Below are 224622 nucleotides of genomic sequence, written 5' to 3' on the forward strand. Positions count from 1 at the left end.
CCAGCGCCTTGTCCGGCAGCGAAAGCGGATCGCCGCCGGTCAGGATCACTTCGCGGATTTCGGTATGGCCTTCGATATAGGCAAAAGCCTCTTCGAGCGCTTCTCGCGTATAGCCGCGGCCGATCGAGGTCAGGGATTCCTTGCGGAAGCAGAAACGGCAATAGACCGCGCATTGGTAGGTCGCAAACAACAGCACCCGGTCGGCGTGGCGGTGCGTCAGTCGCGGCACCGGACTGAAGGCATGGTCGGCGATCGGATCGTCGAGCTCGCCTTCCGTTTCCGTCAGCTCATCCGGCGATGGAATGACCTGGGCGCGGATCGGATCGGCGGGATCGTTCCAGTCGATCAGGTCGAGATAGGTTTTGGGGGCACGCACCTTGTGGCGTACGGCCGCCTCCTGCGCCGCCGCGCGCTCGGCGGGTGACAGCGGCAGGGAGGCGAGATCGCGGACGTGGCGCACGCCCGCGCGGATGTCGTTTTGCCAGGCGGTGTCGGCATCGCGTCCTTCGTCGGCTGTGGCCGCGTCATCGAAAGTTGAGTCTGGGGTCATTGGGGCCTCGGGGCAATTCTGGCGGTGCTATCGGCCGGATGGATGGTTCGGTCAACAGCAGTGGCTCGGCGCGGATTGTCGCTGCGCTGCGGTCCTTCGCATCCCCCGACTATCGCCGTAATCGACCAGCGCAGCAATTTCAGGCAATCTGACCGATAAGGCGCTCCAAGGGGAGATGGGCGCCGCTTAGGGAGGACCGCGATGAGCAAAATGCCGCGCTATGAGGATGCCGCTCAGCGCTTTCGCATCGAAGATGAGATCGCGCGGTTGTATGGCAACCCTGGAACCGGCATCAATGCCTATGTCGAATGCTGCGGCCGCTACACCGGAGAAGACCGGCTGGCGCTGCGCGCGATCTCGGCCGGCGGCGAGCTTCGCGAATTCAGCTTCGACGATCTCGCCGACATGTCCGGGCGCGCCGCCAATGTGCTCAAGGCCGCCGGCGTCGGTGCCGGCGATGTCGTCGCCGGCATGCTGCCGCGCGTCCCCGAACTGGTGGCGCTGATCCTCGGGACGTGGCGCATCGGCGCGGTCTACCAGCCGCTGTTCACCGCCTTCGGTCCGAAAGCCATCGAGCACCGCCTCGGCTATAGCGGCGCCAAGATCGTGGTGACCAACCCGGCCAATCGCGGCAAGCTCGACGAGGTCGAGACATCAGCGCAAATCGCCACCATTCTTGGCAATGGCGGTGTGCTACCTGCAGGCGACATCGATTTCCGCGCCGCGCTTGCCGCCGCCTCGCCCGAGTGCCAGCCGGTGATGCGCAAGGGCGACGACTTGTTCATGATGATGTCGACGTCGGGAACGACCGGCCTGCCCAAGGGCGTGCCGGTGCCGCTTCGCGCCCTGCTCGCCTTCGGCGCCTATATGCGCGACGCGATCGGCTTGCTGCCCGACGACATCTTCTGGAATATCGCCGATCCCGGCTGGGCCTACGGCCTCTATTACGCCATCACTGGCCCGTTGCAGCTCGGCATCGCCACGACCTTCTATGAAGGCGCCTTCAACGCCAAGAGCACTTACGACATCATCGAGCGGCTCGGCGTCACCAGCCTTGCCGGCTCGCCGACCGCCTATCGCCTGCTGATGGCGGAAGGCGCGGAAGCTGCGGCCCGTGTCAAAGGCAGACTGCGGGTGGTGAGCAGCGCCGGCGAGCCGCTCAACCCGGAAGTCATCCGCTGGTTCGACGCAAATCTCGCCGCGCCCATTCACGACCATTACGGCCAGACCGAGAACGGCATGATGGTCAACAACCATCATGGGCTCTCGCATGTCGTGCGCGCGGGCTCGGCCGGCTTCGCCATGCCCGGATATCGCATGGTGGTACTGGACGAGGCCGGCAACGAGCTCGGCCCCAACCAGCCCGGCATCCTCGCCGTCGACATCGCGAAGTCGCCGCTGCGCTGGTTCGACGGCTATCACCAAGCCGAGACGCCGGCGATCACGAGCGGCTACTACCGCACCGGCGATACGGTGGAGTACGAGCCGGACGGTTCGGTCTCCTTCATCGGCCGCGCCGACGATGTCATCACTTCGGCCGGCTATCGCATCGGCCCGTTCGACGTCGAAAGCGCGCTGATCGAGCATCCGGCGGTCAACGAGGCGGCTGTCGTCGGCGTGCCCGATCCGCAGCGCACCGAGATCGTCAAGGCCTTCGTCGTGCTGGCGCCGGCCTACAAGGGCAATTCGGAGCTCGCCGAAGAGCTTGCCCAGCACGTCAAGAAACGGCTGTCGGCGCACGCCTACCCGCGCGAGGTCGAGTTCATCACCGAACTGCCGAAGACCCCGAGCGGCAAGATCCAGCGCTTCCTGCTGAGGAAGGCGGAGGTGGAGAAGCGCAAGGCGTGACTAGGCGCCAATCTCCCCCCTCGAGGGGGAGATGTCGCCGAAGGCGACAGAGGGGGTCGTTGCGCGTGAAGCGCTAACGTCGTCTCGCGCTGCAAAAGGAGTCAGCTTCACGCGGGGCGACCCCCCTCTGGCCTGCCGGCCATCTCCCCCTCAAGGGGGCAGCTCCAAGGCCGTCTTTTTTCAGCCCAATGTTGTCATGTATCCTTGGAATCGAACGTAGAGCAGGGTTTATATCATGCGGTGGGTCTGGACGTTTCTGTTTGCGCTGGTGAGCAGCGTGGCTTTCGCGGCCTCGCCGGAGGACGACTATGTGGCCGCGCGTGACAAGGCGATTGCTGATATCGCAGCGCTGAACAGTGCGAACGCGGCAATCGAGACCATCGACGCTGAGAACGAGAAGGCGCTGGCCGACCTCCAGCAGCGTCTTGCCGGCATTATCGGGCCGCTGGCGGTCAAGGACTTTCCGCCAACCGGCACAATCAATATCGAAAGCCTCAGCGACTCCGATATCGGCTATGGCATGCTCGATGGGCTGCGATACACCAAGGGCGACGACGGCCCCAGCCTGGTGGCAACGACGCGAGGGCTGCTGGAGCGCTGGCTCCAGTCCAGAACCGCCGAGACCGACGAGAGTTTCAAACTGCCCGCCGGCATCGATGAGGCGCTTAAGCTCGATGCCTTCTACACCCAGGCGATCAACAGCGACGCCGCCTTCGAGGGAACAGTCGACTTTCCATTGAAGAAACCCGAAGGCGCCGACATCGCCTTCGCACGGCTCGGCGGCTGGACGCAGGACGTCGGGCCGATCTATGAGCAGGAAGTCATCGTTACGCTCGTCAAAGGCAACAGCGTGAGAATTATCGCAGCGCCGGCAGCCCCTGCCGTTCCGAAGATCGCCGCCTGCGACGCCGTGTGGGCTGCTGCGGACGCCGCCGCGCAGAAATTCCAGGAGGCCTACCAGGCATCGGACCTGAAGGACGAAAAAGCGTTCGAGTCCTCCAACGCCGCCTGGGACAAGGGCGACAGCGACTACCGGGCCTGCATGGCGCAGCGCCTGCCGGCTGACCCGGCTTTCCCGGCGCTGCTCGCCCAGGCGCAGGCGCTGGCCGATCAAATGGCTGGGAAGTAAGCCTCCCGCAAGGGCCCGCGCGGCAAGATCAGGCGGCTTGTTGCAATCTGAGGCGAATATGACTTCGCCGCCGGGTTGCAGAACGCTGCAACCTGGCGTCCTACTTTCGGACACTCATTCAGATTTCGGCTGGACCCTGGCAGCCAAAAGCTTACCGTTTGTTCTCGGATTCGTCTCGAAGCTCAAACTTAAGCTTTAGCTACTATGGTCGACCGAAGGACTACTGTCCTGGAAAGGTCTTCGGATCGAGTTGGCAGGTGCAATGCTCAATTCCGGCCGGTTGAAACGGGCCGTTTTTTCTTCCGCCAACTTGCCGGCGGCGATTGCCTTTGTCGTGCTTCTCGTCTGCGCCCTGGTTGCCGACCAGAGGAACAGAGAGGTCTCCGATCAGCTGGCGCGCGCCGACGTCCTGGCCAAGGTCAACATCATACGCGCCAAGCTCGAAGGCAACATAGGCGGCAATCTCCAGCTGGTTCAGGGTCTCGTTTCGACAATCGTTACCGAGCCTTATATGGGCCAGCAAAGATTTGCGGCACTCGCCCGTAATCTGTTCGAGCAAAAATCGCAGTTGCGCGATATTGCCGGCGCCCCCGACCTCGTCATCGCGCTGATGTATCCGCTGGAAGGCAATGAAAAAGCCATCGGGCTGGACTACCGCAAGAGCGATACGCAACGCATGGCCGCGCTTCGCGCCCGTGACCAGCGCGCGCTGGTGCTCGCCGGGCCGGTCAAACTGGCGCAAGGCGGACGTGGCTTCATCGGCCGTATCCCGGTCTTCGTGCCGACGGCGGGTGGCGGCGACCGTTTCTGGGGTATCGTCTCGGCCGTGATCGATGTCGATCGGCTCTACGCTGCCAGCGGACTGACCGACCCTGATCTGGATATCGATGTGGCGCTTATCGGCAAGGATGCGCTCGGCGGCGGCGGGGAACTGTTCTTCGGCGGCGATAATGTCGTGTCCGGCAATCCGGTGATGGCAGAGGTGCAATTGCCTTCAGGCTCCTGGCAAATTTCAGCCATACCGAAGGGCGGCTGGCCGACCGCTCCGAAAAATGAGTGGCTGTTGCGTCTGCTCATGGCGCTTGCCGGCGCGCTGGTGGTGCTGCCGATCCTCGTGGCAGGACGTCTTTTCGGTGAGCGGCAGAAAAGTGACGCCGAGTTGAGGCGCCTGTCCCGGCGGCTGGAGCTGGCGTTGGAAGCCTCTGCTATAGGCGTGTGGGAGCACGATACCGTCAGCAACGAACTCGTATGGGACGACCGCATCAACGAAATCTATGGCAAACCCGGCGGCGGCAAGACCCGTAGCTATGACGACTGGGCGCTGGCGATCCATCCCCAAGACTTCGAACGGGCTAAAGCAGATTTCGATTCGGCTGTTGCAACACAAGGCCCCTACTCTTCGCAGTATCGGCTCCTGCGGCCGGACGGCACCATTCGCCATGTGCGCACCCGCGCCAGTTTCTTCCGGGACATCGACGGCACGCCAAAAATGATCGGCGCCGAATGGGATGTGACAGGCGACGTGCTGCTCAACGAGAATCTCGTGCGTGAACGTCGCCTTTCAGAATCGAAAAATGCCGAACTGAACCTGGCCAAAGCCCGCATCGAGCATGTCGCGATGCATGATTCGCTGACCGGTCTGCCCAACCGTCGGTATCTGGACGAGATGCTTGCCGAAAACCGCGAAGCCGACGGCCGTGCGGCGTTGCTGCATCTCGACCTTGACCGGTTCAAGCAGATCAACGACACGCTCGGCCATGCAGCGGGCGATGCATTGCTGGTGCATGCTTCGAAAGTCATCAAGGCCAGCGTCGGCAGTGCCGATTTCGTTGCGCGCATCGGCGGCGACGAGTTTGTCGTGCTGAGCCATGGACGCGACGACAAGGAACTCGCCGCGCTGGCCGACCACATTATCGATGCGATGCGCCAGCCGGTCGACTATCTGGGTCACCAGTGCCGGTTCGGCGTCAGCATCGGCATTGCGGCCAATAGCGGCGTCGATGCAAGGCAGTTGCTTGTCAATGCCGATCTGGCGCTGTACCGGGCGAAAGGCCGCGGCCGCAACCGCTACGAGTTTTTCAACGAAGAGCTGCAGAGCGAGATCGTGCGGACCAAGCAGACCGCCGACGAGATTCTGGGCGGGCTCGAGCGGAACGAATTCATCGTCTACTATCAGCCGCAGTTCGACGCCAAGACGCTGGAGATCGTCGGCGTCGAGGCGCTGTCGCGTTGGGATCACCCGCAACGCGGCATGCTGACCCCCGACGCCTACATCAAGGTGGCTGAAGAACTCAATGTCGTGGCGCTTATCGACCGCACCGTCCTGGAGCAGGCGCTCGATAATTTCGAGCGTTGGTCGCGCAGCCACCTCAACATCCCGCGCGTCTCGGTCAACGTTTCCGCACGGCGCCTGGAAGACAGGGACCTGATCAAGGGTTTGCGCAAGCTTCCCATCAAGGAAGGGACCGTGTCGTTCGAACTGGTGGAGTCGATTTTCCTCGACGAAAACGACGAGCTGGTCAGCTGGAACATCGAACACATCAAGGGGCTCGGCATCGACGTCGAGATCGACGATTTCGGCACCGGGCATGCCTCGATCGTCTCGCTGTTGAAGTTGCGGCCCCGTCGCCTCAAGATCGACCGCCAGCTGGTTACCCCCATCACCAGCTCAACCGCACAGCGGCAGCTTGTGTCGTCCATCATCGACATCGGCAAGTCGCTCGGGATCGAAGTGATCGCCGAGGGCGTCGAGACGATGGAGCACGCGCGCATCCTGAAAGAGCTTGGCTGCGACATCCTGCAAGGCTTCCTGTTCGGCTACCCGATGGATGCCAAAGTCTTCAAGGCCTTCGCGCAGTCGCGCAAATGGCTGGCGGCGAGCTGACAAATCCTGGCTTTGCTGGACGCAAATGCGGACGCAGGACCTGCGTCAGATCCGCAGCCCCGGCGCCTCGTGCCCGGTCCTCTCCACATATTCGGTATAGCCGCCGCCATAGGTGTGGATGCCTTCTGGCGTCAGTTCCAGCACGCGGTTGGAGAGTGCGGCCAGGAAATGGCGGTCGTGCGAGACGAACAGCATGGTGCCTTCGTATTGCGACAGCGCCGTGATCAGCATCTCCTTTGTGGCGATGTCCAAATGGTTGGTCGGCTCGTCCAGCACCAGCAGGTTGGGCGGGTCGAACAGCATCAGCGCCATTACCAGGCGCGCCTTTTCGCCGCCCGACAGCACCCGGCATTTCTTCTCGATCTCGTCGCCGGAAAAGCCGAAGCAGCCGGCGAGTGCCCTGAGCGGCGCCTGGCCGGCTTGTGGAAACGCGTCCTCCAGCGTCTGGAACACGGTGCGTTCGCCCTCCAGCACCTCCATGGCGTGCTGGGCGAAATAGCCCATTTTCACACTCGGCCCCCGAGCAACTGTGCCGGCATCCGGGTCAGACGCGCCGGCCACCAGCTTCAGCAGCGTCGACTTGCCGGCGCCGTTGACGCCCATGATGCACCAGCGCTCGCGGCGGCGGACCTGGAAGTCCAGCCCCTCATAGATCGAGCGGCTGCCATAGCCCTTGTGGACGTTCTTCAGCGTCACGACATCTTCGCCGCAGCGCGGCGCCGGCTGAAAATCGAAATTCACGATCTGACGGCGCTTGGGCGGCTCGACACGATCGATCTTGTCGAGCTTCTTCACCCGGCTCTGCACCTGGGCGGCGTGTGACGCCCGCGCCTTGAAGCGCTCGATAAAAGCGATCTCCTTGGCCAGCATGGCCTGCTGGCGCTCGAACTGCGCCTGCTGCTGCTTGTCGGCGATCGCCCGCTGCTGCTGGTAGAATTCGTAATTGCCGGAATAGGCGGTGAGCGAACCGGCGTCGATCTCGACCACCTTGTTGACGATGCGGTTCATGAACTCGCGGTCGTGCGAGGTCATCAGCAGCGCGCCCTCATAACCTTTCAGGAACTGCTCCAGCCAGATCAGGCTTTCGAGATCGAGATGGTTGGACGGTTCGTCGAGCAGCATGACATCGGGCCGCATCAACAGGATGCGGGCCAGCGCCACGCGCATCTTCCAGCCGCCGGACAGTTTGCCGACATCGCCGTCCATCATTTCCTGGCTGAAGCCCAGGCCGTCCAGCACTTCGCGGGCGCGGCCATCGAGCGCATAGCCGTCGAGTTCCTCGAAACGGTGCTGCGCCTCGCCATATTTCTCGATGATCTCATCCATCCGGTCGGCCTGCTCGGGATCGGCCATGGCCGCCTCGAGTTCGGCCATTTCGGCCGCCACGTCGCTGACCGGCCCGGCGCCGTTCATCACTTCGGCCACAGCACTGTGGCCGGCCATGTCGCCGACATCCTGGCTGAAATAGCCGATGGTGACGCCGCGATCGACCTGCACCTGGCCCTCGTCGGGCTGCTCCTGGCCGGTAATCATGCGAAACAAAGTCGTCTTGCCGGCGCCGTTCGGACCGACAAGGCCGATCTTCTCGCCCTTCTGTAGCGAGGCCGAGGCCTCGATGAAGACAAGCTGGCGGCCGTTCTGTTTGCTGATGCTTTCAAGACGGATCATGCGACTGGAAGAACCTTGGAGGATTTTCCCCGGCCCTTACGCGATCGGCCGCGCCAGAGGAAGCGCCCATTTGACGCCGCGCGCAAAAGCCGCTGCGGTCCGCACCTCCAGAATGCAAAACAGCCCGCCGCGCGATTTTGCGCAACGGGCTGTTTTTGAACCAGCTTCTGTACTCAGTTCGGTGCGGGCACTTCCGCTTCTATTGACGGCACCTGCTGGGCGGCGAGCGAGGCGAGCTTGCCCCGTCTGACGAGTGTCGGCTTCTCATAGGATCGTTTCATAAATGCCCCTCTCTTACACAAGCGGAGACTGTTCCGCCGAACTCGCCATGTCAATAAGCAGCGGTAGTGAGGTGCTTTGGCTGTGTCCGACGAATTGTCACTTCGCGTCGTGGAAAATGATCCCCACTGTATGCCGCCTGCCGGAGCGCAGGCGGCTGACGCCGTGCCTGAGGTTGACGCGGTAATGGCCTTTCGTGCCTTGCACCGGGCGGTTGTGGACAGCAAAGATCACCGCATCGCCCCGGGTCAGCGGCACCACTTCGGCACGGCTTTGCATGCGCGGGCGCTGTTCGGTCAGGACGAATTCGCCGCCGGTGAAATCCTCGCCGGGCTGCGACAACAGGATCGCCACCTGCAGGGGAAAAGCGAGATCGCCATAGAGGTCCTGATGGAGGCAGTTGAAGTCGCCGGGGCCATATTGCAGGAGAAGCGGCGTCGGCCGCGTTTGGCCGCTTTCGTGGCAAAGCTGGAGGAAGGCGGCGTGGTCATCGGGATAGCGCCGTGCAACGCCCATGCGTTCGTTCCAGTCGTTGGCGACGCCGGCGAGCCTGGGATAGAGCGCGGTGCGCAGGCCACCGACCAGATCCGGCAGCGGATAGCGGAAATAGCGGTACTCGCCCTTGCCGAAGCCATGGCGGGCCATCACCACATGGCTGCGGAAATGGTCCTCATGCGGATAGAGACCGGCGATCTCGGTGCACTCCTCGGGTGAAAGCAGCGCCGGCATGACGGTGCTGCCGTGGCTGTTCAGTTCGCCGATCAGAGCACTCCAGTCCTGCGCTGCGATGCGCGCTTCGGCCGAATGGGCTGCGCGTTTGGTGCTTGTCGAATGGATGGTCATGGATGCCTCCTTTGATGTGATCAAAGTGGGGCGAACGGCGGGCGTGAACCACCCGATTCCTGCGGAGGTGAAGCGCGATCTTCCCCTTCGCCCCCTGTGGGAGAAGGGAAAACGCGCTTCACCGCTTGCGATACACCTCCAGCTCCGGGTCGAGATCAACGCGCACCGCATTCGTGAACACGCAGGTCGCCACCATGATGCCGGCGAAGGCGACGAGGTTGACCAGCAGTGTGTCGTCGTAGCGAGCCTTGAGTGCCGCCCAGACATCGTCGGGAACGGCGTTGGTATCGGCAGCGACTGCCTTGCCGAATTCGATCAGCAAAGCTTCTTCAGCGCTGGGCTCGATCGCCTCGGGATCAAGACCGCTGTCGATCAGCGCGCGGCGGAAGAAGGTAAGCGGTATCTCGGCGCGGCATCTCTCGGAGATCGCCAGCGACAACAGCCAGACAGCGCGGTCGTCGAGTGCGGGCTTGAGCAGATCGCGCAGGGTGAACCATTCGGCATAGATGCGGTGGGCCGCCGGTGAATGCAGCAGGATGCGCTTCATGTTGGTCATGCGTCCGCGCAGGCCAAGCTCCCTGTCGTGCTCGGCGCGGATGTCATGCGATGCCGAGGCGTAGTCGATCGGCGGGATCATGGCCATGGGACGGTCCTTGGTTGGTGGCAGCGAGGCATTCTGCGAAGCCCTCACCCAAGCGTCGTATGCAATTGCGGCGCGGCGCGCAGCGTGTTGGACACCGTGCAGATCGCTTCGGCGTCCTCGACGATCCGCTGCTTGGTCGCAGCGTCGAGATCGCCTGAGATGTCGAGCCTGATGTTGAGCCTTTCGACGCGCGACGGCTCGTCCTTGGCCTTCTCGCCGCCGACCTCGGCGCGCACCTCGCCAAGCGCGGCGGCAACCCCGAGGCGGGAGGCGGCGATGCGCGCGCTCAGCACCATGCAGGCGGCGAGCGAGGCGTAGAGCAGGTCGAGCGGATTGAAGCCCGGCGCGCTGACGCCGGTGACGACATCGACTGCACCGCCGGTCGGAGTGGTGATGGAAGGCAAGCCGCCGGGCTGCAGCGTCGCCGTCGCGCCGGTGACGCGGGTTCTGACCTTCAACTCAGCCATCGCAAAAACCTTTCAGCCGGCAGCCCGGCAAAGATCAGGGGCACTGTGGCGCGCACACGAGTGCGATTTGCACACGCGTTGCGGTGCCGAACAACATGCATGTGATTAGACACTACCGGCAAACAGGTGCCTACTGCATTGTCCACGGGGATGCGGATAACCGAGGAGAGGCCCATGATTGCGCTCAATGTAAACGGCGAGGATCGCAGTGTCGACGTGCCGGACGATATGCCATTGCTGTGGGTGCTGCGCGATGTCATCGGCCTGACCGGCACGAAGTTCGGTTGCGGCATCGCCCAGTGCGGCGCCTGCACGGTGCAGCTTGACGGGCAACCGGTGCGATCCTGCGTGTTGCCGGTCGCGTCGGTTGGGTCGCGCCATGTCACCACCGTCGAGGCGATCGATGCGACGCCATCGGGCAAGAAAGTGCAACAGGCATGGCTCGACCTTGAAGTCATCCAGTGCGGCTATTGCCAGTCCGGCCAGATCATGTCGGCCTCGGCGCTGCTGGAGCGCAACCCCGACCCGAGCGACAGCGATATCGACGCCGCCATGTCCGGCAATATCTGCAGGTGCGGCACCTACACGCGAATAAGAGCGGCCATAAAACAGGCCGCGAAGGCCTGAGGGAGATAGCCAGCCATGAGCAAGCCGTCCTCCTCCCCCACCCAAAAATTCACCTCGCGCCGTGCCTTCCTGCAGGGCAGCGGCCTTCTGCTCGGCTTCACCATGCTGGGCGCCGGCACCAGGCCCGGTTTTGCCGCCGCCGAACCCGTCGAGGGCGACGTCACCGCCGCCTTTTCACCCGATGCTTTTATCCGCGTCGACAGCGACGGCAAGATCACTTTCATCCTGCCCAACATCGAAATGGGCCAAGGCACGCACACCGGCGAAGCGACGTTGATTGCCGAGGAACTGGAAGTCGGCCTGGACCAGGTGAAGGTCGTCGACGCGCCGCCCAACGACAAGCTGTACGCCACCGCTGCGCTTGGCGGCCAGGCAACGGGCGGCTCGACCTCGATGCGGGCAACCTGGGAATCGCTGCGCAAGGCAGGCGCCGTTGCCCGCACGATGCTGGTTGCGGCAGCAGCCGCGCAATGGGCGGTTCCGATTTCGGAATGCAGCGCCAAGCTTGGCGTGGTCACGCATCTGCCGACAGGCCGGCAGCTGGCCTATGGCGCGCTCGCCGACGCGGCCGGCAAGCAACCGGTGCCGAGCGACGTCAAGCTCAAGGACCCCAAGGATTTCCAGCTAATCGGCAAGTCGCTGCGCCGGGTCGACACGGCGGGCAAGGTCAATGGCGCAGTGGTCTACGGCATCGATGTGCGCGTGCCCGGCATGAAGGTGGCGACGGTCGCCGCCTGTCCGGCGATCGGCGGCAAGCTCGGCGATGTGGACGAGACGGCGGCACGCGCCGTCCCAGGCGTGCGCGATATCGTCAGGCTGGACAATGCGGTCGCCGTGATCGGCGATCATTTCTGGGCGGCCAAGAAAGGCCTCGAGGCCCTCACCATCACCTGGGACGAAGGCGCCAACGCCAGGCTTTCAAGCGCCGATATGATGAACACGCTGAAGGCTGCGTCCAAAAACAAGACACCGATCATGGCGCGCCAGGAAGGCGACGTCGCCGGCGCGCTGAAAGCCGCCGTCAAGACGGTCGAGGCGAGCTATGAGCTGCCGTTCCTGGCCCATGCGCCGATGGAGCCGGTCAACTGCGTCGTGCATGTGCGCGCCGATGAATGCGAGATCTGGCTCGGCACCCAGGTGCCCACCCAGGCGCAAGGCTGGGCGGCACAGGTCACGGGCTTTCCGCTCGACAAGATCATCGTGCACAATCACCTGATCGGCGGCGGCTTCGGCCGCCGGCTTGTCGCTGAATATGTCGGCCAGGCGGTGGCGATCGCCAAACAGGTGAGCTACCCGGTCAAAGTTATCTGGACGCGTGAAGAAGACATCCAGCACGATCTCTACCGGCCGACCTACTACGACCGGATATCAGCCGGTCTCGGCGCCGACGGCTTGCCAACCGTGTGGATCGACCATGTCGCCGGCGGTTCGGTGTTGGGTAATTACATCCCCGGCGGCTGGCCTCAGGACAAGCTTGACGACGATGCCGTCGAGGGCGCCGCCAAACCGCCCTATGATCTGCCGGTCATCCAGGTCGACTGGGTGCGCGAGGATCCGCCGGTGCCGATCACCTGGTGGCGCGGTGTCGGGCCGACGCACAATGTCTTCGTGGTCGAAAGTTTTATGGACGAACTCGCCTATGCGGTGGGCAGGGATCCGGTGGAGTATCGCCGGGCGCTGACCAAGAACCAGCCGCGGGCCGCAGGCGTGCTCGAGCTTGCGGCCGAAAAGTCGGGATGGGGCTCGCCGCTTCCGGCCGGCAGCGGCCGCGGCATTTCCCTGCACGATGCCTTCGGCAGCTTCATGGCCGCGGTGCTGGAGATCTCGGTTTCAGCGGCCGGCGAGATTACGCTGCAGCGCGCGGTGGTGGCCGTCGATTGCGGCATCGCCATCAACCCAAACACGGTCGAAGCCCAGATCGAAGGCGGGTTGATCTTCGGCCTGTCGGCGGCGCTCTACAGCGGCATCACTTTCAGCAATGGCCGCGTCGACCAGAGTAATTTTCACGACTACCGCATCCTGCGCAACAATGAGGCGCCGAAGATCGAGGTCTATCACGTCAAGAGCCTGGAATCGCCCGGCGGCATCGGCGAGACAGCAACGGTTTCGGCCGGGCCTGCCCTTGCCAACGCGATCTTTGCCGCGACGGGAAAACGCCTGCGCAGCCTGCCCATCGACCGCAACCAGCTGAAGAGCGACGGCGCCGACAAGACCAGCGTGTCGATGGTGCCGCCGCCCGCAGCACCCTTGCTGGCGGTGCTGGCGAACAGCAGGGAGCGCCCGGAGACCGGCATCGAAACCGAAGCCGAAGCGCTGTGAGGGCCAGGCCATGAGAAGCTTGGTCCGCATCCTCCTCGCTGTCGTGGTCGTCATCGCCGCCGGCGTTGCGATCTTCCTGTTCAAACCGGCGTCGCTGCCGGACGTCTCCATGGCGGCGGCGAAACTGCCGACCGGTCAGGCGCTGATCGATCGCGGCGAATATCTGACGCGCGCCGCCGATTGCGTCGCCTGCCACACAACCGGAGGCGGCCAGCCCTATGCCGGCGGCCTTGCCTTCAAGCTGCCGTTCGGCACCGTCTATTCCCCAAACATCACCGCCGACAAGGAAACCGGCATCGGCGACTGGAGCGACGCGGAGTTCGTGCGTGCCTTGCATCAGGGCATCGACAAGCAAGGCCGCAATCTCTATCCGGCCTTTTCCTATGCCTCCTATGCCAGGATGGCCACGGAAGATGCGCTGGCGATCAAGGCCTATCTGTTCAGCCTGCCGCCGGTGCACGCCGAGGCGCCGAAGAACGATCTGAGTTTTCCGTTCAACCAGCGTTATGTCCTGCGGTTCTGGAACCTGTTGTTCGTTCCCGACGGTCCGTTGCCACAAGACGAAAAGCAGAGCGCGGAATGGAACCGCGGCGCCTATCTCACCGAAGCGATGGCGCATTGCGGCGAATGCCACACGCCCCGCAACCTGTTCTATGGGCTCGACAACAGCAAGAAATTCGCCGGCGCCGAACTGCAGGGCTGGAAGGCCTACAACATCAGTTCGGACAAGACGACCGGCATCGGAAGCTGGAGCGAGGAGCAGCTGTCCAACTATCTCTTCAAGGGTCATGCGGAAGGGCGTGGTGCGGCCACCGGCAACATGGGCGAAGCCGTCGACTACAGCCTGCGCCATTTGACGCCGGAAGACATCAAGGCGATCGTCACTTACGTAAAAACCGTTCCGCCGCAAGTCAGCAGCGACAAGGCGATCGTCGAAGTCGAGCCGCCGGCAACACTGACGACGTCCATCGCCTACGCTCCGTCTGCCGATTCAGTGGCGCAAGGCGGGCTCGGCCTGAAGCTGTTCCAGGGCGCCTGCGCCAGCTGTCACGGATGGAATGGTGAAGGGTTGCAGACGCCCTACGCGGCACTGCGCGGCAGCCGCACGGTCAACGACCCCGACGGCACCAATCTGATCCAGGTCATCCTGAAAGGCGCGCATATGACGACGCCGCTGGGCAAGCAGGCCATGCCGGCTTTCGCCAACGCCTATTCGGATACCGAGATCGCAGCCCTCGGCAACTATGTGCTGGCGCATTTCGGCGGCAAGCAATCCGCCATCACGCCAGCCGACGTGGCCAAAGCGCGGGCGCAGTGAAGGACGGCGGTGGGGTCACCGGCAGCCGCGCAAAATGTGTTTCTGAATCTTGCCGGAGGCGGTGCGGGGCAACGCGTCGGTGAGCAGGAATTCCTTCGGCACCTTGTAGCGGGCGATGCGAGCCGCACAGTGCGCCGCGAGCGCCGCCGGATCGAGGACGCAGCCAGCCTTCAGCACGACGAAGGCGCGGCCGACCTCGCCCCAGCGCTCGTCGGCGATGCCGATGACAGCCGCTTCGGCAATGTCGGGATGAGCGAGCAACGCCATTTCGACCTCGGCCGGATAGACGTTCTCGCCGCCGGAAATGAACATGTCCTTGCGGCGATCGACCAGGGTGACGAAGCCGTCTTCGTCCCGGCGCGCTATGTCGCCAGTGCGGAACCAGCCATCCGATGTGAAGGCCTGTGCCGTCGCGTCAGGACGGTTCCAGTAGCCCGGCGTGACGTTGGGGCCGCTGAGCCAGATCTCGCCCGCCTCCCCGGCCGCGGCGTCGTGGCCATCTTCGTCGACGATGCGCAAGCACAATGATGGCGCCGGCAGGCCGGCAGAACCCGCCTTGCGGGCGATCTGGCCGGCCTCGACCGGCATGCCGAGCACGGTACCGGCCTCGGTCATGCCGAAGCCATCGACCATGCGCACGCCCTGCTCCAGCCACCAGAGGATGTCGGCGGCGGGATTGGGCGCGCCGCCGGTGAAGATGGCAGTCAGTGTGGTCCAGTTTGCCGGCGAGAACGCGGCATCTTCGCGCAGCATTTTGGCCATTTGCGGGACGCAGAAATAGTGGGTGACGCCGAGGTCGGGATCGGCCAGGCGGCGGTTGGTGAGGCCGGCCTCGAAGCCGGGCGAGATCAGCACGGTGCCGCCCTGCAGCAAGGGCGGACGCAGGCTGGTGATGAGGCCGATGACATGGAACATCGGCGCGTCGCAGAGGAAGACGCTTGAATTGCCGACGCGGCCCAGCACGCCGAAATTGACCGCGGTGGCGAAGGCGTTGGCCTCGGTGATGATCACCCCCTTCGGCCGGCCGGACGTGCCCGAGGTGTAGAGGATGATCGATGGATGATCGGCCGGCGGCAAAGGCCGGCGCGGCGCCGGCGCTTGCGCGTCCACCGCCGCGGCGAAGGCAGCGATCTCGACCGGCACGCAGCCCTCGGGCGGCGCCAATTCAAACGCGGTGTCGTGCAGCAGCAGCGCGGGATCGCAATCGGCTAGGATTGCCTGTTGCTCAGGTGCAGCGAGGCGCCAGTTCGCCGGCACGAAGACGGCGCCGAGCCGCATGGCGGCCTGCTGCAGGATCAGGAGATCGACACTGTTGCGGGCGGCGGTGGCGATGCGCTGCCCCGGCTCGATGCCGTAGCCGCTCTCAAGGACGGCGACAGCGCGCTGGATGGCTTCGTCGAACCTGCCGTAGGTCCAGCGCCGCCCGGAAGCGAGGTCGACGCATGCAAGACGCTCTGGCTGCGTCTCGGCATGCAAGGCCACGGGATCGGGCGTCGTCCAGGCCGGCATCTGCATCTCCTCCCAGATCGGATATTGGCTGATCACCTCGCCTTGTCATAGGCGCCGAGGCCGGGCTTGTAGCTCTTTTCGTCGATGAACTGGCGGATGCCTTCCTTGCGGCCGTCATTGTCGTAGGAATTGGCCGCCTCCTGCGCGCGCACCAGATAGTCCTCGGCATTGTCGTAGGTCATCTCGGCGACGCGGCGGATGGCGTCCTTGGTCGCCTTCAGCGCCACCGGGTTTTTCTTCAGCAGGATGTTCGCCACCTCGGTAACTCGTGGCTTCAACTCCGCCAGCGGCAGGCTTTCGTTGACCAGCTTCCAGGCCGCCGCCTTCCTGCCGTCGATGAGTTCGCCGGTCAGCGCGTGGTACATGGCGTCGCGCATCGACAGCAGGTCGACCACCACCTTGGTGGCGCCGCCGCCGGGCAGGATGCCCCAGTTGATCTCCGACAGCGCGAATTGCGCCTCGTCGGCGGCGAAAGCGAGGTCGCAGGCAAACAGCGGGCCATAGCCGCCGCCAAAGCACCAGCCATTGACCATGGCGATGGTCGGCTTGCGGTACCAGCGCAGCCGCCGCCACCAGCCATAGGCCTCGCCTTGAGCCTTGCGGACGGCGCCCAGCCCCTTGGCCTCGGTCTCGCGAAAATACTCCTTGAGATCCATGCCCGCCGACCAGGCATTGCCTTCGCCCGACAGCACCAGCACGCCGACATCGTCGCGGTATTCGAGCTGGTCCAGCACTTCCATCATGCGCCGATTGAGCGCCGGGTTCATGCAATTGCGTTTTTCAGGGCGATTGAAGCGCACCCAGGCGATGCCGTCCTCGATGTCGAAGGCAACGGTGTCTTGGGTCATGGCAATTCTCCTCCTGCTTGCGTTCCTGTGTGACGAGGCAAGAGTTGCGCTCCTCCCCGACATGTCATCAATAGCTATGTGACATAGCCTTCATAATTGCTATGTCGCATAGTATTTTCTCCTTGACAAGAGCCTTGATCGCGGTGATCGCTTGCAGCATGAACGAGACGGCAGATCGCACCGCATCCGGCAAGGCGAGCAGGGTCGCGCCCGAAGACAGGCTCGACGCGCAGATCGGCTACAATCTGCGGCGCGCTTCGGCGCTGGCGCTCAATGATTTCGCGGTCGAGCTGGCCGATGCGGCGCTGCGCCCGGTCACCTATGGCATGCTGGCGCTGATCGACGAAAGGCCTGGCATTCGGGCCGCCGAGCTTTGCCGCCTGCTCGGCATGAAGAGCGCGAACATGGCGCCGCTGTTGGCCGAACTCGAAGAGCGCGGCCTGGTCGAGCGCGACGACCATGCGCAGGACAGACGCGTGCAGGTGCTGGCTTTGACCAAGGCGGCCAAAGCCGCCATGCCGGCATGGCGCCGGCAGGTGCGCCGGCACGAGGACCGGCTCCTGGAGCGGCTGACGAAAAAAGAGCGGGCAACGCTGCTGCGCCTGCTGCGGCTGATCTGGACCGAGGAAGAGTAAGTTCTCCGGCAAGCGTGTCACTGGCCATTGACGTCCCGCCACTGAACTCGCGGAAGATCGGTTTCGAACAATATGATAGGGGCGCCTCCTGCCGAACTGATTCAGGCCGGGTCGCATCCACCTGTCAGGAGCCTTCGGCGGACCGGTACCGATTTTGGCAGCCCTGAGCTAGGCTCGCACCATCCGCAACAGGATCGCGAGAACCATGATCGTCCAGACCTGCATCAACGGCGCGCGTCCCGCCGATTTTCATCCCACGCTGCCGCTCGACGCCGAGGCCATGGCGCGCGATGGTGCGGCCTCTGTTGCCGCGGGTGCGGCCGAGCTGCACATCCATGCCCGCGGCGCGGACCGCCGCGAGAGCCTTGCGCCTGCGGCGATGGACCCGACGATCGCGGCGCTGCGCCGCGCCTGCCCCGGCACGCTGATCGGCGTCTCCACCGGTGCCTGGATCGAGAACGACGATACCAGCACGCTGGTCGCCATCGCCGGCTGGCGCGAATTGCCGGACTATGCCTCGGTCAATCTCAGCGAGGCGGCAGCCCCCATCGTCATGGAGAGCCTGCGACAACGCGGTATCGGGGTCGAAGCCGGATTGACTTCAGTCGCCGACGCCGAGCGTCTCGTCAGCCTCGACCATGGCGGACGCGTTCTGCGCGTGCTGATCGAGATTTCCGAGCAGACGCTGGACGAGGCCTTTGCCGTTTCGGACGGCATCGAGAAAGTGCTGGATCGCGCCGGCATCCGCCGTGTCATCCTGCTGCATGGGTCCGACGCCACGGTCTGGCCGTTCGTGCGCCGTGCGGCGGAGCACAACTGGTCGACGCGCGTCGGGCTGGAGGACGGCAAAGACCTGCCGGATGGAACGGTGGCGGCCGGCAATGCGGCACTGGTGGCGGCTGCGGTGGCGATCTTCCGGGCCGGGCGATAGCGCATACAAGCAGCGCGCCAAGGCATCGCCGAGACGATGGCGATCGCAAGGCCCGGGCCGCGAAAGTCGGTGGAAGCTATTCAAATTTTATGTATTAATTAAACCGGCAGTTAATAGTCGCATCAACGGTCTCATCTATGTTAATATTCTCCCGCATCGGGGACTTTTTTAATGAACGTCATTCCGGATAATGATCACGCTGCGCCGCGTCGGATTCAACAATATACATCGATACAGACCCTGCGGGGGCTAGCAGCCCTTATGGTTGTTATCTATCATCTTCCGGCCGCACTAGGCGTGCTCGATTTGCCTATTCCCATTCTAAACAGCGGCGTCGACCTGTTTTTCGTCATCAGCGGTTTCGTCATGGTTCTCTCGACGGAGAACAGACATCGCGACCACCGTGCTTTTTTGATGCAGCGGTTCACGCGCGTCGTTCCGTTCTATTGGGTCATGACCTTCCTCATGGTCGCCGCACTTTGGCTGTTTGCCGGTCGTGGAGTGTCCTTTGAGCAGATTGCCAACAGCCTGCTTTTCGTGCCCTATCTCGATACGGCCACAGGCTATGTCCAGCCAGTGCTTGGCGTGGGTTGGACGCTCAATCTGGAAATCCTGTTTTACATTCTGTTCGCGGCGACTATGGGTTTTGGTGCGCTGACGCAAATGGCCACCATTGGCGTTGTCTTTGCAATCGCCGTAGCCGCACGCATTATCTTCAAACCCGCCGCCGACACTGTGCTGTTTTTCTATACCACGCCAATCCTGTTTGAGTTCCTTGCCGGCATGGCTGTCGGCCATCTGGTCGGCAGACTGGTGCGTTTGCCCGCTTTCCTGGGTGCCTCGGCTGTCGGGTTCGCTATTGTGTCCACACTGGTGATGGTACTTGGCTTCAACTTGCCGCGAACCCTTGCTCAAGGTATCCCGGCGCTGATCCTTGTCGCGGGTTGCATCAGCCTGGAGAGCTACTTCCGACTTTTTGCTCCTCGCGTGCTGGCAAGGCTGGGAGATGCTTCCTACTCTCTCTATTTGACCCATCCTATCGTGCTGCTCGCGATCGCTCCTGTCGTTGCAACCGCCAATGTGTCACCATGGCTTGCAGGCATAGCTATTGTCACCGCCTGCATCGCCGTGTCCCTGGCGAGTTATAGTTTTATTGAAAGGCCGCTTTTGGCCATGTCGCGAATGAGCCTCTCCGCTTATCAGGTGAAGGCGTGAGTTGCGGCTACGCCGCAACTCGGTCGGCCTGCTATGCGGGTGCGTTGCTCACTACGACCTCGCGTCGCGTTCAAGCGACCACGGCGGCGGCAAGATCGTCTCCGAACTCCGTCGCCTAGTGCTGTCGCGCACATCCTCGACTGCCTGTCGCCCCAAAATGCACAGCGGTTTTGGGACGACGACATGCATGAACAGAGACTTAAGCGCGTCGCAGGGGTCCCGTTCAAACGCGACGTGCTCAAGTGCAAAAAAAGCTGCCCCGTTTGGACCCGAAGCAGCTTAGTGTTTTATGCGCCAGGGCAATTTGGCAGTAGCTATTTTGCGATCAAATAGGCATCGTCCGTATAGATCTTGCCAACTCCACCATAGTGACCCACGCCAAACACAAATGACTGAGGTGTACCTGATCCGTCTGAATCCCGCCCGACCGGCCACGTTGCGTTTGACGATGATTGCCAAAACACCCCGTCCAGATACCAATCGATGCCCACCCCTTCATAGAGATCCGCGCGCAGCTGAAACCAACGGCCCTTCGGTGCGGGAACATCATTAGCCGGATTGTAGGTTCCGGGTGCCGCATTTTCCACATGCAGCAGCAGCAAATCCTCAGTCTGACTGTCGCGCAAGTTGACCCACCACGTTGGTTCCTGCGAGAAAGGCGATTGCTCGGTCACCTTGAACTGGAAGATATTCGTCCAGCCATTGGCCGCCTGGTAATTGGACGGAATGAAAAACCACGAGACATAGGTCCCATCGATCCCTGATGGCGACACGGCCTGGAGCGGACGTCCGAAAGCGTCGTTCTTGGCCAGGCCGCCTGGAAAGAGCCACTCTTTGTAGACTTTGGAATGGGGCTTTCCAGCATTGATGGCAGCCACCGTCGTTTCGAACTTTCCGAAGCTGTTGCCGCCGTGCGAGGATACATTCCCCGCGCCGGTCGAGACCAAGCCGCTGACAATTGCGTTCAGGTTGGGATCAGCTTCCGCGGGATCCTCCGCCTGAACGAAAGACCAGTCGGTATAGCACGAGGCTCCGGTGCAAGGCCCCTCCTCCCAGTCCGCACGCCAGTAGGGCGCGTTCTGGGCATATGCGGCGCCAATTGGCACCATGGTAGCAGCAATGGTGCAGATTGCAGTTAGCACCAACAGATGAAAAATCTTCTTCATATCGATTCACCGTTCCTTTCCATGAAATTCGAAGCACACCCCTTGCGCCGTTTGCTTTTTCGCCTTCGAACACAGCGCCCCGAACGGCGCTGTCCCGCCAGCCTCAAAGGCGGCGATGAACCTTCAAAGGTATGCTGAAAACAAAAAACCCGCCTCGGAAGGCGGGCTGGCGGCGCGAATCAGCACCTACCCCAAATTAGTAGCATAGCTGCTGGAACAAAACAAGAACAAATGTGGCAACCTCGACGAAACTAGCGATTTCCCTCTTGTGAGGAGATGTCCAGCAGGACAGAGGCCCCTGATCCTGTCTTGCCCGAACGCACACGGAAGGGACACAGAGGGATGACATAGCTCTTGCTGCTGTAAAAAATTCCCCATAAGGTATTTTTCATATCCGAAAGAAAATCCGATCGTTTCTTTCCCTTTATGAAAGGCTTGCCTTTGCGTGAGCATCTCGATCAAACCGATCGACGGCTGGTAAAGCTGTTGTCGCAGGATGCCCAGCCCGGCATCAACCGGCTCGCCGAGACGATGGCGATCTCGGTGCCGACGGTGCGCTCAAGGTTGCGCAATCTGCTCGACCGCAACCTCTTGAAGATCGTCGGGCTGCTCAATCTGACCGAACGCCCCGAGTTGATCTCGGCCATTGTCGGCATCAACGCTCAGGGACGTGGCCGCGCCCGGGAACTGGCGCAGCGCATTGCCGAACTGCCTTTCGTCAACTCGGCCTCGGTGGTTACCGGGCGCTTCGACATCATCGTCGACGTGACCGTCGCCGGCGATGTCGCCGACCTCTACCGCATCACCAGCGAACTGATTCCGGGCGCCGGCATTCCGGGCGAAGTGGTGCGCAGCGAGACCTTCGTCGTCATGGCCTCCTGCAACAAATGGGTCAGCCTGCCCGAAGGCTGCTGGTCGGAAGAAACACCGGCGCGCAAGGAGCCGGCATGAGAATAGCTGTTCTCGGCGGCCTCGGCCTGCAGGGCCGCGCGGCCATCGCCGATCTCGTCGCCAGCGCCGGCGTCGAGGAGGTGGTTTGCGTCGATACCGCGCCTGACGGACCTGCCCGGCTCGGCGGCCTGACCGACCTTTCTCGCGTGCGTTTCATGGTGCCCGAGGGCGCCATCGGTCCGGCACTCGCCACCGTGCTGGCCGATGTCGACGCGGTCATCGACCTCTTGCCGCAGCCGCTGATGCGCGAGGCGGTGCAGGCTGCGATCACGACGCGCACGCCGCTGGTCACCACCAATTACGGCAAGGCCATCGCCGATCTGGCGCCGGAGGCTGAACAGGCCGGCGTTTCGATCATGACCGAATGCGGGCTCGACCCCGGCATCGACCTCGTGCTCTACGCGCGCGCCGCCAAGCAGTTCTCTAGGATCTCCTCGATCGATTCCTATTGCGGCGGCATCCCCGAGCCGAAGGCAATGGCCAAGCCGCTCCGCTACAAGGTGAGCTGGAATTTCGACATGGTTCTGGTCAGCCAGAACCGCGACAGCGTGATGATCGAGGACGGCAAGCGCGTCGAAGTCTCGGCCGGCCGACAGCACGACAACCGCTTCATCCACGAGATCGACGTGGCCGGCCTCGGCCGGCTGGAAGCCTTTCCCAATGGCGACGCGCTGCATTATGTCGAGATGCTGGAGGCCGCCAAAGGGCTGCAACGCTCGGGCCGCTATACGCTGCGCTGGCCCGGCTGGTCGGCGTTCTGGGCGCCGCTGAAGGAACTCGGCTTCCTCTCCGAAGACAAGGTGCCCGGCACAAGCGCCAGCCCACGCGAATTTCTCGGCAGGCTGCTCGGCCCGCAACTCCAGTACGGCGCCGACGAGAAGGACCTTTGCGTGATGCGCAATGTCTTTTCCGGTCTCGAAGGCGGTCGCCGCAAGACGGTGACGTCGGACCTGGTCATTGAGCGCGACCTCGGCTCCGGCCTGTTCGGCATGAGCCTCGGCGTCGGCTATCCCGCCAGCATCGTGGCGCAGATGCTGGCGCGGCGCGAGATCACCACACCAGGGCTTTTGAACCCGCTGCAGCATGTTCCCGACACCAGCTTCTTCGAGGAGCTGGCGAGACGTGGCATCAAGGTTGCCGAGACGGTGGCCTGGGACTGAGGATTTTCGAACAGTGGCGCCGCCGGCAAACGGCGCTGCCGTTCAAAAAGCACCCGAAGGGTGAAAATAACAAACGACGCAGTGGAACAATACAACAAGGAGGAATGCCAAATGAAGATTGCCAAGCTTTTCATCGCCGGACTTGCGCTTGCGGGTCTCACCGCTGCTGCCAGTGCCGGAACGCTCGACGAGATCACCAAGCGCGGCGAATTGCGCGTCGCGGTGCAGACGCAAGGACCGCCCTTCTCGCTGGTCGGCGCCAATGGCGAACGCACCGGCAGTTCGGTCGAACTCGCCGAGCTGATGGCCAAGGAAATGGGCGTGAAGGTCACCTTCCTCGACTATGACTGGGATGGGCTGATCCCGGCCCTGCTTTCCGGCAAGGCCGACCTGCTGGTCGCAGACATGACACCGACGCTGGCGCGCGGCATGAAGGTCGCCTTCACCACACCTTACATGTATACGGGCAGCACCGTCTTCACCAAGGCCGACAGCAAGTTCAAGACAACCGAGGACTGCAAGGCCAAGGGCACCAAGATCGCCGTGCTGTTGGGCGCCACCGGCGAAAAGGAAGCCAAGAACGCCTTCCCGGATGCCGACATCAAGAGCTACAAGGGCGGCGGCCCGCTGCTGCTCGACGCGGTCAACAACGGCCAAGCCGATTGCGGCGTCAACGACGTCTCGGCGGTCAAGGGTCAGTCGACAGCCTATCCCGCCGGCACATTCACCATCATGCCGGACCTGTTGTCGAAGGAGCCGCTTGCCTTCGCCACCCGCTACGACGAGCCGGATCTGTTGATCTGGATGAACCTGTTCCTCAACCAGGTCAGCATCGACGGCCGCCTGCAGAAGAACCTCGACTACTGGGTCAATTCCGACGCCTGGAAGAAGGATCACTAAACAGAGGTAAGCAGGGAGTAGTGAGTAGGAAGTAGTGAATGGTGAATGGTGAATGGCCATTCCGGACGCCCTTCACTGCTCACCACTCACTACTCACTACTGCCCATTCACCATTCACAATTCACCGCCATGCTCGAAAATTTCAGCTTCCGCACCATCGTCGAATATCTGCCGCTGTTCGGGCAGGGTCTGATCACGACCGTGTGGCTGTCGGCGCTGTCCTTTGCGGGCGCGCTGGCCGTCGGCATCGTGCTCGCCGCCATGAACCTGCAGCGCGGCCAGCTGTTTCGCGTGCTGGCCAAGGGCTATATCGATGCCGTGCGCGCCACGCCGTTGCTGGCGCAGCTCTACTTCCTCTATTTCGGCCTGCCGCGTCTCGGCTTCGTCCTGCCCGAGCTCGTCGTCGGCATCATCGCTTTGTCGCTGAACAGCGGCGCCTATGTCGCGGAAATCATCCGCGCCGGCATCCTGTCGATCCCGCGCGGCCAGGTCGAGGCCGGCGTCGCCTCGGGAATGACCTATGTCCAGCGCATGCGCCTGGTCATCCTGCCGCAAGCCTTCAAGGTGACGATCCCGCCGCTGCTCGGCCAGGCGATCGTGCTGGTCAAGGATTCCGCGCTTTTGTCGCTGATCTCGGTTTCCGAACTGACGCGCGCCGGCCAGTTGCTGGCGTCCGACCGCTTCATGCCGGCGGAAGGCTTTCTCACCATCGCCGCTTTCTATCTGCTGCTCTATTACTGCCTCAAAGGACTGGCGGGGCTGTCCAGTCGGTGGCTCGGTCTGCAGCCGGCAAGGAGCAGCACATGATCTGGCAACAGCTGCAAAGCCTGGCCGGCAGCTACCCCCTCGCCTTGCGCGGCCTTGGCATGACCGTGATGCTGTCGGCGATCAGCCTGGTGCTGGGCACGGCTCTCGGCTTCGGCCTCGGCATATTGCGCACCGGCGGCAACCGGCTGATCTCGAGCGTGATCGGGGCCTGGGTCGACCTGATCCGCGGCACGCCGTTCCTGGTGCAGATCTTTCTGATCTTCTTCATCCTGCCGGAATTCGGCATCGAGCTCGATGCCTTCACCGCCGGCATCATCGCGCTCACCAACCTCGCCGCGTGCTTCATCTGCGAGATCGTCGCCGCCGGCATCCGCTCGGTGCCGACCGGCCAGGTCGAGGCAGCTCTGGCGTCTGGCCTGTCGCGCTGGCAACGCATGCGCCAGGTGGTGCTGCCGCAGGCGATGCGCATCGTGCTGCCGCCGCTGGTCGGGCAATATGTACTCTTGATCAAGGATTCCTCCGTCGTCTCGGCGATCGGGCTGACCGACCTCACCCGCGTCGGCTGGCTTGTGGTGCAGCGTGTGCCCAACGGCCTGCTGGTCTTCTTCCTGGTCGGCGTCGGCTATTTCGTCGTCTGCTATCCGCTGATCATGCTCGCCCGCCGGCTGGAGCGCCGCATGGGCGCGGCGCATGGCGAGGTGCAGCTGTGACATCGAACCCAAAGGGCTGACCGCCATGACCAATCCAAGCCCGACCAAGACAAACCTGACCAAAACGGGCATGATCGACTTTCGCGGCGTCAACAAATGGTTCGGCTCGCTCAACGTGCTGAAGGACATCACGCTCAGCGTCGAGCCGCGCGAAGTGGTCGTCGTCTGCGGCCCAAGTGGTTCGGGCAAGTCGACGCTGATCCGCTGCATCAACGGCCTGGAAGCGATCAAGGATGGCGACCTCGTCGTCGACGGCCAGCGCCTCGGCGACCCCGCCACCAACATGACGCAGCTGCGCACCGAGATCGGCTTCGTCTTCCAGTCGTTCAACCTCTACCCGCACAAGACGGCGCTGGAAAACGTCACGCTGGCGCCGATCCATGTGCGCAAGATCCCCCGCGCCGAGGCCGAGCAGGCCGGGCGCGACTTGCTGGCCAAGGTCGGCCTCGCTGACAAGGTCAATGCATACCCGTCACAGTTGTCCGGCGGCCAGCAGCAGCGTGTGGCCATCGCGCGCTGCCTCGGCATGCGGCCCAAGATCATGCTGTTCGACGAGCCGACCTCCGCGCTCGATCCCGAGATGATCTCCGAAGTGCTCGACGTCATGGTCGCGGTGGCCGAGGAAGGCATGACCATGATGGTGGTGACGCACGAAATGGGCTTTGCCCGCAAGGTGGCGCAGCGCGTGGTGTTCATGGACGCCGGCGCCATCGTCGAAAGCGGCACGCCGGAGGCGTTTTTCTCCGACCCGAAGACCGACCGCAGCCGGGCTTTTCTAAGCAAGATTCTAAGGCATTAGAGTTTAGCCAAAGCCGGTCGTCCGAAAGGCCCCGGGGCAGGAACTGTCGACGCACAGCGCCAAACAACGAGCCGCGGTAGAGTGGATCGGCTACGTTTAGGTCTCCGGCTACGCCTCTGGGAACTTCCACGTGCCGTCCATAACCTCAGCGCGTGGTCGATAGAGCCGTACCATCCAGTTCCAGCCGGGCCACCATCGGCTGTACGGTCAAGCCACCGGCGCCGCGCCGCGCCGCTCGAGCGCGGTCCTGCGGATGATTTCCGCGATTTCCGGGCTACTGCTGCACAGCATCTGGAAATCCGCCGCGTGCAGCGACAGGAGTGAGACAGAAGTCGCGGCAGTGACGGTCGCCATACGCGGTTCGCCGCTGATCAGCGCCATCTCGCCGAAGAAGGCGCCAGGGCCAAGCTCCACTGGGTTGGGCGTCGCGACGCTGACGCGGCCCTCCACGACGAAGAACATCCGATCACCGGTCTCGCCACTGCGGCAGATCACGGCGCCCGCCGGCACCGCGCGAGGCCTTAACGCGCGCACGATCTCGACCAGCGTGGCCGGGCCAAGCTTCTGAAACAACGGAACGCCGGCAATCAATTGCCAATTGCGGACGAAATCCTCGCGACGGACTTCTTGATAAAAGCCGGAGGCAAGAATGCCGGCCCAGAGCCCGAAGATGCCGATGCCACACATCATGACAGCCCCGGCAAGGACGCGGCCGGCGAAGCTTTGCGGAATGTCGTCGCCATAGCCGGTAGTGGACAGCGTGACCACCGCCCACCACATTGTCTCGGGGATGCTGCCGAACTTTTCCGGTTGGACGTCGCGCTCGATGACATAGGCCGCGAGTGCGACACCGAACAGAACCAGGCCGAAGACCGTGGTGACGCCGACCAGGTTGCGCGCTTCGTTGGCCAGAACCCTGCCAAGCAGCGGGAAGAAGGTCGAGTCGCGCAGCGGCTTCAGCAGCCAGACAGCACAGTAGAGGCTCCGGTCGGGCGTGCCGTCGAGCAGAAATGCGGCGACTGGAACCAAAACCGCGAGCACATCGATCGCGATTGCCGGCGTCCTGTCCCTGAGGTCTCCCGCCCAGCGCTTGAGCAGGGTCTCGGCCATCTGCAGAAGATAGGCGGCCCAAATGACAGCAAGCACGGCAGCCAGAGCCAGTCTGCTTCGTCCGGACATGTTCGGCATCGTGAGCGCAGCCACCGCCAGAAGCCCAGGCGCAGCCAGCACCGCGTTTAGCGGCGCGTAGATTCTCAGGAAAGGCAGTACCGACATTCTATCCCACCAGCGGCCACTGTGCTCCAGAATAGAGGCCTTCCGGGCAAGCGCAAAGGGTGCTTTCCGATCGCAAGATCAGGTCACGCCAACGCCTGTCGGGCGCCGCTATCGGCGCTCCAGGGTCGCACCGCAGGCGACGGATCAGCTCGGGAGCCGCCACATTCGCACACGACCCGCACCACGCAATTCCGTTTCCTCGAGTGGGTCGCAAGCAAATTTCGGTCCAAGCAGTTGGCAAGTTGCATCGGAAATACGAATTTCATCGGGCTCCGCGGACGTTTGAATACGTGAGGCGAGATTAACGGTCTCACCCCACAGGTCATAGGCGAACCGCCTCTTGCCTATGACGCCGGCGACGATCGGTCCTGAGTGAATTCCAATTCTCAGCCTTATCGGTTCTCCTGCGAAGCGTTCCCGCTTGACCGCTTTGCGCAGCTCAATCGCATAGCGCGTGAGGGCCCTTGCATGATCGGATCGCGCCGTGGGCAGGCCGGCGACCACCATCACACAATCGCCAATTGTTTTGATCTTTTCGCAGCCGTATCGCTCCGAGAGCCGATCCGCCGCCTTGAAGAAGTAGTTTAAAATAGCGAGCGTCGTCACCGCTCCGACGCTGCGCGCTCGTTCCGTAAAACCGACGATGTCGGCAAAAAGCACACTCACCTCTGCGTGGTTGTCGGCAATTTTCTTTTGCGCTTTCAATCGCTCCGCGATCGAGGCCGGGAGAATGTTGAGGAGCAGGTTTTCGGCGCGCTGATATTCACGCGCCAATCCCTCCTGGCTCTTCCTCAACGCCTCGTTCGTCGATTGCAATTTTTCGTTGAGTTGACGCTCCCTCTCTTGCAGGAGCGTCATTTCATAGGCCTTCTGTTGAAGTCGCTGCCTGTTGTCTCGTTCGGCAGTGGCGTCCAGAAAAAGCAGCCACACGAACGCATTGTCAGCAAAAAAATGGAGGTCGGCGACACGCCCGCCGGGCAGTTCAACCATGTCCATGCGAAACGGAAGCTCCGGGCAAGGCAGCAAACCCTCCATGAATTCAAGCTGCTCGGCAACAGGCTTGCCGATGCGAAGTGATGACAGCCCGTAATGTTCAACATTACCGCCCTTGGCAGCTATGCAAAGCTCAGGGTCGATTTTCAGATAAGCGACAGCGTGCCCGTCGAAGAAGAAATTGAAAAACCAATTTCTGACTTCTTTTGGCAATTCGTGCATGGTCTATTTGGTGACCATCAAGGCAAGTTGACGAAAGGCGTCATCGACCTGCTCGCCCGAAAGCGCACTTGTTAGATAGATTTGCCATCCACGTTGCCTCAACTCGTTGATCTCACCATCCGATATCGCCCACCGATCGGCCAGATCGGACTTGTTGAACAGCAATACGAACGGCATGGCGCCGAATTCGGCCTCGACCCGTTCGCGCAGCGTGAGTGCCACGGCAAGAGTAGCGGCGCGGGTTCCATCGACGACAAGCACGAGCCCGGTTGCACCGCGAACATAGCTGACGCGGAATGAGCCGATATCGTCTTCGCCGGCCAAATCCCACAAAATCAGATCCACGGTTTTGTCCGGGAGCGCGACGCTCTTCTTGTCGATTTTCACTCCAACGGTGGTCAAGTAGGTTTCTGAGAAGATGCTCTGCACAAACCTGCGGACCAGACTCGTCTTTCCGACAGCGAAACCGCCCAGCATGCAGATCTTTTTTTGCAACATGTTGGGCTCCGCTAGTCCAGGTTTACGGTAATCGAAACCCGGCGATTGGTGGAGCTACCGGTTAGACTGTTTTCAGGTACAGCCGGCTCAAAAGTGCCCGCGCCCCGAACCAGCAGCAATTCGGGAGCAACGCCGCGCTTGTTGAGAAGCGCACGAACTGTCTCGGCGCGGGCGGCGCTGATCGACGCGTTGGCCGTCTCACGGCCCGTGCTGTCCGAATGCCCGGTCAACATGAACCGCGCCGTTACGCCGGAATTGCGGGCACTCTGGGCGAATTCCTTTATTTGATCCGCCAACCTGTCGAGAACCGGCGTCTGCTCCGGTCCCGGCACAACCTTGCCGGAAGAGAAGAAAATATCGGTCGTCTGGATGGCCTGCCTCAAATGATTAAGTTCTGCGAGGTTCAGCTCACGCAGCTGCGAGACATCCAGAACCACTCCGTCCGCCGAAAGTTGTTCAGCGGCGGCCCGCGCGCGGTTGATCCAGCCGGCAGGAGCCTCACCCACGGCCACGATGCGACCCTGGATGATCGAGAGCTGAACGGTTTTCGGCGGGGACAACGCCGCCGTCAGCCGCTTCACCACAAACTTCGGATCAAGGCTCTGATAGAATTGCCACTGTGCATGAACGCGGGCAGGATCAACGTCCGTTCCGGAGAGCAGGGCTTGCGGGTCGGCGGCAAGCGGGTCTCTCAAGCCGGAAATGTAGAAATGTCCGCCCCTCGCGCTTTGTTGGGCGACGATGATTCCCGATTGGGCCTCAAGTCGCGACACATAATACTGCCAGTGCTCCGCCGCGCGTGCTTCGGGGCTCACGTCACGAACCTTGGAGATGTCGAATTCGGGTCCGCCTGCCGAAAGCTGCCGGGCCGCCGCGCGCGCGCGATCGATCCAGGTGTCGGGAGCCTCACCCTCGGCAACGATGCGATCATCGACGATCGAAAGCCGTACTGTATCCGGCGGATACAGTGACGCCGTCAGCCGCTTCAGCACGAACTCCGGCTCAAGGCTCTGATAGAACTGCCACTGCGCATGAACCCGGGCGGGATCGACCTCTGTTCCCGACAACAGCGACTGCGGATCGGCGCCAAGCGGGTCTCGCAGGCCGGCAATATAGAATTGGCCGTCGCTTATCTTTTGGTCTGCAACGATGATGCCCGGCTGGGTCTCCAGTCGCGACACATAGGCGTGCCAGCGCTCCGCCTCGCGCACTTGGGGACTTACGTCACGAACCCCCGAGATATCGAAGACCGGCCCGCCTGCCGAAAGCTGCTGGGCCGCCGCGCGCGCCCGGCTGATCCAGGTGTCGGGAGCCTCACCCTCGGCGACGATGCGGCCATCGACAATCGAAAGTCGCACTGAATCCGGCGGAGCCAGCGACGCCGTCAGCCGCTTCAGCACGAACTCCGGCTCAAGGCTCTGATAAAATTGCCATTGCGAATGAACCCCGGCCGGATCGACTCCCGTGCCTGACAACAGCGACTGCGGGTCGACGGCAAGCGGGTCCCTCAGGCCGGCAATATAGAACTGGCCATCGCGTACCTGCTGTTCGGCAACGATGATGCCCGGCTGGGCCTCCACTCGCGACACGTAAGCCTGCCAGCGCGACACGTAAGCCTGCCAGCGCTGCGCTGATTGCCAGGAAAGAAAGTACCAACCGCCTGCCAGACTCAAAAGCAGCAGGGCAACGGCCGCCACCAGCCACGGAAATCCGTCGTTTGATTCCTCCTGCTTCAGCTCGACGCAGGTCTGCAACTGCGCCTCTACGCTGGCCAGCTGCGAACCGTCGCCGTCAAACTGCTCTAAGGCCTGTGAGCTTTCCTCATGGATGCGAAGCAACACATCGCGAACGATTTCATGCAATTCCTCCGGCGGATTTCCCCGGATCACCGAAACCAGGGTCGCAAACGGTCCAACTTCCGACCAGAGACGAAGCTCGCCGAAACGGATTGTGTCCAGGCCGCTCTGCTCTTTCTCGTTAAATGAGTCTTTTACAAAATCCTGAATCGCACTGAGCATCGAAGAAATGAGCTGAGGATCTTCGCTCGTTGCATTGTCGGCCGTTACATGCGTTATCAAAAGGCCGGAATTCCGATGAATGAGAAACGCATGTTCCACACGGTAGACAAGGGAATGCTTCAGAACAACTGCCGAGAAGCTTGCCCCTGTTCTCCAGGCTTCAAGTCTCCACTTGAGCCCGTGCCAGGTGAATATGTGCCTTAGAGTTTCATTCAGCGACTGAAAGGTCTGGTCGATCTTTTCGCCGATCGACTTGCGAATTGCCGGCAGAAACACCGGGTACAATATGTCCGTCAGCGTGCGCGGGCTCTTCTGGATCGACCGTTGCACAGCCCGTTCGACAGCTGGCGCAAGCGCCTCGCCGAGTTGCGCGTAAGGCGCTCGTCCGGCAGCACTGGGAAGAACGTCGCCCACGGCCGCCGCAAGCTGCTCGGGTTCGTCGAGCAGATGCGTGACGCGTGAAAGCTCGGAGATTTCGCGGCTGACCAGCAACTGCCGCAGCGTTTCCATGCGCGGATCGGCGGTTGGAACCGCCTCGAACTGCGCACGGTAGTCCGGATCAACGTTCCGGGCAATTTCGATCAAAAGACGAGCCAGAGCCTCGCGATCAATCTCTGTATCGTTCGAGGCTGTTCTTTGCGGAAGGTTGAATGGGTCGACGGTGGACGTCAAGGTCCCATCAACTCACTTTCCAGCTACGGTCCGAGTTGCTCTTGCTCCCGACGGGATCCTGATTGAGACACTTTGCAACCTCGACAAACAGGCCAGCCAAAAGATTTCGGTCGGTCTTGACGTTGCTGAGGTCGGCAAACATCTTCTCGATCAGCATCTGAACGCCTTCATTCTTCTGCTTGATTTCCTCACGCAGCAAATGATCGTTTCGATTTATCCGGTCCGAAACATCGCGCTCGAGCGCGCTTAACTGATCCGACAACGTGCGCACCTGCTTTTCAAGAGCCTGGTTTTGCTCGCGAAGATTCCGGTCGATCTCCTTGTCGGCATCGGCTCGTGAATCTTTTTCGCTCCGCAATTGCCCTGCAAGCGAATCGATCTGCTTCTTTGCATTCGACTCGTACATTTCGAGATTGCGCTTGGCCTCGGATTCAACATCCTTGAAGCGCTGCAACACCCGTTCTTCAAGCTTGGAAAAGCGGCGGTCATAGTCCTGCATCTGGTTGCCGAACAGCAGGTCACGGATCTTGTCGACACCGACGGCGTCGCCGGCGGTTCCGTTTTCGCGGGCCTGAACTCCCATGAAGTTCAGCCCGTTTCCTTCTGTGTTACCTATCAGATTTACGTCCGCCTTCTTTTCTGAAGAAGCGGAATTCGAAGATTCCTTAGCCATCCATATACCCCCATTGAACACATGCCGTCAGGTAAGCATGTCAGCAATCGGGCCGCAAGCCGGATTCGTCTTGACTTATGCCTATTCATGGGGCAGCCGAGCGCGATGGCTAACGGCCCGGCAATGGCAATCAGGGGCGATGCCCTCTTGAAGGCGCGGAGCGTGCGGACGGTTCCGGGTATCCAAAAAGCGGCCTTCAGTCGAACGTCGCCAGCGGCTCGGCATTGATCTCGACCCACTCACAGCGCCGGCTTTCGTGGTAAAAAGACTGAAATGGCGGCGGGAACGACGGGTCGGCGAAGGCGCCGACGGGAATGGCGATCACACCGGGCTGCGTGTCGATGCGATAGTGGACGGCGGCGCCGCACTCCGGGCAGAAATTGTAGATGACGCGGCCGCCCTCGTCGCCGGTGCGCGTGAACTGCTTCGCCCGTCCCTCGATCGATACATCAGCTTGCGCAAACCGGACATTGTAGCTGAAGGCGCTGCCGGTGCGGCGCTTGCAGTCGAGGCAATGACAGACCGAGATGCGCACCGGCTCGCCCGAACAGACGGCTGAAAGCTGGCCGCAGAGACATTGCGCGCGGCGCGTGACCATTGTTTCTTCCTCCCTTCACATCACTGCGTATCGGCGCTGGCCCTCAGTTCCGTCCGCTTCTGTTCCGAAACCATGGCCAGATCCAGCACCTTCTGCAGTTCGGCGGCATGGTGGAATGAAGGCTCGGCCTGCACGCCGCTGCGAACCGCATCGACGAAGCGCTGGTAATTGGTCGGCACCGTGCCGGCGTCGAGCACCTGCCATTTGGCGTTCTCGATATCCTCGCCGACACACGCCTTCAGTTCCGAACCCTCGAGATTGTGCACGACTTCGATGCCGCCCTTGTCGCCATAGATGCGCAGGCGCAATTCGTTGATGTGGCCGGTCGCCCAGCGGCTGGCGTGAACGACGCCAAAGGCGCCGTTGGAGAAATCCAGCGTCATGGCGAAGCTGTCATTGGCGTCGAGGTCGTATTCGCCGATGCGGTTGCCTGGCGCCTTGTCGAAGGTGCGCAGCCGGCAAAACACGTGGTCGACGTCGAGTGCGGCGCCATAGCTGGCGAAATCGAGGATGTGGATGCCGACATCGCCGAGCACGCCGTTGGAGCCGTGGTCGCGCGACAGCCGCCACAGCCATTTCGGGTCGGTGCGCCAGTCGCCCCAGAATTTCGAGACCAGCCAGCTCTGCAGATAGGAGGACTCGACGTGGCGGACGGTGCCGATCTCGCCGACCAGCACCATCTGCCGCGCCTTCTGCAAGGCAGCGACATTGCGATAGGTGAGATTGACCATGTTGACGATGCCGGCCGCCTCAGCCGCTTTGGCCATCTCGCTTGCCTTGCCGAAGTCTTCGGCCAGCGGCTTTTCGCACAGCACCGGCTTGCCGGCCGCGATCAACGCCATGGTGGTCGGGTGGTGAATGCGGTCCGGCGTGACGTTGGCGACCGCATCGAACTCGCCCCACGCCAGCGCGTCTTCCAGGGATGTGAACCGCTTCGGTATCTTGAACCCGTCGGCAAATTCGCCAACGCGCTTTTCATCGACGTCGACAGCACCGACGATCTCGACGCCGTCGATACCGCCGAAGCGGCGGGCATGCTCCTGCGCCATCCAGCCGGTTCCCAGTATCAAAAGCCGCATTTTCTGCACTCCGAGCGAATTGGTTCGATTCAATCATATGGCGCAGATACGGTCTAGGAAACCCATGCGGAAAACCGCCACGCCTTTTTTCCTGGATTTTGCTTTAGCGGAAGCCGGCCTCGCCCGAAGCGTGCAGCTTGCCGCCGCGCTCGACGATCGGCTCCAGCGCCTTCTCGACCGGCACGTTCGGCGCCTCAAGGATCGCCGACTTGGTGCCCTGCGGATTGTGCGCCCACTTCACCGCATTGCGCAGCACCTTGTGCACATTGGCGTCGTGATAGGTCGGATAGGTCTCGTGGCCCGGGCGGAAGTAGAAGACATTGCCGGCGCCGCGGCGATAGGTCAGCCCAGAACGGAACACCTCGCCGCCCTGGAACCAGGAGATGAAGACGGTCTCCAGCGGTTCGGGCACGGCGAACTGCTCGCCATACATTTCTTCATTCTCGAGCTCGAAATATTCGCCGACGCCTTCGGCGATCGGATGGCTGGGACTGGTCACCCAGAGTCGCTCGCGCTCGCCCGCCTCGCGCCATTTCAGCGTGCAGGGCGTGCCCATCAGCCGCTTGAAGATTTTCGAGAAATGGCCGGAATGGAGAACGATCAGCCCCATGCCTTCAAAGACCCGGCGGGCGACGCGCTCGACGATCTCGTCGGCAACGGCGCCATGGTCCTTGTGGCCCCACCAGACCAGCACGTCGGTCTCGGCCAGACGGCCGGCCGGCAGGCCGTGCTCCGGCTGCTCGAGCGTGGCGGTCGAGGCGGAGATCGCCTCGTCGGCGTTCAGCGCCTTGGCGATGGTCGTGTGCATACCTTCGGGATAGAGGGCGGCGACCACCTCATTGGTCCGCTCATGGATGTTCTCGCCCCAAACGACAGCGCGTATTGTCATGATGTCCTCGTGGTGAAGCCGACCCGCAGCGGTCACTCATAGTCTGCCTGGGGGTCAAAAGGGAATAGGCAGTGGGGAATAGGCTATAGGGGCAGAAAAACAAGGAACAGGCGATGGACGCTCCTGGGCCCTACTGCCTACTGCCTTACGCTCCCCGGCCTTCCTGAGCGACCCGCGTCAGCGGCTTGGTCAGGCGCGGCACGACGACGAGGCGCTTGATCTTGCCCTTCTTGTAGGCGGCAAGGAAGCGGGCGTAGTCCTTGAAGACGACGCAGCCATTGGACTCCGCACGGCCGCCGCGCAGCATGTAGGTGTGGGCGAGCAGGCCGTCGCGGCCGTACTTGTTGCCGCCGCTGACGGGAGTGAGACGGAGCGCCTCGACGCCATGGAAGCGGGATTCGCGCAGCCGCAGATCATAGGTGTTGGGCGGCGTCGGGCCGACATTCTTCTTGTGCACGAAGCGCGGCTGGTCGACCATCGAGCCCAGCCCCGAATGGGCCTCCAGCCGCGAGCCGTCCGGCATGTAGACGGTCTTGGCCGAGATATCGTAGACGGCGACGCCGCCGCCCATTCCGGGCGTGGCGAACAGATCCTTGAAGGCGCGACCGACACCGCCCGCCGGGACGTCCGGCTTGGCATAGGCCAGCATCTCACCGGCCTGTGTCTTCGACCTTTTGCCAGGCTTGATCCGGCTTGATTGGATGCTCTGGCTGTCTGGCACGCCAGGCAGTGCGGCGACCTCCGAAGTACTGCGTGGCGAGCGCGGCGACGAATTGCCCGGCGACTGGGGTGCGGGGCTCTCGGCCGTCCCGTCGGTCTGTGGCTTGGCTGCCCTGGGCTTGCTGGCTTGCCGAGGCTCTGCAGGCTGAGCGGTTTCGGCGCGTGGACGCCAACCCGGCAACGCAATGTTGTCGGGCAGATCGTCCTGCGGCGGCAGCGAAGCGACCTGAACTTCGGCCTGCTCAGGATCCTGCCCTCCGGCGATTGCTTCAACGGCCGGCGGCGGGGCCAGCATGTCAGCGTCTTCCGGCAAGCTGTTGGCCAGCGCCAGCGCCAGGCGCGACGAGCGTTCGATCTCAGCCACTTCCGGCCCAAAGCGTTCCGAGGCTGGGCCATGCTGATCGGGCAGCCGGACTTCGGCGAAACGGGCAGCGACCGGAAGGCTGGCAAGCATGAAGGGCGCATTCGAGGCCTTGGCGAAGGCGGCAGCCAGCTTTTGCGGCGACAGCTCTGCCTTGGCCACCACGCCGTCGAAGCGCATGCCGCGCGAAGTGGCGAGAGCGACGCTGGTGTTTGGCGCAATGTTTGAGGCGACACTGCTCGGGGCCACAGCGTGCGCGGCCGGCTTCAGCCGCGCCATCTTGCCGTCATGCGCGAAGTTCGCGGCGGCATGCGCGCAGCCGGCGTCGCATTGGCTGAGCAGCGAGGCCTGTGATTTTTGCGCCGAAAGCCGCGGCGCCCACGAATTGGCGAGGCTGCGGCGCGAATCGGCAAGTGCTGCGTTCGGCAGAAGCAGACTGTGCGGAAGGCTGTTGGAGGCTGCGGTGAGCGAGGTACCGAGCGAATAGAGGCCGGCCATGGTTGCCACCGACCACAGCGCCAAGGCCGCGCCGACAACCGGCACCACCACCCAGCGCTGGCCGGATCTCTTCGAAGTCAAACCCCGTTCAGGAGTGTCGCCCCGGTCTTTCAAACGCAAAAACGCCATACAACCACTCTCAATCGGCATGCAGGCTTGCGACCCTCGCATCCGTGACATCCACAGTTCGCTGGTGCCCCCTGCACCTTTCGCGTCTGTTGCCGATTGAATCAAAAGATGGACAAAGTTGGTTAACCAATCCCTCCATCAGCCACCGATTATGCGGCGCCTGATACGAAAAAAAGAGCACTCCATGGTCTGCGCCACGGTAGAATGCTCTCCCTCACCCCCGCCTTGCTGCCCGTTTTTGCGATCCAAGTCAAGGAAACGCTGCGTCAGCTTGCTGCAAGCCTGTGCTGATTGCCCGCTGATCGGCCTTCTCAATCAGTTGACCTTCCGGTGGCTGGAAGGTCTATCCGCTCAGAGACGGAGACTTCCGGCGACGGAAATTTACCGATGAGAACCGGCATCACGACCGAAGAATCCGACTGCAGGTCGAACCCCTGCTGCGGCTGGCTGATCACAGATGGATGGGGCAAGGACATGGCGCCGTGAGATGGACTGTGAAAGCGGCGCTGCTGTGGCTGGTCTGTGCCCTTACGATGGCCGCCTCCGTCGGCGGCGGACCGATGGTCGCGGCCCGGCAGGCGTCGATGAAGGAGATGGCGGCGGCTGCGAAAACCATTGCCGGCATGTTCGACCGCAGGCAAGCCTATGACGCGGCAGCCTTCAAGGCGGCAGCGGACACGCTGCGCGCGCGCACCGGCCCTGCCCTGATTGCCGAATTTCCGAGCGGCTCGCTTGGACCGCCTTCGCAGGCCAGGCTGGAGATCGATCAGTCACGGGCGGAATTCGAGGCCCTGGCAAATCATATCGGAACGCTCGCCGACGCTCTGGCCGCCAAGGCCGAAAGCGCGCCGGCCGTCATCACCGATGACATGCGCATGGGCACCGGCCTGGCGATGGGCGGCGGCAGCCTGCTCGGCAAGCGCTCGATTCCAGAGGAAGCCGATCCGACCAAACTGCCGGCGGAGCATATCCTGCATCTCATCCTGCAGGATTGCTCGACCTGTCATTCGAAATTCCGGCAAAAGGTACAGTGAAGCGACATTATCCGGCGGAGCATTTCTTGCTGGCCTGCGCCACAGTCACTTTGCATACAAGTAAATTCGTTTGTGCTAATATATCGCGGTCGTGCATATCCATGCATGACGAGCATCGGGAGGATGCAATGAAAACCATGAATCGCAGGTCTGCAATTGCCCTCGGTCTGACGACCGCCGCGGTAGCGCCTTTGTTCACCTTGGCGGCATCGGCAAAAATCAAGAAATACGGCCCGAAAGAGGGCAAGGAGATTGCGCCCGGTGTCAGGGTGGTGGAGGTCGGCACCGGCAATGCTGACATTCCCGCCTACAAGAGCATCGCAATTATCGACGTTGTGTTTCAGCCCGGAGCACATGCTCCTCAAACCGTGATGGACAACGACATGGTGTGCACCATTACCTCAGGTGCATTCACGATCAAGAAAGCTGACAAGGAATTCAAGCTCAAGACGGGTGATATGTACACCTGCTCCAAGGGCAAGACCGACGAAGCGACGAATACAAGCAAGGAGGTCGGCGTGCATCGCATCGCTGTATTGATACCCGCATAGCAGATGGAGTTCCGGCCGGACCACGCCGTCGCGAGTCCGGCCGGCCAGACGAGGCGATCTCGTTCCGTCGTCAGTGCGGCCATCTCACGCCAGCCACTCCCTGATCGCCGAGCGGGCGGGAACGGCGCGCATGTGGTCTTCGCGCTATGGCTTTGTTTGGGCATGATCTTTTGGGAAAGCTGGCTTGGTTTTCAAATCATCGGCTAGGTCGAATGGCTGATCAACCAGCGCATCCACGTGGCCAATACGGAGATCGAAAACCGCAGGAGTTTTGCCGGCCACCAGGCGGTGTTCGAGGCGATCGAGCGCCACGACCCGGAAGCGGCCGGCCAGGCGATGCGCGCGCATCTGGAAAACGCCCGGCGCAAGTTCAATTCAGGGTCGGGAAGACTGGGCTAGCCAGTTGACGCGGCGGCGCTCTGGCGCAAAGCAAAAAGCCCGCCGTTCAAAGCCGGCGGGCTCCCTTCAATCATACAGCGCGATCCGCTCGCCGGTAACCAGGACGACCGAATTTCGGCCTTCAGCGGCTGGTTGCGCTCAGGGGGCGGGCTTCGACGGGTTTGAAGCGACCAGCGATCCGAGTTTGCCGGCTTTGGCCAGACTCGGCTTTTCGTAAGTTTTCTTCACAGAATCCCTCCTCTAATGGCATCAATTTCCTCTGCCAGGCCTGTTTTGTCAAATCTGACAGCAGTCCGTCACAGGTCCCGGCGGCAATTCGTGCCCTTACGCCGGCTCGCGCTTGAGCGCCTGCGCCATGCAGTGAATGCCGCCGCCGGTCTTGGAAATCTCGCTCATGTCGACGGCAGCAACCTCGAAGCCGCGCGCTTTGAGTTGGCCGATCAGCGACTGGCTCGACGTCGGCGCGATCACCCTGTCCTTGCCAAGCGACATGAAGTTGCAGCCGAGCGCCATCGTGTCCTGGAAGGGCACGTCGATGATCTCGTGGCCCTTGCCCTTCAGCCAGTCGACGATGCCGGGCTCGGTGCAGGCCAGACACACCGCGGTGAGTTTTTCGGCGATCGGCACCACCATCAGGTCGATATGGACGTAATATTCGTCGATGAAGGCGAGGCGCGTTTCCCAGCCTTCCTTTTCGAACCAGTCCTGCACCTGGCGGGCGCCCTCTTCCTGCGTGCGGGCGCCGCCGCAGCCGATCAGCACCACGCCCTCCTCGATGACGTTGAAGTCGCCGCCTTCGAAGGTGCCAGCCGTGACCATGTCGTAGATCGGGATGCCGAGCTTTTCATAGGTGCGGATGGCGGCATAGTTCTCGCCGCGCCGCCACCAATTGGCCATGGCGGTGATGAAGGCGCCGTAGGGCGTCATGACGCTGGAGTCTCTGGAATAGACCTGCATCGGCAGTTCCGGCGTCGGCTCGTGCCAGTGGATGTTGACGCCGAAATGCTCATAGGCGGCGACGAGGTCCTTGTGCTGCGCCTGGGCGATCTGAACGTTGCAGGGCGCTTCGCGCAAATGCTTGCGCGAGAGCGAGCTGGTCGAGAGGTGGCGCAGGAAGTTTGGCGAGCCGAGCAACACGTCTGTCAGCACGTCGGTCTCGTTGGCAAAGCCCCATGATGTCAGCGGCTTGGTGCCGCCGGCGGGATTGCGGCGCTGCAGCGAGAACGGTTCGGCGATGATGCGATCATGGACGGTCATAAGGTTCTCCTCGATTTGACTATGCAGCTTGATTGGATTGGCTGCTCGGAATCCACCAATCGCGTCCGCGCGCGGTGGTGACATATTCCGGCCAGCGGAAATTGATCGGCGGGTCATAGTCGCAAAGCGGCGCGATCCAGTTGGAGCCACCAATGCCGCCGCCGGTGCGGGTGACGAATTCGTCCATGGCCGCATCGCGCGCGGCCTTGTCCTCGAGCAGGCGGAGGGCTGCAAGCGCAACCGTCTTGGCGGCGCAAATGACCATCGGGTCGATGGTGGCCGAGATACCGCCCAGCGCGTTCATCGCCCAGGATGGATAGGCATGGCCATTCGCCGAGCGCAGCGCCGGGCGAGCGACATAGAAGCGTGCGGTCGGCGTGTGCCACGACATGTCGGTGTAGTCGTCGGAGGTCGAGTTGATCTGCGACGGAGGCAAATCGCGGCGCAGGATTGCCTCGGCCTCTTGCGGCGCAACCAGCCGCTCCATCTCGTCGATGAAAGGGTTGTCGGTCGCGGTGCCGCCGGCATTGACCTGGACCTCGCGACCGATCGCTTTCGCCGCCTCGTCCCAGCTCGGAGCGCCAACGGTGGACAGCGCCTCATAGGCAATCCCCGCCATGGCGTGATTGGCGAGGCCCGGCCTCGACTTCGACACCCAATGGCGCTCATAGCGACAACCGCTGATCGCCGCGGCCGCGGCCGCATTACGGTCGAGCACCGCGGTGACCTGCTCTGCCATGGCAATGGTCGGCACGCGGATCATGTACTGGATCTCGGCCAGCCCCGCCGGCAGATTGTCGGCGGTCGCCTGCCCGGCGGTGAGGATCGCCTCGCTGATGGACCAGCCGCCCTGGTGAGGCAGCATGGAATCGCGCAGCGCCTTGGAGGTCATGTACATCGTCATCAGTGCGTCGTTGGCGCCGGGCGCCCGCACCGCCGAATGCGCCTGCGGGATCGGCGCGCCATCGCTTGCGCGAACCCAGTTTTCGGGTTCGTCGCAGACAAAACGGTAGATCATCGCATAGGCGGCGCCGCAATGCGTGTCCCAGCGCGCCGTGTTGCAGAGCGGCAGCATATAGAAGGGGTGGAAGGAGATCATGCCGGCAAGGCCGTCATAGTAGCCCTTGGCCGCATGGATCGGCTTCGAGCCCCTGACCTTCTCGGCCGGCTCGCCGGTGAAGCGCAACGTCCCCTCGATGCCGTGGCGTTGCATTGCAGCCTTGGTGGCGAGAAGTCCGCCGAGGCCGGCAATGCCAAGCCCGGAATGCGGATCGGTGTGGCCGCCGGCCTCGCTGCCGAGGCCCGGCCGCGATCGCTTCACCGTTGCCGCGTCCTGGCAGTTGCCAGGCACGGCGTCGTATTCGCCGTACATGCCGATGGTCGGCCCCGGGCCATTCGTCCAGTGGGCGCAAAAGGCGGTCGGCATGCCGGCCGACCCTTCCTCGACCGAAAAGCCCTCATGCTTCAGCCGCGCGACATACCAGGCCGCCGACTGGTATTCGCGCCAGGCTGTTTCGCCGAAATCGAAAATGGTGCGCGTCCACGCCGACAGCAACGGCTGGATGCTATCGAGACAGGCAAGCGCGGTGGCTTGCGCCGAGGTCGTCACCGGTTTCTCCATGCGGCCCAAGAAAGCAGTGAAGCGGCATTGCAAAAAGTGATATGTTTTTCCGGTTCATGCAAATTCGGTTCACCTGAGGCCTCTTGCGAATACCTTCCACACAGGCGCTGCGCGCCCTCGACAGTTTTGCCCGTCACGGCAGTGTCTGGCGCGCAGCCGATGAACTGCATTTGACCCGCAGCGCCGTCAGCCATCAGTTGCGGCTGCTCGAACGCGACCTCGGCTTCGACCTGCTGGAGCGCATCGGCAAGGGCGTGGCGCTGACACCGCGCGGCCAGCGCTATGCCGCCGATGTGAGGAAGGCGCTGACCGTGCTTGGCGATGCGGTAACGCGCCAGGCCGGCACCGGCGTCGGCGGTTCGTTCGCCGTTTCCTGCACGCCGGGCTTCGCCTCTCTGTTTTTATGCACGCATATCGGCGAGTTCCGGCAGATGTATCCGGACGTGGCGCTGTCGATCCTGACGCCCAGACGGCTGGACGATGTCAGCAATCCGGACGCCGATGCCTTCATTGCCTTCGGCGTCGGCAACTGGCCGAACCGCTCGGTGGAGTTGCTGTGCGAAATCTCGTTCACGCCACTTTGCAGCCCGACACTGCTCAACAAGGTCGGCGGCTTTTCAAAACCGGCCGACGTGCTGCGCGCCAATCTCCTGCATCTCGGCGACACCGAGGACTGGGCGCGCTGGCTGGCGCTGTCCAAGGTGGAAAACCCCGACACCGAAGGCGGCATCTTCTTCTCGGACATGAACCTCGTTTTTTCCGCGGCGATCGCCGGCCAGGGCATCGCCATGGGCGACGAGTTGACCAGCCGCCGGGCGCTGAGCGAAGGCCGTCTGGTGCGCCCCTTCGATATCGCGATCCCCTCGCCGCGCTCGTATTTCCTGGTGTCGGAACATGCCAAGGCCAGCCACCCGGTGCTGGAAGCATTCAATGGGTGGTTGAGGTCGAAGCTGTCGGAGAACCGGATCAGCCCGTACTAGCCTCCCATCCGTGAATCAAATTTGCCGATCTGGCGAAAACTATTCGGTTGCGGTGAGCCGGCGCACTGCCCTACGCTCAAGCCACGATCAAGGAAGAGGCAGGATGCAGCAACCCGGCCGGGCCGCAGAGATCAAGGCAATCGGGATCGGCAAGAGCTTCGGCTCGTTCCGGGCGCTGGACGACCTGACGCTCAATATCGGCCGTGGCGAGTTTTTGACGCTGCTCGGCCCCTCCGGCTCGGGCAAGACCACCTTCCTGATGATCCTGGCAGGCTTCGTGCAACCGACCGCCGGCAAGCTTTTCAGCGACGGTTTCGACATCACCGATCGGCCGGCAGAGCAGCGCGCCGCCGGCATGGTGTTCCAAGGCTATGCGCTGTTTCCGCATATGTCGGTCGAGGCCAACATCGCCTTCCCGCTCAAGGTGCGCAAGAAATCGGCCTCCGAGATCAAACGCCGCGTCGCCGAGATGATCGAGCGCGTCGGGCTGAAGGGCCATGAGACGAAACTGCCGGCGCAGCTTTCCGGCGGCCAGCAGCAGCGCGTGGCACTGGCGCGCGCGCTGGTGTTCGAACCCGGCGTGCTGCTCCTCGACGAACCCTTCTCGGCACTGGACAAGGGCCTGCGCGGCCAGATGCAGGCCGAAATGAAGCGGCTGCATCAGGAGACCGGCACCACCTTCGTCTTCGTCACCCACGACCAGAGCGAGGCGCTGGCGCTGTCGTCGCGCGTCGCCATCTTCAACCATGGCAAATTGCTGCAGGTCGGAGCGCCGGACGAGGTGTATGACCGGCCGGCCAACCGCTTCGTCGCCGAGTTCCTGGGCGAGATCAACATGCTGCCGTTGAAGGGGGTCAAGCCCGCCGACAATGGCTCGACGGGCCTCTGCGAGGACCGCGCGGTCAACATGCTCTGCAAGGCCGAGAAAGTCCATGGCGATGCGATCCTGGCGATCCGGCCCGAGCATATGTCGATCGCGCGCGAAGCCGCCGCCGGCGAGAATGGCATCGCCGCCACCGCCATCGGCTCGACCTATCTGGGTGCGGCGACCAAACTCGATCTGACGACGCGCCAGGGCGCCAAGGTGACCGTCTCGGTGCCGAACGAGGTCGCGGCGGCGGCGCTGAGCAAAGGCAATTCCGTCTGGCTGACCTGGCCGGCGGAAAAGGGTTTCCTCCTTCCGGACGGAGGATGACGACGAGAACGGCGAAGTCTTCCAGCAAAGAATCTGGAGCGCGCCATAACCACCGGAACCAACAACGAAAAAGGGGAACTAAAATGACAGACCAAAGCAAAAAACAAGCCATGGACGCGCTATCCGCCCGGGCTGTGCGCGGCGAGATTTCGCGCCGGCAATTCACCCAGCTTGCAGCCTTCGTGCTGGCCGGCACACCGATGCTGCTGCGCTCGACCGGTGCCTTTGCGCAGGCCAAGGAGCTGGTGCTGGTCAACTGGGGTGGCGATGCCCTTACCGCTTATGACGCCGCCTACGGCCAGGCCTTCACCAAGGAGACCGGCATCGCCGTCAAGATGGACGGTTCGGGCCCGACCGAAGGCGCGATTGCCGCACAGTTCAAGAGCGGCGCGCCGACCTGGGACCTTGTCGACGTCGACCCGTTCTCGGCCATCACGCTCGGCGCGCAGGGTGCGCTCGAGCCGATCGACTACGCCATCGTCGACAAGAAGAAGATGCGCGAGGGGTTCGGCTGGGAATACGCGGCGTCGACCTATTTCTTCTCCTATGTCATCGCCTATGATTCCGAGAAATACGGCAAGGACGCGCCGACCGGCATGGCCGACTTCTTCGACGTGAAGAAGTTTCCGGGCAAGCGCTCGCTCTACAAATGGGGCGTGTCGAGCTGGGAAGCCGCACTTCTCGCAGACGGCATCGCGCCGGCCTCGCTCTACCCGCTCGACCTGAAGCGCGCGCATGACAAGATCGCCGCCTTCAAGGAAAACGTCGTGGCCTATTGGGGCGGCGGCGCCGAAAGCCAGAGCGTGCTGCTCAACGGCGAAGCCTCGATGGCGATCGTGTGGTCGACCCGCGCCTCGCTGATCGAGCAGGATTCCGGCGGCAAGATCAAGTTCATCTGGGATCAGGGCCTGATTTCGCCCGGCGCGCTGGCCGTGCTCAAGGGCAACCCCGGCGGCAAGGACGCAGCGATGAAGTTCATCGCCAGCGCCCAGGATCCGCAAAAGCAACTGGTGATGTTCGACAAGCTCGGACAGGGTCCGGCCAATCCGGCCGCCGATGCGCTGATCCCCGCCGACAAGAAGCGCATCAACCCGGTCGATCCCGAAAACATGAAGAAGCAGATCGCGCTCGACATGGACTGGTACGCCAAGAATTACGGGGCAGCACTCGACGAATACACCAAGATCATCTCGGCCTGACCAGGCCGGGCACGAGCTTCGATGAGAGGCACCCTCTCCGACAGGATGGGCGCGGCGGTGCTGATGGCGCCGCTGCTGCTGTTCCTTGTGCTGGCCTACGCCTGGCCGTTCCTCGGCGTCGTCAAGTGGAGCGTCACCTTGCCGACACCGGGGCTCGGCCAGTATGGCGCGCTCGCCACCGATGCCCTGGTGCAGTCTGTGTTCATCCGCACGCTGCGCATCGCGCTGATCGTCACCGTGGTTTCCGTGGCGGCGGCATACGCCATCACCATGGTGTGGGTGCGCGGCAGCCCGGCACAGCGCATAATCGCTGAATTCTGCATTCTCGTCCCCTTCTGGATCTCGGTGCTTACCCGCGCCTTCGGCTGGGTGGCGCTTTTGTCCAACCGCGGCCTGATCAACACCTGGCTGCAATCGATCGGCTTCATCTCCGAGCCGCTGGCGCTGGTGCGCAACGAGTTCGGCGTCATCGTCGGCATGACGCATTTCCTCATTCCCTTCGCGGTGTTCCCGCTGGCCTCCGCCATGCGCAGCCTCGACGAGCGCGTGCTGCTCGCGGCGCGCGGGCTCGGCTCCAGCCGCATGCGCACCTTCTGGACCGTGTTCGTGCCGATGACGCGCTCCGGCATCATCGGTTCGGCGATGATCGTGTTCGTCTTCTCGCTCGGCTTCTTCGTCACGCCGGCGATCCTCGGCGGCGGCCGCAGCGTGATGATCGCCGAGCTGATCTATCTCCGCATCTTCCAGAGTCCCGACTGGGGACTGGGTGCGGCGATCAGCGTCGTGCTGGTGCTGTTCGTCGGCGCGCTCATGGCGCTGCTGTTCCGCTATGTCAGACCGAAGCAACTGATCTGATGCCGACCTATCGCCCCGGTCCCGTCTCGCTGATCCTCGCCGTGCTGGTGGCACTGTTCCTGCTGCTGCCGCTGCTGGCGGTCATCCCAGTGTCGCTGACGCCAAGCCGCATGCTGGCTATGCCGACGGGCGAACTGTCGCTGCGCCACTACCGCGCGCTGATCGAGGATCCGCGCTGGCTCGACGCCATCCTGCTGTCGATCCGCATCGGCATCGTCAGCAGCGTCATCTCCACCGTGCTGGCGCTGTGCTTCAGCCTTGGCGTCTGGATGTTCCAGCCGCGCTTCACGGCCACCCTTGTCGGCTTCGTGCTGTTGCCGATGGTGGTGCCGCCGGTGGTCTCGGCGATCACGCTCTACTTCCTGCTGACGTCGATCTCGGGCATGAGCTCGTTCTTCGGCTACGACACCTGGCTTGGCGTCGCCATGGCGCATTCGGTGATGACGGTGCCTTTCGCCACGGTGCTGATCCTGGTCTCGCTCAGCCAGCTCGACCGCCGCATCGATCTTGCCGCGCGCGGCCTTGGCGCCGGCGTGTGGGAACGCGCCACGCGCATCATCATGCCCAACATCAAGTTCGGCATCGTCACCGCCGCGCTGCTGTCCTTCGTGCTGTCCTGGGAAGAGATAGGCGTCACCCTGTTCATCACCTCGGTCAACGCCATCACGCTGCCGCGGCTGATGTGGATGGGCCTGCGCGACAACATCGACCCGGCGATCGCCGCGCTCTCGGTGATCCTGATCATCATCACCGTGCTGGTGCTGGCGGTGCGGACTGTGGTGGTGAAGATGCGCGGCGGGCACTGAGCCAAGGTGGCCAACAACAATCGGCGATAGCCAAGCCGCTGTGTGAAGGGCGTTACGGACGGTGAGCGCCGGGTACATTACGCGGCGTCATGGAAAACCTGCCGCTGGTGACATTTGCCTTTGTGTCGGTTCTCGGAATGGCCGTTCCGGGACCGGACGTCGTGCTCGCCATCACCAACGGCTCCCGCTACGGTTTTCGACGCGCGTTTCTCGGCATGGCCGGCGTCGTACTGTCTGATTTCGTTCTTATCAGCATCGTCGCGCTGGGCTTCGGCGCTCTTCTGCTGGCTTCGGAATTCTATCTCTCGGCTCTCAGGATGTTCGGCGCCGGCTATCTGCTTTTCGTCGCCATCGGTACCCTGCGCACCGCATCCCGACCTTCGTTCAACCCTAACCTTCCCGAAACACGCCATTCAGCCAAGGCACTCATTGGGCGCTGCTTCTTGGTGGCGGTCACAAATCCGGCGGCCTGGCTGCTTTTCCCCGCGATCCTGCCGCATTTTGTCCGCGTGGATGAGCCGATCGCGATCCAGTATGGCATCCTGGCCATTATCGCCGCGCTTGCCGATGTGTTTGTGCTGACGTTTTACGCAGCCTTTGGCGCGCGGGCTGCAAGGCTTCTGGCTGGGCCAAACGCCGTGTGGATCGACCGGTTTTACGGTATCGCCCTGCTTGGTCTTTCGAGCACTTTGATCCTGCAGTCCCTCGGGCATCTGAGATAGTCGACACAGGACTACACACAGGGCCGGATTTAGCAATCCGTCCGCCGTCAGCTTGCGAAGAATCTCGACAGCCTTGCAGCCGTGTCTTCGGGGTGCTCTTCCGGGAAGAAATGCCCACCGTTGACCGAGCCGCCTTCGACGCTATCAGCCCATTGCCGCCAGATCGCCAGCGGGCCACCTTCCTCCGCATACCAGTTTTCCAACCCGCCCTCGCCGCTCCAGAGCGCAAGCAGCGGGCATCTGATGCGACGGCCGTCAGCCTGGTCCTGCGCGTCGTGCTCGCGGTCGATGCCTGCGGCGGCGCGATATTCCTCGCAGATGGCGTGGGCATGGGCGGGATCACGCAGCGCCTCGATATAGGCGGCCCTGACCTCAGCGGGAAAAGCATCTGGAGCCGAGCCCCAGCCGGCGATCGCATTGTCGACAACTGCGTCGGGTGCTGCGGACAACAGGCGCTCAGGCAGCGGTTCCGGCTGGGCGAGCAGGCTCCACGGCCAGAAGGCCAGCGCCAACCTGGCATCGACCCGATCCCAGGCGGAGGCCGTGGGGACGATGTCGAGAACGGCGACCTTCGATACGATTTCACGGTGGTCGAGCGCCATGCGGTAGGCGACGCGGCCGCCACGGTCGTGGCCGGCAACCATGAAGCGGTCGAAACCGAGTGCGTCCATAACCTGCACCATGTCGCGCGCCATCGCCCGTTTGGAATAGGAGGCATGATCGGCAGTGGAGACTGGACAGCCGCTTTGGCCGTAGCCCCTGAGATCGGCGGCAACCACGCTGAAGTGCGATGCCAGGGCCAGCGCTATGTCGCGCCACATCACATGCGTTTCGGGAAAGCCATGCAGGAGCAGCAGCGGCGGCCCTGAGCCACCGGCCCTGACGAAGATCGATGTCTCCTCCATTTGAACGGTCCTGGCGTCAAAGCCCGCAAACATCAGCTGCCGCCAACCATTCCGTGGCTGGAAAGGATGCGCAACACCTGGACACCCTTCGGCAATTCGATCAGGAACTCCTTGTCGCGGTCGAGATGGTGGATGCTTTGCGGATCGCCGCCGGTAAAGGCGGCCATTGCTTCGACGCTCTCCCAATAGGAGATGGTGATGAATTCCGAATGTGTCGGCGTGTCCTCGCGAAAAGTCTGCACGCCAAGCGCTTTCTCGATCAGCGGCTTGATACCAGCCTCGTAATTGTAGCGCTCATAGGCATCGGCCTTGTCGGGCGAGGTCCTGCCGCGCCAGATGCGCGCAATGGTCGGGGTTTTCGGTGCCATCAGCGACAAACGCCTGAACGCGAGCCGCGTTCCGATCCCGACAGCATTCGCACCTTTAACCATCGGCCTGGAGGGCCGGGCGGCTGAAATCGATTTCAAGGTCTCATATGCAAACTGCCTATGTCCACAAAGTGAAATTGATTTCACTGGCGCGTCTAACTAGAGGCCGATTAAAATCAATGGATGCTTTGGATACTGCAGTCCAGCAACGAAAGTGGGGGCTGGCTGAATGAAGGGGAAGTGAGCATGAGCGAGACGTTTGGCCAGGATCAGTTCTTCCGAGCCGTTGCATCCCGCCGCATACCGCGCATTCGAGTGGCGGGGATTGTCGTGGATGACGACAAGCTGCTTGTCCAAAGGCCTGCCAATGATCCGAGTTCGTTCTATGCCTTCATCGGCGGCGAGTACGAAATCGGGGACACGTTGAGACGCGGCTTCGTAAAGAGTTTGAGGAGGAAACGAACGCCCTAGTCATGACCGCTCGCTACCTGTTTTGCGTGGAAAACCATTTCCAATACAAAGGCCAGACCATTCAACAGGCCGAACATTTCTTCCTGGTCTCCATTGACCGTCGCGACGTGACCAGCCGCGAAGGCCATCTCGTTCAGCACTGGCTGCCTCTCGTGGAATTGGCGAGCGCAAACCTTCGCCCGTTCGTCGTTCGTGATGCCGTGGCGTCTGGAACCTATCTCAGTGACCGTCACCTGATTCAGATGCCAGACCAGGCTTAGCCGTTCCGCAGCGTGCCGATTGCCGAAATGAGTTCCTGTGTCCATCCGCTTAGAAGGCCGGTGCTCTAATCTGCTACGGGAACGTTGCTGTCAGCGAACGCACCCTGCCTTCATGCAGCATGCAGCGGGATGGCGCTGACGTCGACTTCGCGCTCCGCATGCCAGGCACGCGGCCTGCATCCTGAGCCAGATCGCGGCACCATCGCCGAACATCTTGCCAAGGCGGGCGGCCACGGCAGGCGATACCGGCTTCTTCTCACGGATGATATCGTAGAGCTGCTGGGCGCGAGATTCCGAGCAGATTGGCGATTTCCACCTTGGTCTTGCCGGTGGCGGGAACGATGTCGTCGAGCAACGCGCCAGGATGGGAAGGGCAGCGCTCGGTCGTTCTGTTTCGTTCGTACACCTTCAGAGTGCTACCCATATGCCAGGTACAAACCGTAACCTATGTGTCCGGAAAACCCGGCAAAATTGGCGATCCCGACAGGATTCGAACCTGTGACCATCGGCTTAGAAGGCCGGTGCTCTATCCAGCTGAGCTACGGGACCGCTGGCCGGCATTTGATATCTTGGCCGGCTGGTGTCTATGTGCCAGGCGCTGACCGCCGGTCAATGCGTCCAGGGTATCCTGCGGTCATAGCGGAAATTTTCCGCATAGGAAATCTGCCGGCGCTTGGTCTCTTTCGGCTCCTCGACACGGAAGGCCAGGCCCTGCTTTTCGGCATAGGCCACCGCCTCTTCCCTGGTGTCGAAGGTCAGCCTGATCTGGCTCAGCATGTCGCCCGATGTGGTGTAGCCCATCAGCGGGTCGATCTTCTTGCGTTGGGCGGGATCGAATTCCAGCACCCAATGGCCGGTCTTGGCCTTGCCGGACTGCATCGCGGTTTTGGCTGGGCTGAAAATTCGCGCGGACATGGGCACCTCGTAGCTGCGTTGGCGGTAGCGCCGCCTTATTTCAGTCAATACTGTGCAACACTGCCGACGGCAAGGCCGAAGCGGCCTGCAACCAGGCCGCTTCGGCAGCGGCATCGGCCCGATACACTGGCGTAGCATCAAAAGTCATGGTCATGATGGCGACACAAAGAGGCATGGACGCAGGGATTTTGCACGCCGAGGCCGACAGCCAAGCGATTTTCGACGGCGCGATCGTGATCGGCGCCGGGGCAGCCGGCTTGACCGCAGCCCATGCGCTGCTCAAGACCGGCGTGCCTGTGATGGTGTTGGAAAAGGAAGCCCGGCTGGCCGAGCCATGGCACGGGCGGCACGAGCGACTGCATCTCAACACGCATCGCGACCTTTCGGCGCTGCCGGGCGTTTCCTTTCCTGCCGGCACCCCTGCCTTTCCGCACCGAAACACCATCATCGGCCATTTGAACGAATTCCACGCCATGCACCGGCTGCCGGTCGAGTTCGGCATTGCGGTCGAGGAGATAGGCTTCGAGGGCGACCACTGGCTTGTGCGGACCAGTGCCGGGCCGCGGCTGGCGCGCCATGTCGTCATCGCCACCGGGCGCGACCGGCAGCCCTTCATCCCGGCCTGGAAAGGCATGAAGGCCTTTGCCGGACGCATCATCCATTCGGCCGCATTCGGCGACGCCAAGGCCTATGCGGGCAAGAAAGTGCTGGTCGTCGGCGCCGGCAATTCCGGCTTCGACGTGCTCAATCACCTGGCGGCAGCCGGCACGGGACAGATCTGGCTGTCGGCGCGCAACGGTCCGGCACTGCTGCCCAAGCGCCTCGGCCAGATCGCCGTCCACCGGTTTTCGCCGATCCTGGCGCGGCTGCCGTTCAAGCTCGCCGATGCGGTGATGGCGGCGACGCAGCGATGGGCCTTCGGCGACCTCACGGCCTACGGCCTGCCGCCGACGCCTTCGGGCGGCGCAAGCCGGCTGGCGTCGGATTATACCGCCATCGCCACCGATGACGGCGCCGTCGATGCCATCAAGGACCGCAGGATCATCGTGCTGCCAACCGTGCGGGAATTTACCGGCGACACGGTCGTTTTCGACGATGGCGCGACGATCCAGCCCGATATCGTCATCGCCGCGACCGGCTACCGCACCGGGCTCGAGGCCATGCTGGGCAAGCTCGGCGTGCTCGACCAAAAGGGCGTGCCGCTGTTCAACGGCGCCGACAGCGACCCGAAACTGCCGGGCCTGTGGTTCACCGGCATGCGGCCAAGCATCCGCGGCTGCTTCGCCAATGCTCGCATCCAGGCCAAGGCGATCGCAGCCAGGATTGCGCGGGAGCGCAGACCGCCAAGCCCCGTTTGATGTTTTAGGGGTTGCGCGACAGGGTCCGGAACCGTATACGCCGCAGGGCCTCGGAGTGTAGCGCAGCCTGGTAGCGCATCTGGTTTGGGACCAGAGGGTCGGGAGTTCGAATCTCTCCACTCCGACCATTTTTTCCCACAAAGCCAGTCCTTGCCCAAGGTCACTCCCAAGGTCGCCATTGGCTGCCTCGCCGGTAGCGCATGGCGGCACGCATTGCCCAAGCAGCAGCCGCTCGCCGATCGGACCCTACATTGGAACACCAGTTCGCTCCGAGAGTTGTGTATGTTCAACCCAAGGAGCAAACAATGAAAACCCTTCTCATCGTCTCCATGATCGCGTTCGCCGGAACGGCGGCTTTGATCGCACCGGCGCAAGCCGCCAGTCTGACTATCCAGTCCGATGACGACGATCAATATTCGTCCGACGATGGCGATATACAGGTTCTTCGCCATCACCAGCGCCACAAAGACTATAGCGACGACTATGGCGACGACTACAGCGACAACCAGGATGGCCAATGGCGGCGCCACCACCGCCATCACCGCTGCCATATCGAACTGGTCAGGCACTGGCGCCATCACCACAGGGTCGTCGAAGAGGTCAGGGTCTGCGGCTGATCCGATCGCTTTGGACCTGCTACGGCCGAGTTGGCGACCGGAGCACCAATCTGACCTAAAGCGCGTCTCATTTGAACGGACTCACGCGACGCGCTTGAGGTCTTGTTTGATGCATGCGGTTCTCTCAAAACCGGGGCCACTTGAGCGACATGCATCAGGCGCCCGTGTCATCGAACAGCATCCCTTCGGCGGGTTTGGCTGAAAATGGACGCAGGGATAATCCCCTCGCTTCCAAAGGGGAGATTCTGGATGCTTGGTCTCGAGGCATGGCTTTCGCTGATTGGCCCTGCGTACTTCGCTTACATCGGCATCACGGTTCCGTTCGTCGTCGTCTGGGCCATTATCTGTGCGGCCCTGTGGATCTGGAACAACCGGCCGAGCAAGAGGCAAGGCCCTCCCCGCTCGTGGCCCGCCAGCGTGCTGTTCTTTGTCGTCGTTGCCGCGTGCTACGTGGCAGCGCATACGGTGGTCTATCTGCTGGTCCGGTATCTGGCGGCGTTGTGGGCATAAACGTAGCTCTATAGAGCGCTCTCGATATCGGTCTTCGAAAAATCGTCGCCAACATAGAGCAAGCGGCAGGCTCGATCCTTTGCCACTTCATAGGCAAAGCAATCGCCGAAATTGAGCCCGGCCGGATGAATACCCTTGCCCCATTTCCCATACGCCTCGGCTATGCGCCGGCCAGAGGCTGGTGTCACCGCCGTGACCTCGAAGCCGAGCCCGCCGATCAGGCCGGCCATTTCCTCACCGACATTGCGCCTGTCCGCCACGATCAGCGCCTCGGCCACTGTGCCAGCCGAGATCAAAATATCGTCTTCGGCTTCCAGCGCCGCTATGCAGGCACTGGATTGAGGTTCGGCAAGAACGATCGCCATCAGGGCCGAGGTATCGACCACGATCATTCGGGCAGGCCATCGTCGCCATAGAGGAAGTCCTGGCTCCGCGCGGCATCCGACCCGGTCTTTGCCTTGGCAGCGCCGGATGCTCGCATTGCCTCCAGTAATGCCCGGCGGCTTTTCCTGTCAGGGACAGCCTTCATGGGAACAAGGCGCACGGCTGCATGACCATGACGGGTCAGGATAACTTCATCACCCGCCTCGGCACGACGGACCAGTTCGGTGAGCTGCCCCTTGGCGTCTGTAACGGATACCTGCATTGACCACTCCTTTATGGACCATGCTCTGGTCCATATTCAAGAAGTAGACCATCTAATGGTCCATTTCAATGCAGGACGATAAGATCTTGCGGTTTGGTGAAGTCTGAATGACAGCTGGCGCGCAATCGTAGGCCTTGCGGCGATTCTATCTGAAGGTAAGCTCGCCGGGCGAGAACCCCAATCATCACTCCCGGCGAGCCTACAACCCGATCAGGAACGCGATCAGGACCGGGGTCAGCCGGCAAACGCAGTGTTGCAAGATGGGTGCCAGAGGTTTCTTCTCGAAATGGGACAGGAGCGGAGTCTTCTCCTTCCACTGCCTACACCTCGAACTCGCCCTGCCCTTCGTCCATTGCGCTGACGGTTTCGGCGGCGAGCGCCCTGGTGATCGGCGTCTTGCGCTCGAGCGCGGTGCGGTCGAGGCGCTCGACCACGCGCATGGCGGTGGCCAGCGAGCGCTCGATGCGGCGCACCAGATATTGCACGACATGCGGCTCGACCTCGACCTGGCGGTCGGCGAAGAGTTTGGTGATGACACCGGCCAGAAGCAAATCGTCCGGCTCATGGATCTCGACGGTTGCCGCCGCCTTCAGCCGCGAGGCAAGATCGGGCAACGTCACCCTCCAGGCGGCGGGGAAGCGCCGCGCCGTCAACAGCAAGGTGGCCCCGGCGCCGCGCACTTCATTGATGAGATGGAACAGGCCCGCCTCGTCGATGGCTGTCGTGTCGACATCGTCGATCAGCGCGGGCCTGCCGCCAAGCCCGGTGATGGCATTGCCGATGCGCTGGGCATCGACCGCCACAGCGTTGGCCCGCGCCTGCCAGATCGAGCCCAGATGTGTCTTGCCGGAACCGGCCGGGCCAGCGAGCACGATCACCGGCGACGGCCAGTCCGGCCAGCGATCGACAAGGGCTGCCGCCTCGCGGTTGGTGGCCGACACCACCAGTTCGTCGCGCGAGTAGCCGGTGCCGTGGCCAAGGTCGAGCGGCAGTTGGCGCGGCGGTTCGGTCTTATGATCCGTCACGTTCAGCCGCGCGGCGAGCGGTGGCCGCCGCCGCGATCGGCAGGCAGCGGCGGGACTGGCTCGGTGGAGTGTCCCTTGTAGAGCGGCGATTCGAGATAGCGGGCAATGGCAAAGCGCACCAGCACGGCAACCGCCGCCGAAGCAGGAACGGCGATCAAAAGGCCGACGAAGCCGAACAGGGCGCCGAAAGCGAACAGCGCAAACATCAGCCAGACCGGGTGCAGGCCGACGCTTTTTCCGACCAATCTGGGCTGCAGGATGTTGCCTTCGATGAACTGGCCGATGAAGAACACCACGGCGACAGCAACGATCATGGTCCAGTCCGGCCAGAACTGGACGAAGGCGACGCCGACGGCCAGGACCAGTCCGGTCAGCGAGCCGACATAAGGGATGAACGAGATCAGCCCGGCGAAGAGGCCGATGAGGATGGCGAAATTCAGCCCGGTCAGCGTCAGGCCGGTGGCATACATGCCGCCGAGCACCAGGCACAGCGTGCCCTGGCCGCGCACGAAGCCGGCGGTCGCGGTGTTGATGTCCCTGGAGATCGCCCTGACCGTCCCGACATAATCGCGCGGCACCCAGCTGTCGACGACCGCCACCATGCGATCCCAGTCGAGCAGCATGTAGAAAGCGACAACCGGAGTGACCACGAACAGGCTGACCACCGACACCAGAGCAACGCCAGAACTCCAGATCGAGGTGAAGACGGTGCTCAGCAGGCCGAAACCGGAAGTGAGCAGCGAATTCAGCCCGTCGCGCAGGCCATTGGCATTGACGCCGAATTTCTGCTCCAGCCATTTCGGATCGAAGCTGGTGATCAGCGACTGCAGCCGGGTCAGATATTCCGGCAGCTTGCTGGCGAAATCGGCCATCTGCGTGGCCAGTACCGGAACCAGGATGACGAAGGCCAGCACCAAAAGGACGATGAAGGCAATCAGGATGACCACCGTCGCCATCAGCCGGGAGAGGCCGAGGCGTTGCAGCCGGTCGGCGACCGGGTCGAGAAAATAGGCCAGCACCATGCCGGCAACGAACGGCAACAGGATGCTGGAAAAAATGTAGAGGAACAGCGCCAGGAAGATTGCCGTGCCCAGCCAGAAGAAAATCTGGCGGCGAAACGCCAGGGACGCAGCCGCGTCTGCTAACGCGGCAGTCTTGTCAACTACCCGGGGTGGAGCCTTCGCCATAGCCGCTCATATGCCTCAGCCAAGCCACGAGATAGGCCGCGGCCGAAGCCACGGTCAAGACCCCGGACAGCAATATGAGCGCAGGCCTGAGCGGGTCGAGGTGGAGGCCAAGGGCAAGTTCGCCCAGCACCACGGCGCCAGCACGATCTGGGCGGCGGTGTTGGCCTACGACACATAGAGCGGCTTCATCTCGACCGGATGCGCCATGACCGTGGACAAAAGCACGGCGCAGATGATCAGCGCATCGCGTGACACCATGGTCACCACCAGCCACAGCGGCAATTGCCCGATGAAGCCCATGACCACGAACACCGAGACCAGAAGCACCTTGTCGGCCATCGGATCGAGATAGGCGCCGAGTTCGAATGCTGGTTGAAGCGGCGGGCGATGAAGCCGTCGACGCCATCAGCAATTCCGGCAACGAGAAATCCGGCAAAGGCCCAGTCCCAGCGCATGTTCAGCATCGCCAGCACCAGCACGAAGCGCAGGATGGTGATGAGGTTGGGAATGGTCAAGGGCATGTCCCGCCATGCTTGTTCTGCAGATCGATGATGGAGATGGATTGTGGCTGCAAGGACCAGCGGTGAAGGGGCGACTGTCCACGTATTTATCTTGGGCAAAAGCCCGGTATCCTGTCGTCATCCTTGCCCCCCGAAACCATTCATGCGAAGAGCCGCCGAGGGAAACAGGGATGCGCCGACGATGAGCAAGGGCGACCGGGCCAAGCGCAAGAACGGGCTCACCTATGCCGAGGCGGGCGTCGACATCGATGCCGGCAACCTCATGGTCGAGAAGATCAAGCCGCTGGTGCGCGCGACGCGCCGGCCGGGCGCCGATGGCGAGATCGGCGGTTTTGGCGGCCTGTTCGACCTCAAGGCGGCGGGTTTCACGGATCCGGTGCTGGTTGCCGCCAATGACGGCGTCGGCACCAAGCTGAAGATCGCCATCGATGCCGGCAAGCACGACACGATCGGCATCGACCTCGTCGCCATGTGCGTCAACGACATCGTCGTGCAGGGCGCCGAGCCACTGTTCTTCCTCGACTATTTCGCCACCGGCAAGCTCGACCCCGACCAGGGGGCGGCAATCGTCGGCGGCATAGCAATCGGCTGCCGACAGGCCGGCTGCGCGCTGATCGGCGGCGAGACCGCCGAAATGCCCGGCATGTATAACGACAAGGATTACGACCTTGCCGGTTTCGCCGTCGGTGCTGCCGAACGCGGCCAGTTGCTGCCGACCGACGATATCGTCGAAGGCGACGTGCTGCTTGGCCTGGCTTCCTCGGGCCTGCATTCCAATGGCTTTTCGCTGGTGCGGCGCATCGTTGGCGTCAGCGGGCTTGCCTGGAGCGATCCGGCGCCGTTCAACGATGAGGCGACGCTGGCCGAAGCGCTGCTCGAGCCGACCCGCATCTATGTGAAGTCGATCTTGAAGGCGATCCGCAACACGCATGGCATCAAGGCGCTGGCCCATATCACCGGCGGCGGCTTTCCCGAAAACATTCCGCGCGTCCTGCCGAAGGACTTTTCCGCAGAACTCGATCTCAATGCCATCGATGTGCCGCCGGTGTTTTCCTGGCTGGCGAAGACTGGCGGCGTGGCGCCGGAGGAGATGATGCGCACCTTCAACTGCGGCATCGGCATGATCCTCGTCGTCGCCTCCGGCCAGGCGGCACAGGTCGCAGCCGTGCTGCAGGAGGCCGGCGAGACTGTGACGCCGATCGGCCGCATCGTTCCGCGCCGCGACGCCGGCGTCATCTATCGGGGCTCGATCGGCCTATGAGCAGGAAACGCACGGTTGTTCTGATCTCGGGACGCGGCTCCAACATGACGGCGCTGATCGCGGCGGCCAGCGACCCGGCCTATCCGGCCGAGATCGTTGGCGTCATTTCCGACCGGGCCAACGCCGCCGGCCTCGGCATCGCGGCCGCGCGCGGTATCCCGACCAAGGTCATCGTGCGCGCCGACCATGCCAGCAAGGAAGCCCATGATGCGGCGATCGACGCCGCGCTGATTGCATTCAACGCCGAGATCGTGGCGCTGGCCGGCTATCTGCGCATCCTGTCCCGCGGCCTGGTCGAGAAGTGGCAGGGGCGCATGATCAACATCCACCCTGCCCTGCTGCCGGCCTTCAAAGGGCTCGATACGCATGCGCGCGCCCTGCGCGCCGGCATTCGCATTCATGGCTGCACGGTGCATTTCGTCACATCAGAGATGGATGACGGCCCGATCATCGCGCAGGCAGCGGTGCCGGTGATGGTCGGCGACAACGAAGACACGTTGGCCGCCAGAGTGCTGAAGGCCGAGCACCGGCTTTATGCGCTGGCGCTCGGGCTGGTCGCCGACGGCAAGGCGCACATGGAAGGCGGTCGCACCGTGCTGGCACATTTCGCCGACGATGCCGAAAACGGAACTTCCGTGGTGATGGCGCCCGACCCGCTGCGCGAAGAGCGCGATCTCGAACATCTGGCGCGGATCACGCCGTAGGCCGACATGGCGACACCGAGACAATTGCTCCTGCTGCGCCACGCCAAGTCGAGCTGGGACGACCCGGCGCTTGCTGATTTCGACCGGCCGCTCGGGCCGCGCGGGCTGAAGACGGCGCCGCTGATGGGGCGCGAACTGGCCCGGCGCAGTTGGCTGCCTGACCTGGCGCTGGTGTCGCCGGCGCTGCGTACGCGCGAGACATGGCGGCTGGTCTCGGCGGAACTGTCGGCGAGCGTAACGGTGGAGTTCGCCGAGGCGCTTTTCGAAGCCACGGCTGGCGACATTCTGGCCGAGCTGCAGCAGGCAGTCGCATCGGCTAGCTGTCTCCTGGTGCTCGGCCATAATCCCGGCCTGGAGGACTTTGCCCGCCGGCTCGCCGGTCCGCGATCGGGTGTGGCTGCTCTCAGGAAACTTGAAGAGAAATTCCCGACCGGCGCCCTTGCCCGCTTTGTCATCGACGGCGACTGGGCGGATCTCGGCTTCGGCGCGGCCCGGTTGACGCATTGCATCAAGCCGAAGGATCTAAGCTAGACCAAGCTGCTAACGGGCTAGCCGCAGGTGACAGCCGCAAACCGTGTTTTGAAAAGACCACGGCCAAACAAGGAGATAGGACCCGCTGCTGGCGGATTGATTCAAGATCTTTGCGGCCCGAGTCAATTGCATAAACCAAGAGCGGTGGGCCAGGCCCACCGCTCTTTGTGGTCGTAGATTTCTCAGAAAATCAACGACCCCAGATGCCCTGGCCGGATTCCGGCTGGTTCGAGTCGCCTTTGATCGGGAAATCGCCGAGGCTGGCCGGCTTGCGGATCGAGGCGGTATAACTGTGATCGATGTTGCCGGCGGGCGCTGCCACAGCAGGCTGGTTGACGCCGTCGGAGCCGTAGTGGTCGCTGCCTGCGAAAGCGGTGCCGGTGGCAAGGAGGATGGCAGCAGCAGCGGTAAGTGCGATCTTGGTCATTTCAGGTAATCCAGATTTTTCAGTTCTGTCCGTCAAGTGGCGTGCCTTGGGAGGAATTCGCGTCGCTCGGACCACCCCGAAATGGGTGTGCGTTGCTGCCATTGCCAATCACAAAAATGTGCGAACCGAACCGTTCGGTTCGGTCTTGGAAGGCGCCGAATGGCGTAGTTGTTGCTATATTCTATTCTCCAGGCGGCTCCGACCTCGCAACGCCCCTCGTTGCGTTATCCCTTACATCTCAAAAGGTCGTGAAGCCCAGTACGTCGCGCATGTCGTATTCGCGGGGCGGCCGGACGGCGACCCAGCGTGCGGCCGCAATGGCGCCGCGCGCGAACATCGAGCGGTCGCCAGCTGAATGCGAGAGCGTAAGCGTTTCGCCCTCACCGAGGAAGCTCACGCAGTGCTCGCCGACGATGCTGCCGCCGCGCAGCACGGCAAAGCCGATCTCGCCGGCAGGGCGTGGACCTGTAAGGCCGTCGCGGATGCTTTTCGCCACATCGTCCAGCCTGACGCCATGTCCGCGAGCGGCCGCCTCGCCCAGCATCAGCGCCGTGCCCGACGGTGCGTCGACCTTCATGCGGTGATGCGCTTCCAGGATCTCGATGTCGGCGGCGGGACCAAGTGCTCGCGCCGCCTGTTCGACCAGCCCAGCCAGCATGTTGAGCCCCAGCGAGTAGCTGCCTGAGCGAACGATGGCGACGGACTTCGAAGCAGCAGCGATGGCGGCGAGATCGGCCGGCTCGAAGCCGGTCGAGCCGATGACCAGCGCCGGGCCGCCGCGGGCCGCGCAAGCTTGTGCAAGATCGACGGAGGCCGAAGGCGTGGTGAAATCGATGACGACATCCGCAAGCGCCAGTGCTTCGTCGCGCTCGACCAGCCCCTCACCGATGCTGCCCGGCCTGTGAAAGCGGGCGACGAGCGCCAGCCTGGGATCGGTCTCGACGGCCAGCGCCATCTCCCTGCCCATGCGGCCGAGCGCACCGGCTATGGCTAACTTCAACAGATGCGGCATGGCGGCTTTCACTGGAAATGCGAGTCACAACAATGATCTATCATGCCGCCCTGCCAGATTGGTTCAGCCGGCGCCATGGGTCTTGAGCATCATGCCGGCGATCTCCTTGACCAGCTTGGCGGCAACCAGCGCAGTGAGATTGGAGACATCCTGGCTTGCATTGTATTCGACGACATCGGCGCCGACGATGGGCTGGTCGATCCGCTGGATCAGGTTGATCACTTGCCGGGTTGTAAGACCACCGGGTTCGCGGTGCGACACGCCGGGCGCACAAGCCGGGTCGAGGCCGTCGAGATCGACCGAGAGATAGACCGGCGTCTTGAGATCGAGCTGCAGATCCTCGCTGAAATGCCGCGCCTCGATCATTTCGACGCCGAAGCGCTTGAGCTGGTCACGAAGCTCATCATTGAGGGTGCGCAGGCCGATCTGGATCAGCCGGTCAGCCAGCCCCTCCTCCAGGATGCGCGCGAAGGACGAGGTGTGGGACCGCCTGTTGCCCTGATAGGCATCGTAGATGTCGGGATGGGCGTCGATCTGGACGATCGTTAGCCTGGCATGGCGGCGGCGCACGGCACGCAGCACCGGCCAGGCGATGGCATGATCGCCGCCGAGGCTGATCAACGGGTGGCCGGCATCCAGCGCGCGGCCGACCTCGGCCTCGATTCGCTCCCACGGATCGCCGGCGCCTGAAAAGTCGATGTCGCCGTGGTCGACGAAACTGTCCGCCACATCGAAGCCGGTTTCGCTCCACGAGCTGTGCGCGTCGCTTTTGAGTTCGCGCCGGATCAGGGCCGGCGCTGCAGCCGCGCCCTTGAGATAGGACGAGTTCTCGTCATGTGGTATTCCCAGAAGCGAAACCCTGGTCATCGGCGTGCGATCTCCGGCAACAGGCAATCTCCCTAAACCCGGCATCTGGCTGGCGATAGCAGTGCCGCTTGGGCCAGTTGCGAAGGCGATCAGGCGTCACTTCCCGATCGCGCCGCCCAGTCTTTGCCTGACGATCGCGATATGGAAATCCGTGCCGTGCAACAGCCCGTCATCGTTGAAGTCGTAGCTGGAATTGTGCAGCGGCGGCGAGGTCTCGCCATTGCCGAGAAAGACGAAGCAGCCCGGTACGTGATCGAGGAAGCGGGCGAAATCCTCCGAGGCGGTCATCGGCTCCGCCGCGATGCTGGCGGCGCCATAGGCCAGCACGCGCCTTGCGGCGACAAAGGCCGCGTCCACCAGGTCGGCATCGTTCTGCAGCGGCACGAATTCCCTGCTATAGGTCACGTCGGCGGTGACATTGTAGGCAGCGGCGGTGCCCGCCGCGATGACCCGCATCTGGCGCTCGATCTCGGCGCTGACCTCGGGACGAAAACTGCGGGCGTCACCGAGGATGCGGGCGAGGCCGGGCAATGCGTTGCGGGTGCCGTCGGTGATCAGCTCGGTCACCGAAACCACCGAAATGTCGGCGGGACTCAGCCGGCGCGAGACGATGGTTTGCAGATTGGTTACCAGCGCGCAGGCGGCGACCAGCGTCTCGTTCCCGGAATGTGGACGCGCCGCATGGCCGCCGATCCCCTTGAGCACGATCTCGAAATTGTCCTCCGCCGACATGAACGGGCCGGCACGGGTCTCGAAATGTCCAATGGGCAGGCCCGGCATGTTGTGCAGGCCAAAGATCTCGTCGAAGGGGAAGCGCTGCAGCAGCCCGTCATCGAGCATTGCCAGCGCGCCCTTGCCCCACTCCTCGGCCGGCTGGAAAACGAAACGCACGGTGCCGTCGAAACCGCCCTCGGCGGCGAGCAGCTTTGCCGCGCCGAGCAGCATGGTGGTGTGGCCGTCATGGCCGCAGGCATGCATGATGCCGGGGTTCTGCGAGCCATAGGCTGTCGCGGACTGCTCGGTGATCCGCAGCGCATCCATGTCGGCCCTGAGCGCAATCGCCCGGTTGCCGCTGCCGCGCTTCAATGTGCCGACGATGCCGGTGCCGCCGACCCCCTCTGCAACGTCGTCCAGCCCGAATTCGCGCAGCTTCGCGGCGACGAAGGCGGCGGTGCGCTTTTCTTCGAAGCCGAACTCGGGATGCGCGTGCAAGTCGCGCCGCCAGCCGGTCATTTCCTGCTTCAGCACATCACGATCGAGCTCAGCCATTTTCTCCCCGACCTATTTTGCAAGCTCACTGGCGACATCAAGCAGGATGTTGGCGCCGGCGACAAGCTCGGCATCTTCAGTGTGTTCGCGCGGATTGTGGCTGATGCCACCGGCGCTCGGCACGAAGATCATTGCCGCCGGCGCGAGGCGGGCCATCATCTGTGCATCATGGCCGGCGCCCGATGTCATGCGCCTGACGCCAAGACCGCGGTTCTTTGCGGCCGCCTCGATCCGTTCGACGATGCCGATGTCGAATAGAACCGGTTCGAAACGGGCCAGTTGCTCTGCCGAAATCGACAGGCTTTCGGCTGCAGCGAGCTCCTCGAGATAGGCAGCAAGGGCCGCCTCATGCGCCTGCAGGCGCTGTTCGTCGGGATCGCGCAGATCGACGGTGAAGATAGCGCGCGAGGGAATGACGTTGATGGCATTGGGTTCGAAGCGCATCGTGCCTACAGTGACCACGGTTGGCCCATTTGAAGCTTTCGCCCGGTCGTGCAGGAAGGTGATGATGCGGGCGGCGGCGTGGCCGGCGTCGCTGCGCATCGACATCGGCGTGGTGCCGGCATGGTTGGCGGCGCCGTCGATGGTGATGCGCTGCCAGGAAATGCCTTGCAGATTCTCGACCGCGCCGATCGGCACGCCTTCACGCTCCAGCACCGGCCCCTGCTCGATATGAAGTTCGAGATAGGCATGCGGCTTGAGGAAGCCGGGTTCGCGGTCGCCGGCATAGCCGATGCGGGCGAGCTCCTGGCCGAGCACGCTGCCATCCGTGCCGATGGCGGCCAGCACGGCCTCGGCGCTGACGCCACCGGCATGGCATAGCGAGCCCATCATATCAGGCGTGTAGCGCACACCTTCCTCATTGGTGAAAGCGGCGACCGCGACCGGGCGTGACGGCGAAAAGCCCGAAGCCTGCAGCGTCTCGATCACCTCCAGCCCGGCCAGCACGCCGTAGCAGCCATCATAGATGCCGGCATCGATGACGGTGTCGATATGCGAACCGATGAGCAGTGGCGCCTGCCCGGCATTGTCGGGGCATTGCCAGATGCCGAAAATATTGCCGACCCGGTCGATGGCGACTTCCAGCCTGGCCTGCCCGAGCCAGCCGACAAAGAGGTCACGGCCCTGTCTGTCTGTGTCGGAGACGGCGAGCCGGATCAGCCTATCCTCACTGTCGCGGCCAACGGCGCCGAGTTCCCGGATGCGGCCAAGCAGACGCTGTGCATCGATCCCGATCATGGCTATGCCTCGGCCTTCAGCTTGCCGGCCAGCACATCGGCGGGGCTCTGCCCGACCAGCTCGGTATAGCGATGCGGGTCTGTGGCGCCTTCGGTGTTGATCAGCAGCACGCGGGATTTGTCGTCGAGCCCGAGCGCGGCCTTGTGGTCGGCCACCGCCCGGATCAGCCCGGCCAGACCGACGCCGCCGCTTTCGCCGGCGACGATCACTGGATCATTGCCAGCCGGCCGTGCCAGCCGCCGCATCACCGCGACCGCCTCCTCCTCATCCACCGTCATGAAGGCATCGGCAACCCGCGCCAGAACGCGCCAGGCAACTTGCGAGGCCTCGTAGCATTCGAGCATCGCCATCACCGTCGGCTGATCGTGTGCGACCTTGACCACGTGGCCCACCCGGGCGGCTGCGACAACGCAGGCGGCGCGGGCCGGCTCGACGACGATGAAGGTCGGCCTGGCGTGACCGAGCACGATGGCGAGATGGCCGGCCAGGGCGGCGGCAATGCCGCCGACACCGGCCTGCACGAAGACATGGGTCGGCGGCTGCGGCAACTGGCCCAATGCTTCACGCACGATCGTCGAATAGCCCTGCATGACCAGACCGGGGATGCGCTCGTAGCCCGGCCAGGAGGTGTCGGACACCACGGTCCAGCCTTGCTCAGCTGAAACCTCGGCGGCCTGCCTGACCGAGTCGTCATAATTGCCGTCGACGCGGATCATCTCGGCGCCATAGCGGGCTATTGCTGCAATGCGCGCCTCGCTGACGCCGGCGTGAACGAAGATTGCCGCTTTCGCGCCAACCAACTGTGCACCTTGCGCGACCGAGCGGCCGTGATTGCCGTCGGTGGCGCAGGCAACCGTCATCCCGGCAGCGACCGCCCGGACGTCGAACCGGTTGAGATCGGCCACGTCAACGGGCCGACCAAGCGATCGGCTCGCCTCCTCCAGCACCAGTCGAAAAACGGCATAGGCGCCGCCGAGCGCCTTGAAGCTGCCGAGACCGAGGCGAAAGCCTTCATCCTTGATGTGGACGGCGCCGAGGCCGAGTTCGCCGGCCAGCGTCGGCAATGCATGCAAGGGCGTTGGCAGGTGATTGTCGCGATGGGCCAGAAAGCGCTCGACCGTATCGGCGCCGGCATTCCCCAGCGTTTCGGCATCGACCGGATCGAGCGGCCGGCGGTGCAAGGCATTGCTGTTGAGCAGGAACACGGGCGGCCTCCTTTAGGTGTGACGAAATCATATTGCAGCCGAGGCGCAAATAGCGCTGTTATTGGCGCTTCGAAATGCAAGTTTGTTTCGCCAGGATAGCGCTTTGCCTCGATCGCCTTCGCTCGACAGTTTCGACCTCGCCATCCTTGCCATCCTGCAGCGGGACAACACGACGCCGCAGCGGCTGATCGGCGAAGCCGTCAACCTGTCGGCGCCGGCGGTGCAGCGGCGCATCAAGCGCATGGAACAGTCCGGCGTCATTGCCGGCAACGTCGCTGTCATCAACCCCGTTGTGGTCGGCCAGCCCATCACCATTTTCGTCGAGGTCGAACTGGAGAGCGAACGCTCGGACCTGATCGACGCGGCCAAGCGGCAATTCTCGGCAGAGCCCGAAGTGCAGCAATGCTACTACGTCACCGGCGAGGCCGACTTCATCCTAGTCATCACCGCGGCCGACATGGGGGCCTATGAGGCCCTGACGCGCAGACTGTTCTTCGACAGCAAGAATGTCCGAAAATTCCGCACCTTCGTTGCCATGGACCGTGTCAAGGTGGGGCTGACGGTGCCTCTGCCGGGATAGCCAGTCACTTTTACGCAATTCCGGACGGAAAACCGCTCACACTTTTCCTGGAATTGCTTTAGCCCGCCGGCCGCAGCCAGACCTTGTTGTCGTGAAAGGCAGCGCCGCCATAGGGCGCTGGTGCGTCGGCGCCGGTGAGCACATTGATGCCTTCGCCACGCTCATGGGCGCTGTTTGGCCAGATGCCCTCGGCGATCACCACGCCGCGCTTGATGCCATCGAACAGCTTTGCGTGCAGCACCACCTCGCCGCGCCGGTTGCCGACCTCGATACGGTCGCCGTCGTCCAAGCCAAGCGCGGCAGCGTCGTCCGGATGCAACAACAATTCCGGCCGGCCTTCCTTGGCCTTCGACACCGGTGTCTCGGCGAATGTCGAATTGAGGAAGTTGCGCGCCGGTGATGTCGTCAGCCGGAACGGATGCTCCGCATCCGCGACCTCGATCAGGTCGACATGGTCGGGGAATTCCGGGAGCTCCGCCACCGGCCCGAACAGGCCCATGCTTTTCGGCGGCCGGTTGGGCGCCGCCTGCCCGCTCCAGTTGGCGCGGAAGTGAAATTTCTTGTCGGCATGGCCGAAACCATCGATGAAATGCGCCGCCTCGAAACCCGGCTGCAGGTCGACCCATTTGTCTTCCTTGAGGCTGGCGAAGGAGCCCAGCCCGCGCTTGCCGAGGATGATGTCGATATGCTGCTGCTCGGTCAGGCCAAAGCCCGGCCGGTCGGCGACGCCGAGACGCTGCGCCAATTGCTCGATGACGAAATGGTTGGTGCGCGGCCCTTCCGGCGGTTCGATCAGCTTGGGACCGAGCGTGATGTGCTGGTTGCCACCGCCCTTGTAGACGTCGTCATGCTCGAGGAACATCGTTGCCGGCAGCACGACATCGGCAAGCTTTGCCGTGTCGGTCATGAACTGTTCGTGCACGCAGGTGAACAAGTCGTCACGCAGAAAACCTTGTTTCACCAGCCGCTGCTCGGATGCGACATTCACCGGGTTGGTGTTCTGGATCAGCATCGCCGTCACCGGCGGGCCACCGTAAAGCGCGTCCGCTGCGCCGGTCAGCACCGGACCGATGCGCGACTGGTCGAGATGGCGAATATCGGGATCGCGCATCGCGGTGCCTTCCAGCACATCCTGGTTGAGCTTGAAGATGCCGGAATTGGAATGGAAGGCGCCGCCACCCTCATATTGCCAGGCGCCGGTGACGGCGGCGATGCAGGATGCCGCGTGCATGTTGACCGAGCCATTGCGCTGGCGGGCAAAGCCATAGCCGAGGCGGAAATAGGTTTTCCTCGTCGTGCCGACGAGGCGTGCGAAAGCCTCGATCTCGGTGACGGCAAGACCGGTGATGGCAGACGCCCATTCCGGCGTGCGCGTCTCCAGATGCGCTTCCAGCCCCTTCGGATCGTCGGTGTATCTTTCGAGATAGGCGCGGTCGGCCATGCCTTCCCTGAACAGCACATGCATGACCGCGCAGGCCAGCGCGCCATCGGTGCCGGGCTTCAGCACAAGGCCCATATCGGCCTGCTTCATCGTCGCGTTCTCGTAGACGTCGATGACGACGATCCTGGCGCCACGCTCCTTCCGCGACTTGATGGCGTGGGTCATGACATTGACCTGCGTGACCACGGCATTGGTGCCCCAGATCACCACGCAGTCGGACTTCGCCATCTCGCGCGGATCGGGACCACGCAAGGCGCCCGCTCCCATCATCCAGCCGGTCCAGGCCAGATTGGTGCAGATCGAGCCGAAGAAGCCGGAGTATTTTTTCGCATGGCGCAGCCGGTCGATGCCGTCGCGCTGCACCAGCCCCATCGTGCCGGCATAGAAATAAGGCCAGACGGTCTCGGAGCCGTATTTTTCCTCGGCCGCGATGAAGTTCTCGGCGACGACGTCGAGTGCCGCTTCCCAGCTGGATTCCTTCCAGACGCCGTCGCCCTTGGCGCCGGCGCGCATCAGCGGCTTCAGCAGTCGGTCCGGATGATGGACACGATCGGCATAGCGCGCGACCTTGGCGCAGACGACGCCAGCCGTATACGTATTGGACTTGGCGCCATGGACACGGCCGATGCGGTTGCCATCGAGCAGCTCGACCTCGAGCGCGCAGGTCGAAGGGCAATCATGCGGACAGGCGGAGTGGCCGATTCTGGGCTTGGCGTGCTGGTTCATGCGGCGTTTTTAGCGGGTTTCGCAGGCGGCGTGTAGGGCCAGATCTTACCCTCCCCTTGATGGGGAGGGTCGGCGCGCAGCGCCGGGGTGGGGTGCGGCGCAGACCCCCGCCCCGCTCGGCTTTGCGGATCGACCCTCCCCACAAGGGGGAGGGTAAATCACTCCGCCGTGCCTTCCTCGTACTCGGCCGACATGGTCAGCCACTTTTCCTCGTGACCGGCAAGCTGCTGTGCCAGTTGCGAGCGCTCCTTGGCCAGCCGGGTCGCCGTCGATGGATCCTTCTCGTATACCGCCGGATTGGCGAGTTCATCCTCGATCAGGTCGATGCGCTTGCGGATGCGGTCCATCAGCGCTTCGGTGGCGCGGATTTCCTTTGCCAGCGGCTCGAAGGCGGCGCGGCGCGCCGCGGCATCGCGGCGGCGATCGGCCTTGGATGCCTTCTCGGCCTCGCGCTTGCCGCGTCGGTCGCCGGACACGCCGGTGACCAGCGTCTTGTAGTCCTCAAGGTCGCCGTCATACGGGTTGACCGCCCCGTCCTTGACCAGCCACAGCCGGTCGGCGGTCGCTTCCAGCAGATGGCGGTCATGCGAGATGAGGATGACGGCGCCGGGAAACTCGTTCAGCGCATGGATCAGGGACTCGCGGCTGTCGATGTCCAAATGGTTGGTCGGTTCGTCGAGGATGAACAAGTTTGGCCCCTCAAAGGCCGACAGGCCCATCAGCAGGCGCGCCTTCTCGCCGCCGGACAGGTCCTTGGCGGCGGTGTTCATCTTCTCGGTGGTGAGACCGAACTGGGCGACGCGGCCACGTACCTTGGATTCCGGCGCCTCCGGCATCAGCCGGCGGACATGCTCGTAGGCGTTTTCATCAGGCCTGAGATCGTCGAGCTGATGCTGCGCGAAGATCGCCACCTTCAGGCCCGGCGCCACCGTCATGGTGCCGGTTTCCTGCTTCAGCCGGCCCGAGAGAAGCTTGGCGAAGGTCGACTTGCCGTTGCCGTTGGCGCCGAGCAGCGCGATGCGATCGTCGGCATCGATGCGCAACGTCATCTTCTTCAGGATCGGCTGGCCCTCGGTGTAGCCGACATTGACGTTGTTCAAGGCAATGATCGGCGACGCCACCGTTTTCACCGGTTCGGGGAAAGAGAACGGCCTCACCGTGTCGTTCACGATCGCGGCAATCGGCTTCATCTTCTCCAGCGCCTTGATGCGCGACTGCGCCTGTCTCGCCTTCGAAGCCTTGGCGCGGAAGCGTTCGACGAAGGACTCCATGTGTTTGCGCGCGGCTTCCTGCTTGACGCGGCCCTTCTCCTGCAACTCCTTCTGCTCGGTGTACTGGCGCTCGAACTGGTCGTAGCCGCCGCGCCAGAAGGTCAGCTTCTTCTGGTCGAGATGAACGATGGAATTGACGGCGCGGTTGAGCAGGTCGCGATCGTGCGAGATCAGAAGCACCGTGTGCGGATATTTCGACACGTAGTTTTCCAACCAAAGCGTGCCTTCGAGATCGAGATAGTTGGTCGGCTCGTCGAGCAGCAGAAGGTCGGGCTCGGCAAACAGCACCGCGGCGAGCGCCACACGCATGCGCCAGCCGCCGGAGAAGGACGAGGCCGGGCGGCGCTGCGCGGCGTCGTCGAAGCCAAGGCCAGCGAGGATGGTGGCCGCGCGAGATTCCGCCGAATGCGCATCGATATCCGCCAGCCGCATATGGATGTCGGCAATGCGGTGCGCGTCGGTGGCGGTCTTTTCCTCCTCGAGCAATGCGGTGCGCTCGAGGTCGGCCTTGAGCACGATCTCGATCAGCGGCTCCTCGGTGCCGGGCGCTTCCTGCGCCACCTGGCCGATGCGGGTGTTCTTGGGCAGGCTTATCGAGCCGGTCTCGGAGGGAAAGTCGCCGGTGATGGCCTTGAACAGCGTCGTCTTGCCGGTGCCGTTGCGGCCGACGAGGCCGGCCTTTGTGCCGGCCGGCAAGGTCAGCGAGGCATGATCGAGAAGCAAGCGTCCGGCCATGCGGAGCGAAAGATCGTTGATGATAAGCATGCCGGGGCTTTTGCACGGGAGGGCGGCGCTTCGCAAGGGCCTGGGCGCCGGCGGGGGCATAAGGCATGAAAACGGCGCGCCTTAAGCGCGCCGTCCATTGCAAACAGCAGACCGACTTTTCAGAGGCTGCCTGGTTCAGGCTTTGGGTTTGCGCTTCGTCACCTTGGCCGCGGCGGCCGGAACGGCCGGCTTGCGGCCGAGGCCCGAGGACTTGGCCAGTGCCGAACGGGTCGCGGAGTAGTTCGGCGCCACCATCGGATAGTCCGACGGCAAGCCCCATTTGCCACGATATTCCTCCGGGCTGAGACCATGGTCGGTCATCAAGTGGCGCTTCAGCGACTTGAATTTCTTGCCATCTTCCAGACAGACGATGTGGTCGGGAAACACCGACCGCTTCGGATTGACAGCCGGGTTCAGCGCGGGGCTTTCCACGGCGGCAATGCTGCCCAGCTTGCGCACCGATGCGCTGACGCTGGCGATCAGATCCGGCAGGCCAGACGCAGGGAGAGGATTGTTGCCGACATAGGCCGAGACGATGTCAGCAGTCAGTTCAATAGCGGTCTTGCTGTCGATGGTGTGCAATTCTGTTTCTCCCGCCGGTCATGAAGTTGCCGGCTTTTTTTAAGACTTCTCTTGATGTATCGACCTAGCTGCACCCCCCAACGGGTCGCTAAGTCTCAATAAACGATCAAGAATCGGAACAGGAGGATGTTTCCACAACAGGTTGCAACGTTGCAAATTAGAAAATCTAATACTTGGAAACGGCCGACTTCGCGCCAGCAGATTTCAACTGCACGGCCCCCGCAGGTTTGGAGTCGGCCAGTATCTCCAGAATGCGCTTCCAGCGGGCGCACCGGCCGAAATCTTTTTGCTCTATCGCCTTTTCGGCCTTCATGGCGGCATAGAGCGGCGCCTCGGCGCCGAACTCCTTGATCAGCCAGAATGCTTCCTGTCTGGCGAGACGTTCATCGTCGTCAAGCATGGTTTTCAGCCTCCGAGCGTTCTATGCCCACCGCAATACAGCTGCCGATGACGAGGACCGCACCGGCTATCGCGGTCAGCGTCAGCCTTTCGCCCGAAAGTGTCAGCAGCAGCGTCGATGCGATCGGCGTCAGATAGGCGATGACCGCAACCTTGCCGCCGCCTTCAAGCTTCAAGGCGCGCGACCAGAAATAATATCCCAGCCCCATCGGACCGGCACCGAGATAGAGGCCAAGCAGGAGGTGCTCGCTGGATGGCCAGGCTGCGCCGTCGTGAATACACCACAGCAAGGTCAGGCCGACGCCGACCAACGCCGAAGGCAAAAGCAAACGCTCCGACGGTGTGGCCAGGCGGGCGACCGCAATCGAATAGAAGGCCATGCACAGCGCCGAGCCGAAGGCAGCGAGATAGCCGACGATGCTGCCTTGGAGAAAAGGCTGGCCGCGACCACCCGAGATCACCAGCGCCACGCCGACAAAGCCGAGCACGGCAGTCAACCCCAGCAGCACGGGGCGTTGCCGCTTGCCCAGCACGATGACCGCCGCCGCGACCATCAGCGGCCAGGTGTAGGCGACGAGATTGGCCTCGATCACCGGCATGGAGGCAAAGGCGATGTATTGCAGCACCATGGTGCCGACCAGGCCAATAAAGCCGACCGCGACTGGCGCCAGGGTGCCGTCAGCACCCTTGGCAAAGGCTGCGTCTTGCGTGTCCCCCTTCCGGCTCGCCAGATGGAGGACGGCGAACACCAGAGCCGCTCCACAAAATTGCAGCAACTGCACGAGCGATACTGGATGGCTGGCCAGCAGGGATTTGCCGACCAGCGCGTTGGTCGACCACAGGGCGACCGCGCCGGCGGCGAAGACCAGGGCCGATGGCGAGCCCGATCCATCCCGGAATCGCCGAGACGGTGCCTTGTCCTTATCGCCGACCATGATGTTACCGACGGCCAAACCGGCGTCCACTTCTATGCCCTGGCTACCAGGATTCCCTTGACCCGCCCGGGACCGGCGCATCCGTCGCCGCCGCAACCGGACGCTCTTCCTCGAAGCGGCGATAGGCCGGCAGCTGGTTCGTCCAGACGTCTTCGGCCAGTTCGTTGACCCATTCGCGATCATGATCATTGTCGGCTGCGAGATAGAACATGCGGTTGTCGTCGACATAGGGCTTGGCCACAGAGCGCTGGTTGAGGACCAGCGTGACGCGCGAGCCGAGCTGGATCGGCGCGGTGCGGTGCAGGACGCCGAGAAACTGGCCGAGCGTGGCGTAGTTCATCTTGTGGTCGATGCGCATGACCTGGTTGCGCGGAATCTCGCGGCCGGATTCAAGGATGGCGCGGCCGGTCTCGGAATCGTCGCAGTAGATTTCGAGATGGCCGCCGACCAGCGGATTGCTGATCGACAGCGGAATGAGTTCGGTGACCGGGACACCGTCGCAATGCCAATCGACGGCGCCGTCCTTGGGATTCATGAAAGTGACGGTCGAGCCGACGATCGACAGCGGATAGGGCTCGAGCTTGGTGCCCATCATGTCGGACAGACGTTCCAGGCGCAGCTTGTCATGCAGCAGTTCCTTGATCTCCGGGATGAAGCGGTCGGCGCCGGTGATGAAGGTCAGGTCGAGGTGCTTGTGCACGGCGTGGCTGGCCTTAAGCTTCAACGCCGCCTCTTCGATCGCCGCCAGCAGCGCCGGGTCGTAGCCATGCAGATACTGCGCAACGCCGAAACCCGACACTTTCCAGGCCGTCTCATGACCGATAATGGCTTCTCGGCTCATCGCGTAGCGCAGTTCAGGTATGGTATGGGCGTTCATTCTACTTCTCCAGGATGGGGGCATCACTTGGTAAACTGTCGATTAATTTCCCCACCCCTGTAAAATTAGGAATGCTGGTGCTAGTGTAAGCCCAGCTTAAGGTCGAAACGCGTGCGTCTGCTCAGTCAGGTCAACCTCAATTCGCTGAAGATTGTCGAAAGTGCCGCCCGGCACCGTAACTTCACGCGCGCCGGCGAAGAGCAGTTTATTACTGCTTCCGCCGTCAGCCAGCGCGTTAAAAGCCTCGAGGACCAGCTGCGCTTCAAGATCTTCCAGCGCGGTGGCAATGCGGTGTCGCTGACACCCGAAGGCGAGACCTATGTGTCGCGCGTTCGCGAGGCGCTGGAGCGCATCGTGGCGGCCAGCATGGAGGCGACCGGACAGTCGCAGGCGCATGTGCTGAAGATTTCGGTGCTGCCGACGTTCGCGGCGCGCTGGCTGTTTGCCCGCCTGCCGCTGTTCCAGCGGCAATATCCCGAAATCGAGATGCGCGTCTCGACCTCCTACGCCACCAATGAGTTCGCCACCTCCGAGTTCGACCTTGAGATCCGCTATGGCGACGGCAGCTTTCCCGACCTCAAGGCGGACCTGCTGTTCAAGGAGGATTTGACGCCGGTGTGCAGCAGGAAGCTGTTCCACGAGGTTCTCGGCGACACGCAGCCGTCACAGGTGACGCCCGACGACCTCAGGCATTTCACGCTGCTGCATTCCGACACCTGCACGCAGAACTGGCAGTCGTGGCTGGGTTTTGCCGGCGCGAGTTCCGTGCTCGGCGAGACCAAGAGCATCTATTTCGATTCCTGCATGATGTCCTATGAGGCGGCCAATGCCGGCATGGGCTTTGCAGTCGCCAACCGCGCCTATATGGCGAGCGAGATCCGCGCAGAGAGACTGGTGGCGCCGTTTGCCGTGCATCACCCCAACACCGCCGGCTGGTATTTCGTCTGCCCGGTCACCGCGCCCTACACGCGCAAGGTGGAACTGTTCAAGCAGTGGATAATGGCCGAGGCGGCGCTGACGCAGTGCCAGCTGGACGCCGGGATTGCCGGCGGCCCGGTGCTGCGCAAGGCCATTGCCTGAGGTCCTCCCGTCGAGTTTCGTTCCGCACGCCATCTGACATCGAAGTTGTTTTGTGCAGAAGCGCCGTCATGAAGCAGGTCGATGCGGCCCACCTCATGACGCAGGCGAGAGACTCAGCTATGTTCGGTTGTTGCGGCGGACCTGATATCCGCCTGGCCGGCGCTATCGGCTCACCTCCCAAGCGGCGCCGGCCTTCTTCTCCCGAAGGCCATCTTCAGCCTTGTCGTCCCGCTAAAACGATCATTGTGCCAGCTGATCGCCGCTGGCCGCCGGCTTTGGCGCCGAATCCGTCTGCGGGGTTTGATCGAGCACCGGGGCTTTGGTTGGCTGGATGTCGCCGTCGCAGGCAGCGAGCGCCAAGCTGGCGGCCAACAGAATCAAAAGCCTCTTCATGGCGACCTCCTAGGTCTGCCCTCTCCTTCGTAGGGCAACGAGGTGGTTCTTCGTAAGGCAACGAGGTGGTTCGGCTTTGGTTGCACGCTCGCAAACGACGCCGCGTCGGCTGGAACCAAACGGCGGCTCTGAGGTTGGTTGCCCAAAGGAGATCGCGCCATGATCCGTCTGCTCATTACCGGCCTTTTCGCTTACGCGACCTATCGCATCGCCAAGGAGATCATCAAGGACGTGCCTGACAATTTCGATCCGTTGCCGGTGCCTGGCGACGAACGCGCCGCCTTGCGGCGCCAGTCGGCGGCAACGGGTGTCGCGCCACGGCGGTAAGGGCGACTTCCGCCCGTTGCGAACAAAGCGGAAACGATGCTTGATAGGCGATGACCATCGCCATCAATGATTCGTCCTTGCGGCCCGCCTATCTGGCGAAGCTCAACGCCGAGCAGCGGCTCGCTGTCGAACATGGCGACGGCCAGATCGCCGGGCCGCTGCTGGTGATCGCCGGCGCCGGCTCCGGCAAGACCAACACGCTCGCCCACCGGGTTGCGCATCTGATCGTCAAGGGCGCTGATCCCAGACGCATTCTGCTTATGACATTCTCGCGCCGCGCCGCCACCGAAATGGCCAGGCGGGTCGAACGCATCGCCGGCGAGGTGCTGGGCCGAGACGCGTCCGTCATCGCCGATGCGCTGGCCTGGGCCGGCACGTTTCACGGCATCGGCGCCAGGCTGCTGCGCGACTATGCGCTGACGATCGGCCTCGACCCGGCCTTTACCATTCACGACCGCGAGGATTCCGCCGACCTGATGAATCTTGCCCGGCATGAACTTGGATTCTCGAAGACCGAAAGCCGTTTTCCGACCAAGGGCACCTGCCTGGCGATCTATTCGCGCGCTGTCAACGCGCAGGCGCCGCTTGGCGAGGTGCTGGGTTCGGCCTTTCCGTGGTGTGCCGGCTGGGCCGAACAACTGAAGGCTCTGTTCGCCCGATATGTCGAGGCCAAGCAGGCGCAGAACGTGCTCGATTACGACGACCTCCTGCTCTACTGGGCGCAAATGGCCGCCGAGCCGGAGATCGCGGCGCATCTGGGCTCGCGTTTCGACCATGTGCTGGTCGACGAATACCAGGACACCAACCGGCTGCAGGCCTCGATCCTTTCGGCGCTGAAGCCGGATGGCGCCGGACTGACGGTGGTGGGCGACGACGCGCAGTCGATCTATTCGTTTCGCGCCGCGGAAGTGCGCAACATCCTCGATTTCCCGCAACAATTCGCGCGAGCCGCCGATGTCATCATGCTGGAGCGCAACTACCGCTCGACCGAGACCATTTTGGCGGCAGCCAATGCGGTCATCTCGGAGGCATCGGAGCGTTTCACCAAGAACCTCTGGTCGGAGCGCAAATCCTCGCAAAAACCGAAACTGGTCAGCGTGCGCGACGAGGCGGAGCAGGCGAACTATGTCTGCCAGGCCATCCTTGCCGAGCGCGAGGCCGGCACGGTGCTGAAATCGCAGGCGGTGCTGTTTCGCGCCTCGCACCACAGCGGCCCGCTGGAGATCGAATTGACGCGCCGCAACATCCCCTTCGTCAAGTTCGGCGGGCTGAAATTCCTCGACGCCGCCCATGTCAAGGATGTGCTTTCGGTGCTGCGTTTTGCCGAGAACCCGCGCGACCGCGTCGCCGGCTTCCGCGTGCTGCAGCTCCTGCCCGGCATCGGCCCTTCGGCGGCGAGCACCATCGTCGAGACCATGGCGACATCGCTCGACGAGGAAATGGGGCTGGCCCGCTACCGGCCGCCGCAACGCGCGGCTGAGGACTGGCCAGCCTTCGTTGCGCTTTATTCCGGCCTGCGCGCCCGGTCGGGGAAATGGCCGGCCGATCTCGAACAGGTCAGGCTGTGGTACGAGCCGCATCTCGAGCGCATGCACGAGGATGCGACGACGCGGCGGGCCGACCTCATGCAGCTCGAGCAGATCGGTTCAGGCTATGCTTCGCGCGAGCGCTTCCTGACCGAGCTGACGCTGGATCCACCGGATGCGACCAGCGACCAGGCCGGGCCGCCGCACCGCGACGAGGACTATCTGATCCTGTCGACCATTCATTCGGCCAAGGGCCAGGAATGGAAGAACGTCTTCGTGCTCAACACCGTCGATGGCTGCATCCCGGCCGATCTCGGCGTCGGCACCAAGGAAGACATCGAGGAGGAGCGCCGGCTGCTTTACGTCGCGATGACGCGGGCCAAGGACGGCCTGCATCTGGTGACGCCGCAGCGCTTCTTCACCCACGGCCAGGCAGCGCGCGGCGACCGTCACGTCTATGCCTCGCGAACCCGTTTCATCCCGGCCTCGATCCTCGGCGCCTTCGAGCAGACCTCTTGGGCGAGCGTCCACGCCAAGGACGATCCGCGCCACAGACCTGAAGTCCGCGTCGACCTCGGCGCCCGCATGCGCGGCATGTGGAAATAGCCGCAACCGCGAATGCCGGCAGGGAGCGACCTCAAGAGCAAATCGTCCTGTCATGGCATCTCTCAGGGAACCTCGGGCCGCCAGCCGCGTTTTCTGGCGTCCAACCCGCGATCGGAGGGCGGCGGCCGCCGCCCTTCCGCCCATCCAGAGAGGCCAGAATGCACGACGCGATGTTCTTCACCCCGGTTGCCGTTAGCGTTGGCGCCGGCCACAAACGCATGCTCGCCTCGCTGTTCGAGATGCATGATTTCCTGACCGAATTTCCGCCGTCACGCCGGCGCCTGAGCTATGGCGCGGCCGTGAGGGCTTGCGAGGCGGCGCGCGCCGGCGAAATCTCGACCGAGGCCGCACGCGATGCCCTGATCACCTTTGCAGTCACGGCAGGCATCCTCTGGCCCGCGGTCCAGCCGGCCGTCTCGGTCAAGCCGGTCGCACATGGTTATGGCGGCTACGCCGTCTGAGACGGCCGGGACCGGGCCTGCCCAGCAAAAAGATCACTCGGACTTGCCGGCAGACGTCGGCGAGGCCTGTGCCAGCCTTGCCGACGGGGCGGTCTGTTCGGTGTTGCCGACAAAGAGTTGATCGCCGACAAAGGGATAGGCAAGCTGCCGATGATAGAGCGAGGGAACCGGGTCATCGGTGCCGTATTCTGCGGCATCCTGTCGGGCATGAACAATGTGCCTCCCAGCATGTCGAGCAAAGGGCAGCTGCCCGGCGAAATTCTTGTCCCAGGCTTCGCGCTCATTGGCACGATGCCAGTGATGAAATCGCGGTGACGCCAGCAGCCATTTCAAAGGCCGTTGCGGCCGAAGATCGGCTCGCCAGAGATTAATGCCAAGGGATGAACGAATCGCGGCTGGCCACGGATTGCTGCCATTTGCCGGCAGGGGCCGCATGCCTGGCCAAACCAAGTCTCAGGTTTGGCGAATCGCCAACCGTTCCGACAGCGCAGGCAGCGGCACTGCGGCGACTGGAGAGCTTGCCGCCATCTGCCCGGATCGCGGCGGCCTTTTGAACAGCCCGCCTGCCCACCGCGTGGACGGGCGCTCGATCCATCGATAGCTTGCCCAGCTTACCATCAGGACACAAACGCCTGTGGTAACGATGTAGGAGAGGACACCCGCTGAATGGCTCAACCAGGCACCGAACAACAGCGACACTGCGATCATGGTCGGCCAATGCCACATATAGGTCGAGTATGAAATATCGCCCAGAAATGTGACCCACTTGGCTGGGCGCGAGCCGGCGCCCTCCAATGACAGCGCGCCCCATACGATCAGCGACGCAGCCGTTCCATAGATGGCGAGGCGAAGCAGGCCGGTCGTGGTCCCGAGCATCGGCCCAGCGTAATAACCGGCTACAGCCACAATGACACAGCCCAGAACTATGCAGACTCTCGGAAATGGCAGCGATCGGCGGCTCGCGACATAACCGATCAGCAATCCCGGCAGGAACTCCACTGTGATAGGGGCGGCAAAATACAATCCATGACCCCAGCCGCGCTCTGCTGCAGTCACAGCCACAATATGGGCTACGCCCCAGACAGCGATCACCGCTCCCGACCTTCGACCGAACAGCATGGCCAAACCCGCGACAAGGTAAAATTGAATTTCGAAGCAAAGCGTCCAACTGACCGGATGCAGAAAATTCGTCGTCACCAAGCCGAGGGTTTTCGGCGTCAATTGTGAAAAATCGACGGGATAGAGACCCCCGCTGCTGAGCAGCACGACGATTGTCGCGCCGAGGGAAAGCCAATAGATCGGATAGATCCTGACAAAGCGCCGCATAAGGAATTGCAGGGAATAAAAAGGGTGACCCGCGTTCTGCTGCTGCAGGAGACCTGCGATGATTACGCCACTGACGACGAAAAAAATGTCGACCCCGAACGCTCCGAAATGCAAGAAAAAGTTGTAGGCCGTAGCTCCCCATTGGTTCTTGCCAAATGATGAGACCGTACAAATATGCAAAAAAACAACTAAAGTTGCAGCGATCCCTCTTAACGCTTGTATTGAAAGTGATTTCGAGCGAAGATTCATATCTCACCCAGAAAAAACGATATTTTCTTTGGCATATTGCGGGCATTTCTTGATTAACCTATCATCTCTCTTAAGATTGTCGATTCACTCCTTTCATCGCTCCACAGGCTGATGTCAAAAAGCCCGGAAGCTAACTGTTTCCGCGAGTTTAGACAGTGCGAGAGCCACGAACTGTTCCTGGCATTCGGGCCGGCCGACCGGCAAAGCAAGGTGCCGTGGCACTTAGCTGCTCCGCACGGCTACTTCCGCAAAAAACGATATTTTTAGGTTAGCAGGCGAAATTTCGTGATGAATTGGAATCAATGAGCAGATTCGACATCTCGCCCTGCAATCGTAAAATATGATTTTTCTATAAGCATGACACGATATCTGTAAGATTCTTATATTTCTAAGATGATATCGCGGTTCTACTAAAAGTAGGAAACAAAACATGCCGATAATCTTTGAATGCATATTGTGGAATGAAGCTCTGACGGCTAACCTACTTGGCAGAGTGGGAAGTGATGCGCTATTTTTTGCAAAAAGCATGTCACGGGGCTAAGTTAAGAAATAATATCAGCATACAGATGGGTGAAATCTTGGTGAATACACGAGATGTATTGTCGAACAGGCCGAGTCACCGGTGGAATAAACCCAACATTGGCGCTCTGTTCGCGACGGTTGGACAATTCGGTATCCAGCAGTTTTTTGACTTCCGCAAAAATCCCGCCGTCGAGAAGGTCAATGCACCATCTTCCAAAGCGCTGATTGACGAAACGCTCACAAAAGAGAAAGCAAGCCAGCTTCCCAAGCTTATGTGCGCACTCGACGTTCCTTCGAGCCGCTCATTTCACGTCGGCAAGGGGCTTGCGCTGTACCTGCAGGGCTGGGCTTTCTGTCCCGGCAACGCGATCAGACGGCTCTATGTCCTGGACGGAACCAGGCAGCATGAAATCAAGAACCATTCCTGGGCTCGGCCCGATGTCGTGCACTGCTTCTATCCCGCGCAGGATTCAACTGGCGGCAGCCTGTTCTCCGAATTCACCACCATATTGCCGATCGAGGAGATTGCGGAACCGGAGACCCGCGAACTGCGACTTCTTGCCGAGCTTAAATCCGGAGACATGATCGAGCAGTCTCTTGCCGCCTTCAGGCTCCAACCTGGGACCAACCGGCGACCGGTGAAGGTGAAATGGCCGGCCACTGGTCCCAAGATTGCCATCTGCATGGCGGCATACAATCCGCCACAGGAACTTCTGGAGCAACAGATCGCGTCAATCATCGGTCAAGACCACAAGAACTGGATCTGCATCATCACTGATGACAGCTCAAATTCCTCTTCCCGTCGCGATATTCTTGATTTGGTAGAGAATGATAAACGATTTATTTACGTTAGAAACAGGGAACGGAAGGGTTTCTACAAGAATTTCGAAGAGTGCCTTTCGCTGGTACCGGTCGGTGCAGAGTTCGTCGCGCTGGCAGATCAGGATGATCGCTGGCGTGCGGACAAACTAACCAAGCTCGTCCAGGCTTTGCCGGAGAACAAGAAACTCGCATTCAGCGACTGTCGTATCGTGGCCGCCGATGAGGTCGTCTCCGACACGTATTGGAGCCATCGCAAAAACGAATATACGGATTTTCTTTCGCTATTCCTCGGCAATAGCGTGAGTGGCGCCGCCAGCCTATTTCGCAGCGACATTCTCGACCGGATACTGCCGTTTCCGCAAAGGCTGGTGGATGCCTACCACGATCAGTGGATTGCACTTACTGCCCAGGTTGCGGGCGGGATTTCCTACACCCACGAGCCTCTGTACGATTATCATCAGCATGGAGCCAACGTGGTGGGGCAAGTCGTCGTGCCCTACGCCGGCGTTTCCCATTCAATAGGGTTTCTCCTGAAAGGCGTCGGAAACAAGCGTGCCTTGGTTGAGGCAGGTCGAGCTTTGCTGCACCAGGCACGCAGAGATTTTGTGGGGACGCTGGAAAAGGCCATATTCGCCGAGACGCTTCGGTTGCGAAACCCCGGGATGCCGGGAAGGCTGGGCAAGATAGTCAACCGCATGTCGCGCCTGACCACCAGCTTGGCCGAAGTGATCCTTCTGAGGTTTTCAGCCGCGCTACGGCGCCGTTCGACATTGAACGTCGAAGGACAGATGATGAACGCGGCCTTAGGTGTCAGGGCAAGAAATCTTGCCTATCGGTTGAAGAAAGCCAAATATTTGCAGTATGTCCGCAAGATCGCCACGGGATCCGACGCTCTGCCAAAAGCTGCGGCCTCCGGAGGGATACCGAGCGTCGCGGATACAAATGCCAGCTGGATTATTCACAATATCCAGCCGTTGACGCTGCGGGTGTCGAAGCGCGAGCCAAAGCGCGTCAACATCCTCCTGGCAACGATCGATTTCAAATATATTTTCGGAGGCTATATCGGCATGTTCAGCCTGGCGCTGCGCCTGCGTCGGGAAGGTTTTCTCGTCCGGATCGTGACGTTGGAACATACGGAACTGGACATGGCGCTCGCTCGCGAGCGCATCAAAGGTTATCCCGGCGTCGAACAATTGTTTGACGAGATCGAAATCGAACATCGGTATGATCGCGATGACGAATTGTTCGTTAATCCCAATGATCGCTTCATTGCCACCAATGGCTGGGCGGCCCATGTCGCGCACCACGCCAGCCGGAAACTGGGACAGGACCGTTTCATGTTCATGGTCCAGGAATATGAACCCTATTTCCTACCCATGAACACGATTGCCGCACTGTTCCAGCAATCCTACCGCTTCCCGCAGTTCCAGCTTTTCTCGACACCCTTGCTGCGCGACTTTTTCAAGCTGAACAAGATCGGCGTGTTCTCGCAACCGGGTGCGAAGGAAAACCACGCTGTGTTCCGCAACGCCATCCAAAAATTCAAACCGTCGATAGACGACATGCGCGATCGCGAGCGGCGGATTCTTTTCTACGCCCGCCCGGAAGCACATGCCGCGCGCAATATGTTCGAACTCGGCATAATGGCGCTTGCCGAGCTGGCCCGTTCCCCGGGTTTCGACGCAGACAAGTGGAAGTGCTACGGGATGGGCTCGATCGGCGGCGCCAGCAAGATCAGGCTGGCGAAAAATGTGGTCATGGAGATGCTGCCGAAGACCGATTTGCAGACCTATACCGAACGGCTACCGCACCATGATGTCGGCCTCTCGCTGATGCTGACGCCGCATCCCAGCCTGGTGCCGCTGGAAATGGCTTCGGCCGGTATGTGGACCGTGACCAACACGTTCGAGAACAAGACGGCTAAGAGCCTGCGGGATATCTCGACCAACCTGATCGCTGTGGAGCCGACGCTGGAGGGCGTTGTCGCCGGGCTCAAGGACGCCATCTCGCGCGTCGATCAATACGATAAGCGGCTGCAAGGCTCGCGCTTCGATTGGCCGACCGACTGGAACGACGCCTTCTCCCAGGCGACGATGAAAAAGATCGTCGACTTTCTGTCTGATGCGCCGATCCTTCCCGTCGCGATCCATTCGCCTCGAAAAGGGACGCACAGCATTCGGGCGCCGGCGTTTAAAGCGCGTCGCCTAGCCGCGGGCTCGGCCCGCGGGTAGTAAGGGTTTGAAGAACAAAATCTTGTTAGGGCGCGACCGGCCCGTCAAGGTTTTTTCATGATCATGACCGATTGCCCAAGAGAAGCTCCACCCCATGGCGCTTTCGGGCCATCGACGAACTCCTTGATCGACAGGTTGGCGTGTCCGGCCCACACTTCCCACTGGTTACGCTCGATGAATGTGTTGAGGTAGTACACCCCCAGCGATCCTTCAAAGACCGGCCATTGAGTGGGCTCAGCCAGTTCAAGAAACGATATGACCGCCGTGCCACCCGGCTTCAGCGCGCGGGATACTTCCAAAAGATACGTATAGCATTCTGTCTGCAATAGATGCGTGAAAACGCTGAAGGCGTACACCACGTCAAATTCACCATCGCCGCACGGAAAGCTCAATTGCCGGTGCAGTCTATATTCGAAGTGCTTGGGTGTTTTGGTTTTCGCGTAGTCGAGCATGGATTGGACGATATCGGTTCCCAGATAGCGGCTGATATTAACCCTCTTGGCCAGGGCGTGAGCCACTCTTCCGCTGCCACAGCCAAAGTCGAACACGGCATCTCCATCTCGAATGCCGGCATAGGCCAGAACATCCGCGGCAATCTTGCCGATGCCTTCGTAGTTGCCTCCAACAGCGAGGCTCATCGCCTCGTCAAGCGGGTATTTCGCCAGAAGATCGGCAACGTGGCGCTCATAGTTCTCAACAAAATGATATTCAGCCATGGCTCTTCGTCTTTGTTTTTGGATTGAGCGACAAAAGCAACTTCCAGTCGTCGTTGCCTCTAGGCGGATTTTTGCACGATGTATTGGTCCTGGTATTTCCACCATGCGCCGGCTTCGTAGGATATCAACCGCGATCCCGGCAGCCGGCCGATCTGAAAGCCGACATATTGCGGATGAACGGTCGAACTGCCGTAATCCTGCTTGTCAAGGTCAATTTGTTCCGATTCAGCCTCGAATGCGATGCCATCAGGGCCAGGTGTCGGGATATGCGGATTGATGGCGCGGGCGGATTCGCCGATGGTCGTGAAGATCAGATAACCGCCTGGCGCCAGCAGCGAGTAGAGCGCCGAAAGCCATCTGCCAAAAGTGCGATCCGGAAGATGGGAAAAAAGCGAAATTACGGCGATGACATCGAACTGTCCGGGGATATCGAGGTGCTCAGGATCTTTCGACGACAGGAAGGCCGGGCATCCGAAATGTTTTCTCACGAACTCCACCGCTTCAGGATGGATATCACTGACCGTCAGGTCGCATAATTTCCGTAGATGGCGGGTGACCCGCCCATAGCCGGCGGCGAATTCGAGAACCCTCGGATTGCTCGAATCGGCGCCGAGGCTCCCGATTGTCCGCATCAGTTGTTCCGCGTCAGCCAGGCCGCCCTTGAAGTAGAATTGCAGACCGGTTTCGGCGTTCAATTTCAGGAAATGCGCCAACATCAGATCTTCGGAGTGAAGCGCTGGGCTTACCCCATAGGCCTCCGCAAATCGCTTCGCCGTCGCTTCGAATTCTCCAACAGCTAAGGTTGCCATGTCACCCTTTCCGCTATTCTGTTTCACGAGTGTTTGCTGGCTTCATTTGGCCGCCTCATCATGAGCGGCGCGCCAGCCAAACTCTACATCCCTGAGGGTCGTTTGCTGGCCGGAATCGCCTGGGTCGATACGAATGGAACGCCCAGCCAGATAGTCGGGAAGAACCAGCGCAATCGTGTGGTCGCCAACGTCGAGCGGCACTTGAATCGAGCGACCAGCCACAAAAGCTCCGTCCTGGCCGGAGTGGGGTGAAAAAAAGATTTCGAATGTATCGGGGACTTTCAATGTCAACCGCAGTCGTATGCAGGGGATCTTTCCAACGCCGCCAGAGACGGGCACGGTGGCGACCATTTGGGGATCGGGGGCGGTGGTGAGATAACCGTTTGCGTCCGCAGCCATAGCTTGGAGCCTCGGCGAACCGGATGCGGGTGCAAAATCCCTGCATTCCCTGGCCGCCAGTTCATCACGTGCGACGAGGGCCTTGCCCAGCGTGTTCGGCCAAGAAAGAGGAAAGTTCAACACAGAATTGACGACCGCTCGCTCGACGCGGCTTACCACCAAGCGGTCGCTGGCCTGCACCGCTTTGGTGATCTCTTGGGGATCGGCATCGAAATTCAATTCGGCGCCGTGCCGGAACGGGTCCGTCAACCCGATTACTTTATTGTAGAACGAATCGTGCAAAACGAGGGTGGACTTCGCCTGGTCGAATTCTGCGACTGAAGCCAGTGCCTTTTTTTCCGCAGGAATGTCGATCTCGCTTTCCGGGTAGCCATTGCCAACCAGCAGCATTGTCGTTTCCATATCGGCTGGAGGCTGGGCCAATTTTCCGGTTAGTGCAGGTGGCGACATCGCCCTGGTGTCCCGAAACATCGCCGCGAGCAATTGGCGGAAGGCTATGGCCGCACCAAAGTTGGTCCAGTGGGTGTCCGCCTTGCCATACAGAATGTTGCCGGCGGGATTGCCCTTTTCGCTCCGCAGCGCGGTAAGGTGATCGACGATCTGGGGCGCCTCGACCCTAATCGCCGATCGCAAAAGTTCGGCACTTTGCTGTTTGCAGCCCCAGATCTTTTTGAAATGAGGGTCCAGAAATTCCGGATAAAGTGTGGATTTATCGGGCGCTATTGCAAAATACATATCAATTCCCGAGGCCTTGGCGACATCAAGCATGGCGCCAATGCGGGACACGGCCATTTCCACATCATATTGCTTTTGACATTCCCCCCCGAACCAGTCGTCCTTCCAGAACAGCCAGCCGTCCTTTCCGCTGGCTACATTGTTATGGTCATACTGGCGCACAATTCTCAGCAAGGCGGTGTTTCGAACGGTAATGGCCGTTTTCTTCAGTTGCGAGCGTTCAAGAAGAGCTGAAGCCAGTTGATCGAACGCACCGCTCGAACTGGTGGACAGAGCTTCTACCGGCGGAAATGCGGTGAACGGTATTCGGCCATAAGGTTCAACGGCGCCGCGAACAGCCAGCACCAACAGCGGCGACGCGATGATGACCACGAAGGCTGCGGTGACTATTGCGCTGCATATTTTTCTGGCTGTTTTCATCAGAATTGGAAATACAGGAACGGAGTGTAGCCACCGCTCAGCGCCAACACCTGACATACCATCAGGGCAACAACCGTGTAGCAGGCGCCGGCGACATACAGCTTATCGCCTCTGGTCTCGCTTGTCAGCAACTGGCCGAACGAAAGCCGGCCGGGCAAAACGTAAATTGCCGCACCGGCCACAAGGGCGATCAGGCTGGTCGTGGCTATCGGCGCAGCCGCATCGAGGCTGAATGCACCAGCGGCGACGGGCGAAGCCATCGCCTTCCACAAAGACATTGCCTGTTCAAGCGAAGTCGCGCGGAACAGCGGCCAGCTCAGCGTCACGACCGGCAGGAAATAGGCATATCGCAGCCACCCCTTCTCCAGCACTTTCGGCCAGGTGCCGGTGGCCACGCGCTCGACCAGGATGAAAAGCCCGTGGAACATACCCCAGCAGAAAAACGTCCAGGAGGCGCCATGCCAGAGGCCGGTTACCGCGAAGACGATCAACAGGTTTCGATAGGTCGCGATCCTGCCATGCCGGCTTCCCCCCAGCGGGATGTAGAGATAGTCGCGAAACCAGCTTGAAAGCGAGATGTGCCAGCGTCGCCAGAATTCGGTGATCGAACGGCTGGCGTAGGGTCTCTCAAAATTTTCCGCAAAGCGGATGCCGAACATGCGGGCAAGCCCGATGGCCATGTCGGAATAGCCGGAGAAGTCGAAATACAACTGGATGCCGTAGGTCGCGGCCGCCAGCCATGCCGTGGCAAAACCTATGGTGTCGTGGGGTGCGGCGAAAATGGCATCGGGGATCGGCGCAATACCATCGGCTATGATCACCTTTTTCATAAGGCCGTGAGCGAAGCGGGTGGCCCCAGTGGAGAAGTTCTCGAGAGATATTCTCGGCGCTCGAAAATCATCCACGACGTCCCGGAACCGCACAATCGGGCCGGCAATCAGGTGCGGAAAAAATGTGAAGTACGTACTGAAGAGCACGACATTGCGCTCTGCAGGAATTTCACGACGGTAGACGTCGATCAGGTAAGACAATGCCTGAAAGGTAAAAAAGGATATGCCGATCGGGAGGATTATGCCGGCGAATGTCGCCGACAGATTGCTGCCTGAGGCGAGGTCAACGTTCACCGCTATGAAATCGAGATATTTGAAGAACACGAGAATGCCGACCAGCAGCACGATTGCCGCCCCGACAACTGCATTTCTCAATCTCGCGCTTTTGCAAAGGTCGACAGCCAGCGCGCCGAAATAGGCGATGACTACATCCGCGATGAGTATGATTACATAGGACCCTGACGACCAGTAGTAGAATGCCAGGCTCAGAACGAGCAGGCTTGGCCGAAAGGCAGAGGGCTTGGCAAAAAGAGCTATGGCAAGTGCGATAGGCAGGAAGAAGAAAAGAAAATTACTTGCCGAAAATACCATCCTGCCTCCAACCACGCCCACGCTCGGTGACCACCTCAGCTCTAAGAGCCAAATTTGCCACCTAAGACCTCACCATCTATATCGAATATAACGCGCATGGATGGCCAGAACACAAAAACAAGTCCCAACAGCGAAAATATCGACAAAAAGGTATAAGCGTTCGGTAATTCTCTCTGAATCATCCCCTGCTTCAGATAGTAGACGCCTCGCCTGATCTGTAAATGCTTATCTCTATGCACAGGTTGTTGATAACGCGCCCAAGCCGCTAGAGCGTTTCATCGTTTAGGGAAACGGCGAAACACTCTATCTCTTGTTCTGACGCAATTCCGAAAGAAAGCGCTAAGCGCTTTCCTGGGAACACACACTTTTCTTGGAATTGCTCTAATGCGCTACGCCGAGCTGTCGGCGCACCGGTCCCAGCCCTCAATGCAACGTCGGATCACCGGCGAGCAGGCCGCGCGGCCCGGTCGTTTCGAAACTGACCTGGTCGCGGCCGTTGGACTTGGCCTTGTAGAGGTGCCGGTCGGCCGTCAGGAACATGTCGGCATAGGTGGTGGGTCCGCTGAAGGCGACGCCGCCTATGCTTACCGAGAGCGGACAGGGCCGCCCATCCGGGGCAAACTCGACCTCGCGGATGCGCCGCCGGATCCCCTCGGCAACCAGCCAAGACTGCGACGGGTCGGCGCCGGGCAGGAAGATGGCGAACTCCTCGCCGCCGATGCGTCCGACGATGTCGGCGCCGCGCAGCTGGGCCTTGATCGTCTGCGCGATCAGCTTGAGGGCCTGATCGCCGCAATCGTGGCCCAATCGATCGTTGATGGTCTTGAAATGATCGGCGTCGACGATCAGCAGGGCGCCGGCATCGACGACGGCCTGGCTGCGCGCCTGTTCGAGATAGGCCTCGACCAGCATTGAAAACGCGCCGCGGTTGAACACCGCGGTCAGGCTGTCAGTTGCCGCGACAATGCTCAGATTCTTCTGGGCGATCGCCAGCTGGCGCATCTTGTACATCAGGAAAGAGAAGAACGATCCACCCAGCACAAGCGGCAGTAGCAGGTCGGTGAGCTGCGCCCAGCGCAATGCTTCGGGCGACAGCGACGGAAAATTGTAGGAATCGACAAGGAAGGCCGCCGCGATACAGATCGCCGTGCCGACAACCGTGACTGCTATGACCCTGCCCCAGCTGGTGGGCGACAGATCGACCCGCATGCCATTTCTCCCACTGTGTTCGCCATTTTGCAGCGGGAACACAAATGAAACCCTAAAATCTTACCTGCAATTCGAATGTGGTTAACCAGAACAATTCCAGGAAAGTGTGAGCAGCTTTCCCGGGAGAAGCGCGTGGGCGCTTTCCCTGAGAATTACCAAGACAAAGGGATAGCGCGTTTCACCGTTTCCGTTAAACGATAAAAAACTCCGGCAATCGAAAGGCGCGATCGGTTGCCTTGTGAGTGGCGACAAAAAGCCCGCCACTTGCGCGGCGGGCTTTCCGACTGGCCGGAGGCTTCTCGTCAGCGCATGTCCCTCGGGAAGTCTGGGCCATGCGGTAGGAGAGTGCCGTAAAGCCTCACGGCTGGCTCGACACTCCCGGCGAAACCTGTCTCAGCGACGCGAGATCATAAGGCATAGCTGCCGCAGATCGCTGTCGTAGGTGCCCTCGCTGGCGAGCACATCGACGCAGCGCTTCTTCATACGTGTCAGCTGGCTGTTCGACATGCTAGCGACGATACCGGGTGTCCCAGGGGTGCCTGGTGTTCCAGGAGTTCCTGGAGTGCCGGGGGTACCGGGCGTGCCCGGCGTTCCGCCAATGCCGACGCCGACACCGACGTTGATGCCGCTGCCGACGTTGACGCCGACACCGGCATTGATACCTCCGCTGCCGCCGACCGTGGCCCCAACACCGGCATTGATGCCACCGGCTCCGCCGACCGTCGCGCCAGCGCCAGCCTTAATGCCGCTGCTACCGCCGACTGAGGCGCCGAGGCCTGCTGTAACGCCGCTATTGCCGCCGACCGTTGCGCCAGCACCCGCCTTGATACCGCCGCTGCCGCCAACCGAGGCGCCGGCACCGGCCTTGACCCCGCCGCTGCCGCCGATCGAAGCGCCAACACCGGCATTGATGCCGCCAGCACCGCCGATAGATGCGCCGACACCGACGCCAATTCCGCCGCCTGCATTCGCGGGAGCGGCAAAAATGACGATAATTGCACCCGCCGCCAGTGTTCTAGCGATTTTTTGAGTGATATTAACCATGACACTCTCCTTGTTGCCGTTCTGCTTTGTGCATTGCAACATGCCAGCAAACCAAAGCAGACATATGCTTATGCACTCACAGCTACGCACGAGTCTTCCTTATAGTTTCTTTATTTTTTCCAAGAATAAGGATTGTAGTTCTCAAGGCGTGCACTGGTCTGCTAAAAAAAAATATGTTTTTGCTTCAATATTTAAACTTTGTTTAATTCTCTCGACAGAAATTCCACCGGAGTTGGAGCGGGTTGTGGCTGCGGCGGCCTGGAGCCGAAGGCCCACAAAAGGCGGGCCACTGACAGCCCAGCCATCTGGCCCAGTCACCGGGCAGCGTTGTGCCGACAGGGTCCTCAAACCCGGCTTGGATCCAGAGCTGGTGCCGGGCATCGACGGCCGCGCAAATGCACCGGTTAACGCTCCCGTGCGTTTAAACGGGAAGCGCGGTCAGGAGATCAGGCGTAGGCGCGGCCTTCGTCGGTGCGTTGGAAAAACGCCAGGTCGAGCTGCACCGAAGGCCGGCCGAGAATGGTCAGGATGGTATGCGCCTGGCCGCGGTGATGGGTCTGGTGGTTGAAGACGTGTCCCAGCGCCGGCGCCAGCCGCTGCGAGACGGTGCGCATGTCGGAAACGGTCATGTAGGAGAAGCGGCCGGACAAAGCCTTTTCGGTCAAACCGCCGACCCAGTCGACGATCCGCCTGTCCTCGGCCTCACGCGCCAGCTTTAGACCAGGCAATGCGCGGTGCAGGATGGCGTCGAGCTTTGCCGGCGCGTCGCCCTCGCCGGTGAAGCGTTTCATCCAGATGCGGTCGGTGGCCAGCAGATGGTTGAGCGTGCCCATCATCGAGCCGAAAAATGCGCCGACATCGCGGTTGAACTCTTCTTCGTCAAGTGCGGCGACGGCATCGTAGATGCGGCCATTGGCCCATTGATTGTAGGCCGCGAACATCATGAAATGCTGTTTCATCTTTTTCCCGCCGACGAGTTCCGCTTCAGCCGCAGGCGCCTAATTAGACCGCGAGGACGCAGCCGCCAATGACCATTCTGTTCTATGAACTCGTCGGACACGACGCGACCCGTCCGCTCAACCGGCATTGCTGGAAGGAGGCGGCGGCAGCAGCTTAGGGAATAGGCAGTAGGCAATAGGGTCTGAGCGCTGTACTGCCTACTGCCTACTGCCTGCTGCCTACTGCCTACTGCCTATTCCCCACACAAGTCTCCTGATCGCCATGCCACCACCCCCCGATTTCACCGATGATTTTCGCGCCGGGCTGGTCACGCTGCTGCGCTGGCGCCGGGATGTGCGGCGCTTCGAGCGGACGGCTTTGCCCGAGGATACGCTGGAGCGGCTGCTGGAGCTTGCCAGCGTCGCGCCGTCCGTCGGTCTCAGCCAGCCGTGGCGCTTCGTGGTGGTCGAGAGCGCCGAGCGGCGGGGCGCGGTGAGAGACTGTTTCGAGTGCTGCAATGCCGAGGCGCTGGCATGCTTTTCGGGCGAGCGCGCCGCTCTCTATGCCCGGCTGAAGCTCGCCGGTCTCAATGAAGCGCCCTGCCAGTTCGCGGTTTTCGCCGACCGCACGACGCAACAGGGCCACGGGCTCGGCCGCATGACCATGCCGGCGACCATCGACTATTCGGCCGTCATGGCGGTGCACACACTGTGGCTGGCGGCGCGGGCGGAAGGCATCGGCATGGGCTGGGTGTCGATCCTCGACGCCGCCGAGATGGCCGCAATCCTGGACACCCCGCCTGAGTGGACGCTGATCGGCTATTTCTGCCTCGGCTATCCCAGCGAGGAGCATGAGATGCCGACGCTGGAGCGCGAGGGCTGGGAGCGCCGGCGGCCGCCCGTTGTTATCAGGCGGTAGTGATACTGACAGTCACTTCGCGCCCTCTTTGCCGACCAGCTTGACGCAGATCGGGTCGCCCTTCGGCATCAGCGTGCATTGCCATTCGGGGCCGAAGCCGAAGTTCGTATCTGTGCGGAGTCCCGGAAAGAGCAGCATAACAAGGCCCACGGCAGCAAAAATGCCGATAATCAATAGGCTCCCTTTTATGTCGCCCGGCCTGAGGTGGTGGTAGGGCCAGCGCGTCCCGTCAAACATGGTCCGATGTCTTTCCATTCCGCTGGTTTCCCTTCGAAACCGTGCGTGCCTGCGCAATCGCCATTTTCCCGCAAAGCCTTGCCTTTGACCACAGCGTTGCGAACGGCCATGCGGGCGGTCGCGGTCGAATAACGCTGCCGGGGCGCCTCCCCTTGGCAATGGGCCGGGCGGCTTGTATAGAGCCCGCCACTCCACATTCCGATCTCAAGACTTTCCATCTCAAGACAAGGACGACCCCATGGCGCTCGAACGCACCTTTTCCATGATCAAGCCGGACGCGACCCGGCGCAATCTTACCGGCGCCATCACCAAGATGCTGGAAGAGGCCGGCCTGCGCGTCGTCGCCTCACGTCGCGTGTGGATGAGCCGCCGCGAGGCCGAAGGCTTTTACGCCGTCCACAAGGATCGTCCGTTCTTCGGCGAACTGGTGGAATTCATGTCGTCGGCGCCGACCATCGTGCAAGTTCTGGAAGGCGAAAACGCCATTGCCAGGAACCGCGAAGTTATGGGCGCGACCAACCCCGCCAACGCCGCCGAAGGCACCATCCGCAAGGTCCACGCGCTGTCGATCGGCGAGAATTCCGTGCACGGCTCCGACGCGCCGGAAACCGCCGCGCAGGAGATCAAGTACTGGTTCTCCGACACCGAGATCGTCGGCTGAGCCGACGCGAACCAATGTATGCAAGAGGCCGGCACTTCGCCGGCCTTTTTCTTTGGTCAGGTCCCGGCTTCGGCTTCATGCCGCTTTCAACGGATGAGCGGCGTGTCCCAGAGGTCGCCGAGCAGCGTTTTCAGCTCCGTGAAACGCTTCTCGCCCAGTTCCTCGGCCCATTCCCGTTCGACGTCGAGCAGGATGTCGGCCATCTTCTGGTATGCGGCGCGCCCGCGGTCGGTGAAGTGGACGACGGTCCCGCCGCTCTCATCGGGTGCCGCCGAGCGAGTGATATAACCCATCGCTTCCAGCGTCTTCAGCAGTTGATTCATGGCCTGCTTGCTCATCGCGGCGCGCTCGGCGAGCGCGCTCGGCCGAAGGCCATCCGGGCCGGGATATTGGATCACCGCCATATGCGGCGGGCTGAGGTCCTCGAAACCCGACGCCCTGAGATCCCTGATCAGCTTGCGGTGAATGGCCATGGCCGGAACGCGCAGCAGCGCACCGATCAGCGGTGGCTTCTTTGGCGGTGCTTCCGCGGATAATGGCATTGACACTCTGGTAAATTGAGTTTACTCATTTCGGTAAATTCAATTTACCACGTGGGAGGATGAAATGCTAGACAGAGCTAGCCAGATCAGCGTCAATCCGGCCGACGAGACAATCAGCCATGGCGGCCTTGCCGTGCGCTTCCTGCTTACCGGCGACCAGTCGAACGGCAGCATCGCCGCCTTCGAACTGACGGTCGCCGGCTCGCAGCGCCTGCCCGCCCCGGCGCACAGCCACGATCACTATGAAGAGACGATGTACGGGATCGAAGGCGTGCTGACGCTGACCGTCGACGGACACCGGCACGATATCGGGCCTAGGCAGGCGCTGTGCATTCCGCGCGGCGCGGTCCATCGCTTCGACAACGACACCGCCGCGACCGCCAAGGTGCTGTGCGTGGTGACACCGGCGGCGATCGGCCCGGAATATTTTCGCGAGGCCTTCGCCATCTTCAGCACTGGCGGCCCGCCAGACCGCACCAGGCTGATGGACCTGATGCGCCGGTTCGGCCTGACGCCGGCGCCCCCGCCGCCGCAGTCTTGATTCTTAGCTCGCTGCGTTGAAGCGCAAGATATCGTGGCCGTCCTTGTCGGCGATGATCAGCTTGCCGCCATCGACACGGTATGACGCCGCCTTGGCGAGCGCCTCGAACAGCGCCTTTTCCTCGGCCATGATCTCCGGCGCGCAGGCCTTGTAGGTCGAGCCGATGTCGCTGATGACGATGGTCTCGCCATCGACCTTGGCGGTGGCGAAATAGGCGTTGCACGGGCCGCTGCCGCCCGCCTTGCCGGCTTCGCTGACCCGGAACGTCGCCTGCGGCTCCGAAATCACGCCGATACCGTCGATATATTCGACTAGCCAGCTCTGGCCGAACAGCGAGGCCGAGGTCGGCTTGTCGCTCGGCGCCACCATTTTCAGCACAATGGCCTGCGGCGCCTCGCTGAGCGGATCGACCTGATAGCGCGAGTCCGTGACGAACAGCAGCTTGTCGTCGGCGGTGATGCGCGCCTGCAGCGCATAGGTCATGTTGGGCCGGATCACCGTTGGATCGAAGGTGATCTCGAACTTGATCGGCACCTGGCCGGCCGGCGCTACCTTGCGCTCGCCGACAATGGCGGCCGGCGCATCGGCCAGCGATACATCGGCAAGTTGAACCGACAGCACGGCGTTGGGCGGCAGCGCGATGCGCTCGCGATACATCACCTCGCCCTTCAGGGTTTTCTCGGCGGCGACGGAAGGCTCGGGAACGGCCAGAACGCCGATAACCAGCGGCACAAAACCGAAGACGAAGAATTCGGCGATCCTGTCCAGCATGCCCTTGCTCCCTTTTTGCCGATGCGATTTGGCCAAGGGAATGCGGTCAATACATGGCTGCACCGAGATTTATTCGGGCCGCGCCTTCCAGCGCGCCGCAGCCTGGTCGTCGGCGTCCTTGGCCTCGACCCAGCCGCCATCGGTGCCGTCCACGCGGTGCTCCTTCTTCCAGAAGGGTGCACGCGATTTCAGGAAATCCATCAGGAAATTGGCCGCTTCGAACGCCGCCTGCCGGTGCGAGGACGCCGCCACCACCAGCACGATGTTTTCGCCCGGTGCGATCTTGCCGTGGCGATGGATGACGGTCAGGCCTTGCAACGGCCAGCGCTGAAGCGCCTCGCCGGCGATCCGGCTGATTTCGGCCTCGGCCATGCCTGGATAGTGCTCGAGTTCCAGCGCCGACAGCTGGCCCTGCTCGTCGCGGCAAAGTCCTGAGAAGGACACCACGGCGCCGATGTCGGCGCGACCCCCGGTCAGTTTCGCGATCTCGGCGGCAACGTCGAAATCGTCGCGCTGGATGCGCACCGTCGGCGCGCCGGACATGGTGTCAGCCCCCGGTCATCGGCGGAAACAGCGCGATCTCGCGCGCGCCGGCTATCTTCTCGCGATGCTCGACATGTTCCTGGTTGATGGCGACGCGGATCACATCAGGATATTGCAGCGCGTGCTCATATTCCTCGCCACGCGATTTCAGCCAGCGCAGGAGGTCGGCCACCGTCTCGATACCGGCGGGCAGTTCGACATCCTCTTCCGGCTTGCCGATCCGTTCGCGCACCCAGGCGAAATAAATGAGCCGGGTGATCATCTCACTCGTCCATGATGTGCTTGAGGCCGGCGCGGAAATAGTCGTAGCCGGTGTAGAGCGTGACGAGGGCTGCGATCCACAGCAGCACCAGTCCGGTCTGCGTGGTCAGCGGGAAGATCTTGTCGCCGGCAGGCCCGGCCAGCAGGAAGGCGATGGCGACCATCTGGATGGCGGTCTTCCATTTGGCGAGCTGCGTCACCGGCACCGAGACTTTCAATGCCGCCAAATATTCGCGCAGCCCCGAAACCAGGATTTCGCGGCACAGGATGATGATTGCCGCCCACAACGACCAGCCTGCGATGCCGGCATGGCGGTCGGTGTCGGCGGCGAGCAGCAGCAGGCAGGTGGCGACTAGCAGTTTATCGGCGATCGGATCCAGCATCTTGCCGATGTTGGACGTCTGCTGCCAGGCGCGCGCCAGATAGCCGTCGAGATAGTCGGTGATCGAAGCCAGCAGGAAGATGATCAACGCCGACCAGCGGGCGAAGTCGCTCGATTTCAGATGCCCCTCGAGAAAAAAGCACAGCACCACCAGCGGCACCGCGACGATGCGGGCATAGGTAAGCATGTTAGGCAGGTTGAACGCGCGCTTGGCCATATCTCAGGGACTCTTTCTGCCTGCGTACTCAAATCAGAACCGGATGTAGGGGGTCAACAGGCGAGATTCGATTGGCCAGACGAAAATAGCGCGCGATTGCCGGGATTCGAGTGGCCTGCGAGAAAAGAACGGCTGCTGCCATTTGATCGGGACAGCGGCGTCACCGGCGCTCAGCTCTCATGGAAATGATTGTAGACGAGCTTGGCGACCTGCTCTGAAATACCGTCGACCTTGACCAGATCCTCGACTGCCGCGCGGCTGACCGCCTTCGCAGTGCCGAAGGCCAGCAGCAGCGCGCGCTTGCGGCCGGGACCGATGCCGGCGATCTCGTCGAGCGGGCTCTTGACCAATTCCTTCTTGCGCCGCGCGCGGTGCGAACCGATGGCGAAGCGATGCACCTCGTCGCGCAGCCGCTGGACGAAATAGAGCACGGGATCGCGGACGGGCAGCGAAAACGAGTCCCTGCCTCTGACGAAGAAACGCTCGCGGCCGGCATCGCGGTCCTGGCCCTTGGCGATGCCGATGGCCGCCACGCGATCCTCGATGCCGAGGTCGGCGAGGATCTTGCGCACCGCGCTCATCTGGCCCTGGCCGCCATCGATCAGGATGACGTCCGGCCAGGCCGGGAAGCTGCCGGAGATGTCTTCCTCGATGTCGTCGCCTGCTCCACCGGCTGCCGCGTCGTCGGGAACGACATCGCCATGTTCCTTCAGCAGCCGCGAAAAGCGCCGTTCCATCACCTCGCGCATCATGCCGAAATCGTCACCGGGCGTGATCTCGGTCGAGCGGATGTTGAATTTGCGGTACTGGTTCTTCACAAACCCTTCCGGCCCGGCGACGACCATGGCGCCAACGGCGTTGGTGCCCATAATGTGCGAATTGTCGTAGACCTCGATGCGCACCGGCGGCTTCGGCAGGCCGAAGGTCTCGGCAAAGCCGGCGAGCAGCCGGCCTTGCGTGGAGGTTTCGGCCAGGCGGCGGCCGAGCGCCTCGCGGGCATTCTGCAGCGCGTTGTCGGTCAAATCCTTCTTCTCGCCGCGCTGCGGCACCGAGATCGACACTTTACGGCCGGCGCGGGTGGACAGCGCTTCGGCCAACAGTTCCTGATCCTGGACACCTCGCGACAGCAGAATGTTCCGTGGCGTCGGCTTGTCGTCATAGAACTGCGCCAGGAACGAGCCCAGCACTTCCGCCCCCTCCAGTGCCGGGTCGGCCTTGGGGAAATAGGCGCGGTTGCCCCAGTTCTGGCCGGTGCGGAAGAAAAACACCTGGATACAGACCTGGCCGCCCTCCTGATGGATGGCAAAGACATCGGCCTCGTCGACCGTGGCCGGGTTGATGCCCTGATGGCTCTGCACATGGGACAGTGCAGCCAACCGGTCGCGATAAATGGCGGCGCGCTCGAAATCGAGCTCCTGCGAGGCCTGCTGCATGGCGGCAGAGATTTCGGTCTTCACCTTCTGGCTGCGGCCCGACAGAAAATCCTTCGCCTCGCTGACCAGCTCGGCATAGTCGCTATGCGAGATCTCCCCGGTACATGGACCGGCACAGCGCTTGATCTGGTAGAGCAGGCACGGCCGGGTGCGGTTTTCGTAAAAGGAGTTGGTGCAGCTCCTGAGCAGGAAGGCGCGCTGCAGCGAATTGATGGTGCGCCCGACCGCGCCGGCCGACGCAAAAGGTCCGAAATAGTCCCCCTTGCGCGAGCGCGCACCGCGATGCTTGTAGATGCCGGGCGAGACGTGATCGCCGGTCAACAGGATGTAAGGGAACGACTTGTCGTCCCGCATCAGCACATTGAAACGCGGCCGCAAGCGCTTGATGAGATTGGCCTCGAGCAGCAGCGCTTCGATTTCGGTGCGGGTGACGACGAACTCCATCGTCGATGTCTCGCGCACCATGCGGCCGATGCGGGCGGTGTGGAACCGGCCTTGCGCGTAGTTGGTCACCCGCTTCTTCAGGCTGCGCGCCTTGCCGACATAAAGCACGTCGCCGGCAGCGTTCATCATGCGGTAGACGCCGGGCGCATTGGGCAGCCGCTTGACCAATGTCTGGATGACCTCCGCGCCGACCATGCCGTCGGCGTCGCCGGCATGCGGCGCCCAGTCTATCGCTGTGAAGGCGACATCGGGCCCGGTGGCCTCGGGCTCGACGATCTCCTCGACCGCTTCATCCTCAAGCTCGATGTCGGGCGGCATATCGTCGGCGGCGCCGGCGCGCGTCTTGTGTTTCTGGTCTGCGGGACTCATTCCACCATGCCTGTCACATCCGGCGTCTGCCATGCAAGATGCTGGCCGCCGTCGAGCGCGATCATCTGGCCGGTCACCGAGCGCGCCTCCCAGAGATAGCGGATGGTGGCGCCGAATTCGGCCAATTGCGGGCCGCGCTTCAGAATCAGGCCATCGACCTGCTTTTGGAAATCATCATCGTCCTGGCGGGCATTCTTCAGCGCCGGACCGGGACCGATGGCGTTGACGCGGATGCGCGGACCGAGCGCCTGTGCCAGCATTTCGGTCTGCGTCCACAGGGCCGACTTCGACAGCGCATAGGAGAAATAGCGCGGCGTCGGCCGCCAGACGCGCTGGTCGATGATGTTGACGATCAGCCCCTCCTGCCCTTGCGGCAAGGCGCGGGCGAAGTTTTGCGCCAACAGCGCCGGCGTCTTCACATGGATGGCGAAGTGAAGGTCCCATGCCGCCCAGTCGAAGTCCTCGACGCTATCGTCGACGAACAGCGACGCATTGTTGACAAGAAGCGTGACCGGGCCGAGCGCTGCCGCGGCGCGGCCGACGAGATCGCCAACCGCATCCATGTCGGTCAGATCGGCGGCTACCACGCCGGCGCGGCCGCCTCCGTCCCTGATGTTCGCAGCCAGCGCGTCGGCCTCGGCGGTCGAGCGGTTGGCGTGGATGGCGACGGCAAAACCGTGCGCGGCCAGATCCTCGACGATCGCCTTGCCGATCCGCTTCCCCCCGCCCGTCACCAGCGCCGTTCCGGCGGCTTCGATCATCTGTCAATCCTCAATCTGCGCCTCAATTCGGCTGGCGGCACATTGTGACGCGTCCAGGGGTTAAATGCCGTTTCCACCTGGGGCAGGAATGTGGCGAAACGGCTTTTTCGCCGCCGGCACCGCCCCGGATTCGGGTCGGCAGGACCGCAATATAGGACGCTGAACCCGTTGCACCAAGCCGAGTGCAGTGCAGCATCGCCTGCGTACTGACATTTCGCTGTTGCGAAGATGCAACGTCAAGCTTCGGCCTCATTCGTGCCGGGGAATGACCCATTTTCAGGTTCGCTGCCGCCGCATTTTGACACGACATTCGGAACCGTTGAGTGCCAGATCCGTTTCACCCCCCGGACGGGTTGATGGCGCTCAGGACAAACAGGCCTACGTGTCTTGTGGCTTAAGGAGTAAACAACAATGCAAACCAATCTCAAATTCGCGCCGCTCGCGGTTGCGCTCGGGCTCTTCGCCCTCAGCGGTACCGCTTTTGCTGCCGATGTCGTCTCGGAAGAGCCCCCGGCGCCGGCCCCGATCGCCGAGCTCCCCGTCGCTTCCTGGGCCGGCCCGTATGCCGGTCTCAGCGCCGGCTACGGCTTCAGCGGTCATGCCAAAGTCCAGGACGGCGGCCCCGACATCAAGACCAAGGGCTTTGTCGGCGGCGTTTTCGGCGGCTACCAGTGGCAGCAGGAAAACTTCGTGTACGGTGCTGAAGCCGATCTCGGCTACAATGGCGTCAAGGGTGACAGCGGCGGCGTCAATTCCAAGGGCGGCTTCGAAGGCTCGCTGCGCGCCCGTCTGGGTTACGCCGTGACCCCGGAAATCCTGCTCTACGGCACCGGCGGCGGCGCCCTGAAGAACCAGAAGGTCTCGGTCCCCGGCGACAGCGACAGCAACACCATGCTCGGCTGGACGGCCGGCGTCGGCACCGACATCAAGATCACCGACAATGTGTTCGGCCGTGTCGAGTACCGCTACACCGACTTCGGTTCCAAGAGCTTCGACAGTGTCGGCACCAAGGTCAAAGAGAGCGACAACCGCGTCACCTTCGGCGTCGGTATGAAGTTCTAACTGTCGTTCAAGCCACGACACAAGAAAGCCGGGCCTCGCGCCCGGCTTTTTTTGTTTCGCCCGTCAGGCCGGCACAGCCACCTTCAGCCCCGGAAACTTCTCATCGAAACGCGCTGCCCAGCGGGTCAGGCGGCCGCGGCCCTTTTCCCATTTGCCGGCGAAGCGCAGAGAGAGGTAGCCGAGGCAGGCACGCAACGCCAGCTGGCCAAGCGTGATCTTCTTCGGCAGCTTCGGCGGATTGGCGTTGAGGAAATCGAGTGCGGCGGTGATCTTGGTCCACTGGCGATCGAGCCAGGGTTGATAGACCATCTCCTCCGGACGCGTGCGCCGCTCATAGACCATCGACAGCGCGCAGTCGCATATGCCGTCGGCCAGCGCCTCCAGCACTTCGGCCTCGAGGCGCTTGTCGGCATTGCGCGGCAACAACAGGCTCTTCGAAGCGCGGTTGAGATGCTGGGTGATGGCGCGGCTGTCGTGGATCGAGCGGCCGTCGTCGAGCACCAGCACCGGAATCTTGCCGAGAGGATTGGCTGACATCAGTTCAGCAGGCTTGTCCTCGGTCTTGACCGGCACCAGTTCGACGGCAATGCCGGCATGGAGTGCTGCCATGCGCACCTTGGAACTGTAGGGGGATGAGGACGCGTAGAGCAGCTTCGGCATGATCGGTTCCCTGTTTGCGGACGGCCAGTGCATGTCGCTCAACAATGCGGCTCCGGTCTTGAGAACGACGCGCGTAAAACAAAGGTCTAGAGCGCGTCGCCTGAACCCCATCGGATGCGACCGCCTTAGTGTTGGCCGATCTTCCCTGAGGGAGCAACTGCCAGAAGGGCAAAACCAGGCGGCCAATCCGCCGACAATGAAATCGCCAATGCATGTCTCACAGAAGTGGCGTCAATTTCGAGAGAACGACATGCATCAAAACAAGACCTAAATCACAACAAAAAAGCTCCCGGGAATCTGCCAGTCGGCAAAGTTCCCGGGAGCTTTGAGATGGTCCGCTGTTACTTCTTCTTGGCGGCTGGCTTTTTGGCCGGTGCAGCCTTCTTCACAGCTGCCGTCGACTTGGCGGCGGCGGCCTTCATCGGAGCCTTGGCGGCGGGTTTTGCCGCTGTCTTGGCTGCCGGCTTCTTGGCGGCGGGCTTGGCTGCTGCCTTCGCAGCAGGCTTCGCCACAGCCTTGGCGGCCGGCTTCTTGGCGGCGGGTTTCGCTGCTGCCTTGGCGGCGGGTTTTGCAACTGCCTTAGCTGCCGGCTTTGCCGCTGCCTTGGCGGCCGGCTTTGCCGCTGCCTTCGGTGCTGCCTTCTTTACTGCTGCAGGTTTCGCGGCAGCTTTCGGTGCCGCTTTCTTTGCCGGCGCTTTCGCCGCCGGCGCCTTCGTCGTGGTCTTTGCCATGCGATGCCCCTTGCGTTTGTGCCAATGGCCGTGAGTGACCCGGCGAGCTAATGCATATCTGACTCGTGCGTATCTAGCCAGCGAAGCATTACATAGAATTTCGCAAATTAAGTTTCGGTTACGCTGAGAGCATTATCGCAATGATCGGCACAGAAATCGGCAAAGACTCTTCCCGCTTCGCAGCGAACTGTTGCGAGAGAAATCTCTGATATCGAGACTCACACGATCTTTTCGTCAAGCTCACATTCTCTTGCAACGCCGTCGATCTCACGCGGTCATCGGCGACCTATCGGATGGCAACAATCATCGCACCGCAGAGGCTGATCTTGCTTCATCCCCACGGTTGCAGGAACAGCACTAAACTAAACACGAGCTTTTTGCTCGTATATCGAAAGTGGTTGGATGAAAGCCAGGAAAGACAGCACTTGAAGGACAGCCTGTTGTGTGTCGGACGTCTCCCAGACGAGAAGGGAGATCGCCAGCTTCGGCGCAAGAGATGCCCAACGGAAATGGGAAACGAAAGATAGGGGAATCCTCCTCCCGGGAAGCCGCGATCCCTTGGAAGCCAAGAGGTGCAGGCCCTAAACGCCAACCCGCTCGCGCACCTGCAGCCGGCGCGAAGGCTCGGCTTGGTGGAGGTGGACGGCAAACGTATCCCGGCGGCGCAATGCCGATCTGCATCAGGATCCGCCCGATCTCGCCGCGGTGATAGCCGCCATGCGTGACGACATGGGTCAGCATTTCCTGGCGTGACATCATCGCCCTGTCGCCGTCGGTGAAGGTGAAAGCACAGGCTCTGACATGAGCTTGGCGAGACGGCTCCGATATAGTCGAGATACCAACGATCCATCGCAGCGACATCAGCGCTCAATTCATCGAGTGCCGGTGTGTCCACGGTGTTGTCGGACGCATAGCCATGACGCGTGCCGGAAAGATGCGCGGCGAATATCTTCGATACGACGAGGTTGTGGTTGATGAGACGGGTCGCTGTGTGACGCTGATCGACATGCTCCTGCTGGTCGAGGCCCGCAAGCTTCTCCAGCAATTCACCATTCGCCCAGATTTGATAAACGTAGAGGCTGCGGAGCAAATCCAGCGCGTCCATGGTCTGTATCCTTTCCAAAAAATGTGAGTATGTTATCTATATTCTTGGCTGCTGGAGCAGACATGTCTACTCGCATTGCAAAGCCGCGCTCACGCATGCGCAAGCAGCCGCGCCAGGCGCGTTCGAGAGCGACGGTCGAGGCGCTCATCGAAGCCGGTGCTCATGTTCTGAGCGCGCTCGGCTGGGCCGGCTTCACCACCAACAAGGTGGCCGATGCGGCCGGCGTCAGCATCGGCTCGCTCTATCAATATTTTCCCGACAAGCTGTCGCTGGTCGAAGCAATTCGCCGGCGACATTTCGATCAGGTGCTGTCGGTGATCGCCGAATCAGCAGAAGGCGACAAGCCGCTCAAGCGATTCGCGCAGGAGCTGGTGCGCGGCATGATCGATGCGCACAGCATCCATCCGACGCTGCATCAGGTGCTGCTCGACGAGGCGCCGGGCGATCGCGGCTCACGCGCCGCCCATGCCTCGTTCCAGTCGCGCTATCTTGATCACTACACGGCGGCGGTGGCGCAATATCGCAGGCGCAGAAAGGACAATGAGACCGTGGCCCGGGTGCTGTCCTCAGCGGTCGAGGGCGTCATCCACAATGCCGCGCGGCGAGACATGCTCGACTTGCCGGAACTGCAGAAGCAGTTGGTCGAGCTGATCTGCGCTTACGTATCTGGTGGGAAGGCGATGTGAGGCAGCGGCAGCAGTTCGGAGATTGGCGAAACCGGAGCGACATCAGATCTCCCCCTTGCGGGGAGATAGCAGGTTCAACGGCGGTTCTTATCCGACCTTAGCGCAGGACGCGGCAGCGGCCGTTGTAGACCATCCAGCGGTCGAAGCCCGAGACGCAGAATTCGACATTGTCGCCGATCGAGGCAAAACCCTGGCCTTCCTCGATCAAGTACCAGATGGTGCGGGCGCGGCCATCGGAAAGGCTGACGGTGGCGCCGCAATAGCGGCGGCCGATCGGCCATTCTTCGCTGGCCGGGAGATAGCGATGCTGGTGGATGCGTTGGAAATCGGTGATCGAAACATCCGGCAGATGCGGCACGTGATGCACCTGGTAGGAGAAGCGGCTGGAGATCTTGCTTAGCACCCATGCCTCGCCGCAAACGCCGCTGTCCTCGTCGGAATAGACGGAAAGGTCGGCGGCCTGTGCTGGCTGGCCAAGGGATGCGGCCAGCGGCGTGCAAAGCGAAATCAGGGCAGCAAGAGCGGATTTGGCAAAGCGAGTCATGGCAGCCTCTCAAAGGTCGACTGCGCCCACTTTGCGGATTCGGCGGCGCGCGGTCAAGCGGTCGCCCTGACGATGGTTTCCCGCTCCGCAACCGGTTTTGCCGGTGCGAAGCTGCGAAACCACGTCCTGACCTTCGAAAAAGCTCGCCTTGCCCATTAGGAAAAGCGGCCTGCCCATGGCCGGCGGGCCGCCGAAACCCGGTTCAGCCTTGCTTGGCGTCGCCCTGCGGTATGGCGGCCGGGTCCATCCACATCGCTTCCCAGACGTGGCCGTCAGGATCGGCCAGGCTGCGATTGTACATGAAGCCATAATCCTGTTGGGCGTTGATGTCGGCGGCGCCGCCATTTTTCGCCGCCGCCTCGTTCATCGCATCGACCGCCGCGCGGCTGTCGCAGGACACGGCAAGCATGACCTCGCTCGAGGTGGCCGGTGGGATGGGGCGATCGGTGAACTGACGCCATTTGGCATGGGTGAGCAGCATGACGTTGATCATTTCGCTCAGCACCATGCAGGCTGCGGTGTCGTCGGTGAAGTGCGGGTTGTTGTCGAAACCGAGAGCTTTGTAGAAGGCCATCGACGCAGCGAGGTCGGCGACGGGCAAGTTGACGAAGATCATACGGGGCATAGGGTCTCCTTGACAGTACACAGTTGAAACCGGACCGGCGTTGCGCCGGACCATCCTCCGATGCCTTCTCTCAACGCACCGGTTTTGCTTTGCCGCGCAGCCTCTCGGTCTACGCCTTCTGCATCGCTTCGACCTCTTCGATGAAGCCGAGCAAAAACTGCATCTCGGCCGCCGAATATTCTCCAGCAATGCGGCGCCCGCCTCTGGATCGGATGGTAGCAGCGCCGGACGAGTTCCTCGGTCTTCTTGCCCGCCGCGACCATGAACTTGCGCCTGTCATCGGGATCCGGCTGACGGCTGACGAAGCCGCGCTTTTCCAGCCGGTCGATCAACGTCGTGACCGCCGCCGGCGTGAGATTTGTCTCCCTCGCTACGAGGTTTGCCGGCCCCGCCGGCCGTGATTGATCGCACCGAGACAGCGGCGCTCGGCAGCGCTCAGCACAAAGATTTCGGCGACGGCCCATCGAACGTTTCGACGGCATCCTGCCAGCGCGACATCGCGAAGCCTATCGCGTTGACCAGTTCCTCTTCTGTCGATCTTGGCATTCGATTCGAAATCTAATAATTAGATATCTATCTATCTGATTCTGGGATTAGCGTCAACGCCGAGCCGATTAGATGTGCATCTCCATGGTTTCGGTTCGTTGAACACAGCTGAGCATTCGCGGATGGCGCCACCGTCAAAACCTCTAGCGACTTTGTGTCTTTGCCGCGGGCGTCGCCCGCTGCGAAGCGTCGCTACTCCCCGGCCAGCCATTCCAGCGACCAGTGCGCCGGCTTTTCGACCGCCAGCAATCTGTGCAGGACCGGCAGCACGATGCGCAGTTCGCGCTCCAGCGTGAAGGGCGGGTTGACCACCACCATGCCGCTGCCGTCGAGGCTTGGTTCACGCGATGCCGGCCGGATCTCGAAGTCGATGTCGAGCAACTTTGGGACGCCGGATTGCTTGAGCGCCTTGCGGAAGGCGATGATCGCTTTGCGATCCTTGATCGGATACCACAGCGCGTAGATGCCACCCGGCCAGCGCTTGTGCGCTTTCTGCATGCCATCGACCAGGCGGTCGAATTCGCCGGCTTCCTCGAACGGCGGATCGATCAACACCAAGCCGCGCTTCTCCTTTGGCGGCAGATGCGCGCCAAGCGCCAGCCAGCCGTCGAGTTCGATCACCCTTGTCTGGAAATCGCCTGCAAACAGCGTCTTCAGCCTGGCAGCATCTGCGCCGTGCAGTTCGATCGCCGACAACCGGTCCTGCTTTCGCATGAGGTGCCTGGCGATCAGTGGCGAGCCCGGATATTTCTTCACCCCGCCATCGGGATTGAGCGAACGCACCGCTTCAAGATAGGGGGCAAGCAGCGCAGCCGCCGATTTTTCGATCGGGGCGTCGATCAAGCGGCCGATGCCGCCTTGCCATTCGCCGGTCTTTTGCGCTTCCGCCGATGACAGATCGTAGCGGCCAATGCCGGCATGAGTGTCGACGACACGGAAGGCCTTGTCCTTCTGCTTCAGATAGTCGAGCAGAAGGCTGAGCACGACATGCTTGACGACGTCGGCGAAATTGCCGGCGTGATAGGCGTGACGGTAGTTCATGCCGCGCTCATGTCGAGGAGCCTCTGCCCCAACGCGGCGGTGGCGGCTTCGAGTTCGGGTTCTCCGGCCGGCGACCGCCGAAAGCCAGAGTAAGCAGGAAGCCGATCAGGCCGACTGCCATCAGCCCATAGCCGACCGGCCGTGCGCGTTGATCGATCTCACCGGCGCCGGAGCGCAGTATCAGATCCACCGCGCGTAACGGGATATCGTCGGCGTCGCCCGGGCCGGCGGTGAAGAGATAGGCGCCGGGACTGACGGTTTCGATCACGCCGGCCTCGTCGCGAAAGATCTTGTCGGGCAGTTGTGGGCTGACCTGGCGCGGATTGTCGGCGTGGTTGAATTGCAGCGTCGAGGCAAGCACCGTGCGGCCGGCTGTGGCGGCAGTCAGCGTCAGCACAGTGCGCTGCTGCGAGACAATGCGCTCGGCCTTTGCCGTCAGGTCGACCAGCACTCTGACCGGCGCGTCGCCAGCTTTCAGCGTCACCGTCACAGGCCTAAACCGTCCCTGGTCGTAGACGCGCCAGGTGCCGATCTCGTGGCCGGAGAAATTGCTCATGGCCCAGGGATAGACGAAGCCAATGGCGGCGCCGGCAAGCAGTATCAGGACAAACAGAAAGCGCATTGAGGAGATCCGGGTGTTCGACAGATTGCCAATAACGCCCCGAAGGCCAAAAAGCGATGGCTGACGCAGCGGAGCCACCTTTGTGGAGTGCGTTGGCGGCACGCAAGCCATGTGGCACTTATGGCGAATGAAGCCTTCCGCAGAAGCATCGACTCGTCTTTTCCAACCGATGCCGGTGGCTCATGCCCAATAGCACCGTGCTGATCACCGGCGCCCGCGCGCCGGTGGCGCTGCACCTGGCGCGGCTGCTGCATGGCGCCGGTCGCCGGGTGATCCTGGCCGACAGCCCGGCCCGGCCGATCGCCGCAGCGAGCACGGCCTGCGCCGCCTACCATCGCCTGCCGCCGCCGCGCTTTGCCGCCGACGCCTATGCCAAGGCGGTGGAAGCGCTTGTCCGCGCGGAAGGCATCGAACTCGTTATCCCGACCTGCGAGGAAGTCTTTTATCTCGGTCGTCTCTGGCAGCACCGCGCCATGCCGGCCCGCCTCTTCGCACCCGAGATGGCGATGCTCGCCCGCGTTCACGACAAGCATGCCTTCATCCGGCTGGCGCAGAGCCTTGGGCTCGACGTGCCGGAAACGATACTGCTGCAAAGCGAGGCCGATCTCGACGGCGTTCGTGGCCAATCGCGCGAATTGGTGTTCAAACCTGTGTGGTCACGTTTTGCCCGTGACGTACTGCTGCGGCCATCGCCGGACGAACTCGACGCCGTCCGCCCCTCGCCCGCCGCTCCTTGGGTGGCGCAGCGCTACATCGCCGGTGAAGAGATCAGCGCCTATGCGGTGGCGATCGAGGGTGAACTCAAAGCGCTGGCGCTCTACCGTTCGCTCTATCGCGCCGGCAAGGGCGCCGGCATCTGTTTCGAGCCGGTCGAGGATATCGCGGCGCGGCGCTTCGTCGAAACCTTCGTCGCCGGCGCCGGCTGGACCGGCCAGATATCCTTCGACCTGATGCGCGAGAACAACGGCAGGGTGCTGCCACTGGAGTGCAATCCGCGCGCCGTGAGCGGCCTGCACTTCTTTCGCGATCCGCGGCGCTTCGCCGACGCGGTCCTGGAGGATGGCGCCGAGGTGAAGCCCGACGTGACGGCGCCGCAGACGGTGAGGCTGGCGATGTGGATCTACGGGATGCCGGCGGCACTGCGCTCCGGTGGTCTCGGCAGCTTTCGCCAGGCGATGCACGATGCCGATGAGCTGCTCGACTGGCCGGGCGACCCCGCGCCGAAGCGGGCGCAGTGGCGCACGCTGGCCGAGATCGCCGGCACAGCACTGCGCCAGCGCATCAGCCTTCAGGCCGCGTCGACGCGCGATATCGAGTGGAATGGGCCGGAGCAGGACTAGTCGAGTTGAAGCGGAACTTCCCGTTTTCAGCTGAGTGCGTAAGTCCTGCTAAGGTTGCCTAAACGGGATTAACTGGCTTTGCGGACAATTGCAGGCCAAGCGCCTTGGTTACGCCCAGCAATGTACTGAGGCGCGGATCGCCCTTTTCGCTCAGCGCCTTGTAGAGTGCCTCTCGGGTCACGCCGGCGTCCTTCGCTATGCTTGTCATGCCGCGGGCGCGCGCGACAATGCCGAGGGCGTGCGCAATATAAGTCGCGTCCCCGGTCTCGAACGCATCAGCGAGCAGTTCGGCTTGAGACTCAGCATCATCAAGATATTCGGCGGCGTCGAATGGTGTGGTTCTGAGGGTCATATCAAACTTCCTTTGCCATTTTCCTGGCTTTTCCGATGTCCCTGTCCTGCGAGCCTTTGTCACCGCCGCAGAGCAGGATAATGACCGTGTTGCCGCGCCGGACGAAGTACACGCGGTATCCCGGACCGTAATCTACGCGCAATTCTCCTATGCCATCGAAGAACTTGGCATCTCCCAACAGCCCAGCCTGAACGCGGACAATCCGTTGGGTGATCTTCTTTACGGCGCGAATGTCCGTGAGCCCTCTGAGCCATTTTCGGAATTCGTCAGTGGATCGAACTTCGATCATCCGTGAACTATAATTTACAGCAGAACTGGAATCAAGTGCCGTGAACTTTAGATTACAACTCGATTTGGTGCACCCGCGGCTCTGCCGCCGCCGGTGGCATCTTGCCGTCGATGATCGCCGCTATGTCGCGGCGCAGGAAATCCAGCGGGCCGATCGCCGGCTGAACCTGCGGCGATATACGGGCGTTGTCGCTGGCCGATTTCAGCACATGGCGATCCTGCTGCAGGGCAAAGGCAAAGAGCGGCCGGAAAGCAAGCGCCTTGAGTTCGCCGAACAGGCCCTGTCGCGGGCCGATCAGCCAGCCGACGCCTTCGACGGTCCGTTCGTCCGCCTGACGCAAATGGAAAGTGGTCGCCAGCGCCAAGCCGCCCTTGCCCCAATATTCGAGTTCGACGATGCCGGGATGGCGGTAGCGGCCGATGGTCTTGGCGCGCTCGCCTTCCAGCAGCCGGCTGACCAGCCCCTGTTGGCGGTCCTCGCCGGTGTAGCAGCTTTCGACCCAGCCCTTGCCGCCGGTCACCTCGACGCGCACGAGGTGGCGCTTTGCGGTCAGGCCGCGCAGCACCCCCTTGTGGGTGAAGTGGGTATGGGTGGCGTCGAGAATGTTCTCGGCGGCGTCGAGCACCGTCGATTGCGCCGAGCTGCGCACCCGCTTGATGACGACATCCTTGCCTTGCATGCAATGGAGATAGGGCTCGCCCTGGGGCGTGCCTGCCGAGACGAAGACGACGCCGTCGCGCTCGATCGCGCTGTAGCGGCGGACACGGTAATGCGGGACGTCGCCGACATGGCCGGGAATGGCGGTGCAGCGCCCTTCCCCATTGTAGCGCCAGCCATGATAGGGACATTCGATCTCGCCACCGACGACCTTGCCGGTCGAGAGTTCGACCAGGCGGTGAGCGCAGCGGTCGAAGAGGGCTGCAATCCCCTGCGCCGAGCGGAACAGCACCAGCGGCGTGCCATCGAACAGGATGCGTTTTGGCTTGGCTTTGATATCGGCAGACCGCACTACCGCCTGCCAATAGTCTTTGTCTTTTTGCTGCCGGGCTTCGCTCAAAGTTCAAATCTCCTGAGCAGAGGAATGCCGATCTTCGCGAGCACAAATTCCATGATACGCACTGCCGCGCGCTGGCGGCGCGGCAGATGGGCAGCATAGACGGCGTTGTATTCCACCGTCGCCACGGCGCCGCGCAAGCGTTTGAAGGCGGCGGCACCGGCGCTCATGTTGAAGAACAGGCCGTGCGTCGTCGCATGATCCTGAGCCAGCGCCATCATCATGCGGTAAAGGCCTTCGCTCACCGGGAGGCCGGTGTCGTAGCCGACGATGGGCTGCGTCAGTGTCCTGCCGTTCTGAGACAAAGCGGCGACGGCGACCAGTTCACCGCCGGGACGACGCAGGCCTGCCAGTTGCAGGATGCCGCGACGGTGCGTCTCGCCGATATAGCGGGCGGTGTAGTGCGGGTTGAGCGGCGTGTATTTGTCGAGATAGAGCATCCGGTAGAGCGCTTCGGCGCGCGCATAGTCGGCCTCGGTGAAGTCCCCATTGCCGACCCGCTCGAACGGCGTCGTGCGCAGCCGCTTGCGGTCGCGCTTCATGTCGTTGGTCATGGCCGAACCGCGGCCGGCGAAGATGTAGATTTGCCGCGCCGCCAGCATTCGAAAACCCTCCGCCTTCAGCGCTGCGATTGTCGAGGGATCGGCGATCTCGTTCAGGGAGCGGATGAGAACAGCGCGATCGGGAAAACGCGCGGTGAGATCGTCGCGCATCGCCGCGACCGCGTTGCGATCGAGCAGCGGCACCGGATTGGTCGAATAGAGCCAGTTGTTGACCTGAACCTGATGGTCGAGGCCGCTCATCCTGACCAGCGGCGCGCACAGGCCGATCAGCATCCGCATCGTTTTTTGCAGCAAGGGCGAGGAGACGAAATTGCGGGTCTCGTCGATGGCATAGTCGATATAGGCGCTGGACGGGCAGCAGATGTAGCAGTTCGGCGCTTCGCTTCTGTCGTTCAGCGTCAGCGGAAAGGAGTGGCCGGCGATCTCGAAGGTTTCGACAGCCACTGTCAGATTGCGCACGAGGTCGCGCACCGGCACCTCGTTGAAAAGCTGAACGAAGGCTTCGACCTCACGCGGGTTGTTTTCTACCCGGTTCGTCTGATCGAGTGGCAACATAGCGAGCCGGTTCATGATGCCGCTCCCAGGTGGCATTCGACCCGACGCAGTTTGCGGCCGGTCTCCAACGGCAGGTCCCTGCGAACAAGGCTGACCGAAGCTGTCGCCTGGCGCGCCGCCAGCAAATTGCGCACGGCCTGATGGGCGGCGGTGGCGGCTTCGTCGGCAAGCCCGGGGGCCAGGCTGAGTTCGATTGCATCTTCAGCGGTCTGGACCAGGCGGAAATCGTCGATGCGCCGGTCGGCGTTGAGCACCGCATTGCGTAGTATGTCGGGCGTGACGAGGAGCTGCCCGTGCGGCGAGGCGAGCCGGAAAGCGTCGTCCATGCGGCCGACGATCTCGTCCAGCGTGCGCAGCGGCGAGCCGCAGCGGCACGGTGTTTCGGAGAGCCGCAACAGATCGTTCATCCGGTAGCGCGCCATGATCTGGGTCCGGCGGCGAAAGGCGGTGATCAGGGGCATGACCAGGCCGTCGCCGGCCGGTTCGAACTCGAAGAACACCGAATCCTCGGCCAGATGCAGCCCGCCCTGGCGGCAGGTGACGGCGAACAGCCCTTCGGTCGCCATGTAGATCTGGTCGAGCTGACGACCAAAGAATGCCTCGATGACCGGCCGGTCAACCGGGTCGAGCGTTTCGGCGGCGCTGAAGACACGCTGCGGCTTGAGCCGAAAGCCCTCGGCCGCGAAGTGCCGCAGTATCTTCGGTGGCGCGATGATCACCGTCGGCGCGAAATCTTCGAGAGCGCCGCGCCAGCTCTCCGGACCGCGCGTCAGATCGAAGAAGCGCAGGTCGATACGCCGCGATTTGCGCGCGCTGTCGTAGAGCCCGGTGTTCTGCGGCAGGATCACCGCAACGCGCTGCCGGCGCCAGAGCAGATCGGGCACTGCTTTGGCCAGGATGGTGCCCAGCCAGCGGTATTTTTCCGCTTTGGAAATGATGAACAGGCCACGATTGCCCGACGTGCCGGTGCTGGCGCCGACTGTCAGTTCACCAATGCGGCCATCGCCTGCCTGCGCCTTCCAGGCCTCGGCGGCCGAGACGCCGCGGATGTTGAAGCGCTCGAAATTGCCCATCAGCGTCGCCTTGTCGGTCACCGGCAGATCGCCGAGATGACGCGGCGTCTTGCCGTAGAACGGCGCGCGCGGCAGGTCGCGGTCGAGAAAGCGGCGCAAGGCATGACCTTGCCAGCGTTCGAAATTCTCACGGCTCTTGCGCGAGAGCCATTGCGTCAACACAAACGAACGGGCCGCTTCGGCCGGCCCGTTCACGCGCTCTCTCCGGCCACATCGTAGGCCGTCACCGCCGGATCATGACAAAGAACAACCTCGCCGCCGGTCGCCAGAAACCGACGCAACATTACGCTGGTCGGCTCGATCGCGGCGGCATCCTCGGCCAGCAGGGTTGCAGGCAGACCGGGAGTTCGGTTTTCGACAAGGGCCGCGATCAACCATTGCGCGTCGACAGCATAGAGCAGCGGCCGCTCCTGATTTGGGAACAAAAGGCCGAACTGGCCATCGGCATGGCCGGGCAGACCGACGGCGACGACGCTGCCATCGCCGAACAGATCGGCGCCGCCCGGTACGCCGCCACGCGACTCGACCTGCCGCTTCGACGATAGCCCGTCGAGTCGGGCCTCGAAGTCAGACGGGAACAGTTCCTTGAAGACGCCATGGCGCAGATTCTGCAGGGACGTCTTGGCCTTCGCCCGCGCCCACGCGGTGTCATTGGCGATAAGCCGAGCGTTGGGAAACAGCGACAGGCCCGACATGTGGTCGGCATGGAAATGCGTGACAATGACGGTGCGCACGTCCTGCGGCGAGAGGCCGAAGCGCGCCAGTACCGCGAGCGGCTGCTCGGCTTCGTTGAGCTGGGGCCGGAGGATCGCACTGTAAAGACGCAACGCCGTGCTGCGCTCGCTGCCTTGTGTCACATGCGGCGTGTAGCCGGTATCGACCAGTACGGGGCCGGCCTGCGGATGCATGATCAGGCCGTAGCGGACACGTAGCCTGACCTTCGCCCAGCTGCCGCCGCGCAGGATCAGGCGCTCGGCTGCGCTGACAGAGGCGCTGTTGGGGAAGACGATCTTCACGCAGCCTCCCTGCTTTCCGTCGCCTTGCCGAATGTGCGATCGAGCCCTTCCTCGAACGACACTTTCGGCGCCCAGCCGAGGATGCGGCCTGCCTTGGAAAGATCAAGGCTCTGCGCATAGGCGAACAGGCCAAGACCGTAGCGCGTCACCGGCGGTTCCGGGCGGCCGGGCAATATGTTCGCTACCGTCTCCGCTATCCCGGCCGCCAGCATGGCGGGCCAGAGCGGCATTCTGCGCCAGCGCGGCTGCACGCCGGCGCGGGCGCAGGCCGCCTCGGCAATGCGGCGGACCGGCACCACTTCGCCGCCGGAGATGTTGAATATCTGTCCCTCGGCAGCGCTCCCGGCGGACAGCGCGGCAAAGACCGCATCGACGACATCCTCTATATAAGTGAGATCGATGCGCGCCCTGCCGTCGCGAAACAGCGGCAGCGGGCGCTGCCGTGCCACCTGCAGCAGACGCGGCAGCAGCGTGCGATCGCCGGGACCGTAGAGGCCGCGCGGCCGCAGCACCACCGGGCTGATCTCAGGCGCCGCCAGCACGATCTCCTCGGCCTGCCGCTTGGTGCGGGCATAGTGGTTGACCGGAGGGGGCAAGGCCGCATTCTCGGAAACTCCGAGCTGGTCGCGATAGGCGAAACAGACCGTCGGGCTGGAGATATGGACGAAGCGGCGCACGCCTTGCCCGCGCGCGAAATCGCTGAGGTTGCGGGTAGCTGTGACATTTGCCGTCTGGAAATCCGCCAACCTGCCGAAGGGCGCGGAAAGTGCCGCGCAGTGGATGATCGCATCGACGCCGTCGAGAGCGCGCGCGGCAGCTGCATCGAATGGTTGAGACAAATCCAGCCGAACGACCCGATGACCAGCGGCTTCGAGCGCGGCGCAGCGTTTGGCGTCCCTGCCAAGACCCAGCGCCGGTGTGCCCACTGCCGCCAGCCGCGCCATGATATGCGCGCCGAGGAAGCCGCTGGCGCCGGTGACGAGGACGCGTCCCACGGTCATGCTTCCAGCGCCATGCCGCCGAACGACACGCCGGCCGAGGTGCCGAGGAACAGCACCTTGGCGCCCGGCCCAATGCGTTGTTCGCGGCGTGCGACATCGAGCGCAAACGGGATGGAAGCGGCGATCTGATTGCCGTAGCGCGCCGCGATGTCGACGAGCTTTTCCCTGGCGAAGCCGGTCTGGCGCGCCATGTGGGCGAGCGCCAAAGGGCTCGCCTGATGCGGCACGACGAGGTCGACATCGTCGTGCCGCCAGCCGGCGCGATCGAGCAACTCCGCTACAAAGCCGTTGAAATGGCGTGACGTGACGCGAAACAGTTCCTTACCCTCCATGTGGAACAGGCTGTGGCGGGCGAATTCCTCAGGCTCACGATGAAAGTCGAACCGGGTGCCGCCGGAGCCGATGCTGCAGGCCTCATAGGCGGAAGGGTAGGTGCGCATCAGGTTGGCCGCGACTCGACCCTCGGCAGGGGCTGCCTGTTGCAGCACGGCGGCCGCCGCGCCATCGCCGAAGAGGGCCGCAATTTCCGGCTGGTCCTGCCACGGCAGCGCGCGCGAGGCGATTTCAGACGAGAACACCAGCGCCGTCCGGCATTGCCCGGCCTCGATCAGGCGCGACGCGGTCTCGAAGGCTGTGAGGAACCCCAGGCAGGTGCTGTTGACGTCGAAAGCGGCCGCCGACCCATCGGCAAGGCCGAGGCGCTGCATGACCAGCGGCGCCGTCGACGGCAACGGCTGGTAAGGCACGCCGCAACCGCCGATGACCAGATCGACACTGCCTGCCTCAAGTTCGGCATCGGCAAGCGCCAGACGGGCTGCGGCACAAGCAAGGTCGACCTGCGATTCGGCGTCGCAGACATAGCGTTCGATGACGCCGGTCGCGGCCTCGAAATGTCCATCGCCAAACCCCAGCCGCGCATCGAGGGCGCGCGACGTCACGCATCGAGCCGGCACGGCCCGCCCGGTTCCGATGATCCTGATCCGCATTCTCAGCCCGCCCAATGAGCCTGCATCCAGTCAATCCATAAAACGGATCCAATGTGATGGCCATCATCAAGACGAATGCGTGGGAACTATGGAGCCTTCAGTGGATTGCGGCTAGAATCTCTCGCAAGTATAAAGACCCGTACGGGGGCGATTATGGCCAGATCTTTTTTCCGCTTTATTTCTTCAATTTTTGGCGCGTCCGACGCCAGACAGGAAGGAAAAGCCGAGGCCAACAGAGCCAATACAGGGGGCTTGATCAGAGCCGAATGGCCCCATGACTATCAGTTCCTCTTTATCGAACCACCTGCGAACGAAGTCGCGGAAGCGTTGGACGGCTGGAAGTGGATCGGACTGGATGGCCTTGAACCAGCTGCGGTGTCAGCTTTCGGCGACATATTTTTCCGTGCCGGCGACGGGTCGGTTCGTCATCTCGATATGCTCGACGGGAAATTGACCAGAATTGCGGGTCATTGGGCGGAATTTCAGGCCGACTTGCAGAATGAAGCGCGCCGCGACGAGTTGCTGCTGGCGGGCCTTGTCGTTGCCGCCCGAAAGAACCGACTGATTCCGGCAGCCGGCCAATGCTATGATTTCAAGAAGCCGCCGGTGCTTGGCGGCGAAATGAGTCTGCGAGAGATGGAAACGACGTTTTTCGTTGTGAAGGTGCATATCGCCGGCCAAATCCATCGGCAGGTGAAAGATCTCCCGCAGGGCGCGAAGATAAACAAGGTTACGATCAGCGACCGATAACGCGACTTACGCCTTGCGCTCCCAGCGACGGTCGGGCGTCTGCTGCCAGTAGGTGACAGCGTGGCCCGCTTCTTTCAACACCTTCCAATGCGTCCGCGCCCCTTCGACCTGGGCCGCGTCATGGCCGTCGAACAGGAACACGGCGCGTTCGTAGCCGGCGAGATCGGCGGGTGCGGCGCCATCGACGAGGAAGCGTATCTGCGCCTGGTTGGGGTTGGCGTCGCTCGTGGTGAGCAGGATTGGCTGTTCGGCCGGATGGGCTTCACGGTCGGTCGCGTGCGCGAGGAACGAATCGTCCCTGAATGTCCACAGATGCAGGTCGAGCGCATCGCGCCGCTCCTCGGTCCCTGTCTGCACCACGGCGCGCCAGCCGCGATCGACGCTGCGCTCGAGCAGGCCGGGAAGCGCATCCTCCAGCGTCGATTCGGTCAGGTGGTAGAACAGGACATCGGCCATTCCCTGCCTTATCCCTCGTAATTGTCGCGCACCAGCCGGTCGAGCAGCCTGACGCCGAAACCCGAGCCCCAGGACTGGTTGATCTCGCTCGGCGGAGAGCCCATCGCGGTGCCGGCGATGTCGAGATGCGCCCACGGCGTTTCCTTGACGAAGCGCTGCAGGAACTGCGCGGCGATGATGGCGCCGCCATAGCGGCCGCCGATGTTCTTCATGTCGGCGTTCTTGGAATCGATCAGCTTGTCGTATTCGGGCCCAAGCGGCATGCGCCACAGCCGCTCCTGACTCGCCTGGCCGGCCGCCGTCAACCTGTCCGAAAGTTCGTCATTGTTGGAGAACAGGCCGGCATAATGCTGGCCGAGCGCGACCATGATGGCGCCGGTCAGCGTCGCCAGATTGACCATGAATTTCGGCTGGAAGCGGTCGTTGCAATACCACAGCGCGTCGGCCAGAACGAGGCGTCCTTCGGCATCGGTGTTGAGCACCTCGATGGTCTGACCCGACATCGAGGTGACGATGTCGCCGGGGCGCTGGGCATGGCCGTCGACGGCATTTTCCACCAGCCCGACGATGCCGACGACATTGGCCTTGGCCTTTCGCGCGGCCAGCGCCTGGATGAGCCCGATGACGGCCGCGGCACCGCCCATGTCGCCCTTCATGTCTTCCATGCCGGAGGCCGGCTTCATAGAATTGCCGCCGGTGTCGAAGGTGACGCCCTTGCCGACGAAGGCGACCGGTGCGTCCTTGGCCTTGCCGCCCTTCCATTGCATGACAGCCATCCGGGCGCCGCGCGGCGAACCCTGCGCGACACCGAGGAGCGAGCCCATGCCGAGCTTCTTCATTTCCTTCTCGGTGAGGATCTCGACCTCGACGCCGAGCGCTTCCAGTTCCTTGGCGCGGGCGGCGAATTCGATCGGGCCGAGCGTATTGGCCGGTTCGTTGACAAGGTCGCGCGCCAGAAGCACGCCGTCGATGACCGCAACCTCGTCGGCGAAGGCCTTTTTCGCCGCGGCAGGATCGGCGGTGTGGATGGTCACCTTGACCGGTTTCTTCGGCTCGGCATCGTCCTTGTCTTTCCTGGTCTTGTATTTGTCGAAGGAGTAGCTGCGAAGAATGATGCCGGCGGCAAGGTTCGCCGCTTGCCTGCCGCCAATCTTTGCGCCCGGCACATCGAGGATGACGGCCACCTCCGCTGCCTTGCGCAGGGACGCGGCGATGGTGCCGCCAAGCTTCAGCCAGGCAAAGTCATCGAGGCCGGCGACCTTGCCGGCGCCGACCGCCACCAGTCGGTCGAGCGATGTTCCCTGCGGCGCCAGCACTTCGACGACACCGGCGAATTTTCCGGAAAACTCCGCCACCGGAAACGCCCGCGCCAGCGTTCCTGAGGGGTCGCAGGCCTTTGCCGGTTCGCCAAGACCACCATCGTCGGCCGCCAGCACGATGATGCTGCCCTTTTTGGGTGCGGCAAATTTGGCGAAGGCGATCAATGGTCTCAAAGTCATCAGGTCCTGCTTTCGGGAAACGGCTCAGATTTTCAGGAAAAATGCATTCTCAGGGAAGATGCGCGACATTTGGTCGTTTTCCTTGATTTGGCAAGACTTTGCCGGAATCAGGGATCATATGCGCAGCGGAATCGATAACGATTCGTCGCGGCACGGCTCCGCTTTCCTGCCGCAACCTGTTGTTAACCATCGATGTTCTCCCTTTCTTATTCATTGCCGCCGACACTCCGGCCTGCGGAACGGGCGATGTGGGACGGAGAATCGGATCGAACCGCCTGAAAGAAATGGCCAAACGCACCCAGTTGTACAGCCGCAGCCGGACGACTACCTTGTCGGCGGGCATGATGCCGTTCGGCAAATCGAGAAAAGCCTTACATGAAGGTCGTTGAACGCTACATCATGCGTCGCGCACTGGCGGTGTTTCTCGCTGCGCTGATCTGGACGCTGGCCATTGTCTGGACGACGCAGGTGCTTGCCCGCATCGACCTGGTCACCGACAGTGGCCAATCGGCGCTCACTTTTTTCGAGGTCGCGGGCCTCATCATCCCCACCATCATCCCGATCGTGGTGCCATTCGCCCTGGTGGTGGCGGTGGCCCAGACGCTCAGCGTCATGAACTCCGATTCGGAATTGGCCGTCATCAACGCCGCCGGCGCCTCGCGCTGGACGATTGTGCGGCCGGTCCTGCTGATCGCGCTGGCGGCCAGCGTCTTTTCCTTCGCGGTCGACAATGGCGTCGAACCCTATGCCAGGCAGAAGAACCGCCAGCTGATAGCATCCTCGCGCGCCGATCTCTTGTCGCTGATCATCCAGGAAGGCACGTTCCGCAAGATCGACGACGGGCTGTTCCTGCAGATAGGCGAGCGGCTGCCGGACAACCGGCTCGGCGGCATCTTCGTGGCCGATTCGCGCGAGGAAGGCGCCAATCTGATCTATTATGCCAAGAGCGGCAGCGTCGTCGAAAAGGGTGACGAGAAGGTGCTGATGATGAATGACGGCGTCATTCATCGCAAGACGCTGACCGGCGACCTGTCGGTCATCCGCTTCACGTCCTACGCCTTCGACCTTTCCGCCTTCATGTCGGCGGCGAACGATATCATGCTCCTGCCCAAGGACCGAACGACGCAATACCTGCTCAACCCGGATCCGAACGACAAGATCTTCCAGCGCAGGCCCGGCGCCTACAAGGCCGAGCTCGACCAGCGCTTTTCCGAATGGTCCTATTCGCTGGTGTTCGCGCTGATCGCGCTGGCCGTGGCAGGCGATGCGCGCTCACACCGCGAGGCGCGCATCCACCCGCTGATCACAGCCATCGCCATTGCGCTGTTCGTGCGCTGGCTGGGCTTCTTTGCCGCCGGCAAGGCCGACAAGATCCCGCAATACGCCTATATGGTCTATGGCGTGCCGGTCATCGCCTCGGCGGTCGCCATCTGGTTCATCGTCACCTCGCGAAGCATGGAACTGCCCGGCAGTTGGGCCGACTGGATGACGAATTTCGCCGGCCGCGTCAGCGATGGCTGGACGGCGCTCAAGCTGCGCCTCAATCGGCGCTACACATCCGGCCAGGGAGCCTGACGATGGGCTGGACCCTGGGCCGCTACTTCTTCTTTCGCTACGTGTCGATCACGATCTGGTTCTTCATCGGCCTTCTGGCGCTGGTGTTCCTGATCGACTTCACCGAGCTGTCCGGCCGCATCACCGGCCTGCCGGGCTTCACCTACGGCACGGCGGTCGCGATCTCGGCGCTGAGGATGCCGATGATCATGCTGCAGACGGTGCCGTTCGTCGGCCTGTTCTCGGCGATGGCGACGCTGGTGTCGCTCAACCGAAAATACGAGCTGGTGATTGCGCGCTCGGCCGGAGTGTCGGCCTGGCAGTTTCTGTTGCCCTGCTGCATCGGTGCGCTGTTATTCGGCATATTGTCGGTCGGCGTGCTCAATCCGATCGCCGCGCATGGCTTCTCATGGTCGGAGCAGATGGAAAACCAGCTGCGATCCGGCAATTCGAACGCGGTGGCGGCCGATGCCACGCCGTGGATCCGCCAGAAAACCAACTCCGGCGATACCATCATCGGCGCCCGCGCCATCCTGAACCAGGGCCTGGAAATGGCCGACACCGTGTTCTTCGTCCTCGATCCGCAGGGCAATATCGTCGAGCGCAAGGACGCGGCGCGGGCCTTTCTGCGCGACGGCTACTGGGAATTGCAGGACGTCAAGGTGTTCAAGGACGGCAACATCCGTTCCGAAACGACCGACCAGTTGCCGACCAACCTCAAGCCGGAATTCGTGCAGGAACGGCTGGCGCGCCCCGAAACCATCCCGTTTTACGACCTTCCCGGCAAGATTGAGGTTGCCCGCTCCTTCGGCCTCAAGGCAAATGCCTTCGCCATGCAGTTCGATTCGCTGGTGGCGTTACCGTTCCTGCTTGTGGCCATGACGCTGATTGCGGCAACAGTTTCAATGCGATTTGCGAGGATGGGGCAGTCGGCAACGATGATTCTGGGTGGCGTCCTCGCCGGCTTTCTGCTTTATGTCGTTTCGGTATTGGTCAAGGCATTCGGCGTGGCGGGATTCGTGCCCACAGCCGTGGCTGCATGGGTTCCGGTTGTCGTGGCTATGTTCTTTGGGGTGACATTCCTGCTATACAAGGAAGACGGCTAGTGAGGGAGGCGGCTTTGCGCAGCCATAGGCAGGCCGGTTTGGCGCGCCTCTATTCGGCGAGCGCCTTGGCATGCCTGCTCGCCTGTGGCGTGCTGACGGCCCCTGCGCTGGCGCAGGACGTCACCGACGTGGCAACGAAGGTTCCCTCCGGCTCCCAGATGCTGCTGGCGGCCGACACGCTCGTCTATAACAATGACAACCAGACGGTCACCGCCATCGGCGGCGTCCAGATCGACTATGGCGGCAACAAGCTCGTCGCCCAGCGCGTCGTCTATGATCGAAACACCAAGCGGCTGGTTGCCAGCGGCAATGTGGAGATCGTCAACAGCGACGGCACCAAGATCAACTCGCAGCATATCGATATTACCGACGATTTCGCTGACGGTTTCGTCAATGCGCTGCGCGTCGAAACGCCCGAAAAAGCCTATTTCGCCGCCGAAAGCGCCGAGCGCATGGGCGGCGTGCTGACAACGTTCCACAACGGCGTCTATACGGCCTGCGAGCCTTGCGAAGACAAGCCGGACAAGGCGCCGACCTGGCGGATCAAAGCCAGGAAGATCATCTGGAACGGCGAAAAGAAAACGGTTCGCTTCGAGAACGCGAATTTCGAATTCTTCGGTTTCCCGCTGGCTTATCTGCCGGCGTTCGAGATCGCCGACCCGACGGTCAAGCGCAAAAGTGGCTTCCTGATCCCCAGCATCGGCTACAACAATCGTCTCGGCGTCGGCGTCAAAGTCCCCTACTACTTCGCTTTGTCGCCGACCTACGACCTCACCGTTACCGGCAGCGGCTACACCAAGCAGGGTTTCCTCGGCGAGGCCGAGTGGCGCCAGCGCTTCAACAATGGCCAATACACGCTGAAGCTTGCCGGAATCAACCAGCAGGACCCTGGCGCTTTCCGTGATTTCGCGGCTTTCCCCGGCGGCTACAATGTCAATTCGGGGCCAGCAGGCGATCCGAACAAGTTCCGCGGCATGATGGGCACCAAGGGCCAGTTCGCCATCAATCCGCGCTGGGACTTCGGCTGGGATATCCTGCTTCAGACCGACAAGAATTTTTCGCGTACCTATACGATCGAAGGCTACAACGACGCCGTGCATCAATCGTCGGTCTACCTGACCGGCCTAAACGACCGCAACTATTTCGATGTGCGCGCCATGCGCTTCCAGGTTCAGGAGAACACACCGGACGGCAACGTCGCATCGCGCAGCGACAAGCAGCCCTGGGTGTTGCCGTCGCTCGATTATGCCTACATCCCCGACATGTCGGTGGCCGGCGGCCAGCTGTCGTTCAACGTCAATGCGCGCATCATCCGCCGCGACGATCTCGATCAGGCCTATTTTACCCCCTATGTGCCGGGCTCAGGCGTCCAGCGCGTGCGCGGCATCGAGGGCGACTCCGGTCGCCTCACCGCCGAGGCCGAATGGAAGCGTACCTTCACCACGGACGGCGGATTGCAGTTGACGCCCCTTCTGGCTCTGCAGGGCGACGTCGACTATCTCAACGCTTCTTCGGCTTCGCTGACTGCGGTAAACCAGATGGCAACGAATGTCGGTGCCTCCGACGACATGCGGTCCTCCTTCGCCCGGTACATGGCGACCGCCGGACTTGAAATGCGCTGGCCGGTGCTGTTTTCGATGGCCGGCTCCAGCCATATCGTCGAGCCGATGGCGCAGGTCTTCATGCGCCCGAACGAGCAGTATGTCGGCGGGCTCGCCGTTCCCAACGAGGACGCACAGAGCTTCGTCTTCGATGCCACGACGCTGTTCGAGCGCGACAAGTTCTCCGGCTACGACCGCGTCGAAGGCGGCAGCCGCGCCAATGTCGGGTTCCGCTATTCGGGCGCCTATGACAATGGCTGGGGCACCAACGCCATCTTTGGCCAATCCTACCAGCTGGGCGGGCGCAACTCGTTCGATTCACCGGATCTGGTCAATGCGGGCGCCGATTCCGGCCTGGAGACTTCAACCTCCGACTATGTCGGCCTTGTCGGCTTCAGCAGCCCGAGCGGCTTCTCCGGTTCGCTCAGCGGCCGCTTCGACGAGCAGACCTTCGAAGTTCGCCGTGCCGAGGTGAAGGCCGCCTATTCCGGGCTGCCGGTTTCGCTGAGCGCCAAATACGCCTTCATCCAGGCGCAGCCGCTCTATGGTTTCACCACCGATCGCCACGAAGTCACGCTCGGCGCCTCGACGCACCTGGCCGAAAACTGGCGCGTCTTCGGCACCGGCACCTACGACCTGCAACAAAGCGTGCTGGTCAAGGACGGCGTCGGCTTTGCCTACAATGATTCCTGCTTCACCTACCTGATGACGTACTCGGAATCACGCGACATCAACACCAAGGAAGTGTCGCAGAATGTCGGCTTCAACCTGTCGTTCCGCACGCTCGGCGATTTCGGCTCGTCCCAAAGCTCGATCGACTCCATCCAGTAGAGCCGGCTGACGACATCGTTTTGCCGCATAAAGCGGGCACGGATTTCACCAATATCGGGCTGGAATCGGCCAAAACCGGGCTAGAATTGGGATGCTTTCGATGAGGAAATACCTGTTTTCGGCAGGATTCGCGCTCCTGTTAGCGGCGACCTCGGTCTCTGTCACCACGATGGTACCGCCGGCCTTCGCCAGTGAAATCAAGTATGTCGTCAACAACATGCCGATCACCACCGGCGACATCGCGCACCGGGCTGCCTTCCTGAAACTGCAGCGCAAGAAGGGTGACGCGGGTCAGGAAATGATCGACCAGACGCTGCGTATGGCGGAGGCCAGGCGTCTCGGCATCCGCATCTCCGACGCCCAGGTAGAGGCTGCCTATCAGCGCTTTGCCTCGAGCAACAAGATGCAGCTCAAGCAGCTCGACGGTGTCATGGCGCAGTCCGGCGTGACCAAGGAGCATTTCAAGGAATTCATCCGCTCCCAGATGGCGTGGAACCAGGCGCTGAGCGCACGCTACAGCGGCGGCGGCGGGGAGGTGAGCGAACAGGATCTGGTCAAGCGCATGCTCGAAAAAGGCGGCGCCAAGCCAAGCGCCACCGAGTACATGCTGCAGCAGGTGATCTTCGTGGTGCCGAAGGCCGAGCGCAGTGCCACACTCGCCAAACGCAAGCGCGAGGCTGAAGCCATGCGCGCCCGCTTCAATGGCTGCAACACCACGCGTGAATTCGCCAAGGGCCTGATCGACGTCACCGTTCGCGACCTCCCCCGATTGCTGGCGCCGCAACTGCCGCCGGACTGGGCCGAGCAGATCAAGGCCACCAAGCTGGGCGGCGCCACGGCCGTGCGCGAGACCGATCGCGGCATCGAATTCATCGGCATCTGCTCGTCGCGCGAGGTTTCCGACGACAAGGCGGCCCAGATGGTGTTCCAGAGCGAAGGCAGCGGCGACAAGAACGCCGACGAGCTCTCGGCCAAATATGTCGAAGAGCTGAAGGCGAAAGCCAAGATCGTTACGCGCTGAACCGGCCCAGCCGTGCATGAGACAGAGCTTCCGCTGGCGCTGAGCGTCGGCGATCCATCCGGCGTCGGTCCGGAAATCGCCATTGCCGCGTGGCAGAGCGCCCGCGGTTCCGGTGCCGCGCCCTTCTATCTTCTCGCCGATCCGGCGCTGATTGCCGCGCGGGCGCGCCGGCTCGGCGCGGCGGTGGCAATCGCCGAGACGGTGCCGGCCCAAGCAGCTGGTGTCTTTCAACACGCCTTGCCCGTGGTGCCGCTGGCGGCCCACTTCACCGACGATCCCGGCCGGCCCGACCCGGCCAATGCCGCCGGTATCATCGAGGCCATCGATCGCGCCGTCGCCGACTGCCTTGCCGGTCACGCGGCCGCGGTCGTCACCTGCCCGATCGCCAAGAAGCCGCTTTACGATGCCGGCTTCGGCTTTCCCGGTCACACCGAATATCTGGCGCATCTGGCCTCGCTCCACACCGGCGGCACGGTGACGCCGGTGATGCTGCTCGCCGGCCCCGAATTGCGCACCGTTCCGGTCACCATCCACATCGCGCTGGCCGAGGTGCCGAAGACGCTGACGACGGAGCTGATCGTTGCCATCGCGCGCATCACCGCTGGCGATCTTGCACGCCGTTTCGGCATCGCCAGGCCGAGGCTCGCGCTTGCCGGCCTCAATCCGCATGCCGGCGAAAGCGGCGCCATGGGGACAGAGGACGAGCGCATCATTCGTCCTGCGGTCGACATGTTGCGGGCGCAAGGCATCGATGCCTTCGGGCCGCTGCCGGCCGATACGATGTTTCATGCGCGCGCCCGCGCCGGCTACGACGTGGCGGTCTGCATGTATCATGACCAGGCGTTGATCCCGGCCAAGGCGCTGGCCTTCGACGAGGCCGTCAACGTCACGCTTGGCCTGCCGTTCATCCGCACCTCGCCCGATCACGGCACAGCCTTCGACATCGCCGGCAAGGGCATCGCACGTCCCGACAGCCTGATCGCGGCGCTGAAGCTGGCCCGCCGGCTGGCCGATACCGGCGCAAAGCCCGCAGCTGCATGAGCCCAAAATCATGAGCCAAATTCATGAGCATTGACGGGCTGCCGCCGCTGCGCGAGGTGATCGAGCGCCATGGACTGCAGGCAAAGAAGGCGCTTGGCCAGAATTTCCTGCTCGACCTCAATTTGACCGGCAAGATCGCGCGGGTCGCCGGCGACCTCACCGACAGCACGGTGATCGAGGTCGGCCCCGGCCCCGGCGGGCTGACCAGGGCGCTGCTCGCTGCCGGTGCCCGCCGCGTCGCCGCCATCGAGCGCGACGAACGCTGCCTTGCGGCCTTGGCCGAGGTCTCCAACCACTATCCGGGCCGGCTCGAGGTGATCAGCGGCGATGCGCTGAAGACGGATTTTGCCGCTCTTGCCAAGACCGCGTCACAAGACGGCCCGGTGAGGATTGCCGCCAACCTGCCCTACAATATCGGCACCGAGCTGTTGATCCGTTGGCTGACCGTGGCGGACTGGCCACCCTTCTATCAATCGATGACGCTGATGTTCCAGCGCGAGGTGGCCGAGCGCATTGTCGCCGGTGCCGGCAGCGATGCTTATGGCCGGCTCGGCGTGCTGGCGGGCTGGCGGACCGAGGCGAGGATCGCCTTCGACGTGCCGCCGCAAGCGTTCACGCCGCCACCCAAGGTAACGTCCTCGGTGGTGCATCTGGTGCCGCGCGCCAGCCCTTTGTCAACCGACGTGAAAAAACTCGGTCGCGTCACCGAAGCCGCTTTCGGCCAGCGCCGGAAAATGCTGCGGCAGAGCGTGAAGAGCCTGGGTGGCGAGGCACTGCTGACGCGCGCCGGCATCGATCCGACCCGGCGTGCGGAGACGCTCAGCGTCGAGGAATTCGTGCGGCTGACAAACGCGGTTTGACCGGCGGCGCTAGTCGGCCGTGGACCCAAATCGCATCCTGTGTGACAGCGACGACAAGCAGCATATAGCGGCATGCAGTTGCCGGTGAGTCGCCGAGCGTGATATTGTCGTCATATGAAAAAGAGTACCTCAAGCCTCCGCCCGACCCAAAATGGCCAGTTTGTCCTGACCAGCGGCAGGGGCGAAAAAATCAGCGCGATTGAAGGCTTGAAGCTATCGCAACGTATGGGCTTCATTCTGAAGGAAAGCCGTGAGCGCGGCCTGAGCGGGGATGAGCGCAGGGCGCTTATCAAGGACCAAGTAACCCGCAAGAAGTAGGATCGGCAGGTGGTCTATGCCGCTGAACATGATCCGCTGTGCTACCCAGGCACGACCGTTCTCCGCAACAGGCTGAATATCAAAGACCAGGCCCAACTCGATGAATTCGAGTTGGCACTTTTCCTGACCAGGGCCGACGAACATATCCCCGCAGGCCGTCTGGATTTCGAGCACTACAAGGCGTCGATCATCACCTGTTCCAGGACGTTTATGAATGGGCGGGAGAGGTTCGCGCCATCCCCATCGGCAAGGGGGGCAACTGGTTCTGCTATCCTGAGTATATCAACCAGGAAATGCATAGAATTTTCGGCGAACTCGCCGACGGTGATTATCTCTGCGAACTCGACCTCGACGCCTTCGCCGTTCGGGCCGCGCATGTTTTGGCCGAAATCAATGCCGTCCACCCGTTTCGCGAAGGCAACGGCCGCACGCAGCTTACCTTTCTGGCAATGCTGATGGAGAATGCAGGATTCCCATTCAATGCCGATATGCTCGGTCGCGAAAACGTCCTGAATGCGATGATTGAGAGCTTTGCCGGCGAGGAAACCCCATTGGCAGAACTCATAAAAGATATCGCCAGCCAGTAACAGATGTCCACAGCGTCATATTGCCAGATCGTTTGCCAAAGACGCCCTTCATGGGGACAGCCGGCCATCGGGGAACGACAGCTGCCTATTCCGTCTTCTCGTCCAGCAACCCCGAGACGAAATCGAACAGCCCGGGCCGGCGGTCGCGCCGCAGCCTTTCCGCCGTCACGATGCCACGCACTTCGGCGAAGGCGCGGTCGAGATCGTCGTTGACGATGACAAAGTCATATTCCTTCCAGTGCTCGATCTCGTTGCGGGCGTTCTTCAGCCTGGTCTCGATCACGTGCTCCTGGTCCTCGGCGCGGCGCTTGAGGCGCGACTTCAATTCCTTCATCGACGGCGGCAGGATGAAGATCGAGACGATGTCGGCGCGCATCTTCTCCTTGAGCTGCTGGGCGCCTTGCCAGTCGATGTCGAAGAGCATGTCACGGCCCTGCGCCAGCGCCAGTTCGGCCGGCTCGCGCGGCGTCGCGTAGCAATTGCCGTGCACCTCGGCCCATTCGAGCAACGCGTCGGAATCGCGCAGCCGCTCGAACTCGCGCGTGGTGCGGAAGTGATAGTGGACGCCCTCGATCTCCGAGCCGCGGCGTGGCCTGGTGGTGACCGAGACCGATAATTCCAGGCTGCCGTCGCTTTCCAGCAGGTTGCGCGCGATCGTCGACTTGCCGGCGCCCGACGGCGACGACAGGACCAGCATCAGCCCGCGGCGGCGAATGCGGGATCCGAGATCCCTGGCAACCATCGGCTCCTTGCCACCCATTCGGGTTTACTCCAGATTCTGGACCTGTTCGCGAAACTGGTCGACCACCGCCTTCAGTTCCAGCCCGATGGCGGTGACAGTGGCGGTGTTCGACTTGGAACACAGCGTATTCGATTCGCGGTTGAATTCCTGCGCCAGAAAATCGAGCTTGCGGCCGATGGCGCCGCCATTTGCCAGCAGCGCTCTGCCCGACGCCACATGCGTCTTCAGCCGGTCGATCTCTTCACGGATATCGGCCTTGGTAGCCAGGAACGCCGCTTCCATGTGCAGCCGGCCGGCATCGAGATTGGCCGACGCATCCATCAGCAGCCGCACCTGTTCGGCGATCCGCTCGCGGATTGCCGCCGGCTCGCGCGACGGGTCGGCCTCGGCTTGAAGCGTCAACGCCTCGATGGCGTCGATATGGCCGGAAAGCAGCGAACGCAGCGCTTCGCCCTCGCTCTGGCGTGCCTGCTCGAGGCCTGTAAGCGCCGTTTCCAGCGCCGACAGGATTGACGCGTCGAGTGCTGCCCGCACCTCCTCGGTTTCGCTGGTTTCAGGGATATCGAGCACGCCGCGCAGGGAAAGCAGACCGTCGGCAGTTGCCGGACCAACACCGAACTGGTCCTGCAGCCGCTTGGCCAAGCCCGCCAGATCCCTGAGGAAGGCTTCGTTGACCACTGGCTGCGCCTGCTGGCCGGCGGCGCGGCCGACGGTCAGCGTCGCCTGGAAATTGCCACGCGAAAAGCGCTTCTGCAGCGTCTGCCGCACAGTCGGTTCGAGCCGCTCGAAACCTTGCGGCAGCCGCAACCTGACCTCGACGCTCTTGCCGTTGACCGACTTGACCTCCCAGGCGATCGAGGCGCCGTCATGTTCGGCAACAGTGCGTGCAAATCCGGTCATGCTCTGCAAATTCATGATGCGGCTCGTGTCTCCCTGATGGTCCGATTCTAACAATTGCGCATGCGTTCGATATCACGGGCAGCGCGAATGTCAGAATCGCAATACCGGCAAGATGTTGATTTCCGCTGTCGTTTCGATCTCGCAGGGCTGAAATCGAGATTCAGAGGCACCCGAGCAAGACCGAAAACGCTTCGAACCCCGCTACTCGTTCAAAGCAGCAGCGCGTCCGCCTCTGTCCGCATCGCTTAAGGTCGATCCGTCTGAAAGCGCCGGCCTGCTACTGGGCGGCACCCGTATCGCCGGCATCACCGCTGTCACCGGCGGCATCGCCACTTGCGTCACCGTTGTCGTCGCCATCCGCCGGCGCATCGGTCTGGCCCGGAGTCTTGGCGCCCTTGGCGGCGTCTTCAGCCTGCTTCTTCTGCAGTGCCCGGTAGCGGGCAACGTTGTCATTGTGCTCGGCAAGCGTGGTGGCAAAGACGTGGCCGCCGGTGCCGTCGGCGACGAAATAGAGATCATCGGTCTTCGACGGGTTGGCGACGGCTTCGAGCGCGGCGCGGCCGGGATTGGCGATCGGCGTCGGCGGCAGGCCATTGATAAGATAGGTGTTGTAAGGCGTCTGTTTCTGGATGTCAGATTGATAAATCGGCCGGTCGGCGGGTTTGCCCTTGCCGCCGAACAGGCCGTAAATGATGGTCGGATCGGATTGCAGCCGCATGCCCTTGGCCAGACGGTTGAGGAAGACGGCGGCAACGCGCGAGCGCTCGTCGCCCCGGCCGGTTTCCTTTTCGACGATCGAGGCCAAGGTGACGAAGTCGTCGACATTGGCCAGAGGCAGGTCGGGCGCGCGCCGCTGCCAGACCTCGTCGACCAGCTTCTTCTGGTCGGCGAGCAGCTTGTCGACCATCTGTTGGCGCGTGGCGCCGCGGGTAAAGCGCAGCGTGTCGGTGGCGAGGCTGCCCTCAGCCGGCTTGGCGGCCGGCATGTCGCCGGTCAGCGCATCCTGCTCGGCGATGCGCTGCAGCGCCTGCTCGACCGTCAGGCCCTCGGGAATGGTCAGCGAGTACATCACCGACTTGCCGCTCTTCAGAAGCTCCATGATGTCGCGCATGGAGGCGCGCGGCTTTATCTCGTATTCGCCTGCCTTCAGCGCTGAATCATTGCCATAGACCCGCACGGCGATGCGGAAGATGCGGGCATCGCTGATCAGCCCACGCCGTTCGAGCTGGTCGGCAATATCCTGGACGCCGGTGCTCGGCTTGACCAGGAAGGTGTCGCCGGCCACCGACGGGCCCGGTTCGTTGAATGCCTGCTTGCCGAAATAGAGCGAAACGCCGGCGGCGAGGATCATCAACATCACCGCGGAGATGACGAAGTTCATGAACACGACGACTTGGCTGCGCGAGGCGCGCGAGCGCTTTGGTGGTGGTGTGCCGGCTTCCGGGCGCAAAGCTTCGGCCGCGGTCTTCGGCACGATCGGGCCGGTCTGCTGGTTTTGTCCGAATTGTCCGCTGCCGCCCGGATTGGTGTTCATTAGCGCCCTACCATCTGATCTCTTAGAGCGACCATGCGCCCGATTGGACTCACAGCGTGCCCTAACATTTCAAGCCTACGCATCGTGCTTTTAAAAAAAGCGCCTTCGGTTTCAGGCCGATGCGACGAATCCCCAGCGGCAGAGTAGGCTTGAATATGGCAAAATTGACGACAGACCGCTGGCGCGCCGGTCGATACCGCAATCAGCCTGTATAACGCTGGAATACCAGCGAAGCGTTGGTGCCGCCGAAGCCGAAGGAGTTGGACAGCGCCACGTCGACCTGGCGATGCCGTGGCGTGTTCGGAACAAGATCGATCGCGGTTTCGCGTTCCGGGTTGTCAAGATTGATGGTGGCTGGCGCGATGTTGTCTCTGATAGCGAGGATCGAAAAGATCGCCTCGGCGGCACCCGCCGCACCCAGGAGATGGCCGATCGACGACTTGGTCGACGACATCGAGATTTTCGAGGCGGCGTTGCCGACCAGCCGCTCGACGGCGCCGAGTTCGATCGTGTCGGCCATGGTCGAGGTGCCGTGCGCGTTGATGTAGTCGACGTCGGCGGGCGTCAGCTTGGCCCGGTTCAGCGCCGCCGTCATGCATCGGAAGGCGCCGTCGCCGTCTTCGGCCGGTGCAGTGATGTGATAGGCATCGCCGGTCAGGCCGTAGCCGGTGACCTCGGCATAGATCTTGGCGCCGCGCGCCTTGGCGTGTTCGAGTTCTTCCAGCACGACGACCCCGGCGCCCTCGCCCATGACGAAGCCGTCACGGTCGCGGTCATAGGGACGCGAGGCCTTCTCAGGCGTGTCATTGCGGTCGGTGGACAGTGCCCGGCAAGCAGCGAAGCCGGCAAGCGATAGTCTGGTCACCGGCGATTCCGCGCCGCCGGCCAGCATCACGTCGGCATCGCCGAAGATGATCAGCCGGGCGGCATCGCCAATGGCGTGCGCGCCGGTCGAGCAGGCGGTGACGACGGCGTGGTTGGGGCCTTTCAGCCCATGCCGGATCGATACCTGGCCAGATACCAGGTTGATAATGTTGCCGGGAATGAAGAATGGACTGATACGGCGCGGTCCGCGCTCTTTCAGGATGATAGCGTTCTCGGCGATGCCCTCGAGGCCGCCAATGCCGGAGCCGATCATGACGCCGGTGGCGCAGCGCTCGGCTTCGGTGCTGGGCTCCCAGCCGGAATCCTTCAGCGCTTCGTCGGCGGCCGCAATCCCGTAAAGGATGAAGTCGCCGATCTTGCGCAGTTCCTTGGGCTCGAGCACGGCTTCGGGATTGAGCGTGCCGTTGGTGCCGTCACCGCGCGGAATGACGTGGGCGATCTTGCAGGCAAGATCTCCCACTTCGAACTCGGTGACGCGCTTGGCGGCGCTGCGGCCGGTCAGAAGTTCCTTCCAGCTGTGCTCGAAGCCCATGCCGAACGGCGAAACCAGGCCAAGGCCCGTGACGACGACACGCCTCATCGCAGGTCCTCCCCGGTGATGACTGCGGATAGTGTCAGGCTGAAGCCTTGTCGATGTACTTCACGGCATCGCCGACGGTCAGGATGGTCTCGGCCGCATCGTCCGGAATCTCGACGCCGAACTCTTCTTCGAAGGCCATGACGAGTTCGACCGTGTCGAGGCTGTCCGCGCCCAGATCATCGATGAAGCTCGCCTGCTCCGTCACCTTGTCGGCATCGACGCCAAGATGTTCGATGACGATCTTCTTGACGCGCTCTGCGGTGTCACTCATTTGGGGCATCCTCGTCTTTTGTTTGTCTGTCTTCGTTAGCGGGCAGAATGCCGCTAATCAAGCTGAAAGATGGTCCTGCCGGAAACGCAACGATGCCGGACCGGTTTTTGCCCGAACCGCCGGGTTGCGGGCCGCATTACACGAAAAATGGCTGAGGTCCAAGGCGAAATGGTCTCTTTTCACAAGCCGGCCATGTCTTCTTATCACCCGGCAATATCCTGTCAGATCATGGCCATGCCACCGTTGACATGGATGGTCTGGCCGGTGACGTAGGCTGCCTCGTTGGAGGCGAGATAGGCGACGGCCGACGCCACTTCAACACTCGTGCCCATGCGGCGCGTCGGGATCGCGGCCATTATCGCGTCTTTCTGCTTGTCGTTGAGCTTGTCGGTCATGGCCGATTCGATAAAGCCCGGGGCGACGCAGTTGACGGTGATGTTGCGGGTGGCGATCTCCTGCGCCAGCGACTTGGAAAAGCCGATCATGCCGGCCTTGGAGGCGCAATAATTGGTCTGGCCAGGATTGCCGGTGACGCCGACCACCGAGGTGATGTTGATGATGCGGCCATGGCGGCGGCGCATCATCGGATGGGTCAGCTCGCGGGTCAGCCGGAACACGGCGGTGAGGTTCACCTCCAGCACGCTGTCCCAATCCGCGTCCGCCATGCGCACGAACAGGCCGTCCTTGGTGATGCCGGCATTGTTGACCAGTATGTCGACGCCTTCGAGTTCGGCTTCGGCCTTCTGGCCAAGCGCCTTGACCTCGTCACGGTCGGCAAGATTGGCCGGGAACAGCTTTACCCGGTCGCCGAGTTCGCCGGCCAGGGTCTCCAGTTTCTCGATGCGGGTGCCGTGCAGGCCGACAATGGCGCCTTGCGCATGCAGCACCCGGGCAATCGCCTCGCCAATGCCGCCCGATGCGCCGGTGACGAGCGCCTTGCGGCCGGTCAGTTCGAACATTTTCGTCTCCTGATCTTAAGAGAACACCCTTCCCACGGGAGGGGTTGAATCGCCAGTGGATTATGCAAGCGCGGCCAGCGCCGCCTCGACTTCGGCCGGCGTGCCGACGGCCGATGTGGCGATGTCGCGGTTGATCCGCCGCGCCAGGCCGGAAAGCACCTTGCCGGCGCCGATCTCATAGAGCGTGGCGACGCCATTGGCGCCGAACCACTCCACCGTTTCGCGCCAGCGCACGCGCCCGGTGATCTGCTCGACCAGGCGGCGCGCGATCTCGTCGGGGTCGCTGGTCGGGGCTACAGTGACGTTGGAGACGACGGGCACGACCGGTGCATTCTTGGTCACGCCGGCCAGCGCCTCGCGCATGACATCGGCCGCCGGCGCCATCAGCGCCGAATGGAAGGGTGCGGAGACCTGCAGCATCAGCGCCCGCTTGGCGCCCTTTTCGGTGCACAGTTTCGCGGCGAGTTCCACCGCCGCCCTGGCGCCGGAGATCACCAGCTGGCCGCCGCCATTGTCGTTGGCGATCTGGCAGACCTTGCCGGATCCCGTTGCGGCCTCGGTGCAAGCGGCTTCGACGTCGGGCTGTTCCAGTCCGATGATCGCCGCCATGGCGCCCTCGCCGGCCGGCACCGCCGCCTGCATGGCGTTGCCGCGGATGCGCAGCAGCCGGGCAGCATCGGCGACCGAAACGAAACCGGCCGCGGCAAGGGCGGAATATTCGCCGAGCGAATGACCGGCAACGTAGGCAACCTTGTCCTTCAGCGAAAAGCCGCGCGCTTCCAGCGAGCGGATTCCCGCCAGCGAGACCGCCATCAGCGCCGGCTGGGCATTGGCAGTCAGGGTCAGCGCCTCTTCCGGGCCTTCCCAGATCAGTTTCGACAGCTTTTCGCCCAGCGCATCATCGACTTCCTCGAACACCCTGCGTGCCTCGGGGAAGGCGTCGGCGAGGTCCTTGCCCATGCCGACAGCCTGGCTGCCCTGTCCCGGAAAGGTGAATGCGACGGCCATTTGGGCGCTCTCCAGCGGCTGATTTTTACTGCCTGTGACGCAAGGCGGACCGCCAAGTCAAGCCCGGAGGGGGTATTTCGGCTCTCGCTTGAACCGGAGCTGACCCCGAGTCCCTGTTCCCAAAGGCTTTTTGCCGATCACACCTGATGAAAACCGCTCACGAATCGTTTGCTGGCTCTTCTTATTTTCGCCACAGGCGCTAGCTTTTGCATGACAGTTCTATGACAGAACGGTGGCGCGAGTGGAAATACGCGTTGCTTGGGCCGGGGGAAGAGACGTGGCTAGGATCAGGAAGGGCGCGGCCGTACCCGCGCCACAGTTCTTGGAAGACGATCCGTCCACCGGCTACCTGCCGGGGCGCAGATGGCCGGTCATCCGCTACGGTCTGGTCACGCTGCTTGCCTCCGCCATCCTGGTGTTCGCCATCGAATGGATCGTGCGCGGCGACTTCTTCGGCACGGTCGACTTCTTCCTGCAGCCATTCAAGCCGGGCTGGACCACCATCATTGTCTTTGCATTGGTGCTGATGGGACTGGACGCCGTGCTTGGCCGCAGTCACCAGAGCCTGATGATCGTGGCGCCGCTGACGCTGGCGCTGGCCTTTGTCGGGCATCAGAAGTCGCATTATCTCGGCGATCCGCTCTACCCAACCGATTTTCTTTATTCGCGCCAGATCATGGCACTGATGCCGCTCCTGGTGCGCGAACGGCCTTGGACGGCGCTCGCCATGGCGGTCGGCATCGTCGCCGGCCTGTCGCTGCTGATCTATGGCTGGCGGTTGTGGCGCCGCAAGGTTCCGATCCTCAGCCGCAAAGGGCGGCTGGCGCGGCTGACGCTGGCAGTGCCGCTGCTCGCCTTCTTCGTCTCAATCATGGACTACGCCACCTTCTCGTGGACCCGCGACCGGCTGCAGATCATCCCGATCATGTGGGACCAGAAGGAGAACTACGCCTCCAACGGGTTTGCGCTGGCCTTCGCGCTCAACGTGCCGATGGCGCATGTCTCGGCGCCGGCGGGCTATTCCGACAAGGCGATCGACGCGATCGACAGGCCTGCTGTGGCGGCCTCGGTACCGGATGAGAAACCCGACATCATCGTGGTGATGAGCGAATCTTTCTGGGATCCGACCAAGCTGCCCGGCGTCACAATCACGCCTGACCCGATCCCCAATGTGCGGGCGCTGCGTTCCGGCTATATGTTTTCGCCGGAATTCGGCGGCATGACCGCCAACATCGAATTCGAGGCGCTGACCGGCTTTTCCAATGCCTTCCTGCCGGCGGGCTCGATCCCCTACCAGCAATATGTGCGCACACCGACGCCGTCGCTGGCGACCTTCCTGAAAAGCGAGGGATACCGGGCGCGCGCCATCCATCCGGGCACCAACTGGTTCTGGAACAGGGGCGCCGTCTATGCCGATTTCGGCTTCAACGATTTCCGCTCGGAAGAGACGCTGCCGCCACTGGAAAAGCGCGGGCCGCTGGCTTCCGATGCGTCGATGACCGACGAGATCATCGCAGAGGCCGACGCCAGCGAGCGGCCGGTGTTCTTCTTCGCCGTCAGCCTGCAGAACCACGGTCCCTACGAGCCGTACCGCTATTACAATCCGACCCACAAGGTCGCGGCACCGATCAGCACATGGGCGCGGGAATCGCTGCTCAGCTACGCCGAAGGCTCCGCCGATGCCGACCGTGGCCTCGAACGATTGATCGAATGGGCGAAGAAGCGCGAGCGGCCGACGGTCATCGCCTTCTTCGGCGACCATCTGCCGCCGCTCGGCCCCGTCTATGTCGAAACCGGTTACCTGAAGGACAATGTCGCGCCGCGCAAGGAACCGACGCCGGAGGCGGCACTGGAGCATCATCAGACGCCGCTGGTCATCTGGTCTAACCGCACCGGTCCGGCGCAGGATATGGGCGCGGTGAGCCCGGCCTTCCTGCCCTACCACATCCTGACAACGGCCGGGATCACGCACCCCTACTACACCGGCTTCCTGGGCGCGCTGCGCGAACGCTATCGCGTCGTCGACCGCAATCTGCTTTTGACACCGTCAGGTGAGGCCACGCCGGACTGGGCGCGGCAGAAGGACGTTGATCCGGCGATCAACGACTTCCGCCTGCTGCAATACGACATGATGTTCGGCAAGCGTAAGGCGGCTCCGGACTTCTTCCCCGAAACGATCAACGGTGGTACCCCGCATACGAGTTGATGCCTGGTATTTTTCCAACCCTGCGACGCCAGGACGCTGTCCGGAGCATGCGTTACCCTTGCCTTCCAGCCAATTTGCTTTATAGACGCCCGCAATCTGCCGGTCCTTGCTGGGGGCTGAACGGAGGGCCGGAGGTTTTACCCAAAACCTTCGTGTGAAGCCAGAAGCGCTTCCGCCTCCCGTGTCTCCGCTCTCGACCGTCTCGAAATGCTCCTTTCTTCCCCGCCCCCTCGGGATCAGCGGGTCAGAGAAGTTGCAGAGGCTTTTGCCGCGAGGATCCGGGAGAGAAACGAAGAAAGGCACTGAACCACTATGGCTCTATACGAACATGTGTTCCTTGCCCGGCAGGACCTCTCGCAGCAGCAGGTCGATGCGCTTGTCGAACAGTACAAGGGCGTCATCTCCGCAAATGGCGGGTCCGTCGGCCGGGTCGAGAACTGGGGACTGAAGTCCCTCACCTACCGGGTCAACAAGAACCGGAAGGCTTACTACACGCTTATGGACCTCAACTGCCCGCCGGCAGCGCTCAACGAGATGGAGCGCCAGATGGGCCTGTCCGAGGACGTGCTGCGTTTCCTGACCGTCAAGGTCGAGGCGCATGAGGAAGGCCCGTCGGCCATGATGCAGAAGCGCGAAGAGCGCTCGGAACGCGGCGGCTTCGGCGACCGCGACCGTGGCGATCGTGGTCCGCGCTCGTTCGGCGACCGTGATCGCGGCGACCGTGGCGATCGTCCGCCGCGCTCATTTGGCGATGCCGGTGGCGATCGTGGTCCGCGCCGTCCGCGCGAAGGCGTTGAAGGAGGTGCAGAATAATGGTCGACATCAATCAGATCCCGACCCGGCGCCCGTTCCATCGCCGCCGCAAGACCTGCCCGTTCTCTGGCGCCAATGCGCCCAAGATCGACTACAAGGACGTGCGTCTTCTGCAGCGCTACATTTCCGAGCGCGGCAAGATCGTGCCGTCGCGCATCACCGCCGTCAGCCAGAAGAAGCAGCGCGAACTCGCCAAGGCGATCAAGCGCGCCCGCTTCCTCGGCCTGCTGCCCTACGTGGTTCGCTAAGATCTCCGAAGCAGGCGGTTCGCCGCCTGCTTCCTTCTCCCACGGCGACGGGCGCCGCAGGGGTAATTTGATGATGCATGTCGTTGTCCCAAAACCGGGCCCACTCTTGGCGACGTGCATTGAAATCCCGAGTTGAGGTGAAAAGCCTCTAACTGCCGCGACAGGCAGGACAGCGACACCGGCGCCAAGGCGCTCAGAGCTTCCTGACCTGTTCCATTCAATTCGGCGCCGATCCCGCGGTCGGTGCCCAGACGAAGGAACAAGACCATGCAAGTGATTCTTCTCGAACGCGTTTCCCGCCTCGGCCAGATGGGCGATACCGTCAAGGTCAAGGACGGCTTTGCCCGCAACTTCCTCTTGCCGCAGGGCAAGGCGCTGCGCGCCAACGAAGCCAACAAGAAGAAGTTCGAAGGGCAGCGCGCGCAGCTCGAAGCGCGCAACCTCGAGCGCAAGTCGGAAGCCAGCCAGGTTGCCGAAAAGCTCGACGGCAAGAGCTTCATCGCCGTGCGTTCCGCAGGCGAGACCGGCCAGCTCTACGGTTCGGTGTCGACCCGCGACATCGCCGACCTGCTGACCGCCGAAGGGTTCTCGGTCAACCGCAACCAGATCCAGCTCAACCAGCCGATCAAGACCATCGGCGTCACCAATGTGGCGATTGCGCTGCATCCGGAAGTCGAGGTCACCATCAGCCTCAACATCGCCCGCACGGCCGACGAAGCCGAGCGCCAGGCCAAGGGCGAGACGCTGACCACCGCCGAAGCCATCTATGGCGATGACATCAACGACAACGCACGGCCGGAGAACTTCTTCGACCCGAACACCGAGTTCGAAGGCGGCGAAGAAGACAACGCCTGATCCCGCACGGGGCCTGATCGGGAAGCGAGGGGAGCAGCGCTCCAATCACTTCCTCGTCATCCAGCCTTTCTGGACCAATGCCCGGGCCTCTCGCCCGGGCATTTTTGTGCCAAATGGAACTTTTCGAACCCCTATATATTGTTGCAGAATTGGTCCGCCAGTCTGACCGTGAGGGGACATTTGGTGATGAATATTCTGTTGAAGCGCGTTCTCGACCGCCTGGTGCGTACGGGCAATCTGAAAGTCACCGGGCCGAAGGGCTCGACAGTGGTTTTCGGCGACGGCAGCGGCGAGCCGGTGCATATGCACATCAAGACCGCGCATGCCGAGCGCGCCATTACCTTCGATCCGATGCTGGCCGTGCCGGAAGCCTATATGGACGGCGAACTCGACATCATCGAGGGCGGCGTACTGGGTATGATGCGCATCGCCTTCCAGAACATGGGCAGCGGCGGTATCGACGCCACCTGGTCGAAGGCCATCGAGGGTCTGCGCCACGCCTTTCGCCGCCTGCAGCAGATCAACACCGCATCACGGGCGCGCCGCAACGTGCAGCGCCACTATGATTTGTCGGGTGACCTCTACCGGCTCTTCCTCGACGACGACATGCAGTATTCCTGCGCCTATTTCGAACAGCCGGACATGACGCTCGACGAGGCGCAGATGGCCAAGAAACGCCATATCGCCGCCAAGCTCAGGCTGAAGGCCGGCCAGACCGTGCTCGATATTGGCTCCGGCTGGGGTGGGCTCGGCCTCTATCTCGCCAAGGCTTTCGATGTCGACGTCCAAGGCGTGACGCTGTCGACCGAGCAGCACGGCGTCGCCACCGACCGGGCGCATGCGCAAGGCTTGCAGGACCGCGTGCATTTCGACCTCAAGGACTACCGCGAACTCAACGAACGCTTCGACCGCATCGTCTCGGTCGGCATGTTCGAGCATGTCGGCGTCAACCACTTCCGCACCTTCTTCGACAAGTCGGCGACGCTGTTGAAGCCCGACGGCGTCATGCTCTTGCACACGATCGGCCGCTCCGGCGTGCCGTGGGCGACCAGCGCCTTTATCCGCAAGTACATTTTTCCGGGCGGCTACATTCCCTCGCTGTCGGAGGTGATGCCGGCGATCGAGAAGTCGGGGCTTGTGGTCACCGACATCGAGATTCTGCGGCTGCACTATGCCGATACGCTGAAGCATTGGGGCCAGCGCTTTGCCGCCAACCGGGACAAGGCCAAGGCCATCTACGACGAGCGCTTCTGCAGGATGTGGGAGTTCTATCTGGCGGCTTCGGAAGCCGCCTTCCGCTGGCAGGATCTGGTGATCTTCCAGATCCAGATCGCCAAGAAGAACGACACGCTGCCGATGACGCGCGACTACATGGCCAAATGTGAAAAGGCGCTCGAAATGCGCGAAATGGGGCATCGTCAGGAGGCGGCGGCCGCCGAGCCTGCTGTCGCCAGGTCCGTGCCTGCCAGGTCCGTTGCTGTCAGGTCCGTTGCGGCCAAGCCAGCGCGCCGTCGCAAGGTGGCGGATCGCGAATAACGCCTCGATTGCGTATTGCCGCTTGCCATCGACGGCTCTGACACTGAAAAAGGTCTCGTTCTCGCGAGACCTTTTTTAATGATCTGCCTGCCCACCATCGCCACCACCCTTGTCGAGTTCGCCGGCGCCTCGGTGCTCTCGCCACGCGGAGCCTGAGCGTGGAACTCCCCGCTTCGCTGCGACAAGGCGTCGAGCGCCTGCTCGAAACGACACCGCTGGCGGTGCTGCGCCAGGCGGCGAAGACGCTGTCTGACCGCTACCGCGCCGAATTGCGCGACGGCCGCCCGCACATGGCCGAAGAGATGGCGGTAAAAGCCTATCTGGCGACGCGGCTGCCGGCGACCTACGCGGCGGTACGGGCCGGTCTCGACGAACTCGCCTATGCGCGGCCCGATTTCCAGCCAACGAGCTTGCTCGATGTCGGCGCCGGTCCTGGCACGGTGCTTTGGGCCACTACAGATCTGTGGCCCGACCTCGAAGAGGCGGTTCTGGTTGAAGCAAGCGCCGCGGTGCGCAAGGTTGGCCAGTCGCTCGCCCTTGATACCATCGCCACCAGGATGGACTGGCGGGCCGGCGACGTGACCATCGACCTTGCCGATCTCAAGCCTGCCGATCTGGTCACCTGCGCCTATGTGCTGGACGAGATCGCGCCGGCATCGCTGCCGAAGCTTGTCGGCCGGCTCTGGCAGTTGACCGGCGACACACTGCTGATCGTCGAGCCCGGCACACCGGCCGGCTGGCAGCGCATCCTGGCAGTGCGCAGGCAATTGCTGGAGGCCGGGGCGCATGTGCTGGCGCCTTGTCCGCATGAGGCGCCCTGCCCGCTTGAGCCCCCCGACTGGTGTCATTTTTCGCGCCGCGTCGCCCGCTCGCGCCTGCATCGCCTGGCCAAGGACGCCGACGTGCCGTGGGAGGACGAGAAATTCATCTACGTCGCGGCTTCGCGGCAACCCGCGCCTGCACGTCAGCCGCGCGTGATTGCGCCGCCGAAATCGGGCTCCGGCAAGGTGCTGCTCAAACTGTGCCAGCCGGATGGCGGCGCCGGCGAGACACTTTTCACCAAGCGCGAGGGCGAGTTGTTCAAGGCAGCGCGGCGGCTGGACTGGGGCGATACATTGGACGGAAGAAGCGGATAATCACCGAGATTGTTCTTGCTCTGTTCCAACGACTCGGATAAAAGTCAGCGCCTTTCTGAGTCAACCGGAATCGGGGCGCGGAAACACTCTTCTGTGGACGGTTTGCCGCCCCTGTGAACAAACGGGGCATCAAGGTTGATTGGTCGTGCGGTGATGCAGAAAGGTCAGCACCGATTTATCTCGTTCTGATATCGAGAAGCCGGGATCAAAATCGGGGACATCATGGCAGAGGCAGCGCGAAAATTCGGCGTGGCGGAGCAGCAACCGCTTTATCGTGAAGCGCCGAACAACATCGAGGCCGAACAGGCGCTGCTCGGCGCCATCCTCGTCAACAACGATGCCTTCTACCGCGTCTCCGACTTCCTCAAGGCCGGCCATTTCTACGAGCCGCTGCACCGGAAAATCTTCGAGGTCGCGGCCGAGCTCATCCGCATGGGCAAGGTGGCGACGCCGATCACGCTGAAAACCTTCCTGCCGGCCGACGAGAAGGTCGGCGACATGACGGTGGCGCAATATGTGGTTCGTCTGGCGGTCGAAGCCGTCACCGTCGTCAACGCCACAGACTATGGCCGCGCCATCTACGATCTGGCCACGCGCCGGGCACTGATCACCGTCGGCGAGGACATGGTCAACATCGCCTATGACGCGCCGGTCGACATGGCGCCGTCCGAACAGATCGAGGATGCCGAGCGGCGGCTGTTCGAACTGGCCGAAACCGGCCGCTACGACGGCGGCTTCGAGAGCTTCACCGACGCGGTCAAGACCGCCGTCGACATGGCCAACGCCGCCTATATGCGCGACGGCCATTTGTCGGGCCTCGCCACCGGCATGCGCGATCTCGACCGCCGCATGGGTGGCCTGCAGGCGTCGGATCTGATCATCATTGCCGGCCGTCCGGGCATGGGCAAGACATCGCTAGCCACCAACATCGCCTTCAACATCGCCGAGATGTATGAGCCGGCGCAACAGGCCGACGGCTCGTTCAAGGCAGCCAATGGCGGCGTCGTCGGCTTCTTCTCACTGGAAATGTCGTCCGAGCAGCTCGCCACCCGCATCATTTCCGAACAGACGGAAATTTCGTCGTCAAAAATCCGCCGCGGCGAGATTTCAGAGATGGATTTCGAAAAGCTGGTCGCCTGCTCGCAGACCATGCAGAAGATCCCGCTGTTCATCGACCAGACCGGCGGTATCTCGATCGCGCAGCTGTCGGCGCGGGCGCGGCGGCTGAAGCGTCAGCGCGGCCTCGACCTCATCGTCATCGACTATATCCAGCTGATGCAGGGGTCGAGCGCGAAATCGTCGCAGAACCGGGTGCAGGAAATCACCGAGATCACCACCGGCCTCAAGGCGCTGGCCAAGGAACTCTCCGTTCCGATCATCGCGCTGTCGCAGCTGTCGCGTCAGGTCGAAAGCCGCGAAGACAAACGCCCCCAGCTGTCCGATCTTCGCGAATCCGGCTCGATCGAGCAGGACGCCGACGTGGTGATGTTCGTCTACCGCGAGGAATATTATCTGAAGAACCGCGAACCGAAGCCCGGCACCGACGAATACATCAAGTGGGAACACGAGATGAACGAGATGCGCGGCAAGGCCGAAGTCATCGTCGCCAAGCAGCGCCACGGCCCGACAGGTTCGGTGAGCCTCGCCTTCCATGGCGAGTTCACACGGTTTTCCGACCTCGCCGAAGAGCATCATATTGCGGAGAGGTTCGAGTAGCTTTTTGGCCTACCGCAGCGCTCCGTCACACCCCCCTCTGGCCTGCCGGCCATCTCCCCCGCAAGGGGGGAGATCAGCAGCTTTGCGGATGGCGCTCATCTTGCGACGTTGGCGATTGGCGAAAGCAGCGACGATAGCCAATCTCCCCCCTTGCGGGGGAGATGTCCGGCAGGACAGAGAGGGGTGTGCAGGATCACCCTCCTTCGGTCATTTGCAGGCAGCATCACTCCATGGCTAAATCGCGCGTCCAGTTCATCTGCCAGAATTGCGGGTCGGTGCATCAGCGCTGGGCCGGTAAATGCGATGCCTGCGGCGAGTGGAACACACTCGTCGAGGAAGGCACGTCCGGCGGCATCGGCTCGGGACCGGCCAACACGCGAAATGCGCGCAAGGGCCGCGCCGTGGTGCTGACCAGCCTGTCCGGTGACATCGAGGATGCGCCGCGGATCATCTCCGGCATTGGCGAACTCGACCGCGCCACCGGCGGCGGTTTCGTGCGCGGCTCGGCGCTGCTGGTCGGCGGCGATCCCGGCATCGGCAAGTCGACGCTGCTTACCCAGGCCGCAGCAGCATTGGCGTCAAAAGGCCACCGCATCGTCTATGTCTCGGGCGAAGAGGCTGTCGCGCAGATCCGGCTGCGGGCGCACCGGCTTGGCGTCGCCGACACGCCGGTCGAACTTGCCGCCGAGACCAATGTCGAGGATATCCTGGCAACAATAGCCGATGGCAGAAGGCCGGACCTCGTCATCCTCGATTCCATCCAGACGCTGTGGACCGACATGGCCGACTCGGCGCCCGGCACCGTCACCCAGGTGCGCGCCTCGGCGCAAGCGATGATCCGCTACGCCAAATCCACCGGTGCTGCCATCGTGCTGGTCGGCCATGTCACCAAGGAAGGCCAGATCGCCGGTCCGCGCGTCGTCGAGCACATGGTCGACGCCGTTCTCTATTTCGAAGGCGAAGGCGGCCATCACTACCGCATCCTGCGCACGGTGAAGAACCGTTTTGGGCCGACCGACGAGATCGGCGTCTTCGAGATGTCGGACAAGGGCTTGCGCGAGGTCGCCAATCCGTCGGAGCTGTTCCTCGGCGAACGCCACGCAAAATCGCCGGGTGCCGCGGTATTTGCCGGCATGGAAGGCACACGTCCGGTGCTGGTCGAGATCCAGGCGCTGGTGGCGCCGTCCACATTGGGCACGCCGCGCCGTGCCGTCGTCGGCTGGGACGGCGCACGGCTGTCGATGATCCTTGCCGTGCTCGAAGCCCATTGCGGCGTGCGCTTCGGCACCCACGATGTCTACCTCAACGTCGCCGGCGGCTACCGGATTTCCGAGCCGGCGGCCGATCTGGCGGTTGCCGCTGCACTGGTTTCGTCGCTCACCGGTCTTGCCCTTCCCGCCGATTGCGTCTATTTCGGCGAAATCAGCCTGTCGGGCGCAGTGAGGCCGGTTGCGCATGCGCAGCAGCGCCTTAAAGAGGCCGAAAAGCTGGGTTTTGGAAGTGCGGTTCTGCCCTTGGGCAGCGAGGAGGTTGTCGGGGGGATCGGGGCCGGCGCTTTCCAGCCGACCGAACTTGCCGATCTCGTCGCACGCATAGCCGGCTCACGGCGCAGCCGTGTCGACGTGGAAGATTGACGCGGCTCGCCCGAGCCGTGAAAAGACAATCTGAGTGGGGCGAAAGACATGCCGATTACGCTGCTGGACGGAATTCTCGTCGGCTTCACCCTGGTCTCGGCGATGCTCGCCATGGTTCGCGGCCTGTCACGCGAAATCCTGTCCGTCGTGTCCTGGGCGGCTGCCGCCGCGGCGGCATTCTTCTTCTACAAGCCGGTGCTGCCTTACGTTCAGCCCTATGTCGAAAGCGACAAGATCGCCATGGCGGCATCCGCCGGCATCGTCTTCCTCATCGCGCTTATCGTCGTTTCCGTCATCACCATGAAGCTAGCCGACTGGATCATCGATTCCAGGATCGGCGCGCTCGACCGTACGCTGGGCTTCCTCTATGGCGCCGCGCGCGGCGTCCTCGTCGTCGCCGTGGCGCTGCTGTTCTTCAACTGGCTGGCCGGCGCCAAGGCGCCTGCCTGGATCGCCAACGCCAAGTCGAAGCCGCTGCTCGAGACCATCGGCGCCAAGCTGGAAAGCCTGCTGCCCGAAGATCCGGAAAACGCCATCCTGAAGAAGCTCAATCCGAATCAGCCGGCAGCCGAGACGCCTCCGGCGGCAGATGCACCGGCGGCGGATGCTCCGGCAACCGGTGACGATACTCCGGCAACCGGTGACGATACTCCCGCGCCCGACGACGAGACCGACGCTCCAGCCGATAACGCACCCGCGCCCGCTGCTCCGGCTCCGGCCGCGCCGGCAAACTGATACGGACGGATGGTGCCGGACAGGCGCCATCCCGGCAGTTCCGGCCTGACTACGTTGCTTTCGCGGTGCTATCGCACTATATGGCCATTTTAGCGGAGCTTGAGCCCCATGGCAGTTTCGAAGGCAGACGCGGACGACGTCCTTTCCGCCGAAGCAGACGATCATTTCCACGATGAATGCGGGGTGTTCGGCATTTTCGGCCGGCAGGACGCTGCGGCCATCGTCACACTAGGCCTGCATGCGCTGCAGCATCGCGGCCAGGAAGCGGCCGGCATCGTCTCCTATGACGGCACGCAGTTCCATGTCGAACGCCATGTCGGCCTGATCGGCGACACCTTCACCAAGCAGCACGTCATCGACAGCCTGCAAGGCAACCGTGCCATCGGCCACACGCGCTATGCCACGACGGGCGGCGCCGGCATGCGCAACATCCAGCCCTTCTTCGCCGAACTCGCCGATGGCGGCTTTGCCGTCGCCCATAACGGCAATCTCACCAACGCCATGACCGTGCAGCGCGCGCTGCAGAAACAGGGCGCGATCTTCTCGTCGACCTCCGACACCGAGACGCTGCTGCATCTCGTTGCCACCAGCAAGGAACGCGATTTGAATTCGCGCTTCATCGACGCCGTGCGTCAGGTTGAAGGCGCTTTCTCGCTGGTTGCGATGACCTCCAAGAAGATGATCGGCTGCCGCGATCCGCTCGGCATCCGCCCGCTGGTGCTCGGCGACCTCGACGGCGCCTGGATCCTGGCCTCCGAAACCTGCGCGCTCGACATTATCGGCGCCCGCTTCGTGCGCGACCTGAAGCCCGGCGAAATGGTCGTGGTGACCTCGAAGGGCATCGAGAGCCTGTTCCCCTTCGAGCCGCAGAAGACCCGCTTCTGCATCTTCGAATATGTCTATTTTGCCCGCCCGGACTCCTCGGTCGAAGGCCGCAATGTCTACGAAGTGCGCAAGCGTATCGGCGCCGAATTGGCGCAGGAAAGCCCGGTCGAGGCCGATATCGTCGTGCCGGTGCCGGATTCCGGCACGCCGGCGGCAATCGGCTTCTCCCAGGCGGCAGGCATCCCCTTCGAACTCGGTATCATCCGCAACCACTATGTCGGCCGAACCTTCATCCAGCCCGGCGATTCGATCCGCCATATGGGCGTCAAGCTCAAGCACAACGCCAACCGCCGGATGATCGAGGGCAAGCGCGTGGTGTTGGTCGACGATTCGATCGTGCGCGGCACCACCAGCCAGAAAATCGTGCAGATGGTGCGCGACGCCGGCGCCAAGGAAGTGCATATGCGCATCGCCTCGCCGCCGACCAGCGCGTCGTGCTTCTACGGCGTCGACACGCCGGAGAAGTCGAAGCTTTTGGCATCGCGCATGTCGATCGAGGAAATGGCCGAGTTCATCCGTGTCGATTCGCTCGGCTTCCTCACCATTGACGGGCTCTACCGCGCCGTCGGCGAAGCCAGCCGCGACAATGAGCAGCCGCAATTCTGCGACGCCTGTTTCACCGGCCAGTACCCGACCCGCCTGCTCGACTTCGAAGGCCACGACAATGTGCGCACGCTGTCGCTGCTGGCGAACAACGGGGCGTAAAGCCCAACTGCTATCCTTGAAAGCGCTCGCATGACCCTCGACCTCTCCGGCCGCGTCGCGGTCGTTACCGGCGCCTCGCGCGGCATCGGCTACTTCATCGCCAAGGAACTTGCCGCCGCTGGCGCCCATGTCATTGCGGTTGCCCGGACCGTCGGCGGGCTGGAAGAACTCGATGACCAGATCAAGGCCGAACGCGCGAAAACCGGCAAGGGCGAAGCGACGCTGGTGCCTCTCGACCTCTCAGACATGGCCGGCATCGACCGGTTGGGCGGGGCCATTCACGAGCGTTGGGGCAAGCTCGACATTCTGGTGGCCAATGCCGGCGTGCTCGGCGTCATCTCGCCGATCGGCCATGTCGAGGCCAAAACCTTCGAGAAGGTAATGACCATCAATGTCACCTCGACCTGGCGGCTGATCCGCTCGGTCGACCCGCTGCTCAGGCTGTCCGACGCCGGCCGCGCCATTCTCATGTCCTCCAGCTCCGCGCATTCGGCGCGCGCCTTCTGGGCGCCCTATGCGGCGTCGAAGGCGGCGGTGGAAGCCATGACGCGTTCCTGGGCGCATGAGACGCAGAGCCTGCCGCTCCGCGTCAATGCCGTCGACCCCGGCGCCACCCGCACCGCCATGCGTGCGCAGGCCGCGCCCGGCGAGGATCCGGAAACGCTGCCGCACCCCTCAGAGGTGGCAAAACGCATCGTGCCGCTGGCGAGCCCCGAGATGAAAGAGACGGGGCTGATCTTCCAGGTCAAGAACAACCGCTTCGTCGCCTACCGGCAGCCGGAATAAACCGGGTTGTAGCGGGATTAAACAGGCCTCCAGTTAGGTTTCTTCGAATGTAGGACATTCGAAACCGGAGGACCGACATGCGTAGACTTCTTCTCGTTGCCGCCGCCGCGATTGCCGCCACAGCCGGGGTGGCGCTGGGGCAAGACGCCAAGATGAGTTTCTTCGTCACCAGCGTCGGTTCCGGCAAGGGCGCCGATCTCGGCGGTCTCGAGGGCGCCGACGCGCATTGCGCCTCGCTGGCGGAAGCGGCTGGGGTTACCGGCAAGGAATGGCACGCCTATCTCTCGAGCGCCAATGTCGATGCGCGCGACCGCATCGGCAAGGGTCCCTGGGTCAACGCCAAGGGTGAGAAAGATTGCCCATGACGTCGCCTCGCTGCACAGCGACGCCAACGCCATCACCAAGCAGACGGCGCTCAACGAAAAGGGCGAGGTGGTCAACGGCCGCGGCGACAAGCCGAACCGGCACGACATATTGACCGGCTCGAAGCCTGACGGCACCAAGCTCGCCGACCAGACCTGCGGCGACTGGACCTTGAGCGGCGCGGAGGGCGCGGCGATGATGGGCCATCACGACCGCACCGGCCTTGATGAGTCGGCCGCGGCGAAATCCTGGAACTCCTCGCATGCCTCGCGCGGCGGCTGCAGCCAGGAGGCGCTGAAAGGCACCGGCGGCGACGGCCTGTTCTACTGCTTTGCGACGAACTGAGAGACGTCTGGGGAGCGGTTCGTTCACGGGTCTGTGATGATCCGGCAGGTCCCTCCCCCCTCGCCCTGCTTTCGCCATCAGCCGGGAGTTGCTAGGGTCGACCCGACTCCGACACCCAGCAAAGCGAGGAATTCCCATGGCTGCTCCCAGCGTAGCATTGGTCTGGTACCTGGTGATCGCCGGCCCGCAAGGCGGCATGGTGGTGCTGCCCAGCACCTTCGACACCCGCGAACAGTGCACAAACGCGATTACCGAATATCAGAAGCAGCCGACGCCGGCCGGCTGGGCGGTCAACTGCGTGCCGAGCGCCTCGCCTTTCACCGATGAGGGTGATGCGGAAGAGCCTGCTGCGCAGTAGCGCAATCTCCCCCCTCGAGGGGGAGATGGCCGGCAGGCCAGAGGGGGTCGCCTCGCGTAGAGTGCCAACCTCCTTCCGCACAAAGGGCGTCGCGTCCAGTCGGCCCGACCCCCTCTGTCGCCTTCGGCGACATCTCCCCCTCAAGGGGGGAGATCAGGCGCGCGCACTCACCGTCAGCTCCGGCTTGCTGTTGATGGTCTGGAAGACCACGCAATAGCGTTCCGTCAGCTTGATCAGCGCGTCGATGCGATCCTGCGGCTCATCCGTGTCGAGGTTGAAATTCAACCGGATGGCGCGAAAGCCCACGGGGGCGTCCTTGGCCACGCCCAGCGTGCCGCGAAAGTCGAGATCGCCTTCGGCCTCGACGGTGGCTGCGCCGAGTTTGAACTCTAGTGCGGTGGCCACCGCCTTCAGCGTCACCCCGGCGCACGCCACCAGCGCCTCGAGCAGCATGTCGCCCGAACACAATTCGAGCCCGGAACCGCCGGTCGCCGGATGCAGGCCGGCGACCGCCAGCGCCCTGCCCGTCTCGACCTTGCAGGCAATCGACTGGTCGTCGATGGAGCCTTTGGCGCGAAGCGTGATCAGCGCTCGCGAGGAATCGTCGCGATAAGCCTCCTTGATCGGTGCCTGCATGGCCTTGAGTGCGGTGGCGTCCATGTTGCATTCCTTTCGAGTCCTTCGCGCTTTGATAGCACTGATATGTCGGCGGGACAGTCCTGCCGGACATTTCCCCACACACGGGGGGAGATTGGCAGCTTCGTCGATAGCGCTTTCTACGCCGGCGATTAGCGAAGGCGGCCGCGACATCCAATCTCCCTCCTTGTGGGGGAGATGTCCGGCAGGACAGAGGGGGGCGTGAAGGAACGCTACCTCGCGAAGAGTTACTTTGACTTCGACCGCCCAGACCATACCTATGCGGGAGCCATTCCCGGAGGTGTCATGCGTGCCAAGCTGAAGCTCATTCCCGCAATTCTCCTGATGCTTGGCACACTGATAGGGTCAGCCCTCGCCGAAACGCCCGAGCGCCCCGCCCCGGCAGGCGGCGTGCTGTCGCTGCTGCCGGCACCGCAGACGACCAGCCATTCAATCACCATTGCCGGGCGCAAGCTGGACTATCAGGCAAAGGCCGGCACGCTGTCGCTGCTATCCGGCAAGGGCGAGGTCACCGCGGAAATCTTCTATGTCGCCTACACGCTGCCGCCACTGGCGGGCGCGGAGAAGGCTCGCCCCATCACCTTCGTCTTCAATGGCGGCCCGGGCGCGGCATCCGCCTATCTGCATCTCGGCGCACTCGGCCCGCGTGTCGTCGCGACCGGAGCGGATGGCCAATTCCTGCCGCCGCCGCAAAAGCTCACCGACAATCCCGACAGTTGGCTCGACATGACCGACCTCGTCTTCGTCGATCCGGTCGGCACCGGCTACAGCCGCGAGGCCCCCGGCCAGGACACGAAAGATTTTTGGGGCGTCAGCCAGGACGCCAGTTCGATCGGCGCTTTCATCCGGCTCTATCTCGCCCAGAACGGCCGCACCGGATCGCCGCTCTTCCTCGCCGGCGAAAGCTATGGCGGGTTCCGCGCGGCACTTCTCGCCAGGACCCTGCAGGAAGATGTCGGCCTGAGCCCCAACGGCATCGTGCTGATCTCGCCTGCACTGGAGTTCACGCTGGTGCTGCCCGACGAATTCCAGCCACTGCATTGGGCGCTGGAACTGCCCTCGCTGGCGGCGGTGCGCCTGCGCAGCGAAGGCCTCAGCGGCGAAGCACTGCGCGAAAAGCTCGCCGAGGTCGAAAAGTATGCGCTGGGCGACTACCTCACGGCTCTGACCGGCGGGCTGGAACAGGGCGGGCGGCTGGCCAGCCAGCGCGTGGCCGAGATCACCGGCCTGCCGCTCGACCTCGTGCAGCGCAATTTCGCCCGCATCCCGACCGGCCTGTTCGCGCGCGAATTCCAGCGCGCCAGTGGCAAAGTGCTCAGCCCGTATGACGGCACCATCGCCACCAGCGACATCGCCCCGGAGAGCGCCCGCAGCGCCGGCCCGGATCCGGTGCTCGACCGCAGCGTGCCGGCGCTGACCTCGGCCTTTGTCGGTTATGCGCGCGACGAGCTGAATTTTCGCACCGATGTCAGCTACCGGTTGCTCAATGGCGATGTGACCCACGCCTGGGACTATGGCGGCTCGCGGCAAGGCTATGCCGGGGTGATGGACGATCTGCAGCGGGCGCGCTCGCTCAACCCGGGGCTCGGCGTGGTGATCGTCAACGGTGACACCGATCTGGTCACTCCCTATCTGTCCTCACGCTATCTGGTGAGCCAAATCCCGACGCTCGGCGGGGCAAAACCTATCCGTCTCGACGTCATCGAGGGCGGCCACATGATGTATCTCAGGCCGGGCGGCCGACGCGCCCTGAAGGAGGCCGCTTCACAGCTCTACCAGGCAACACAGTGAACGGCGTGCCCACGCTGTCGGCCAGGCTGCGCCAACGCAAGCTTGCCACTGGCGTAGCGCCCCGCAGGCTTTCGCCCGTATAGCCTGCAATGGGAGCCTGATTGGCGCAGGCTTCTTCTTCGTCCTCTTGACAGCGCCGGACACGCCGCATGGCCGATATTGCCATTCTGGAAACCCGCGAAAGGGTGCTTGCCGGCATCCTGTTCACCGGCTGCGCCTATTTCCTGTTTTCGACGCAGGACGCCGCGATCAAGCTTCTGGTCGTCGGCATCAGCGTCTGGCAGATCATGTTCTTCCGCTCGATCGCTGTGCTTATCGGCTGTGCTGCAATCGGCGGACCGCCCATCTTTGCCGACACAATGCGCTCGCCCATCGTGCGGCCGATGCTGGTGCGCAGCGCCTTCACGCTCGGCGCCTGGCTCTGCTACTACAACGCGGCCCGCTCCCTGCAGCTGGCCGAACTCACCACCATCTATTACGCCGCCCCGATCATCGTCACCGTGCTGTCGGTGGTGATGCTTGGCGAAAAGGTGCCGCTGTTGCGCTGGCTGGCGGTGTTCATCGGCTTCGTCGGCGTCTTCATCGCCTGTGATCCCACTCGTCTCGGCTTGTCCGTGCCGATGCTCTTGGTACTGGCTGCGGCAGTGCTGTGGGGCATTGCCGTGGTGCTGTTGCGCAAGACGGCGCTGGCCGAGCGCACGCTGATCCAGCTTGTGCTCAACAATTTCTACTTCCTGGTGTTTTCCGCGGTGCCGGCGCTGTTGGTCTGGCAGATGCCGGACTGGCGCCAGTTGCTGCTTTTGATCAGCGTCGGCGCGCTCGGCGGCGTGGCGCAATTTATGCTGTTCGAAGGCATGAAGCGGGCGCCGGTGTCGATCGTGGCGCCGTTCGAATACACCTCATTGGTCTGGGCCTTCGGGCTCGGCTTTGCGATCTGGGGCGACGTGCCGCGTCGCGAGGTGTTTCTGGGGGCGGCGTTGATCGTCGGCGCCGGCCTGCTGATCATCGGCAACGAGCATTTCCGCAAGCGGCTATGAGTACCCCCGTGCTGACAGCATGGTGGCAGGAGAAGACGGATAGGCTGCTGAGATGACGGAAGCGCTCGACGGCCCAGGCACCACAGATACCGCTGCCGAGCGTACGCTCGGCATCATGCTGGTGGCGGCTTCGGCGGCTTTCTTCGCCCTCACCGGCGTGCTGACCAAATCGATCCACGCCGACCCGCTGACCATCACTTGCTGGCGCGGCTTTGTCGGCGCGATCCTGATCACCTTCTATGTGCTGTGGCGCCGGCGCCGCTCCGGCGGGCGGGAAAGCTTGCGGCTTGGCTGGCGCGGCTGGCTGCTGGCCCTCGAGGGCGCCGCGGCCAGCATCGCCTTCATCTCGGCGTTCAAATTCACCTATGTCGCCAATGTCGCGGTCATCTACGCCACCGCGCCTTTCATCACCGCGCTGCTCGCCTTCGTGCTGGTGCGCGAGCCGTTCCGGGCGCAGACGCTTGCCGCCGCCGCCGTTTCGCTGTGCGGCGTAGTGATCATGGTCGGCTCCGGCTTCGGCAGCGGTCATCTGTTTGGCGATGGGCTCGCGCTGCTGATGACCGCCGGCAGTGCGCTCTACATGATCATGGTGCGCGCCTTCCGCGACACGCCGGTGGTGTGGGCGGGCGCAGTCTCGGCGCTTCTGCTGTTCGTGCTCGGCTGGTTCGTCACCGACCCCCTGGCGATTTCTGCTCGCGACGCCGTGCTGCTCGTCGCCTTCGGAGGATCGTTCGCAGCGGCGTCGATCCTGTGGACAGAAGGCTCGCGGCTGATCCCGGCGCCTGAGTCCGGCCTTCTCGGTGCCGCCGAAGTGCCGTTTGCGATCCTGTTCGCCTTCCTGTTCCTCGGCGAGATCGCGCCGGCCGCCAGCCTGATCGGCGGCGCCATAGTACTCTGCGCGGTTTTCGCCCATGCGGGGCGCGACTGGCTGGCTGCGAGAAAAAGTGCGGCAACCCAATAATTATTTTCCAAGTCATGGAACCATCATGCGGATCAGGCAGTTTTATGTGCGACGGGTCACCCCCCAAGTCCCCCCAAACCCCTCGACCCGTCCTCCTCAAAGCCGACCGTAAAGGTCGGCTTTTTCTTTGGACATCAGCCGGCAAAGCCGGGCAAGGCGAGGTTGTCGCTGAGCAGGATGGCAAGATCGCGCGCCGGCCGCTCAGCGCCCTGGCCGAGTTTTATCGCGAATTGCGCTGTCGGCACCGGCGGCAGGGCGAATTCGCGCGGTGCTTCGGCAATGCCTGAATGGGCAAAGCGGGCGGTGCGCAAGGTCAGCGCGATGCCGGCATTGACCGCCGTACGCAAGCCGGCAAGGCTGGCGCTGCCGGCGGCGATGCGGTAGCGGCGGCCGGCAGCATCGAGGGCCGCGAGTGCTGCTTCGCGAAAGCCGCAATAGGGATCGAGCAGCGCCAGCGGCAATTCCTCTTCCCGCACGGCAAGCCCTTTTTGCGAGCACAGCCACAGCATCGGCTCACTGAACAGCCCGACTTCGTCATTGGCCGGCGTCTTGCGCATGACAACGGCCAGATCGAGCTGCCCGGCCTGCAGCGCCTCGCCAAGCTCGGCCGAACGGCCAACGCGGAGTTCGACCCTGACGCGCGGATGGCTGGTCGCGAAGGCGCGCAGCAGCTCCGGCAGGCCGCTATCGGCGAAATCCTGTGTCGTGCCGATGGCGACGCGACCAGCGGCACGCGCGCCCTTGAGCGCCAGCCAGGCCTCGCTGTGCACGGCAAGAATGCGGCGGGCATGACCGACAAGATCCTCGCCGGCCGGCGTCAGCCCGCGCCCGCGCCCCTGCGCCACCAGCAGCGGTTCGCCGACGATCTCCTCCAGACGCTGCATCTGCGCGGTCACCGCCGAGGGCGAGCGGCCGACAGCAGACGCAGCCTGAGCCAGCGAGCCGCCATCGACAAAGGCAAGGAAGGTTTTGAGCAGATCGGGATCGAGCGCCTGCATAATTCGATAATACAGAACCTTTTGTTCGAAACAATTCGATTTTTTTGATTCCAAGATGATGGCATTGTCTCTCCAACGGCAAACAGACGCCGCTCAAACGAAGGAGAGAAAAATGCCCATCATCAACATCAGCGTCACCGGTAAGCCCGACGCCAAGCTGTCCGCCACAATCGCCAAGGAAATCACCGGCCTGACCGCAACCCATCTGCGCAAGGACCCGACGATCACCGCCGTCGCTGTCACCTATATCGACCCGCAGCACTGGTTCGCCGGCGGCAAGTCGCTGGCAGAGCATGGCGCCAATACTTTCTGGCTCGACATCAAGGTGGTCGACGGCACCAACACCAAGCTGGAGCTGGAAGCCTATCTGAAGGCGATCTTTGAGGCCTTCGGTAAGTTGCTCGGTGGCGTGCATGAGGAGAGCTATGCCTTCGTGCACGAGGTTCCGGCCGCAGCTTATGGCTATGGCGGCAAGAGCCAGGAGTTCCGGTTCATCAGTGGGCGGCTGAAGGCCACGGCCTGATTGCTACCCAGCGGGAGGATGAAGCCTTGTATCAAGCGCGAAATCCTCCCGGAGATGCAAGCTATAAAGGCCTGCCGCCCGGTTGGGATCGAACACCAGGTTCCAGCTGTGCTGGGATACCGCGCTGGGGATCAGAAAGAACGGATGCTTTGCCAGCAGACCATCGCCGAACTGCTGCTGTCCCGCGCCCGGGATGCCGGGACGCAGCCAGTTCGCGTTCGGAATATCGTCGGTTTGGACCACATAAATCTCTGATGGATCGACGATGTCGAATGCCGTCAGCACGTGAGGGACAGTATCCAGCGTGCGAAACCCCTTGTGGACCGCCACCTCCAAGATGGCGGTCGATGGGTCGATGGACGCATATACGGCTCTGATCCCTTTGCTGTTCCACCTTCCCCCAAGCTTGAAGGCTCCTTCGCCACTGTCCCAGCTCGCCTTGAAGCGTCTGTGATCAAGCCTCCAGCCCAACAACTGCCCTGTTCCGAGGGAGCCCGGCAAAGGCGTCACGCGTAGATACCATAGTCGAGCCGCTCAAGAAACTCCTGCACAAGCGCAGTGCCCGCCGCCGTGGCCAGCAGATCGATCGGCCGGCGATTGTCCAAACCCATGGCAGACTCGATCATCCATTTTTCCGCGTCTTCCTGAGTCCCGAGCACGGACGTGGCCTTTGTCAGGAGCTTGGCGAAGTTCCAGGTTCTGGAACCTTGCTCCCGACTGAGGGTCTTGGAGTGATCCGATTTGTGCCGCTGAAATGTCCGCTCGCTCATGCCGAATGCGGTCTCAAACGCATCGGCGGGATCAATGACCATCAGATGCCTGACGAGGCTTTCGAGCGCCTGGCCCGGAATTCCATGCAGGATCATTTCATGTGCCTCAAGAGGACTGGCTACCGAGAATCCAAGAACCTTCCGTCCACCAAACAGGTCGACCATTCGTTCGAACTCCGGCTCCATATGTGGTGCCTCGGCAAAACCCAGCGGGGAACTGGCCATATTACCTCTCCGTCACGTGTCGCTTTATTTACGACACGTGTCGCAACATTTCAAGGCCTGCGTTTGGGTCATTGCCTGGTGAGGTCAGGTGGAACACCGCTCCCTCGCACCCGCGCATTGACCTTGCTCCCCATTGCGCTACCCTCTGCTCTCGAAGCGGACGAAGAGCCGCATACCGGACCGTTGGGAGAGACGCGGCATGATCCTGACACTGGCGCTGCTTGCAGGCCTCGTGCTGGCCTGGCTGCTGATTGGCGCGATCGAGACGTTTCGTCTCGACCTGCGCTTTACCCAGGCGCTACTCTATGTGCCGTTCAAGCTCGCCTACCGGATCGATGACCGGCGCATCCGCATTGCCCGCAACGCGCCGACGCCGGTGATCTATGTGGTCTCGCACCAGTCACGCTTCGAGCCGGCGCTGATGCTGTCGCTGCTGCCCGACGACACGCTGCACATTCTCGACGAGGCCTCGGCGCGCTCGCCCTGGATGGAGCCTTGGCGCGAGCTTGGCCGCACCATCGCCTTCAACGCCGAGCATCTCTTCGTCAGCCGGCGGCTGGTCAGGGTGCTGAAGGGTAAAGGCCGGCTTGCCGTCTATCTGCCCGATGACGTCGAGCCCGATGTGAAGACGTTTCGCCTGTTCCGCGCCGTCACCCGCATCGCTATGCAGGCCGACGCCCGCATCGTGCCGATCTTCGTCACCGGCTCGCGCGACCTGCCGGTTTCCTTGACGCCAAAGAACCGGGCGCCGCGCCACTGGTTCCCAAAACTCTCGATCAGCGTGCTGGAGCCAATGACGATTGCCGAACTGGTGGCGCGCAACCCCGACCAGGCTTCCAACACAAATGCCTTGTTCGACCGCATCGCCGAGGCGCGGCTTTATGGCAGCAACCTCGATCGCGGCCTGTTCCTGGCCATGCGCGATGCCGCCGATCGCACCGGCGCCTCGCATCCGATCATCGAGGATGTGATCAGCGGCTCGCTCAGCTATCGAAAAATGTTCATCGGCGCGCGCGTGCTCGGCCGCCGTTTCGAGGCGGTGGCGGCGCCCGGCGAAGCGGTCGGGGTTTTGCTGCCCAACGCCAATGGCGTGGTGCTGTCCTTCGTCGGCCTGCTCTCGGCCGGCCGGGTAGCGGCGATGACCAACTACACGGCAGGGCCGGCCAGCGTAACCGCCGCGGTGCGCGCGGCAGTCATCCGAACGGTGGTTTCCTCGCGCGCGTTCGTCGAGAAGGCGGCGCTTGCCGACATCATCGCCGCGGTCGAGGCCGGCGGCGCCAAAATGCTGTGGCTGGAGGATGTGCGCGCAAGCGTCACGACGCTGGAAAAGCTCGCAGCAGCGGTGCTGTGGCGGTTCCCGCTGCAGCGGCAGGATGCGGCCAAGCCCGCCGCAATCCTGTTCACCTCAGGCTCGGAAGGCACGCCCAAGGCCGTGGTGCTGTCGCACCGCAATCTCCACGCCAACGCCATGCAGGCCGAGGCGCGCATTACCATTTCGCCGTCCGACATCCTGCTCAACGTGCTGCCGGTTTTTCACTCTTTCGGCCTGACCGGCGGTACCATCCTGCCGCTGGTGACCGGGGTGAAACTGTTCCTCTACCCGTCACCGCTGCACTACAAGATCATCCCGGAGATCGCCCGCAAGGTGAAGCCGACCATCATGTTCGGCACCGACACTTTCCTTGCCAACTATGCCCGCACCGCCAAGGATGGCGATTTCTCCAGCCTGCGCTTCGTCGTCGCCGGCGCGGAAGCGGTGAAGCCGGAGACGCGGCGCGTTTATCGCGAGCGCTTCGATGCCTCGATCATCGAGGGGTTCGGGCTGACGGAGGCCGCTCCCGTCGTCGCCGTCAACACCGCCATCCATGGTCGCGACGGCACGGTCGGACGGCTGTTGCCGGCGATGCGCATGAAGCTCGAACCGGTCGAGGGTATCGAGGGTGCCGGCCGCCTGTGGCTCGACGGGCCGAATTTGATGATGGGCTACATGACCGCTGACCGGCCCGGCGAATTGCAGCCGCTGGACGGCTGGCACGACACCGGCGACATCGTCTCGGTCGACCGCGAAGGCTTCATCACCATTCGCGGCCGGGCAAAACGCTTCGCCAAGATCGCTGGCGAGATGGTGTCGTTGGGCGCCGTCGAGATGCTGGTGCAGTCGCTGTGGCCGGAAGAGCGCCACGCCGCGGTGGCGGTGCCGGACAAGAGGCGCGGCGAGCGCATCGTGCTGGTCACCACCGCCGACGACGCCGATCCGGAAGAACTGCGCGCCTTCGGCAAGAAGGCAGGTGCGGCCGAACTGATGGTGCCCAACGACATCGTCAAGGTCGGGGAGATCCCGGTGCTGGGTTCCGGCAAGACGGATTATGTCTCGACGCGGAACCTGGCGATCGAGAAGCTGGGGCTGGGCCTGGCGGCTTAGCGTATCTCCCTCCTTGAGGGGGAGATGGCCGGCAGGCCAGAGGGGGTCGCCTCGCGTGAAGCGCCGACGTCCTCTTCGCTCAAACGAGGTCGCGTCCGGGGCGTACCGACCCCCTCTGTCGCCTTCGGCGACATCTCCCCCTCAAGGGGGGAGATAACAACTACCCAATATCCGACGGCGGCACTTTTTCGCCCTCGCGCTTGGCGCGCTTCGAATACGCCCGCACGCTGAAAGGCAGGAAGATGAGATAGCCTGCGACAGAGGCGGTCAGCGTGTACCAGGGATAGGTCATCAACAGCAGGACGTAGAGAACGACCGCCAGGATGATCGGCAGCACCTTGTCGCCCGGCACTTTCAGGCTTTTGCCGGAATAGACCGGCAGCCGGCTGACCAGCAGGAAAGCGACCAGCACAGTGAAGCCGGTGGCGACGAATGCCGTCAGGCGGTCCGGCTCGAGACCGAGCCGCAGGAAGGACAGATAGAGCGGCAGCATGACCAGCACGGCGCCGGCCGGCGCCGGCACGCCGACGAAGTATTCGCTCTGCCAGATCGGCCGGTCATGGTCTTCGTCGAGCACGTTGAAGCGCGCCAGCCGCAGGCCACAGGCGATGGTGAACAGAAGGGCTGCGATCCAGCCGAATGAGCCGGCGCGGTCGAGCAGGAAGGCATAGAGCACCAGTGCCGGTGCGACGCCGAAATTGACGATGTCGGCCAGCGAATCCATCTGCGCGCCGAATTTGGATGTCGCCTTCAACATGCGCGCCAGGCGCCCGTCTATGCCGTCCAGGAAGGCGGCGAGCAGCACCATCACCACGGCCGGCTCGAAACGGCCCTCGAAGCCGAAGCGGATGCCGGACAGGCCGGCGCAGATGGCAAGCACGGTGACCAGATTGGGCAGCACCATGCGCATCGGAATTTCGCGGATGCGCGGGCCGCCGCTGCCATGGGCCTCGAACTTTTTGAACGGCGCGCCCACCGCTTACGAAATCCTGACGAGCGGGGTTGCGGCGACGCCGCCGAATTCGGCGAGCACGGTTTCGCCGCCGACCGCCGTCTGGCCGACGGCGACGCGCGGCACCGCGGTCGACGGCAGGAAGACGTCGACGCGCGAGCCGAAGCGGATCAGGCCAAAGCGTTCGCCGACGGCAATGGAGCCGCCCGTCTCGGCCCAGCAGACGATGCGGCGCGCCACCAGGCCGGCAATCTGCACGGCGACAACGATGCCGTTGGGACTGTCTATGACCAGCCCGTTGCGCTCGTTCTCCGAGCTTGCCTTGTCGAGTTCGGCATTGAGGAACTTGCCCGGCCGGTGCTCGATTTTGGTGATGCGGCCGCGCACCGGAGCGCGGTTCACATGGCAGGAAAAGACGTTCATGAACACCGAGATGCGGGTCATCTCGGTGTTGCCGAGGCCAAGCTCGCGCGGCGGCACGGCCGGGCCGACCGCCGAGATGACACCGTCGGCGGGACTAACCACCAGCCGGTCGTCGACCGGGGTGACACGCTCGGGATCGCGGAAGAAATAGACGCACCAGGCGGTCAGGATCAGGCCGATCCAGAACAGCACCGAGGAGAAATAGCCGAGGAACAGCGTGCCCGCACCAAAGGCGGCAATGAACGGATAGCCCTCGCGATGGATCGGAACGAAGGCATTCTTGATCGAATCGACAAGGCTCATCGGATGGGGCTCATGGGATGGGGGCGGTCCCTGTTTCAGGTCCGGCCTCAATACCGGAAAGGCTCCGCTGCCGCAACGCAACATTGGGCAAGGCCGCATCGTCCGCAGCCGGCAGAAACGGTGACGTGCTTGCCTGTCGGCTGCTTTGCCGCCAGAATTCGGGCCAACGCCGGCTGAACGCGCGGCGAAAAGGCCGACTTCCATGGCGCCAAATTCAGGCAAAACGTATCTTGTTGCCATACGATCGTCAGCCGTGGGTGCCGTTTTGACCGTACTTGTGGCAGCGAGCGACCACGCAGTTGCGCAAGGCAAGCCATCCTTCGACTGCGCCAAGGCCGCCAGCGTGGCGGAAAAGGCCATTTGCGCCGATCCGGTCCTAGCGCAAGCCGATGCCGACGTCGCGAAGAATTATACCGCGCTGCTGAAGAGGCTCGATGCTCATGCCGGCAAGGCGCTGCGGGACGACCAAAGCGATTTCATCGCGTATCGCGACCAGATCGCCGGCTTCAACGAAAGTTCGCCCAAGAACCAACAGACTTTCGATCTCGGCGAATTCCTGCGCGACCGCGCAACCTTCCTGTCCGGCATACGCAAGCCCCCCGATGCAGGTTTGATCGGCACATGGAGCAGCGTGCGCGGCAGCGTCGACATCAAGGCTGTTGGCGGAGGCAAGGTCGAAATCTCGGAAGATGTCGTTTCCAATCCAGTCTCGGGAAGTGGGTCATGCGAGATCGACGGCACGGTCGAGGAGCGCAACACTCTGCGGCTGGTCGACCGTGCCGTCGACAACGACAACCCAACCGGTTTTGTCTTTACCTTCCGACGCGACGGCGATGCGCTTGTCGTCGAGCAGAGCGGCGCCGGCAAGGATGGCAGATCGGAGCCCCTGTCATGCGGTGCCAACGGCCATGCCGATGGCACGTTCTTCCTGACGGAGAAAAAGTAGGCTTGCTGTCGCTAACCCGCCGCAGCGGAGCGATAAAAGTGGGCATTGAGCTCGGCCATAGCGGCCTCAGCGAGGCTTTCATCATCCTTGCAGCGCAAGAGGACACCGCCGTTCCGCAACGATTGGAAAAGGAAGACTTGGCCTGATGCCAGCACCACCCAATTCACGATTGCTCCTTCCTCCTTCTGCACCACCGAATTCGCAGAACGATGGCATCCGTCGGGTCGAAGCCTGCCTTGCGGAGCAGGAGGTCGACGGCGGCGGGAGCATGGTATTGTTCCGCCAGCTCAATGACCGCTGTGATCTCGGGCTCTTCAGCAATGCCAAGCTTGGCGCTAGCGGGCTCTCGCCTGGCGGTATGACAAGCAACTCTTCTGGAGCGATGTACTCGTAGACCGTGACGTGTGTCTCCGTCGCACTGCATAGTCGGGTCTTCTTCGCGCTGGTCTGAAGTTGAAAAACCAGCTGTTTCTCTCCTTCTATGTTCAGCATCCTTGCCATGCCGAACGCGATTTTGATCTCGGGCGGCGCGATCTTGGCGCAGGCAAGGCCGGCCCCGACATCGCGCCAGCTCAAGATCATCTGGCCTGCCAAGTTGCCAACGGACTTATGAAGAAGCCTGCCTTCGCGCTTCGGATTGGCCATCACCAGCCGGTGTATGACGTCGTCGTAATCGTCACTATCGACAACTTGCAGATCAGGCCATGACGCGATCCAGCGCGCCAAAAGGTTTTCCATGGGCGCGGCCTCATCCGCAACGTAGAACGCATGATCAAGTGTATCGAGAAAATCATCCCGCCCGCCCTCGAAGCCCGTCTGCTGGGCGGCTTCGTTGGGATGGTCTGCAATCCAGCTGGACATCTTTTCCAAAGTCGCAAGCTGGCCCTTTGCGCCACAAGCAGTGAGTCCAGCTCGTGCGTTGGCAATCATGGCGCCGATTTCCTGCCCGGCATTGTGGATGAATTGACTATGGCCGCCGTTCTTTACCTCCGAAGAGTACGAGTCGGCATGAAGGACCTGCATCGCCTTGGTGTCGATTTCGGGATAACGATAGAGTCCTTTGGAAACCATCGCTGTGACGAATTGCATGACAGCGAAGACGAGAAAAAACGGCTCTTCATCAGGATCCTCAACGTTCGAACGCAGTACGACGACTGGCAACGGCAGGCCGAATTCCAACTGCTTTCCAGAATCTGATGCCGACTTCTCGGACGTTTTCTTGGATTTGCGGGAAAAGAAACCGAACATCGAAAATACTCTCTTGGTCGCAAAACTTGCGCGAACGGGTTATTTCCGACGCGACAATATCAGCTGCCCTCAAGGATTAAAGGCACTCTGATCCAGAGGCATCCGCACGATGGTTTGCCGAAATTGTCGACGGTGTCGGGGCGCCACAGATTCATACGTCCTTGGCAGGAAAGCGCTTCGCGACAATGCCGAATTGCGGCGAGTCGACAAACCAGGGTCAGAGATGCCATCCTCGAAATCAGTCGCCCTGAACGCCAAGGTCATTACAGAAGGCCTCGCTTTCGGAGAGTCTCCCCGCTGGCACGACGGACGCCTGTGGCTCTGCAACTGGGGAACCGGAGAGATCGTCGCGGTGGATGAGGACGGCGGGAACCAGGTGATGCTCACCGTGCCGGCCATCCTGCCCTATTCGATCGACTGGTTGCCGGATGGCCGATTGCTGATCGTCTCGGGTCGGGATGGCTTGTTGCTGCGGCAGGAGGCGGATGGAACGCTGGCCACCCATTCCGATCTTCGGTCGCTGTCAAACAGCCCGTGGAACGAGATCGTCGTCGACGGGCGCGGCAACATCTATGTCAATGGCGGCGGGTCGGCGCCTGCACCGGGCGAGCATTTCGGGCCCGGCACCATCGTGCTGATCACGCCGGACGGCTCGGTTCGACAAGTGGCCGAGAACATCGCTTTCGCCAACGGCATGGCGGTGACGCCGGACAACAGGACACTGATCGTGGCGGAGTCGCATGCCAACCGGCTGACCGCCTTCGATATCGCGGAGGATGGCGGGCTTTCCAACCGCCGGGTCTGGGCCGATCTCGATGGCTTTCCCGACGGCGTCTGCCTCGATGCCGAAGGAACTGCCTGGTATGCGGATGTTCCCAACAAACGCTGTGTGCGGGTGCGCGAAGGTGGCGAGGTGTTGCAGACAGTCGATGCCGATCGCGGCTGCTTTGCCTGCATGCTGGGCGGGCCGGATGGCACGACACTGTTCATCGTCGCCGCCGAATGGCGTGGTTTCGAGAACATGATCAGCGATGCCCGCACCGGCCAGGTGCTGAGCGTCGAGGCGCCAGCACCTGGCACGGGCTGGCCCTCCTACATCTCAGGCAGACGCTGATAGTTGGCGATATCGGCCTTCACACCCAGCCGGGCAATGGTCTCCTGCGGGTTGAAGCCCGCCCGCTCGTGGGCCGCCTTGACGATCGGCACGACATTGTCGACGGCCGCCTGGTTTTCCCATTCGACAATGGTGACCAGGTTGAACTCGCCCGGACCCGAAAATTGCTCGAGCACGAAATCCTGGACGAAGCCTTGCTGCAGGCGCAGCAGTTCATGCGTTGCCCTGACCTTGCGAAGGATTTCTTCACGGGCCTCGGCAGGAACGACGAATTTGTCGACCCTGAACACGGCTGCCTCGGCAAGTTTATCCATTTGAATCTGTCTCCGTTCTTGAACGACTTGGGTTCGGTGGCTCAGGAACGGGTTTGCGATCTCAACTTAGGTTGAGGTCAAGGGGAAATTTTCGGTGGTGATGATGGCGACGACGCTGCATATCACCCCCCTTGAGGGGGAGATGGCCGGCAGGCCAGAGGGGTCGGTTCGACTGGATGCGCCCCCCTTGCGACCGATGAAGGTTAGCGCTCCACGCGCTGCGACCCCCTCTGTCGCCTTCGGCGACATCTCCCCCTCAAGGGCATAGGCGCTAAGATAGCTTTGGCATGGACTGAAATTTGCGCTTTCGTGGTGGTTCGCGCCAGCGATATCGCAAGGCACGGAGATTTCGGCGCAGGGCCGCCAAGGAAGGTTGAGTAAAGATGGTCGCGATCAGAGAGGCGACGATCTGGCGGGTGGCGCGCCACAGTAGCGGGCGCCCGTCGCTCAAGGGGGAGAGACACCCAACTCCTGCGAGAGGGGTTCGGTCACGAGCGCGATGAGGAAGTGGGCAAGGATCCAAGGCCTTGCGATCCTTGGGTCTTTGGCGGGAGGAGAGCGCAGCCCGATCAGGCTCTTCAGGCGCTTGAAGGCGAGTTCGATGCGCCAGCGCATGCGGTAGAGCTTGAGGACCGTATCGGCGGGAAACTCCTCCCGGTCAAGCGAGGTCACAAGCAGGACGAAGCCGGCCGCAATCAGCGTCTGTGGTTGAACCTTGTTGCCCTTGGCCCTGGCTTCCTTGTTGATTTTGCGCCGCGCTTCTTGTGCCGCAGCCTCGGATTTGCGCAAGGCGATCAGGCGCATCTTCACAGGCTCGCCCTTCTTGAGTGCCAGCCGGGCAGGCGTTTCGCAGACTTCCTCCCGGCAGTTCTCCAGGTAGCCGATGAGATCGAACGCCCTGCCGTTGGCGTCGAGCCATCGCGCGTTTTTCCACGACGCGCGCACAACAACATCGCCGCCTTGCGCCATCACCTTTGCGATCCGCTCGGCCTGCAGATAGGCGCGGTCACCGATGCGGATCTCGCCCGGCACCACCGGCACGCGGTCGATCAGCTCGGCCTCGCTCTGATCGGTGATCTCGATGAAGTCGAACTGCTCGCGCTCAAGCTCGAAGGCGCAGTGCATGCGCCAAAGACCATTTTTCTTCTTCTCATACGCACCGGCCTTGGCAACCGCTGTCGCATCGAGGATGCGAACCAGTCGGCCTTTGGCCAAACCTGCATCCTCGCGCTTCAAAAGGTGCCCAATCAACTGCTGCAGCCATGGTCCTGCATTGCGCAGCCGGCCAAGCAACGCCACGTCCGAAATGTCGGCTATCCCGCTCGCCGCCGCCCAGGCCACGACGCCCCGCATGCCAACCTTGCCAAGGCAGTAAGCCAGTGTCAGGCGCAACAGGTCGCTCGCCGACCTGACGCCGCGCGGGCGCAGGAACGCCTTCGTCTCGCGGGCACTTGCTGCGATCAACTCTTCGCCGCCCAGAAGCTCAATCGTCTCGGCCCAGCCGTCATCAACAAGCGATTCGTGTGTCATCGCAGTGTAGAATCACACCCGATTCCGCAGGGCAATACCTATCTTAGCGCCTATGCCCTCAAGGGGGGGAGATCGGCGCTCCGCCGCCTAGCTCACCTCCGAAGTCCGCCTGCGCACAACCACACCCAGCTCATCGCTCTCGCGTGCAACTCGAAGCCTCTCTTCGGCTTCTGTCGCTTCGCGCTGGCGGTCCCACATCGACGCGTAGAGGCCATGCTTTTGCATCAGCTCGGCATGGGTGCCGCGCTCGGCGATCTCGCCGTCCTTGAGCACGATGATCTCGTCGGCGGTGATCACCGTCGACAACCTATGCGCAATGACGATGGTGGTGCGGCCCTTGCTGACCAGGTCGAGGGCGGCCTGGATTTCCTGTTCGGTGTGGCTGTCCAGCGCCGAGGTCGCCTCGTCGAGCATCAGGATCGGCGGCGCCTTCAAAATCGTGCGGGCAATCGCCACGCGCTGCTTTTCGCCGCCCGACAGCTTTAGCCCGCGCTCACCGACCATCGAGCGATAACCTTCCGGCAGCCGTTCGATAAACGGGCCGATCTGGGCAAGCTCGGCGGCTTTCTGCATATCCTCTTCGCTGGCACCGATGCGACCGTAACGGATGTTGTAGGCGATGGTGTCGTTGAACAGCACGGTGTCCTGCGGCACCATGCCGATCGCGCCGCGCAGGCTCTGCTGGGTCACATCCCTGACGTCCTGGCCGTCGATCAGCACCTGACCACCCTGGACGTCGTAGAAGCGGAATAGCAGCCGCGAAATCGTCGACTTGCCGGCGCCGGACGGTCCGACAATGGCCACCGTCTTGCCGGCCGGCACCTCGAAGGAGACACCTTTCAGGATCTTGCGGTTGGGATCGTAGGCAAAATGCACGTCGCGGAACTCGACCTTGCCGGCTGTAACGGCCAGTGGCTTGGCATCCGGCTTGTCGGTGATTTCCTGCGGCACATCGAGCAGGTCGAACATTTGCTCGATGTCGGTCAGCCCCTGGCGGATTTCGCGGTAGATGAAGCCGATGAAATTGAGCGGCACCGCAAGCTGCATCAGCATGGCGTTGATGAAGACGAAATCGCCGACCGTCTGCGTGCCGGCCTGCACCTCCAGCGCCGACATGCACATGACGATGACGGTGCCGAGACCGAAGATGATGCCCTGGCCGAAATTCAGCCAACCGAGCGAGGTCCATATTCTGGTCGCCGCCATTTCATAGCGCGCCATCGAACGGTCGAAGCGCTCAGCCTCCATACCCTCGTTGTTGAAGTATTTGACGGTCTCGTAGTTGAGCAGCGAGTCGATCGCCTTGGTGTTGGCGTCGGTGTCGCTGTCGTTCATGTCGCGGCGGATCGAAATGCGCCAGTCGCTGGCGCGAACCGTGAACCAGACGTAGAGCCACACCGTGGCCGCCACCACGACCACATATTTCCAGCCATAGGTGTAGGCGAAGATGCCGGTGGTCAGCGCGAATTCGAGGATGGTCGGCGCCGTGTTCAGCATGATGAAGCGCACGATCGTCTCGATGCCCTTGGTGCCGCGCTCTATGATGCGCGACAGGCCGCCGGTGCGGCGCTCGAGGTGAAAGCGCAGCGACAGCTGGTGCATGTGAACGAAGGTGCGGAACGCGAGCTGGCGCACCGCATATTGGCCAACGCGGGCAAACAGCGCGTCGCGCAGCTGGTTGAAGCCAAGCTGCACCAGCCGCACGACATTGTAGGCGACGACCAGCATCACCGGCGCCAGCAGGAAAGATGGCAGCGGCGGCGGCGATTTGGCGTCGCCGGCCAGGGCATCCGTCGCCCATTTGAAGAAATAGGGCCCGGCAACCAGCGTCAGCTTGGCAACGACCAGAAGCAGCGTCGCCCAGGTGACGCGTGCCCTGAGATCGGGGCGGTCGGCCGGCCACATATAGGGCCACAGATTGCGCAAGGTGCCGAAGGTCGAGCTATCGGAAACGGTTTTTTCTGCCACTTTTCTTGCCTTTTGGTGAGAGATCAGCGGCCGGAGCAGCAGGAATTGACGAGTGCGGTCAGCGATGCGGAAACGTCGGCGAGCGCGGCGCGGTCGAGTTGATAGCGCGAGCGCTGGCGGTCGGGCTCGAAGCGGACCAGCCCGGCTTCGACCAGGATCTTCAGATGCTGGGACACGGTGGACTGCGCCAGATCGAGATGATCGACCACCTCGCGGCAGCAGCAGGAATTGCTGGCCGAGAGATGTCTAAGGATCTCGATGCGCGCCGGGTGCGAGAGTGCGGCGAAGCTCGCGGCAACGGCGCGGCTTTGGGGCGGTGCGCAGTTTGCGTGGTCTGGTTCAGCGAGCGAGTCTGCCATCGTTCATCGGCGATAGACGATGAACGGGTGCGTGGCAAGCTAACCCGATGGGTAGAGCGACCTAATCTCCCCCCTCGAGAGGGAGATGTCGCCGAAGGCGACAGAGGGGGTCGGTACGTCCTGACGCAACGTCGTTTGCAGCAAAGAGAAGGTCGGCGTTCTATGCGCGGCGACCCCCTCTGGCCTGCCGGCAATCTCCCCCACTTGGGGGGAGATTAGCCAATCGCCAAACTACTGCGTCTTCGTCTGCGCCGTCGTCACTTGCTCGCCCATCGCCTTGAGGTCGGCGGCTTCGCCTTCCTTGGACTTTTCCGGAACCTTGAACACCTGCCCCGGCCAGATGCGGTCGGGATCGCTGATCTGGTCCTGGTTGGCGAGATAGATGGTCGAGAAGCGCACGCCGTGACCGTAGACGCGCCGTGAGATCCGCCACAGCGTGTCGTGCCTGCGGATGATCACCGCGCCGTCGGCATGTTCAAGCTTTGGCGCCACCGTCTCTGGCACATCGGGCGTTGCCGCCGCGACGACGGCTGGAACCTCAGCGGCAGGCGCTGCCGGTGCCGCAGGTGCCCCGGCAACCGCCGGGGCAGCCGGAGCCGGCGCTTCAGCCGCCGGTGCGGCTGGTGCGGATGCGGCAGCAGCTGGTGCGGGCTTCGCAGGGGCAGCCGCGATAGTGGCTGGCGCCGCAGGCTTCGGAGCGGCCGGTGCTTCGGCAGCAGCCGGTGCGGCCGGCTCAGCAGGCTTTGCTTCGGCGGGCTTGATCTCGGTGGGCTTGGTCTCGGTGGGCTTGGCCTCCGCGGGCGCCACGGCGGCGATCGCTTCGCCGGGTTCGCGCTCGAACGGCACGGCGGCGCGCGCTACCACCTTCACGCCGTCGGCATCGAGACCGTCGACATGGATGGTGTAGTTGCCGACCGGGATATCGCGCGTTGCCTCGACCAGGAAATGACCGTCGGGCGAGGTCACCGCATCACCAAGCAGGATATCGTTGGCATAGGCGCGCACCTTGCGGCCGGCGTCAGCCAGACCGGCAACGAAAATCTTGTCGCCGTCGATCTCGACCGCTTCGACGACGATCTTGGGTTCAGCCACGGCGGCAGCCGGCGGCGTTGCCGGTGCCGCCGGTGCCGGCACCGGTGCTGCCGGAGCGGCGGCGGCTTCCACAGCCGGAGCTGCAGGCGCGGTTTCAGCGGGAGCGGCGGGTGCGGTCGCGGCAGGTGCATCGGCGGCCGGGGCAGCGGCCTGATCGCCGGCGGCCGGTGCCGCGGGCTCAGGCGCCGGGACGCTAAGCAGCTCGGCCGGCTTGCCGGGTTCCTCGACCATCGCCAGCACCTGGCCGGCGGCGTCCTTGGGAACCGAAACGACGGCGGTCTGCACGGAAGGGGTAACCACATCGCCGGCCGTCGCGCGCAACGCAATCGTATAGTCGCCGGGCTTCAGCGGATCATCGAGAACGATGACGAAGGCGCCGTCCGGACCGGCGACAGTCGAGCCAAGCACCGAGGAGCCGTTGAGGATCTCGATCTTCGAATTGGGCGCAGCATTGCCGGCAACGACGATCGAGCCGTTGCTTTCGACGCGCACGACGTCGAAGCTCGGCGCAACCGGGCCGGCCGCGGCCGGCGCTGGGGTTGTTGGGGCAGCAGCGGGCGCGGCAGGTGCCGCCGGAGCCGCAGCTTCGGTCGCGGGAGCCGTTGCGTCGGCAGGCGCGGGTGCTGCGGGAGCCTTGGCATCGGTGGGCGCGGCGGGCGCCGGCGGCAGCCTTCCCTCGGTCCCCGGATCGGCCAGCTTTTCAGCCGGCGGCGTCAGCGATGCAATCGCCGCAGGCGGCGTGGGATTCAGATACGGGTCGAGTGCGCCCGATACATAGGCGGTTCCGACGACCGCGACGGTCCCACCGGCCGCGAACAGAAACGCCTTCAATGGATTAACAGCCATATTTCCCCTACCCCTTAGCCACCTGAAGCCGGTCTAGCGTGTTTTGCCGGCACCGACAAGAAAAAGCCCGGGCTTGTCAGCCCTTGGGGCTTGACCCCGCATTCAGACCCAATCACCAATCACGAATGAACACGATTCGATCCGTCTGCGTCTATTGCGGCTCGTCTCCGGGCCGCGATGAAATCTATGCCAAGGCCGGGCACCTGCTTGGCCGCTCGCTCGCCAAAGCCGGCCTGCGGCTGGTCTATGGCGGCGGCACCAAAGGCATTATGGGCGCAGTCGCCGAAGGCGCGCTCAAGGCCGGCGGCAAGGTAACGGGCATCATTCCGCGCTTCCTCATCAACAAGGAGGCGACCGAAACCGCGCTTGACCGGCTCGACGAGTTGCTGATCACCGACAACATGCACGAGCGCAAGCACAAGATGTTCGAGAAATCCGACGCCTTTGTGGCGCTGCCTGGCGGCATCGGCACGGTCGAGGAAATCGTCGAGATCATGACCTGGGGCCAGCTCGGCCATCACCGCAAGCCGATCGTCTTCGCCAACGTTCAAGGATTCTGGGATCCGATGCTGGCGCTGCTCGACCATATGGCCAGCGAAGGCTTCATCCACACCGCGCAACGGGTCAAGCCGCTGGTGGTCGAAGACCCCGAGGCCATCGTCGCCGCCATCATGGTGGCGGGGTCGTCGGTCGATGCGCCGACGGAAGGCGTGCAGTCTGTAATTGACAAGATGTGAGGACGAAGCCGGCCTTGGCGCAGGCGGCCAGGAATTGAGCCCGGTTGGTGTCGTCGGCCTGGCGCACCAACTGCGCCGCGTCGTGCTGGCGCTCAAGGCTGCCGGCTACGAAACACTGGGCAACACCTGGACGGCGACAGCAACAAGGCCAGCCTGGCCCAGAAGCAGAAGTCCAATGCGAAGCCACTGATCGACTGCATCTGCTTGGCAAGGATCTGTAGCGTTGGGGCAGCTGACTTCGATCTGTCCAGCTTTTCTTGAGCTCCGTCTTGTGCGCAATGTAAGCACGTTGGCGACGATTTCCATTTGCAGCCCGCTTCGCAGTTGGTTATCGGAGAACATTGGGCGGGAACGGAAATTTGGAGAGCGAGACAAAGGGGAGATGAATCCGCGCGAGCGATTGACGGCCGCGAAGGGCGAGATCGCGTCGGAACCAAGGACGGCGATCCTGGTCCTCGGAATGCACCGCAGCGGCACCTCGGCGCTCGGCGCCCTCGTCGCCGCGCATGGAGCCACGCCGCCGAAACATCTGCTGCCCGGGAGCCTCCACAATCCCAAGGGACATTGGGAAAGTACCCCACTCACCATCGCCGACGACCACCTGCTCACGGCGGCCGCCTCCTCCTGGCAAGATTGGCTGCCGCTAGATCGGCAGTGGCTGCAGTCGCCGGCAGCCGAGCGATTTCGGCCCATGATGACGGCGATCATTGCCAGCGAGTTCGGCGATGCCCCCCTGTTTTTCGTCAAGGATCCGCGGATCTGCCGGTTCCTTCCCTTCATAGCCTCGATCCTGGCCGATCTCAGGATTGACCCGATCGCATTTCTGCCTGTTCGCAACCCGCTCGAAGTCGCCTGTTCGCTGCAGGAACGGGATCAAATGGCACTGCCGACAGCGTTCATGCTGTGGCTCAGGCACGTGCTCGAAGCGGAGCATCATTCGCGACACATGCCGCGCTGTATCCTGCGCCACGAAGACCTGTTGAGCGACTGGCGACATCAGATGGACCGCGCGGCCAGGGAGACCGGAATCGTCTGGCCTGTCACGTCCGATCACGCCGACGCCGCAATCGCCGAGTTCCTGGACAAGGATCTGCATCATCAGCGGGCCTCGGTCGCTGATCTGCAAAACCATCCGGATGCCACGCCGTTAGTCCGCAGTGCCTATGCCATTTTGCGCAGTATGGCGTCTGAAGGCGACAGCCAGGACTTGCGCGACCAGCTCGACAGGGTGCGGGCGACGTTCGATGAGAGCTGCGATGTGGTTGGCAAGGCCGTTGCCGCAGGGAACCTGGCCGCTAAACGGCTACACGGCGAACTGGGAAAGGGCATCGTCGAGCGTGACGCCCTCGCTGACGCCCAACAGGCCCTCATCCGAGACCGAGACAGCTTCATGGCGGAGCGTGACGCGCTCGCTCACGCCCAGCAGGACCTCATCCAAGCCCGAGACAGCTTCATGGCGGAGCGTGATGCGCTTGCTCACGCCCAGCAGGACCTCATCCAAGCCCGAGACAGCTTCATGGCGGAGCGTGACGCGCTCGCCCTGGGCCAAGACGGCCTCGTAGCCGAGCGTGGCGCGCTGGCCAGGATCCGAGACGACCTGGTGGCGGAGCGCGATGCGGCGCTTGCGTCACGCAGATGGCGATTGACCGGACCATTGCGATGGGTGAGCTCCATTCGTCGGCGATAGCAGCAAACACTCTAAACGCTGCTCGACAAACTGTGATCGCCTGTCAAGAAACCGTCACACGGAACCCGCCTCCCTCGTGTTACGAAGGACGGGTCGGCATCCGCGCGTCGGCATAGTCGAAATCTGAACCTGGTCGAAATTTCTTGGCGAGGCGAGCCGTGAACATTGCTCTCAACGCGGAAGGCCTGTCGCCTTACCTGCCCGACGAGCACGGGCTGTTCTTCATCTACCATTTCACCGCCGAGGGCCTGCGCACCAAGGACGCGGCCGAGGTTGCATGGACATGGCGCAGCTACCAGCTGTCCGACCTGCGCGCCCGTCATGAGATCGCCGCCGAGCAGGCTCTGCCCGGGCCGGTGCGCGAAGCTTTCCTCGGCGCCAGCCAGGGTTGCCACATCGATCTCGAGGATGCCTGGCTTTATGGCGACCTGCCGGATCTGCGCCACGACTATTCGGCGGAAGCGCGCGGGCTCGGCCATTTCCGTTTTGCGCTCAACGACAAGACGCTGATCGGCGCGCGCAAGCAGCCACTGGAATCGGTCGATCTCATCCGCAAGGCGGTGGAGAGCGGCTCGCGCAAATTCCGCTCCCCCGCCGATCTGGTCGAAGCGGTCATGGGCCAGTCGCTCGACGGCATGGCGGCCGAGCTCCACGGTCTTGGCGATACGCTGGACGGCATCGAGGACCGTATCGTGCGCGATGCCTGGCACGGCGAGCGGCAGGCGCTGGTCGAGGCGCGCCGTCAACTGGTGGTCATCCACCGGCAGATGGCGACGCTCACAAACCTTTTTCGCCATCTCGACCATTCGCATCGCAATGAGCTGCCCGATCGGATCAATGACATGGCGACAAGGCTCTCGCACAGGGCACACACGCTCTATCACGACGGCGAGCAGTTGCAGGCACGCGCAAGGTTGCTGCAGGACGAGTTGATGGCCAAGCTGACAATGCAGTCCAACCAGCTGCTCTATGTGCTGTCGGTGATGACGGCGGTGCTGTTGCCGATGACATCATATCAGGCCTGTTCGGCATGAATGTCGGTGGCCTGCCCATGGTCAATACGCCGATGGGCTTCTGGGTGGTCTCGGCGGTTTCGATCGTGATCGCCGCGGCGACCTACATGTTCGTAAGGCGGCTCGGGCGGACGTAACGCCCCGATCCCTTTGTTTTCACGCAATTCCCAAGGGAACGCGACGCGCTTTTCCTGGAATGCTCATCACGCCGTAGCGCGAAGATCCTCGACGATGGTGCCGGCGGCAGCGACCTCCGCCTCATGGTCCGGCTCCCGCCAGGTCTCGGCGAGACCCGCCGCATACCATTCCTGCATGGCCGGCAGGCCAAGCAATTGCGGGGGATAGGCTGCAGCTGCCCCTTCGAAAGACAGCCCATAGGATAGCACACGGAACGCCACCGGAGCAAAGAAGGCGTCGACGGCGGTAAAATGGCCGCCGGCAAGGAACGGCCCGCCGAACAGGGCAAGGCCATCGTTCCAGAGATCGCCCAAACGGAACAGATCCTGCGTCAGCGCGTCCGACATCGGCAACGGTTTCACCCGCAAGCCGCAATTCATCGGGTATGCGCCGCGCAAGGCCGTGAAACCAGAATGCATTTCGGCGGCGGCCGAGCGCGCCCAGGCTCGCGCCTTGGCCTCGGCAGGCCACACACCATGGTGGCGCTCGGCAAGGTACTCGGCAATAGCCAGCGAATCCCAGACAGCCCAGCCGTCATCCACCAGGCAAGGCACACGCCCGCTGGGCGAGAACGCCCGGTAGAGATCGAAACTGGGCCCGGTCGGAAACGGCGTCAATTGCTCCTCGAACGGAATGTCGAGGGTGCGCATCAGCACCCATGGCCGCAGCGACCATGACGAATAGTTCTTGTTGGCGATATGCAGCACGTACATCGAAAGGCTCCCTACTTCGGGGCCAACGCCACCGGGCGGATTTCACGGCCACGAAACATCGACCAGGAATACATCGCCAATGCCGCCCAGATCAGCGCGAAGGCAATTGCTTGCGTGGTGCCGAACGGCTCGTCGAAAATCAGCACGGCGATCAGGAACACCATGGTCGGTGCGATGTACTGCATGATGCCGATGGTGGAGAGGCGCAGAAGCTTGGCGCCGAAGGCGAACAGAAGCAGCGGCACCGAGGTGACTGGGCCGCAGCCGATGAGCAAAGCCATATCGGTGCCGTTGCTGGAGATGAAATGGTCCTGGCCGTTGACGACCAGGAAGACGATGTAGGCAAGCGCCGGCACCGACAGCAAAAGCACTTCGAGCAGAAAGCCCTGGCTCGGGCCGATCGGCAACGTCTTGCGGAAGAACCCATAGGCAGCGAAGGAAAAGGCCAGCGCCAGCGACACCCAGGGCAATTTGCCGGCGTCGACGGTGAGCACGGCAACGGCGATCGCCGCCAGTGCCACGGCCGCGATCTGCAGCCGGTCGAGCTTCTCGCCGAGAAGAGCCGCGCCAACGACGATGCTGACCAGTGGGTTGATGTAATAGCCGAGCGCCGTCTCGACGGTGCGGTCAACCGAGATCGCCCAGACATAGATGGCCCAATTGACGGAGATCAGGGTCGCCGTCAGCGCCGCCATGGCGATGCTGCGCGGCGAGCGGATTGCCGCCTTGAAATCGGCGGTCCGACCGGCCCAGACCAGCACCGCGGCGGCAATCGGCACCGACCAGACGATGCGGTGGGCGATCACCTCGATCAGCGGCAGATGCGCAACCGCCTTCATGTAGAAGGGCAACAGGCCCCATAGCAGATAAGCGCCGAGCGCGAGGAGAAAGCCGCTGCGGGCTTTGGAGTCGGCGTCGGGCTGGATCGTGTCGCTGGCCATGGCAAACGCTATGGCCCAGTGGGCCATCCAAAACCATCGCAAAATTATGATGGATCAATGGACTTCCGCTGATGGCTCAAGGGGCGGCGCCAGGTCCTCGCCCCACTTCGGGTGGCGAGGAAACCCACGTCTTGCAACCCTACTCCGCCGCCACCAATCCCGCCATGTCGCGGTTCTTCATCAGCTTGTAGACGATCGAATCCATCAGCGCCTGGAAGGAGGCGTCGATGATGTTTTCCGACACGCCGACCGTCCACCAGCGTGCGCCGGTGCCGTCATGCGATTCGATCAGGACGCGAGTGATCGCCTCGGTGCCGCCATTGAGGATACGCACCTTGAAATCGGCGAGCTCCATGTCGGCGATCTCGCTCTGGAACTTGCCGAGGTCCTTGCGCAACGCGATGTCGAGCGCGTTGACCGGGCCGTGGCCTTCGGCCACCGACATCTTCTCCTCGCCCTCGACCATCACCTTGACGATGGCTTCGGAGACCGTCTTCAACTGGCCGTTGACATCGAAGCGGCGCTCGACCATGCAGCGGAACGAAGTGACGTTGAAGAACTCCGGCAGGCCGTGCAGCATTTTGCGCGCCAACAGCTCGAAGGAGGCATCGGCGCCCTCATAGGCGTAGCCCTCGGCCTCGCGCTCCTTGACCACCGAGATCAGCGCATCGAGACGATGGTCGTCTCTGGGCACATCGATGCCGCGCCGCTTCAGCTCGGCGAGGAAATTGGCCTTGCCGCCCTGGTCCGAAACCATAACGCGGCGGCGGTTGCCTACCGCCTCGGGCGGCACATGTTCATAGGTCGCCGGCTCCTTGGCCAGGGCGGAGGCATGGATGCCGGCCTTGGTGGCGAAGGCTGAGGCGCCGACATAGGGCGCCTGCGCTTCCGGAGCGCGGTTCAGCAATTCGTCGAAGGCGCGGGAAAGCCGGGATATCCCGGTCAGCGCCTCGGCCGAGATGCCGGTTTCGAAGCGATCGGCGAAAGCCGGCTTCAGCGCCAGCGTCGGTACGATCGAGACCAGATTAGCGTTGCCGCAGCGCTCGCCGATGCCGTTCAGCGTGCCCTGGATCTGGCGCACGCCGGCCTCGACGGCGGCGAGCGAATTGGCCACCGCTTGGCCGGTGTCGTCATGGGCATGGATGCCGAGATGGCCGCCCGGAATGCCTGAAACAATGACCTTGTCGACGATGGCGCGCACTTCCGAGGGCTGCGTGCCACCATTGGTGTCGCACAACACCACCCAGCGCGCGCCGGCATCATAGGCGGTCCTGGCGCAGGCCAGTGCGTAGTCCGGATTGGCCTTGAAGCCGTCGAAGAAATGCTCGCAATCGACCATCGCTTCCTTGCCGGCGGCAACAGCTGCTTCGACCGACGCGTTGATCGAGTCGAGGTTTTCCTCATTGGTGCAGCCGAGCGCGACGCGGACATGATAGTCCCAGCTCTTGGCGACGAAGCAGATGGCGTCGGACTTGGACTGCACGAGCGCTGCCAGGCCCGGGTCGTTGGATGCCGACACGCCTGCCCGCTTGGTCATGCCGAAGGCGACGAACTTTGCCTTCGCCGTGCGCTTCTGCCGGAAGAAGGCGGTGTCGGTCGGATTGGCGCCGGGATAGCCGCCTTCGACATAGTCCATGCCGAACTCATCGAGCAGCTTGGCAATCGCGATCTTGTCCTCGACGGAAAAGTCGATGCCCGGCGTCTGCTGGCCATCGCGGAGGGTTGTGTCGAAGAGATAGAGGCGTTGTTTGGTCATTGTTCTGTTGGCGCGCGAGCACCCCCCTCTGGCCTGCCGGCCATTTCCCCCTCAAGGGGGAAGATCGGCAGCTTTAGCGTCGGATCGTTTCCTGCAGCGACGGAGATTTGCGAAAGCGCCGATGACAGCCAATCTCCCCCCTTGAGGGGGAGATGTCCGGCAGGACAGAGGGGGGTGCCACGCGCTGTCATTTCCCCGCAAACCCATCCGTCGCGCGTATCAGCCGATCCAGAATCCCCGGCTCCGAATAGGCATGGCCGGCGCCTTCGATGAGGTGGAAATCCGCCTTCGGCCAGGCCTTGTGCAGGGCCCAGGCATAGCGCGCCGGGCACGGCATGTCGTAGCGGCCGTGGACGATTGTGCCGGGAATATCCGCGAGCTTATGGGCATCGCGCAGAAGCTGCCCCTCCTCCAGCCAGCCGGCGTGGACGAAATAGTGGTTCTCGATGCGGGCAAAGGCGATGGCGAAGTCGTCCTCGCCGAACTTGTCGCTGGTCTCCGGCTCCGGTAGCAGCGTGATCGTCTCACCTTCCCACAGGCTCCAGGCAAGGGCGGCTTCCAGCTGCGCCTTGCCATCGGCGCCGACCAACCGCCTGCGGTAAGCGGCCATCATGTCGCCGCGCTCGGCTTCAGGAATTGGCGCCAGGAAACGCTCCCATTTGTCGGGGAACATCTCGGAGACGCCGAACTGATAGTACCATTCGAGTTCGGCGCGGGTCAGCGTGTAGATGCCGCGCACGACAAGCTCGCTGACGCGATTAGGATGCGTCTCGGCATAGGCCAGCGCCAGCGTCGAGCCCCACGAGCCGCCGAACACCAGCCATTTTTCGAAGCCGCACATCTCACGCAGCCGCTCGATGTCGGCAACCAGGTGCCAGGTGGTGTTGGCCTCGAGCGAGGCGTTGGGTGTCGATTTCCCGCAGCCGCGCTGGTCGAACAGGATGACGTCGTAAAGCTTCGGGTCGAACAATTGCCGATGTTTTGGCGAGAAGCCGCCGCCGGGACCGCCATGCAGGAAAACGGCCGGCTTGGCGCCCCTGGTTCCGGAGCGCTCCCAGTAGATATGATGGCCGTCGCCGACATCGAGCATGCCGGACTCGAACGCCTCGATCTCTGGATAAAGAGTACGAAGTTCACTGTTCATTTCATTGCTCATATTTTCAGGCCGTGCGCGGGCCAGTCCGTGGTTTCGTGGTCGGGATGCTGGAAGGAGATGATCTGCTCCTGGCGGGAGTAGAAATCCGGATCCTGATGCATGGGCTGGTCAAAGATCGTTTCCACCCAAGGCAATCGGACCGCGTAGTTGACCTGGATCTGCGGCGCCAGATCGGAGCGGTCGTCGAAGGCGCCGATGGCGATCTCCAGTGCGCCAGGTTGGCGATAGGTCAGCGGTGTACCGCAGCGGGCACAGAAGCCGCGATCGATGTTGACCGACGACTGGAAATAGGTGGGCTCTTCGCGCATCCATTCGACGCCATCCTTGGGCACTGTCACCAGCGCGCCGAAAAACGAACCGAACTGTTTCTGGCACATGCGGCAATGGCAGATGGACGCCCGGCCGAGCTTGCCCTTGATGCGGAAACGCACGGCACCGCACTGGCAGCCGCCGGTTCGAACTTCATCGGTCATAACTTTTCCTCTGGCGGCCATTGTTCGGTGTCATGGTCGGGATGCTGGTAGGAGACGAGCTCGGCGAGATAAGGCGCCGACGACATGTCGGCCATGGTGTCCTCGCCCGGCAATTGCGGGATGGTATCGACATAGGGAAGTTTTGCCTCCGTGCCCCACTGGATCAGCGGCACGATATCAGCCGGATTGTCGAAGGCGCCGATGGCGAGGCCGATGCCGTCGGGCGCGGTAAAGGTCAGCGGCGTGCCGCAATTGCCGCAAAAGCCACGATCGACGTGGCTGGACGAGGCGAAATATTTCGGTTCGCCGCGCGTCCAGTCGAGTTTGGCGCCACGCACCGAGACCAGGGGCGCGTAAAATGAGCCGAACGCCTTCTGGCACATGCGGCAATGGCAGATCGAGGCGTCACCCAGCGCACCCTCGACGCGAAAGCGCACCGCGCCGCACTGGCAGCCACCGGTGTAGATCGGCCGGTTGTCGAGGCTCATGGCGTCTCACTCCGTTTCATAGTCATTCGGGCGCATGGCAGACGGCCTCGACATTGTTGCCGTCGGGATCCAAGACGAAGGCGCCGTAATAGTCCGGGTGATAATGCGGGCGCAGCCCCGGCCCGCCATTGTCCTTGCCGCCGGCGGCGAGCGCCGCGGCATGGAAGGCGTCGACCTCGGCGCGGCTGCGCGCGGTGAAGGCGACGTGCTGATGGGTCCTCGGCTTGTCATCGCTGGCCTGCAGCCAGAACACCGGCCGGTCGCGGCCATAACCGCCGACCTTGGCGCCGCCGGTATATTCCAGTGGCACCATGTAGATCAGCGAGGCGCCAAGCGGTGCCATCGCCTGGTCATAAAAGGCTTTCGACGCGTCGAAATCGGCGACATTGATGCCGAGATGGTCGATCATGAAACAAGCTCCTCCCTTGCTGGCGCCGGCACGTCGGCGCCGGCCAAGCCGGCCCCGATGACGATGTGCTGGCAGACATTGTCGATATCGCGGATGACGTCGTCGTTCCAGAAGCGCAGGATGGTCCAGCCACTGGCACTCAATTGAGCGCTGCGTGCCTTGTCGCGTTCTGCATCTTCTACGTCGGCATGCTGACTGCCATCAACCTCGACTACGAGGTGGTGGGCCGAACAGGCGAAGTCGACAATGTAGGGCCTAATCGGTACCTGTCGGCGAAAGCTCATCCCCATCAGCCGGTGAGCCCGCAACTCATTCCACAGTTTCAGCTCGGCATCGGTCATGACGCGACGCATGGACTTTGCATTCTTGCGCTGACGCGATGGAACGAGGTCGTGACCCATGCTCAGGCCACTCCGCGCTGGCGATTAGCGAAAACCGAGGCGAGGGCTGATCTCCCCCCTTGCGGGGGAGATGTCCGGCAGGACAGAGGGGGGTGCTGTCCCGCCAGCGTCTCAACCGGCAGCCATTGCGTTCTCAGAAAGTGACCGAAATGAAAGTGGGCAAGAAGCAACGCTGGCGTTCCTTCACACCCCCCTCTGTCCTGCCGGACATCTCCCCCGCAAGGGGGGAGATTGGCTGTCGCTCCGGCCTTCGCCAATCTTACAACGGTGTCTCGCGCCACCCTCACCGCTTTACCTCCCACGTCGTCACGCGTTCGCCAGTGATAGGATCCTTGCCGTCTTTCAGCTGCACACCCTGCGCCAGAAGCTCATCGCGGATGCGATCGGCTTCGGCCCAGTTTTTCGCTGCGATCAGTTCCAAGCGCTTGGCGATCGCCTTGGCGACCGCAACCTCGTCGACCTTGGCCGCGCCAATATCGAAGCCGAGGAACAACAGCGATGCCTTCAGAGATGCGGCCGCTTCGTTGCCCTCCGCGGCCTCACCGGCAAGCTGCGTGAGTTGCTGGAAGGCGGCGTAGGTGGCGAGGTCGTCCGACAGTGCCGCCACAATCTCCGCCGGGACTTGCCCTGCCGACGGCGCCAGGTCAGCTGCGCGTTTCCATTTGCGCAGCGTGTTCTCGGCTTCCTCCAGCTTGCGCACGGAGAAATCGATCGGCTCGCGGTAATGCGTCATCAGCATCGCCAGACGCAGCACCTCGCCCGGCCATTTGCGGCCGCCGAAAGTTTCGGTCTCCAGCAGTTCGGCGATCGCGTAGAAATTGCCGACGCTCTTCGACATTTTCTGGCCCTCGACCTGCAGGAAGCCGTTGTGCATCCAGACATTGGCCATGACGTCGGTGCCGTGGGCGCAACGCGACTGGGCGATCTCGTTCTCATGGTGGGGGAAGATCAGGTCCAAGCCGCCGCCATGGATATCGAAGACATCGCCGAGATAGGCGGCCGACATGGCCGAGCATTCGATGTGCCAACCGGGCCGGCCCCTGCCCCATGGGCTGTCCCAGCCGGGCTCTTCCGGTGACGACAATTTCCACAGCACGAAATCGCCCGGGTTCTTCTTGTGAGCGTCGACGGCAATTCGCGCACCGGCCTGCTGTTCGTCGAGATTACGCTTCGACAGCTCGCCATATTCCGGCATCGAGGCGGTGTCGAACAGCACTTCGCCGGCGGCGACATAGGCGTGGCCGCGTTCGATCAAACGTTCGATGAGGGTGATCATGTCAACCTTGCCGTCGGCGCGGCGCGCCACGAACTCGGTGGCGCGCGGCTCGACCGTCGGCGGCAAGCAGCCTAGTGCGGCGACATCCTTGTGGTACTGATCGGCGGTCTTTTCGGTGACGCGGCGGATCGCTTCGTTGAGCGTCAGGTTTCCCGACGCGATCTCGGCGCCGAAATCGCGCAGCGCGCGGGCGTTAATCTTGTCGTCGACATCTGTGATGTTGCGCACATACGTGACACCAGTCTCGCCGTAGAGGTGACGCAGCAAACGGAACAGCACGTCGAAGACGATAGCCGGACGCGCATTGCCGATATGGGCAAAGTCGTAGACGGTTGGGCCGCAGACATACATGCGCACATTCGACAGGTCGATCGGGACGAACACGTCCTTCGTCCGCGTTAGCGTGTTGTAGAGGCTGAGACCCTTCGATGCGTCAGACATGCGTGCCCTTCCGGTCCGTTAAGTTCTGGAGAGAGCCTTACCTGTGCCAAGGCACAAATCGGGCTCCAGCCTGCTGGCCGGGGCGTTTGTCCACTCTGGGGAAAAATGAGGCGAAAACGTCCGGACCAGCGCGAAGCTAGCCAATAATGCAAATGCCACAAATGGCGAAAAACGTTTTCATCGGCGGCTTTATCGCCTTGGGCGGTGTTGCCGTCAAGTCGCAACTTCCAGCAAAAGCGTCGCTGGATCATAGGTCAGGAGCCGCTGAAACATTTTATTAAACATGTCGGCACAGTCATGAAACATTCGCCGGCTAGTCCACCATAGGTCACGATTCGGTCAGATTCGGCCGGCAAACGCAGACACGGAAATGTTACCAGGGAAGAGATCGATGTCACGAACCAAGCAGGAATCGAGCCGCGCCAAGCAACCGGCGCTCGCCAACCACTACCGTGCGATCGGCCCGGCCGCGATCGTCGCCGCCCTTCTCCATACCGCGAAGAATAAAAAGCCGGCGCCGAAAATCACTTCGCCCCGCGCTGCCTGAACAGGCATCGTGCCGCCGCCGACAAGGCGTGCGCCGGAACGGAAGGCTGAGGCCCCATAGCGCGCCTGAAACAACAGCTCTTCCTATTGAGCAGGTTCTTCCCGAAGGCCGGACTGGCTTCTTGGGAACGCGCTCTAAAACAGCGTCATCTGACTGCCGTCCGCGCCGGGCTTCTGGCGCCTGACCTTGTCGGGCTCGACGATGCCCATGTCCTGTATCTCCGGCCCGGTGTTGGCGACCTTGCTGACGAGGTCGGAGACCGGAATTGCCTCGAAGAAATCGGGCAGCGCGGGTTTGAGCAGGTCGGCCACGTCGCGCGGTTCGAGCGTGCGGCAGTCCAGCCAGCGGTCAAAATCTTCAGGCGCGATCACCACCGGCATCCGGTCATGGATATGGGCGATGCTGGCATTGGCGTTGACGGTAAGAATGGCGCCGGTGTCCATTTCCGAACCGCCCGGCTCGGAATAGGTTTCAATCAGCCCGGCAAAGGCGATCAACCCGCCACGCCTCGGCCGTATCCAGTAGGGCTGGCCCTTCTTGCCGCTGCCGGATTGCTGCCACTCATAGAAGCCGGAGGCCGGCACCAAGGCACGGCGATGGCGCATGGCGGCTTTGAACGAGGCTTTTTCAATAGCGCCTTCCGAACGCGCGTTGATGAGCAGCGGAAATTTCCTGGTGTCCTTGACCCAGGTGGGGACCAGCCCCCAGCGCACCAGCATCGCCTGGCGATCCGGGAAATTCGAGCCCGGCATGCGCGGCGGCCCCGACAGCGCCATCAGCACCGGCTGCGTCGGCGCGATGTTGTAGCGGGCCGGAAAATCGTCCAGCTCCGCCACGCCGAGCAAGGCGGCGGTCTGGTCCGGCGTGGCCGTCAGGGCAAAGCGTCCGCACATTGGCAAGCTCGATGAATTGATCCGATCGCGAACGTGGCGATGGAACCGGCGCTGCGCAACCGCTAAAGCTGCTCGCTGCCAGCCGGTCCACAGGGTGTGGCCTCACATAAGCGAATCGATATCGATGAACGAGCAGCGCAAGACACTTCCCGCAGTCTCGGTCGCCGTCGTGCGCGGCAGGACGGTGCTGCTGGTCAAGCGGGCGCGGCCGCCGTCGCAGGGGCTTTATGCCTTTCCCGGCGGCAAGGTCGAGCCCGGCGAGACGCTGCAAGAAGCAGCGTCGCGCGAATTGCTGGAGGAAACCGGGCTGCGTGCGCAGGACTATCGTCCGCTTCGCGACATCCGCATCGACGGCAGCGGCGAGAACCACCCGGTCGACTATCTGCTGACCGTGTTCGGCGCCGTTTATGCCGGCGGCGAAGCGACGGCCAGCGACGATGCCGAGACCGCTGCCTTCTATAGTCTTGATGAAATGGCGACGCTGCCGCTCGCGGGTGACGTCATGGAGGTGGCTGAAGAGCTTTTGGCCTGAAGCAGGCCCATATCTGCCGCTCCGAGAATCGCCTTGCAGGCGACAAAATGTTTCGTCAGATAGACTTATGACCCGCACCTCGCTGTTCCTTGCCGCATGCATCGCCACCGCCACGGCTGTTGGCGTGCAGCCGGCGCTGGCCGCCGAGTCGCCGTTCGAGCCCGGGCTGATGCGACTGGCCGAGGTGCTGGGGTCGCTGCATTTCCTGCGCAATCTGTGCGGCGAAAAGGGCGACCAGTGGCGCACCGAGATGGAAAAGCTGATCGATTCGGAAAATCCCGATCCGGAGCGGCGTGCCCGCTTCATCGCCAGCTTCAACCGCGGTTACCGTTCCTTCGGCGGCACCTATACCCAATGCACGCCGTCAGCGACCGAAGCCATCAGCCGCTACATGAAGGAAGGCGAGACGCTGTCGCGCGACATCGCCTCGCGTTACGGCAACTGACGAGCGCCAGACGGCGTTTAGCCAACGCCTTTTCGAGCACCCGCCTTGTATCCACGGCACGTTGATGCAATCTTGGTGTTGCACTTGCGCAACAGTATTAACGAAACGTTAGCGCGCGAATGCGGAATTAACTCAAACTGAAGGTTTTCATCCCGCTCACCGGTCTAATCGGCTAAGTTTGAATCGGACCGAACGCAGGCGACGAAGTTGTAAAGACGATCAAAAAAATGTCGTATTTACAGATACTTACTTAGCCTGCGTGAGATAGGGGCAGCCCAAGCCGGATCCGACCCGTCGGACCGCCGCTTGAAAAGGTGGACATCGCAAATGGAACATGGCGTCAACGACATCGACGCGCTGGTCAGGGAAGAAAAGCGCCTGACCGCGGTGGAAAGCCATAGCGAGGCCTGGGCGGAAGGTCTGTCGGCCGGCATAGAACCTGAGATCATCGCCGAGGCAGCGCTTGAAACCGCGTTCGGCGAGATGCTGCGAGCCAATGGCGAAACCTCGGCCCTTGCCCTGCTCGATCGCATGCGTGAAAAGGTGATCGCCGGCGCCTTCGAGCCGGAGCGGTTTCGGCACTAGGCGTCGCGCGTCTCAGAGGGTGCACTGCCAGCTTACCGGTTCTTTGACGACGGCGAGTCGTTTGGGCATCATGCCTGAAGAGCCTAGGCCCGAGGAGAGGCAAGCGGTGAATTTTTCGATGTCAGGCCGGCCTCGCGGCGTGGTCCTCAGCATCTGGCTTGCCGCTTCCTGCGCCGCGGTTCCGCTGGCGCTTGTCCTGACCAGCAACCCTGCCTATGCGCTGAGCGAGATCAAGCGCGAGGAGCTTCCAGCTCCTGCCGGGCCACCAGCCAATGGTGAGACGGCGCCGTCTGAAAATTCAGTGCCAATGCCCGATCTGCCCGGCACGGCGCCACCGGCCGCCAGCCAGCCGAAATCGCCCACGGAGCCCGAACAAAGCCAACCGGAAGCCCCCGCCAACGATGGCGGCGTGGCCAACCCAAGTGCCGATCCCGAAGGGCCGGTGCCTGAAGTCGTCTACGACCTTTCCAAATTGCCGGAGCCCGTCAGGCGCATGCGCGATCTGATGGTCGAGGCCTGCGTCAGCGGCGACATCGAGAAGCTGCGGCCGCTGATCGGCAAGGGCGACACCATGACCCAATTGTCGCTGGGCGAAATCGAGGGCGACCCGATCGCGTTCCTGAAAGGGCTATCGGGCGACAAGGAAGGTCAGGAAATCCTCGCTATCCTGGAAGAGGTGCTCAATGCCGGCTATGTCCATGTAGACGTCGGCACACCGCAGGAACTCTATGTCTGGCCGTATTTCTTCGCCCTGCCGCTGGACAAGCTCAACGCCAGACAGCGGGTCGAACTGTTCAAGATCGTCACCGCCGGCGACTATGACGACATGAAGCAGTTCGGCGCCTACATCTTCTACCGCGTCGGCATCACGCCGGCCGGGCAGTGGACATTCTTCGTCGCCGGGGATTGAACGGCGATTCCCCTGGGATGGCTACTGGCTAGGGCTAGAAAGCTCGAGGCCTGTGTCAGGCCATATGCGGATACCTTCATTTCGAAGGGCCGAAATCGCTTCGACCGCCGCGTTGGGATCCATTTGCAGCACCTCGGCGGCATGCCGCAATTCTTCCTTGTCCCGCAGCCTGTTTACCACCCAAGCCACCTTGCGCTCGATATCCACGCCATAGGCCGCCTTCGCCTTGCCAACAGCGTCGCTCGGGATTTCCTTATAGATGCCAACCAGCACTCCAAGATCGATGGCATCGCGATATGCAATTGCACGGTCCTGACATCGATCCGCGTTCGCCAGCAACTTCTCGGCAAACATATCCGCCGGGACCAGGGCGGATACATTCAGATCGTCGTCGAAATGGCCTCGCAGTTTTATGCGGCCTTCGCGGATGACTTCAAACTTGATCGTTTGGCCTTTCAACCGCACGATCGTCCGCAAGCCATATTGATCGATCTGGAAGTCCCGAACAGCCTCGACCGGCTCAGGAAAGAATGCTCTGACGCCACGTTCGGCTGCGGAGGTCCGCAATTCGCGATAGCCATCACTGTCGGCACACAGGAAGTCCACATCCAGTGAGCGGCGATATTCCCCGAATTTCATAACGATCGCAGTGCCACCGCCGAACCAGCACTGGTTTGCGGTCAGGAAATGGCGATCCATCAACCCGAGCGCTTCGGCAATGATCTGGTGCTCGGGCCTCTTGAATTCCATCATGACGCTCGCGGTGTGTCCTGTTGATATTCCGGCTGCGAGGAACGATCAGGTGAGGGAAATCAGCCGGCGGTCAAGAGCACGCCGTGACCGAATTTGTCTGCCAAACTTTGGATAAGCATCTTCTCACGCACAGTAAGACGCTTTTGATCGACAAACCGCCAATTACGCTCATACAGCGCAAATGCCTCTTCGGCCGGAATCGGGCGTGCCGCATCGCGGTTCCAGGCGAGCGCCTGGAGCTCCGGAAACTCCGCAGGGACAATCATGGGCGCGATATCTGCGTTCATAATGCCCTTAACGTAGTGGATAGCGCTTAAAAAATCCAACGCAGCAAGAAACCGCTAAGCCGGCAGCGCCTCGGAAAACTCTACCGGCCTGCCCTGCCCGGGCGTGACGATCTCGCCTTCCCACATCACGCGACGACCGCGCACGATGGTGCCGATCGGCCAGCCGGTGACTTCCTTGCCGTCATAGGGCGTCCAGCCGGCCCTGGAGCCGGCTTGCGCATTGGTGATGGTCTCGCGCCGCTGGAGGTCGACAATGGTGAAATCGGCATCGTAGCCGGCGGCGATGCGGCCTTTCCTGGCCATGCCGAAGATGCGCTGCGGGCCGTGGCTGGAGAGGTCGACGAAGCGCTGCAGGGTCAGCAGGCCTGAATTGACATGGTCGAGCATGATCGGCACCAGCGTCTGCACCCCGGTCATGCCGGACGGCGAGGCCGGATAGGGCTTTGCCTTCTCGGCCGGCGTGTGCGGGGCGTGATCGGAGCCCAGCACGTCAATGATGCCTTGCGCAATGCCGTGCCAGACGCCGTCGCGATGGCGGGCCGCGCGAACCGGGGGATTCATCTGGATCAGCGTGCCCAGCCGCGCATAGTCGTCGGCGGCGAGTGTCAAATGGTGCGGCGTCGCCTCGCAGGTGGCGACATCCTTGTGCTGTTGGAGGAAGATGATTTCCTCGGCAGTGGAGATATGCAGCACATGGATGCGGGCGCGGGTGTTTCGCGCGATGCGCACCAGCCGCTCGGTACAGCGAAGCGCCGCGATCTCATCGCGCCAGACGGGATGCGATGACGGGTCGCCCTCGACGCGCAGGCCCAGGCGCTCGCGCAGCCGGAACTCGTCCTCCGAGTGAAAGGCGGCACGGCGGCGGGTGTTGCGCAGGATCGATGCGACACCCTCGTCGTCCTCGACTAGCAGGTCGCCGGTGGACGAGCCCATGAACACCTTTATCCCGGCAGCACCCGGCAGCCGCTCGAGCTCACCGACATCATCGGCATTCTCGCGCGTGCCGCCAACCCAGAAGGCGAAGTCGCAATGCATCCGGCTGGTGGCGCGGCGCACCTTGTCGGCAAGCGCCGCCTCGCTGGTGGTCAGCGGATTGGTGTTGGGCATTTCGAAGACGGCGGTGACCCCGCCCAGCACAGCCGCGCGCGAGCCCGTCTCCAGATCTTCCTTGTGCTCCAGCCCCGGCTCGCGAAAATGCACCTGACTGTCGACGACGCCTGGCAGGACGTGCAGCCCGCGACAGTCGATCGCTTCGCCGGCCGAAGCTTGGCGAAGATCGCCTACTGCGACGATGCGACCACCCCTAACGCCGACATCGCGCGCGGCTTCGCCATCATGGTTGACCACAGTGCCGCCTGTCAGGATGAGGTCGTAGGTGGTGGCCATGGGCGTTCGGTCTCTTGCGGGGGGAGTATCGTCGGCTTACGTAAAGGCCGACTGTTTTGCAAGATCAGGTTCTTTGCCGCCCATGCCTTTTGCCCTGTTCAAAGACCGCGCCCTCATTTCCGTGTCAGGCCCGGATGCCGAGCATTTTTTGCAGAATATCCTCACCACCGACCTCGACACGCTGGCCGTCGACGCGGCAAAGCCAGGTGCGCTGCTTTCGCCGCAAGGCAAGATCCTGTTCGATTTCCTGATCTCGCGTAGCGGCGAGAACGCATTCCGGCTGGATTGCCGTGCCGACATCGCAGACGATTTCCTGCGCCGGCTGATGCTTTACAAGCTGCGCGCCAAGGCCGAGATTGCCAGGCAGGATCAAGTGCTTGTGACGGTTGCGTGGGGCGATGATTCAAGCGCTTCACAGTCTGATTCAACGGTACTTGCCGATGCCCGCTTCCGCGAGGTGGCTGTGAGCCGCTCCTATGGCGGCGCATCCGTAGGTGGCGACCCGGCTGCGTGGCAGGCGCTCCGCATCGCCAACGGCATTGCCGAAAGCGGTTCCGATTATCAGCTCGGCGATGCCTTCCCTCAAGACGTGCTGCTCGACGAGACCGGCGGCGTCGGCTTCAAGAAAGGCTGCTATGTCGGCCAGGAAGTGGTCTCGCGCATGCAGCATCGCGGCACCGCCAGGCGCCGCGTGCTGATCGTTTCGGCCGACCGCGCCTTACCCGCGCCCGGCACGGAGCTGACGGTTGCGGGGCGGCCGGTCGGCACGCTCGGTTCCAGCGCGGGCACGGCCGGACTCGCCATTGCCCGCATCGACCGGGTCAAGGCGGCGCTCGACGCTGGCCAGCCGGTACTGGCCGGTGATGTCACCGTCTCGCTCGCCATCCCGTCCTGGGCGAAGTTCAGCTTTCCCAGGGAAGCCATCGGCGCGGAGGACGCCTGATGGCTGCCGATCGCGTCGGAGCGCCACCGCGCGCGTGGCAGCGCATGCTGTCGGGGCGGCGGCTCGACCTGCTCGATCCCTCGCCGCTCGACATCGAAATCTCAGACATCGCCCACGGGCTTGCCCGCGTTGCCCGCTGGAACGGGCAGACCCGCGGCGATCACGCCTTTTCGGTCGCCCAGCATTCCCTGCTGGTCGAGGCGCTGTTCAGCGAGTTGCAGCCGGACGCCTCGGCCAATGCGCGGCTGGCAGCACTGCTGCATGACGCGCCGGAATATGTCATCGGCGACATGATCTCGCCGTTCAAATCGGTAATGGGCGGCTCCTACAAGGAGTGTGAGCTGCGTCTCCAGCGCGCCATCCATCAGCGCTTTTCGCTGCCGCCCGAACTCGGCGTCGGCTTGCGCAAGGAGATCAAGCGCGCCGACCAGATCGCCGCCTATTACGAGGCGACGCTGCTTGCCGGTTTCTCGACCGCAGAAGCAACCGAGTTCTTCGGCCGGCCGCGCGGCTTCAATGCCGACCGCTTCGACTTTACGCCGCACTCGGTGACCTCCGCGCAAGCTGCCTTCCTCAAACGCTACGCCAGGCTTGAAAAGCAACGCCAGCCAACGGTTGCCGTGCATTCGGCGCAGTGAACATACGCTAAATTAACCAGCGGTAACCACAGTACCGGGTTTCGATCACGGTCAGCAGGCACGCCTCATGTCCGTTGCGCACGTCAAGGGTGGTTCGCCCGTCCGCAGACGGGGAGCCGGAGGCGTGGCCGCGCCACGGCAGATCGCCGACGAACTGCGCCACCAGAACGAGCGCTTTTCCGCGGCCGTCGAGAATATGTCGCATGGGCTGTGCATGTTCGACGCCGACGAGCGGATGATCATCTGCAACGGCAACTATATCAGCATCTTCTCCCTCGACGCGAAGATCGTGCGGCCCGGCATCGCGTTCCTGGACATTCTAAAGCACAGCGTCGACATCGGTGTCGCCTCACAGAGCGCCGAAGACCTGTATGCCATCCGCAAGCCCTATATCGAGCGCGCGCAAGCCTCGACCTACGAGGAAATACTGTCGGACGGACGTATCGTTTCCATCACGCACCGGCCGCTGGCCTCAGGCGGCTGGGTGTCGATCTATGAGGACATTACGGAGCAAAGGCGGGCCGAGCAGGAACTGAAGGAGCAGCACCGCCGCTTCGATGCGGCGCTCGCCAACATGTCGCAAGGCCTGTTGATGTACGACGCCGAAGGCACGCTGATCGTGCGCAACCAGCGCTTCCTCGACCTCTACAAGGTCACGCCTGACGACTTCCCGCTCGGCATGAGCCAGCGCGCCCTGCTCGAACAGATGGTGCGACTGCGCATCTATCCGTCGATGGACATTGACGGCGAGATCGCCAACACCAGAGCCAGCCTGCAGGCCGGTGAGGAGCGTTCGACAGACCGCAGCCTTGCCGATGGCCGAACGCTGCTGGTTGCGCGCCGGCCGCTTGCCGGTGGCGGCTGGGTGGCGACCTTCGAAGACATCACCGAGCGCCGGCGCGCCGAAGAGCGCATGAGCCACCTTGCACATTACGACACGCTGACCGACCTGCCCAACCGCTCGATGTTTCGCGAACGGCTCGACCAGGCGATGGCCGGCGATACACCGCTGGCGATCTTCTCGCTCGACCTCGATCGTTTCAAGGCCGTCAACGACACCTGGGGACACCCTGCCGGCGACTGGCTGCTGAAATGCGTGGCTGAGCGGTTGCGGCACAGCCTGCGCAGCGACACCGATATGGTCGCCCGCCTCGGTGGCGACGAGTTCGCCATCCTGCAGTTCAATCCCAAAGGCTCCACCGATGCGGAACAACTGGCAAAACGCATCGTCGCTGTCGTCAGCCAGCCGTTTCGCGACAAGGGCCGCGAGATGCATGTCGGCATCAGCCTTGGCATCGCGCTGTATCCCGGTGACGGCAAGGACGCCGACACGCTTTTGAAGAACGCCGACATGGCGCTTTACAGCGGCAAGAGCGAAGGCCGCAACGTTTACCGCTTTTTCGAGCCCGGCATGGATGCCTTGGTGCGGGCGCGCCTGGCGCTCGAAACCGATCTCGAGACGGCACTGAAGCGGCGGGAGTTCGTGCTGGAGTTCCAGCCGATCACCAACGTCGCGTCGGGCAAGATCGTCGGCGCCGAAGCGTTGATGCGGTGGAATTCACCGACGCGCGGCCTGGTGGCGCCCGACGATTTCATCGCAGCCGCCGAAGACAGCGGGCTGATCGTTCCGCTGGGCGAATGGGCGCTGAAACAGGCCTGCAGCGTGGCCGCCGGCTGGCCGCCTGGAATGCGCATCGCCGTCAATGTCTCGGCAGTGCAGATCAGAAGCGCCGACTTTGCCCGCAGCGTGATTTCGGCGCTGGCCGTTTCCGGCGTGCCGGCCAGCCGGCTCGAACTGGAAATCACCGAGACCGTGCTGATGGATGAGAGCGAGACGGTGCTGAAGACGCTGAGGCAGCTGCGCGAACTCGGTATCCGCATCGCGCTCGACGATTTCGGCACCGGCTATTCGTCGCTCGGCTATCTCAGGCGTTTTCCCGTCGACAAGATCAAGATCGACCGCTCCTTCATCCACGATATCGACAACAAGGACACGGCGGCGATCGTGCGCACGATCATCGGGCTTGGTGCCGAACTTGGCATCACCGTCACCGCCGAAGGCGTCGAGACCGAAGCGCAGCTCGACGTATTGCGCAAGGCTGGCTGCGTCGAGGTGCAGGGCTTTCTGATCGGCATGCCGTCAAAGGCCGCCGACATGGCTCGACTTCTCAAGACGAGGGCAGCGTCCCGGCGCGCCTGAACATCCCCGGCGTCATTCCATGCGCGGCGCGGAAGGTGCGCGAGAGATGGCTTTGGTCGGAGAAGCCGGCCGCAAAGGCGGCACCGGCGAGATCTGAACCTTGCCGGATCAGCAGATCGGCACGGCGCAGCCTGCGGTCACGGATGAAGGCAGCAGGGGTGAGACCCAGCACTTTCCTGAAATCGCGGATAACTTGAAAGCGCGTCACGCCTGCGGCTTCAGCGAGCCGCTGCAAATCGAGGTCCGAGTTCAGATGGTCTTCGATGACCTGTTCATAGACCCGGAGCCGGCTTTTCGATCCGAAGCTTTCGACCGCCTCGCGCCGCCGGCCGCCCCAATCGCCATGGCGCAGGATGAGCTTGCGCAAGGCGATCAGCATGGATGTTTCGGCGCTCGTGGCATCACCCGATGTCGAAGCCAAGTGCGCGACGCCTACTGCCTGGACGAGATCGGCATCATCGACGATCGCTTGCGAAAACAACGGCGGGCGATCCTGCCCGAGTTCGTCCGCGATCGCACCCATGAGCGAGGCCGACGGATAGAAGGTGCGGTAAGCCCAACCCTGGTCGGCACCCGCCTCGCCGTCATGCCATATCTCCGGATTGACGAGCAGAACCGTGCCCGACCGCGCGAGGACAGTCTCGTTGCCGATGCGGACCCGCTCGCACCCTTGCGTGATCAGGGCGACGACATAGGTCGGGTGCGTGTGCAGCTGGTAGCGATGCCGCGTGAAGCGCGCCTTGAGCATGCCAAGATCGCGAAAGCGCGGATGACGCCAGAACTGCGTCGTCTCCTGAGGCTGTTGAATTCCAGACACGGTCAATCCTGTTCAAGACGCTGCCGGCGCAAATCCTTTACGTGCTGGCATCGACAAGGCCGAATTTACGATAGCCGGCAAGGAGAGCGCAATGCTGCACAACGACCCCATCGCCGCCCTCACCCCGCAGGTGGTGGAATGGCGGCGTCACATCCACGCCAACCCCGAACTCGGTTTCCAAGAGTATGAGACCGCGCGCTTCGTCGCCGACAAGCTGCGCACCTTCGGGCTCGACGAGGTTCATGAAGGCAAAGGCGGCACCGGCGTGGTTGGCGTCCTCAGAGGACGACCAGGCGTGCGCGCCATCGGGCTTCGGGCTGAACTCGATGCCTTGCCCGTGCTGGAGAAGACAGGATTGCCATATGCGTCGAAGAAAGACGGCGTGATGCATGCCTGCGGCCACGACGGGCACATCGCGATGCTGCTCGGCGCCGCCAAGCTGCTCGCCGACAACAGAGCCTTCGACGGCACCGTCTGTTTCATCTTCCAGCCGGCGGAAGAAAATGAAGGCGGCGCCATGCGGATGATCGAGGACGGACTGTTCGAGCGCTTCCCCGTGGAAGCCGTCTACGCCGTCCACAACTGGCCGGGGCTGCCGCTCGGAAAGATCGCGGCCCGTGCCGGGTCGATGATGGCGGCCGTCGACACTTTCGAACTGAACTTTGAGGGGACCGGCGCGCATGCCGCCATGCCGCAGCTAGGCGACGATCCCGTGCTCGCGGCCGGCGCCTTCGTTCAAGCCGTGCAGCGCATCGTCAGCCGTTCGGTCGACCCGCAAATGGCGCTGGTCGTTTCGATCACCCAGATCCATGGCGGCAATGTCGGCAACATCGTGCCGGGCAAGGTCTGGCTGCAGGGAACCTGCCGCTTCTTCGAGCCAACTTTGTCGGACCATTGCGAAAGGCTGATCGGCGACATCGCGCAAGGCATTGCCTCGGCGCATGCACTCACCGCCAAGCTCGCCTACAAGAAAGGCTACCCGCCGCTGGTCAACACGTCGGCTGCCACTGACCGGGCCGTCCAGGCGGCAACCGCGGTTGCCGGCCGCGAGCAGGTCGAGACCGCATTCAACCCGAGCCTCGGCTGCGAGGATTTTGCCTACATGGTCCGCGAAGCCGGCGGCTGCTATGCCTGGGTCGGCGCAGGAGCGGTCAGACTGGGCGAAGGGCTGCACGGCGATCGCTATGTCTTCAACGACGCCATCGTCCCCACCGTGCTCCGCTATTTCGTCACGCTCGTTGAGCAGACACTACGCTGACGGCCGAGCGCCTCAGCGCAAGGTCTCGACGTATTTCTCGTGGAAGCTGACATAGCCGGGTTCGACGACTTTGAGATGGCGCTCGATCAGCTGGTGGAAGGCCGGCAGCTGATGGAAGGGCACGCCGGGATTGGCGTGGTGCTCGGCGTGATACGGCATGTTCCAGGCGACTTTGCGCACCAGCCAGTTGGTCAGCGTGGTGCGGGTGTTTTCCAGCATGTTGGCGACAAGCGGGCAGCGGCCATGCTCGGCCAGCAGATAGAGCCTGAGGAAGGGCTGGCCGAGCAGCGCCGGCACGATCCAGACATAGAGCAGTACACTTGCCTCGAACCACAGGGCTAGCGCGGCGACCACGACATAGAAAGCGATCATGGCGCGGGCTTCAGTGCGCACCTTGGGCAGGCCTTTCGGCGGCACGTAGCTGTCGTGGCAGCCGCCAATCGCGTTGGTGTAGAGTGTCTGCAAATGCCCCCACCACACCGGCAGGCCCGAGACGTGGACGATGTATTGCCGCATCGTCTCCGGTTTCGGGAAGGCGAGTTCCGGATCGGTCTCTGGATCCTGGGTGAAACGGTGATGGGCGAAGTGGAAATAGCGAAACCAGTCGGCGGGCAGCGCGATCGCCAGGCTGCAGACCCTTGCGGCGGCATCGTTGAGCCACTGCGTCTCGAACGCCGTCCTGTGCACCGTCTCATGCAGCAGCGTGAACAGGAAGACGATAAGAATGCCTTGCGGCAACATCAACAGCGGCCAGTACGACACCTTGGCCGCAATCAGCCCGCCGATAGCCACAATCGCGCCGAGATGGAAGGCGAGTTGGACCAGACCCGGCCCGTCCGACTTGCCGGTCAGGCGGCTGCGCTGCTCATTGGTCAGGAACGCGATGACGTCGCGATGGTCTCTGGGTTCAAACTGGGCCGATACGGTCATGGCGCCAAGCTACTCGAATAAGAAAGCTTTCGAAAGACGAGGATTTCTGCGACACAGATAAGCTGACCTTACCTATCGGATCACCCAATGACCGCGCTTCCTTCCCTGAGAGGACTTCAAGCCTTCGAGGCGGCGGCGCGCTCGGGGAGTTTCGCCGCAGCGGCGGATGAGCTCTCGATCTCGGCGGCTGCGGTCAGCCAGCTCATTCGCACCGTCGAGGAGCAGATGGGTCGAAAACTGTTCCATCGCGTCAACCGCCGCGTGGTGCTGACGGAAGCCGGCGTCGAGATGCTGCCCCGGCTGACCCTGGCTTTTCGGGAGATCGGCAGCATCGCGCGTGGCAGCGATGCCTTCCGCCCGCGGCTTGTCGTATCGGTGCCGCCGTCCATGGCGATGGGCTGGCTTTCCGAACGCCTCGCCGGCTTTGTCGCCAGCCACGGCGCCGTCGACATATCCCTGCGCGGCGATGACGATCCGGTGCCGTTCGACCGCGAACTGATCGACATCCGGCTGTCCTTCGGCCCGCACTATCGTGAACACCCGACCGAGGAGATCGTCAGGGACGCCGTCTACCCCGTCTGCGCGCCAGAACTCACCGCCAAAACCGACAGCCTCGCCGGCCTGCCACTGATTCACACCGACTGGGGACCGACCGGCGCGTCGTTTCCGTCTTGGCGCACCTGGTTCGAGGCGGCGCGCATAGAGCCCGGCCGCGCAGTGCAGCGCGGCCTGTCGGCGAACTCGTCGCGGGCAGCGCTCGACCTTGCCATTTCAGGGCTGGGCGTGGCGCTGGCGCAAGGCATTTATTGCGCCGGGGCGCTGGAAGACGGCCGTTTGGTCCGGGCGAATGCCCTATCGATCGCGCTGCGTCAGCCATATTGCCTGACGATCCCGGAACGCAGTGCAAGGCGCGACCTGGTGGCGGCGTTTCGCAATTGGCTGATTGAGGAATGCCGGCGGTCGGTGGGTTCGCCGGTGCTCGGCTGATGGACCGAACTGCTCAGAGATGGCCGGCCAGTGCGGCGACCATGTCCTTGTTCGTCGCCACGGGAATGATCTCGAACTCCACCAGGTCAGACCATTCGATGACCCAGCGCTGCAGCAGCGTGACGTCATCGGCCTCGACCAGCAGGAAGCAGCGGCTCATATCAGCCGCGATCCAGGAGTGGTGCACGACAAGCGCGTCCGGCTTCAATCTGCCGCGCTCGCCGAAACGGCGGTAGATCTCCTTGCGGTCGCAGCCGGTGAAATCCTCGATGACGATGAACTGCATTTTTCCCCCTCGGTTGAATTACCGCCCGGGACCGCAAACTAACGCCCGGGACGGTCCAGCCGCTCCAGGAACCATTGCGTCAGCCGCACCCAGACTTCGTCCTTTTCGCCGGAATCCTCCCAGCCATGGTCGAGGTTCGGGTTGTCGTTGACCTCGATGACGAAGACGCCATCCTTGGTTTCCTTGAGATCGACGCCGTAAAGCCCGTCGCCGATGCAGCGCGCCGCCTTCACCGCGGTGTCGACGACATGCGGCGGCGTCTCTTTCAGCGTGAAGGTCTTGATGCCGCCCTGGTCGGGCTTGCCGCTGGCCTTGTGGTTGACGATCTGCCAGTGTTTTTTCGCCATCAGATAATGCACGGCAAACAGCGGCTGCCCACCGAGCACGCCGACGCGCCAGTCATATTCGGTCGGGATGAATTTCTGCGCGATCAGGAGATCGGAATCCTCCAGCCACTCGGTGGCGAGCGTCTTCAGTTCTTCGAAGTTGCCGCATTTCTTGACGCCGCGCGAGAACGATGAATCCGGGATCTTCAGCACCAGCGGAAAGCCCAGCGTCTGCGCCGCCAGTTCGAGGTCCGAGGTGCCGGCTATCATCACCGTCGGCGGCACCGGCACCTTGTTGTAGGCCATCAGTTCGTTGAGATAGACCTTGTTGGTGCAGCGGATCATCGACAGCGGGTCGTCGATCACCGGCATGCCTTCCTGCTGGGCGCGGCGCGCGAAGCGGTAGGTGTGGTTTGAGATCGAGGTGGTCTCGCGGATGAACAGCGCGTCGTAATTGGCGAGCTTGGCCAGGTCCTTCCTGGTGATCGGCTCGATTTCGACGCCCATCTTTTCGGCGATCTTGGCCCAGTAACGCAGCGAGGAAATCTCCGACGGCGGCAGTTCCTCATGCGGATCGACCAGCGTGGCGAAGGTGTAGCGTGCCGGCGTGCGGCCCTTGGTGTCGCGCCACTCGCGGTTGGTGTACGTCTCGAGCGCCTGCACGAAGAGGGCTTCTTCCTCCTCGGCCATCCTGGCCAGCGGCAGGAAGCCGATCTTGCGGATCGAAGCCCATTCGGCGCTGTCCTTGATGTGAACCTCAAGCGCCGGAGCGCGGAACCAGTCGAACAACAGCTTGGCGAAGCGGTCCCAGACCTTCGACGGTCCGATGCCGAAGAAGATGCAGATTTTTTGCGGGAATACGCCACCGAGATCCTTGCGACATTTGTTGAGCGCCAGCTCCAGTTCCGGCAGCGCGTGCTCGTAGAGCTTGCGCTCGGACAGGTCGATCATCGTCTCGACCGTCGGGATGACCTTGTGGCCGCGCGAACCGGCGAGCAGAGAGGCATAATAGCCGCGGCTCTGGTAGGCGTAATTGTTCGACAGGTTGATGACCTTCGGCTGCTGGCCGCGAAACAGCGCCGGATGCGCAAGATAGTCACGGTTGGTGATGATCTTGTGCGGCGTCGCCGCCGGGTCGAGATCGTTCTGACGGCCGGTGAGGATGACCCAGGTCATTGTTATCAGCGTTTCCCAAGAGTGATGGCAGCACGCAGTCCGTCGCGGCCGAATTGCGCCATGTTCATGAAGATGCCGTGCGGCACGGGAATGTTGGCGGCATCGAGGATGGTCTCCTGTCTTTCGTCCTCGACCCAGGGATCGTGGATCAGGATGTGGTCGCCATCGTCGCCGATAGCCAGCACCCAATGCGGCACCTTCTTGCCGAACATCAGGAAGCCGCTGATCAGCACCAGCACCAGTTTTCCCTGAGCCAGGGCGCCGCGGATATCATCGATGGTGAACGGACGGTAATTCACCGGGATGCCGTAAAGTTCCGCGCGGCGGCGAAAGTCCACCTGGGCAAGTTCCATCACCCGGCGCTTGTCGTCGCTGCGCACCGATTGCAAGAACAGCGCGCCATAGAAGGACACGAAGATTTCCGCCGCAAGCCCGCTTTCGTAGCCGGAAACCGCAAGGCCGAAGGGCTCGCAGCCGCCCGGGCCGGACATCATGAACACGGTCGTTGCCTCGCGCCATAGGCGGATTTCCATGACCGGATCGGGCACGAAGCCGGAATCGAAATTGGCCATCGCCATCATCAGGCAGCATGGACCGCAGGTGAACTCGCAGGTCTGCTGGTAGAACGGGACTTTGGTGGCGACCGGAATATCGCCGCGCAAGGTCTTTTCGTAGCGCAGCGCGGTGGCGCCATCCTCGTAATAGTGGGGCTCGCGACCGATCTTGCGGTAGCCGCTCTGCTCATAGATGCCGATGGCGCGAAGATTGTCCTCGCGCACTTCGAGGCGCAACATCATGCGGTCGTGCTCGAAGGCAGCTTCTTCGGCCGCTGCAAGCAGCATGCGGCCAATGCCGCGGCCGCTGAAAAACGGGCTGGTGGCAAGCGAATAGAGCCGGGCGACGCCGCTGCCCTTGCGAAACAGCACGATGGCGTAGCCGGCGACACGGCCATCGCTTTCGGCGACCAGCATCTCGGCTGTCTCGCGTTCGATCAACAGGCGGAAGGAGCGCCGGGAAATGCGGTCACTGGAAAAAACCGCCTTCTCGATGGCGGCGAGGTCATCGACGTCGGACGCGCGGGCCTTGCGAATCTCGGCAGGCATGCGGGTTTGGAAAACCTCGATTGGGTGGAGGAAAAGGCCGCGGTCAAAAACGTCGCAAACATCAGCCGAAACGCCGATATCAGCCAAGCGCTATCGCACCTTGAATAGGGCCGAATTGTGACAGTTCCACCGCGAGTGGCGGGCGGTGACCGCGGCACCGCCAGGTGCGGCGCCGCCTCGGCGCATGACGCCAAAACCGAATGTGCTCAACTGGCGATACCGGCCAGAAGCTGACCGTAGGCGCGCTTGGCGACCGCGGCCAGCTGCTCTCGCGGCAGCGAGCCGACGACGGCGCAGGCATAGCCCTTGTCCAGCCAGTAGACCGCCTCGGGGCCGTCGGCGTCCGCCATGTAGGTGCCCTTGGACTTGGCTGAGGAATCAGCGGTAACGAACAAGGAGATGCGCTGACCCTTGGCGTCCTCGTAAAGCAGCATCGCTGCCTTGCCCTGGCCGGCGGGCAGCAGCCGGCCGCCAACCAGCTGGAAGCCTTCCGCCACCAGATCCGGCGCCACCAGTTTCAGGCCGACGCGGTTGGACAGCCAGGTCTGCAGGTGATCCTTGTCGCTTGCCGGCACTTCCACCGCATGGCGCTGTTCGGCGGCATAGATGACATGGGCGGCGATCGCCTCTTCGGCCAGTTGGTCATCGGCGCCATCTTCCCTGCCGATGCCGTCGATGCCGGCAAAATAGCCGCCAAGACCGCCGATGACGAGCACTGCGGCCGCCGCGGCCGCAAGCCACCAGCGCGACTGCCGCGCCGCCGCCTTGGTCGCGCCTTCACCGCTAACGATCTGCTTGAACAGCACCGGCACGGGCTCGTCGAGCACACCGGCAAAGGCGGCGCGCAACGCGGCGCGGTCGGCGGTGTAGCGGGCGCTTTTCGCCTTCATTTCGGGATTGGCGTCGATCCAGGCGTCGTAGGCGGCGCGCTCGTCGCCCGGCAGCTCGCCGTCGAGAGCCATGTGGATATCGCGTTCGGAAAAATCGCGGCGGGTCATTTCTCGACGATCCTTATCGAGCGGCGGCGCGCCGTGTCATCGAGCAGGCTGCGCAGCTCCTCGCGTCCGCGCGCTATGCGCGACATCAGCGTGCCGGCGGGCACGCCGAGAATGTTGGCGGCTTCGGCATAGGAGAATCCTTCGATGGCGACCATGACTAGAGCGGCGCGGCGGTCGGGGCTGATCGCCTGCAATGCGTCGATGATCTCGCGCGAGGCGGCGTTCTCGGCCTGCTCGGCGGGGACTGCCTGCGCCTCGTTTGCGTCAAGCGGCAGGATCGCCGCCTCACCGCGCCGGTTCACCTTGCGCATCTGATCGATGAACAAATGATGCATGATCGTAAACAGCCACCTCCGGGGGCTTTCTCCCGTCTGCCAGCTTTCAAGCCGCAAGAGCGCTCGTTCGAGGCAATCCTGGACGAGATCGTCAGCGGATTCGCGGTCGCGCAGAAGCGAGCGTGCGTAGCGGCGCAGGCGCGGTATTTCGCCAAGGATTGCTGCCTTCTTTTCGTCCATGACCGCTGGTTCTGAGGTCGCCCTTGTTTAACCCGATTGAACGCGCCTTCCCGGCGCGGCGCAAGCGGCCAGCGCGAAGCGGTCTGCCGCCCCGGTCACCCAAGCAGTGAGATAACGAGTTGATCGGCTAAATTATTCCCCGCAATCAACAAAAGGGCCGAATTATCCTAAATCGGTCTGTGCAAAATCATGGCCTTTGTATAGCAGTGGAAGATCGCGGCTTTTCGCGCAGGCGTAAGCAAAACAGTCCCCGAGATTCAGATCCGCCTTGTGGCCAACGGCTTTGCCGTAACGGGCACTCGCGTCAATGGCCCGAGAGCCGATGTTGTCGTCAATGGCCAGACTCTCTCCCATGATCTCCACAATGAACTCATCGATCAGATCGCGGGCATGGAGAAGGGCTTCAGCGCTGGGTCTGCGCGGGCCGGCGCCGGCCCTTGCCAATGCCTGTGTTGCTTCGAAGTGAACCAACGGAGAAACCCAGACCTGCCCGGAAAAACCGGATAGCTGCTTCAGCAATTCCTCCCACCCAGGTTCCTGGTTGAGAATGGCGACGATCACCGACGCGTCGACAAACATCAGTCTTCCCACATCTCGTCGGTGAACTTCTTCATATCGAAATCGGGATTGGGCAGGCCAAGCTTCCTGGCCCTGTCCTGAAGACTGGCGATCCGATCGCGCAGCGGCACCTTCGCCCGATTGCGCTCAAGTTCGTGCACGAGCGCGACCCGCACCGCCTCCGTTTTGCTCGGAGCGTTCGTCTCGCGTTGCAATCTGCTGGCCAGCGCATCCACTTCGTCGTCGCGGATATAGAGCGGCATCGAATATCCTCCGTTGGATATTGATATATTCCATCTCGTATATCACTTCAAGTTGCAGCGTTGGCCTCCCTCGCCGCCCGCGTCAGCAGCCGCTGGTAGAACAGGCCGATGCCGATCAGCACGGCGCCAAGACCGATGAAGGACAGCGCCCTGAGCACGCCTTCCAGTTCCGACATGTCGAACAGGAAGACTTTTACCACGGCAATCGCGATCAGCGCCGCCGAGGCGATGCGCAGCACCTGCGACTTCAGCCAGACGCCGGCGGTGAGCAGCACGACGCCAATGACCAGCCAGAGCGCCGAATAGGTGTAGGTCTCGAGCTGGCCGAGGCCGCTCCACAGGCCGATGAACTCGCCCTTGAACACGCGCCTGACCGACAGTGTGGCGTAGGCGAAGACAAGCAATGCCGCCACCACCGCCAGCATCTGCGCATACCATGGCGGCCGCTTGTCCCTGGCATAGAGCGCCAGCCCGCCGACAGCGATGGCCGGCAGGAGATAAGCCAGGAACAAGAGGTTGAACACCGGGATCTGGCCGGTCGATTCGTCGGTGAACAGCGGATTGAGCACCAGGAAATGCTGGAGGACGATGAAGGCGACCGAGAGCACGCCGGCAGCCATCGAGCCGTAGCGCAGCACAGAGCTTGGCGAGCGCATGTCGATGGCCACCAGTATCGCGCCGGCGCCGATGGCGATCAGCGTATAGATCGCCTGTTCGGCGAGCGTCACCGGACCGGTGTCGATGACGCCGCCATGCATGGCGTGGCGCACCAGCATGGCGACGGTGAGCAGCGCAAACAGGGCTGCACCCGCCTCCATCGCTAGGCGCGGCCGGCCATTACCAGCTGTTGGTAGTGCGGGGGTGGTACGCGCGAGTTGCCAGGCGGCAAAGCCGAAGGCTAGCGCCGGTACGCCGTATCCCGGCAGCAGCCAGTTGAACACCCGCGTCGTCGTCAGGAACTCGGCGCCGACGATGGTCGGATCGAAGGCGACGCGGCCCAGCACGGCAACGACCGCGCCGACCGAAATCCAGCCAAGCACCGGATAGCTGCGCCACCGCGTCGCCAGCGCCGGCACGATGGCGGCAACGCCGGCAAGAATGGTCGTCCAGCCGGATCCGAAGGCCATGTGCAGCATCAGCAGGCCGGCCAGAGCCGAGCCGCAAAGCGCGAAGGAGACGGCGATGTCGCCCTTGAGCGGCGGCTGTTCGGCGCGCGCGATCCATTCGCCACCGGCAGCGAAGACAACAACCAGAAGGGCAGCTATCTCTGCGTAGACAAGGTCGCGGTCGAGATTGCCGTAGGCAAGCCACAGCGTCAGCAGAATAAGCAGCGGCGCAGCGACGCCCCATGCCGCCCAGCATGCCGCGCGGACCCGTGCTGAGGCGGCGAAGCGGCGTGCGGCCCAGAAGCCGGCGCCGATGAAGACCAGGCCGAGGCCAATGCCGATGCGCAGCGTCAACGGATTTCCGGCCGCCACCGGCATGCCGTCAAAGCCGATATTCCCCTGGGTTATGTCGGAGCCGATGGTGGTGGGCGGAATGATGCCGAGATGGATCATCACGCTCACCACGCCGGCGGCATGCAGCAGCGGCAGCGCGCGCGGCCGGTAGAGTGCGGTGGCGACAAGGGCGACGAGGACGAAGGCGCCCGGCAAGGCGCCACCGGCGGCGACCAGCGTCGTGTCGACGGACAGGCCTAGCGCTGAAAACGCAACGAAAACGCCTGGCACGATCGAGGGCCAGTCGAAGCCGGTCTTCGCCGTCTCCGCTTCGCTGTCACGTGTGCCCAGCCAGACAAAGGCAAGCACCGCCAGCGTCACCGCGTCGATGAACAGGATGACGGCAAGGTCGGCGACTAGCGTGCTCATCATGTAGACGATGGTCCAGGCGCCGGTGCCGAAGAAGGCCGCCGCAATCAGGAATTTCCAGTCGCGAATGCGGGCGATCACGGCTGTAGCGGCAAGCACGATCGCCAGGTAGACGAACAGCGCCCATGGGTTGGGCGCCTGCGAGGACACAAGCGCCGGCGTCGCCATCGAGCCGACGAGACCGATGCCGGCCAGGGCCTGGCCGTGGACGAGGGCGGCGACAATGGTCGCCACGCCGATGGCGCCGAGCACGGTGAAGGCGAAGGCCGGCCCGACGAAACCGTAAATGGCATGCGCGGCATAGACCGTACCGAACAGGATGAAGGCGCCGGCAGCCGTCAGGATCGCCGGAATATAGGCGCCTGCAGCCCCTTGCACCGGCACCTTGAAGCCGGTGCGGCGGATGAACTCGCCGCCGCCGATCAGCACCAGGCCGAGCAGCGCCGCCAGGGACAGCCGCACTTCAGGGCCGAAAATGCCGGCCTCGATGGTGTAGCGGATCAGGAACAGGCCGCCCAGGGCCAGCGCGACGCCGCCGACCCAGACCGCCCAACGGGTGCCGAGCGCCGTTTCGACCTCTGACTGGCGGGCTGCCTTCGACGTGGCGGCAGGCGCGGATCCGGTGAATGCCGCCTTGGCCGCGGCCGACAGTTCTGGCACGGCCTCGCTGGTGGCCGCATCGGCTTCGGCGGCCGGTGCCTGGGCATGTGCCGCGTCTGCTGTTGTTGGCGAAGCTATGTCGGCAACTGGTGCGCTAGCGTGAGCGGCATCCGCCGGTGCGCTTGCAGCCTGCTCGGCCGGTTTGGCAACGGGCGGTGTCGCATGCACTCCGGACAGAACCAGGCTGCGCAGCGCTCCGAGCTCGCGCTCGATCAGACTGACGCGGCCCTGCTGGCGCAAGACGAGGACAAAAAGCACGATAACGACGACGGCGCCAATCAGGCTTTCAAACATGGCGGTTCCCCCAAACCAGGCCAGTTTTCACTGACAATTGCGGCGGCCACACGGCCACCCCAGACGGCTATTCAAGTCACGCCACCGCAATGGTGGCCGAAAAGAAGTTATCGAGCATGTTTCGTCGGCAAATTCCAGCGGCCTACGGTCTTTATCCTCACCCATCATCTGAGATAGCCAGGAATGGCATGCCGCCGCCACTTGCCCAGGAGCCATGCTATCCTCGGATGAACTACGAGGAAATCGAATGCCGAAACGAAGTGCAGGGCTGCTGATCCACCGGACAAGGGCCGGCATTCTCGAATTTCTGCTCGTCCATCCCGGCGGCCCATTCTGGGCAAGGAAGGATGAAGGCGCTTGGTCGATCCCCAAGGGCCTCGTCGAGGACAATGAAGATGAGTTGGCCGCCGCCCGGCGCGAGGCTGGGGAAGAACTCGGAGTCAGCATCGAGGGTGATTTCGAGCCTGTCGGCAGCTATCGGCAAGCCGGCGGCAAGATCGTCATCGCCTGGAGTGTCGAAGCCGATTTCGATCCCGATGCCGTTAAAAGCAACATGTTCACGATGGAATGGCCGCCCAGGTCAGGCGTGACGAGGGAATTTCCCGAAATCGACAGGGCCGGCTGGTTTTCCTTCGCGGAGGCCAGCCTCAAGATCCTCGGCGGTCAGCGCGCCATCCTCGATGATTTCATGGGGCATCGCAAGGCCGGCTGAGGCTCTTGCCCTACGAGTACCCCCACCCTAACCCTCCCCACAAGGGGGAGGAATGCTGCCGCATGCAGCTTTTGCTGTGAACCTGGACGGTTGCGGAGGTCAGCACCCACCGAGTCTCCCTCCCCTTTCTGGCGCAGCGTCTGCCGTAGTGGCGGCATTGCCGCCCGAATGATGCTTGCGCAAGGCGGCGAGGAAGCCGGCACGGGCATCGGGCTGTTCAATGCCGCGCGGCTCGTAGACATGGCGGGTGAAAAAGAAACCGGTCAGATGGAAGGCGTCCTCGAGTGCCGCGTGGTCCGCCCGCAAGCCGGAGCCGCGCTGCAGGAAGGCCGGCAGCGCCAGCATCTTGTCGCGCCACGGCGCACCGGCGGCTCGCGACACGGCACGGCCGGATTTCGGCGAGACATAGGCCAGATCCTGCCTGGCGCCGGTCGCCGCGCATTGGCTGAGATCGAGGCCGAAGCCGAGTTCGTCGAGGATGAGCAGTTCGAAGCGCGCCACCAGTTCGCCGGCGGCATCGGAATCGTCGAGATGGGCGATCATTACTGCAAGCGTCTCATACAGGCCGCCATGGGCGTCGCGCTCCGGCAGGAGCCTGAGATGCGCGGCCATGGTCTGCAAGCCGTACACGGCGACAGCGCTGTCCATCAACCGGGCGGCGTTCATCTCGATCGCCTCGGCCTGGAAGGTGCCGAGATGCTCGTCTAGGCGTGCCCGCCACAAAAGGTCGACGCGGTTGCCGGGCTGCAGCACCGGCTGCTGCTTGCGCGATCGGCCGCCGCGCACCAGGCCGAGATGGCGGCCATGCGCACGCGTCATTACCTCGAGAATGGCGCTGGTTTCGCCATGCTTGCGGGTGCCGAGTATGATTCCCTCGTCGCGCCATTCCATGGCAGGAGCTTGTCACCGGTTGCGTGGCGAAATCAAGATTTTGGCGCGCCGCGTGCGATCTGTGCTGACATTGGATCCCCACACATCGTCGAAAGGCTCTGATCACGCGAATTCCCGGTGATCGGCCAGGACGTCGTCGATGACGCGGCGCGATCGCTCGGCTTCGGCTTGGTTGGCGTCGTGTCCGGCAACCGTGATCAGCGCCTTCCACAGCGTCCAGCCGCGGCCGCGCGCCCAGGTCGCTTCATCGACGCCGATCGCGGCGCGGAACGCCTCCCGGCTCTCGCCCTGGAAGAACGTCCAGGCGATCGCCAGGTCGCAGGAGGGATCGCCGATGCCTGAGGTGCCGAAGTCGATGATGGCGCTCAAACGGCCGTTTTGGACCAGAAGGTTGCCCCAGGCGACGTCGCCGTGAAACCAGACGGGCGACCCTTGCCAGGTGGCGGCAAGGGCCGCATCCCAGACAGCGGTAGCCGCCTGGGTGTCGATCTGCCCCTCCAGCGCCTGGAGTGCTTCCCTTGTCTGGTTGTCATACACGCTCGGCGATCCGCCGCGGAAGAAATTGTGCTGGCCCGCGGGCGGCCCGCGCGCCGGATCGATCCGCCGGAGCGCAATGAGGAACTTGGCCAGATCGACCGCGAACTGTGGGCGATCGGCGATTTCGGCGGTCTTGGCTGTTTCGCCGTCGATCCAGCGGTAGACGGACCATTGCCAGGGGTAGTCCTCCCCAGGCTCGCCCATCGCCAGTGGAACCGGGATCGGCAGCGGCAGAAGCGGCGCCAGCCTGGGCAGCCAGCGGTGCTCTTTTTCGACCTGCAAGGCATATGGTGCGGCACTCGGCAGCCGCACAGTCATATCATTGCCGAGGTGGAAGGTTCGGTTGTCCCAGCCGCCAAACGCCACCGGCCTCACCGGCAGATGCCGCCATTGCGGAAACTGCGCGTTGACCAGCCGGCGCACGAGATCGGTATCGATGGTCGGTTTTGGATCAGGCATGTCATCGTCTCAAACTGCCGGGCGGCATTTCTAGACGATGAAGCTCAATGGGGAAACTCAAGCCCCATCTCACGGTAGCGTTCGGGGTCGTCGCCCCAGTTTTCACGCACTTTGACGAACAAGAACAGGTGCACTTTCTGCTCGAGAATGCCGGCTATATCCATGCGCGCCGACTGGCCGATGGCGCGGATCGTCTCGCCCTTGTGGCCGAGCACGATCTTCTTCTGGCTGTCGCGCTCGACATAGATGGTCTGGTCGATGCGTACCGAGCCATCCGGTTTCTCTTCCCATTTCTCGGTCTCGATATGGGAGGAATAGGGCAACTCCTGATGCAGCCGCAGATACAGTTTCTCGCGGGTGATCTCGGCGGCCAGTTGGCGCATCGGCAGGTCCGAGATCTGGTCTTCCGGATAATACCAGGGGCCGACCGGCAGCGCTTGCGCGAGATAGTCGAGCAAATCCTTGCAGCCGGAGCCGGTCAGCGCCGAGACCATGAAGGTGCGTTTGAACGGCACCTTTTCGTTTGCTGCCGCGGCCAGGGCCAGCAGCGCCTCGTGCTTGACCCGGTCGACCTTGTTGAGGATCAGCACCATCGGCTGGCGGACGTCCTTCAGCCGCTCGAGGATGGCGTCGGCGTCGCCCCTGATGCCGCGCTCGGCATCGATCAGCAGCAGCACGATATCGGCGTCCTTGGCGCCACCCCAGGCGCTGGTCACCATCGCGGTGTCGAGCCGGCGCTTCGGCTTGAAGATGCCGGGCGTGTCGACAAAGACGATCTGCGCGTTGTCATGCGTGGCGATGCCGCGCACGATGGCGCGGGTGGTCTGCACCTTGTGAGTGACGATCGACACCTTGGCGCCGACCAATTGGTTGACCAGCGTCGACTTGCCGGCATTGGGCGCCCCGATCAGGGCAACGAAACCGGAATGCGTGGCCTCCGCGGCCGGAGGGAGATCTTCGCTGGCGGTCATGCCGCACTCCCGTGGTTGGCCCAGATGCCCTCGCGCATAAGAAACGCCGATGCCGCCGCTTCTTCGGCTGCGCGACGAGAGCCGCCCGTGCCGCTTGCCGGCGCAAAACCGCCGACCTTCACGGACACCGTGAAAACCGGTTGATGTTCAGGTCCCTCGCGTCTCTCGATCGCGTATTCGGGCCTGACATCACTGGTCTTGGCGATCCATTCCTGCAGGTCGGATTTCGGATTGGGCGGCTTGGCCACCACCTTTTGCGAGCGCGGCTCCCAGTAACGCAGGACGAATTGCCTTGCGGCATCGAGGCCGCCGTCGATATAGACCGCCGCGATCAGCGCCTCGACCGCATCCGCCAGATAGTTTCCGCCCGAGCCGCGCGAGCGCGCCTTCAAGGCAGCGTCGGCCCGAACCAGATCTTCGAGCTGCATTTCAATGCCGATCTCGGAGCATGTCCGCGCATCGACCAAGGCATTGAAGCGCGGGGCGATTTCACCTTCCGGCGCTTCAGGAAACTTTTCGAAAAGCAGATCGGCAACGATCAGGCCGAGCACGCGGTCGCCAAGGAATTCGAGGCGCTGGTTGTTGCTGCTTGCCTTGACCGCACTGGAATGGGTCAGCGCGGTCTCGAGCAAACGGACGTCCCGGAAGGAATGGCCGGTTTTGGCTGTCACCAAATCGGCCAGAGTCTCACCCGTCGGGCGCTTCAAAGCCATCAATTTACGAAATGGAACAGGCGCGACAGGCGCACGAGCGACGGCCATTTCCAGATCTCGAGGGGGCTCGCCTTCCCGGCGATCGAGAAGAAGACGATGTTGGCGCGGCCGACAAGGTTCTCCGCCGGCACGTAGCCGACGCTGAGGCGGCTGTCGGAGGAATTGTCGCGGTTGTCGCCCATCATGAAATAGTTGCCGGGGGGCACGACGAACTCGCGGGTGTTGTCGGTGATCGAATTCGGTGTCAGGTCGAGCGTGTCGTAGCTGACACCGTTGGGCAGGGTCTCGCGATAGACGTCGACCGGCTCAGGCACTTCCGTGATATCAGGATTTTGGATCTGGCCGGTTTTCACACGAGGCACGCCCTGGCCGTTGATGAACAATTGGCCGTCCTCCATCTGGATCTTGTCGCCGGGCAGGCCGACGACGCGCTTGATGTAGTCGAGCGACGGATCCGGCGGGAACTTGAAGACCACCACGTCGCCGCGCTTCGGATCGGAACCCCAGATGCGGCCGGAAAAGATGTCGGGTCCGAATGGCAGCGAATAACGCGAGAAACCATAGGACCATTTGGTGACGAACAGATAGTCGCCTTCGAGCAAGGTCGGCCGCATAGAGCCGGACGGAATCGAGAAGGGCTGGAACAACAAGGTGCGGATGACCATGGCCAGCAGCAAAGCCTGGATGATGACGCTGACGATTTCGCCAAGCCCGCCGGATTTCTTCTCGGATTTTTCAGCCACGCTCATGTCGTCCTCGATTGTGCGTTGGATGGTATAGAGTCTCGGCGCGCGCTGGGCAACGTCAAGTCGGCGTTAGATAGCGGTCGTCTGATGCAATCAATGTGGCGCTTGTTCGGCGGGCAACGCCTCGATGATCACAAAGGCTTGAGCAAGCGGGAAATCATCGGTGATTGTGAGGTGGATCGCCGCTCTGTGCCCCTGTGGCAGGATTTTGGCCAGCCGTGCCGCCGCTCCCCCGGTCAGCGCCATGGTCGGCGCGCCGCTGGGCAGGTTGGCGACCCCCATGTCGCGCCAGAACACGCCCTGCGCCAGGCCGGTGCCAAGCGCCTTGGCGCAGGCCTCCTTGGCGGCGAAGCGCTTGGCATAGGAGGCTGCGCGGCCCTTGCGGCCTTCCGAGCGGACCTGTTCGACCTCGGTGTAGATGCGCTGGATGAAGCGCTGACCATGCCGTTCCAGCGACTTTTCGATGCGTCTGATGTCGATCAGGTCGCTGCCGATGCCGATGATCATTCCGCCGGAACTTCCCGTCCGCCGTGCCCGGCCTTATGCGCCCGCTCTGCCATGCGCTTCCTGCGCTGCTCGCGAAAGGCTGTCATCCCCCAGCGGGTGATACCGTAGAAGATCAGCCCGAAGATCAGGCCGAGCGGCACCGCGCCGATCAGCATCGGCTCGAGCACCGGATGCCACAGTTTTGCAAACGACAGCGTGTGCATCATCTCACCAAGATGCGCAGGCGGTCCGTTCTTGGGCAGGCGTTCATGCAGGATCAGCTTGCCGACTTCCCAGGACGCTCCCCACAGCAGCGGGAAAGTCAGCGGATTGCCGAAGAATACCGCGCCGAGGGCGGCGGCCACCAGATTGCCGGCGACCACCCAGCAGAGCACGGCGGCGACGGCGAAATGGAAGCCGAGCGGAAAGAAGGAGGCGAAAACGCCGGCCGCGACGCCGGCCGCCACCGCATGCGGTGTCGCCTTCAGCCGCAGGATGCGCTTGGAGAAATATTGCAACGAGCGCGAAAACGAGCGGCGCGGCCACAGATAGGTACGCACCCGCTCCAGAATGCCATCAGGCTTTCGGCGTCGAAAAAGCACTCTGTTCCAGTTCCCGGTTCATCACGCCCAAATTGCAACCATCCCTGGCCGGGCGCGGTCGCTCCATCTTGCGCTTCGAGGGCGCAGAAAGGCAACAACGACTTTGATATAGCGACTGCCTTGCGGCGGAACAATGAAACGCCGCCGCGATGGTCTGCCGCAGGCGGGTAACAAGAGCGCCATTGGGGCGAAACTGAGGACAACACAACATCCAAGCGAGACTTTCATGACGACGATCAGGCCTGCCCGGGAAGACGACGCCGAGGCGGATAGACTATTCCCGATATTCGCTGACTTCGACCAAATTGCTGTCCGGATCGCGGAAATAGACCGAGATCATCTTACCGCGGGCGCCGGTGCGCTCGACCGGACCGACTTCGATGGCAACGCCATTGGCTTCCAGACGGGCGCAAATCTCGGCAAGCGGCCTTGCGGCGACCAGGCAGAAATCGCCGGACCCAGGCATCGGCACCTTGGCCTTGGGCTCAAAGGTGCGGCCCACCTGATGCAGATTGATCTTCTGCGATCCGAACAGCAACGCCGTCGGCCGGTTCGGCTCGTCGAGGCGCTTGAGGCCAAGCACCCGCTGGTAGAAGGCGCAGCTGTCCTCCACAGAGCGGACCGTCAGCACGAAATGATCGATGCCGGCGATCATGGTGATGTCCCCTAGATGTTGCGGCTTCCCGGCTTAACGGCGGGAATGGCGGCAAGTTCCGGCGGCAGGCGGTCGGCGGGATAGGCCGGGACCTCGTATTCGGCAAGCGCGATCAGCGGCACGCCGACATTGGTCTTGCCGGCCGAGCGGTCGATGATGCAGGCCGCCGCCACGACCTCGGCGCCAATCGCGCGCAGGCAGTCGATGGTTTCGCGGATCGAAAGACCAGTGGTGACGATGTCCTCGACGATGACGACGCGCGAGCCGGCAGCGATCTCAAAGCGGCGCAGCCTGAACTCGCCGCCTTCGCGCTCCACCCAGATTGCAGGCACACCGAGATGGCGCGACGTCTCATAGGCCGGGATCAGGCCGCCGATCGCCGGGCCGACGACGTAGTCGATCTTGCCCGGCACCGCCTTTTGAATCTTCTCGGCCAGCGCCTTGCAAAGCCGCTCGGTCTTGTCGGCATGCATGAAGACGCGCGCCTTCTGCAAGAAGACCGGGCTGCGCAGGCCGGACGTCAGGATGAAATGCCCCTCCAGAACAGCGCCCGCCTCGCGGAAAATGCCCAGCACCTCGTCGGTATTCATAACTCGCCCCATGTCCATGGTGAATGGTGAAATGGTGAAATGGTGAATGGTGAATGGTGAATGGTGAATGGTGAATGGTAGTGAGAGCGCCTTCTTTCACTATTCACTATTCACTATTCACTATTCACTATTCACCCATTCACACGCCGCGCATCGCTGACGCTCGAATTATCCTTGAGCTGCGACAGCAGCCGGTTGAGGTGCTTCAGATCCCAGACTTCGAGATCGATCAGCATTTCGGTGAAGTCGGGCGCGGTGCGCACCATCGACAGCGTATGAATGTTGGCGTCGTTGGAGGCAACGACCTGGGCGATATCGGCGAGCGAGCCCGGCGCGTTGATGGCGGTGACCGAGACGCGCGCCGGAAAGCGCTCCTTGGTCTGCTCGTCAATGTCCCAGCGCACGTCGATCCAGCGCTCCGGCTGGTCGTCGAAGGCCTGCAGCGCCGGCGACTGGATGGGATAGATGGTGATGCCGGTGCCCGGCTGGACAATGCCGACGATGCGGTCGCCTGGCACGGCCCCTTCCGGCGCGAAACGCACCGGCAGGTCGCCGCGCACGCCGCGGATCGGTACCGCGCCATCGCGCGGCTGGTCCTTGTCCTTGCGCGCGGCTCGGGTGCCGGGCATCTGGAACAGCATGCCGGCGGCGTTGCGGATCTTCGACCAGCCCTCCTCGCGCTGCTTGGGGGCGCTGACAGTGACACGCTCGTCCTTGTAGTCTGGGAAGACCGCCTTCATGACGTCGGTCGAGGCAAGTTCGCCGCGCCCGACCGAGGCAAGGACATCCTCGATGTCCTTGCGCGCCAGCCGGTGCAGCACCGGCTTCAGGCTTTCCTTGGTGAAAGTCTTGCCGGCGCGCTCGAAGGCGCGCTCGAGAATGCGGGCACCAAGACCTGAATATTGCTTGCGAATGGCGTTCTTGGTGGCGCGGCGGATGGCTGAACGCGCCTTGCCTGTGACCACCACCGACTCCCACGCCGCCGGCGGCACTTGCGCCTTGGAGCGGATGATCTCGACCTCGTCGCCGTTCTTAAGTTCCGTCATTAGCGGCATGATGCGGCCGTTGACCTTGGCGCCGACGCAGGTGTCGCCGACATCGGTGTGCACGGCATAGGCGAAGTCGATGGGCGTGGCGCCGCGCGGCAGAGCGATCAGCATGCCCTTGGGCGTGAAGCAGAATACCTGGTCCTGGAACAGCTCCAGCTTGGTATTTTCGAGGAAGTCTTCCGGGTTGTCGCCTTCTGCCAGTTGCTCGATGGTGCGCCGCAGCCAGGCATAGGCGTTGGTCTCCTTCGAGATCGCATGGGCGGCGCCGTTCGTCTTGCCGCCGGTGTCCTTGTAGATCGAATGGGCGGCGACGCCATATTCGGCGATCTTGTTCATCTCGCGGGTACGGATCTGCAGTTCGACGCGCTGGCGCGAGGGGCCGACAATGGTGGTGTGGATCGAACGGTAGTCGTTCTGCTTGGGCGTCGAGATGTAATCCTTGAAGCGGCCAGGCACCATCGACCATGTGGTGTGGATGGCGCCGAGCGCGCGGTAACAGTCTTCGACGCTGTCGAGGACGACGCGGAAGCCGAAGATGTCTGAGAGCTGCTCGAAGGACAGCGCCTTGGCCTCCATCTTGCGGAACACCGACCACGGCTTCTTCTGCCGGCTCTTCACGCCGGCGTTGATGGCATGCTTTTCGAACAGCGCTGACAGCGCCTTTTCGATGTCGGTCAGCACGCCCTTGTTGCGCTCGAATATCTCGGCAAGCCGCGCGGTGACGGCGCGATAGGCTTCCGGATTGATGAAGCGGAAGGCGATCTCTTCCAGTTCCTCGCGCATGCCTTGCATGCCCATGCGCCCGGCGAGCGGCGCATAGATGTCCATCGTCTCCTCGGCGATGCGCAGGCGCTTGGCCTCGGGCATGTGGTCGAGGGTGCGCATGTTGTGCAGACGGTCGGCGAGCTTGACCAGCAGAACGCGGACATCCTCCGAGATGGCCAGCAACAGCTTGCGCAGGTTTTCCGCCTGCTCGGCCTTCTTGGAGACGAGATCGAGCTTCTTCAGCTTGGTCAGGCCTTCGACCAGCTTGCCCATTTCGGGGCCGAACAGATCGTCGATCTCGGCCCGCGTCGCGGTGGTGTCCTCGATCGTGTCATGCAGCAAGGCGACGGCGATCGTCGCCTCGTCCATGTGCATTTCGGTGAGGATGGCGGCGACTTCGAGCGGATGCGAGAAATAGGGATCGCCGGAAGCGCGCTTCTGGTGGCCATGCTTCTGCATGGCGTAGACATAGGCCTTGTTGAGCAGCGCCTCGTTGACGTCAGGCTTGTAGCGCGCGACGCGCTCGACAAGCTCATACTGACGCATCATGGGCGGGTTCTCACGGTGCTGAAATGATTGATGCGCCGCACTGATGTACGGCGCATCTCATAGATAGCCACGAAACTCACGGGACGGAAGTGCCGGAACCATATTCCCGGCAGGTCCAGGGCAGCGATTAGTAGTCGTCGCTCTTTTCCGGGGGAACCAGGCCCTCGATGCCGGCCAAAAGGTCTTCCTCGGTCATGCGATCAAAGGTGACGTTTTCTTCCGCGTCGTCGGCGTCGGTAGCTGCAACTGCGTTGCCGGTCTGGTCGGCGATCGCCTCGCCGTCGGCCTCGGGCTCGTCAACCTCGACATGCTTCTGCAGCGAGTGGATCAGATCTTCCTTGAGGTCGTCGGGCGACAGCGTCTCGTCGGCGATCTCGCGCAGCGCCACGACCGGGTTCTTGTCGTTGTCGCGCGGCACGGTGATCGGCGCGCCCTGGCTGATCTGGCGGGCGCGATGGCCGGCGAGCAGCACGAGCTCAAAGCGGTTGTCGACCTTGTCGATGCAGTCTTCAACGGTTACGCGGGCCATTGATTGCCCCTTTCATGCCTGGATTTGATGGAAAACAGGCGCGGTCCATAACCCGAACGCCGCCGAAATACAAGCATTATGGCGCTGTGGCCTCGTGGGCTGGCGGATGCCAGTTTCTGGGCGCCGGTGAATGCCTTGCCGGCGAAGCCCGCCTACCGGCGACGACACGGCTCCGATCACAATTGCTTGCAGTGCGCCCCGGCACCCTTGGATTGCCGTAAAACTGGCGCTATCTCGGTTGACGATAGGTCAGCCGGTTTATTTACGAGCCGAGCGATATAACGACCCATTTCGATTAGTCCGCCACCTATTTCGAAAAAGGAATATTGCCATGTTCGACCCCCGTGAAAAAATCGCTCTATTCATAGACGGCGCCAATCTCTACGCCACCTCGCGCGCACTCGGCTTCGACATAGACTACCGCAAACTGCTGTCCAGCTTCCAGAAGCGCGGCTATTTGCTGCGGGCCTATTACTACACCGCTCTGGTCGAGGATCAGGAATACTCTTCGATCCGTCCCTTGATCGACTGGCTCGACTATAATGGCTTCAAGGTGGTGACCAAGCCGGCCAAGGAGTTCACCGACTCGACCGGCCGCCGCAAGATCAAGGGCAATATGGACATCGAACTGACCGTCGATGCGCTCGAACTTGCCGATGTCGTCGACCACTATGTCATCTTCTCCGGCGACGGCGATTTCCGCACACTGGTCGAAGCGCTACAGCGGCGCGGCCGCAAGGTCTCGATCGTCTCGACCATGGCCTCGCAACCGCCGATGATCTCGGACGATCTGCGCCGCCAGGCCGACCATTTCATCGATTTGACCTCGCTGAAGAACGAGGTCGGCCGCGATCCCTCCGAACGGCCGGTGCGCAGGCCCGAGCCGGCCGAAGTCGAAGAGGAAGACTATTGACGGCGGCGGCCTTGGAGGCCGCTCCCGAACCCGACCGCGACTGCCCCCTCTGCCCACGCCTGCATGATTTCATCTCAGACTGGCGACGGCGCGAGCCGTCGTGGTTCAACGCGCCGGTGCCGACCTTCCTGCCGCCTGATGGCGAGGACGCCGTCGAGCTGCTGATCGTCGGGCTGGCGCCCGGCCTGCGCGGCGCCAACCGCACCGGGCGACCGTTCACCGGCGACTATGCCGGCGACCTGCTCTACTCAACGATGATCGCTCACGGTTTTGCCCGCGGCGAGTTCAAGGCGCGGCCGGATGACGGGCTCGAACTGATCGGCACCGCGATCACCAATGCGGTGCGCTGCGTGCCGCCGGAGAACAAGCCGGTCGGCGCCGAGATCTCCACTTGCCGCAGCTTTCTGGTGCCGACGATCGCGCGCTTTCCAAAATTGCGCGCCGTGCTGGCGCTGGGCTCGATCGCCCACCAGTCGACCGTCAGGGCGCTCGGTCAGCGCGTCGCTGCCTATCCGTTCAAGCACGGCGGTCGGTTGCCGGCCGGCGGCGTCACGCTGTTTTCCAGCTATCATTGCTCGCGCTACAACACAAACACCGGTGTTTTGACCGAACCCATGTTTGTCAAGGTATTCAGCGACATCGCCGCCTTCCTGCGCAATTAACGCCTTCAGAACCCCGCCAGCACGATCTTGCCCTTGGCTTGCCCGGGCGCGGATGACGAAGCTTGCCGAAAGGCAGGCATGACGAGACAGGCGCTCTCCAAAGCCTTGAGCGGCGACGGGAAGCCGGAATTGCGACAATCATGAAAGTCCCGGAAGCGCTCGGTCTGAAACCGACCTTCGTTAGCGCGCAGACTGGCCGGAACGCTGGGTAGGGCCGATCAGCGCCGCGATGTTTGGTTCCAATCTCGCGCCGGTCGAGCACGCCAGGTCAAGGCGCGGCAAACAACTCAGCCAGCTTCTCCTGCCCGCCCTTCAGCACATTCAGATCGACATCGCCGATGATACCGTCGACGCGGCCCATATTGTGGTACTGCCAGTAGATCCAGTCGTTGCGACCTGGCTCCAGGAGCAACGAGCGACGCCAGAGCGGGCGAACGTCGATTTTCCCGGCATAGGCGTCCTCAGCCTCGTCGGTCAGGTAGATGATCGCCGGCTTGCCGAACGCAGCTTCAACCGGTCCGAGGAAGGCCTGGAGTTCCGCGCTCAGCTGTTCCGGCGACGGGCGTTGCGGGCAGTTGCCGCCGAATTCGATGTCGACGACCGGTGGCAGCAGCGGCTGGTCGTGCGGCACCACCGCGATGAAATTTTTCGCCTGGTCGGCGCCCGGCCGGCAGAAGGTGAAGAAGTGATAGGCGCCGACGGCGAGGCCGGCCGCGCGCGCCTCGCGCAGATTCTTGGCGAAGGCATCGTCGACATGGTCGCCGCCCTCGGTCGCCTTGATGACCGCGAAGGCGACATCGTCGGCGGCAACGCGGCGCCAGTCGATCTCACCCTGATGATGGGAAACGTCGATACCCCTGACCGGATAGCTGTCACGATCCGGCGAGAAGGTCCGGAAATAGAAGAAGCCGCCTGCCGCGACGAGGCCGGCAAAGACCAGACTGGCCGCACCCCAGAGGATGATCCGGTTCTTCAAACCTTTCCCCATCGTGTGTCGCTGCTGCAGCTGTTCGAAACTTGAAAGCCGACGTCTGGCTTTTCTGGGACTGCCCGAGGTTCTAGCCGCGTTCCTTCATGAGCCGGCCCTTTTCGCGCGACCAGTCGCGCTGCTTTTCGCTCTCGCGCTTGTCGTGCAGTTTCTTACCGCGGCCGACGGCGAGCAGCAGCTTGGCACGGCCCTGGTCGTTGAAGTAGATTTTCAGCGGCACCAGCGTCATGCCTTCGCGATCGATGCTCTGCGCCAGTTTTGCCATCTCGCGCTTGTTGAGCAGCAGCTTGCGGCGCCGCCTGGGCTCGTGGTTGAAGCGGTTGGCCTGCAGATATTCCGGCAGATAGGAGTTGATCAGCCAGATCTCGCCGCCCTCGACCGAGGCGTAGCTGTCCTGGATGTTGGCCTGACCCTGGCGCAACGACTTGACCTCGGTGCCGGTCAGCACAAGGCCGGCCTCGACCGTGTCGAGCACCTCATAGGAAAACCGCGCCTTGCGGTTTTCCGCAACGGTCTTGTTGTTGGGATCGGCTTTTCTGACCTGGTTCATGATGCGGAGAGGTGGCGCCTCATCCTTAATTTATCAAGCCGGCGTGTTTCATCGCCGCATCGATCTTCTCGGCGGTCGACGCCTCGATGGTCACCAGCGGCGAGCGCACCACGTTCTCGACCTTGCCAATTTTCGACAGCGCGTATTTGACGCCGCACAGGCCGGGCTCGAGGAAGATGGCCTTGTGCAGCGGCAGCAGACGGTCCTGCAATTCCAGCGCCTTGGCGCTGTCACCGGACAGTGTGGCTTCCTGGAATTCGGCGCACAGCCGCGGCGCGACATTCGACGTCACCGAGATGCAGCCGACACCGCCATGAGCGTTGAAGCCGAGGGCAGAGGCATCCTCACCTGAAAGCTGGATGAACTCCTTGCCGCAGGTGGCGCGCTGTTCGGACACGCGCTCGACCTTGCCGGTGGCATCCTTGACGCCGACGATGTTCTTGAAGTCGTGCGCCAGCCTGCCCATCGTCTCCGGCATCATGTCGATCACCGAGCGCGGCGGGATGTTGTAAATGATGATCGGCAGCTTGGTCGCCCTGGCGACGGCAGCGAAATGCTCGTACAAGCCGCGCTGTGTTGGCTTGTTGTAATAAGGCGTGACGACCAGAGCGGCGTCGGCGCCCGCCTGCTCGGCATACTGCACCAGACCGACCGCTTCAGCGGTGTTGTTGGAGCCGGCGCCGGCGACGACCGGAGCGCGGCCCTTGGCCACATCGATGCAGACCTTGACGACATGGCGATGCTCGTCATGCGACAGCGTCGGCGACTCACCGGTGGTGCCGACCGGGACGAGGCCCGTCGTGCCCTCGCCAAGTTGCCATTCGACGAAGGCGCGAAAGGCTTTCTCGTCGAAACGCCCGCTCTTTTCGAACGGTGTCACGAGCGCAGTAAGCGAGCCTCTCAGCATGTCGTCCAACTCCTTGGGACTTGTTTGTTTATGCGTGTCATCGTCCCAAAACCGGTTCCCGCTTTTGGGCGACTGCATCGGGCGCCTTCTAGCCGAAAGCGAAGCCGCGCACCATAGTCTCGACACTGTTGCGCGGCAAGCATGCCGATGGTGCCAGCAAGCGCAATTCGAACGGCCTCGATAACCCTTTGTTTACGGGCTCTTCACGACCTAAGTCTAGGCTCTCGGGCACCTGGGCTTGCCATCTAAAGTGCCGCAACAGGGAAAGATCAGGATCATGCCGGCCGGTCGGCCACTCCGCTTCATATTGCTTGGCGCCGTTGCCCTGCTGATAGTGGGGACGGCGGCAAACGAGAGCGTCGACGAGCAGACGACCTCATCGATCCCGATGCCCGACATGCAAGACAGAGCGCAGACCGATGCGCCCTCCCCCAGTATCGTCGTGCTGAAAAGCGGTCTCGACGCATTGGCGACCGGCGATATCGCCGCGGCGCGAGCCGTGCGCGAAACATTGCCGGCCAATTCGCTGGACCGCCATATCCTGGCCTGGGCAATCGCGCTCTATGGCGGCGACCATGTGCCGAGCAGCGAGATTGCCGATACCGCAAAGATGCTGCCGAACTGGCCGGGCACCATGGCCTTGCGCAAGAACAGCGAGCGCGCGCTCTACCGCGAAAGCCCGTCGCCGCAGACCGTGGTGAAAGCCTTTGACGGCAGCCAGCCGCTGACCTTTCAAGGCGTGGTCATCCTTGCCCGTTCTTATGTAGCTCTTGGCAACACCAAGGCTGCGCTTTCCGTGCTGTCGCCATTCTGGCGCACCGAGAAGCTGGAAACCAGGGACGAGGCGGCCGTCAGCAAGGAGTTTGGCGCCATCATTCCGGCTGCCGACCATCGTTTCCGCATGGAACGGATGTTTTATGCCGACCGGGAGAATTCGGCACTGCGGGTCGCAGCCCTTGCCGGCGCGCAACCGCTGGCCGATGCCTGGGCCGCCGCCTCGCGTGGCGACAAGAACGCGGCCAAGCTGTTGAAAGCGGTGCCTGCCGCGCAGCAATCGGCCGGCTATTTCTTCGCGCAAGCCGAATATCTGCGCAAGCAGCGGAAGTTTGCGGACGCCGCCGCGGTGATGATGAAAGCGCCAACGAACCGCGACGCGCTGGTCGATCCCGATGCCTGGTGGGTCGAGCGCCGCGTGCTGTCGCGCGCACTGGTCGACCAGGGCGACTGGAAGACCGCCTACAAGATCGTTGCCGCGCATGCCGCCGAAAGCCCCGCCAGCGCCGCCGAGGCCGAATTCCACGCCGGCTGGTATGCGTTGCGCGGCCTCAACGATCCTGCGACGGCCTCGACCCATTTTGCCCGCATCGCCGATCTCGCGCAGGGACCGATGTCGCTGTCACGCGCCTATTACTGGCTTGGCCGCGCGGCGGAAGTCGGCGGTCCCGGCAATGCGAAGGATTATTTCACCAAGGCGGCAGCCTATGGCACCACTTTCTACGGGCAGTTGGCGGCGGAACGGGTTGGCTTGCGCACGCTGAACATCGTCTATCCCGAGCCAAGCACTGCCGACCGCCAAAGCTTTGACGGCCGCGAAGCCGTCAGCGCCATCAAGCGGCTGCAGGAGGCGGGCTACGACCGCTATGCCGAGACGCTTTACCGCGACCTCGCCGGGCAGTTGACCAGCCCCGGCGAGCTGGCGCTGCTTGCGGTGCTGGCGGAAAAGCAGGGCAATCATTTCATGGCGCTGAAGATCGGCAAGATCGCCGGCGCGCGCGGCATCGATGTCGGCGCGCTGTCGCATCCGCTGGGCGTCATTCCCGACACCGCCGACATATCCGGCTCGGGCAAGGCGCTGGCCTATGCGATCGCCCGCCAGGAAAGCGAATTCAATGTCGGCGCCGTCTCCAGCGCCGGCGCGCGCGGCCTGCTGCAGCTGATGCCGGGCACCGCCAAGCAATTGGCGAAGAAGGCCGGCGTGACCTTCTCGCAGGATCGGCTGACCAGCGACGCCGGCTACAATGCGACGTTGGGGGCTGCCTTCCTCGGCGAGCAGCTCGACCGCTTCGGCGGCTCCTATGTGCTGACCTTCGCCGGCTACAATGCCGGCCCTAACCGCGCCAGCCAATGGGTAGCCAAGTACGGCGACCCGCGCGGCAAGGGCATCGACGCCGTCGTCGACTGGATCGAGCGAATTCCCTACACCGAAACAAGAAGTTACGTGCAGCGCGTGATGGAGAATTACGAGGTCTACAAGATGCGCATTTCGGGGAAGTACGATATCGTTGGGGATTTGGTGAACGGAAGAGGCTGAGGCCGCAGAGCTGTCGCCACGGGCAGACGTTGGCGATCCTTGGCGCCCCCCTCTGGCCTGCCGGCCATCTCCCCCACGAGGGGGGAGATCAGCTGTCATTGCCGATTTCGCCAATCTCCAACGTCGAAGGAAGGGCGTAGCACCTGAACCGCCAATCTCCCCCCTCGTGGGGGAGATGTCCGGCAGGACAGAGGGGGGCGCTGTCCCTCCGACATTTCCAAGAGTGTCAGCTTGCCGACAACCCTCGATTTGACCGCTCCCACCCTCGCCTGTAGCAGACGGAGACAATCCGGCCAGGGAGTCCTTTTAATATGTCGAGCACCGACGGCTTCTCCGACTTTTTCTACACCGCGCCGGACGGGCTCAAGCTTCACGCCCGCGTCTATGGCGAGACCAATTCGGCAGACTGGCAGGTCGTTTGCCTGGCCGGCCTGACCCGCAACGCGCGCGATTTCCATGAGCTGGCGCTTTATCTGTCGCAGCGGACCGACAATCCGCGCAAGGTCATCGCCTTCGACTATCGCGGCCGCGGCCAGTCCGCTTACGACCCTGATATCGGCCACTACACTATCGGCATCGAGGCCGGCGATGTCCTCGCCGGACTGGCCGCTCTGAACGTCGAGGAAGCGGCCTTCGTCGGCACCTCGCGCGGCGGGCTGATCATCCACGTGCTCGGCGCGCTGCGGCCAGCCGCGCTGAAAGCCGTTGTGCTGAACGACATCGGACCGGTGATCGAGGCCGCGGGGCTCGCCCATATCCAAACCTATCTCGACCCGGCACCGAAACCGAAGAGCCGCGCTGAGGCGATCGATGCGCAACGCGTCGCGCACGGCGCGGATTTTCCCGCGCTGACGGCAGCGGATTGGGAGCGGATGGTGTCGGCCCTTTACCGGGAGACGGGCGAAGGTCTCCTGCTGCCGGATTTCGACCCGCGGCTGGTCCAGACGGTGGCGGGCCTCGACCTCAGCAAGCCGTTGCCGGATCTGTGGCCACAGTTCGAGGCGCTGGCGGCCATACCTTTGCTTGCCATTCGCGGCGCCAACTCGAAACTCCTGTCGGCCGACACACTCGACGAGATGCAAAAGCGTCATTCCGGCATGGAAGCGATCACCGTCGAGGGCCAGGGCCATGCGCCCTTCCTGGAGACAGGCAATCTGCCGGGCGCTATCGCGGCTTTCCTGGATGGAGTACCAAATTCTGCCCAGAAAAAGTAAACCCCAAGATCAAATATGATCCTGGGGTTGCCGCGGCAGTATATGAAAGCCTTGGTTAACTATTTGGCTTTCGAGCTTTTCCGGGGCGTCTTGGGTGCCTTCGCCGCTGCCGCTTTGCCCTTTTGGGCAGGCGCTGGCACTGAGGCCGTGGTCAGCGGCGACGCGAAGGCGGAGTTTTTTCCATCGCCGGACAGCCCTTCGCCGCGGGGCGTTTCCAGCACGACAACGCAGCCGTCGAGATCGTTGGTGGCCAGATGCGCATAGCGCATGGTCATCGAAAGTGTCTGATGGCCGAGCCACATCTGAACGCGCCGGATGTCGATGCCGCCCTGGACCAGACGTGAGGCACAGGTGTGACGCAAGATATGCGGAACCACCTGGTCGTCGGCGCCGAGGCCGACCTCGGCCTTGGCATCGTTCCAGATGGCGCGAAACTGCGCCTGGCTGAGTTTGGTGAACGGACCCTTGGGCCGGCGGCCCTCTGACGGCGGCAGTTTGATCACCTCTTTGACCCGCTCGGTCATCGGGATGGTGCGGCTGCGGCCGGATTTGGTGATCCAGAACGAGACGCGATGTTCCTGGATGTCGTTCCAGATCAGTCCGAGCGCCTCGCCGAGGCGGCAGCCGCTGTCGACAAGAAAGACCGAGAGACGGTAGGCATCTTCGCTGCGGGTCCTGATGGCGGCAAACAGCCTTGCTTCTTCGTCCCTTTCGAGGAAACGAATCCGACCCGCCCGCTCCTTCTGGCGGCGGAACTCGGGCAGGCTGTGGATATCTCCCATCTTGTAAGCCTTGCGCAGCAGTTTGCTGAGGGCAGCCATCTTTCGATTGATGGTTGCGTTGCTGTTGCCGCGCTGGCGCAAGGTGCCGATAAGATTATCAAGGGTGCTCTGGTCAAAGGCGCTGAACCGTTCTCCGAGGAGAATCTCGTCTATTTCGCCGATGAAGGAGCTGACATTGTATTTGTGTCGTCCATCATCCCAGAGTATGTCTCGGTATGCTGAAAAAAGCTCCCCGACCCGGTGCGACTTTACTTCTCTGATCTTGTTGTAGCTGTATTTTATCTTCGCATTTTGAGAAGAGAACATTGAGAAATGTTCGGAGGGGTTGCCCTCTTGTATCGCGTCGATGGTCATAATTTGCCACACCCCCGAGTGGATAGAGTCAGACCTACCCGCTTGGAAGCGTCCTTTCAAGAGATTTAATCACGCAGTTGTGAATTCACCCGCCCATCAGCGGATCCCACGAACTCACCCTACGGACTGTTCAGCTGCCGATTCCCCCTGTTCCTTCTGCTTGTCTTGACCCAGTCACGAAACAAAACAGCCCGGGCGTTGAAGCGCCCGGGCTGGTATTCACCTGTCGTAAGCCAGCTCTTAGAACGAGCGCTGGAAGCGGAGCATGCCGCCGATGGCGTCGTCGTCCCGGGCATCGGTCCAATCGGAGTCGCCAACGTTGATGTAGTCGACTTCGGCCGTGACCGTGAAGCCGGGAACGACGTCGTAGGCGATGTTCGCCGCGGCGCCGAAGTTCTTGTCTTCGTCATACGAAAGCTGGACGTTGAACGAGGTCTTCTCGTTGATGGTGTAGGTGCCACCACCCCAGACTGCCCAGTTGCCGCCCCACTGCTTGTAGAAGCCGCGGCCGCCGGCCGGGATTGCCCAGGTCGGATCCGACAGATTGTCGTCGGTGCCGTAGCCGCCAATGATGAACAGCGACAAGTTCTGCATCGGGGTGACGTCCAAACGAACCTTGCCGGCGACTTCTTCGTAGTTGCTGTCGTAAGCAATGACGCCGGTGATGGCCCCCCAGCCCTGCGTATACTTCAGACCGCCGACGACATGCGGAACATAGCTGTCGATGGTGCCGACGACGCCAGCGCCTTCTTCGAGCGAGAGGACGGCGGAGAAGCCGTTGCCGGCATCGAAGTAGTACTGGATGACGTTGGTGTCGAAGCCGCCGTAGGGAACCAGCGTATCGTTGATGACGCTGCCTGCGTAGCCGATGAACGTGTTGAAGGCCGATTCGTCTTTACCAACACGGAGACCACCGAGCTGGATCCAGGCGAAGTTCAGCGAAACGCTCTTCATGCCGGCCGGATTGCTATCGATAAAGGCTTCATTGACGAGGGGGGTGTTCGGATTATCAGGGGTGTTGACGCCGTACCGGTTGTTGTTGCCGAAGTTGAAGCGGGTCTCGGTGTAGGTCTTCAAGGTGCCGAGTTCGGTTTCCTGGTTGGTCCAGGTCTTGAAGGTGGCGCGGGCATTCTTGTACCAGGTGTCCTGCACGTCGCCATCTTCGTGGTCGACCGACTCCGCACCCGTGAATGCGCCGACGTCGCCGGCGCCGATATCATAGCGGACATAGCCGCCGATGCGCAGGCAGGTTTCGGTGCCGGGAATGTAGAAGTAGCCCGAGCCGTAAACGTCGCAAATCTTGACGTATTCAGCCGGTTCCGGCTCGGCGACGACGACGGCGTCGGCGGCGCGCGCACCGGAAACTGCGATCAAGGCCGCAGCGGAGCCGAGGAGAAGGCTCTTAATGTTCATTTTCTGACCTCCAGTCAAAAGTTAAAAAACGGGTCTGGGTATTCTTTGCTGAAGGACAGCGTTCCCTGCCCCATCCCCACTACCGAAAAAGATGCGCACCGCGCCGCTCCTTCGAAATCGACATTACCCATGAGGCGGCGGCGTTCAACCACGATCGTACCGGCGAAAGGGCTATGCGGGCGCTATCCCCATGCGTTGTTGCACAAATGACACGATTTGGCCTCAGTCAGAAAGCTCTCATTAACTATCGAAGGGCCCGCAAGCCTTATCCAGCGCCGCGCAATGCGGCCGAATCCGGCGATGGCCGGCCAGAATTGCGGCCATGTCGCCGACTCGCCAGCCAGGGAACTGCCGTAGAATCGCCGCATGCAAAAGGCGCCGCTGCGGCCGAATGCGGATTTTTCAACGATTATCGCGCCGGCTTGTTGATTGTGCCGGCGCTTTTCTCTATCCAGCGGCGCAACGGAGAGGTGGCCGAGTGGTCGAAGGCGCTCCCCTGCTAAGGGAGTAGAGGTCAAAAGCTTCTCGTGGGTTCGAATCCCATCCTCTCCGCCATCCTGCTTCGCTCTTCGAGCTTCGCAGGACAAGCCCAACCCTCAGCGCGAAGCATGCCCTCCGAAGCCTTGGCGTAGGAGGGCCGGACCGTGTGGTGTGCTACCTGCCGTACAGCGTAAGCCCAGAGAATCCCTTGCAAAATTCGATTGGTCCTGCTTCGCCCTTCGAGCTTCGCAGGACAAGCCCACCTCAGCGCGAAGCAGGATGGCGGAGAGGATGCCCTCCGAAGCCCCGGCAAAGGAGAGCAGCTCATGTGGTATGTGTATCTTCTGGAGAGTACGGCTGCGGAAGGCGAACGCTATATCGGCATAACGACGGACCTGAAACGGCGGCTTGTCGAGCACAATGCGGGGAAATCCAGCCATACATCCAAGTTTCTGCCGTGGCGGATCGTCACCTATATGGCCTTTTCGAACCAGGCCAAGGCAGCTTCATTCGAGCGCTATCTCAAATCCGGTTCAGGGCATGCTTTCGCCAACAAGCGCCTGTGGTGATGGCCGCATCACCTGCCGCAGAGGTCCATCTTTTCAATAAACTTCAACAATAACAATTGATTACAGCGAAAACGCTTGTCGCCGGTTTCACTATCTTGTTCGATTCTGACTGGAGGTCAGAAAATGAACATTAAGAGCCTTCTTCTCGGCTCCGCTGCGGCCTTGATCGCAGTTTCCGGTGCGCGCGCCGCCGACGCCGTCGTCGTCGCCGAGCCGGAACCGGCTGAATACGTCAAGATCTGCGACGTCTATGGCGCCGGCTACTTCTACATCCCCGGCACCGAGACCTGCCTGCGCATCGGTGGCTATGTCCGCTACGACATCGGCGTGGGTGATGTCGGCTCGTTCGACGGTGCGAGGTCGTTCGACCATAAGGATGGCGACGAGCAGGATACCTTCTACAAGAATGCCCGTTTCACGCTGAAGACCTGGACCGGCCAGGAAACCGAGCTCGGCACCTTGAAGACCTACACCGAGACCCGCTTCAACTTCGGCAACCGCAACGGCTACCCGTCGGCAGACGATCCGACTACCGAAGCAGACGAGTTCAACTCCAACCCTGCCGGCAACAAGAACGTTTCGCTGAACTTCGCCTGGATCCAGCTCGGTGGCCTGCGCGTCGGTAAGGACGAATCGGCCTTCGACACGTTCATCGGCTACGCCGGCAACGTCCTCCAGGATACGCTCGTTCCCTACGGCGATTTCGATACCAACGTCGTCCAGTACTACTTCGATGCGGGCAATGGCTTCTCGGCCGTCGTCTCTCTCGAAGAAGGCTCCGGCACCGTTGGCACCATCGACAGCTACGTTCCGCATGTCGTCGGCGGTCTGAAGTATACGCAGGGCTGGGGCGCCATCACCGGCGTCGTCGCGTACGACAGCAACTATGAAGAAGTCGCCGGCAAGGTGCGTTTGGACATCACCCCGATGCAGAACCTATCGCTGTTCATCATGGGCGGCTACGGCACCGACGACAACCTGAATGACGACACGACCTTGATTCACAACGGCAACGCGATCAACGCCGGTGGCCGCGGTTTCTACAAGCAGTGGGGCGGCAACTGGGCATTCTGGGGTGGCGGCACCTACACCATAAACGAGAAGACCTCGTTTAATGCCCAGGTCTCGTATGACGAGTGGAAGAACCTCGGCGTCGCCGCGAACATCGCCTACGACGTTGTTCCCGGCTTCACGGTCACGGCCGAAGTCGACTACCTCAACGCAGGCAAGTTCGACGACGCCAACTTCTCCAACTTTACCGATGCCGACAAGAAGAGCAGCATCGGCGGTCTCCTCCGCTTCCAGCGCTCGTTCTAAGACGCTCAGCCTGGCTGAAAAGCAAACCCGGCGGGCAACCGCCGGGTTTTTTTGAAGCATCCGTCGCCATGTCATTGGCTGCAGCGGCCTTCAAAAGGCTGCCGCCTACCGGCAGTCAGGTCGTAGAGCGTGGCCACCCGCGCCGATTTCATCCCGGGCGTCATGGCCACTATTTCCAGCCGCGCCAGAACTTGCGCCGTCCTGTCGGGCACGCTAGCAAGAAGGCTCATCTTCTCGTGAGCTTTTGCCATGCGCCAGCGCCCTGCCCTCACGCCGCTTGTCGGCGCGCTTCCCTCCACGGTGCCGTTTGTCGGACCGGAAGCGCAGGAGCGCGAGCGCGGACGTGCTTTTCGCGCCCGCATCGGTGCCAATGAGAGCAGTTTCGGGCCTTCGCCGCGCGTTATCGCCCGTATGGAGCGCGTCGCGCGTGACCAGTGGATGTATTGCGATCCCGACAATTACGATCTGAAGCAGGCTGCGGCCCGCCATCTCGGCGTCGGCGCCGAAAACGTCGTGGTCGGCGAAGGCATAGACGGGCTGCTTAGCCTGGTGGCGCGCATGTATGTCGCGCCTGGCGACGCGGTGGTCACCTCGCTCGGCGCCTATCCGACGTTCAATTTCCACATTGCCGGCGCCGGCGGCCGGCTGGTCACGGTGCCTTACGAGAACGACAAGGAAAGTCTGGATGGACTGCTCAAGGCAATTATCAGGGAGAAGGCGCCGCTGGTCTATCTCTCCAATCCGGACAATCCGATGGGAAGCTGGTGGGAAGCAGGAGATATCACCCGCTTCGTCGAAGCGTTGCCGGAAACCACCATGCTGGTGCTCGACGAGGCCTATGGCGAATTGGGGCCGGCCTCGGCGCTGCCGCCGATCGATGTCGCGCGGCCCAACGTCATCCGCATGCGCACCTTCTCCAAGGCATACGGGCTGGCCGGCATTCGCTGCGGCTATGCGGTGGCCGAGGCTGAGGTGATCCGCGATTTCGAGAAGATCCGCAACCATTACGGCGTCAGCCGCATGGCGCAGATCGCCGGCGTCGAGGCGCTGGCCGACCAGGACTGGCTTCACAGCGTGGTGGCGCGAGTCGCTGCCGGACGCACACGTATAGCCGGGATTGCCGAGACGAACGGGCTGAAGCCGCTGCCATCGGCGACCAATTTCGTCACCATCGATTGCGGCAAGGACGGCGCCTTCGCGCTGAAAGTGCTGCAAAATCTTTTGTCGCGCGACGTGTTCATTCGCAAACCGATGGCGCCAGGGCTCGACCGTTGCATAAGGGTCAGCGTCGGCCTCGATCATGAGCTCGATATCTTTGCCGAGGAACT

General features: G+C 62.7%; 229 protein-coding genes, 3 tRNA genes and 4 pseudogenes (2 of these 236 only partly in view). 99 read left to right on the forward strand and 137 right to left on the reverse strand.

Annotation, left to right across the window (positions count from 1 at the left end):
- On the reverse strand, positions 1-550 hold the 5' end (the start) of the coding sequence (locus NLY42_RS26755; RefSeq protein WP_031208658.1) for a KamA family radical SAM protein. 572 nt of this gene lie to the left of the window's left edge; the window shows 550 of its 1122 coding nt (coding positions 1-550); the start codon lies at positions 548-550; the stop codon falls past the left edge of the window.
- A gap of 201 nt (positions 551-751) precedes the next feature.
- Here NLY42_RS26755 and NLY42_RS26760 point away from each other — a divergent pair, with 201 nt between their 5' ends.
- The 3 genes from NLY42_RS26760 (at position 752) to NLY42_RS26770 (ending at position 6411) form a co-directional block, all read left to right on the forward strand.
- Positions 752-2398 (forward strand): acyl-CoA synthetase, encoded by a 1647-nt coding sequence (locus tag NLY42_RS26760; protein ID WP_023754665.1) that lies wholly within the window; start codon positions 752-754, stop codon positions 2396-2398.
- Positions 2399-2633: 235 nt separating this feature from the next.
- Positions 2634-3527 (forward strand): hypothetical protein, encoded by an 894-nt coding sequence (locus NLY42_RS26765; protein WP_023754666.1) that lies wholly within the window; start codon positions 2634-2636, stop codon positions 3525-3527.
- Between the two features lie 262 nt (positions 3528-3789).
- Complete coding sequence (locus NLY42_RS26770) at positions 3790-6411, forward strand: bifunctional diguanylate cyclase/phosphodiesterase (RefSeq protein WP_081730963.1); 2622 nt, start codon at positions 3790-3792, stop codon at positions 6409-6411.
- 45 nt (positions 6412-6456) lie between these two features.
- Here NLY42_RS26770 and NLY42_RS26775 read toward each other — a convergent pair whose 3' ends face one another.
- The 4 genes from NLY42_RS26775 to NLY42_RS26790 all read right to left on the reverse strand — a co-directional run bounded on the left by NLY42_RS26775 (position 6457) and on the right by NLY42_RS26790 (position 10311).
- Positions 6457-8079, reverse strand: a complete 1623-nt coding sequence (locus NLY42_RS26775; RefSeq protein WP_023754667.1) for an ABC-F family ATP-binding cassette domain-containing protein — start codon at positions 8077-8079, stop codon at positions 6457-6459.
- Positions 8080-8457: 378 nt separating this feature from the next.
- The gene (locus tag NLY42_RS26780; protein WP_023754668.1) at positions 8458-9201 is read right to left on the reverse strand and encodes a 2OG-Fe(II) oxygenase; all 744 of its coding nucleotides are present in this window, start codon (positions 9199-9201) and stop codon (positions 8458-8460) included.
- A 118-nt stretch (positions 9202-9319) separates the two neighbouring features.
- Positions 9320-9844 (reverse strand): carboxymuconolactone decarboxylase family protein, encoded by a 525-nt coding sequence (locus NLY42_RS26785; protein ID WP_023754669.1) that lies wholly within the window; start codon positions 9842-9844, stop codon positions 9320-9322.
- A gap of 44 nt (positions 9845-9888) precedes the next feature.
- Positions 9889-10311 (reverse strand): OsmC family protein, encoded by a 423-nt coding sequence (locus NLY42_RS26790; protein WP_023754670.1) that lies wholly within the window; start codon positions 10309-10311, stop codon positions 9889-9891.
- A gap of 174 nt (positions 10312-10485) precedes the next feature.
- Here NLY42_RS26790 and NLY42_RS26795 point away from each other — a divergent pair, with 174 nt between their 5' ends.
- The 3 genes from NLY42_RS26795 to NLY42_RS26805 are packed head-to-tail and all read left to right on the forward strand — an operon-like array spanning position 10486 to position 14575.
- Positions 10486-10938 carry a (2Fe-2S)-binding protein gene (locus tag NLY42_RS26795; protein ID WP_031197152.1) on the forward strand — a complete coding sequence of 151 codons (453 nt, stop codon included), beginning with the start codon at positions 10486-10488 and terminating at the stop codon, positions 10936-10938.
- A gap of 15 nt (positions 10939-10953) precedes the next feature.
- Positions 10954-13257 carry a xanthine dehydrogenase family protein molybdopterin-binding subunit gene (locus tag NLY42_RS26800; RefSeq protein WP_023754671.1) on the forward strand — a complete coding sequence of 768 codons (2304 nt, stop codon included), beginning with the start codon at positions 10954-10956 and terminating at the stop codon, positions 13255-13257.
- Between the two features lie 10 nt (positions 13258-13267).
- Positions 13268-14575, forward strand: coding sequence for a c-type cytochrome (locus tag NLY42_RS26805; protein ID WP_023754672.1), 1308 nt, complete (start codon positions 13268-13270; stop codon positions 14573-14575).
- 15 nt (positions 14576-14590) lie between these two features.
- Here NLY42_RS26805 and NLY42_RS26810 read toward each other — a convergent pair whose 3' ends face one another.
- Positions 14591-16120 carry an AMP-binding protein gene (locus NLY42_RS26810; RefSeq protein WP_023754673.1) on the reverse strand — a complete coding sequence of 510 codons (1530 nt, stop codon included), beginning with the start codon at positions 16118-16120 and terminating at the stop codon, positions 14591-14593.
- Positions 16117-16932 carry a p-hydroxycinnamoyl CoA hydratase/lyase gene (locus NLY42_RS26815; protein ID WP_023754674.1) on the reverse strand — a complete coding sequence of 272 codons (816 nt, stop codon included), beginning with the start codon at positions 16930-16932 and terminating at the stop codon, positions 16117-16119. The genes NLY42_RS26810 and NLY42_RS26815 overlap by 4 nt, the downstream gene beginning before the upstream one ends.
- A gap of 158 nt (positions 16933-17090) precedes the next feature.
- Here NLY42_RS26815 and NLY42_RS26820 point away from each other — a divergent pair, with 158 nt between their 5' ends.
- From NLY42_RS26820 to NLY42_RS26830, 3 genes are all read left to right on the forward strand, one after another.
- A complete protein-coding gene (locus NLY42_RS26820; protein WP_050588144.1) occupies positions 17091-17567 on the forward strand; it encodes a MarR family winged helix-turn-helix transcriptional regulator in 477 nt (158 codons plus the stop codon).
- Positions 17568-17772: 205 nt separating this feature from the next.
- Positions 17773-18498 (forward strand): 3-keto-5-aminohexanoate cleavage protein, encoded by a 726-nt coding sequence (locus NLY42_RS26825; protein WP_023754676.1) that lies wholly within the window; start codon positions 17773-17775, stop codon positions 18496-18498.
- Between the two features lie 171 nt (positions 18499-18669).
- A complete protein-coding gene (locus NLY42_RS26830) occupies positions 18670-19713 on the forward strand; it encodes an acyltransferase family protein (RefSeq protein ID WP_081731617.1) in 1044 nt (347 codons plus the stop codon).
- A gap of 314 nt (positions 19714-20027) precedes the next feature.
- Here NLY42_RS26830 and NLY42_RS26835 read toward each other — a convergent pair whose 3' ends face one another.
- Positions 20028-20879: a hypothetical protein gene (locus NLY42_RS26835; RefSeq protein ID WP_023711875.1), complete on the reverse strand. Its 852-nt coding sequence runs from the start codon at positions 20877-20879 to the stop codon at positions 20028-20030.
- A gap of 441 nt (positions 20880-21320) precedes the next feature.
- On the opposite strand from NLY42_RS26835, the gene NLY42_RS26840 reads away from it, so the two are divergent.
- From NLY42_RS26840 to NLY42_RS26865, 6 genes are all read left to right on the forward strand, one after another.
- Positions 21321-21830: an Lrp/AsnC family transcriptional regulator gene (locus NLY42_RS26840; protein WP_023754678.1), complete on the forward strand. Its 510-nt coding sequence runs from the start codon at positions 21321-21323 to the stop codon at positions 21828-21830.
- Entirely contained in the window at positions 21827-22990 is a 1164-nt protein-coding gene (locus NLY42_RS26845; RefSeq protein WP_023754679.1) for a saccharopine dehydrogenase family protein, read from the forward strand. Before NLY42_RS26840 ends, NLY42_RS26845 begins: the two co-directional genes overlap by 4 nt.
- A 111-nt stretch (positions 22991-23101) precedes the next feature.
- Entirely contained in the window at positions 23102-23890 is a 789-nt protein-coding gene (locus NLY42_RS26850; protein ID WP_286488898.1) for an ABC transporter substrate-binding protein, read from the forward strand.
- Positions 23891-24019: 129 nt separating this feature from the next.
- Entirely contained in the window at positions 24020-24697 is a 678-nt protein-coding gene (locus NLY42_RS26855; RefSeq protein WP_023695534.1) for an amino acid ABC transporter permease, read from the forward strand.
- A complete protein-coding gene (locus NLY42_RS26860; RefSeq protein ID WP_023754681.1) occupies positions 24694-25368 on the forward strand; it encodes an amino acid ABC transporter permease in 675 nt (224 codons plus the stop codon). Before NLY42_RS26855 ends, NLY42_RS26860 begins: the two co-directional genes overlap by 4 nt.
- A gap of 70 nt (positions 25369-25438) precedes the next feature.
- A complete protein-coding gene (locus tag NLY42_RS26865) occupies positions 25439-26167 on the forward strand; it encodes an amino acid ABC transporter ATP-binding protein (RefSeq protein ID WP_023670319.1) in 729 nt (242 codons plus the stop codon).
- Between the two features lie 207 nt (positions 26168-26374).
- On the opposite strand, the gene NLY42_RS26870 is transcribed toward NLY42_RS26865, so the two are convergent.
- The 9 genes from NLY42_RS26870 to NLY42_RS26910 form a co-directional block, all read right to left on the reverse strand.
- Positions 26375-27442: a cyclic nucleotide-gated potassium channel gene (locus NLY42_RS26870; RefSeq protein ID WP_023754682.1), complete on the reverse strand. Its 1068-nt coding sequence runs from the start codon at positions 27440-27442 to the stop codon at positions 26375-26377.
- Positions 27443-27586: 144 nt separating this feature from the next.
- Positions 27587-28657 (reverse strand): adenylate/guanylate cyclase domain-containing protein, encoded by a 1071-nt coding sequence (locus tag NLY42_RS26875; protein WP_023670317.1) that lies wholly within the window; start codon positions 28655-28657, stop codon positions 27587-27589.
- A gap of 3 nt (positions 28658-28660) precedes the next feature.
- Entirely contained in the window at positions 28661-29155 is a 495-nt protein-coding gene (locus tag NLY42_RS26880) for a Rab family GTPase (protein ID WP_023670316.1), read from the reverse strand.
- A gap of 11 nt (positions 29156-29166) precedes the next feature.
- Entirely contained in the window at positions 29167-31845 is a 2679-nt protein-coding gene (locus tag NLY42_RS26885; RefSeq protein ID WP_031244638.1) for an OmpA family protein, read from the reverse strand.
- A gap of 7 nt (positions 31846-31852) precedes the next feature.
- Positions 31853-32518, reverse strand: a complete 666-nt coding sequence (locus NLY42_RS26890; protein WP_023670314.1) for a hypothetical protein — start codon at positions 32516-32518, stop codon at positions 31853-31855.
- A 196-nt stretch (positions 32519-32714) separates the two neighbouring features.
- The gene (locus tag NLY42_RS26895) at positions 32715-33116 is read right to left on the reverse strand and encodes a GFA family protein (protein WP_023670313.1); all 402 of its coding nucleotides are present in this window, start codon (positions 33114-33116) and stop codon (positions 32715-32717) included.
- A gap of 20 nt (positions 33117-33136) precedes the next feature.
- Positions 33137-34195 (reverse strand): Gfo/Idh/MocA family protein, encoded by a 1059-nt coding sequence (locus tag NLY42_RS26900; protein ID WP_023670312.1) that lies wholly within the window; start codon positions 34193-34195, stop codon positions 33137-33139.
- Between the two features lie 103 nt (positions 34196-34298).
- Positions 34299-35084, reverse strand: a complete 786-nt coding sequence (locus NLY42_RS26905; RefSeq protein WP_023670311.1) for a ThuA domain-containing protein — start codon at positions 35082-35084, stop codon at positions 34299-34301.
- A 145-nt stretch (positions 35085-35229) separates the two neighbouring features.
- Positions 35230-36792: a DUF2778 domain-containing protein gene (locus NLY42_RS26910; RefSeq protein ID WP_081731616.1), complete on the reverse strand. Its 1563-nt coding sequence runs from the start codon at positions 36790-36792 to the stop codon at positions 35230-35232.
- 482 nt (positions 36793-37274) lie between these two features.
- Here NLY42_RS26910 and NLY42_RS26915 point away from each other — a divergent pair, with 482 nt between their 5' ends.
- The 3 genes from NLY42_RS26915 (at position 37275) to NLY42_RS26925 (ending at position 38776) form a co-directional block, all read left to right on the forward strand.
- A complete protein-coding gene (locus tag NLY42_RS26915) occupies positions 37275-37826 on the forward strand; it encodes a cytochrome c (RefSeq protein WP_031244639.1) in 552 nt (183 codons plus the stop codon).
- Positions 37827-37954: 128 nt separating this feature from the next.
- Entirely contained in the window at positions 37955-38377 is a 423-nt protein-coding gene (locus tag NLY42_RS26920; RefSeq protein WP_023684778.1) for a hypothetical protein, read from the forward strand.
- 237 nt (positions 38378-38614) lie between these two features.
- Positions 38615-38776 carry an FCD domain-containing protein gene (locus NLY42_RS26925; RefSeq protein ID WP_023689048.1) on the forward strand — a complete coding sequence of 54 codons (162 nt, stop codon included), beginning with the start codon at positions 38615-38617 and terminating at the stop codon, positions 38774-38776.
- Between the two features lie 324 nt (positions 38777-39100).
- On the opposite strand, the gene NLY42_RS26930 is transcribed toward NLY42_RS26925, so the two are convergent.
- The gene (locus tag NLY42_RS26930; protein ID WP_023711883.1) at positions 39101-40033 is read right to left on the reverse strand and encodes a dimethylarginine dimethylaminohydrolase family protein; all 933 of its coding nucleotides are present in this window, start codon (positions 40031-40033) and stop codon (positions 39101-39103) included.
- Between the two features lie 19 nt (positions 40034-40052).
- Positions 40053-41654 (reverse strand): zinc-binding metallopeptidase family protein, encoded by a 1602-nt coding sequence (locus NLY42_RS26935; RefSeq protein ID WP_031244640.1) that lies wholly within the window; start codon positions 41652-41654, stop codon positions 40053-40055.
- Positions 41655-41737: 83 nt separating this feature from the next.
- Between NLY42_RS26935 and NLY42_RS26940 the strand changes: the two genes are divergently transcribed.
- The 6 genes from NLY42_RS26940 (at position 41738) to NLY42_RS26965 (ending at position 47411) form a co-directional block, all read left to right on the forward strand.
- Positions 41738-42634: a LysR substrate-binding domain-containing protein gene (locus tag NLY42_RS26940; RefSeq protein WP_023684774.1), complete on the forward strand. Its 897-nt coding sequence runs from the start codon at positions 41738-41740 to the stop codon at positions 42632-42634.
- Between the two features lie 103 nt (positions 42635-42737).
- Positions 42738-43829, forward strand: a complete 1092-nt coding sequence (locus NLY42_RS26945; protein WP_023754685.1) for an ABC transporter ATP-binding protein — start codon at positions 42738-42740, stop codon at positions 43827-43829.
- Positions 43830-43912: 83 nt separating this feature from the next.
- Complete coding sequence (locus tag NLY42_RS26950; RefSeq protein ID WP_023754686.1) at positions 43913-45028, forward strand: ABC transporter substrate-binding protein; 1116 nt, start codon at positions 43913-43915, stop codon at positions 45026-45028.
- A gap of 21 nt (positions 45029-45049) precedes the next feature.
- A complete protein-coding gene (locus tag NLY42_RS26955) occupies positions 45050-45883 on the forward strand; it encodes an ABC transporter permease (RefSeq protein ID WP_023670301.1) in 834 nt (277 codons plus the stop codon).
- Complete coding sequence (locus NLY42_RS26960; RefSeq protein ID WP_023689053.1) at positions 45883-46689, forward strand: ABC transporter permease; 807 nt, start codon at positions 45883-45885, stop codon at positions 46687-46689. Before NLY42_RS26955 ends, NLY42_RS26960 begins: the two co-directional genes overlap by 1 nt.
- Before the next feature lie 161 nt (positions 46690-46850).
- Positions 46851-47411 carry a LysE family translocator gene (locus NLY42_RS26965; RefSeq protein ID WP_245263549.1) on the forward strand — a complete coding sequence of 187 codons (561 nt, stop codon included), beginning with the start codon at positions 46851-46853 and terminating at the stop codon, positions 47409-47411.
- A 47-nt stretch (positions 47412-47458) separates the two neighbouring features.
- Here the strand turns inward: NLY42_RS26965 and NLY42_RS26970 are convergent, their stop codons facing one another.
- Entirely contained in the window at positions 47459-48349 is an 891-nt protein-coding gene (locus tag NLY42_RS26970; RefSeq protein WP_023754688.1) for an alpha/beta fold hydrolase, read from the reverse strand.
- Positions 48349-48684 (reverse strand): antibiotic biosynthesis monooxygenase family protein, encoded by a 336-nt coding sequence (locus tag NLY42_RS26975; RefSeq protein ID WP_023754689.1) that lies wholly within the window; start codon positions 48682-48684, stop codon positions 48349-48351. Before NLY42_RS26975 ends, NLY42_RS26970 begins: the two co-directional genes overlap by 1 nt.
- A gap of 246 nt (positions 48685-48930) precedes the next feature.
- On the opposite strand from NLY42_RS26975, the gene NLY42_RS26980 reads away from it, so the two are divergent.
- Together NLY42_RS26980 and NLY42_RS26985 are read left to right on the forward strand one after the other, a co-directional pair.
- Positions 48931-49155 (forward strand): NUDIX hydrolase, encoded by a 225-nt coding sequence (locus NLY42_RS26980; RefSeq protein WP_156933777.1) that lies wholly within the window; start codon positions 48931-48933, stop codon positions 49153-49155.
- Positions 49156-49157: 2 nt separating this feature from the next.
- Positions 49158-49415 carry an NUDIX hydrolase gene (locus tag NLY42_RS26985; protein ID WP_156933779.1) on the forward strand — a complete coding sequence of 86 codons (258 nt, stop codon included), beginning with the start codon at positions 49158-49160 and terminating at the stop codon, positions 49413-49415.
- A gap of 110 nt (positions 49416-49525) precedes the next feature.
- On the opposite strand, the pseudogene NLY42_RS26990 reads toward NLY42_RS26985, so the two are convergent.
- The 3 genes and pseudogenes from NLY42_RS26990 to NLY42_RS27000 form a co-directional block, all read right to left on the reverse strand.
- Positions 49526-49839, reverse strand: a pseudogene (locus tag NLY42_RS26990) (HigA family addiction module antitoxin).
- Positions 49840-49887: 48 nt separating this feature from the next.
- Positions 49888-49964: transfer RNA gene (locus NLY42_RS26995), tRNA-Arg, on the reverse strand.
- 60 nt (positions 49965-50024) lie between these two features.
- On the reverse strand, positions 50025-50330 hold the full coding sequence (locus tag NLY42_RS27000; RefSeq protein WP_023670294.1) for an ETC complex I subunit: 306 nt from the start codon (positions 50328-50330) through the stop codon (positions 50025-50027).
- Positions 50331-50503: 173 nt separating this feature from the next.
- Between NLY42_RS27000 and NLY42_RS27005 the strand changes: the two genes are divergently transcribed.
- The 4 genes from NLY42_RS27005 (at position 50504) to NLY42_RS27020 (ending at position 52815) form a co-directional block, all read left to right on the forward strand.
- On the forward strand, positions 50504-51688 hold the full coding sequence (locus tag NLY42_RS27005; RefSeq protein WP_023711887.1) for a flavin-containing monooxygenase: 1185 nt from the start codon (positions 50504-50506) through the stop codon (positions 51686-51688).
- Positions 51689-51739: 51 nt separating this feature from the next.
- Positions 51740-51816: transfer RNA gene (locus NLY42_RS27010), tRNA-Pro, on the forward strand.
- Positions 51817-51993: 177 nt separating this feature from the next.
- Entirely contained in the window at positions 51994-52305 is a 312-nt protein-coding gene (locus NLY42_RS27015) for a hypothetical protein (RefSeq protein ID WP_023754692.1), read from the forward strand.
- Between the two features lie 249 nt (positions 52306-52554).
- Positions 52555-52815: a hypothetical protein gene (locus NLY42_RS27020; RefSeq protein ID WP_023701878.1), complete on the forward strand. Its 261-nt coding sequence runs from the start codon at positions 52555-52557 to the stop codon at positions 52813-52815.
- An 8-nt stretch (positions 52816-52823) separates the two neighbouring features.
- Here the strand turns inward: NLY42_RS27020 and NLY42_RS27025 are convergent, their stop codons facing one another.
- The 5 genes and pseudogenes from NLY42_RS27025 to NLY42_RS27045 form a co-directional block, all read right to left on the reverse strand.
- The gene (locus NLY42_RS27025; RefSeq protein WP_023701879.1) at positions 52824-53207 is read right to left on the reverse strand and encodes a type II toxin-antitoxin system VapC family toxin; all 384 of its coding nucleotides are present in this window, start codon (positions 53205-53207) and stop codon (positions 52824-52826) included.
- The gene (locus tag NLY42_RS27030; protein ID WP_023701880.1) at positions 53204-53461 is read right to left on the reverse strand and encodes a type II toxin-antitoxin system Phd/YefM family antitoxin; all 258 of its coding nucleotides are present in this window, start codon (positions 53459-53461) and stop codon (positions 53204-53206) included. Before NLY42_RS27030 ends, NLY42_RS27025 begins: the two co-directional genes overlap by 4 nt.
- Positions 53462-53781: 320 nt before the next feature.
- Positions 53782-54486: a DnaA regulatory inactivator HdaA gene (gene hdaA, locus NLY42_RS27035; protein ID WP_023754693.1), complete on the reverse strand. Its 705-nt coding sequence runs from the start codon at positions 54484-54486 to the stop codon at positions 53782-53784.
- A 2-nt stretch (positions 54487-54488) separates the two neighbouring features.
- Complete coding sequence (locus NLY42_RS27040; protein ID WP_023754694.1) at positions 54489-55673, reverse strand: AI-2E family transporter; 1185 nt, start codon at positions 55671-55673, stop codon at positions 54489-54491.
- Positions 55645-56137: pseudogene (locus tag NLY42_RS27045) on the reverse strand (CDP-alcohol phosphatidyltransferase family protein). Before NLY42_RS27045 ends, NLY42_RS27040 begins: the two are co-directional and overlap by 29 nt.
- On the opposite strand from NLY42_RS27045, the gene NLY42_RS27050 reads away from it, so the two are divergent.
- From NLY42_RS27050 to NLY42_RS27065, 4 genes are all read left to right on the forward strand, one after another.
- Entirely contained in the window at positions 56039-56260 is a 222-nt protein-coding gene (locus NLY42_RS27050) for a hypothetical protein (protein WP_023754695.1), read from the forward strand. The pseudogene NLY42_RS27045 and the gene NLY42_RS27050 sit on opposite strands and share 99 nt — an antisense overlap.
- 115 nt (positions 56261-56375) lie before the next feature.
- Positions 56376-57455 carry a phosphoribosylformylglycinamidine cyclo-ligase gene (purM, locus tag NLY42_RS27055; RefSeq protein WP_023684760.1) on the forward strand — a complete coding sequence of 360 codons (1080 nt, stop codon included), beginning with the start codon at positions 56376-56378 and terminating at the stop codon, positions 57453-57455.
- Entirely contained in the window at positions 57452-58159 is a 708-nt protein-coding gene (gene purN / locus NLY42_RS27060; protein WP_023754696.1) for a phosphoribosylglycinamide formyltransferase, read from the forward strand. Before purM ends, purN begins: the two co-directional genes overlap by 4 nt.
- 6 nt (positions 58160-58165) lie before the next feature.
- Positions 58166-58690 (forward strand): SixA phosphatase family protein, encoded by a 525-nt coding sequence (locus NLY42_RS27065; RefSeq protein WP_023705321.1) that lies wholly within the window; start codon positions 58166-58168, stop codon positions 58688-58690.
- 190 nt (positions 58691-58880) lie between these two features.
- Here the strand turns inward: NLY42_RS27065 and NLY42_RS27070 are convergent, their stop codons facing one another.
- The 6 genes from NLY42_RS27070 to NLY42_RS27095 form a co-directional block, all read right to left on the reverse strand.
- Complete coding sequence (locus NLY42_RS27070) at positions 58881-59117, reverse strand: DUF680 domain-containing protein (RefSeq protein ID WP_023754697.1); 237 nt, start codon at positions 59115-59117, stop codon at positions 58881-58883.
- A gap of 238 nt (positions 59118-59355) precedes the next feature.
- Positions 59356-60129: a 4-hydroxy-tetrahydrodipicolinate reductase gene (dapB, locus tag NLY42_RS27075; RefSeq protein ID WP_023754698.1), complete on the reverse strand. Its 774-nt coding sequence runs from the start codon at positions 60127-60129 to the stop codon at positions 59356-59358.
- Between the two features lie 63 nt (positions 60130-60192).
- Complete coding sequence (gene speB, locus NLY42_RS27080; protein ID WP_023684756.1) at positions 60193-60996, reverse strand: agmatinase; 804 nt, start codon at positions 60994-60996, stop codon at positions 60193-60195.
- A 96-nt stretch (positions 60997-61092) separates the two neighbouring features.
- A complete protein-coding gene (locus NLY42_RS27085; protein ID WP_023754699.1) occupies positions 61093-62265 on the reverse strand; it encodes an amidohydrolase in 1173 nt (390 codons plus the stop codon).
- A gap of 12 nt (positions 62266-62277) precedes the next feature.
- Positions 62278-63504 (reverse strand): Zn-dependent hydrolase, encoded by a 1227-nt coding sequence (locus NLY42_RS27090; RefSeq protein ID WP_031193519.1) that lies wholly within the window; start codon positions 63502-63504, stop codon positions 62278-62280.
- A 2-nt stretch (positions 63505-63506) separates the two neighbouring features.
- Positions 63507-64709: a diaminopropionate ammonia-lyase gene (locus NLY42_RS27095; protein WP_023715097.1), complete on the reverse strand. Its 1203-nt coding sequence runs from the start codon at positions 64707-64709 to the stop codon at positions 63507-63509.
- A gap of 103 nt (positions 64710-64812) precedes the next feature.
- Between NLY42_RS27095 and NLY42_RS27100 the strand changes: the two genes are divergently transcribed.
- Complete coding sequence (locus NLY42_RS27100) at positions 64813-65289, forward strand: Lrp/AsnC family transcriptional regulator (protein ID WP_023738646.1); 477 nt, start codon at positions 64813-64815, stop codon at positions 65287-65289.
- 58 nt (positions 65290-65347) lie between these two features.
- On the opposite strand, the gene NLY42_RS27105 is transcribed toward NLY42_RS27100, so the two are convergent.
- From NLY42_RS27105 to NLY42_RS27130, 6 genes are all read right to left on the reverse strand, one after another.
- On the reverse strand, positions 65348-67456 hold the full coding sequence (locus NLY42_RS27105) for a molybdopterin-containing oxidoreductase family protein (RefSeq protein ID WP_023754701.1): 2109 nt from the start codon (positions 67454-67456) through the stop codon (positions 65348-65350).
- Between the two features lie 158 nt (positions 67457-67614).
- Positions 67615-69492, reverse strand: coding sequence for an ABC-F family ATP-binding cassette domain-containing protein (locus NLY42_RS27110; RefSeq protein WP_023689073.1), 1878 nt, complete (start codon positions 69490-69492; stop codon positions 67615-67617).
- A 135-nt stretch (positions 69493-69627) separates the two neighbouring features.
- The gene (locus tag NLY42_RS27115) at positions 69628-70074 is read right to left on the reverse strand and encodes a Ros/MucR family transcriptional regulator (protein WP_023670270.1); all 447 of its coding nucleotides are present in this window, start codon (positions 70072-70074) and stop codon (positions 69628-69630) included.
- A gap of 166 nt (positions 70075-70240) precedes the next feature.
- Positions 70241-70474, reverse strand: coding sequence for a hypothetical protein (locus NLY42_RS27120; RefSeq protein WP_023754702.1), 234 nt, complete (start codon positions 70472-70474; stop codon positions 70241-70243).
- Positions 70467-71408 (reverse strand): DMT family transporter, encoded by a 942-nt coding sequence (locus NLY42_RS27125; RefSeq protein ID WP_023754703.1) that lies wholly within the window; start codon positions 71406-71408, stop codon positions 70467-70469. The genes NLY42_RS27120 and NLY42_RS27125 overlap by 8 nt, the downstream gene beginning before the upstream one ends.
- Before the next feature lie 43 nt (positions 71409-71451).
- A complete protein-coding gene (locus NLY42_RS27130) occupies positions 71452-72285 on the reverse strand; it encodes a hypothetical protein (RefSeq protein WP_023684748.1) in 834 nt (277 codons plus the stop codon).
- 111 nt (positions 72286-72396) lie between these two features.
- Here NLY42_RS27130 and NLY42_RS27135 point away from each other — a divergent pair, with 111 nt between their 5' ends.
- Positions 72397-73365 (forward strand): LysR substrate-binding domain-containing protein, encoded by a 969-nt coding sequence (locus NLY42_RS27135; RefSeq protein WP_023689076.1) that lies wholly within the window; start codon positions 72397-72399, stop codon positions 73363-73365.
- A gap of 240 nt (positions 73366-73605) precedes the next feature.
- Here the strand turns inward: NLY42_RS27135 and NLY42_RS27140 are convergent, their stop codons facing one another.
- On the reverse strand, positions 73606-73758 hold the full coding sequence (locus NLY42_RS27140) for a hypothetical protein (protein ID WP_023754704.1): 153 nt from the start codon (positions 73756-73758) through the stop codon (positions 73606-73608).
- Positions 73759-73917: 159 nt separating this feature from the next.
- On the opposite strand from NLY42_RS27140, the gene NLY42_RS27145 reads away from it, so the two are divergent.
- The 3 genes from NLY42_RS27145 (at position 73918) to NLY42_RS27155 (ending at position 76678) form a co-directional block, all read left to right on the forward strand.
- The gene (locus NLY42_RS27145) at positions 73918-74085 is read left to right on the forward strand and encodes a hypothetical protein (RefSeq protein WP_023684745.1); all 168 of its coding nucleotides are present in this window, start codon (positions 73918-73920) and stop codon (positions 74083-74085) included.
- A 50-nt stretch (positions 74086-74135) separates the two neighbouring features.
- Complete coding sequence (locus tag NLY42_RS27150; RefSeq protein ID WP_023754705.1) at positions 74136-76217, forward strand: ATP-dependent helicase; 2082 nt, start codon at positions 74136-74138, stop codon at positions 76215-76217.
- 158 nt (positions 76218-76375) lie between these two features.
- On the forward strand, positions 76376-76678 hold the full coding sequence (locus tag NLY42_RS27155) for a DUF982 domain-containing protein (RefSeq protein WP_023670262.1): 303 nt from the start codon (positions 76376-76378) through the stop codon (positions 76676-76678).
- A gap of 33 nt (positions 76679-76711) precedes the next feature.
- Here NLY42_RS27155 and NLY42_RS27160 read toward each other — a convergent pair whose 3' ends face one another.
- On the reverse strand, positions 76712-77113 hold the full coding sequence (locus tag NLY42_RS27160) for a sterol desaturase family protein (RefSeq protein WP_196813848.1): 402 nt from the start codon (positions 77111-77113) through the stop codon (positions 76712-76714).
- An 18-nt stretch (positions 77114-77131) separates the two neighbouring features.
- Positions 77132-78253, reverse strand: coding sequence for an acyltransferase family protein (locus tag NLY42_RS27165; RefSeq protein WP_081730968.1), 1122 nt, complete (start codon positions 78251-78253; stop codon positions 77132-77134).
- Positions 78254-78756: 503 nt separating this feature from the next.
- Between NLY42_RS27165 and NLY42_RS27170 the strand changes: the two genes are divergently transcribed.
- The gene (locus NLY42_RS27170) at positions 78757-81828 is read left to right on the forward strand and encodes a rhamnosyltransferase WsaF family glycosyltransferase (protein WP_081730969.1); all 3072 of its coding nucleotides are present in this window, start codon (positions 78757-78759) and stop codon (positions 81826-81828) included.
- Positions 81829-81872: 44 nt separating this feature from the next.
- Here NLY42_RS27170 and NLY42_RS27175 read toward each other — a convergent pair whose 3' ends face one another.
- The 7 genes from NLY42_RS27175 to NLY42_RS27205 form a co-directional block, all read right to left on the reverse strand.
- Positions 81873-82544, reverse strand: a complete 672-nt coding sequence (locus NLY42_RS27175; protein ID WP_023754709.1) for a class I SAM-dependent methyltransferase — start codon at positions 82542-82544, stop codon at positions 81873-81875.
- A 59-nt stretch (positions 82545-82603) separates the two neighbouring features.
- Complete coding sequence (locus NLY42_RS27180) at positions 82604-83353, reverse strand: class I SAM-dependent methyltransferase (RefSeq protein ID WP_031203073.1); 750 nt, start codon at positions 83351-83353, stop codon at positions 82604-82606.
- 42 nt (positions 83354-83395) lie between these two features.
- Positions 83396-84907, reverse strand: a complete 1512-nt coding sequence (locus NLY42_RS27185) for an alginate O-acetyltransferase AlgX-related protein (RefSeq protein ID WP_023754711.1) — start codon at positions 84905-84907, stop codon at positions 83396-83398.
- Positions 84907-86328, reverse strand: a complete 1422-nt coding sequence (locus NLY42_RS27190) for an MBOAT family O-acyltransferase (RefSeq protein WP_023754712.1) — start codon at positions 86326-86328, stop codon at positions 84907-84909. The genes NLY42_RS27185 and NLY42_RS27190 overlap by 1 nt, the downstream gene beginning before the upstream one ends.
- 423 nt (positions 86329-86751) lie before the next feature.
- Positions 86752-87537: a GGDEF domain-containing protein gene (locus NLY42_RS27195; RefSeq protein ID WP_023754713.1), complete on the reverse strand. Its 786-nt coding sequence runs from the start codon at positions 87535-87537 to the stop codon at positions 86752-86754.
- Positions 87538-87930: 393 nt separating this feature from the next.
- A complete protein-coding gene (locus NLY42_RS27200) occupies positions 87931-88581 on the reverse strand; it encodes a hypothetical protein (protein WP_023689083.1) in 651 nt (216 codons plus the stop codon).
- Between the two features lie 446 nt (positions 88582-89027).
- Complete coding sequence (locus NLY42_RS27205) at positions 89028-89540, reverse strand: DinB family protein (protein WP_023673440.1); 513 nt, start codon at positions 89538-89540, stop codon at positions 89028-89030.
- A 262-nt stretch (positions 89541-89802) separates the two neighbouring features.
- Between NLY42_RS27205 and bluB the strand changes: the two genes are divergently transcribed.
- Complete coding sequence (bluB, locus tag NLY42_RS27210; RefSeq protein ID WP_023754714.1) at positions 89803-90438, forward strand: 5,6-dimethylbenzimidazole synthase; 636 nt, start codon at positions 89803-89805, stop codon at positions 90436-90438.
- A gap of 12 nt (positions 90439-90450) precedes the next feature.
- On the opposite strand, the gene NLY42_RS27215 is transcribed toward bluB, so the two are convergent.
- On the reverse strand, positions 90451-90675 hold the full coding sequence (locus NLY42_RS27215; protein ID WP_023754715.1) for a hypothetical protein: 225 nt from the start codon (positions 90673-90675) through the stop codon (positions 90451-90453).
- Positions 90676-90913: 238 nt separating this feature from the next.
- Between NLY42_RS27215 and ndk the strand changes: the two genes are divergently transcribed.
- A complete protein-coding gene (ndk, locus tag NLY42_RS27220; protein WP_023705335.1) occupies positions 90914-91336 on the forward strand; it encodes a nucleoside-diphosphate kinase in 423 nt (140 codons plus the stop codon).
- A gap of 86 nt (positions 91337-91422) precedes the next feature.
- Here the strand turns inward: ndk and NLY42_RS27225 are convergent, their stop codons facing one another.
- Positions 91423-91878, reverse strand: coding sequence for a MarR family winged helix-turn-helix transcriptional regulator (locus NLY42_RS27225; RefSeq protein ID WP_023673444.1), 456 nt, complete (start codon positions 91876-91878; stop codon positions 91423-91425).
- Between the two features lie 64 nt (positions 91879-91942).
- Here NLY42_RS27225 and NLY42_RS27230 point away from each other — a divergent pair, with 64 nt between their 5' ends.
- Positions 91943-92419: a cupin domain-containing protein gene (locus tag NLY42_RS27230; protein WP_023701902.1), complete on the forward strand. Its 477-nt coding sequence runs from the start codon at positions 91943-91945 to the stop codon at positions 92417-92419.
- A 3-nt stretch (positions 92420-92422) separates the two neighbouring features.
- Here the strand turns inward: NLY42_RS27230 and NLY42_RS27235 are convergent, their stop codons facing one another.
- The 6 genes from NLY42_RS27235 to NLY42_RS27260 all read right to left on the reverse strand — a co-directional run bounded on the left by NLY42_RS27235 (position 92423) and on the right by NLY42_RS27260 (position 97600).
- Entirely contained in the window at positions 92423-93190 is a 768-nt protein-coding gene (locus NLY42_RS27235) for a YbaY family lipoprotein (RefSeq protein ID WP_023754716.1), read from the reverse strand.
- Between the two features lie 69 nt (positions 93191-93259).
- Positions 93260-93733 (reverse strand): molybdenum cofactor biosynthesis protein MoaE, encoded by a 474-nt coding sequence (locus tag NLY42_RS27240; protein ID WP_023673447.1) that lies wholly within the window; start codon positions 93731-93733, stop codon positions 93260-93262.
- Between the two features lie 4 nt (positions 93734-93737).
- Entirely contained in the window at positions 93738-93995 is a 258-nt protein-coding gene (gene moaD, locus NLY42_RS27245; RefSeq protein WP_023673448.1) for a molybdopterin converting factor subunit 1, read from the reverse strand.
- Between the two features lies 1 nt (position 93996).
- Positions 93997-94593: a CDP-diacylglycerol--glycerol-3-phosphate 3-phosphatidyltransferase gene (gene pgsA, locus NLY42_RS27250; protein WP_023673449.1), complete on the reverse strand. Its 597-nt coding sequence runs from the start codon at positions 94591-94593 to the stop codon at positions 93997-93999.
- A gap of 170 nt (positions 94594-94763) precedes the next feature.
- Positions 94764-96839 carry an excinuclease ABC subunit UvrC gene (gene uvrC, locus NLY42_RS27255; protein WP_023689090.1) on the reverse strand — a complete coding sequence of 692 codons (2076 nt, stop codon included), beginning with the start codon at positions 96837-96839 and terminating at the stop codon, positions 94764-94766.
- Entirely contained in the window at positions 96836-97600 is a 765-nt protein-coding gene (locus NLY42_RS27260; RefSeq protein ID WP_023754717.1) for an SDR family oxidoreductase, read from the reverse strand. The genes uvrC and NLY42_RS27260 overlap by 4 nt, the downstream gene beginning before the upstream one ends.
- A 411-nt stretch (positions 97601-98011) precedes the next feature.
- On the opposite strand from NLY42_RS27260, the gene NLY42_RS27265 reads away from it, so the two are divergent.
- On the forward strand, positions 98012-98662 hold the full coding sequence (locus NLY42_RS27265; RefSeq protein ID WP_023673452.1) for an outer membrane protein: 651 nt from the start codon (positions 98012-98014) through the stop codon (positions 98660-98662).
- 63 nt (positions 98663-98725) lie between these two features.
- Here NLY42_RS27265 and NLY42_RS27270 read toward each other — a convergent pair whose 3' ends face one another.
- The 3 genes from NLY42_RS27270 to NLY42_RS31850 form a co-directional block, all read right to left on the reverse strand.
- On the reverse strand, positions 98726-99322 hold the full coding sequence (locus NLY42_RS27270) for a glutathione S-transferase family protein (protein WP_023689091.1): 597 nt from the start codon (positions 99320-99322) through the stop codon (positions 98726-98728).
- Between the two features lie 341 nt (positions 99323-99663).
- Positions 99664-100053, reverse strand: coding sequence for a hypothetical protein (locus NLY42_RS27275; RefSeq protein WP_023742331.1), 390 nt, complete (start codon positions 100051-100053; stop codon positions 99664-99666).
- Positions 100054-100410: 357 nt separating this feature from the next.
- Positions 100411-100914 carry a DinB family protein gene (locus tag NLY42_RS31850; RefSeq protein ID WP_348528078.1) on the reverse strand — a complete coding sequence of 168 codons (504 nt, stop codon included), beginning with the start codon at positions 100912-100914 and terminating at the stop codon, positions 100411-100413.
- A gap of 55 nt (positions 100915-100969) precedes the next feature.
- Here NLY42_RS31850 and NLY42_RS31855 point away from each other — a divergent pair, with 55 nt between their 5' ends.
- Positions 100970-101185 carry a hypothetical protein gene (locus NLY42_RS31855; protein WP_023754719.1) on the forward strand — a complete coding sequence of 72 codons (216 nt, stop codon included), beginning with the start codon at positions 100970-100972 and terminating at the stop codon, positions 101183-101185.
- A gap of 35 nt (positions 101186-101220) precedes the next feature.
- Positions 101221-101844, forward strand: a complete 624-nt coding sequence (locus NLY42_RS27285) for a TetR family transcriptional regulator (RefSeq protein WP_031202005.1) — start codon at positions 101221-101223, stop codon at positions 101842-101844.
- A gap of 97 nt (positions 101845-101941) precedes the next feature.
- On the opposite strand, the gene NLY42_RS27290 is transcribed toward NLY42_RS27285, so the two are convergent.
- The 5 genes from NLY42_RS27290 to NLY42_RS27310 all read right to left on the reverse strand — a co-directional run bounded on the left by NLY42_RS27290 (position 101942) and on the right by NLY42_RS27310 (position 105222).
- On the reverse strand, positions 101942-102388 hold the full coding sequence (locus NLY42_RS27290; protein ID WP_023747898.1) for a hypothetical protein: 447 nt from the start codon (positions 102386-102388) through the stop codon (positions 101942-101944).
- Positions 102389-102590: 202 nt separating this feature from the next.
- Positions 102591-103013 carry a VOC family protein gene (locus NLY42_RS27295; protein WP_023747899.1) on the reverse strand — a complete coding sequence of 141 codons (423 nt, stop codon included), beginning with the start codon at positions 103011-103013 and terminating at the stop codon, positions 102591-102593.
- Positions 103001-103495, reverse strand: coding sequence for a MarR family transcriptional regulator (locus NLY42_RS27300; RefSeq protein ID WP_084779765.1), 495 nt, complete (start codon positions 103493-103495; stop codon positions 103001-103003). The genes NLY42_RS27295 and NLY42_RS27300 overlap by 13 nt, the downstream gene beginning before the upstream one ends.
- Positions 103496-103751: 256 nt before the next feature.
- Positions 103752-104600 (reverse strand): 23S rRNA (adenine(2030)-N(6))-methyltransferase RlmJ, encoded by an 849-nt coding sequence (locus NLY42_RS27305; RefSeq protein WP_023747902.1) that lies wholly within the window; start codon positions 104598-104600, stop codon positions 103752-103754.
- Positions 104601-104607: 7 nt separating this feature from the next.
- Complete coding sequence (locus NLY42_RS27310; RefSeq protein WP_023754721.1) at positions 104608-105222, reverse strand: hypothetical protein; 615 nt, start codon at positions 105220-105222, stop codon at positions 104608-104610.
- A 182-nt stretch (positions 105223-105404) separates the two neighbouring features.
- Here NLY42_RS27310 and NLY42_RS27315 point away from each other — a divergent pair, with 182 nt between their 5' ends.
- Complete coding sequence (locus NLY42_RS27315; RefSeq protein WP_031243043.1) at positions 105405-106562, forward strand: ATP-grasp domain-containing protein; 1158 nt, start codon at positions 105405-105407, stop codon at positions 106560-106562.
- A 58-nt stretch (positions 106563-106620) separates the two neighbouring features.
- On the opposite strand, the gene NLY42_RS27320 is transcribed toward NLY42_RS27315, so the two are convergent.
- Genes NLY42_RS27320 through NLY42_RS27355 form a run of 8 tightly spaced genes read right to left on the reverse strand, consistent with a single transcriptional unit; the run spans position 106621 to position 113403 of the window.
- Positions 106621-106914: an addiction module antidote protein gene (locus tag NLY42_RS27320; RefSeq protein ID WP_023672747.1), complete on the reverse strand. Its 294-nt coding sequence runs from the start codon at positions 106912-106914 to the stop codon at positions 106621-106623.
- A 1-nt stretch (position 106915) separates the two neighbouring features.
- On the reverse strand, positions 106916-107203 hold the full coding sequence (locus tag NLY42_RS27325) for a type II toxin-antitoxin system RelE/ParE family toxin (protein ID WP_023672746.1): 288 nt from the start codon (positions 107201-107203) through the stop codon (positions 106916-106918).
- A 52-nt stretch (positions 107204-107255) separates the two neighbouring features.
- Complete coding sequence (locus tag NLY42_RS27330) at positions 107256-108260, reverse strand: Rieske 2Fe-2S domain-containing protein (protein ID WP_023754722.1); 1005 nt, start codon at positions 108258-108260, stop codon at positions 107256-107258.
- On the reverse strand, positions 108257-109390 hold the full coding sequence (locus NLY42_RS27335; protein ID WP_023756429.1) for a GNAT family N-acetyltransferase: 1134 nt from the start codon (positions 109388-109390) through the stop codon (positions 108257-108259). Before NLY42_RS27335 ends, NLY42_RS27330 begins: the two co-directional genes overlap by 4 nt.
- Positions 109387-110643 carry a F390 synthetase-related protein gene (locus tag NLY42_RS27340; protein WP_023754724.1) on the reverse strand — a complete coding sequence of 419 codons (1257 nt, stop codon included), beginning with the start codon at positions 110641-110643 and terminating at the stop codon, positions 109387-109389. The genes NLY42_RS27335 and NLY42_RS27340 overlap by 4 nt, the downstream gene beginning before the upstream one ends.
- A complete protein-coding gene (locus tag NLY42_RS27345) occupies positions 110640-111464 on the reverse strand; it encodes an MBL fold metallo-hydrolase (RefSeq protein WP_023754725.1) in 825 nt (274 codons plus the stop codon). Before NLY42_RS27345 ends, NLY42_RS27340 begins: the two co-directional genes overlap by 4 nt.
- Positions 111461-112465: an NAD-dependent epimerase/dehydratase family protein gene (locus tag NLY42_RS27350; protein ID WP_031203082.1), complete on the reverse strand. Its 1005-nt coding sequence runs from the start codon at positions 112463-112465 to the stop codon at positions 111461-111463. Before NLY42_RS27350 ends, NLY42_RS27345 begins: the two co-directional genes overlap by 4 nt.
- Positions 112462-113403, reverse strand: coding sequence for a 3-oxoacyl-[acyl-carrier-protein] synthase III C-terminal domain-containing protein (locus tag NLY42_RS27355; RefSeq protein WP_245261185.1), 942 nt, complete (start codon positions 113401-113403; stop codon positions 112462-112464). The genes NLY42_RS27350 and NLY42_RS27355 overlap by 4 nt, the downstream gene beginning before the upstream one ends.
- Before the next feature lie 201 nt (positions 113404-113604).
- Here NLY42_RS27355 and NLY42_RS27360 point away from each other — a divergent pair, with 201 nt between their 5' ends.
- A complete protein-coding gene (locus NLY42_RS27360) occupies positions 113605-114201 on the forward strand; it encodes a T6SS immunity protein Tdi1 domain-containing protein (protein ID WP_023693959.1) in 597 nt (198 codons plus the stop codon).
- 6 nt (positions 114202-114207) lie between these two features.
- Here the strand turns inward: NLY42_RS27360 and NLY42_RS27365 are convergent, their stop codons facing one another.
- Genes NLY42_RS27365 through NLY42_RS27375 form a run of 3 tightly spaced genes read right to left on the reverse strand, consistent with a single transcriptional unit; the run spans position 114208 to position 116499 of the window.
- Positions 114208-114657: a DNA polymerase III subunit chi gene (locus NLY42_RS27365; protein WP_023672739.1), complete on the reverse strand. Its 450-nt coding sequence runs from the start codon at positions 114655-114657 to the stop codon at positions 114208-114210.
- 8 nt (positions 114658-114665) lie between these two features.
- A complete protein-coding gene (locus NLY42_RS27370; RefSeq protein WP_023695590.1) occupies positions 114666-116156 on the reverse strand; it encodes a leucyl aminopeptidase in 1491 nt (496 codons plus the stop codon).
- 49 nt (positions 116157-116205) lie between these two features.
- Positions 116206-116499, reverse strand: a complete 294-nt coding sequence (locus NLY42_RS27375) for a hypothetical protein (RefSeq protein ID WP_155923815.1) — start codon at positions 116497-116499, stop codon at positions 116206-116208.
- 32 nt (positions 116500-116531) lie between these two features.
- Between NLY42_RS27375 and lptF the strand changes: the two genes are divergently transcribed.
- From lptF to NLY42_RS31860, 8 genes are all read left to right on the forward strand, one after another.
- Positions 116532-117731, forward strand: a complete 1200-nt coding sequence (gene lptF / locus NLY42_RS27380; protein ID WP_023672737.1) for an LPS export ABC transporter permease LptF — start codon at positions 116532-116534, stop codon at positions 117729-117731.
- A 2-nt stretch (positions 117732-117733) separates the two neighbouring features.
- Positions 117734-118816 (forward strand): LPS export ABC transporter permease LptG, encoded by a 1083-nt coding sequence (lptG, locus tag NLY42_RS27385; protein ID WP_023695591.1) that lies wholly within the window; start codon positions 117734-117736, stop codon positions 118814-118816.
- Entirely contained in the window at positions 118816-121248 is a 2433-nt protein-coding gene (locus NLY42_RS27390) for an LPS-assembly protein LptD (RefSeq protein ID WP_023754727.1), read from the forward strand. Before lptG ends, NLY42_RS27390 begins: the two co-directional genes overlap by 1 nt.
- 91 nt (positions 121249-121339) lie before the next feature.
- The gene (locus NLY42_RS27395) at positions 121340-122269 is read left to right on the forward strand and encodes a peptidylprolyl isomerase (RefSeq protein ID WP_023754728.1); all 930 of its coding nucleotides are present in this window, start codon (positions 121340-121342) and stop codon (positions 122267-122269) included.
- A 12-nt stretch (positions 122270-122281) separates the two neighbouring features.
- Positions 122282-123310 carry a 4-hydroxythreonine-4-phosphate dehydrogenase PdxA gene (gene pdxA / locus NLY42_RS27400; RefSeq protein ID WP_031202010.1) on the forward strand — a complete coding sequence of 343 codons (1029 nt, stop codon included), beginning with the start codon at positions 122282-122284 and terminating at the stop codon, positions 123308-123310.
- Positions 123311-123333: 23 nt separating this feature from the next.
- Positions 123334-124170 carry a 16S rRNA (adenine(1518)-N(6)/adenine(1519)-N(6))-dimethyltransferase RsmA gene (gene rsmA / locus NLY42_RS27405; RefSeq protein ID WP_023754729.1) on the forward strand — a complete coding sequence of 279 codons (837 nt, stop codon included), beginning with the start codon at positions 123334-123336 and terminating at the stop codon, positions 124168-124170.
- Between the two features lie 114 nt (positions 124171-124284).
- Positions 124285-124488 (forward strand): hypothetical protein, encoded by a 204-nt coding sequence (locus NLY42_RS27410; protein WP_023754730.1) that lies wholly within the window; start codon positions 124285-124287, stop codon positions 124486-124488.
- Between the two features lie 236 nt (positions 124489-124724).
- Positions 124725-125075 carry a Fic/DOC family protein gene (locus NLY42_RS31860; protein WP_348524272.1) on the forward strand — a complete coding sequence of 117 codons (351 nt, stop codon included), beginning with the start codon at positions 124725-124727 and terminating at the stop codon, positions 125073-125075.
- A gap of 85 nt (positions 125076-125160) precedes the next feature.
- Here the strand turns inward: NLY42_RS31860 and gmk are convergent, their stop codons facing one another.
- The 7 genes from gmk to fabD form a co-directional block, all read right to left on the reverse strand.
- The gene (gmk, locus tag NLY42_RS27420) at positions 125161-125835 is read right to left on the reverse strand and encodes a guanylate kinase (protein ID WP_023672729.1); all 675 of its coding nucleotides are present in this window, start codon (positions 125833-125835) and stop codon (positions 125161-125163) included.
- Positions 125836-125841: 6 nt separating this feature from the next.
- Positions 125842-126732, reverse strand: coding sequence for a YicC/YloC family endoribonuclease (locus tag NLY42_RS27425; protein ID WP_023754731.1), 891 nt, complete (start codon positions 126730-126732; stop codon positions 125842-125844).
- Between the two features lie 262 nt (positions 126733-126994).
- Positions 126995-128251: an endolytic transglycosylase MltG gene (gene mltG, locus NLY42_RS27430; protein WP_023754732.1), complete on the reverse strand. Its 1257-nt coding sequence runs from the start codon at positions 128249-128251 to the stop codon at positions 126995-126997.
- A gap of 202 nt (positions 128252-128453) precedes the next feature.
- Positions 128454-129716: a beta-ketoacyl-ACP synthase II gene (fabF, locus tag NLY42_RS27435; RefSeq protein WP_023702951.1), complete on the reverse strand. Its 1263-nt coding sequence runs from the start codon at positions 129714-129716 to the stop codon at positions 128454-128456.
- Positions 129717-129750: 34 nt separating this feature from the next.
- The gene (locus NLY42_RS27440) at positions 129751-129987 is read right to left on the reverse strand and encodes an acyl carrier protein (protein WP_006203723.1); all 237 of its coding nucleotides are present in this window, start codon (positions 129985-129987) and stop codon (positions 129751-129753) included.
- A 221-nt stretch (positions 129988-130208) separates the two neighbouring features.
- Positions 130209-130946 carry a 3-oxoacyl-[acyl-carrier-protein] reductase gene (fabG, locus tag NLY42_RS27445; RefSeq protein ID WP_023685686.1) on the reverse strand — a complete coding sequence of 246 codons (738 nt, stop codon included), beginning with the start codon at positions 130944-130946 and terminating at the stop codon, positions 130209-130211.
- 60 nt (positions 130947-131006) lie between these two features.
- Positions 131007-131954 carry an ACP S-malonyltransferase gene (fabD, locus tag NLY42_RS27450; protein ID WP_023695599.1) on the reverse strand — a complete coding sequence of 316 codons (948 nt, stop codon included), beginning with the start codon at positions 131952-131954 and terminating at the stop codon, positions 131007-131009.
- 277 nt (positions 131955-132231) lie between these two features.
- On the opposite strand from fabD, the gene NLY42_RS27455 reads away from it, so the two are divergent.
- The 13 genes and pseudogenes from NLY42_RS27455 (at position 132232) to NLY42_RS27515 (ending at position 146275) form a co-directional block, all read left to right on the forward strand.
- A complete protein-coding gene (locus NLY42_RS27455; protein ID WP_023695600.1) occupies positions 132232-134160 on the forward strand; it encodes an LTA synthase family protein in 1929 nt (642 codons plus the stop codon).
- Positions 134161-134472: 312 nt separating this feature from the next.
- A complete protein-coding gene (rpsF, locus tag NLY42_RS27460) occupies positions 134473-134973 on the forward strand; it encodes a 30S ribosomal protein S6 (protein ID WP_023672722.1) in 501 nt (166 codons plus the stop codon).
- On the forward strand, positions 134973-135221 hold the full coding sequence (rpsR, locus tag NLY42_RS27465; RefSeq protein ID WP_006203718.1) for a 30S ribosomal protein S18: 249 nt from the start codon (positions 134973-134975) through the stop codon (positions 135219-135221). The genes rpsF and rpsR overlap by 1 nt, the downstream gene beginning before the upstream one ends.
- Before the next feature lie 267 nt (positions 135222-135488).
- Positions 135489-136076, forward strand: coding sequence for a 50S ribosomal protein L9 (gene rplI / locus NLY42_RS27470; protein ID WP_023672721.1), 588 nt, complete (start codon positions 135489-135491; stop codon positions 136074-136076).
- Positions 136077-136262: 186 nt separating this feature from the next.
- On the forward strand, positions 136263-137612 hold the full coding sequence (locus NLY42_RS27475; RefSeq protein WP_023672720.1) for a cyclopropane fatty acid synthase: 1350 nt from the start codon (positions 136263-136265) through the stop codon (positions 137610-137612).
- A 158-nt stretch (positions 137613-137770) separates the two neighbouring features.
- The gene (locus NLY42_RS27480) at positions 137771-138748 is read left to right on the forward strand and encodes a small ribosomal subunit Rsm22 family protein (RefSeq protein WP_023715067.1); all 978 of its coding nucleotides are present in this window, start codon (positions 137771-137773) and stop codon (positions 138746-138748) included.
- A 222-nt stretch (positions 138749-138970) separates the two neighbouring features.
- Positions 138971-140464, forward strand: coding sequence for a replicative DNA helicase (locus NLY42_RS27485; RefSeq protein WP_023672717.1), 1494 nt, complete (start codon positions 138971-138973; stop codon positions 140462-140464).
- Positions 140465-140694: 230 nt separating this feature from the next.
- Complete coding sequence (radA, locus tag NLY42_RS27490; RefSeq protein ID WP_023754733.1) at positions 140695-142098, forward strand: DNA repair protein RadA; 1404 nt, start codon at positions 140695-140697, stop codon at positions 142096-142098.
- A 48-nt stretch (positions 142099-142146) separates the two neighbouring features.
- On the forward strand, positions 142147-142833 hold the full coding sequence (locus NLY42_RS27495; RefSeq protein ID WP_023731145.1) for a CvpA family protein: 687 nt from the start codon (positions 142147-142149) through the stop codon (positions 142831-142833).
- A 108-nt stretch (positions 142834-142941) separates the two neighbouring features.
- A complete protein-coding gene (gene purF, locus NLY42_RS27500; protein WP_023672714.1) occupies positions 142942-144423 on the forward strand; it encodes an amidophosphoribosyltransferase in 1482 nt (493 codons plus the stop codon).
- Between the two features lie 30 nt (positions 144424-144453).
- Positions 144454-145209 (forward strand): SDR family NAD(P)-dependent oxidoreductase, encoded by a 756-nt coding sequence (locus NLY42_RS27505; RefSeq protein ID WP_023754734.1) that lies wholly within the window; start codon positions 144454-144456, stop codon positions 145207-145209.
- Positions 145210-145286: 77 nt separating this feature from the next.
- Positions 145287-145917 (forward strand): annotated as a pseudogene (locus NLY42_RS27510) (hypothetical protein).
- A gap of 136 nt (positions 145918-146053) precedes the next feature.
- Positions 146054-146275, forward strand: coding sequence for a hypothetical protein (locus NLY42_RS27515; RefSeq protein ID WP_023689120.1), 222 nt, complete (start codon positions 146054-146056; stop codon positions 146273-146275).
- Between the two features lie 153 nt (positions 146276-146428).
- Here NLY42_RS27515 and NLY42_RS27520 read toward each other — a convergent pair whose 3' ends face one another.
- The gene (locus tag NLY42_RS27520; protein WP_023754735.1) at positions 146429-146935 is read right to left on the reverse strand and encodes an OsmC family protein; all 507 of its coding nucleotides are present in this window, start codon (positions 146933-146935) and stop codon (positions 146429-146431) included.
- Between the two features lie 282 nt (positions 146936-147217).
- Between NLY42_RS27520 and NLY42_RS27525 the strand changes: the two genes are divergently transcribed.
- From NLY42_RS27525 to NLY42_RS27535, 3 genes are all read left to right on the forward strand, one after another.
- The gene (locus tag NLY42_RS27525; protein WP_023754736.1) at positions 147218-148723 is read left to right on the forward strand and encodes a S10 family peptidase; all 1506 of its coding nucleotides are present in this window, start codon (positions 147218-147220) and stop codon (positions 148721-148723) included.
- 149 nt (positions 148724-148872) lie between these two features.
- The gene (locus NLY42_RS27530; RefSeq protein WP_023685677.1) at positions 148873-149760 is read left to right on the forward strand and encodes a DMT family transporter; all 888 of its coding nucleotides are present in this window, start codon (positions 148873-148875) and stop codon (positions 149758-149760) included.
- A gap of 52 nt (positions 149761-149812) precedes the next feature.
- A complete protein-coding gene (locus NLY42_RS27535) occupies positions 149813-150721 on the forward strand; it encodes a DMT family transporter (RefSeq protein WP_023705367.1) in 909 nt (302 codons plus the stop codon).
- Positions 150722-150855: 134 nt separating this feature from the next.
- Here the strand turns inward: NLY42_RS27535 and NLY42_RS27540 are convergent, their stop codons facing one another.
- Complete coding sequence (locus NLY42_RS27540) at positions 150856-151719, reverse strand: LysR substrate-binding domain-containing protein (protein ID WP_023693978.1); 864 nt, start codon at positions 151717-151719, stop codon at positions 150856-150858.
- A gap of 112 nt (positions 151720-151831) precedes the next feature.
- On the opposite strand from NLY42_RS27540, the gene NLY42_RS27545 reads away from it, so the two are divergent.
- Entirely contained in the window at positions 151832-152242 is a 411-nt protein-coding gene (locus tag NLY42_RS27545; protein WP_023693979.1) for a tautomerase family protein, read from the forward strand.
- 3 nt (positions 152243-152245) lie between these two features.
- Here NLY42_RS27545 and NLY42_RS27550 read toward each other — a convergent pair whose 3' ends face one another.
- Both NLY42_RS27550 and NLY42_RS27555 read right to left on the reverse strand, forming a co-directional pair.
- Positions 152246-152752, reverse strand: a complete 507-nt coding sequence (locus tag NLY42_RS27550) for an RES family NAD+ phosphorylase (protein WP_023689127.1) — start codon at positions 152750-152752, stop codon at positions 152246-152248.
- Complete coding sequence (locus tag NLY42_RS27555; RefSeq protein WP_023695606.1) at positions 152749-153237, reverse strand: Xre family toxin-antitoxin system antitoxin; 489 nt, start codon at positions 153235-153237, stop codon at positions 152749-152751. Before NLY42_RS27555 ends, NLY42_RS27550 begins: the two co-directional genes overlap by 4 nt.
- Before the next feature lie 199 nt (positions 153238-153436).
- Between NLY42_RS27555 and NLY42_RS27560 the strand changes: the two genes are divergently transcribed.
- Positions 153437-155659 carry an AMP-binding protein gene (locus NLY42_RS27560; protein WP_023754737.1) on the forward strand — a complete coding sequence of 741 codons (2223 nt, stop codon included), beginning with the start codon at positions 153437-153439 and terminating at the stop codon, positions 155657-155659.
- A 160-nt stretch (positions 155660-155819) separates the two neighbouring features.
- Here NLY42_RS27560 and pssA read toward each other — a convergent pair whose 3' ends face one another.
- Both pssA and NLY42_RS27570 read right to left on the reverse strand, forming a co-directional pair.
- Positions 155820-156635, reverse strand: a complete 816-nt coding sequence (gene pssA, locus NLY42_RS27565) for a CDP-diacylglycerol--serine O-phosphatidyltransferase (RefSeq protein ID WP_023672701.1) — start codon at positions 156633-156635, stop codon at positions 155820-155822.
- A gap of 3 nt (positions 156636-156638) precedes the next feature.
- Positions 156639-157697, reverse strand: a complete 1059-nt coding sequence (locus NLY42_RS27570) for a phosphatidylserine decarboxylase (protein ID WP_348528079.1) — start codon at positions 157695-157697, stop codon at positions 156639-156641.
- On the opposite strand from NLY42_RS27570, the gene NLY42_RS27575 reads away from it, so the two are divergent.
- Positions 157603-158283 (forward strand): lysozyme inhibitor LprI family protein, encoded by a 681-nt coding sequence (locus NLY42_RS27575; protein WP_198022201.1) that lies wholly within the window; start codon positions 157603-157605, stop codon positions 158281-158283. The genes NLY42_RS27570 and NLY42_RS27575 overlap by 95 nt on opposite strands.
- A gap of 81 nt (positions 158284-158364) precedes the next feature.
- Here NLY42_RS27575 and NLY42_RS27580 read toward each other — a convergent pair whose 3' ends face one another.
- The gene (locus NLY42_RS27580; protein ID WP_023754738.1) at positions 158365-159531 is read right to left on the reverse strand and encodes a DMP19 family protein; all 1167 of its coding nucleotides are present in this window, start codon (positions 159529-159531) and stop codon (positions 158365-158367) included.
- A 223-nt stretch (positions 159532-159754) separates the two neighbouring features.
- Between NLY42_RS27580 and NLY42_RS27585 the strand changes: the two genes are divergently transcribed.
- Positions 159755-160645: an SMP-30/gluconolactonase/LRE family protein gene (locus tag NLY42_RS27585; RefSeq protein ID WP_023703212.1), complete on the forward strand. Its 891-nt coding sequence runs from the start codon at positions 159755-159757 to the stop codon at positions 160643-160645.
- Here the strand turns inward: NLY42_RS27585 and NLY42_RS27590 are convergent.
- From NLY42_RS27590 to NLY42_RS27610, 5 genes are all read right to left on the reverse strand, one after another.
- The gene (locus NLY42_RS27590) at positions 160624-160959 is read right to left on the reverse strand and encodes an antibiotic biosynthesis monooxygenase (RefSeq protein ID WP_023685667.1); all 336 of its coding nucleotides are present in this window, start codon (positions 160957-160959) and stop codon (positions 160624-160626) included. The genes NLY42_RS27585 and NLY42_RS27590 overlap by 22 nt on opposite strands.
- A 447-nt stretch (positions 160960-161406) precedes the next feature.
- A complete protein-coding gene (locus NLY42_RS27595; RefSeq protein ID WP_023754741.1) occupies positions 161407-162489 on the reverse strand; it encodes a transposase in 1083 nt (360 codons plus the stop codon).
- A gap of 87 nt (positions 162490-162576) precedes the next feature.
- Positions 162577-164457, reverse strand: a complete 1881-nt coding sequence (locus NLY42_RS27600) for an ABCB family ABC transporter ATP-binding protein/permease (protein ID WP_023703211.1) — start codon at positions 164455-164457, stop codon at positions 162577-162579.
- A 23-nt stretch (positions 164458-164480) separates the two neighbouring features.
- Entirely contained in the window at positions 164481-164816 is a 336-nt protein-coding gene (locus NLY42_RS27605) for an ArsR/SmtB family transcription factor (RefSeq protein ID WP_023703210.1), read from the reverse strand.
- Between the two features lie 231 nt (positions 164817-165047).
- Entirely contained in the window at positions 165048-166754 is a 1707-nt protein-coding gene (locus NLY42_RS27610; RefSeq protein ID WP_286488904.1) for a LysM peptidoglycan-binding domain-containing protein, read from the reverse strand.
- 125 nt (positions 166755-166879) lie between these two features.
- On the opposite strand from NLY42_RS27610, the gene NLY42_RS27615 reads away from it, so the two are divergent.
- The 4 genes and pseudogenes from NLY42_RS27615 to NLY42_RS27630 all read left to right on the forward strand — a co-directional run bounded on the left by NLY42_RS27615 (position 166880) and on the right by NLY42_RS27630 (position 170328).
- Complete coding sequence (locus tag NLY42_RS27615) at positions 166880-167491, forward strand: LOG family protein (RefSeq protein WP_023673582.1); 612 nt, start codon at positions 166880-166882, stop codon at positions 167489-167491.
- On the forward strand, positions 167478-167681 hold the full coding sequence (locus NLY42_RS27620) for a hypothetical protein (RefSeq protein ID WP_156933749.1): 204 nt from the start codon (positions 167478-167480) through the stop codon (positions 167679-167681). Before NLY42_RS27615 ends, NLY42_RS27620 begins: the two co-directional genes overlap by 14 nt.
- A gap of 192 nt (positions 167682-167873) precedes the next feature.
- Positions 167874-169178 carry a sulfotransferase family protein gene (locus NLY42_RS27625; RefSeq protein WP_023754761.1) on the forward strand — a complete coding sequence of 435 codons (1305 nt, stop codon included), beginning with the start codon at positions 167874-167876 and terminating at the stop codon, positions 169176-169178.
- A 158-nt stretch (positions 169179-169336) separates the two neighbouring features.
- A pseudogene (locus NLY42_RS27630) lies at positions 169337-170328 on the forward strand (transporter).
- A 66-nt stretch (positions 170329-170394) separates the two neighbouring features.
- Here the strand turns inward: NLY42_RS27630 and NLY42_RS27635 are convergent.
- The 9 genes from NLY42_RS27635 to cysS all read right to left on the reverse strand — a co-directional run bounded on the left by NLY42_RS27635 (position 170395) and on the right by cysS (position 178422).
- Complete coding sequence (locus NLY42_RS27635) at positions 170395-171081, reverse strand: glutathione S-transferase family protein (RefSeq protein WP_023754762.1); 687 nt, start codon at positions 171079-171081, stop codon at positions 170395-170397.
- An 11-nt stretch (positions 171082-171092) separates the two neighbouring features.
- Positions 171093-172022 (reverse strand): EamA family transporter RarD, encoded by a 930-nt coding sequence (rarD, locus tag NLY42_RS27640; protein ID WP_023742610.1) that lies wholly within the window; start codon positions 172020-172022, stop codon positions 171093-171095.
- 139 nt (positions 172023-172161) lie between these two features.
- Positions 172162-173778 carry a citramalate synthase gene (cimA, locus tag NLY42_RS27645; protein ID WP_023756389.1) on the reverse strand — a complete coding sequence of 539 codons (1617 nt, stop codon included), beginning with the start codon at positions 173776-173778 and terminating at the stop codon, positions 172162-172164.
- Between the two features lie 187 nt (positions 173779-173965).
- On the reverse strand, positions 173966-174922 hold the full coding sequence (pip, locus tag NLY42_RS27650; protein WP_023754764.1) for a prolyl aminopeptidase: 957 nt from the start codon (positions 174920-174922) through the stop codon (positions 173966-173968).
- 8 nt (positions 174923-174930) lie between these two features.
- Positions 174931-175407 carry a GFA family protein gene (locus tag NLY42_RS27655; RefSeq protein WP_023687309.1) on the reverse strand — a complete coding sequence of 159 codons (477 nt, stop codon included), beginning with the start codon at positions 175405-175407 and terminating at the stop codon, positions 174931-174933.
- The gene (locus NLY42_RS27660; RefSeq protein ID WP_023692880.1) at positions 175404-175895 is read right to left on the reverse strand and encodes a GFA family protein; all 492 of its coding nucleotides are present in this window, start codon (positions 175893-175895) and stop codon (positions 175404-175406) included. The genes NLY42_RS27655 and NLY42_RS27660 overlap by 4 nt, the downstream gene beginning before the upstream one ends.
- Positions 175896-175917: 22 nt before the next feature.
- A complete protein-coding gene (locus NLY42_RS27665; protein WP_023692879.1) occupies positions 175918-176304 on the reverse strand; it encodes a VOC family protein in 387 nt (128 codons plus the stop codon).
- Positions 176301-176705, reverse strand: a complete 405-nt coding sequence (locus NLY42_RS27670) for an endonuclease domain-containing protein (protein ID WP_023692878.1) — start codon at positions 176703-176705, stop codon at positions 176301-176303. The genes NLY42_RS27665 and NLY42_RS27670 overlap by 4 nt, the downstream gene beginning before the upstream one ends.
- A gap of 283 nt (positions 176706-176988) precedes the next feature.
- Entirely contained in the window at positions 176989-178422 is a 1434-nt protein-coding gene (cysS, locus tag NLY42_RS27675; RefSeq protein WP_023754765.1) for a cysteine--tRNA ligase, read from the reverse strand.
- A gap of 391 nt (positions 178423-178813) precedes the next feature.
- On the opposite strand from cysS, the gene NLY42_RS27680 reads away from it, so the two are divergent.
- The gene (locus NLY42_RS27680) at positions 178814-178969 is read left to right on the forward strand and encodes a hypothetical protein (protein WP_023673568.1); all 156 of its coding nucleotides are present in this window, start codon (positions 178814-178816) and stop codon (positions 178967-178969) included.
- A 134-nt stretch (positions 178970-179103) separates the two neighbouring features.
- Here the strand turns inward: NLY42_RS27680 and NLY42_RS27685 are convergent, their stop codons facing one another.
- Positions 179104-179862 carry an SOS response-associated peptidase gene (locus NLY42_RS27685; protein WP_023754766.1) on the reverse strand — a complete coding sequence of 253 codons (759 nt, stop codon included), beginning with the start codon at positions 179860-179862 and terminating at the stop codon, positions 179104-179106.
- A 124-nt stretch (positions 179863-179986) separates the two neighbouring features.
- Here NLY42_RS27685 and NLY42_RS27690 point away from each other — a divergent pair, with 124 nt between their 5' ends.
- The 4 genes from NLY42_RS27690 (at position 179987) to NLY42_RS27705 (ending at position 182334) form a co-directional block, all read left to right on the forward strand.
- A complete protein-coding gene (locus NLY42_RS27690) occupies positions 179987-180394 on the forward strand; it encodes an NUDIX hydrolase (RefSeq protein WP_023827490.1) in 408 nt (135 codons plus the stop codon).
- A 67-nt stretch (positions 180395-180461) separates the two neighbouring features.
- Positions 180462-180839 (forward strand): TIGR02301 family protein, encoded by a 378-nt coding sequence (locus tag NLY42_RS27695; protein WP_023754767.1) that lies wholly within the window; start codon positions 180462-180464, stop codon positions 180837-180839.
- A gap of 327 nt (positions 180840-181166) precedes the next feature.
- On the forward strand, positions 181167-181424 hold the full coding sequence (locus NLY42_RS27700) for a hypothetical protein (RefSeq protein ID WP_023673564.1): 258 nt from the start codon (positions 181167-181169) through the stop codon (positions 181422-181424).
- A gap of 106 nt (positions 181425-181530) precedes the next feature.
- On the forward strand, positions 181531-182334 hold the full coding sequence (locus NLY42_RS27705; RefSeq protein ID WP_023705384.1) for a hypothetical protein: 804 nt from the start codon (positions 181531-181533) through the stop codon (positions 182332-182334).
- Between the two features lie 21 nt (positions 182335-182355).
- Here NLY42_RS27705 and NLY42_RS27710 read toward each other — a convergent pair whose 3' ends face one another.
- The 3 genes from NLY42_RS27710 to NLY42_RS27720 all read right to left on the reverse strand — a co-directional run bounded on the left by NLY42_RS27710 (position 182356) and on the right by NLY42_RS27720 (position 184760).
- The gene (locus tag NLY42_RS27710; RefSeq protein WP_023684480.1) at positions 182356-183084 is read right to left on the reverse strand and encodes a nucleotidyl transferase AbiEii/AbiGii toxin family protein; all 729 of its coding nucleotides are present in this window, start codon (positions 183082-183084) and stop codon (positions 182356-182358) included.
- Between the two features lie 62 nt (positions 183085-183146).
- Entirely contained in the window at positions 183147-183374 is a 228-nt protein-coding gene (locus tag NLY42_RS27715) for a hypothetical protein (RefSeq protein ID WP_027049982.1), read from the reverse strand.
- Positions 183375-183428: 54 nt separating this feature from the next.
- On the reverse strand, positions 183429-184760 hold the full coding sequence (locus tag NLY42_RS27720) for a dihydroorotase (RefSeq protein WP_023698668.1): 1332 nt from the start codon (positions 184758-184760) through the stop codon (positions 183429-183431).
- 82 nt (positions 184761-184842) lie between these two features.
- On the opposite strand from NLY42_RS27720, the gene ygfZ reads away from it, so the two are divergent.
- The 3 genes from ygfZ (at position 184843) to NLY42_RS27735 (ending at position 188541) form a co-directional block, all read left to right on the forward strand.
- On the forward strand, positions 184843-185703 hold the full coding sequence (gene ygfZ / locus NLY42_RS27725; protein ID WP_023754768.1) for a CAF17-like 4Fe-4S cluster assembly/insertion protein YgfZ: 861 nt from the start codon (positions 184843-184845) through the stop codon (positions 185701-185703).
- Positions 185703-186341 (forward strand): HD domain-containing protein, encoded by a 639-nt coding sequence (locus NLY42_RS27730; protein WP_023754769.1) that lies wholly within the window; start codon positions 185703-185705, stop codon positions 186339-186341. The genes ygfZ and NLY42_RS27730 overlap by 1 nt, the downstream gene beginning before the upstream one ends.
- Positions 186342-186408: 67 nt before the next feature.
- Entirely contained in the window at positions 186409-188541 is a 2133-nt protein-coding gene (locus tag NLY42_RS27735; RefSeq protein WP_023702695.1) for a putative bifunctional diguanylate cyclase/phosphodiesterase, read from the forward strand.
- Here NLY42_RS27735 and NLY42_RS27740 read toward each other — a convergent pair.
- The gene (locus tag NLY42_RS27740; RefSeq protein ID WP_031194164.1) at positions 188510-189358 is read right to left on the reverse strand and encodes an AraC family transcriptional regulator; all 849 of its coding nucleotides are present in this window, start codon (positions 189356-189358) and stop codon (positions 188510-188512) included. The two genes, NLY42_RS27735 and NLY42_RS27740, sit on opposite strands and share 32 nt — an antisense overlap.
- A gap of 91 nt (positions 189359-189449) precedes the next feature.
- Here NLY42_RS27740 and NLY42_RS27745 point away from each other — a divergent pair, with 91 nt between their 5' ends.
- Entirely contained in the window at positions 189450-190616 is a 1167-nt protein-coding gene (locus NLY42_RS27745; protein ID WP_023735508.1) for an amidohydrolase, read from the forward strand.
- Between the two features lie 12 nt (positions 190617-190628).
- On the opposite strand, the gene NLY42_RS27750 is transcribed toward NLY42_RS27745, so the two are convergent.
- Positions 190629-191546 (reverse strand): fatty acid desaturase family protein, encoded by a 918-nt coding sequence (locus NLY42_RS27750; protein ID WP_023754770.1) that lies wholly within the window; start codon positions 191544-191546, stop codon positions 190629-190631.
- Positions 191547-191633: 87 nt separating this feature from the next.
- Here NLY42_RS27750 and NLY42_RS27755 point away from each other — a divergent pair, with 87 nt between their 5' ends.
- Positions 191634-192533 (forward strand): LysR substrate-binding domain-containing protein, encoded by a 900-nt coding sequence (locus NLY42_RS27755; protein WP_023754771.1) that lies wholly within the window; start codon positions 191634-191636, stop codon positions 192531-192533.
- Positions 192534-192546: 13 nt separating this feature from the next.
- Here the strand turns inward: NLY42_RS27755 and NLY42_RS27760 are convergent, their stop codons facing one another.
- The 8 genes from NLY42_RS27760 to NLY42_RS27795 all read right to left on the reverse strand — a co-directional run bounded on the left by NLY42_RS27760 (position 192547) and on the right by NLY42_RS27795 (position 200580).
- Positions 192547-192819 (reverse strand): DUF3303 domain-containing protein, encoded by a 273-nt coding sequence (locus NLY42_RS27760; protein WP_023670254.1) that lies wholly within the window; start codon positions 192817-192819, stop codon positions 192547-192549.
- 38 nt (positions 192820-192857) lie between these two features.
- The gene (locus tag NLY42_RS27765; RefSeq protein ID WP_023692866.1) at positions 192858-194321 is read right to left on the reverse strand and encodes a RimK family ATP-grasp domain-containing protein; all 1464 of its coding nucleotides are present in this window, start codon (positions 194319-194321) and stop codon (positions 192858-192860) included.
- 5 nt (positions 194322-194326) lie between these two features.
- On the reverse strand, positions 194327-195424 hold the full coding sequence (locus NLY42_RS27770) for a peptidase C39 family protein (protein WP_023692865.1): 1098 nt from the start codon (positions 195422-195424) through the stop codon (positions 194327-194329).
- Positions 195425-195630: 206 nt separating this feature from the next.
- Positions 195631-196422: an anti-sigma factor family protein gene (locus NLY42_RS27775; RefSeq protein ID WP_023687291.1), complete on the reverse strand. Its 792-nt coding sequence runs from the start codon at positions 196420-196422 to the stop codon at positions 195631-195633.
- Positions 196419-196937 (reverse strand): RNA polymerase sigma factor, encoded by a 519-nt coding sequence (locus NLY42_RS27780; protein ID WP_023670250.1) that lies wholly within the window; start codon positions 196935-196937, stop codon positions 196419-196421. The genes NLY42_RS27775 and NLY42_RS27780 overlap by 4 nt, the downstream gene beginning before the upstream one ends.
- A 162-nt stretch (positions 196938-197099) precedes the next feature.
- On the reverse strand, positions 197100-197516 hold the full coding sequence (locus NLY42_RS27785; RefSeq protein ID WP_023670249.1) for a type II toxin-antitoxin system VapC family toxin: 417 nt from the start codon (positions 197514-197516) through the stop codon (positions 197100-197102).
- On the reverse strand, positions 197516-197758 hold the full coding sequence (locus tag NLY42_RS27790) for a type II toxin-antitoxin system VapB family antitoxin (RefSeq protein WP_023670248.1): 243 nt from the start codon (positions 197756-197758) through the stop codon (positions 197516-197518). The genes NLY42_RS27785 and NLY42_RS27790 overlap by 1 nt, the downstream gene beginning before the upstream one ends.
- A 47-nt stretch (positions 197759-197805) precedes the next feature.
- A complete protein-coding gene (locus NLY42_RS27795; protein ID WP_023670247.1) occupies positions 197806-200580 on the reverse strand; it encodes a DUF2339 domain-containing protein in 2775 nt (924 codons plus the stop codon).
- A gap of 247 nt (positions 200581-200827) precedes the next feature.
- On the opposite strand from NLY42_RS27795, the gene NLY42_RS27800 reads away from it, so the two are divergent.
- On the forward strand, positions 200828-201292 hold the full coding sequence (locus NLY42_RS27800; RefSeq protein ID WP_023754772.1) for an NUDIX hydrolase: 465 nt from the start codon (positions 200828-200830) through the stop codon (positions 201290-201292).
- Between the two features lie 99 nt (positions 201293-201391).
- Here NLY42_RS27800 and recO read toward each other — a convergent pair whose 3' ends face one another.
- The 11 genes from recO to rpoZ form a co-directional block, all read right to left on the reverse strand.
- On the reverse strand, positions 201392-202183 hold the full coding sequence (gene recO, locus NLY42_RS27805) for a DNA repair protein RecO (protein ID WP_023692858.1): 792 nt from the start codon (positions 202181-202183) through the stop codon (positions 201392-201394).
- A gap of 102 nt (positions 202184-202285) precedes the next feature.
- A complete protein-coding gene (locus NLY42_RS27810; RefSeq protein ID WP_023754773.1) occupies positions 202286-203179 on the reverse strand; it encodes an aminoglycoside phosphotransferase family protein in 894 nt (297 codons plus the stop codon).
- 44 nt (positions 203180-203223) lie between these two features.
- Positions 203224-204150, reverse strand: coding sequence for a GTPase Era (gene era / locus NLY42_RS27815; RefSeq protein WP_023754774.1), 927 nt, complete (start codon positions 204148-204150; stop codon positions 203224-203226).
- Positions 204147-204863 (reverse strand): ribonuclease III, encoded by a 717-nt coding sequence (gene rnc / locus NLY42_RS27820; RefSeq protein WP_023754775.1) that lies wholly within the window; start codon positions 204861-204863, stop codon positions 204147-204149. The genes era and rnc overlap by 4 nt, the downstream gene beginning before the upstream one ends.
- Positions 204863-205612 carry a signal peptidase I gene (lepB, locus tag NLY42_RS27825; RefSeq protein WP_023754776.1) on the reverse strand — a complete coding sequence of 250 codons (750 nt, stop codon included), beginning with the start codon at positions 205610-205612 and terminating at the stop codon, positions 204863-204865. The genes rnc and lepB overlap by 1 nt, the downstream gene beginning before the upstream one ends.
- A 90-nt stretch (positions 205613-205702) precedes the next feature.
- Positions 205703-206116, reverse strand: coding sequence for a holo-ACP synthase (gene acpS, locus NLY42_RS27830; RefSeq protein ID WP_023670240.1), 414 nt, complete (start codon positions 206114-206116; stop codon positions 205703-205705).
- Positions 206113-206697, reverse strand: coding sequence for a DUF2062 domain-containing protein (locus NLY42_RS27835; RefSeq protein WP_023754777.1), 585 nt, complete (start codon positions 206695-206697; stop codon positions 206113-206115). The genes acpS and NLY42_RS27835 overlap by 4 nt, the downstream gene beginning before the upstream one ends.
- Positions 206698-206971: 274 nt before the next feature.
- The gene (locus NLY42_RS27840; protein WP_023747464.1) at positions 206972-207352 is read right to left on the reverse strand and encodes a VOC family protein; all 381 of its coding nucleotides are present in this window, start codon (positions 207350-207352) and stop codon (positions 206972-206974) included.
- Between the two features lie 11 nt (positions 207353-207363).
- Positions 207364-207942, reverse strand: coding sequence for an orotate phosphoribosyltransferase (gene pyrE, locus NLY42_RS27845; RefSeq protein WP_023754778.1), 579 nt, complete (start codon positions 207940-207942; stop codon positions 207364-207366).
- A gap of 131 nt (positions 207943-208073) precedes the next feature.
- The gene (locus NLY42_RS27850; protein ID WP_023743763.1) at positions 208074-210305 is read right to left on the reverse strand and encodes a RelA/SpoT family protein; all 2232 of its coding nucleotides are present in this window, start codon (positions 210303-210305) and stop codon (positions 208074-208076) included.
- Positions 210306-210432: 127 nt separating this feature from the next.
- A complete protein-coding gene (gene rpoZ, locus NLY42_RS27855) occupies positions 210433-210834 on the reverse strand; it encodes a DNA-directed RNA polymerase subunit omega (RefSeq protein WP_023670235.1) in 402 nt (133 codons plus the stop codon).
- 331 nt (positions 210835-211165) lie between these two features.
- On the opposite strand from rpoZ, the gene NLY42_RS27860 reads away from it, so the two are divergent.
- Together NLY42_RS27860 and NLY42_RS27865 are read left to right on the forward strand one after the other, a co-directional pair.
- Positions 211166-211747, forward strand: a complete 582-nt coding sequence (locus NLY42_RS27860; protein WP_023670234.1) for a LabA-like NYN domain-containing protein — start codon at positions 211166-211168, stop codon at positions 211745-211747.
- Positions 211744-212409, forward strand: a complete 666-nt coding sequence (locus tag NLY42_RS27865; protein WP_023754779.1) for a uracil-DNA glycosylase — start codon at positions 211744-211746, stop codon at positions 212407-212409. Before NLY42_RS27860 ends, NLY42_RS27865 begins: the two co-directional genes overlap by 4 nt.
- 268 nt (positions 212410-212677) lie before the next feature.
- Here NLY42_RS27865 and NLY42_RS27870 read toward each other — a convergent pair whose 3' ends face one another.
- The 3 genes from NLY42_RS27870 to dapA all read right to left on the reverse strand — a co-directional run bounded on the left by NLY42_RS27870 (position 212678) and on the right by dapA (position 214854).
- The gene (locus NLY42_RS27870; RefSeq protein WP_023754780.1) at positions 212678-213385 is read right to left on the reverse strand and encodes a glycoside hydrolase family 25 protein; all 708 of its coding nucleotides are present in this window, start codon (positions 213383-213385) and stop codon (positions 212678-212680) included.
- Positions 213386-213467: 82 nt separating this feature from the next.
- Complete coding sequence (gene smpB / locus NLY42_RS27875) at positions 213468-213947, reverse strand: SsrA-binding protein SmpB (protein WP_023687280.1); 480 nt, start codon at positions 213945-213947, stop codon at positions 213468-213470.
- Between the two features lie 25 nt (positions 213948-213972).
- A complete protein-coding gene (dapA, locus tag NLY42_RS27880) occupies positions 213973-214854 on the reverse strand; it encodes a 4-hydroxy-tetrahydrodipicolinate synthase (RefSeq protein WP_023727558.1) in 882 nt (293 codons plus the stop codon).
- 277 nt (positions 214855-215131) lie between these two features.
- On the opposite strand from dapA, the gene NLY42_RS27885 reads away from it, so the two are divergent.
- Positions 215132-217165 carry a lytic transglycosylase domain-containing protein gene (locus tag NLY42_RS27885; RefSeq protein ID WP_023754781.1) on the forward strand — a complete coding sequence of 678 codons (2034 nt, stop codon included), beginning with the start codon at positions 215132-215134 and terminating at the stop codon, positions 217163-217165.
- Between the two features lie 311 nt (positions 217166-217476).
- Positions 217477-218379 carry an alpha/beta fold hydrolase gene (locus NLY42_RS27890; RefSeq protein ID WP_023709789.1) on the forward strand — a complete coding sequence of 301 codons (903 nt, stop codon included), beginning with the start codon at positions 217477-217479 and terminating at the stop codon, positions 218377-218379.
- Positions 218380-218438: 59 nt separating this feature from the next.
- Here the strand turns inward: NLY42_RS27890 and NLY42_RS27895 are convergent, their stop codons facing one another.
- Positions 218439-219515: a tyrosine-type recombinase/integrase gene (locus NLY42_RS27895; RefSeq protein WP_023754782.1), complete on the reverse strand. Its 1077-nt coding sequence runs from the start codon at positions 219513-219515 to the stop codon at positions 218439-218441.
- A gap of 240 nt (positions 219516-219755) precedes the next feature.
- The gene (locus NLY42_RS27900) at positions 219756-220928 is read right to left on the reverse strand and encodes a porin (protein ID WP_023754783.1); all 1173 of its coding nucleotides are present in this window, start codon (positions 220926-220928) and stop codon (positions 219756-219758) included.
- Between the two features lie 464 nt (positions 220929-221392).
- On the opposite strand from NLY42_RS27900, the gene NLY42_RS27905 reads away from it, so the two are divergent.
- The 3 genes from NLY42_RS27905 (at position 221393) to NLY42_RS27915 (ending at position 223294) form a co-directional block, all read left to right on the forward strand.
- Positions 221393-221483: transfer RNA gene (locus tag NLY42_RS27905), tRNA-Ser, on the forward strand.
- A 251-nt stretch (positions 221484-221734) separates the two neighbouring features.
- A complete protein-coding gene (locus tag NLY42_RS27910) occupies positions 221735-221977 on the forward strand; it encodes a GIY-YIG nuclease family protein (protein WP_023670218.1) in 243 nt (80 codons plus the stop codon).
- Between the two features lie 123 nt (positions 221978-222100).
- A complete protein-coding gene (locus NLY42_RS27915; protein WP_023756386.1) occupies positions 222101-223294 on the forward strand; it encodes a porin in 1194 nt (397 codons plus the stop codon).
- A 71-nt stretch (positions 223295-223365) separates the two neighbouring features.
- Here NLY42_RS27915 and NLY42_RS27920 read toward each other — a convergent pair whose 3' ends face one another.
- Entirely contained in the window at positions 223366-223545 is a 180-nt protein-coding gene (locus NLY42_RS27920; RefSeq protein WP_023756385.1) for a hypothetical protein, read from the reverse strand.
- On the opposite strand from NLY42_RS27920, the gene NLY42_RS27925 reads away from it, so the two are divergent.
- On the forward strand, positions 223544-224622 hold the 5' portion of the coding sequence (locus NLY42_RS27925; RefSeq protein WP_023754785.1) for a pyridoxal phosphate-dependent aminotransferase. The gene runs 34 nt beyond the window's last position; only the first 1079 of its 1113 coding nucleotides appear in the window; it begins with the start codon at positions 223544-223546; its stop codon lies off the right edge, out of view. The genes NLY42_RS27920 and NLY42_RS27925 overlap by 2 nt on opposite strands.

Source organism: Mesorhizobium sp. C372A (assembly GCF_030323245.1).
Classification (GTDB): Bacteria; Pseudomonadota; Alphaproteobacteria; order Rhizobiales; family Rhizobiaceae; genus Mesorhizobium.

Bases quoted from the DNA above. Each gene is read 5' to 3' on its own strand.
- NLY42_RS27295 (WP_023747899.1), bottom strand. From the start codon at position 103,013: ATGCCCCGTATGATCTTCGTCAACTTGCCCGTCGCCGACCTCGCTGCG.
- NLY42_RS26975 (WP_023754689.1), bottom strand. From the start codon at position 48,684: ATGGCACCGAAAACCCCGACCATTGCGCGCATCTGGCGCGGCAGGACC.
- NLY42_RS27735 (WP_023702695.1), top strand. From the start codon at position 186,409: ATGTCCGTTGCGCACGTCAAGGGTGGTTCGCCCGTCCGCAGACGGGGA.
- NLY42_RS27850 (WP_023743763.1), bottom strand. From the start codon at position 210,305: ATGATGCGTCAGTATGAGCTTGTCGAGCGCGTCGCGCGCTACAAGCCT.
- NLY42_RS27030 (WP_023701880.1), bottom strand. From the start codon at position 53,461: ATGCAGGTATCCGTTACAGACGCCAAGGGGCAGCTCACCGAACTGGTC.
- NLY42_RS26930 (WP_023711883.1), bottom strand. From the start codon at position 40,033: ATGACCGTCCATGATCGCATCATCGCCGAACCGTTCTCGCTGCAGCGC.
- NLY42_RS27475 (WP_023672720.1), top strand. From the start codon at position 136,263: ATGAATATTCTGTTGAAGCGCGTTCTCGACCGCCTGGTGCGTACGGGC.
- NLY42_RS27290 (WP_023747898.1), bottom strand. From the start codon at position 102,388: ATGACTCGCTTTGCCAAATCCGCTCTTGCTGCCCTGATTTCGCTTTGC.
- NLY42_RS27365 (WP_023672739.1), bottom strand. From the start codon at position 114,657: ATGGCCGATGTCCTGTTCTACCACCTGACCGAATCGACGCTGGAGGAT.
- ygfZ (WP_023754768.1), top strand. From the start codon at position 184,843: ATGCCTTTTGCCCTGTTCAAAGACCGCGCCCTCATTTCCGTGTCAGGC.
- NLY42_RS27655 (WP_023687309.1), bottom strand. From the start codon at position 175,407: ATGACCGATGAAGTTCGAACCGGCGGCTGCCAGTGCGGTGCCGTGCGT.
- NLY42_RS27110 (WP_023689073.1), bottom strand. From the start codon at position 69,492: ATGCTTATCATCAACGATCTTTCGCTCCGCATGGCCGGACGCTTGCTT.
- NLY42_RS26785 (WP_023754669.1), bottom strand. From the start codon at position 9,844: ATGGCCATGATCCCGCCGATCGACTACGCCTCGGCATCGCATGACATC.
- NLY42_RS27200 (WP_023689083.1), bottom strand. From the start codon at position 88,581: ATGGTTAATATCACTCAAAAAATCGCTAGAACACTGGCGGCGGGTGCA.
- NLY42_RS27710 (WP_023684480.1), bottom strand. From the start codon at position 183,084: ATGGAATTCAAGAGGCCCGAGCACCAGATCATTGCCGAAGCGCTCGGG.
- NLY42_RS26825 (WP_023754676.1), top strand. From the start codon at position 17,773: ATGATCGTCCAGACCTGCATCAACGGCGCGCGTCCCGCCGATTTTCAT.
- NLY42_RS26910 (WP_081731616.1), bottom strand. From the start codon at position 36,792: ATGGCGTTTTTGCGTTTGAAAGACCGGGGCGACACTCCTGAACGGGGT.
- NLY42_RS27895 (WP_023754782.1), bottom strand. From the start codon at position 219,515: ATGACCATCGACGCGATACAAGAGGGCAACCCCTCCGAACATTTCTCA.
- NLY42_RS27785 (WP_023670249.1), bottom strand. From the start codon at position 197,516: ATGTTTGTCGACGCGTCGGTGATCGTCGCCATTCTCAACCAGGAACCT.
- NLY42_RS26800 (WP_023754671.1), top strand. From the start codon at position 10,954: ATGAGCAAGCCGTCCTCCTCCCCCACCCAAAAATTCACCTCGCGCCGT.
- NLY42_RS26960 (WP_023689053.1), top strand. From the start codon at position 45,883: ATGCCGACCTATCGCCCCGGTCCCGTCTCGCTGATCCTCGCCGTGCTG.
- NLY42_RS27180 (WP_031203073.1), bottom strand. From the start codon at position 83,353: ATGGCAACCTTAGCTGTTGGAGAATTCGAAGCGACGGCGAAGCGATTT.
- NLY42_RS27270 (WP_023689091.1), bottom strand. From the start codon at position 99,322: ATGCCGAAGCTGCTCTACGCGTCCTCATCCCCCTACAGTTCCAAGGTG.
- NLY42_RS27175 (WP_023754709.1), bottom strand. From the start codon at position 82,544: ATGGCTGAATATCATTTTGTTGAGAACTATGAGCGCCACGTTGCCGAT.
- NLY42_RS27230 (WP_023701902.1), top strand. From the start codon at position 91,943: ATGCTAGACAGAGCTAGCCAGATCAGCGTCAATCCGGCCGACGAGACA.
- NLY42_RS27525 (WP_023754736.1), top strand. From the start codon at position 147,218: ATGCGTGCCAAGCTGAAGCTCATTCCCGCAATTCTCCTGATGCTTGGC.
- dapB (WP_023754698.1), bottom strand. From the start codon at position 60,129: ATGCCGCATCTGTTGAAGTTAGCCATAGCCGGTGCGCTCGGCCGCATG.
- NLY42_RS27225 (WP_023673444.1), bottom strand. From the start codon at position 91,878: ATGCCATTATCCGCGGAAGCACCGCCAAAGAAGCCACCGCTGATCGGT.
- NLY42_RS27165 (WP_081730968.1), bottom strand. From the start codon at position 78,253: ATGAATCTTCGCTCGAAATCACTTTCAATACAAGCGTTAAGAGGGATC.
- lptF (WP_023672737.1), top strand. From the start codon at position 116,532: ATGAAGGTCGTTGAACGCTACATCATGCGTCGCGCACTGGCGGTGTTT.
- NLY42_RS26935 (WP_031244640.1), bottom strand. From the start codon at position 41,654: ATGGAGAAACCGGTGACGACCTCGGCGCAAGCCACCGCGCTTGCCTGT.
- NLY42_RS27235 (WP_023754716.1), bottom strand. From the start codon at position 93,190: ATGCTGGACAGGATCGCCGAATTCTTCGTCTTCGGTTTTGTGCCGCTG.
- NLY42_RS27700 (WP_023673564.1), top strand. From the start codon at position 181,167: ATGGAACATGGCGTCAACGACATCGACGCGCTGGTCAGGGAAGAAAAG.
- NLY42_RS26950 (WP_023754686.1), top strand. From the start codon at position 43,913: ATGACAGACCAAAGCAAAAAACAAGCCATGGACGCGCTATCCGCCCGG.
- NLY42_RS27285 (WP_031202005.1), top strand. From the start codon at position 101,221: ATGTCTACTCGCATTGCAAAGCCGCGCTCACGCATGCGCAAGCAGCCG.
- NLY42_RS27015 (WP_023754692.1), top strand. From the start codon at position 51,994: ATGAAAACCCTTCTCATCGTCTCCATGATCGCGTTCGCCGGAACGGCG.
- NLY42_RS27860 (WP_023670234.1), top strand. From the start codon at position 211,166: ATGTTCGACCCCCGTGAAAAAATCGCTCTATTCATAGACGGCGCCAAT.
- NLY42_RS27560 (WP_023754737.1), top strand. From the start codon at position 153,437: ATGATCCTGACACTGGCGCTGCTTGCAGGCCTCGTGCTGGCCTGGCTG.
- NLY42_RS26955 (WP_023670301.1), top strand. From the start codon at position 45,050: ATGAGAGGCACCCTCTCCGACAGGATGGGCGCGGCGGTGCTGATGGCG.
- rpsR (WP_006203718.1), top strand. From the start codon at position 134,973: ATGGTCGACATCAATCAGATCCCGACCCGGCGCCCGTTCCATCGCCGC.
- lepB (WP_023754776.1), bottom strand. From the start codon at position 205,612: ATGAGCGTGGCTGAAAAATCCGAGAAGAAATCCGGCGGGCTTGGCGAA.
- gmk (WP_023672729.1), bottom strand. From the start codon at position 125,835: ATGGGTGGCAAGGAGCCGATGGTTGCCAGGGATCTCGGATCCCGCATT.
- NLY42_RS27215 (WP_023754715.1), bottom strand. From the start codon at position 90,675: ATGTTTGACGGGACGCGCTGGCCCTACCACCACCTCAGGCCGGGCGAC.
- NLY42_RS26905 (WP_023670311.1), bottom strand. From the start codon at position 35,084: ATGACAATACGCGCTGTCGTTTGGGGCGAGAACATCCATGAGCGGACC.
- fabF (WP_023702951.1), bottom strand. From the start codon at position 129,716: ATGAGGCGTGTCGTCGTCACGGGCCTTGGCCTGGTTTCGCCGTTCGGC.
- NLY42_RS26850 (WP_286488898.1), top strand. From the start codon at position 23,102: ATGAAGATTGCCAAGCTTTTCATCGCCGGACTTGCGCTTGCGGGTCTC.
- NLY42_RS26985 (WP_156933779.1), top strand. From the start codon at position 49,158: ATGACCGCTCGCTACCTGTTTTGCGTGGAAAACCATTTCCAATACAAA.
- fabD (WP_023695599.1), bottom strand. From the start codon at position 131,954: ATGGCCGTCGCATTCACCTTTCCGGGACAGGGCAGCCAGGCTGTCGGC.
- NLY42_RS26875 (WP_023670317.1), bottom strand. From the start codon at position 28,657: ATGCACGAATTGCCAAAAGAAGTCAGAAATTGGTTTTTCAATTTCTTC.
- NLY42_RS27495 (WP_023731145.1), top strand. From the start codon at position 142,147: ATGCCGATTACGCTGCTGGACGGAATTCTCGTCGGCTTCACCCTGGTC.
- NLY42_RS26805 (WP_023754672.1), top strand. From the start codon at position 13,268: ATGAGAAGCTTGGTCCGCATCCTCCTCGCTGTCGTGGTCGTCATCGCC.
- purF (WP_023672714.1), top strand. From the start codon at position 142,942: ATGGCAGTTTCGAAGGCAGACGCGGACGACGTCCTTTCCGCCGAAGCA.
- NLY42_RS27260 (WP_023754717.1), bottom strand. From the start codon at position 97,600: ATGATCGAAGCCGCCGGAACGGCGCTGGTGACGGGCGGGGGGAAGCGG.
- NLY42_RS26815 (WP_023754674.1), bottom strand. From the start codon at position 16,932: ATGACCCAAGACACCGTTGCCTTCGACATCGAGGACGGCATCGCCTGG.
- NLY42_RS27625 (WP_023754761.1), top strand. From the start codon at position 167,874: ATGAATCCGCGCGAGCGATTGACGGCCGCGAAGGGCGAGATCGCGTCG.
- NLY42_RS27090 (WP_031193519.1), bottom strand. From the start codon at position 63,504: ATGATCGGGATCGATGCACAGCGTCTGCTTGGCCGCATCCGGGAACTC.
- era (WP_023754774.1), bottom strand. From the start codon at position 204,150: ATGACCGCCAGCGAAGATCTCCCTCCGGCCGCGGAGGCCACGCATTCC.
- NLY42_RS27505 (WP_023754734.1), top strand. From the start codon at position 144,454: ATGACCCTCGACCTCTCCGGCCGCGTCGCGGTCGTTACCGGCGCCTCG.
- NLY42_RS26780 (WP_023754668.1), bottom strand. From the start codon at position 9,201: ATGACCATCCATTCGACAAGCACCAAACGCGCAGCCCATTCGGCCGAA.
- uvrC (WP_023689090.1), bottom strand. From the start codon at position 96,839: ATGAGTCCCGCAGACCAGAAACACAAGACGCGCGCCGGCGCCGCCGAC.
- NLY42_RS27800 (WP_023754772.1), top strand. From the start codon at position 200,828: ATGCCGAAACGAAGTGCAGGGCTGCTGATCCACCGGACAAGGGCCGGC.
- NLY42_RS27050 (WP_023754695.1), top strand. From the start codon at position 56,039: ATGCTGGTTGAAGCGGCGGGCGATGAAGCCGTCGACGCCATCAGCAAT.
- lptG (WP_023695591.1), top strand. From the start codon at position 117,734: ATGGGCTGGACCCTGGGCCGCTACTTCTTCTTTCGCTACGTGTCGATC.
- acpS (WP_023670240.1), bottom strand. From the start codon at position 206,116: ATGATCATCGGCATCGGCAGCGACCTGATCGACATCAGACGCATCGAA.
- NLY42_RS26860 (WP_023754681.1), top strand. From the start codon at position 24,694: ATGATCTGGCAACAGCTGCAAAGCCTGGCCGGCAGCTACCCCCTCGCC.
- NLY42_RS27125 (WP_023754703.1), bottom strand. From the start codon at position 71,408: ATGGTCGGCGATAAGGACAAGGCACCGTCTCGGCGATTCCGGGATGGA.
- NLY42_RS27520 (WP_023754735.1), bottom strand. From the start codon at position 146,935: ATGGACGCCACCGCACTCAAGGCCATGCAGGCACCGATCAAGGAGGCT.
- NLY42_RS26980 (WP_156933777.1), top strand. From the start codon at position 48,931: ATGAGCGAGACGTTTGGCCAGGATCAGTTCTTCCGAGCCGTTGCATCC.
- NLY42_RS26830 (WP_081731617.1), top strand. From the start codon at position 18,670: ATGAACGTCATTCCGGATAATGATCACGCTGCGCCGCGTCGGATTCAA.
- rpoZ (WP_023670235.1), bottom strand. From the start codon at position 210,834: ATGGCCCGCGTAACCGTTGAAGACTGCATCGACAAGGTCGACAACCGC.
- NLY42_RS27590 (WP_023685667.1), bottom strand. From the start codon at position 160,959: ATGGATAAACTTGCCGAGGCAGCCGTGTTCAGGGTCGACAAATTCGTC.
- NLY42_RS27315 (WP_031243043.1), top strand. From the start codon at position 105,405: ATGCCCAATAGCACCGTGCTGATCACCGGCGCCCGCGCGCCGGTGGCG.
- pgsA (WP_023673449.1), bottom strand. From the start codon at position 94,593: ATGGCCAAGCGCGCGTTCAACCTGCCTAACATGCTTACCTATGCCCGC.
- NLY42_RS27775 (WP_023687291.1), bottom strand. From the start codon at position 196,422: ATGACCCGCCGCGATTTTTCCGAACGCGATATCCACATGGCTCTCGAC.
- NLY42_RS27070 (WP_023754697.1), bottom strand. From the start codon at position 59,117: ATGACCAAGATCGCACTTACCGCTGCTGCTGCCATCCTCCTTGCCACC.
- NLY42_RS27160 (WP_196813848.1), bottom strand. From the start codon at position 77,113: ATGCGGCCCCTGCCGGCAAATGGCAGCAATCCGTGGCCAGCCGCGATT.
- NLY42_RS27130 (WP_023684748.1), bottom strand. From the start codon at position 72,285: ATGAACGCCCATACCATACCTGAACTGCGCTACGCGATGAGCCGAGAA.
- NLY42_RS27000 (WP_023670294.1), bottom strand. From the start codon at position 50,330: ATGTCCGCGCGAATTTTCAGCCCAGCCAAAACCGCGATGCAGTCCGGC.
- moaD (WP_023673448.1), bottom strand. From the start codon at position 93,995: ATGATCACCCGGCTCATTTATTTCGCCTGGGTGCGCGAACGGATCGGC.
- smpB (WP_023687280.1), bottom strand. From the start codon at position 213,947: ATGAACCAGGTCAGAAAAGCCGATCCCAACAACAAGACCGTTGCGGAA.
- NLY42_RS26775 (WP_023754667.1), bottom strand. From the start codon at position 8,079: ATGATCCGTCTTGAAAGCATCAGCAAACAGAACGGCCGCCAGCTTGTC.
- NLY42_RS27240 (WP_023673447.1), bottom strand. From the start codon at position 93,733: ATGTCCGGCGCGCCGACGGTGCGCATCCAGCGCGACGATTTCGACGTT.
- dapA (WP_023727558.1), bottom strand. From the start codon at position 214,854: ATGCTGAGAGGCTCGCTTACTGCGCTCGTGACACCGTTCGAAAAGAGC.
- NLY42_RS27515 (WP_023689120.1), top strand. From the start codon at position 146,054: ATGGCTGCTCCCAGCGTAGCATTGGTCTGGTACCTGGTGATCGCCGGC.
- NLY42_RS27440 (WP_006203723.1), bottom strand. From the start codon at position 129,987: ATGAGTGACACCGCAGAGCGCGTCAAGAAGATCGTCATCGAACATCTT.
- NLY42_RS27105 (WP_023754701.1), bottom strand. From the start codon at position 67,456: ATGAACCAGCACGCCAAGCCCAGAATCGGCCACTCCGCCTGTCCGCAT.
- NLY42_RS27350 (WP_031203082.1), bottom strand. From the start codon at position 112,465: ATGACCGTGGGACGCGTCCTCGTCACCGGCGCCAGCGGCTTCCTCGGC.
- NLY42_RS27190 (WP_023754712.1), bottom strand. From the start codon at position 86,328: ATGGTATTTTCGGCAAGTAATTTTCTTTTCTTCTTCCTGCCTATCGCA.
- NLY42_RS27360 (WP_023693959.1), top strand. From the start codon at position 113,605: ATGGCCAGATCTTTTTTCCGCTTTATTTCTTCAATTTTTGGCGCGTCC.
- rpsF (WP_023672722.1), top strand. From the start codon at position 134,473: ATGGCTCTATACGAACATGTGTTCCTTGCCCGGCAGGACCTCTCGCAG.
- NLY42_RS27305 (WP_023747902.1), bottom strand. From the start codon at position 104,600: ATGAACTACCGTCACGCCTATCACGCCGGCAATTTCGCCGACGTCGTC.
- NLY42_RS27300 (WP_084779765.1), bottom strand. From the start codon at position 103,495: ATGCCGTCGAAACGTTCGATGGGCCGTCGCCGAAATCTTTGTGCTGAG.
- NLY42_RS27920 (WP_023756385.1), bottom strand. From the start codon at position 223,545: ATGGCAAAAGCTCACGAGAAGATGAGCCTTCTTGCTAGCGTGCCCGAC.
- NLY42_RS27535 (WP_023705367.1), top strand. From the start codon at position 149,813: ATGACGGAAGCGCTCGACGGCCCAGGCACCACAGATACCGCTGCCGAG.
- NLY42_RS27195 (WP_023754713.1), bottom strand. From the start codon at position 87,537: ATGCGGGTCGATCTGTCGCCCACCAGCTGGGGCAGGGTCATAGCAGTC.
- NLY42_RS27730 (WP_023754769.1), top strand. From the start codon at position 185,703: ATGGCTGCCGATCGCGTCGGAGCGCCACCGCGCGCGTGGCAGCGCATG.
- NLY42_RS27790 (WP_023670248.1), bottom strand. From the start codon at position 197,758: ATGCCGCTCTATATCCGCGACGACGAAGTGGATGCGCTGGCCAGCAGA.
- NLY42_RS27885 (WP_023754781.1), top strand. From the start codon at position 215,132: ATGCCGGCCGGTCGGCCACTCCGCTTCATATTGCTTGGCGCCGTTGCC.
- NLY42_RS27140 (WP_023754704.1), bottom strand. From the start codon at position 73,758: ATGAAGAGGCTTTTGATTCTGTTGGCCGCCAGCTTGGCGCTCGCTGCC.
- NLY42_RS27265 (WP_023673452.1), top strand. From the start codon at position 98,012: ATGCAAACCAATCTCAAATTCGCGCCGCTCGCGGTTGCGCTCGGGCTC.
- NLY42_RS26760 (WP_023754665.1), top strand. From the start codon at position 752: ATGAGCAAAATGCCGCGCTATGAGGATGCCGCTCAGCGCTTTCGCATC.
- NLY42_RS27040 (WP_023754694.1), bottom strand. From the start codon at position 55,673: ATGGCGAAGGCTCCACCCCGGGTAGTTGACAAGACTGCCGCGTTAGCA.
- NLY42_RS27680 (WP_023673568.1), top strand. From the start codon at position 178,814: ATGTCACGAACCAAGCAGGAATCGAGCCGCGCCAAGCAACCGGCGCTC.
- NLY42_RS27810 (WP_023754773.1), bottom strand. From the start codon at position 203,179: ATGCCTGATCCAAAACCGACCATCGATACCGATCTCGTGCGCCGGCTG.
- NLY42_RS27335 (WP_023756429.1), bottom strand. From the start codon at position 109,390: ATGAACCGGCTCGCTATGTTGCCACTCGATCAGACGAACCGGGTAGAA.
- NLY42_RS27155 (WP_023670262.1), top strand. From the start codon at position 76,376: ATGCACGACGCGATGTTCTTCACCCCGGTTGCCGTTAGCGTTGGCGCC.
- bluB (WP_023754714.1), top strand. From the start codon at position 89,803: ATGCCACCACCCCCCGATTTCACCGATGATTTTCGCGCCGGGCTGGTC.
- NLY42_RS27915 (WP_023756386.1), top strand. From the start codon at position 222,101: ATGAACATTAAGAGCCTTCTTCTCGGCTCCGCTGCGGCCTTGATCGCA.
- NLY42_RS27485 (WP_023672717.1), top strand. From the start codon at position 138,971: ATGGCAGAGGCAGCGCGAAAATTCGGCGTGGCGGAGCAGCAACCGCTT.
- NLY42_RS27585 (WP_023703212.1), top strand. From the start codon at position 159,755: ATGCCATCCTCGAAATCAGTCGCCCTGAACGCCAAGGTCATTACAGAA.
- rnc (WP_023754775.1), bottom strand. From the start codon at position 204,863: ATGGCTTTGAAGCGCCCGACGGGTGAGACTCTGGCCGATTTGGTGACA.
- NLY42_RS26945 (WP_023754685.1), top strand. From the start codon at position 42,738: ATGCAGCAACCCGGCCGGGCCGCAGAGATCAAGGCAATCGGGATCGGC.
- NLY42_RS27425 (WP_023754731.1), bottom strand. From the start codon at position 126,732: ATGAATTTGCAGAGCATGACCGGATTTGCACGCACTGTTGCCGAACAT.
- rplI (WP_023672721.1), top strand. From the start codon at position 135,489: ATGCAAGTGATTCTTCTCGAACGCGTTTCCCGCCTCGGCCAGATGGGC.
- NLY42_RS27665 (WP_023692879.1), bottom strand. From the start codon at position 176,304: ATGATCGACCATCTCGGCATCAATGTCGCCGATTTCGACGCGTCGAAA.
- NLY42_RS26920 (WP_023684778.1), top strand. From the start codon at position 37,955: ATGAAAACCATGAATCGCAGGTCTGCAATTGCCCTCGGTCTGACGACC.
- NLY42_RS27745 (WP_023735508.1), top strand. From the start codon at position 189,450: ATGCTGCACAACGACCCCATCGCCGCCCTCACCCCGCAGGTGGTGGAA.
- NLY42_RS27900 (WP_023754783.1), bottom strand. From the start codon at position 220,928: ATGAACATTAAGAGCCTTCTCCTCGGCTCCGCTGCGGCCTTGATCGCA.
- NLY42_RS27635 (WP_023754762.1), bottom strand. From the start codon at position 171,081: ATGTACGTGCTGCATATCGCCAACAAGAACTATTCGTCATGGTCGCTG.
- NLY42_RS27320 (WP_023672747.1), bottom strand. From the start codon at position 106,914: ATGACCCTCAGAACCACACCATTCGACGCCGCCGAATATCTTGATGAT.
- NLY42_RS27780 (WP_023670250.1), bottom strand. From the start codon at position 196,937: ATGGACGAAAAGAAGGCAGCAATCCTTGGCGAAATACCGCGCCTGCGC.
- NLY42_RS27545 (WP_023693979.1), top strand. From the start codon at position 151,832: ATGCCCATCATCAACATCAGCGTCACCGGTAAGCCCGACGCCAAGCTG.
- NLY42_RS27795 (WP_023670247.1), bottom strand. From the start codon at position 200,580: ATGTTTGAAAGCCTGATTGGCGCCGTCGTCGTTATCGTGCTTTTTGTC.
- pip (WP_023754764.1), bottom strand. From the start codon at position 174,922: ATGAACAGTGAACTTCGTACTCTTTATCCAGAGATCGAGGCGTTCGAG.
- ndk (WP_023705335.1), top strand. From the start codon at position 90,914: ATGGCGCTCGAACGCACCTTTTCCATGATCAAGCCGGACGCGACCCGG.
- NLY42_RS27605 (WP_023703210.1), bottom strand. From the start codon at position 164,816: ATGGCAGACTCGCTCGCTGAACCAGACCACGCAAACTGCGCACCGCCC.
- NLY42_RS31855 (WP_023754719.1), top strand. From the start codon at position 100,970: ATGACGCGTGCCGGAAAGATGCGCGGCGAATATCTTCGATACGACGAG.
- NLY42_RS27615 (WP_023673582.1), top strand. From the start codon at position 166,880: ATGAACACGATTCGATCCGTCTGCGTCTATTGCGGCTCGTCTCCGGGC.
- NLY42_RS27375 (WP_155923815.1), bottom strand. From the start codon at position 116,499: ATGCCCGCCGACAAGGTAGTCGTCCGGCTGCGGCTGTACAACTGGGTG.
- NLY42_RS26795 (WP_031197152.1), top strand. From the start codon at position 10,486: ATGATTGCGCTCAATGTAAACGGCGAGGATCGCAGTGTCGACGTGCCG.
- NLY42_RS27205 (WP_023673440.1), bottom strand. From the start codon at position 89,540: ATGAAACAGCATTTCATGATGTTCGCGGCCTACAATCAATGGGCCAAT.
- NLY42_RS27715 (WP_027049982.1), bottom strand. From the start codon at position 183,374: ATGAACGCAGATATCGCGCCCATGATTGTCCCTGCGGAGTTTCCGGAG.
- mltG (WP_023754732.1), bottom strand. From the start codon at position 128,251: ATGAACACCAATCCGGGCGGCAGCGGACAATTCGGACAAAACCAGCAG.
- NLY42_RS27065 (WP_023705321.1), top strand. From the start codon at position 58,166: ATGGCGACACCGAGACAATTGCTCCTGCTGCGCCACGCCAAGTCGAGC.
- NLY42_RS27325 (WP_023672746.1), bottom strand. From the start codon at position 107,203: ATGATCGAAGTTCGATCCACTGACGAATTCCGAAAATGGCTCAGAGGG.
- NLY42_RS27005 (WP_023711887.1), top strand. From the start codon at position 50,504: ATGGACGCAGGGATTTTGCACGCCGAGGCCGACAGCCAAGCGATTTTC.
- NLY42_RS27750 (WP_023754770.1), bottom strand. From the start codon at position 191,546: ATGACCGTATCGGCCCAGTTTGAACCCAGAGACCATCGCGACGTCATC.
- NLY42_RS27530 (WP_023685677.1), top strand. From the start codon at position 148,873: ATGGCCGATATTGCCATTCTGGAAACCCGCGAAAGGGTGCTTGCCGGC.
- NLY42_RS27720 (WP_023698668.1), bottom strand. From the start codon at position 184,760: ATGGCCACCACCTACGACCTCATCCTGACAGGCGGCACTGTGGTCAAC.
- NLY42_RS27840 (WP_023747464.1), bottom strand. From the start codon at position 207,352: ATGATCGCCGGCATCGATCATTTCGTGCTGACGGTCCGCTCTGTGGAG.
- NLY42_RS26880 (WP_023670316.1), bottom strand. From the start codon at position 29,155: ATGTTGCAAAAAAAGATCTGCATGCTGGGCGGTTTCGCTGTCGGAAAG.
- NLY42_RS26900 (WP_023670312.1), bottom strand. From the start codon at position 34,195: ATGCGGCTTTTGATACTGGGAACCGGCTGGATGGCGCAGGAGCATGCC.
- NLY42_RS26845 (WP_023754679.1), top strand. From the start codon at position 21,827: ATGAGAATAGCTGTTCTCGGCGGCCTCGGCCTGCAGGGCCGCGCGGCC.
- NLY42_RS27150 (WP_023754705.1), top strand. From the start codon at position 74,136: ATGACCATCGCCATCAATGATTCGTCCTTGCGGCCCGCCTATCTGGCG.
- NLY42_RS27570 (WP_348528079.1), bottom strand. From the start codon at position 157,697: ATGGCCTTTTCCGCCACGCTGGCGGCCTTGGCGCAGTCGAAGGATGGC.
- pyrE (WP_023754778.1), bottom strand. From the start codon at position 207,942: ATGAATACCGACGAGGTGCTGGGCATTTTCCGCGAGGCGGGCGCTGTT.
- NLY42_RS26765 (WP_023754666.1), top strand. From the start codon at position 2,634: ATGCGGTGGGTCTGGACGTTTCTGTTTGCGCTGGTGAGCAGCGTGGCT.
- NLY42_RS27410 (WP_023754730.1), top strand. From the start codon at position 124,285: ATGAAAAAGAGTACCTCAAGCCTCCGCCCGACCCAAAATGGCCAGTTT.
- NLY42_RS27760 (WP_023670254.1), bottom strand. From the start codon at position 192,819: ATGCAGTTCATCGTCATCGAGGATTTCACCGGCTGCGACCGCAAGGAG.
- NLY42_RS27555 (WP_023695606.1), bottom strand. From the start codon at position 153,237: ATGGCCAGTTCCCCGCTGGGTTTTGCCGAGGCACCACATATGGAGCCG.
- NLY42_RS27020 (WP_023701878.1), top strand. From the start codon at position 52,555: ATGCTTGGTCTCGAGGCATGGCTTTCGCTGATTGGCCCTGCGTACTTC.
- NLY42_RS27690 (WP_023827490.1), top strand. From the start codon at position 179,987: ATGAACGAGCAGCGCAAGACACTTCCCGCAGTCTCGGTCGCCGTCGTG.
- NLY42_RS26970 (WP_023754688.1), bottom strand. From the start codon at position 48,349: ATGTTTGCGGGCTTTGACGCCAGGACCGTTCAAATGGAGGAGACATCG.
- NLY42_RS27275 (WP_023742331.1), bottom strand. From the start codon at position 100,053: ATGGCAAAGACCACGACGAAGGCGCCGGCGGCGAAAGCGCCGGCAAAG.
- radA (WP_023754733.1), top strand. From the start codon at position 140,695: ATGGCTAAATCGCGCGTCCAGTTCATCTGCCAGAATTGCGGGTCGGTG.
- rarD (WP_023742610.1), bottom strand. From the start codon at position 172,022: ATGGCCAGCGACACGATCCAGCCCGACGCCGACTCCAAAGCCCGCAGC.
- cysS (WP_023754765.1), bottom strand. From the start codon at position 178,422: ATGTCTGACGCATCGAAGGGTCTCAGCCTCTACAACACGCTAACGCGG.
- NLY42_RS31850 (WP_348528078.1), bottom strand. From the start codon at position 100,914: ATGTCGCTGCGATGGATCGTTGGTATCTCGACTATATCGGAGCCGTCT.
- fabG (WP_023685686.1), bottom strand. From the start codon at position 130,946: ATGTTCGAACTGACCGGCCGCAAGGCGCTCGTCACCGGCGCATCGGGC.
- NLY42_RS27910 (WP_023670218.1), top strand. From the start codon at position 221,735: ATGTGGTATGTGTATCTTCTGGAGAGTACGGCTGCGGAAGGCGAACGC.
- NLY42_RS26870 (WP_023754682.1), bottom strand. From the start codon at position 27,442: ATGTCGGTACTGCCTTTCCTGAGAATCTACGCGCCGCTAAACGCGGTG.
- NLY42_RS27185 (WP_023754711.1), bottom strand. From the start codon at position 84,907: ATGAAAACAGCCAGAAAAATATGCAGCGCAATAGTCACCGCAGCCTTC.
- NLY42_RS26790 (WP_023754670.1), bottom strand. From the start codon at position 10,311: ATGGCTGAGTTGAAGGTCAGAACCCGCGTCACCGGCGCGACGGCGACG.
- NLY42_RS27540 (WP_023693978.1), bottom strand. From the start codon at position 151,719: ATGCAGGCGCTCGATCCCGATCTGCTCAAAACCTTCCTTGCCTTTGTC.
- NLY42_RS27145 (WP_023684745.1), top strand. From the start codon at position 73,918: ATGATCCGTCTGCTCATTACCGGCCTTTTCGCTTACGCGACCTATCGC.
- NLY42_RS26895 (WP_023670313.1), bottom strand. From the start codon at position 33,116: ATGGTCACGCGCCGCGCGCAATGTCTCTGCGGCCAGCTTTCAGCCGTC.
- NLY42_RS26835 (WP_023711875.1), bottom strand. From the start codon at position 20,879: ATGAAGAAGATTTTTCATCTGTTGGTGCTAACTGCAATCTGCACCATT.
- NLY42_RS27660 (WP_023692880.1), bottom strand. From the start codon at position 175,895: ATGAGCCTCGACAACCGGCCGATCTACACCGGTGGCTGCCAGTGCGGC.
- NLY42_RS26890 (WP_023670314.1), bottom strand. From the start codon at position 32,518: ATGGCTAAGGAATCTTCGAATTCCGCTTCTTCAGAAAAGAAGGCGGAC.
- cimA (WP_023756389.1), bottom strand. From the start codon at position 173,778: ATGACCAAACAACGCCTCTATCTCTTCGACACAACCCTCCGCGATGGC.
- NLY42_RS27370 (WP_023695590.1), bottom strand. From the start codon at position 116,156: ATGACTTTGAGACCATTGATCGCCTTCGCCAAATTTGCCGCACCCAAA.
- NLY42_RS27120 (WP_023754702.1), bottom strand. From the start codon at position 70,474: ATGCTTGACGACGATGAACGTCTCGCCAGACAGGAAGCATTCTGGCTG.
- NLY42_RS27580 (WP_023754738.1), bottom strand. From the start codon at position 159,531: ATGTTCGGTTTCTTTTCCCGCAAATCCAAGAAAACGTCCGAGAAGTCG.
- NLY42_RS27685 (WP_023754766.1), bottom strand. From the start codon at position 179,862: ATGTGCGGACGCTTTGCCCTGACGGCCACGCCGGACCAGACCGCCGCC.
- rsmA (WP_023754729.1), top strand. From the start codon at position 123,334: ATGAGCATTGACGGGCTGCCGCCGCTGCGCGAGGTGATCGAGCGCCAT.
- NLY42_RS26770 (WP_081730963.1), top strand. From the start codon at position 3,790: ATGCTCAATTCCGGCCGGTTGAAACGGGCCGTTTTTTCTTCCGCCAAC.
- NLY42_RS27595 (WP_023754741.1), bottom strand. From the start codon at position 162,489: ATGACACACGAATCGCTTGTTGATGACGGCTGGGCCGAGACGATTGAG.
- NLY42_RS27755 (WP_023754771.1), top strand. From the start codon at position 191,634: ATGACCGCGCTTCCTTCCCTGAGAGGACTTCAAGCCTTCGAGGCGGCG.
- recO (WP_023692858.1), bottom strand. From the start codon at position 202,183: ATGGAATGGCGCGACGAGGGAATCATACTCGGCACCCGCAAGCATGGC.
- NLY42_RS27085 (WP_023754699.1), bottom strand. From the start codon at position 62,265: ATGGCTGAGCTCGATCGTGATGTGCTGAAGCAGGAAATGACCGGCTGG.
- purM (WP_023684760.1), top strand. From the start codon at position 56,376: ATGAGCAAGGGCGACCGGGCCAAGCGCAAGAACGGGCTCACCTATGCC.
- NLY42_RS27170 (WP_081730969.1), top strand. From the start codon at position 78,757: ATGCGCTATTTTTTGCAAAAAGCATGTCACGGGGCTAAGTTAAGAAAT.
- speB (WP_023684756.1), bottom strand. From the start codon at position 60,996: ATGACCAGGGTTTCGCTTCTGGGAATACCACATGACGAGAACTCGTCC.
- NLY42_RS27770 (WP_023692865.1), bottom strand. From the start codon at position 195,424: ATGCCTGCCGAGATTCGCAAGGCCCGCGCGTCCGACGTCGATGACCTC.
- NLY42_RS27395 (WP_023754728.1), top strand. From the start codon at position 121,340: ATGCTTTCGATGAGGAAATACCTGTTTTCGGCAGGATTCGCGCTCCTG.
- NLY42_RS27310 (WP_023754721.1), bottom strand. From the start codon at position 105,222: ATGCGCTTTCTGTTTGTCCTGATACTGCTTGCCGGCGCCGCCATTGGC.
- NLY42_RS26865 (WP_023670319.1), top strand. From the start codon at position 25,439: ATGATCGACTTTCGCGGCGTCAACAAATGGTTCGGCTCGCTCAACGTG.
- NLY42_RS27610 (WP_286488904.1), bottom strand. From the start codon at position 166,754: ATGGCTGTTAATCCATTGAAGGCGTTTCTGTTCGCGGCCGGTGGGACC.
- NLY42_RS27025 (WP_023701879.1), bottom strand. From the start codon at position 53,207: ATGATCGTGGTCGATACCTCGGCCCTGATGGCGATCGTTCTTGCCGAA.
- NLY42_RS27890 (WP_023709789.1), top strand. From the start codon at position 217,477: ATGTCGAGCACCGACGGCTTCTCCGACTTTTTCTACACCGCGCCGGAC.
- NLY42_RS27765 (WP_023692866.1), bottom strand. From the start codon at position 194,321: ATGACCTGGGTCATCCTCACCGGCCGTCAGAACGATCTCGACCCGGCG.
- purN (WP_023754696.1), top strand. From the start codon at position 57,452: ATGAGCAGGAAACGCACGGTTGTTCTGATCTCGGGACGCGGCTCCAAC.
- NLY42_RS26855 (WP_023695534.1), top strand. From the start codon at position 24,020: ATGCTCGAAAATTTCAGCTTCCGCACCATCGTCGAATATCTGCCGCTG.
- NLY42_RS26820 (WP_050588144.1), top strand. From the start codon at position 17,091: ATGAACGAGACGGCAGATCGCACCGCATCCGGCAAGGCGAGCAGGGTC.
- NLY42_RS27670 (WP_023692878.1), bottom strand. From the start codon at position 176,705: ATGGGTCACGACCTCGTTCCATCGCGTCAGCGCAAGAATGCAAAGTCC.
- NLY42_RS27695 (WP_023754767.1), top strand. From the start codon at position 180,462: ATGACCCGCACCTCGCTGTTCCTTGCCGCATGCATCGCCACCGCCACG.